Raw genomic sequence first — 230,686 nt, 5'->3', positions numbered from 1 at the left:
ATCAAAATCAAACTCTTGCTGGCCGTATTTGATCTTGACATTAAAACCCCTTTTCATTGAGATGGAATAAAAATCCTTGATTAAACTCCATTCATTAGCAGGTAAATGGTCGACCAGCTCCATGTTAATAACACTGATCAGCGGGTGTTCCGGCTTGGGTAACCCCCTGAACCTGTGAAATTCGGTGATCGTTTTGAAGCGGTGAAATTGCGCGTTTGCCATATTACAATGTAGTCATTTCTATTGAAAAGCCGTCGCAAATTCCTTCGCAAAATCTGCCAGTTTGACCTTGCCCATCACCGCAGGTTTGTTACGGTTGTAATCTTCGGATAGTAGACCGGTGTAAAGGCTAGCATACATTTCGACGAGTCCGGCAGCGATCTTTTTGTTCATTCCAATGGCTTCTAGTTCACCCAATGTTTGTTCGTTAGTGGTCAGTATCCATTTCAAATCGGGTTTCCCCAAAGCAGCTCCGAGGATACTCGCGGTTTCGTTGCCGGTCAGGTCTTCACTGGCTACGTACCGGATTTTCCTACCCGAAAAGGGTGTCAGAATTTCCTCGGCGATCGCAGCAGCAATGTCAAAGGGCGAAACCCAGGGTATCTCACGGTCCGCACCGTAATTTGCAGCAATGACCCCTTCTTTTTTGATCATATCCACGTAACCATATAAGTTGTAAAAGAAGGAAGTTGGCCGCATATGCGTGATCGCAACCGTCGACGGCAGTTCATTCAAAATCCGTTCTACGTTGTGAGCGCCCAAAAGTATCCCGGAACCCTCTTCCAGATGTGCGCCAATGGTACTTAGGTTCACGACGCGATTTACGCCTGCTTTTTCAATGGCCTTAGCATAATTTTGCCCTAATCTTTTGTAGTAAGCCAACAAATCGAGCGTCGGGTCAAAGTAGTTATTTGGCGGTACCATTGTGTATACGGCATCGGCGCCTGTAAAAGTCGCGGTGAGAAAATCAGTGTCTTCCAATGAGCCGATGGCGGCGATAGCGCCCAATGCTTCAATGTCTTTTTGTTTTTCTGAATTGCTGCTGATGACGGTTACGGAATGTCCTTTTCCTACCAATTCTTGTGTTAATGGCTTGCTAATGTGTCCCAGCGAGCCTGTCAATGTGATTTTCATTTGTCTGTCTTTTTTGTTTCTGCAAATTTCATCAGTATCCAAAAAGCAGACGTAGCCAAATCTATGGTTGTTGTAGCCGAATGAAGGGTTGTCTTGATCGCCCCGTCAAAATGTCCGTAATACACCACCTTGTATAAAAATAGGAGAGGTAATTTTATATCGTTCAAAATGAGCAGGAAATTCATAACCAAAATCAGCAAGCAAATGGCATCAACAGATTTTACTACAAGCATTCTTGTAGACCAAACACCGGAGGAAGCGTTCAAGGCGGTTACCAACGTTCGCGGATGGTGGTCGGAAGAAATTGAAGGCAGTACTGAAAATTTGAATGACGAATTCAAATATCACTACGAAGACGTGCATCGCTGCCATATCAAATTGATCGAAGTTGTTCCAAATAGCAAAGTGGTTTGGCTGATTTTGGACAATTACTTTAAGTTTACCCAAGACGAAACTGAGTGGACGGATACAAATGTTATTTTTGATATCACTGAGAAAGACGGGGAAACGGAGGTCAAAATGACGCACGTAGGGCTTGTTCCCGAATATGAATGCTATGATGTCTGCCGCGAAGGGTGGAGCAACTACATTCAAAACAGTTTACGCAGTTTGATCACTACCGGCAAAGGCAAGCCCAATGCGACAGGCAAGCCACAAACTGAAACTGAAAAGAAACTGACATTGGCGACGGATAGTTGAGGAGCCAAAAGACCCTTTTCAGGCTTGCAGAGCGATAATTGCGAAATTTGGACTGATATTTGCATGTAAATGCAGTATCAGTTTAAAATGAATGGAAGCGATCATGTCTGAACAACACCTTACCGGCTTACAAAAACGGGCTTCGAAATACATAGATAAAGCTATTTCCTACCAGGTCAGGCCAGACGAAAAAGTCGAAGGTACTTTCATTGGTTTCGACAAAATAAACATTGATCGTGCCGTTATACAAATGTCCAATGCCGCCGACCGGACCACATTACCTCTGATGACCGTTCTTAATTATTTTGAGGGTGTTGAGGACGAAGAGAGTGAAGATTAGATCATTGTACGATGGTCTTTAAAACAAAGAAATAAGGACTTTAAGACAAAACCGCCCAGCACCGCACCGCCTACTTTTGTTTCATCATTTAGACAAAAAAATCATGGAACAAAAAACAATCTCAGGCAATTACAGTGCGCTGTAAAAACCGATTGGTTCGGGTTTTACAGCCAATTCTACTACCAATGATGTCATCAAAGGAATTGACCTTAGCGGAAAAATGATCATCGTAACCGGCGGATATGCCGGAATCGGGTTAGAAACGGTGAAGACCTTCGTGAATGCAGGAGCCAAAGTGGTGGTACCTGCACGAGACATTGCCAAAGCTGCAAAAAACCTGGAAGGTATTCAAAACGTCACTATCGAAGCAATGGATTTAATGGATCCCGCTTCCATTGATGCATTTGCTGCAAAATTCCTTCTTACCGAAAGTCCGCTGCACATGCTGGTCAACAATGCTGGGATCATGTGGGTGCCATTGCAGCGGGATACTCGCGGTTACGAATCGCAGCTGGCGACCAACCATCTCGGGCATTTTCAACTGACGGCGAGACTTTGGCCGGCATTGAAAAAAGCGGGCAGTGCCAGGGTGATCAGCGTGTCGTCCTATGGCCACCAAATGGCTCCATTTGATTTTGAAGATCCCAACTTCAAACACCGCGATTATGATACGCTGGCAGGGTATGGACAGTCCAAAACGGCTAATAATCTTTTCGCAGTGGAACTCGACCGGCACGGTAAAAAATTTGGTGTTCGTGCCTTTTCCGTCCATCCAGGCTCTGTTAATGGAACTGATCTGGGGCGTGTTGCCCCGATGGACCTTTTTAAGCAAATGGGCACGCACGATGCAGACGGGAATCTGTTTCCCGAGGTAGCCCAAAAATTAAAGACAATTCCTCAGGGTGCTGCCACAACGGTGTGGTGTGCAACAAGCCCTCAGCTTGCTAATACGGGAGGCTTGTATTGTGAGAATACCGAGGTAGCGGAGGTAGATCTCGGGAACATTGCGCATCATTACGACGAACCGCTTACACTACGCGGTGTGCAGCCTTACTCGATTGATACAGAGGACGCAAAGCGACTTTGGACATTGAGTGAAGATTTGACCGGTGTGCAGTTTGGTGTAAATTAGGATTAAAAGTGATCTAAAATCGTGGGATATCAATCGCAGTACATTCATCCGGATTTGAAGCTGTCACGCTTCGAAGATACGTTTTACAAGGCTGACGTGCTTTTTGAGCAGCATTTACTGGTATGGCTGATTTCAGGGGAAACGAAGATCGTGCATGGTGACCAGACCTTTTGGTTTGGTGCCGGGGATATCCTGCTGTTCTCAAGGAACCAACTGGTTACCGTCATTAATTACCCGAAAGACGGCTTGCAGCACCAGTCGGCTGTAATGCATCTCGGCAAGAAGCGGTTGACTGATTTTTATAGTAGAAATAAGGTCGAGGTCAGGCAAGTGCAGCCACCCAGGTTCCGCACATTTGAAAAGCATCCACTTCTGAAAAGCATTCTGCATTCGCTGATTCCCTATTTTGAACTGAAAGAGCCGTTGCCCGAAAGCATTGCCTCGATAAAAATAGAAGAGGCCATTACCATTCTGCGTACGATCGACCCCAATATTGATCATTTGCTCGCGAATTTTGACGAGCCGGGCAAGATCAGTCTTACGGATTTCATGGAACAAAATTATATGTTCAACATGTCGATGGATAAATTCGGCTACATGACGGGCCGCAGTCTGACGACGTTTAAACGTGATTTTAAAAAGACTTTTCAAACCACACCTCAAAAGTGGCTTACAGAAAAGCGACTGGAACTTGCCCACTACCATATCCGGGAAAGGAAGCGAAAACCATCCGATGTATATCTGGAAGTTGGTTTTGAAAACCTGTCCCATTTTGGGTACGCGTTTAAACGCCGGTTTGGTTATGCTCCAACGGAAATAGTTGGGCGTTAGTTTCAAAGCTCGTGCATTCAACTTGCACCAAACTTGATGCAAGTTTGAACTGGCGCGAATTCATTCCAAATGCATTTTTGCTCAAAATTTAACAGCAAAAATGCCATGAAAAGACTCGTTCAAATTCTGTTCATTCTGATCGCCATTCAAAGTTTTGGCCAAAAGAAAAAAGAAGTAGCCGCCACTAAAAAAGTAGATTACTCAGTTTCCATAACACCTGAAAAATGGGAGTTTCAGGAAGGTAAGGTCACATTTGCCGACTACAAGGGAATGAAAGCGATGAAACTTGCTCCTAATTCCGGGCAGGTGGTGCTGAAAGATGTGATCTTCAAAGATGGCACCATTGAGTACGACATTGAACCTGTCGCCCCTGAGTTTGCAGAATCTGTTTATTTTCACAGGAAAGACCTGAAGGAGCAGGAGATTGTGTATTTGCGGTTAGGATCGGTGGGTAACAAACTCGGGAATGGCGGTATCCAGTATACGCCCTATTTTGATGGCGTCAATATGTGGGATATGTACTCGGAATACCAGGCTCCTGCGATGGCTAGGGCGGGCGAATGGAACCACTTTAAGCTCATCGTTTCTGGAAAACGGCTGCAAGTATTTCTGAACAATGCACAGAAACCTGTTCTGGATATTCCTGAATTGGAAGGGTCAATGTCAGAAGGCAGCATTGCTTTTGAAGGATCATCTTACATTGCGAATGTACAAGTAAAGCCCAATCAGGTTGAAAATCTCAGCCCGCTCGCATTGCCGGACCTGACTGATCACGATGGCTACTATCTCAGGAAATGGGCATTAACCGCGCCGCAAAATCTTCCAGACGGAAATGAATTGTCAACCAAAACTATGCCTCAACCTGAGCTGTTTACAGACAGTATTGCAGCCGAACGGCGTGGGCTGGTCAATCTAACACGCAAGTATGGTTTCAGCAAGGACAGGAGGGTTGTTTGGTTAAAAACGAAGATAGTAGCAAAGGAAGCTGTCAAAACCGATTTACAATTGGGTTTCAGCGACGAGGTATGGGTATTTTTGAACAATCAAATGATCCTGGTCGACAAAAATCTGTTTTCACAAAATATGAAAAAGTATCCGGATGGAAGGATTTCGGTACTGAATACAAGCGCACAAATGAATCTGCGAAAAGGGGAAAACGATTTGTTAATAGGCGTGTCCAATGACTTTTACGGCTGGGGAATTATGGCGCGGCTTGAATCCGGGGAAGGTATTGCCGAAACCGACAATATTTCAAGCATCGCCCGGCTTGCAAAAGAGATTTCGACATTGGAATTAGAGCCGTACGCCGGGACATACAGCAGCACCGAAATGACATTCAAACTTACTTTTGCGAAAAAAGGAAAAGTGCTGTCCGCTCAGGTGTCCGGCCAGGAACCAGTGGAAATGCAAACGCTGGGCAACCACAGCTTCGCCTACCGGGCAGGCAATGTGATTTTTGAATTCATTCCTGACAGCAAAAAGGTGATCCTGCGGCAGGGAGGAGATAGTAAGGTTTTTGTAAGGGAATAGTTTGTAGCGCGGGCAAATGTTTACAAAATCTTATGTAAAATCATCTTGATGACCAGTGTTGAATCAGGATGTACGTTTTCCGGGTAATCTTTCCTTTTTACCAAATAGGGTGGGGCGATAATCTTTTTGATTTCGCCCGCCCTCATTCCTACAAGAGCCTCGTCAACGGCCTGAGTGGCTTGATTACCGCCAATTAGCACCTTCACCGGCGAAGTAGAGTTTTCATTTGAATAAAGCACGGTTCCGTTCCGATAGCTGGTAGTCTCGAAAAGCAAAATTTCCTTCCCGGTCTCTGCTTTGGGGCCACTTCCTTTTTTGAGGATCGTATATTGTAGTCCGGAGGGAGTGGTTCTCATTTTGCCTGTCTGACAGCTCACGAGTACATGGCAAATTGATAGGTATGCCAGACATGCTGAAAATCCGAGACTGGGAATAAATCTGTAATGCGAAATGAGATAGCGTAACATGTGAGTCGTTTGCTTTGAAGTTTGACAATGCTTCAAACATAAGAGGCAGATGTTGTTCCGGGTTAGAGCTGTTTGTAAAAGATTGTAAATGGTTTGTAAAATTTTGGTGGACGATGATGTTTTTTGCAGTTCGTTTCAGGATGGCAGCAATTATCCTTAGGTGATTTGTAATTTTCTTGCGGTTCTTTACTCGAAATAGAAGGTCTTATATTTGAAAAATGCAATCATGTCCAAATCAAAAAAACACACTATGGAAATTTCGGTGATAACTCAGCTGAGTAAAACCTTCGAAGAAGCAGCCTACGAACAAGACGGCATCGAATATTGGCTGGCCCGTGAGCTACAAGTTTTGCTAGGTTATAATGAATGGCGGAATTTTACCAATGCAGTTGAAAAAGCGAAGGAAAGTTGCAAAAGTACGTCTGAGAGCGTCTCAGACCATTTTGTTGACGTCAACAAAATGGTCTCGATTGGCTCCGGCGCCGCAAGAGAACAGCACGATATCATGCTGACAAGGTATGCCTGTTACCTTATCGCTCAGAACGGTGATCCAAAGAAAGAGCAAATTGCATTTGCGCAAAGCTACTTCGCGATACAAACGCGTAAACAGGAGTTACTCGAAGAGCGGATACGGCTCATGGAGCGTTTGCAAGCCAGGGAGAAATTGGCAGTCACTGAATCACAATTATCGAAGAACATTTTTGAAAGAGGCGTTGACAGTAAAGGCTTTGCGAATATCAGGAGCAAAGGAGATAGTGCGTTGTTTGGAGGTCACAACACCAGCGAAATGAAACGGAAACTTGGAATCGCTGAAAATCGCCCGCTTGCTGATTTTCTGCCGACTATCACCATTTCGGCGAAACAACTGGCAGCCGAAATCACCAATTTTAATGTCAATAAAAATGATCTTCACGGCGAAACTAAAATCGCTGACGAACACGTGCAGAACAATGGTGACGTAAGAATGCTCCTTGAAAAAAGTGGCATTAAGCCAGAAGATTTGCCCGCTGAAGAAGACATTAAAAAATTGGAACGTCGGGTGAAATCCAGTGACAAGGCTTCTGTAAAAAAGAAACTCGGTGCTGGCGGAAAAATCTAGTAAAAATTCGTAAAACGCCGCTCCAAGCGTCTCAGACCATTTTGTTGACGTCAACAAAATGGTCGTTATGGAGGTAGCAATAAACTTTCAGGAAGCATTATTTCAACGCTTCCTGAAATGTATCGAGCTGGACGCGAATTTTAGTATCCGGTATTTCGACGAGTTCCACCAGAAACGTGAGCTTACCATTGCTACCTTCCGTGGTGACGGTACCATGCAAAGACCCTAACGGACCTTCAAATAACACCTTGCTGACGGTTTTCCCTTCTTTATACGCAACTTTCCAATCGCACTTTGAGGACTCAATGTTACCGACCATCTCCACTGACTTCGCCGGTGTAATGACGATTTTAGATTTGCTGATCTTTATGACCGTCTCTTCATCGACGCTCCGCTGAAAATTGCCAAGACTGTCGAGATACTCGGTTTTTGAGCTTGTCAGCATAAGATCTTTGTCACACTGAGCAAAACTAACTGCGCTGATAATCAGCAAAACTCCAAGTAAAATAAGTTTTTTCATGGTACTCAAACGATTTGGGTTTACAACTTTTAAATATAGTTTTAAAATCCCAGGTTGCGGTAGGTAGGTGCGATAGTTCGAGCATTCAAAATCCATTGCCTCGATCCTCTTCATTTTGGAAATGACAAAAATATCTTTATTTTTGTAACTAAATATTAGTTACAAAACATCTACACACACTTATGAGCCAAATCGAGAAACTGCTAATGCGGTTCCTTAGCAAGCCCAAAGATCTCACATGGAAAGAACTAGTCTCGATACTCGAATTTTTTGGTTACAAAGAGTTGCCTTCCGGTAAAACTGGTGGATCGAGACGAAAGTTTGCAGACTCAGCTAGGCGGATTATCAGCTTGCACAAACCGCATCCAACCCAAATCGTTAAGATGTATGTGATAGAACAAGTTATTGCAAATCTCAAAGAAAATGGAAAAATCAAAAATGATTAACTCGCTGTATTACGACGGATACACTGCAAGCATACATTATAGTCCTGCCGACGAGGTTTTCTTCGGTAAGGTAATCGGTGTCAACGATTTGGTGACTTTTGAGGGAACTTCTGTCGAAGAACTAAAACAGGGAATGAAGGAAGCCGTCGGCGATTATATTGAGACATGTCGGGCATTGGGTAAGTCGCCAGACAAGCTTTATAAAGGCGTTTTCAATGTACGCGTTTCGTCAGATCTTCACAAAAAGATCTCCCTTCTCGCGTCACAGTATGATGTAACGCTCAATGATTTCGTGAAGTCGGTTTTGCAATATGCGTCATCGCATCAGGAATTGGGGGCGGAGGTGTTTGGGGAGAGATAGTGGTGCGATTTTCTATTCTTGGACCGCAAAAGTGGCCGATTGGCTTTCGTTAGCCTTTCGCGCTACTTACCAGGCCTCGGATATTTTTTCAAAGTTTCGGTCATGCGCACTGTTTTTAGCACGAAGCTGCTTTCTTTATAATCAACTGCAAGTGGCTTAGCATCAGTAATTTTTGTCGGCACCTGTTTTACTGGTTTTCCGAAATTGATAGATCAGGTCGTTAGTTTCAGTCAATTGTTTAGCCTCAATGTCTTTATAGAATATTTTTGCCTGCCTCATGGTCGTAAGTTTTGGCTTTCAGCATTCAATTCCCTGCTGTTTACTGGCGCAAGTTCATGTCCGAACATCTTTAATACCTGGTTCACCCTTTCCAGATTCAGATTACCTTTATCCTGCTCGATCTTTCGGACCACCGTAAGTGCAACTCCGGCCCGGGACGCCAGATCTTCCTGGGTCAACTGCGCCTGTTTCCTTTTTTGTTTTACGAATTCCGCGAGCTTTTCCATCTGTTATATGTTTTCGCATATAGTTTTACCAAAATTACTCAATTTATATGCAAATGCATACAATTTATTGATTTTAATAAACAATTGTATGCATTTGCATATAAATTCAATCAATTCCACACTGTCCTGCTAACAAAAAAGCGGCTGACACTTTTGCCAACCGCTTTTTCTCCTGTGTCAAACTTTCATCTTCTCAACCTTCTGAAAGAAGAACACCAGCTCTCTGAAAGTCATAAAAATTTCACTGCCTCGCGGGTTGTAGCCCGCACCTTTTTCAAAAACCGTATAACCCGTATAAATCGACCAAAGGTCGTCGATCCAGTTTTTAGGGTCGGTTTGGCTGAGTAAATCATGAACCAGCTGGCCGTAAATGGCTAGCTGTCGCGAATCCGGAGATTCGCCATCGGTAGGTGTGTACATTTTGTAACAAATTAAAAGGATGGAAAATAGGCCCTGTCTAAGGTGTCCTTGAGCATGTTACGTGCTCCCGGGGGACTTTCGCCGCACCCGCACCATAACAGGGCATTTCGTCTAAAATCATCATAATCGTAACATTTAAAAGGAATGCGAATATTCGGAGGATTTTATTGGAAAGCAAATTTGGATGGGGGGATTTCGGGTAGTGACTACAAACATAAGACAGAAATTTTACCTGATTGGGGTGTATTATTTTGAAATTCGCAAAAAATAGACAAATTTTAGTAAAAAAAGCCACATTCTGTGCAATACTATGATTATCGAATTTAGTTTGGCAAACTTCCGCTCGTTCCACTCCGGACAAACAGTCAGTTTTAGAGCGACTGGACTAACTTCTGAGGCAGATGAAAAAAACATCCTATACGTAGATGAGCGAAATAAGTTCCTCAAAATCGTGGGCGTATACGGCGCAAATGCAAGCGGGAAATCAAACCTGATTAGAGGTTTGAGTTTTATGCAGGAAATGGTCGATTCTTCACTGGAATCAGAAAGTGTGATAGGTTGGGGATTTCGGCCTTATAGGCTAGCGGCAAATTTTGAAAACAATGACGGATACTTTCAAATTGTATTATTATTAGATGGTAAAAAATATCGGTATGGGTTTACAATCAGTGACGACTTACTGATTGAAAGCGAATGGCTCTTTGGTCCAGCCAAGAAGAATGAAACTTATTACTTTAAGAGAAAAGGAAGAAATATCGATATCAACGATGATTTTTTTTCCGAAGGGCAAAATCTTCCAAAAGATAAATTAAGAGATCAAACTCTATTTCTGACTTTCGTAGCATCTTATAATGGTTCAGTTTCGAAGTTGATCAAAGACTTTGTATCCGACAAGATTTCAATTGATAGCTCCCAACCGACATTAAAAAAAATAAACTCCCCTGGCCCGACAACTGAAAGGAATAGGGAACTAACCGATCAACTAGTAAATTCCGGGCAAAAACAGGTTGTGATTAACTGGATGAAACAAGCGGGGCTGTATTTTAGTGATGTTTCCGTAGAAAAAATGCAACTTTCAAAAAACTTTACATTCAACCGGATCAAGTTACAGAAAAATGTCTTCGATGATAAGGGAGATGTTATAGGTTCTGTCGAGATGGATTTAGAATCTGACGAGTCGGAAGGGACCCAAAAGTTTTATTCTTACATCGGAGATCTTTATGAACGATTTCAAAATGGTGGAATTTTTGTTTCTGATGAAATTGATAGCAATTTTCACCCGTCTCTTTTAAGACAAATAATCTGCCTATTTCAAGACCCCTCAATAAACCGGGCTGGTGCTCAATTGTTTTTTACCAGCCATAATACAAGTCTGATGAATCCAAATTACATGCGTCGTGATCAGTTTTATTTCACTGAGAAAAGCATATTTGATGAGACCCGTGTCTATTCTCTTGCCGATTTGAAAGGAATAAGAAATCATGCCGATTTTGCACAACAATATCTGAGTGGATTCTATGGTGCTCTTCCGCAACTTGGAAGCTTCTTATCTAACCAAAAAGCATAACAAGGGGTATGGCAGAAATTGATCCATGGGATATTAGAAAATCGGACGAAAGGGAAGCAGACAAGTTAACAACCTTCATTATTTTTTGCGAGGATAGTGTAAGTGAACCTCTTTATTTCAGATCATTTAGCAATGACCGCGTACAAATTAATGAGATAGCCAACCAACGTAGCAAGAAGTTGAATCTTGAAAGCACCATCGAAAAATGTACAGAAGATGGACTTATGGCATTTGATGGACAACGGCATAAGGTAAACGAGGGAATTGAAGAACGAATCTGGTGCGTTTATGATCGTGATATGGAGAATACTGACTTGGCTCAGATTGAAAAGAAAAATAACATAGGCTTCGACAATGCGATTTCACTTGCGGTTGATGCAGGATTGCAGATTGCTTGGAGTAATGATTGTTTTGAATTATGGATTTTACTACATTTTGAGGACATTGAGCCGGAAAATCCTTTTCATAGAAATGTTATCTACGAGAGACTTACCGAGATTTTCAGAAAGCTTAGAGACAAATCCGATGCTCTCATTCAAATAACCAGCCGACCGATGTTTAGCTATAAGGATAGCTTTAAAAATAGGGAGGATTTTCTCAATCACGTACTGCCGTTGTTAAAACAAAATACGGATATGGCCATTGAGCGAGCAGCAAAGTTAGAAGCAAGCGTCTGCCAAAATAACATTCCGTTTCATGCTCAGAATCCCTGTACAATGATGCATAAGCTTGTCAACTCGATATTCGAATATGGAGGCAGGAGTTGATGTTGTTCATCGTTTCTACATTGCCACGACAGAATTAAACCCGCCTACAGACGGATTGCACCGGCTTTTTCAAACCAAATCCCCATCCCGCACACCCTCAACAGGCCGCGTAAGCTCAAACATTCCAAGCCCCAGCGCTTTCTCAATCCTACCAATCGTTTCAAAAGTAAAATTTTCAGTCCCTTTAACCCATTGATTCACGATTTGAGGACTTAACGCCAATAACTCAGCAAGATCCTTTTGCGTCATTCCTCGTTTCCGCAGGGCACTCAGTATATTGATAGGTGTTACCCTCGATCTTTCCAAATATTCACTCCGGGCTGCCCGCTCTTCCACGCGCTCTGGAAACCTGACGGATGTCGTCGGTACAAGGGTGTTCAACATTTCTAAAACTTCACTTCTATATTTCATTTCGATCTACTAATTGGTGGTGTTCCGGCAAGTTTGACTATTGATTGTCAATCCAATTCTCTAACTGAATTCCCTCCATGTCGGTGAAATCACTGATATTTCGAGTCACCAACACAAAGTCATCGACAATGGCCGTCGCCCCAATCAATAAGTCAAAGTCCATAACAGATCTTCCTCTTCTTCTTAATGTAGCTTTTTGCCGTGCAAACTCGTAAAGTGCACCACCAATTGGGAGTATACGACCTTCAAAAAGGGAATGTAGATTTTTAAAGCGTTCGAAATTTTGCTTACGCCTATCCGGGGCACTGTTTTCAATTCCAAAAATTAACTCGGCAAGTGTTATCTCGGATAGGAAGCAGGACGTTACTCCAACATGGGCGATCCGTTCCTTCACACCGTATTCATTTTTAAGAAGATGTACACAGATGTTGGTATCGAGAAGATACAAACTCATAGTTCTACGTCACGGTGATTATCTATACGCGCATTCCTGATCATGGCGTTTAGCTCATCTCCAGTTTCATTTCCTTCCCAGCTTCCGGCAACACGCTCTAAAAGCCTGAGTGCTTCCTCTTCGCTCAGTTGCTTTCTTGTAGTAAAACTTTTAGGCGGAAGTCCCAAGTTGTGGTGAATGAACTCCTCTAGGCGGGCCGGATGCTCGTCATCTTCCATTTCAATTGTCATCGTCGTATGTGCCATAGTGTTTGCTCTCTTTAAAAATTCAATATTAAATCGAAATACAATTTACTTCAATTCTTTCAATACAACAATCCTAATTACCCAAAGGCACACCTACTTCCCCAACCGCCCCTCAATCAACCCCACAATCTCCTTCCTACCCTTCCCCCTCGCAAAATCCAACGCCGACTTCCCATCATTCGACAACAAACTCAAATCCGCCCCAGCCTCCAACAACAACTTCACAATCTCAACATTATCCTGCCAAATCGCGTCGTGCAATGCCGTATATCCATTATAAGGTCCTTGTTTGTTGATGTCGATGTGGTATTCGATGAGGAGTTTGGCGGCTTCGGTTCGGCCGGCGTAGGCGGCTGCGTGTAATGCGGTGGCTTTCATGCCCGGGTCTACGGCGCGGACGTCGGCACCGGCTTCCAGGAGTGATTTGAGTACTTGGTTGTATCCCTTGTAGGCCGCGATCACCAGCGGGGCGTCCTGGTTTGAGTCCAGCTCGTTCACGTCAGCACCATTTTCGATGAGTTGCTGCACGAGGGAGGCATTGTTTTTATTGATCGCATTCATTAAAGCCGTCATGGGAGAGTTCTTTTGTTTTACTCTCCTAAGGCCTGTTTTACTTTTTTATACTATGATATTCTTCCTCGCCTCCCGGATCAGTAATATTGGTAACTATTCCAGTAATCTGTATACAAACCCGCCCGGAAATACTGCTGAAATTTGTAAACGGAAGAAAATTCCACCGGGTCCAGACTGTTTGATTTTCATAACAATCTCTTTGAATATCGTAAGTTAAACAAAACACCTGCGGCTAACTTTGACTATTAGGTTGAGATAGAAGCATATGCGCGAAATGAGGCATAGTTTTTTATCTGGTCTTCAATCTTAACTACTACTCACCATGGCGAAAATCACATTAAACATCAACAACAAGGATTATCCGCTGGAAGCTGATCCTCAGATGCCTCTCCTGTGGGCGATCCGGGACCTGGCTGGGCTGAAAGGCACCAAGTATGGCTGCGGCGTTGCCCAGTGCGGGGCTTGCGTGGTCCATCTGAATGGGGAAGCCGTGCGCTCCTGTGTTACCAAAGTTAGCCGTGCCGAAGGGAAGCAGGTGGTGACGATTGAAGGACTGTCGGAAACCAATAATCACCCGGTGCAGCAGGCCTGGCAAAAGATCGATGTGCCGCAATGCGGCTACTGCCACTCGGGCCAGATCATGTCCGCCGCAGTTTTGCTCCGCGAAAAACCCGATCCGACCGATCAGGATATCGACGACGCGATGGCTGGTAACATTTGCCGTTGCGGAACGTATCTGCGCATTCGAAAAGCAATCCATCTGGCGGCCGAAATGCAGAAAAAGACCGCTACGCAGGGTTAATTCTGTCCACCTCAATTTCATGTTATGAAGCAAGATCCTAAAAACAGGACAAATACGTTCGTCTCTGTGAAGACAGGCGCCATGAAAACGGCGACCATGCTGTCTATATTAATATTCATCATCGCAGTGGGAGCTTCTGCCTTTCGGAATGACGACCCGCCGGCGAAGACAATCAAAATCAGCGCCATTAACCGCGACAGTGTGGAGTCTGTGAAGGCTTTCGCGACTGTATATAAGGTACTGATGAGCCCGCGTTGCATGAACTGCCACCCGGCAGGTGATGTACCATTGCAGGGCGACGACAGCCATTTGCACACAATGGCACCCAAGCGTGGTACCGACGGCAAAGGCGTTTACGCTATGAAATGTGCCAACTGCCACCAGGAAACCAACACGCCGGGACTACACACGCCTCCGGGCAATCCTGACTGGCATTTGCCGCCTGCGGCTATGAGAATGGTGTTTCAGGGGAAAACGCCGCATGAACTGGCCCGCCAGCTGGTTGACAAAAAACAGAATGGCGACAAAGACATGAAAAAGCTGATCGAGCACGCCGACGACGGGCTGGTGCTCGCGGGCTGGAACCCGGGTGAGGGTAGGGCCCTGCCACCGGTGACGCATGCCGAATTCAAAAAAGCCTGGCTGACCTGGATCAAAAAAGGGGCCTATGCTCCTAAAAAGTAACGCTATTCAATAGAAACCATCATCACCATGGACAACCAGACATTATCCAGAAGGAATTTTATTAAAGCATCCGGTATGACCGGGGCCGTGCTTTCGTTGGGTTTTTACTGGCCAACCAATGCAAAATCCGCGAAGATCATCAAGAGCGCCGAAGCGAATAATTTTGGGGTAGAAATGAATTCGTGGGTACATATTGATACTTCCGGCAAGGTCACCATTTTTGACCACCGCGCAGAAATGGGCCAAGGTTCCTACCAGGCCGTACCTCAGATCGTGGCCGAGGAACTGGAAGTTAATCTGAACGAAATCAATGTAGTTTTTGCTCAGGGCGATAATAAAAAGTATGGTAATCAGATCACGGGAGGAAGTTCGACGGTTCGCGGTTCCTACAAGAATTTGCTAAAACTGAGTGCCACTGCACGCGAAATGCTCATTCAGGCAGCTGCTGCCAAGTGGAATGTTCCTAAAATAGAATGCTATGCTGAGGGCGGACATGTCGTTCACAAGCCTTCCGGCAAGCAAATGCATTACGGAGAATTGGTTGAAACCGCCTCCAAACTGGAAGCGCCGAAGGATGTTGTCCTGAAAAAGCGTTCGGAGTACAAATTGATCGGTAAGCCATTGCTTCGTCTTGACACACCGCTGAAAACCAATGGTACTGCGGTTTTTGGACTGGATAAGGTGATACCGGGAATGCTTTACGCGGCCGTGGAAAGAAACCCGAGGCTGCGGGGCAAAGTGAAAAGTTTTGACGACACAGTTGCTCGAAAAGTGCCCGGCGTTAAGAATGTATTTAAAGTGAAAATGGGCGTTTTTAGCACGTATCGAGAAGGTGTCGCAGTAGTAGCTGACTCTACCTGGGCGGCGATTCAGGGGAAGAAAGCATTGAAAGTGGAATGGGACGATACCGGTTTTGAGCATCTCAATACCGAGGATATTTACAAACGCCAAGCCGAGGCATTGCAAACTCAGGAAGGGTTACCATTCAAAAAGCAGGGTGAACCAAACGAAATTATCGCGAAGGCTGCCAAAAAGATCGATGTTATTTACGAAACACCGTACCAGTACCACGCTTGCATGGAGCCGCTGAACTGCATTGCACATTACCAGGACGACAAACTGGAAATCTGGGGGCCGATCCAGGCACCGGACTGGGTGCAGGATTTTATTAGCAAGGAAATGTCCATTCCGAGAGAAAAGGTGATCGTGAATATGACGTTTCTCGGCGGTGGCTTTGGCCGGAAAGCATTTATGGATTATCCACACGAGGCCGCAGTAATTTCAAAAGAAGTAAAAGCGCCGGTGCAAGTGGTATGGACACGGGAAGATGATGCCACGCAGGGACCTTACCGTCCGGGGATTACGTACCGCTGCGAAGGTGTGATCAGCAATGGTGACATTGATGCATTCAAAGTGAAACTCGCCGGACAAAACAACGACCATTGGCGGGGCGGCAAGAAGGATGTCGCGAATCGAAGCACGTCCGAAGGTTTTCTGAAACCCTATATGGATTCTATCAAAAACCTGGCTATCATGGACGTACCATTCGAGACGCCGATCCCTACCATGTGGTGGCGGTCCGTTTATGCATCGACCAATGGTTTTGCCTACGAAAGTTTTATCGACGAACTGGCGCTGGAAGCTGGAAAAGATCCGCTGGATTTTAGAAGACAATATCTGAAAGACGAGCGTTTGCAGAAGCTGATCGACAAAATGGAGGAAGTATCGGGCTGGAAAAACAGGAAGAAAGGTGAGGGCTACGGTGTGGCCATTACGGAATGTTTCGCGAGCACGGTCGGGCAGGTAGTGAAGGTGTCCAAAGCTGCGAATGGCGGTGTGAAAATTGATCAGGTATGGGCGGTGATGGATTGCGGCTGGTATGTAAATCCCGATACAGTCCGCGCTCAGGTTGAAGGGGCGATCGTGATGGGATTGGGCGCAGCCACCATACACCAGGTCAAATTCAAAGATGGTATGGCCGTCGATAATAATTTCAGTACCTACCAGATGCCTCGCATTACTGACATTCCGCCCATTGAAATACACATTATGGAAAATGACTCGGATGCCGGCGGAGTAGGGGAGCCAGGGTTGCCTGCATTTGCGCCAGCACTGACGAATGCGATTTTTGACCTCACCGGAAAGCGGATCCGCAAGCTGCCGTTTAGTCTGGCGGCTGTTTAGCCGCTGTTTCGAACGTCCGCGTTCGGAACGACTACTCGCAGGCCTCCGGCCGGTCATTACTTGCTTAACCGGTCAGAGGCCTGCGAATAAAGGAGTCCGAGGGCTTACCTTCGAACTAGCTCGTTGAGAGCATATTAATTTCCTTTTCTTTATAGCAAAATTTGCGAGTTGCAGGATAAATAGAAAAGCATTTTAACCCTGCAATTCATTTTCTGAGACAGATGCCGGCAGTTGTTTTTTCAGTTTGTCAAAATACTCTTTGACAAACTCTGCTTTCTCCGTTTTAAGTCTTTGCCCAATTTCCTTCCGAGGACATTGAGCATTGTATTTTGCGCCCCAATCCATTATTTCAATGATAATAGGAAGGAGGTCAATTCCTTTTTCCGTCAGACTATATATAAATTTAGACTTGTTGGTAGGGGAAACCTGCTTTGTCAAAATCTGCTCTGCTTCGAGAACGCTCAGCCTGTTTACAAGAATATTACTCGCAATCTTTTCTTCCGATTGCAGAAATTCACTGTAAGATAATTTGCCCCTGAGCATCACGTCCCTAATGATCAGCAGCGACCATTTATCTCCAAAAACATCCAGCGAACAACTGATGGGACAATCCGACCTTGTCTTTTCCATAAGATTTATTCTAATAAAGTACTTGCATTGTGCAATAGCTTTGTATATTAGTACTTGCAAATTGCAATAACAAATATAAGCATTGTTAACACTAAAAATCAGCACAATGGAAAACGAAACATCAATCAGAAAGCTGCTTGAAACGTACTACTCTGGTTTTGCTCAGAAGCAAGGTTGGGAAGAAACGATTGCCGATGATTTCAGATACACTGGCGGTGATATGACCAAAACGACGCCAATAGTTGGAAAGGCCGCATATGTTGAAGTTATCAAAAGATTTTCCCGCGTGTTTCAGTCTATGCGGGTCCTGAATATGATTGTTGACGGTGATAAAGCCTGCGTCATTGGAAATTACGATTACCTGTTTCCAAATGGAGCTGTTATGAACGGTAATGTGGCGGAAATCTGGACGGCTAAAAATGGCAAACTGGATTCACTCACCATCTATTTTGATACACTCACTTTTGATAAGAATATCCCGAAACCGGTCGCCTAGCAGGCTGGTTTCCAGTTGAATGTAAAAGTTTTACTTGTATAACTTCTGTATTTCTGCTTCTATAATTTTTTTTCAAAAGCGTTGGTCTGGCAGGTCAGCGCTTTTGCGTAGCATTTCAATGCATGGATCGTATCGTTTTGATCGCATCTGCATCATTACCACCAAAATACAGCGCTGCAGCTTGTCCCAGTTTGGTAAAAGGTGAAGGGTTTACGCGAATGAGTTTTTCGTACAAGCTCCCAATCCCGTCCCAATCTCCTCATTGGACGCTAGCAATGCAGCAATGCGTTTTACACGAAATCCGCAAACGTATCTCAGCACAATGATCAGCTGTACTTTCGGCGCAAATGTTGGCTGTTCTTCAACCCAGGCGTTCATTTCACTAATATCCTGGTGTATTTCTTCTTCCGACATTTGCGAAAGCCGGGTAATATCTTCTCGTATCAACCGCAAGAACTTTTTCATAGTAGTATTTTCTCATATAGTACATCACAGGACATTTATCCGGACATCATTTAAAAATAAATATTCTCCTGCTTCATTTTCTTCATTGAAACCAGAGGAAATAAAGCAAAATGCCGCTTCTGGGGACGGAAGCGGCATTTTAATCATAATATCATTCTGCTATTTCAGCTTCGCATTGAAAAAATCAACCGTGCGTTTCCAGGCAAGTTCAGCGGCCGGTTTGTCGTAACGCGGTGTGGTATCATTGTGAAAACCGTGGTTCACTTCGGGATAGGTATATACCGTGTATTCCTTGTTATTTGCCTTCAATGCAGCCTCGTATGCAGGCCAGCCCTCGTTTACGCGCGTGTCCAGTCCGGCGTATTGTATCAGGAGTGGCGCTTTTATTTTAGGAACATCTTCCGCCGCAGGCTGGCCTCCGTAAAACGGTACGGCTGCCGCGAGGTCAGGAATTCGTACTGCCATCATATTCGCGATCCAGCCGCCAAAACAAAAGCCGACGACGCCGATTTTACCATTGCAATCTTTGTGGTTTTTCAAATACTCGAAGCCAGCGATAAAATCTTCCAGCATCTCATTCCTGTCACGTTTGCTCTGCATGGTACGGCCATCGTCGTCATTGCCAGGGTAGCCGCCCAGGGGAGTCAATGCATCCGGGGCTATGGAAATAAAACCGGCCAATGCGGCCCGTCTGGCAACATCCTCAATGTGCGGGTTCAAACCTCTGTTTTCGTGGACGATCACGATCCCGCCCAGCTTTCCTTTTGCATCCGCAGGCTCCGACAATAATGCTTTGATCTTGCCCCCACCTTTTGGAGAATCATAAGTAACGTAATCTGATTTTAGCCGCGGATCATTGGCCTGAACTTGTATTGCGCCATGGTAATCGGGCATCAAAAAGCTCATAAGCGACGCCACCGTAATGCCGCCTACTGCATAGGCAGACAGTTTTTGCATGAAATCGCGCCGTTCAACGCGGTTGTGGGCATAGTCGTCGTAAAGATCAAAAACCTCTTGTTTAATGTCTTCTTTTTTGATTTCGTTCATATGGGTTTGGTTTAGAGACTGCGGGTGGCTTTAACTTTCTTAAAAATAAGTGATAAAATGGTAAGGAACATACTGAGGAGAAAAACGAAGAGAAGCATGACGGTATATTATCTAAATTTGAGATTAGTAATATGGATATTTGATTTATGCTTCCCTATTTTCAGAAAACCACATCAGCCGCGCCACTAGCGGTGTTGCGTTGGATGCTTGGTATCATGCTCTCCGTCAGTCTGCTGCGATTCTGGTACAAAGGATGGATCGATGATCTATACATTAAGCCTAAATATTTTTTCCCTTTTTACGGTTTTGAATGGGTCCGACCGCTGGGCACCTATACATATCTGCTATTTGCAGTTTGCCTTATCGCGGCCATTTTTGTAGCGATCGGGTTGTTTTACCGCGCCTCAATCGTGACGCTTTTTGCAAGCTTTACTTACATTGAGCTGATGGATAAAAGCACTTACCTGAACCATTACTACTTCATTAGTCTGCTCTGCCTGCTTTTCATATTCCTGCCTGCACATGTCTGTTTTTCGGTTGATGCTTATCGTGACAAAAAGCTCCTGGCTGGCTCAGTTCCGCGGTGGTGTGTGGACGCAGTGAAGCTCCTGGTTTTCATCCTGTACTTTTACGCCGGCCTCGCGAAGCTCAATAGTGACTGGCTTTTGCAGGCATTACCATTGAAAATATGGTTGCCCGCGCGGAACGACATGCCGGTCATTGGCCGCCTGTTTAATCAGGAATGGGTGCCTTTTGTTTTCAGCTGGTTTGGATGCGTATATGATCTGTTCATCGTTTTTTTATTATTGAACCGAAAAACGAGGGTGATAGCCTACCTTACCGTCGTCGTATTTCACCTGATGACCGCCCTGCTGTTTCCGATTGGCATGTTTCCCTACATGATGATCGTGACGGCACTCATCTTTTTCTCGCCGGAATTCCACCAGCGGGTCATTCAAAAAATAGGAGTGTCATTGAAAATTCCTTTCGAATCTCTGTTTTCAGCCAAGACATATACCTTCTCTGTGCCCGCACAAAAGTTGCTGATCACAGGCTTTTCAATATTTTTTGTTTTTCAATTGATTTTCCCTTTTCGGTACCTGCTGTATCCAGGAGAGCTTTTTTGGTCGGAGCAGGGGTACCGGTTTTCGTGGCGGGTGATGTTGATGGAAAAGGCAGGTTATGTCCAGTTTGTTGTAAAAGACAGGACTGGAAAGCAGGTGACAGTGAATAATAACGAGTTTCTGACCATACTGCAGGAGAAAATGATGTCTACCCAGCCGGACATGATCTTACAGTATGCCCACATTCTGAGAGATTTTTATGCCAAACACGGCTTTCAGTCGCCGCAGGTGTATGTGGACTCTTACGTGACATTAAACGGAAGATTAGGAAAACCGCTGATCGACCCGGAAACCGATTTGGCCAAGCAAACAGAATCTTTCCGCGACAAAACCTGGATTGTCCCTCTTGCTGGTGAAATTCAGGGGTTTTGAAATCATTCAATTTGGCACAAATACCGCCTGAAAATGTCAGTAATAGCCGCCAGGCATGATCGGGATGTTGCCTATGTTTGTATTGAAATTTTTCGACAAAGATCTCATTGCAAAGACTATGGTAGCCAAGGATTTTAATGATACAATAGATGTCTGGATCGAAGGATTGAACAGATACAGTTTCAATGAGCTGATCGCGAAACCCATTCCCGGTCGCTGGTCGCTCGGTCAGATCTATATGCACGTGATGCAGGAGTCCGGCTTTTTTTTCACACAAATCGTCATTTGTGCCTCAAATGATGAGAATGCTGAGGAGAGAATGAATTCGGATGCCCGGGAAATGTTCCTGAATAACGGTTTTCCCGATCAGGAGATCGAAGGGCCGCCGTCGAATGCGTTGGTAAGGCAGCCGGAAAGTAAGGAGTACCTGGTAAATGCTTTCGCTGAGCTTAGAAACAGGATCGGAGAAATGGCGCAACTGATTTCAATGAGCCAGTTTAATGGCAAGACGAGGCATCCGGGGCTAGGTTTTTTCAGCGCCGACGATTGGTTTCAATTTACTGAAATGCATTGTCGCCATCATTTACGGCAAAAAGCAAGAATTGAAAAAGCACTGGCGGAAGGAAGAAATCATTTACAGGCATAATCCCCTCATTTGGCTCAAATTCTTATTAAAACAATATTACAGTTGCTTGTTTTTAGTCTGTTTGTTCATGTAAGTGCTGCACAAATCCTTCCCGATACGGCGAAGCTGGACCGCAATGAAAAAGCGGCACATTATGCGCAGCTACGAGGGCTGGATCATCTCAAAATAGATTCATCTTACGTGGTAGGGTGGAGCGATGGCGGGATCAACGGGTTGTTACTTGCGATGCGGCACCCAAAAAAGTGAAGAAACTGGCCGTGGAAAACCCTTCGAGCAGGTTTACGATAGTGTTGTTAATCGGGTTGGAAAAGAGAGGCTTTTGACTATTGTCAATTGACCATTGCGATTGCGAAATGAGACCGGCTAACAAAGAAAAAACAATGGTCAATGGTCGGCGGTCAATTGTCAATAAGGCAACTATGCATTGTAGGAAAGTCAGAATAGCAGCACCCAATGCATTTTTCATTTGTTCAAATTTTAAACTCAAAGTTAGGCTGGTACAGGAAGTTTTTAGGAGCCAATCGATGAATTTCGTATAGTCCATTGTATTTTGGTATGATTAATGCCAAATAGATATAGATGAGCACTGAGACCCAAGCAAAAAAAGCAATTCTGTTCGGAGCAAGCGGCTTTGTCGGCTCCTATCTGCTTGAAGGACTGTTGAATGATCCTGATTATAGCCAGGTAACGGTTGTGGTACGAAAGAGTTTGAATGTGACCCATCCCAAACTGAAAACATTGATTGGTGATTATCAATCGCTGCCAAACCTGAAAAATGAAATCATTGCAGATGAGGTGTTTATAGCATTGGGTACTACGAAGAAAAATACGCCGGATGTGCAAAAATATTACCAGGTAGATCACGACTATCCCGTCCTGGCAGCCGCAATCGCGAAGGAAAAAGGTGCGAAATCTGTTTTTGTGGTGTCATCTGTGGGTGCCGATGCAAGTTCGGGTGTTTTTTATATCAGGACCAAAGGAGAGACAGAACGTGATATTATTGCGCTGGAACTGGAACATACGCACATTTTCCGACCATCCATGATCATGGGGAATCGCCAGGAGAGTCGTTCGCTGGAAAAGATTTTCATCGCTATTTTTTCCGTGATCAACCCCATTTTTGTAGGGCCAATGCAAAAATACCGCGGCATTGAAGGCAAAGACATCGCCAAAGCAATGATCGCCGCCGCCAAAAAACCAGCCGACAATGTGAAAATATATGAATGGAAGGAGTTAGTTGCGTTGTTGTAGGAAGTGCGAAGAACATTTCATCCCTAACTCAATTCGCAGCACATCACAAGAAATCGCGTAGCGATGCAACCTTGGCGGCCGCCGCGTGGTAGAAAATACAATTCACAATAACGATCAAATCCCGTCAGGGATGTAACAATGTGCATAATGTTACATCCCTGACGGGATTTGAAAAACGTGACGAATTAACATTGCTACCGCGCGGCGGCCGCCAAGGTTTCATCGCTACGCGATTGGACGTAAAACATTGAAATCGTTACGCACTATACTTCCTGCGATAATCGATCGGCGACAAATCTGTATGCTTTTTGAACACTTTACGAAACGCATCTATATTGTTGTAACCGACGTCGTAAATGATCTCATTGACAGTCTTTCGGCCCGATTCGAGCTGCTTTTTGGTATACTCTACTTTGACCCTCTGAATGTATTCGGCTACGGAATTGCCCGTGCATTTCTTGAACCTCCTTTCAAATGTCCTCCGGCCGACGGCCATTTTTGTACAGATCTCATCAACTGTGAATGTCTCGGTCGGATTATTTTCAATCCATTCCTGCGAGCTTAGTACCTCCTTGTCGCCATGCTTTTTTTGACCCATAAAAATCATAAACGGGTTCTGGCTTTTTCTCTCAATGTCTATTTCAAACATCTTTGACGCCAGTACCGACATTTCGCGGCCCAGATGTTTTTCAATAACATATAAAAGCAAATTCAGATACGAGTACCCACCGCCGCAGGTGTATATCCCGCTTTCATCCGTAATAATGGTATCGTCAATTAAATGCACATCGGGGAACATGACCTGGAAATCATTGCGCGCAGCCCAATGTATCGCGCATTTTTTGTTTTTCAACAGGCCGGTCGATGCCAGGAAGAACGAACCTACGCACAAACTGACGATCTCGGCACCATTGTGATATTGTGAAATGAGCCAGTCCGCATAGCCTTCGTTGGTTTTCAAAGCCTTTGCAAAATCACCGCACAACAGTGGGATCACGATGAGGTCGGTCTTTTTAATGTCGCTGATCGTGTGCTTTACATGGATGCTATAAAGGCCGTGGTCGAGCTGTATATTCTTTTCTAGTCCGACGATCTCTACCGAGTAGAAAGGTGTCCTTCCCTGATATCGCAAAAAATCATTAACGCGGTTAAGTATCTGATAACTACTGTCAATGGACGTTATCGTCGCGTCTTTTAATGCAAGGATCGATATGTGCTTCATGAAACAAATGTATCGTAATGTCGTGTCGCAATCAATACGTAAGAATGTCGGAATTACCGTGTATCGGCCCGCGATTTTAACAATAGTTTTACATCGGAAAAAAACAAAATAAATGAATCATGAAAAATGTAGAGATCATCATGATCCCGGTAAAGGATCAGCAAAAAGCAAAAGAGTTTTACCTGCAGCTCGGGTTTGAACTTATTATTGAAGCGCCGATGGGAAACGGTGAGACCTGGGTTCAGCTGGGTTTGCCGGACGGAGGTACCACCATTTCCCTGGCCAATTTTCAGGGTATTATTTTTGAAACCGACGACATCGAAAAAGAAGCCGGCGAGTTAAAAGCAAAAGGCATTGAAGTCGGCAACATTGACGATACGCCGTGGGGTAAATTCGCCTGGCTGAAAGACCTCGACGGAAACGGGCTGTGTTTGCACCAGAAATAGTACGTTCGTCGGCCTAGTTGTTGCCTTCACCGCCTTTTTTGTCATCGTTGCTGATGCGTTTTTTCTGACGCTGATTGCCGCCGTTCATCTGCCCGAATTCATATTTCAGGTTGATCCGCCATCCTCTGCGATACATGGCAATGTCCTGTGTTTGTACAAAATTAGGGCCGACGAAATCGTTACGCCATTTGATCCTGCGGTTGAAAGGATTGTCGTAGCCGAAACCAATGCTGCCTTTCTTTTTCAGCACTTCCTTTTGTATCACCATATTGTAAAAACCAAAACCGCCGTATTTTCCCTGAAGATTAACCCTCGCCGAGTTGTAGAAACCAAAGAGTTGTCCTTTGAAACCTTTGCCAAAATCAATCGTCGAGTTTAGGTTGACGCGGTACATCCAGTCCTCGTTGCGGGTTTTAAGCTCCGCACTTTCCAGCACATTGTAAAACACATTCAGCGAACCGTTGACCGACCATTGTTTCGTAATTTTCGTGTTAGCGCTCAGGTTGACACCATAGGCAGAATTCTGTGCGACATTCTGGAAAATCTGTTTCAGTACACCGCTGCTGTCTACTGTATTGATACTTTCAATGGCGTTGTTGGTCTGGCGGAGAAAAAACGAAGCATTGAAACTCGTTTGCTTGATCGAAACACTGTAATTAGCTTCTACGGAATGTGTTAGCTCTGGTTTGAGATAAGGATTTCCGCCGTAGAGGTTCTTGGAATCGGCCTGATTGACATACGGGTTGAGGTAAAAAAACTGCGGCCGCTGAATGCGCTGGGAATAGCTGAGCCGTATCTGCTGGTCTTTTTTCAGGCTGCGGGACAAGCTGATACTTGGGATCAGATTTCCATAATTGTTTGAAAACGAAGCGGTACCATTCAGGAAGTTGGCCTGGATGAACGTGTGCTCATACCTGGCGCCCAGGTTGATACCCCAGCGTTTTTTCGGCGTGCGTGTGTACACTACATATGCGGATGTTACCTGCTGCGCGTAGTCAAAAATGTTGGCAAGTTGCGGGAGGTCCTGAAAATCATCTGATCCTTCGACAGCACTGGAAATGCGGTAGTCGCTCAATATTTTCCGGAAAATGGTTTTCGAACCCATTTCGAATGTGCTGATGCTGTCGAGCGGATTGGTGAAATCCAGCTGTATGGTACCTTCTTTGTTGTTGCTGATATTGTAGCTTTTCTCACGGTAGTACACATCATTCCCCCTGTTGAGCAGGTTGGACCAGTAGTCACTATCCTCACCCTCAAATGAATACATCATCAGCAGGGTGAGTTCTTTTTTTGGTTTTTTGAACAAACGGGTATAGTCCAGGTTAACGGTAGCGCCTGCCCAGTCGTACGTCCTGCTCATGTCGCGCTTGAAAAACTGGTTCACAACGCCCCGGCTGCTTTCTTCAAAAAGAATATCGAAACCATTGGTATTGGCACCGTTATAATAATTCAGCCCGGCGCCGATGCGGTTCAGGGAATCCACGTCCCAATCCACATTGACGGTACCGTAAAAGTTCTTGCCGTTGCCCGTGATCCATTGGGTCTGGTTCTGGTCCGAAACTGAGTCCGCATTGGTGAATGAGCGGAGTAGCTGCATGTACCGCTTGTTTTTCCAGTTGCTAAACCCGCCATTAGCCGAAATAGTCAGGTCCTTCATCCGGTGGCTGATGGTCGCGTTGGGCCAGTTGTTCCATTGCCCGAAATTGGGACTGATGGAGCCGCTGGTACCCTGCATCGTATTCTTTTTGGTAATAATATTAATGATACCCGCTGTGCCTTCCGCGTCGTATTTGGCAGACGGTGAGGTGATTACCTCTACTTGTTTGATAATGTCAGCCGGAATCTGTTTCAGTGCGTCGGAAACGCTGCGGGCCACAATGCTCGACGGTTTATTATTGATCAAAACCTTGATATTCGAACTGCCGCGGAGCTGTACATTACCTTCAATATCCACCGCAACTGAGGGGATTTTTTTGAGCACGTCGGTCGCGTCCCCGCCTTTGATACTGATATCCTTTTCAGCATTGTAAACCATCCGGTCGGATTTTTCCTCGAACAATGCTTTCTGCTCGGTTACCGTTACTTCTTTGAGATTCTGAACGGTCGGGGCCAGTTTGATGATACCTACTTCAATGTCTTCGCCAGCGGCCGTTACTTTTTCCAATGTTTTGGAAACATAACCCATTAATGAAGCCTGAATGGCATATTGGCCGGGGTGTACTTTGGTGAAAACAAACCTTCCTTTCGAATCTGAGGTCGCACCCTCGATAATCTTGCCGTCTTTCAGCAGCGCCACGGTAGCAAATTCAACCGGCTTGGTCGCCGTTGAATCCATTAGTAAACCTGAAATTTTGATTTGCTGAGCTATTGATAAACTTATACTTGCTGCGAGAGCGATCAGGGTGAGTAACAATATTTTCATGGGCTGGCTAAATAGGGATGATATCAAACAGGTTTACTGCTCTGAGGTACCAGAGTATCGCAAAGACGATTCAACTGTGAAAACGTTGCACCGGACCAGCCACATTATTTTTGAGAGTATGTAACCATTGTGAGAAATTTTCATCAATTTCAATCCTCAATATGGAACCTGTCATTAAGCAATCGATCCTTACCCGGTACGTCAAGAACATCTGGACGCTGGAAAATCATGACTTTGAAAATGCCGACCATTCATTGAAGTTTTTTGCCGATGGCTGTCCCGGGCTGATGTTTTCGCAGGCCCGGTCAGGCGTTTTTATCGGTGATGTGGAATTGTCGAGCTTTTTTCTGTACGGGCAAACAGTGAAACCGATTGAGATCACGACCAAAGGAAGTTACAAGATCGTGGTGTTCATTTTGCATCCGCATGTGATGAACACTTTGTTCGGGATCAACGCCAACGACCTGACGGATACCTGCATGGATATGAACCAGTTTTCGGCATTTGCGAAAGAAACCGGTAGGCAGTTAATGGCCGCCGGAAGCATGGAGGAGCAGATCAAGATCATGGAAGCGTTTATCGGATCGCTGGCCGTTGCGTCACCTCAGGATCCTTTGATGGAACGCGCTACCCGGTTTATCATGGAATCAAAAGGTGAAAAATCGGTGCGCGAAGTTCAGCACGTTTTTAAGATTTCAGAGCGCACCTTCGAACGGCGGTTTTCGCAGCATGTGGGTATCACTCCCAAGTTATTCTCCAAAATATGCAGATTTGACTCTTCCATTAAGCAGTTGGAAAAGGGTAACTACGAAAAATTGTCCGATATCGCTTACGAAAATGGTTATTCCGATCAGTCCCATTTTGTCAGGACATTCAAGGAATTTACCAACACGACCCCACGTGAGCATCAGTCCAAAAAAATAAAATAGAAATTTTTCGATTGGCGGGTTTGTTCAATTATGCCAGTACCGGCAGCAGTAGTTTTGATTTAAAATAAAATATAAATCAAAACAATTAGCATCATGAAAACGCTGGTATTAGGTGGAAATGGAAAAACAGGAAGAAGGGTTGTTCAACGTCTTACCGATCTTGGACTTCCGGTAAGAATTGGCTCACGATCCAACAAACCTGCTTTCGACTGGGATAATAAGGGAAACTGGAAAGAGGTACTGCATGAAATCAGCCAGGTATACATCACATTTCAGCCCGATCTCTCGATCCCTGGCTCGGTGGAAGCCATTCAGGCATTTGTGAATGCAGCAGCAAAAAGCGGGGTGAAAAAACTGGTACTATTATCCGGCCGGGGCGAACCGGAAGCACAGCTTTGCGAGCAAATCGTGATCGCATCCGGTATGGAGTGGACGGTGGTGAGGGCGAGCTGGTTCAATCAAAATTTTAGCGAAGGTTACTTGTTGGACTCTGTGCAGGCTGGCTACGTAGCGCTTCCGGCCGGCGATATCGGCGAGCCTTTTATCGACACCGACGACATTGCCGATGTGGTAGTGGCAGCACTAACCGATGACATCCACAATGGCAAGATATACGAAGTGACCGGTCCGCGGCTATTGACATTCAAGCAAGCCATTGCGGAAATAGCAGCTGCTTCGGGCAGGGAGATCGTTTTTCAGGAAGTTTCAATAGAGGAATATACTTCAATGCTAACTACCTACGAAATTCCGCAGGATATCATCGACTTTCTGAGCTACCTGTTCACGGAAGTGATGGATGGCCGGAATGAATCTATCAGCCATGGAGTGGAGGAAGCGCTGGGCAGGAAGCCCACAGATTTCAGTGAGTTTGCCCAGCGTGCTGCCGTAGCTGGTATTTGGGAAGCATTGGAGGCGTAGTGTGGGTGGTGGCTTTTGTAACCATGCTGTTTTAAAAGCTTGTCATGCTGACCACAGCGGTGGCCGCTGCGGTCAGCATGACAAGGCATCGTGCACGCCCGGTGCGGTTAGTGTGACAAGGTCGGTTCAGATACATTTTAGGTCACGGTATAACCTTACGTTTTCGCAAATCGTCAAAAATCTGCATAAACATCGCCTCCGTATCGACATACTCGTGGAAGCCGTGCCTTCGGGACTTGGAGCCGTCGGCGAACATATCGTAGTCCCACGAAAAGACAAAATCGCCGAAAGCCCAGGAAGATACCTCGTCGTAAGTATGTCGCAGACCATATTTCGCCATCATGGAATTCCAGAGCGGCGCTTTATCCGCCATCATAACATTGAGCGACATGGGCAGAAGAGGTGCCACTTCGAGCTCGAAGTATCGGGCTATTTTCGGCCACATTTCGCTCCATCTGAACAGGTCTCCATTGTTGATATTGAACGCCTGGTTCGCGGTGTTTTCTCCGGTAGCGGCCCACAATGTGGCGTGAGCGAGTAATCCGGCGTCTGTCATTTCGAGCAACTTGTCGTAGGCGCCGGGCTTGCCCGGGAACCGCAGCGGCAAGCCCAATTCCCGTGAAATAGAGGCGTAAACGGCGATGACAAGTGCCAGGTTCATAGGATTGCCCAGCGCAAAACCACCCACGACGGAAGGTCGGATCGCGGACCAAGTCCATGCCTTCCCCTGCTGCCTTGCTTCCAGAAACTGTTGCTGATCCACATTGAATTCCGGTGGCATATGCCCCGCGTCGGTTTCGCGGGCGGGGGTTTTGAAAGGCCCCAGATGTGCACCGTACACTTTGTATCCTTGCATCAGGCTGATATGCTGCAAGTTGCTGGCTACTGGCTCCACGGCATCGACGACATTAACGAGCATGGCAACATTGGGTGCCACCAGTTCATTCCAGGAAGGCCTTTCCTGGTAGGCAGCATAAAAAATATGGGTTACGCCGGTGAGGGTACCCAGTTTTTGTCGGGTATCATCGGCATTGAGTAAATCTACGGCGATGAACCGGACCTTAACGAAAGACTCGCCGCCGCGTCTGGATAATCCTATAACTTCCCAGTCAGGAAGAGTAGCGAGATATTCCACCAGATTTTTGCCGATTACGCCTTGTGCGCCCACAACCAGGGCTACTTTTTTATCTTCTGAGTTCTCATTCATGACCTCTGTTTGTTTATTTTTTGTTCGAAACAAAGGTACCGGTGCTAGTAAGGGATGTACTTGTATATTTGCATGAATAACTGGTAAAAAGATGACGAAGAAATGGCGGAGTTATGAAAAAATACATTCAAAATGAGTTTCTGAAAGTGTCAAACTTTAAGGCGCGGAAATGGGGGCATCCGGTCCATAATCACAATCACTTTGAAATTATCTTCATTCATAGTGGAAAAGGATCTCATTGTGTATCAGGAATGCAATATCCCTATGATGGTAAAAGCCTGTTCCTGCTCGCGCCCTGCGACTTTCATTACTTTCACATTGAAGAGGAGACTGAATTTACGTTCCTGAAATTTACCAATGTGTATTTAAAAAGTATTGAAAATATACAAGTACAGCAACAATGGAATCAGGAGATAGATGCATTACTTATTCAGGCCGGACACCAGAACGCCCCGTTGCAAGAAAAGGATGGCGAAATCGAGCGACTGGACCGGATAGTACGGCTGGTGGTAGAGGAGTGGGAGCAGACTAAAAGTGAGGCGAATGAGACGATTTACTTTCTAATACAGGCAATGCTTTCGATAGTGAAGCGAAATCAGAGCCATGCTGTAAAACCTACGCACCCGAAGCATTCCCGGAAGATCACGGAAATTGTCAACTACATTCACCAGCATATTTACTCCGTGGAAATGATCATGGCTGACCATCTGGCGGAGGTTTTCGGTTACAGCAAACATTATCTGGGGCTGTTTTTCCGGGAGCAAACCGGTACCACCCTGCGAGATTACATTAATCAGTACAAGCTGCATTTGATCGAGAAGCGGTTGCAATACAGTTCTTTATCGATCAAGGAAATAAGCAATGAATTCGGTTTTACGGATCTCAGTCATTTCAACAAATTCTTCAAAAAGCACCGGAATGTAGCCCCATCCAGGTATATGGACGAGGTTGCTTCCTCTAAAACCCCTTTTCGTCCTGTAATTACCCCATATAAGTAGCGGTTCGTCCCAAAGTTTAAACCGATTGAAGTTTGACTCCTACCTTAGACGTACATAATAGCGCAACATTACATCCCTTTTAAACCCGCATAGTGCAATTTTTAACAATTGCGGAGCAAAATAGCTTGTCTTTCGATACTCAATGATCATTTTAAATATTTCTCAATTGAATGGACAAGAAATTGTTTGACATTCCGGTATTGTTGATCACATTCAACAGGCCCGAAACAACTTGCCTTGTATTTGAACAAATCAGAAAACTAAGGCCTTCACATTTGTATCTTTTCTCAGATGCACCTAGAAAAGATATGCCGGAAGACAATGATCTTGTAGAAGCTTGCCGGTACCTACTTAACGACTCAGAAATAGACTGGGATTGCAAAGTCGAAAGATGGTTTCCCGAAACAAACATGGGCTGCGCACTTGGGATATGCTCGGCTATTACCTGGGCATTTGAAACTTGTTCGCAATTGATCATCGTGGAGGACGACTGTTTGCCCCACCCGGACTTTTTTACTTTTTGCAAATTCATGCTGGACATGTACAGAGGCAATGACCGGATCATGCATATATCGGGAACGCTTATGAACGAAGAAGCAAAAGAGAGCAATTCCGATCACTTTTTCAGTCTGATAGGAAACACCGGTGGATGGGCTACCTGGAAAAGAGCCTGGAACAAATATGATTTCTGGATGGAGCAACTGCCCGAAATGAAAAGCCAGAAGCGGATGCAGAGCTTAATACGAAATGAGAATACGCTGAAATACTGGCTCGATCGCTTCGATGCGGTTTATGCGGAGGAGAAAAAGCAGAACTGGGAGGTGCAATGGCAGTATACGTTGTTCAAAAATTATGCGTTGGCCGTTGTACCCAATACCAATCTGATCAGCAGCATCGATTACATGGCTGGCGCAAGCTTGTAACAATCGGCCCTCATGGTGTTAATCTTCACGGGTCAAATATAATAAATGCAGGCGGTGCAGATTCATGAGGCATTTGGTCAGCAGCTGTACATCGATGGGTTTTGAAATGTAGTCGTTCATACCTGCTGCCAAACAACTCGCCCGGTCCTCGCTTAACGCATTGGCTGTTAATGCGACAATGAATGGCTGGTCGCCATATTTTTGACGAATAATTTGCGTCGCTTCGAGACCGTCCATCCGCGGCATTTGTAAGTCCATCAGGATCACGTCATAATGATTTTTCTGATGCATTTCCAGTACTTCCACACCATTGTTCGCGAGATCAGGATCATAGCCCAGCTTGTTGAGGACCCGGATAATGAACTTTTGGTTGATCAGAATGTCTTCCGCGACTAGTATCCGGAATGGGTATTGACCTGCAAATTCCTCCGGCAAATGCGTCCTCTTTCTTTCTTTGAGGTAAGACTGATCGGTTTCAATCGCCTGAACCACCGCCCTGACCAGGTGGTCTTTTTTGATTGGCTTGGTTAAAACCGCATTGAAGATATGAGGAGACCCGTTCCTCTGTTCGTCTCCAATGTTGCCCAGCAGGATCACCGGAATATCGGGAATAACCTCGCGCGCTTTCGAGGTGATTTCCATACTATCAGCAGATGGAATGTGCAAATCCACTATAATGAGGTCGGTGTTAGGTAGTTCTGATATCGCTTTGATGGCCTCGTCACCGGTATCGACGGTAGTTACATGGATTTTTAATTCGCTCAGCAGCGCTCCGATTAGTTTCTGATTGTTCCTGTTTTCGACGGCGACGAGTACATTCTTGCCTTCAAAATGATCCCGATGGGCTCCTGTCACAGCAGTTGGCCCCTCGCCCTTTTTACATTTTATTTCAAATGTGAAAGTAGTACCCTGTCCCTCGGCACTGTCGACCTCAATGTCCCCGCCCATTAATTTCACCAGCCGCTGGCATATCACAAGGCCCAGCCCCGAGCCTCCGTATTTTCTCGTAATCGACGAATCCAGTTGATTGAAAGCTTTGAAGAGGTTTTCCTGCTGATTCTCAGGTATACCAATGCCTGTGTCGCTGATCGCAAACCGGACCGTGTGTAGTTCGTCATCAGGTTCTCCGACTGTAACATGGACAAATATTTCGCCCTGGGAAGTGAATTTAACTGCATTGCTAACCATATTGATCAAGATCTGGCGTAGCCTCATGCTGTCGGCCCCTACAAACACCGGCACATTATCCTCGATAAAGTAGGTGAGTTCCAGGCCCGATTCCGCGATCTTCGGGCCAAACAATTCGAGCACATCCTCGACGCATTTTCTTAATTCAAAATGATGCTCTTCCAGTACCAGGTTACCCGATTCAATCTTCGAAAAGTCAAGCACGTCATTGATAACAGTCAGCAGCGATTCTCCGCTGTTCAGGATAGCCTCCGTATACTCTGCCTGTTCATTGTTCAGGTTGGTATCCGAAAGCAGGGCCGCCATTCCCAGTACGCCGTTGATCGGTGTCCTGATTTCATGGCTCATTGTGGCCAGAAACGTGCTTTTTGCCAGATTGGCCGCATCGGCCTGCTTTTTTGCCTGTTCCGCCAACAGCCTTGCCTCATGCTCCTGCGCCTTTTGCGACTGCAATGCATTGTTTGCCTGTTCCAGCGAAATAGTCTGGCTAAGCAGCTCTGCATTCAGTTTTTCAAGATTGGCCGACTGCTCCTTGATCTTTTTCGTCCTCCGCCTGACCAGGACTTCCAGTTTTGCTTTTTGTTTGTTAAAATAATTAATACGGTACCGGTAAAAAAAGACGGCAGCACACGCGACCAGGATGAAAAGCAGTAATTTGAACCATAATGTAAGCCAGAAAGGAGCAATAATGTGAATAACCAGCTGCCTATCCTCATCATTCCAAATCCCATCATTATTGGAAGCCTTAACCCTAAAAGTGTAACTTCCCGGATTCAGGTTCGTGTAAGTGGCATGGTGCTGATTGTCCACGTAGTTCCACTCATTGTCAAATCCTTCGAGAATGTACGCGTACTGATTGTTTTCCGGGATCGTGTAATCCAGTGCGGCAAAAAGAATGGTGAAAACCGATTGCGAATAATCGAGGCTTATTTCTTTTGATGTCAAAATGCTCTGGTCAAGCGGCGAGTTTTTCGTCCCGGAAACGACCGGTTTGTTGAAAAGCTCAAAACCGTTCAGTACCACCTCAGGCTTGTTTTTATTGAACGCCAGGTTAAAAGGATCAATAATGTTAATGCCGTTGAGGCCTCCCATGACAATTTCGCCGCTCGCCAGTTTGCTACCCGAGCCCTGGCAAAACTCCATTGTTTTCAGGTTGTTGTTTTTGCCAAAGTTTTTGAAAATCTTTCTGACCGTATCATAGTACGAAATTCCGCGGTTCGTACTGATCCATATCCGCTGGTTGGAATCCGTGTTGAGATAATTTACCGAGTTGTTGATCAATCCATTAAGCTCTGAAAATCCGGTAATGTGCCCCGTCTCCGGTTCGTAGCAATTGAGTCCTCCATTGAATGTGCCGATCCACATTTTGCCTTGCGGGTCCTCCGAAAAACAGCTGATCACATTGCTCGTCAGTTTGCTGTTGCCCGTATTCAACTGCCTGAAAGTACCTGTGCCCGGATTGAAAATGCTGATACCATTGGAGTAGCCACCCGCCCAGATGTTTCCTTTTTTGTCCTCATAAAGGGCCAGAATGGTATTGTCGCAAAGGCTCGTTACGTCGTCCTTTCGATGGGTATAATGCGTAAATGTTTGCGATTTGGGGTCATAAACATTCAGCCCGCCGCCATCTGTCCCTATCCAGATCTTGCCTTGCCGGTCTTCCAGGAGTACATCTATGGCGTTGTTGTTGAGATTTTTAGATCCTTTTTTCTCGACAAAATGTTTGAATATGCCGGTTTTTGGATCAAGCAAATCCAGACCATTGCTATAAGTCCCAACCCAGACGTTCCCGCTTTGCCTGCTGACCAGCACACAGGTTGTAAAGTTGCTGGAAATGCTGAAAGGGTTGCTGCTCTGGTGAGAAAAGGTTTTGAAAGATAGATCCGACCGGTCGAAATATTCCAGTCCGGCGTCGGTTGCCAGGTACAGATTTCTCGATTTGTCTTCCGAAATGCCCCTGATCACGTTTTTGGCAGTGGCACTCCGCGCGTTGGAGGATTTGAATGAGGGAAATGTGGTCAGGTTAGGGTCCCAGCGCAGCACCCCCTGGCTGGTAGTACCAATCCAAAGCACGCCTACTTTGTCTATAAAAAGTGAATACATACCATCATTGGGCATGTAGCCGTCGCCTCCTGTTTGTTCGCTGAGCGGAATTAGTTTTCGCTTTTTGGTATCAAACAACTGCAAGGTAGTGTTCGATCCGATCCACAACCTGTCGCCGGGTGCCTGCACCATGCAATGTACCGGGTTAGTCCCGCCGGCTGAGTTTTTATCAGGATCAATGTCATATTTGACAAATTTGCCCGTGTTTTTATCAAATAGTTTTAGTCCGTTGTCCGTGCCAATCCAAAGATTTTTCCGGACATCTTCGGTGATAGTGTTGATCCACTGGCCAGCGTTTTTGAAGTCACGGTCGGGACGGTCAACGAGCTTTTTCTTGTCTTTTTGCCAAAGACGCAGTCCATTCGCAGTCCCTATCCATACATTTTGTTGGCTATCTTCAAAAATGGTAATGATGTTGTCCGAACCCGGATCACTCTTTTTCGAATGATTGATCCTTTCAAATGTGGACTTTTCCTTGTTCAGCAAGTTCAGCCCATTGGGCGTTCCGACCCATAGATTGGAATGACTGTCCAGTAAAATCGCATTGATCCTATTGCTGCTTACAGAGGATCGATCGGTGGGATTGTGCCGGAAGTTTGTAAACTTGTCGTGTGCGCGGTCGTATTGGCTGAGGCCCCCGGTCCTGGTGCCCACCCACAGGTTACCGGCCTCGTCACCGGCGATTGCGGTAATATGGTTTGCCGGAAGAGAATTAGGGCTTTCCCTTTGTAACTTGTAGATTTCCAGTTGGTAACCATCATATTTATTTAAGCCGTCCTGTGTTCCAAACCAAAGAAATCCATAAATATCCTGATAAATGGCGTTAATTGTATTTTGAGACAAATTATCGGGTGTACTGATTGTAGTAAGGTCCAGCTTTAAATGCTGTGCCCTGACCCATTGACTTTGGAGGTTTATCAGTACAACAATAAGCGCAATTAAATATAGAGGCTGTCGAGCAATGTTCCACATCTGTTCTTTTTAAGAGCTTACGGGTTAGTATTCTAAATTTGAATGATTTCCCGATCATATGCAAGATGTTGTAGAATTCATTTTACATTACAATCGGCTAGTGGTATCAAACTATGGCCTGGCATAATAGTTATGTGGACTAGCGACATTCTAAACATGATAACCCATGCTTACCGATCAAATCATTTCTGCTAAATCCATGCCAACATTACCTCACAAGACTGTTTCATTAACTGTCAATGAAAAGCACTGTACACTCGAAGTATTACCCTGGGTGAGTCTTTTGGACGCATTGAGAGAAGATCTTGACCTGACCGGCACCAAAAAAGGTTGTGATCACGGGCAGTGCGGTGCCTGCACAGTGATCTGCGACGGCAAGCGGATACTCAGCTGCCTGACATTGGCGGTGATGAAAAACGGTTCAGAAATAACAACTATTGAAGGCGTGGCAACCGGCGGCGAGCTGCATCCGTTACAAAAAGCATTTATCGAACACGACGCGTTTCAATGTGGATACTGCACGCCGGGCCAGATTTGCAGCGCGATCGGAATGTTTCAGGAAGGCAAGGCGCTGACGCGGGCAGAAGTGAAGGAGCTCATGAGCGGGAACCTGTGCCGATGCGGGGCGAATACCAACATTATTGACGCCATTATGGAAGTAAAAGCGCAAATGAGCCATGAATAATTTCAGCTACACACAAGCAAAAAACCGCGACGACGCCATCGCACTTTCGGGAATGGGGCCGGGGTCTCAGTTCATCGCAGGCGGCACCAATCTGATCGATCTCATGAAGTACAATATCACCAGGCCCAATGCGCTGGTGGACATTAATGCGATTGAAGACTTTCACGCGATCAGGGAATCGGCAAACGGAGGTTTGAGCCTCGGGGCGCTGGTTACCAATGCCGCTACCGCCTATCATCCGCTGGTAGAGCAGCGGTATCCACTACTTTCACGCGCTATCCTCGCAGGCGCATCGGCGCAGATCAGAAATATGGCGACCAACGGAGGTAATCTGCTGCAACGTACGCGCTGTTATTATTTTTACGATACAAATACCCCCTGTAACAAAAGAGAGCCCGGAAGTGGGTGCCCGGCTATTGAAGGATATAACCGCACAATGGCGATTATGGGTACGAGCGAACATTGCATCGCCGTTTTTCCGTCGGATATGAGTGTGGCACTGGCTGCATTGAACGCCAGCGTGCAGGTGTCAGGCCCGGAAGGCTCGCGGAATATTCCATTCTCAGATTTTCACCGGTTGCCGGGAAATACGCCGCATATTGATAATTGTATGTCCAGAAATGAGCTGATTACCAGCATTGAACTTCCTGCAAATGGTTTTTCAAACCACTATTCCTATCTGAAAATTCGGGACAGAAATTCCTATGCGTTTGCACTGGTCTCCGTTGCCACTGGACTGGAGCTGGAAGAGGGGGTTATAAAAAATGCCCGCATTGCGCTGGGAGGCGTGGCGCATAAGCCGTGGCGCGTGAAGGAAGCAGAGGATTTTCTACAAAACAAGGAACCCGCAGCTGAAAACTTCTGGTATGCGGCGGAAATGATCCTGAAAGGCGCAAAGACTTTTCAGTTCAATGCATTTAAAGTGGAGCTTGCCAAAAGAGCAATCGTTCGCAACTGTATCATGGCCCTGAACCCCGAATGTCAGCTTCCCGGAGCGCAGGCATCGGCTTAAACGTAAATTATTATGGCTCTTTTACCATCAATCGGGCAACCGGTAAGTCGTCTGGAAGGTAATGCAAAAGTGACCGGCGAGGCCAGATACGCGGCGGATTATGATGTTCCGGGTCTGCTGTTTGGTTACGTGGCCAATGCAGCGATTACGAAGGGTAAGATTCTCATTGTCAACTCACAGGCTGTGAAAGCCCTGCCAGGAGTGATTGAAGTATTCACCCACGAAAACCGTCCGTCTCTTGCCTGGTTTGATCTCCAATATGCTGATATGGACGCACCGCCCGGCTCACCTTTTCGTCCTTTGCAAAATGACAGGATCGTGTATAATGGTCAACCCATTGCGTTGGTAGTGGCTGAGACCTTTGAAATGGCGCGGTACGGCGCTTCAATGCTCGAAGTCACGTATTCGACTGAATCATTTACGACTGATCTCAATGCAAATCTTGACAAGGCCCATGTACCGAAGTTGGGATTGGCCGCTGCATTGAAACCCTCCCCGCCCAAGCCGAAAGGCGACTTTGAAAAGGCCTTCAAGGAAGCGCCCGCACAAGCAACAGGAGAATTTTATCACGGTACCGAGCACCATAATCCCATCGAACTGTTTTCCACAACTACCGTTTATGAGGGCGATGGAAAGCTCACAGTTTACGACAAAACGCAGGGTACGATCAACAGCCAGCTTTACATTGGCAATGTGTTCGGGTTACATTATAAGGATGTGCGGGTGATAGCGCCCTACGTCGGCGGTGCTTTTGGTTCCGGATTAAGGCCTCAGTACCAATTGTTTTTGTCAGTGATGGCAGCGCTGGAACTCAAAAGGTCGGTACGTGTGACATTGGATCGCAGCCAGATGTTCACATTCGGACATCGCCCACCCACTATTCAGCAAGCCCGTTTCGCAGCGGACAGCAAAGGTAAACTCGTGGCCATGAAACATTCTGCATGGGCGGAGACCTCGATGTTTGAGGATTATACCGAAGTGGTGGTCAACTGGGCGAATATGCTTTATCCGGCCGCAAATACAAAGATGGAGTACAAGCTCGTAGGGCTGGATGTTTTCAGTCCGCTCGATATGCGGGCACCTGGCGGAAGTACAGGCTTGCATGCCATTGAAAGTACAATGGACGAGCTTTCCTATCAATTAAAAATGGATCCGCTCGAACTGCGGTTGCTCAATTATGCCGAGACCGACGACAGTCTGGGGCGACCATTCAGCAGTAAGGAACTGAGACAATGTTATAAGCAGGGCGCGGAGAAATTTGGCTGGACGAACCGTAGCCCGGAGCCTCGCAGCATGAAGCGAGGTAATAAACTGATCGGGTATGGAATGGCTACCGGGATATGGGAGGCCAACCAGCTGCCAGCGCGGGTGCAGGCTGGCATGGATAAAGACGGAAAATTACTGGTAAGCAGTGCTGTGACGGACATTGGAACTGGTACATTGACTGTGATGACACAAATCGCCGCTGACGAATTCGGCATCCGGGTCGAGGATGTTATTTTTTCATATGGAGACAGTAACGAGCCGTTCGCGCCCGTTCAGGGAGGATCTTTTACCGTTTCGACGGTGGGTTCGGCGATTAAGGCAGCCTGCACGGCCTTGCGGAAAAAGCTTTTCAAAAAAGTAAAAGCAATGGATCCGGCGTTTAAAGGAATCGATTACAAGGATGTGGATTTTAAAGACGGAAGAATTGTGGTGAAGGATAACCCGGCAAAGTTCGTGGATCTGATCGCTATCATTGCCGCAAATAAGGGACAGACTATCCATACCACCAACTTCTCAATTCCCAATGTGTTCAAACTGAAAAAGTATTCCAGGGCTGCCCATAGTGCCGTTTTTGTCGAGGTAGAAGTTGATGAGGACCTTGGTATAATCAATGTGACACGGGCAGTGACCGCCGTTGCTGCCGGCCGGATTATTAACCCGAAAACAGCAAGAAGCCAGATTCTGGGTGGAATGGTGTGGGGTATCAGCAAGACGCTAAGGGAGGAGACGATCAGCGACCACAAGCTTGGAAAGTATATGAACCAAAACCTGGCCGAATATCACATTCCGGTACACGCCGACATTCATGATTTGGAGGTCATTTTCGTGGAGGAGAATGATCAGATCGTGAACGAACTGGGTAGCAAAGGAGTGGGTGAGATCGGGCTGGTTGGTATGCCGCCAGCGATCGCCAATGCCATTTACCACGCTACGGGGAAACGCATAAACCAGCTCCCTATCCGTTTTGATTTGCTTTTGTGAGTTGCGTTGTCACTTTCTCTTTGTCAGCACCAAACATATATCTGAAAGCTGCCATTTTGATTCTCTTTAATCGGTTTTCAGTAGTTAACGTAGTTTGCGGAGTAAACCTGCAAATTCTAGCCTCAGTAGCATTCAAGGCCTATATTGGTTTCCCACGGGAGTATCAGTTGATTTAGTTTAATTGAATTGCTACATTGTCAACATTTCAAACAATATTACAATGAGATAACGGATTAGAAGTTCGTTGTGTCATTGCGTTTGCCAATGTGTGCATAGCTATCGATGAGACCGAAATTCCTGACTATAAGTGATGAAGTTATTGAGAAAATCAAAACGGGGGAATTGCAGCCTGGCGATAAGATACCTTCTGAAAATGAACTGATTAAGAATTATAATGTCAGCAACACAACCGCCCGGAAGAGTCTGCTGGAAATAGAGAACCGTGGCTGGGCGAAAAGGATCAAAGGAAAGGGCACATTCGTGCTTAACCGGACGGTAGGGCATCATTTGATCCGCACACTGGGCTCCATAAATGCTACTCGTCGCGGCTTTCACGAAAGTCTGATCGCGGAAGGTTTTGAGCCGCATAACCTGGTATTGGAAAAAACGATTCTGGACGATGGTATTTCGTCTGAAATTGGCGGTAAGCACTTCATTATGGAGGGGCCCGTGATGAAAATACATCAGCTGCGTTATGCCGACGAAGAGATCATTAAAGACGAGATCAAATATATTTCACTCAAAATGTGCCCGAAAATTAACCGGATGCCGACGGAGATCTCCTATTTCAAAGTATACGAAAACACCTACCACCTGCGGATCGAGGAAGTGAAGCAAACATTAAGCACCGAAATCGTGGAGCCCGACTCAGAAATGAACAATTTCGAGCTGACCAAATCGACACCTATGTTCATTCTCGACAGCGCAGTAATCTGCAAAGACGATAAAGTTGTGGAGATTGAGCGGTCCTACTACCGCGGAGACAAATACAAATTCGCCATTAGTGCGAATCCTGATTATCAAGATTTTCAGTAAGTTAGTGACAGGGCTCGCACTGAAACTTTATCGCATTAGGATGTTAATTATAAACGTAACTTAATATATTTACGTTACTCCAATATGCACAGCTAAAATAGAAAGCATGAGTCAATCAGTCACAAAGTCCAAAGCTCTATCCAAGGCGGAAAGATTGAAATGGGAACCTGTTTCGACGGTTAAGCCGACTGCGGTCACTAGTGATACGCTGGCTGGAAAGAGGCTTTCGGAGGATGATCTTCTTAAAAACGCTAATAATCATACTAAATTCCGGATACCTTGACTTTTGAGTATCCAGGATATAATCTAGATTTTATACAAAGAGATGCTTGCTGAGGTGAAAGCCAGGGCGGGCATCTCTCTTATGTTCAGGTTTACTTATCCAAACTTGCGAGAACTTCAAATGTGATTGTTTGTACCAAAAAATCAGTAAAACCAAGGCCCCAGTGTTCGCACGATCACCATATGCCCGACCTCATTCGGGTGGTTTACGGATGCCATATTTTCCTTCAATTTTCCGTCTTTCGCAATCTGTTTGAACTGTGTATAGGGATCGGCAAAGCCTGTTTTGTATTTGATAGCCAGCTCTTTAATCTGCGCTGCGTAGGGGTCGAGCGGGTTAGATGGATCGGTAATGTCGATCCTTTGGTCGGGCGAGGGCGTGAGTAGGATTACTTTGATGTTTTTGGCTAGTGCGGTTGTGATCATTTTTTCGAGGGCGGCACCGGTTTTTTCTAGTGGTGAAAAACGGTCGTTGAGCGCATAATCGATGAAAAGGACGTCGGGATTATGTACCAGCACCTCTTTTTCGAAACGGGTTTCACCTTTTAGTGAGTTTTCGCCGCCGATCGCGGTCACAATCACGTTAATGACGGCGTATGGATATTTTTCTTTGAGCTGTTTGAGGAAAAGGTTGGGATAGGATTTCAATGTATTTACCTCATGATTATCCCCGTACCCCGCCGGTACGGAATGGCCGTGAAAAACCAGATTGATCGTCCGGTTTTTCGGCCACACCGTATTCAGCTCCTTTTTTAAATTTTCAAGATATTGAGTACTGTCCGCAATTTGCCCGAAAGCAGTGCAAACATGGAACATTAATGCAATGACAAACAGAAAGTGCTTTTTCATAATCGAAGGTTTTACCAGGAAACAACAAGGCTCCCCGTGATCTTTTCTACCACAAAATGTTTACCGAACTTCTGATCGCCTTCTTTAAAAGAGATCTTTCCTTCTTTCCAAGGATAATTTGCATTCAAATAGGCATGAAAATCATTGGTCGTGATGTTATCATCGGCGTAAATGCGAACGGTTGCATTCTTCAATCCGGTGAGCTTGTACCGCTTAGAAATACCCATTTCACCCGAATGCAATTCTTTTAAAGAAACGATACCCTCATTTTGTTCGATGAAAAACCGCGACTCCCGGTTCCAGGAAGTAGGTAATGTGTAAACTGAGTTTCCTTTATCCAGTTTGGTATCAAAACCCAGCAGCAGCGGCGCGCCTTGCGGGAATTTGAAATTGTTGACAATCGTCGTATTAGGATTATAACCCGAAAAAATGAATGCATTATTGCTCCTGGCGATCGTCAGCACCGGGTTTTTTACAGAAGGATCTTCCTTAGTAATGCCCAGATTGATCCCAAATTCCTGCAATGCATACCGCATCAGCAGTGGCCCGGTGAACAATTCAGCGGGATCGTCGGGTGTGAGCAGTTTTCCGCCGGTGAACTTACTCGAATTGGTACCACGGATGTACAGTACTTTTCCACCTTTCCATTCCGGCTTTTCACGTACCCAGGCAGCGTCACGGGTTTGCCCCGCCTGCGTCATCTGGGAAAGTACGCGCGTTGCATTGTCGTTAGCATCCAGCAACTGAGAAGCGATCCCGCCTCCCGAAAACAATGCGCTATGCAGGATCTTGTCAGGGTAGGGCGCGGTCATGGCATCACCTTTGTACACAGATTTGATGGTGAACTCGCCTTCCAGTGGCGTGACATTGGCCAGGTTCAGCAAGGTCAGAAAGTCTTTCCCTGCATGGCCAGCCGGTCCGTAAACGAGCAATTTCCCACCGTTTTGAACAAATGTGATCAATGCTTTTTCGAGCGAGGAACCCGCGTCAGGAACAATGGTTACCAACGCTGATTCACTGAATTTCTGAGGTTCGGTTTTGATCACTTTTTGAAATGAACCCGTTGAAATCACGGTATTTAAAGGAAAGCCATTGTTAATCGCCTGACGAATCAGCCAGTCGCCGTAATAGATTTCCGGCAGCCGGTCCTTGTATTTATAGGCCCATTCATGGTATTCGTCGAATGGATATACCCATACCAGCGGCCCGGGTGCAGTGGGGGAGTCGTAGCGGGCTTTCAAAAGATGGGGCGTGACTTCGTCGGGAACCTGCGTCGGCATATCGCCGAATGAGTTGTCGATACTCAGCAAATTCAAATGCGTCGGCAACTTCGTCTGACCTTTGGCATTAATGCGCGCCACCGAAAGCGGCAGGTAAATGTCGTGCGGCTCGCGTCCGTAGCGGTCCAGCCAGGGACTATTGATCCACCACGGATCGTGGGTGTAATACCTGAAAAGGTAACGCTCGTCGGGCAGCTCGGCCATTCTTGACATGTAACCCACCATTTCCAGTCCGAAGTCACCATCCAATGCCGCCCAGGGAGAATTGGGCGGAGGAAGAATGTTTTTGTCTTTGTAGATTGATTGTAAATCCACCCCATCCCGCGCCAAATCCGTGCCGGTCGAAAGGTTGGTGCCACGCGTTTGTATTTGTATATCGGGACATTCAGCCCTAAAATATTTCCAAAAATCCGAGATCTTAGACTTGGTAGCTGCCAGTTTGGCCTGATCAAATCCTTTTCCGTCAAAAATAGCCCCGGTAGACGACCAGCCTTCCACGCCGAAACCAAAACCATTGCTCATCCACAGGAAATCAAAACCCATATCTTTCAGTAAATGACGGCTTTGTCTTCCCAAAAAAGTACCGAAAGGGGTATTGTCGGGGATACCTTTCGGGAAGCCGGCGTACACCTCGTTGTCGCCTTTCAGTACCGAGTAGCAGCTTACCATTGTATTATGGCCCATTGCGCTGCCGCCGAGGATTTCGGTATGTCGGTTATATTTAAAATCCGATTTGGCAAACTCCGGGCCCGGGTCGAATGTCTCCCCGACGCGGATCGGCTTGCCCGTCACTTTATGCCCTTCTTCTTTCAATGCCTGCACAATGAATTTCAGGTCGCCATAGGTGAATTTGGGCGGGTTTTCGAGATAATAATAAGCACGTTCGTGAATGGACAGCTCTTTGGGGCCGGAGTTTACCTCGTGTTTCGTGTTGGGATTCCCAATGTACTGTGCCCATTCCAGCGGCTGCGACGGGGTGCCTTTGTATTCCAGGATCTCAGAGCCGTCGCCCGTCCAAAGCATTACCGAAACTGTGTCGGCGTGGCGGAGCAATGCATGCCATTGCACAAACATTTCCTTCGCTACGGCCCGGATGTAGGTTTTGTCATTTTTCTTGAAAGGTTTCAGCGAGGTTTCCATCGTAATGTTGTTGAATGGTTTTCCACGCAGAAATGAAACTTCCTGAGCGACGGATTGACCAGAAAAAACAGTCAAAATGAATGTCGCGGACAGCAGGAAGGAGAAGTTGAGAATCTTGAAACGCATATGAACAAAAGATTATCAGTTGCTATTTTACTACTCAATAACCCGGATTCTGGCCTAGATTAGGATTGATATCAATTTCCCTGAGCGGTACCGGCATCAGTACCTCATGCTCAGCCACTGTGAAACTCAGTCCATTATCCTTAAAATATTTGTTCATCACAGTCAGGAACCGACCGGTACGAATAAGGTCAAACCACCGGTGGCCTTCCAGGAAAAACTCAAATTTTCTCTCATTTTCAAGCGCCAGGGTCAAATCCGCCTTTGCTAGCCCTGCCAAAGCAGGAAGCCCGGCCCGGCTCCGCACCATATTAATGTAAGTATGCGCCTCGGTGGTATTGCTGGTTTCATTCAATGCTTCGGCATACATCAGCAACACGTCGGCATAGCGGAGCGATGTGAAATTGATGCCTCCATCACCTACAATCCCGGTCGTGAAATCGACGAATTTTAGTCCAAACAGATCCTTTTCATACTTGCCGCTGATTAATTTCACCGAGTCGCCTATCGAAGCCGCTCTGCGCAAATCGCCCTTTTCGTAAGAATTCGCCATCTGGCGCGTTGGCAATACTCTTCCAGCTCCCTGCATATTGCCTGGAAACATGCCGACGTCAAACCGGGAGGGCATGAAAATCGTTGAAAAGGAGTTGCCTTCACCGACGTTACCTGACAGATATTTTATCTCAAAAATGGATTCGGGCAACTCGTCATTGCCATTGGTAAACAGTTTTTTGTAGTCCGCATTCAATGTATAAGCTTTCAGATCAATGACTTCTTTTAACACTGTTTTGGCAAGATCGAACTGTTTGGTTGTCAGGTAAACTTTACCCAGCAGCGTTTTAGCAGCGCCAACGGAAGCCTGGGATTTACTCAAACCTGTTACTCCATTTAACAACGTCGCTGATTCAGTCAGGTCCTTAATAATCACATTGTACACCTCGCTGACCGGTTTTCTGGTCATATCAAAATTCATAATCTCGTCAGGGCTTCGAAACGAAACGTCCACAATGGGAACATTACCGAACAAGCGGACCAGATAAAAATAGCTGTAAGCTCTCAAAAACAATGCTTCCCCATTGTACTGGTTTTTCTGCGCATCCGTCATCGTCACGGCGTCCAGGCGCGACAGGATATTATTCGATCTTGCAATGGTAGCAAAGCAGGTTCCCCAGATACTATTGAGGAAATCATTGGAAGCGGTGAGGTTCATTTCATCACATTCCGCCTCGGAAGTTGTAGGAGACGTCGATTTAATGTCGGTATTGTCCGTTGTGAGATCTCCGACATTGACTACCGACGTATTGTGGAGCCCCTGCAAACCGGCATAGTTACCTACCAGCGCTGTTTCGAAGTCTTTCGGGCTTTTATAAAACGAATTTTCGTTGATCTGATATTGAGGTTGCAGGTTCAGAAAGTCTGAACAGGAGGCAACGGCAACTCCGATGAGGCTATAAATGATCAATTTTTTCATTGCGGCAGCTATTAAAAAGTGAGTTTGATCCCTAATGTATAAGTGCGTGGAAGCGGATAGTTCAGGTAATCGATGCCCGCATTGACCACATTGTCGCCCGTAATGCTCGATTCAGGGTCGTAACCTGGGTAGTCAGTAAAAGTGAACACGTTTGCAGCATTGGCATACACATTCAAAGCGCTCAATCCCATGCGCTGGGTCAGTTCTTTGGGCAGGTTGTATGACAGTTTGATGTTTTTGATGCGGGTAAAAGAATTGTCAAACAGGTAATGTGACGATGTTCCAAAGCCCAGCGCATGGTTACTCCTGATCGACCGCGGCATGATACCATCGCCTGGATTGGCCTCTGACCGCCATCTTTTATCTGTGAGCGCCAGGTTGTTTTGAACCCCATTACTACCCAAAAGCGATGCACCCGCGTCGAGGTAAGTGTATGCGCCGTGGGAGCCTACCAGGCCAATATTCAGACTCAATCCGCCCAGACTGAAATTGTTGTCCAACCCCCAGGTAAAGTCCGGCCAGGGCGTTCCGACAATTTTCCGGTCACTCTGGTTAATGACGCCGTCCTTATTCACGTCCTCAAATTTGAGGTCACCCGCTTGTGTCTTAGGATGTTGCAGCGCGGCACCGTCGAGTTCTGCGCTGGTCATGAAGACACCGAGTTTGTTGATCAGGTAAAAGCTCGATATCGGCGAACCTACTTCGGTGATCTGATAGGCGGAGTTGGAAATCCGGCCACCTTCGGTCGCCAGCTTCATCACCTTGTTTTCATTATGGCTGAAAGTAACATTGGTGTTCCATTCAAAACCTTTGTGGCGAATGTTGACGGTCTGCAAACCTAGCTCGAAGCCTTTGTTTTCAATATCTCCAATGTTTTGGGTAGAGCTGCTGAATCCAGACGCGGCAGGCAATTGCACTGCCAGCAACAAATCCGTTTTCCGGTCGCGGTAGGCATCGGCAGTCAGTGTGATCCGGTCTTTGAACAGGCTCAGGTCGATACCTATATTGGTTTGCTTCGATTTTTCCCACGTCAGGTTATCATTGGACAATGTACTGGGAACGAGGCCCGGGCTTAATGCTTTGTTTTTCACATACTTGGTGGTCGATAGCAGCCCGATACTGGTGTAATCCCCGATCTGATTATTTCCGGAGATACCATAGCTTGCGCGCAGTTTGAGGTTACTGATCACATTTTGATCCTTCATGAAATTTTCCTCAGAAATATTATATCCTACTGAGAATGACGGAAATGAACCCCAGCGGTTATTAGCCCCAAATCTTGAACTGCCATCGCGGCGAACCGTGGCAGTAAACATGTATTTGCCTGCATAAGAGTAAGTTGCCCGCGCCATCATGGACAAAAGCGACCACTCATTGATGCTTTGCGACCCCGCATTGACGATACCCCCCGTAATAAAAGGCACATACTCCGTCGGGAAATCGGAAGCTCCTACTGAAACCAGGTCCCGGCTGTTTTTCTGAGCGGTGAAACCGATCAAACCATTCACAAAATGCTTATTATTAAACACTTTTACATATGTCAATGTATTTTCATTCAGCCAATTGAGGTTTTCCGCGCGGGAAGTTCCTGCGGATGCCGGGTAGTTCAATGTGCCATAGTTGGGGACCGCAGATGACCGCCACAGCCTGATATTATTGGTACCAAAATTGACCCCGATGGAGCTTTTGAAAGTGAGATCATTATTGATATTCACCTCCACAAAATTGTTGGTAACCAGGTCCATCACTTTCCGGCGATCGCTGGATCCGTCACTTACCGCCAGTACATTAGCCAGGAATCCCAAACCATCATTGACGTCATTTTGGTTAAAATAATAACCACCAGTACTATTATAAACCGGAATCGTCGGCGAGGCGGCCAATGCATTGGCCAAAAGTCCGCCCGCTCCGTAATGCGATTCGGTGTTCACAAAACGGCCAAAACCATAAGATCCGAATGTCGAAGTACCAATTTTAATGCGCTTTGTAACCTGCGCGTCGAGGTTAACCCGCAAATTGAAACGGGTATAATCAGAATTGATGATCACACCTTCTTGGGAAAAATAACCCGCTGATATAAAGTATTTTGCCTTTTCGGTGCCGCCGGTTGACGATACCTGCAGATTCCTGACAGGCGCAGTGCGGAACAGCACATCTTGCCAATCGGTATCAGTAGTAAGTGACTCAGGATTTCTGAAATCCGGCATTACCCTGGTATTGACAGATCTTAATTCATTGGCATCCGTTGCTTTTCCGCCTGCATAAACCCAGGCATTATCCCTTCCATCAACCAGATAATCAGCATATTGCTTGGCGTTCATCATATCCAGCTTATGCGCCACTTCCTGAAATCCATAAGAAGCGTCCACACTGATCTGCGACTTGCCGTAAGCGCCACGTTTGGTGGTGACGATCACGACCCCATTCGCCCCGCGCGAGCCGTAAATGGCAGTAGCAGAGGCATCTTTTAGTATTTCAATGGATTCAATGTCAGACGGATTAATGGAAGCCAGCGGGTTGACGCGGTTACCCGTATTGGCTGCCATTCCGGCCGATGAAAAGTTGTTTCCGCCATAATTACGCATATCCGAACCGCCGCCGCCGGAACCGATCGCAAAGCCGTCGATCACGTACAACGGCTGATTTCCGCCCGTAATGGAGCTCACCCCACGGATGAGAATGTTGACATTACCGCCAGGCGCACCGGTAGTCTGGCTGATTTGCACCCCGGGAACCTTGCCTTGCAGCATCTGATCAAAGCTTCCTGCCGATGGCTGAATGAGTTGCTCACTGGAAATCTTGGCGATAGAACCAGTAAGGTCCTTTTTTCGGGCCGTTCCATATCCCACCACCACCACATCCTGTAACTGCTGCTGGTCGGCTTTCAGCGTTACATCAATCACCGACCGGTTGTCGACCTGGATTTCCTGTGGTACATACCCGATGAAACTCACCACAATGCTCGCGCCCTGGGCTACCGAAATTTTGTAGTTACCATCCACATCGGCGGTGGTACCAGTGTTTGTACCTTTCTCCGCAATGGTGGCACCGATGAGTGGCGTGTTGTCATTTTCGGCTTTAATTTTGCCGCTAACCGTAATTTTCGAGTCCGTTTGGGCATGTAATGTGCCCGTTAAAAAGAGTAAACACAGCAGCGTGCCGGTAACCCACGGCGATAGCTTTGGGAATAAAGATCGTTTCATCGTCTTTTAGTGATTAGGATTGGGCTTGTTTTTGGGTTTGGAACAGTTATTAATCCTGCCTGATGATCACCGATTCCAGGTTGAGGTAATTGGCGATCTTCTGGATAGTATTGGCATGGTGGCCTACACCGAGCGCAAAATGGTGCGTAGGGCCTTCTTTCATCCATCTTTGCAAAAATGTGCGCACGTCAGGTTTGAAAAATCCGCGCGTGTTGGTATTGCCGGTAGGAGGGATCGGCCCCTCGACAGACTGACCTTCGGCGATCACAAATTTGAATTTTCCATCATAAGTAGAGTTGATACTCAGCATCGTAATAGGGCCTTCCTTGATTTTGAACTCCACCCCGGCGCCAAAACCCGGCTTGCCGTGGTACTTCGTAAGGCTTCTCAAAACAGGTCGTCCCTGTGCAATGGCGACATTGTGCGGGCCGTCGTGGCCCACCAGTACAAATCCTTCTTTAAAATCCACCGGGTGGAACTCCGCAAAGCTACCGCCTATGCCTAAACGTTCCATGATCAGCATCGCAAAGCAGGTTTTGAGGTCCGACTCGCCGCACATTGGAAATCCTGCACCGGTCAGCAGTGAATTCCCGACAATGAGGTTGGACATCACCGTGCGCGTTTCGCTATTTTCGGGACCTTCGTAGTAATAAGCCAGGCCGTCCAGTTTCTTTTCTTCAATGAATTTTTCAAGGGCGACGGTTACCCGGGCAGCGATTTCAAGATCCGAATCCCTGAGTTTTTCCGAAATCGGGTCAGAAACAGGATCGGGCGTATCGAAGAAATCGAGGATGCGTTCTTTTACCGGTTCAATTTCCTCCGGGCCCGATCGCTGGTACTGGGTCACGATCTCGTGCGCCTCGCATTGTACAATGTGCGCGCCAAAGTGCGCGGTGAACATTGTCGAGTCGGAATGCATATCCAGCATCGCCTCGATCGGGTGACCAATGTGACCGATCCGGGAAGTTTTCAAATCGTGCAAAACGGCTGCAATGCGGCAGTACTCTTCGATTTCGGCATCGGCCTGCGGATCGTCGTACAATGTTCCGATGATCATATCAGGTACTTTTTTACCCATACGTGCAGCTACGCCCGCAAACTCGGGCAGCGAGCAGATGTCATCATTATACAGCTGCATGTATGTGGAAGCACGCGTGTAATCCATGGCCTGGTCGGGTTGCAGGGCCACGAGCACGATCGGTACGTTGACGCTGCGAATAATGGTACCAAATGTGTTGGAAGTCGCATAGGTAACCATATCGCAGAATATCAGGTCCAGATTGGCCGCATTCAGCTTGGGTACCAGCTGGTAAGCCTTTTCTACATTATCCACCAGTCCAAAGTCGATCACTTCCGCGTGTGATCCGGTTTGTATTTTTTCAATGAAAATGGCCTGCTTTCGTAGCATATCGTCTAGCAGCCCCTCAAACTGGCTCCAATACTTATAATAACCGACTCCAAAAACACCGATCCTGGGACGGGTTGGCTTTCGTATCTGGATGATGGCCTGCTGCGTTACGTGGTTTTCGCTTTGTAATGGATTTCCCATAATTGATTTATATTTTTTCTAATTTTTAAATTCTTAACGCACTAAGTTATTTCAGACAAAATTTTTTAATTCGTGATCACGTCCGAGCTTACCTGCGCAGTTTCAACTTCCTGAAACAGGAACCGGATTTTGGGTATTAACAAAACAAAGGCCGCGAATGCAACCGGGTATAGCAGCCCCGCGGCGATCCACATGGGTCTGTAAGAGTAATCCTGCACGATTTTGCCGATCAATGGGTTGAGTACCAGACTCGAAATCGCCCCGGCGGTACCCGAAAGTCCCACGACCGTGGACGTAGCTTTTGGGCCAAACATATCCGAAATGCAGGTAATGTAATTGGTGATCCAAAAGCCATGCGCAAACATATAAACCGCCATCATCGCTACGGCAACCGCAACTTCGGATGTGTACTCGGTCAATGGAACTGCCAGCGTCAGTGCTGCCGCGAATCCCATGACCGTTTTGCGGGCCTTGTTAATGCTGAAATTACTTTTTACCAGCCTGTCCGACAGAAAACCACCCAGTACATTGGCGACGCCCAGCGCCAGAAACGGTATCCAGAACAACCCACCGATTTGTTCAAAAGGCACACCGCGCACCTGATTCAGGTATTTTGGTATCCAGAACAGCATAAAATACATTACCGGATCAAGCAAAAAGCGCATGAAAATGAATACCCAGGTTTCTTTTAATTTCAATATTGTAGAGAATGGAATGTTACCCGTAGTTTCGGCGACTTCCTGACGGACGGCAATGTTCGAAACTGTTTTTTGCCAGGGAATCATTAGCCAAACTGCTACCCAGACTATACCAACCAGCCCCGGGATCACAAAACCAGCACGCCAGCCGAAATATTCCGAGATCCAGATCGTGAGGGGAGGCGCAATTACCGCCCCGATGGCAGAGCCTCCGATGGCGATTCCGTTGGCCAACGCCCTTTCTTTTTTGTCAAACCAATCATATACCGTCTTGGCGGCTCCGGGAAAACAGGCGCCTTCGCCCATACCCAGAAAGAACCGGAAAGCAATAAGCTGCGATAGGTTGTTCATGACGCCATGCATTGCATTAGCCACCGACCATACGCCCACGGCCACTGCAAGGCCTTTTTTTGCCCCGATCCGGTCGATCAGCCAGCCGCCTGCTGTGAACATGAATGCATAGCTGAGCAAAAAACTGGTGTTGACCCAGCCGTACTCTATATCATTGAAACCAAACTCTTTCTGGATCCTGATGATCGCGATGGAAAGCACCTGCCGATCGAGAAAACTCAATCCCGTGGCAACAAATACCATCATGACTACAAACCAGCGGATAGAGTCTCTTTTCATATATCTTAACGCACTAACTTAATTTCATTCAAAAGTAAAGTCAGAAAATACCAAAAGCAAATTTTTGTAATTAATTATTAAAAAATTAACATATAAGTTCCCCCGCGGACTTAGCCCAAGGGTGAAGCCTTGGGCTTACTCGTCTGCCAGCTCAATCCAGGTGGGGGCGTGGTCGCTGCTTTTCTCCCAGCCGCGCACGTGACGATCGACCCCGGCGGCTAGCAGGCGCTTGTCCAGATGGGGGCTAAGCAGAAAATGATCGATGCGCAGGCCTGCATTCCGTCCGAATGCATTGCGAAAATAGTCCCAGAATGTATAAATGACCTCGTTAGGGTGCAGTTTGCGCAAGGCGTCGGTCCAGCCCTGGTCGACCAGCGTTTTAAAAGCAGCGCGGACTTCGGGGCGGAACAATGCATCGTCTACCCAGCGTTCGGGTTTGTACACGTCGATCTCGGTCGGCATCACATTATAGTCGCCAGCCATCACCACGGGCACGCCAAATTCCATTAACTCGGCGGCATGAATGGTCAGTCTTTCGAACCATTTCATTTTATAGTCCAACTTGGGTCCGGGAGCAGGATTGCCGTTGGGTAGATACAGGCACGCAACCAGTATTCCGTTAACGATCGCTTCGATGTACCGGCTGTGCAAATCCTCTTCATCGCCGGGCAACGCCCGCCGTACTTCCTGCAGCTCTGCATTGCGGGCCAATATTGCTACACCGTTCCAGCTTTTTTGTCCATGCCAAATCGCATTGTAACCTGCATCCAGTATCGCTTGTTCAGGAAATTTCTCCTCCGGGGCTTTTAATTCCTGCAAACAAACTACATCCGGCTGGCTTTCAGCAAGCCAGCGAAGCAGTACCGGCAGACGTCCATTTACTCCATTGACATTATATGTGGCTATTTTCATAAAAAGATCAGTTTTATCATTTGATCTGAATGTATAAAAATCAAGCCCTTAATTTAATCAATGTATCATTCCCTCGCTGGTGTAATCTCTAAATTGGCAAAAGAACCATTCGAAGAGTTACCAGTCCAGAGGGCGATGTTACCCGAGGCCAGGGTGCCTAAACGCTCCACTTCCAGGCACGGGTCGGTCGCATTGTTAACAAAAACCTTCACGGATTTGCCATTGACGATGATTTTCGCGTGAAACCAGTCCTCTGCGTCTGGCACGGGATTCACCCTTTTTTCATACTTGCCCGGCGTATCGGCCCGAAGCTTTTCCCAGGGATAGTCAGGCATCGACACATATTGAACTGCTCTCAGTCTGCGAGCTGTGTCAGGGTTCATAAAGTTGAATGGACGAAAATAAACTACTTCATAATGTTTCGCATCCTGAACATGGAAGGCCACGCCCACAAAACTTTTTTGCAGCACATTCCTTCCTTTCACGTCAAATTCAATAGTACCATTGACAAATGAATGATCTTTTAACGTCACGAGACCATCATTGACGGCTTCATTGACCCGAAGTACTTTCTTGCCGGATTCAGTGATGATTTCAGTTTTTCTGTTGGTTACATTCCAAATGTCGGGCGAATGGAGATCGGGGCGGACAGTTTGGGCAGATGCCTGGCAAGCGAAGAGATAGATCAGAAATAATGTTACCAAGGATTTCATAGGCTAATCGATTTGACATTGAGTTAAAGACTCCTGCAAAATTCGGTTAAATGGTCTATTTTTGATTGTTCAAATTCAAGTCAAATCAGTGCAAATTATTTTCTGTTATCCAAATGGCCAAAAACGGAGAAGAACCTGAAATAAACCGTTGCCTGCTGCTGATCGAGTCGAAACTGGGCTGGGGAAGCAGTGAGGGCTGGGTCCACTATGATTTTGAAAAACTGAGCGACATTGTCAATGACAGTACCGGCGTCCGGCTGAGTACTTCTACATTGAAACGTATTTGGGGAAAACTGAAATACGACCACGCGCCCACGCTTACTACATTAAATACCCTGGCGCAATATGCCGGTTATGCGGATTGGAGGGATTTCAAGCGAAATGAGGCCGTGGTAACAGACATTACCCACACCAAAATTGACGGGGATAGCACTTCGCAAACCATTGAGCCAGTATTGCCCCCAGCGGACCCGCCACGGACTCCTGCCATGCCGGTTAAGCCCAAACATTTCCAATATTATTGGTTTTTGGCGCTGGTACCGCTCTCCCTGCTTGGTTATACATTGATTTCCTCGAAACAAAATTCGCTGGATAGCAGTGCATTTTCATTTCGTACGGATAAAATGGTCGCGGAAGGAGTCCCCAATTCAGTCGTCTTTCATTACGATGCCCGGGCTGCCGTGACCGACTCTGTTTTTATCGTGCAAACCTGGGATATCACCAGAAAGCGGCTGGTACCAAAGGACCGGCATGAACATTCGGCGATCTACTATTACCCTGGTTTTTTCAACACCAAGCTGATTGCCGATAACCAGATCGTTAAGGCACAGGATCTGTGGATTACGTCCAAGGGATGGCTTTGCCTGGCAGAGGATGAGCCGGTACCGCTTTATTTTAAAAATGAGGAATGCCAGAAAGACAGTATGGTGTCAGTAGAAGAGGAGCTTTTGAAAAAATATAACCTGTCACTTCATCCCAAACCACCCAGGATCCGGTTTTTCAATCAGCGCGATATGGGCGATCTGATGAGCGATAATTTCACTTTTGAGACTACTATTAAAAACAATTTTGACCAGGGTACCAACACCTGCCAGCCGGTTCAGGTGCTCATTCAATGTAAAAACGATATCATTATCATCCCACTGGCTGCCAAGCCTTGCATTGGTGATATGTCGCTCGCTTTCTGCGGGGCATATATAAGTAGCAAAGACGCAGATCTGTCGAAATTTGGAGCCAACCTCACTGAATGGACCAAGCTGCGGGTGGAAACCGTGAACAAGCATGCAACATTGTTTGTAAATGGTGTGAAGGCTTATTCGCTTACTTTTCCAAATAAGACTACCGGGATTGTAGGCGTGCAAATGCGGTTTAACGGTACCGGCGCGGTGAAAGACACCTGGTTTGAGAGCAAAGGAAGGGTGATCAGATTATAGTATGACCAAGGTTTTGCAGGGCTTAACAAAATAATAATTTGTTTAATCAGATTAAAAATAGCCCGATCTCCCTTTTAATGGTAATACCTTAAATCTTTAACCTGGAAAAATGGAAAAACCGAATACAAAAAACGAACAATCTGCTTCGACGAGAAGGGATTTTATTAAAGCTTCGACCGTTGCCGCAGCGGGTATCATGATCGTCCCGCGCCACGTGCTGGGCGGGAAAGGTTTTACAGCCCCAAGCGACAAGCTTCTGGTAGCCGGTGTTGGGGTAGGAGGTAAAGGAACTTCCGACCTTGCCAATTTCGCGAAAAGCGGTAAAGCCGACATCGCATACCTCTGCGACGTGGACGACCGCCGCGCTGCTACCAGCGTAACCAATTTCCCAAAGGCCAAATACTACAAGGACTTCCGGGAAATGTTCGATAAGGAATCCAAAAATTTTGATGCGGTTTCGGTATCAACACCCGACCATACCCATGCCGTGGTAGCCATGGCCGCCATGCAGCTGGGCAAGCACGTGTACGTACAAAAACCGATGACGCACGATATTTATGAAGCCCGTAAGCTGACGGAAGCAGCTGCCAAGTACAAAGTCGTGACGCAAATGGGCAACCAGGGTTCGTCAGGCGACGGTGTGCGTACGCTTCACGAATGGTACGACGCTGACATTATTGGCGACGTAAGCGAGGTATTTATCTGGACCAACAGGCCGATCTGGCCGCAAGGTATTCCCTGGCCGACCGACAAGCCTGCCGTTCCGAAAGAACTGGACTGGGACTTGTGGCTGGGAACGGCTCCTAAAAAAGATTATGTTGAAAACCTGATCCCTGGTAGCTGGAGAGGCTGGTGGGACTATGGTACCGGCGCATTGGGCGACCTGGGCTGCCACCTGATGGAGGCTCCGTTCCGCGTGCTTGGACTGAAATATGCGACGGATATGCAAGCCAGCGTAGGCAGCGTGTTCACGGCATTTGGCAAAAGAGGCGTGTTCCCTGACAGCTGCCCGCCGTCAAGCCACGCGACATTGACTTTCCCGAAAACCCCAAAAACCAAAGGCCCGGTGATCATGCACTGGATGGACGGTGGTATCAAGCCGGAACGTCCGGAAGAGCTGGGACCAAATGAATTGTTCGGTGACGGTAACAGTGGTATCTTGTTTGTGGGTTCAAAAGGCAAGATGATGGCCAGCGAATATGCCGCTAATCCCCGCCTGCTGCCACTTTCGAAAATGCAGGAAGTGAAAGTGAAACAAAAATTTGCCCGTGTGCCCGGAAGCGCCGAAGGTCACTATGCACAATGGGTGGAAGGATGTATCGCAGGATACGGCAAAATGGAACTGAGCTCGCCGTTTGAGCTGGCTGGCCCATTGACCGAAGCGATCCTGGGAGCCAACCTGGCGATCCGCGGTGCTGATATGCCGAAAGCAAGAGAAGACGGAAAAGGCTTTACGTATCCTGGAAGCAACATGAAAATGCTTTGGGACGCGCAAAATATGAAGGTTACCAACTTCGACGAAGTAAACCAGTATGTCCGCCGCAACTATCGCGAAGGATGGAGCCTGGGCGTGTAACTTTTGAATTGAAATAAAGAAGAGCCGGAATATTTTACATTCCGGCTCTTTCTGTAATCAGTGGGTTATTTTACAATCAATTGAGATTCGGATCAAAAAGTAGCGGGAAAAATTGTCCGTCCAGTTTCTGGTCTTTGGTAACGACGGGCACGCCAGCAAGCAGTTCCTCGTCCGTTTGCGACGTGGTACCGTCGCTGAACACATTCAGCACAAAAGCCCTTCTGGATCTTTCCGACTTGTTTTCATAAGAGCCGTGTACCATGAGCGGATGATGAAATGTGCCGTAACCTTTCTTCATTTCAATGGGTACCGGTTTAAATTCTGCCCTTTGCTCATCGGTCAGGTAGGCCATGAGACCTTCCATATCGCCAGCCAGCTCCGGCTTGTCCAGCAACCCCCAGCGGTGACTTTTGGGTACATAATAAAGGCATCCATTCTCCACACTCGCATCGTCCAGGCCGGTCCAGCAGGTAAGATGCTGCATGGGGACCGTGCGCGTCCAGTACGAATAATCCTGGTGCCAGGCCACCACGCCGCCGTGATGTGCAGGCTTACAAAATAACTGATCATGCCAGAAACGGACAGCAGTATCACCAAGCAGCTGGCTCGCCGCCATGACAAAAGCGGGGTTCCAGAGTACATCGTGAAAGCCCACCGTAACCCTCCATGCACCCAGTGCGTGCATCAGTACCGAGTTCGGATCGCTGGATTCATTGGAATGAAACTCATAAAATAAATGATGGCCGGGGTGCGCCGGGTTGGTATTAATGGTCAGTTCCAGATTCAGAACATCTACCTGCCAGGGTTCCAATAATTTAATGTTGGACAGGTAACCATTTTCGTGAAAGAAACTGATTTGCTCGTCGGTGAGCCGGTACTGGGCCCATTCATCAGACGAAAGGGGTTGTTTAAAAAGGTCGGATACCAGTTCATGGTATCCGGACAGGTCAGTGGTTTCTAAAATCATGGGTTTAGGAATAGTCGCTATGAATAAGCATAGACAAATATCGGCGAAACAGTTTCTGGTCGCATTGCCGATATTGATCAATTAGTTGCTTATTTTGTAGAGTTATTTTTTTATCAAACTATAATTAATGCATAATAGGCAATGTACAATGCAGTAATTCATGAAAGCACTTTTTGAAAGAACCCAAAGATCACCTGAAAACTCATTCACCGTGTTTCTCCATGAAGTGGACGAATTCGACGCGCCGTGGCATTACCATCCCGAATATGAGCTCACACTGATCCTGAATAGTCAGGGTGTACGTTATGTAGGCAACAGTATGGAGAATTTTGATGCAGGCGACTTGGTGATGGTGGGCCCTAATCTGCCGCATTGCTGGAAAAATACCGGAGAAAACCCTGGAAAAGCGCGTGCTGTGGTAGTGCAATGGTCGGAGGACTTACTGGGGGCTGGCTGGACCGAAAATCCCGAGTTTAAACCCATTCAGCGACTTTTGCAGCTGTCGGGCCAGGGTATACGGTTTAGCCCAGCGGTTTCGGAACGGGTTCAGGACTGGGTACAGAGCTTACCGACATTACCTCCCTTTCCAAGACTGATGCGATTGCTGGAAATACTTGATTTCCTTGCCGGTGCTAGCGATTTAGAGCTTTTATGCGAACAAGGTTTTACCTATCCACTCAATTTTGACGATAATCAAAGGATCAATCTGGTGTATGGCTACATTAGGGAGCACTATCAGGATAAGGTCACCCTGGCGCAGGTCGCGGAACTGGTACATATGAGCGAAGAGGCGTTCTCCCGGTTTTTCAGCAAGATCATGCACAAGCCTTTATTTACTTTTTTAAATGAATACCGGATCACGATGGCCAGCAAAATGCTGATCGAAACCGACATGCAGATTGCCGAGATCGGCTATGCGTGCGGATACGATAGCCTGCCTTTCTTTTACCGGCAGTTCAGGAAATTTGCCCAAATGGCGCCCTTGGGCTACCGCAAGCAGTTTCGGGAAATGACAAAACAGCCTGATCAGACGGAATTCTTTGTTTAACTGTGCACAATGTTACATACCTACGGTATTTGAAACCTCATTCATGCTGCCTTGCTACCATTATTACGTCCCTGACGGGACTTGTCCTTCATATTGAATGGATTCCATTCAATATATTAGTAACATTTATTTTCTTGCCCAACTCATTCCAATAATCTCAACTCCGATATTTCACAACTAACATCCCCTGCATCACCCGCCAATGTGCCGGGAAAGAACATATAAATGGATAGTCTCCGGCCTGGTCAGGTGCTTTGAATTCTAAACGATAACTCTTCCCTGAATTCACAAGCGGCGTGGCTAAAAGTACATCCGTTGAGGCCGGGACGGAGTTTTTTTCAAAATCATCTTTCAAACTGGCCATCGCGTCGGCGGCTTCCTACTCGTCCAGCCAGGCTTTGAAAGCGGGCGCTTTTTCCCTGCTGACCATAATTTCCTGGGCAGTTTCGGGGCGGAGCTCTACTTTGAGTTTGCCATTGAAATAGGTGTAGATCTTCTGAATGGCGGTGATGCGGCCGATGAACTGGCGGTTGAGCCGGAAAAAGCTGAGTGGATCGATCATTGATTCCAACTCTTCAAGATTGTAGTCTACCAGAAACTGCCGACCATCGCTGGCCACCAGGCAAGACATTTCATTGGCCGTATAGAAGTACGCCACCTGTTCCTGATGTATAGGGACAAGCTGCTCGCCGTTTTTGACCAAAAACCTGGTTTTATAAGTCCTGCGGCTCATTTCCAAACTATCGAGCATGGATTCCACTTTTTGGGCATAGGCCTGAGGCGAAAAATCCTGCTTGAAATTCTCATACTTCTTGATCGCCTCTTCCAGTTCGGGTAGCTTAATGGGTTTCAGGAGGTAATCAATGCTTTTTACTTTGAATGCCTTGATCGCGTACTCGTCGTAGGAAGTGGTAAATATGATAGGACTGTGTGCCGGAAAATCTTCAAAAATCTGAAAACTAAGTCCGTCGGAAAGCTGAATGTCGGAAAAAATAATGTCCACCGTCTGCCCGGATTTGAACCAGCGCTTGGCCGATTCGACACTTTCCAGCACACCGGATATCTCTATACGAGAGTCCAGTTTTTTGAGCAATTTTTCGAGCCGCTCGGCTGCGGGATATTCGTCTTCAATGATCAATGCTTTCATATTCATGGCAATGGGCTCCTATGCATGCGCCAGCAGTGGAGCAAGAAAATGATTTTAAACCAACTGGCTGATCAATGGAATTTTGACCGTAAACAACTCGGAGCTTTGAATGATCTCTACCCGTCGCTCGGTGAGGAGGCTGTACCTGTTTATGATATTTTGCAGCCCTACCCGTGTCGATTTTTCAAGTATCGTCTTCTCCTGAATATTATTTTCAACAACAAGATATTGATTTCCTTCCTGCCTGATGCTGATTTTCAATGGATTATCCTTGGAGGCAATGTTATGCTTGATCGCGTTTTCAATGAGCATCTGAATGCTGAGCGGCGTCACATGCTGCCGGTAAGTATCCGGCGAAATGTGCTTTTCCACTAGCAGATTGTCCCTGAACCTGATCTTGTTGAGATAAACGTAGGCATCCAGAAAAGTGATTTCCTCGTCGAGCTGCACCGTATTTTTGCTCCTGCTCACGAGCACATACCGGTATACATCCGAAAGCCTTTCCAGGTATTGCTGCGCATCCACATTGGTATCGTCGATCAGTGCGGCAAGGGTGTTCATGCTATTGAAAAGAAAGTGCGGGTCCAGCTGATTTTTAAGTACAGCGAGCTGGGTTTCAATGCCTTCCCGCATCAGTGACTCGGTTTTCCTTACATTCAGTTTCCAGGCTTCGAAGAAATAAATAGCTTCATAAACCAGGTACACAAGCAGGGTAGGTAGTAAACTGATCCGGAAGCCCAGCAGGATGCCAGTCCGGGCGTTGAATGTCTTGCAAAGGATCTCATCGAGGATAAATGTGGTCGCAAGCGTGTAAGCAAGTGCCAGTACCGCTTCAAAAAGCAGCCTTTTGGTGGTTTGGCTGTAATTCGGGAAAATGCGGCGCATAAGCATGATAATGTACCGGTTGCCTTCCCAAAGCGCCACCGTAATCACGAACGAGATGCCAACAGAAAGCATGTAATTGGCGCTTAGTCGCCGAAAATCATCGAAACTCAGCACCATAGGAATGATCAAAGAAAGCAACGGGATGCCGATCAGACGCATTTTTGCATCATTGAGCTTGTATAGGGATTCACTCATTGTTTTCTCCACGTCGTTTTCTTTGACCTTAAAATTCGCAAATAAATACTAACATTAGACCATTCGGCAAGGCTAAAATGTGAACCTGAACATGGGTACCGGGAAAAATCCCTGCTGATACTCGGTCGCCATGCTGTTGGTACGCGGGTTGTAGGTTTGCTGGAATATGTTTTTGGCAGCGCTCACATTTTGCAGGTCCAGCGACGCTTCAATGGTGCTTTTGCGCAATTCTTTACGATAGGTAAGTCGTACGTCCGTCCTGAAATATGCGTTCTGGCGTTGAGAAAAAGCATTGCGTTCGTCGTACACGGCCCCGCCGCGACGTCGCGATTCTTCCAGGTTCAATGGCGAAATGTATTTCCCACCCACAAAAGTGGTTTTGATACTGGCGCTCACAATATTATTTGCACCAATTTTAATTTCCTTACCTGCCAGAATATTGAGTACATAATGGCTGTTAAATGCTGTGTTTCGCTGAATTCCGTCGCTTCCTTTGTATTTCGAATCAAATAATGAGGTCGTGATCAGGAAATAGTAGCCGCGGTTGAAATACCTTTCCAATGTAAGTTCCACGCCATAATTCCTGCCGGTGCCTTTATTGATAAGGCTGTCCTCGTCCATATTTCCAAAATCACTGCCGGTATTGAGCACTGAAAACGACGAGCTATTGCGTTCGACCGGTACATTGAAAATGGACTGATAGTAAGGTTCCACTTTTAGCAAAAGGTTTTCAGTCAGCCGGTTTTCGTAACTCAGCACAAAATGGTGACTTTTTGTAAAATCCAGCTTTTTGTTGGTATAAATCGGCCCCGCAGGTGTTGGCGTCTGCACATAATAGGCGTAAGTACTCTGCGCCTGGCTATTCAGCCCATATCCTGCGCTCAGCGACTGACCATTCAGGAAAGTGTATTGAAGACCGAACCTTGGCTCCACAGCGACCTGGTTATTCAAACTAAAATGCTGCGCGTGCAAGCCCGTTGTCAGTTGTAAGTTCTTGTTGATCCGGTACTTCCATTGTCCGTAAGCCTGCGTGATGATGTTGCTTTGGTCTTTGACATTCACCCGAACGGTATCAAATTGGCCGGCATTGTAAATATTTCTGTTAAAAAGATCAAAATTGAGCAGGTCCACGGTGACACCACCATATAAGCTGTGCTTTGTATTGATCTTGTGCTTCATATTCAGCACTGCCGAGTATTTGCGGGTTTTAAATCTGGCCTCACCGCTCAGGAAAGCCTCTCTGGTAACAATGCTGATAGAATCGCCGCTGAAAACCTGGCTGGTTGTACTGGCTCCCAAAGTTAGTTTAGCAAATGTTTTAGGTGAGAGTGTATGTTCGTAGCTCACACCGAAGATGTTAGTACCGTATTTTACCCTGGTGTTTGAGTTTTCGGTACCGTATAAATTGGTGTTGGTTGTATCGACTTCGTTGCCTAGAAAGGTCACATCGCTTTGTCCCACAATACCGAAAAGCGTCAGTTTTCCCTTGGTTCCGGTCGGTACTGCTACTTTGAAGTTCAGATCTGAATAGTCAGGAACCGCGCTGCCTGTGCCGAAATTGATACCAAGCGCTTTGAAAAGGCCCAGTGTTGAGTAACGGTAATTGACCAGGTATGAAGCTTTGGAGTTTTTGGAGAATGGCCCTTCTGCCCCGACTTCAAAACCATTGAAACCAACCTGTCCCAAAAACTCATGTTTGGCATTATTACCTTCCCGCAAACGCAGGTCAAATACGGCTGACAATGCATTGCCATACTGAGACGGAAATGCGCTGGTCAGAAAATCTGATTTATCTAATGTGTTGTTATTGAGCATACTGACGGGCCCTCCCGTACTTCCTAGCGACCCGAAATGGTTTGGGTTGGGAATGTTGAGTCCTTCCAACTGCCACAGCATACCGGTAGGGGAGTTGCCGCGCACGACTATATCATTACGTGAATCGTTACCGGAAACCACGCCGGCATAGTTGGCCGCCATACGCGAAGGATCGCCCAGCGCGCCCGCGTAACGTTTGGTATCTTCCACATTGAAAGAGCGGCCGCTCACCAGCGCCAGTTCATTGTTGGTTTTGGTCTTGTCGTTTTTTCTGTCAGATGTGACCACTACCTCGCCCAGTTCTTTGACCATTTCAGTCAATGTCACATTCAGGACGACTTCCTTTCCTGCGGTAACGATAATATTGGAAAGGCGCTGTTCTTCATAACCGACGGAAGTGATTCTGAATGAATGTCTTCCGGTAGTAATGCCCGTTATTTTGAATTCTCCGTTCACGTCTGTGATCGCACCGACGGGGTTTGCGCCTTCCGCCTGAATGAGCATGACCGACGCGCCAATGACGGGTGATTGCGCCACCTCGTCACGGATTACGCCGCGGATCGTTTGAGTTGCCAGCTGGGCCTGCAGCGGACGAAATGCAAAGAGGCCGATTAAGAGTAGCAAGAAATTTTTCATGTCCAATTATTTAATTAATAACCGGACAAATTTGCGAAGGGGTGTTTTTGGAAAAAACGACACCTGGGGTCAAGTGTCGTTTACAGCGGTTAAACCGGAGTATATTGGGGTTCTTTAGTTTCCAGTTTAGTGGCACTCAGGTAACTAGTACCGGAGAATACCTCAGCGAGGTGATCCCGGTAATAGTCCAGGTCGCGGTTGACGTCCGCATTTTTTTCAACGTCGTGAAAATGAAAGCTTTTCAGAGGGTTCATTCCGGTAAATGCATTCATGCGGTGGAAACCGAACATTGGGCCATCGTCTACGCTAGTTTCATTGAAAAATTCTCCCGGTAATGTAAATGCCGTCGCAGGCGCGTTCCAGCTGGTAGTAAGCATGTAGTGTTTGCCGTGCAGCTGTCCACCAGTGCCGTAATTGATGGCGGGGTTGTCGAATTTGCGTCCGTCGCTGTGGTAAATGCCTTTGTTATGACCGGCTGTAAATACGACGTCAATGTATTTTTTGAAATCGTGCGGCAGCTGGAACCACCAAACCGGCGTGTGGTAGATCACCACGTCCGCCCAGTTGTATTTTTCGACTTCTTCGGCAGGGACGTAACCTTTGCTGATATGTGTCGTGCGGACTTCAAAATCTTTATTTCCTTGAAAAAAGGCCTCTGTGGTTGCTGTGACGGAGTTATTATATCTGCCTCCTGAATGTCCGAAGTTTTGGCCGCCGTTAATGATGAATATTTTGGTCATGTCTTTTTGTTTTTCAAATTGCTATGGCACAAAATTACCGGCAGATTAGTTATTATAAAAATAACATAAATCATACATTTGTATCATTATTATAATACTATAAAACAATGGTCAATCTGGAATGGTACCGCACTTTTAAGGCTATATATAAAACCGGGACGCTTACCGGCGCTGCCGAAGCACTTTTTATTTCTCAGCCGGGCGTTAGCCTGCATTTGGGCTCGCTCGAAAGTTATGTGGGTTACAAGCTGTTCGACCGCACAGGCCGTCGCATGATCCCGACCGAGCGGGGCAAGGTCTTGTTTAATTCCATTATCGAACCATTGACCCGGCTGGAAGACACAGAGAAGAACTTTCAGAAAAGCACTGAAAAACATACGCCCACGATCAGCGTAGGAATGTGTTTTGAAACCTTCCAGATCACGCTGGAACAGTACATTTCGACATTACCTTTCAATGTGATCATCCGTTTTGGGGAGTACCGGGAAATGCTCGATCAGCTTGATAAAGGCATTCTGGACCTGATCATCACGCCTCAAAAAGGCACATCACCGAATATTGAGCATGAGGCTTTTTCTTCGGAAACCATTGTAATGGTCTGCGGTAACGAGGTGGACGACACGGCTTTTCACGAATTGCTTAAAAAGAAAGACAAAGATGCGATCCTGGCCTGGCTGAAAGAGCAGAAATGGTATGGAACGACCAGCGACATGGAGCATTTGTTCCGGTTTTGGCAGCTCAATTTCAACAGTAACCCCGACTTCCGGCCTAATTACATTGTTCCAAACATCAATTCCATTGTGCGTTGCCTCACCGGCGGGAATGGCCTGGCGGTGATCCCCGATTTTCTTTGCCGCAAAGAAGTCGAAAACGGGCTGATCAAGGTGTTGTGGGAAGGTTCGCCCAAACTCAAAAACACATTGCACTTCGCCACCCGAAAGCGGACACAATATGGCAGCGAGATCGCGCTGATCAAGAATTTGTTTAGAAAAGTAATGGTGGAAGAATAGTATTAATATTCAAACCAGTTTTTGCCTCAAAGCCTTTGAAACCGCTTCCTGAGAGGAATTGACATGCAACTTTTCGTAGATTTTCCGAATGTGTGAATTGACGGTGTTAATGCTGATGAAACAGGTCTCCGCGATCATTTTGTAACTCTGGCCGTCGACCAGGCATTTCAATATCTCCTTCTCACGTTTGGAAAGGTCATAAAATTCCGGCTCAGGCTGGTTCACAGACTGAAAAAACGACAAAACCTTACGCGCAATGCTGGGGCTCATGGGGGAGCCACCGGTGTAGACTTCCGCAATGGATTCCAGGACCTGATCGGGCGAGGTACCTTTGAGAATGTAGCCCGACGCCCCGGCGCATATGGCCGCGAAAACTTTGTCTTCGTCCTCAAATACAGTTTGCATTAATATTTGAAGGCCCGGAAATTCCTTTTTAATGGTTTTAACCGCTTCGATACCTGATACTTCCGGCATTTTAATGTCCATGATAATCACGTCCGGCTTGGCGCGGGCAACCTTTTGGAGTACGTTGAGGGCATTGGAAAAAACACCGCTCAGCAGGTAATCATCACTGCCATCAAACAGCAGCGAAAGGTTATCGGTAAAGGTTTTATTATCGTCAAAAATGGCTACCCGGATCATGATATTTAAGACTAAAATGTTAGAATTGAACGACTTCGCGTATCAAAGGTCAATAAAGGCGTTCACACAGTCAATAGCGAATTCATGCGATGGGAATGACCATTTTTACCTGCGTTCCATCGCCTGGTTTTGAAACAATTTGCAGGTCACCACCGATCTGCATGGCCCTGTTTTTGAGGTTTCGCAGCCCGTTTCCTTCATTCAAGGAGTCATCGTCAAATCCTTTCCCATTGTCACTGATAAGGATCCATACGTGATTTTTTTCCTTCTGTACGGCCATGGTTACCTGCGTCGCGGCCGAATGTTTGGCGGCATTGACGATACTTTCCTTGAAGATGAGGAACAGGTTTCGCTGTATTTCCAGACCCATTTGCCAGTGTCCGGTGTCTTTGGTTGTGAACTTCAGCTCTATTTTTTTGCTTTGAAGGACTGACTCTGCGAACGATTTGACCTTCTCAAAGAAGTCTTCCGCCTTATCATTCTGAGGGTTAATGACCCACACCACGCCTCGCATCGTCTGCATCATTTCCTTGGATTCGTCCATGATCCGTTCCAGTATCGGGCGGATCTCTTCCGGTTTTTTTTCAAATCGCGACCGCGCCATTTCACCCAAAAAAGTAATGCTGCTCAACGCCGTACCCACATCGTCGTGCAGGTCGGCAGCGATTTCATTCCGGATCTTTTGCAGGCGGATCTGGTTGCGGAGGCGGTACATTCTGATAAAATAAAGAATGATCCCAAGTATCAACAGCGCATAGGCGGCGATCATGGGCACAAACCACGGCCTTTGCCAGAAAGCTTCGTCCAGGTGAAACGGCAGAGAGGCAATGCGTTCGGGATAGTTGAGGTTTTTGACTTGTAATGTATAATCCCCACCGAAAAGATTGATATAATTGACAATGGTATGTTTGCCGTTTTCATGCCAGCGTTTGTCGAAACCATCCAGTCGATATGCATAACGTGCATTCAATGAATCTTTTATATCAATAAATCCGATGATAATGTGCGTCTGGTTGTAGAGAAGTGCAATAGGCTTGCTAATGTTATAGCTGGAATCCTGCTCTTCATTGGTAGCCAGAAAGGAAGTAAACTGAATGTCCTGTGCCTGTACGAGGTTGCACAAAAAGATGCAGGCCACAACCATTGGAGCCAGCCTTTTAAAGACAAATCTGGCACATTTACTTTTCGAATTCTGGCATTTGGTCAAGGCTGGGCAGTTTGGGTTTGACAGACAGAATGATCACGATCAGGCAAATAATCTTGATCAGGTTATAGGCGGGAATGATCTTATCCCACAGCAGGTCCATGAAATTATCTGAAAAATAGGCCGTCAGAAAATTGCTCATGACATCGATAAACAGGTTGACACAAAAATCAATGAGCAGTACCAGCACCAGGAAAAACAGTGGCTCGTTGATGTGAGAGCTGTTTCTGAGGCGGTCGGTAATGTAAATGCCCGATAATGCCATCATGATCACATCGTATGGAATGGTCGATCGCAATTGAAATTCCTGAATACCATACATGATAATATAAAGCCAAACCACGATCCAGATCAGAATGGACAGCCCGGTAATGAGCTTTGGGTTGACGATATGTTTCAGGAGATTTTGAAAGATCATTCCAAATATTACACTACCTAGCAAAGGCATGCAGTAATAAGCCACATTGCGCAATTGCAGCTGAGCGAGGACGGTAACAATAAAAACAGAACAGGCCGAACCAATGATGTACAATCGGAAAGTGGTGTCCAAATGCCGCCACTGCCAGGCACCGGCCAGAATCGGCAGGTACCACAGGTAGGAGCTGATCTGGGCGAGCTGGTCAAAAATATTTTGTATCAGCGCAAGCATGGTTACCTGGGTAGCCTGCGTACACAGGAAGAAGTCATGTTGGGCGTGCTGCCGTCACCCACTGGCGGTGGCTCGGACGGGTTGTCGGGGTCGATGGACACTTGCCTGGTCAGAAACGGCCGACCGGTAGAGAACGGCAAGGTTCCCCAGACGCTTTCGCGCGGATAGTCCTCAATCGTTGCATCCTGGTTTTCGGCCCCGATGGCAATGATATGCATGATTTGAAAGGGTTCATGATTCCGGCTGGCCGATCCGTAACCCAGGAAAAACTTGATTCCTATCCCATTTCCCTCTTCATTCCAAAGCTGGTCAATCAGCGCGTTTTTACCCAAAAAATAACCAGTGACCGAGGTTTGCAAACTGATAGCCCTGAGCCCCCGGCTAGTAGCGGCAGACCTGGATACGCCGGCACCGACAGCTGCGAACACATGGGGCGGGAGGATAATACTAAACTCGGGCGTCACCTGCCGGAACCTTGCTTCGAAATTTTTGCGGAGCTCCTGATAGTAGCTGTCATTTACGTCCATGACGTATGCCTGCGTCTTATCGCCTCTATTAAAGGAAACCGAGGCGAAATCGACCAGTTCGAAAGTCTTGGTAGCACGCTTGAACACGGGCATGGTTTGAGACACCTCATTATATTGTTCAAATATCTCTGGTTTATTGGTTAATGATGCCCTGCGCATCAGCAGCAGCATTTTATTGTTTTCATCGAGGCCGAAATAGACATTCAGCCCGTCGAATTGAAAGTCGGTAGTGAAATCTTTGCCAGGATTGGGGCCATTGCGGTTTTCGGTCAGCAGCTCTTCCAATGTGGTTTTGTCAAGAAAGAAAGAGGCTTGTGAAACATCAATGTTCTTGCTGGTTCGTAATCCCTCAAATCCGGTAATGAGATCGAGAGCTTCCTGTTTGGAAAGCGGGTCAAAAGCATGGTGGGCAGGTGTGATCAGATTAGATACCCTAACAAGACCTCTTGAAGACATAGTGCTGAACGGTTTAGGTTAAACATCTTATTATCTTTTAAAATAATATAGAAATTATCGCATTGTCAATGCGTTGATTTCGGGATATTTACGGGTAAAAATACGTGTAAGCTTATAACTCGTTTGATTAACGCCCTACTTATGCAGCTTAACGTAAGCCGAAGGCGTCATTCCTTCCGATTTTTTGAAAACCTGGTTAAATGTTGCCTTGGAGTTGAAGCCGCATTCCAGCGCAATGCCGAGAATGGATAAATGGCTGTTGGCAGGGTTGACAGCTTGTTTTTTAAACTCATTTAGGCGGTACTGGTTGATCAGCTCGAAGAAATTGCTGCCTAATTCTGCATTGATCGCCTGAGAAAGCTGATGCTTCGGGACGTCCATCATGTCGCTGAGTTCCGCGATGGTGAGGCCGGGATTGAGGTAGGGTTTTTCGCCCGCCATGAGATCCCGCAATTGGGCGGCGATCATTGTACTGCCTTCGCTGTTCAGCCCACTTTTTGAATATTTAGCGGCGGTTGGCTCCTGCAATGGTTCAGGTTTTTGGATCAAATCATTCTGGAATGGAGCAAAGGCCACTTTCTCCTGCAAAAGCTTATAGGCGATCCAGTAAACCATCACCACTACGAGTACGAAATGTGAAGGGTAAATGCCTGAAAAGAGGGGTAACTGATATTTTTTGGCATAAAAAGTGAAAAGCGCAAGAACCAGGAGCCCCAATAGCAGCCACAAAAATTCCTGCAACCAGCGGATATTGACCCGCGCATCATCCGAAAAATACTGGGAGCGTTCTCCGAGATTTCGATAGAAAAACCACAATGCCGCTGACGTAAAACCGATGTGAAGGTAATTGGTCACATGGTTCATCCAGCCAAAATCCGCCTGTACCACGGCCACAGGGTCGGACAAGTAGGCTACTTTCGCGGCGGTTCCCGACCCAAAATAAGGCGCTAGCAAGAGCAGATAAATCAGAAATGGAATGGCGTAGAGCAAATGGATGCGCCGGAAAGTAAAATTAATTTCGACGATACTTTGGGTTAGCAGCAATATCAGCGGTCCGTACAGTACAGGTAAAAGCCACGATAGCCGGCTGAAATGAGGGTATGCGACAAACAGATTTTTGACGTCCAGGCAGATCAGGAAAAGGTGAAAAACGACCAGCAGGATGAAGAATGACAGAATCCGGTTAGGAATCCTGTTAGATCCTTTGTTGTAGAGGAGGAAGATTAGAAAGCTCCCCTGTATGATGCCGGAAAGTAAAAGTGCAAAAATCAAAGTGAATGTGAAACCTCAAAAATAGCCAAATTATTTGGTCTGAACTTGTCGGCAAAGACGTTCGCGATGATTTTTCGGGGAAACATTGCGGAAAATTTTAAAAAATGAAATCGTCAATCTACACCACCATTATTGCGCTGTTCTTGTTTTTCTTCCATGGCCATGCACAGCCTGCCTACGAAAAACGCTATCCGTCCGATCTGCTGATCAAGGATCTTGCCTTTATTAAAACATCTGTCGAAGGACTTCATCCCGGGTACAACCGGTTTGGGAAAAAGGGTGAGTTTGATGCGGCTTGTGATTCTGTTCGCACTATTTTACAAAAGGATGATTCGCTGTCATTGAAAGCATTTTTCAGACTTGTTAATCCGATGCTAGTGAAAATACGCTGCGGGCACACGAAGTTTTTTGCACCCATGAAAGGCTTCCCTTTTTACTTCTATACCGATCATCTGCTCCCTGTCATTGTACGGTTTGACGATGGTGGTCGCTTACTGGTAATCAAATCAATAAATGAACGTTTCCGCGGCAAATTTCTGGAAAAGATCAATGGAAAGCCGGTCACAGAAATAGTGACGGAATTGAGAAAGCAAATGTTCACTGACGGCTTCGTGAGATCATCGGCGGACGCGCAGATCGAGCAGTATTTCAGCGCCTGGTACGCCGACTTTGTTCAGGAAGCTGAGAAATTTCAACTAACCTTCAAAGATGAATCAGGGCAGGAGACATTGTCGGAAGCGGACGGAATTTCTACTGAAACTTGGCAGGAATTGAACAAAAATACGAGTTCACTGATCTCACGGAATCGGCTGGAAATGAAAAACGATTCAGTTGCATTATTGCGGATACCTGGTTTTTATTCCAATAATGGCAATAAACATTTTATTAGTTTTCTGGATTCGAGTTTTACGGAGATTCGGAAAAAGAATATTCAGCACCTGATCGTCGATGTGAGGGATAACGAAGGCGGAAATGATGTCCTTGGAAAAGAGCTGTTTGCCCGCATGGCATTGAAAGATTTCAATTATTATGACCGGATCGAAGTGAAGGCAAAGACCAAAAAACAAGTGCCAAATCATGAGGCGGCTTACTTTCCGAAATTCATTGGTCTGGCCAGGTTCTTCATTCATAAGGATGCACAGGGAAGGCTTTTGTTCAAAAAACATAAAAATCTGGGCGCACACCACCCACGGAAAGATGCCTACCGGGGTAAAGTCTGGTTTCTGACCAATGGTTTGAGCTACTCGGTAACCTCGGAATTTCTGGCCGTGGCCAGGAGTGAAAACCGTGGCATTTTTGTGGGTGCAGAGTCCGGCGGAACTTATGAAGGAGACAATAGCGGCACGTTTGTAATTTTCAAACTACCTGCGACTTCCCTGGATCTGGGCGTTCCAGTAGGAGGATACTATATGGCTGTCAAACCTGGTCAGGAGCCTGGCAGGGGTATTATCCCGGACATCAAAGTTTTACCAACTCGCCAGGACCTGCTGGAAAACCGCGATCCGGCTATCCCATTAGTTATGGGGAAAATAGCGGGGGCCACTTACTCGATTTCACAGTAGATTTGATTAGTTCGTAAATGCAAATTCTATGCCTGAAGCATTGCGTTCATCAAAGATAATCGTACTTTGAATTCTCAATCAAACATATACTACTATGGGTAAATTTGCAGTGTCCACGAGGGCGAACGGTGAATACCAATTCAACCTGAAAGCTGATAATGGACAGACTATTTTGGCAAGCGAAGGATATTCCACCAAAGCCAGCTGTGAGAACGGAATTGAATCCGTCAGGAAAAACGCCCCGGATGATGGTCGCTACGAGCGGTTGACTTCTAAAAATGGTAAATACTACTTCTCCCTCAAAGCAGGGAATGGCCAGGTGATCGGAAGCAGCGAAATGTATGAAAGCACTGCTGGCCGGGACAATGGCATCGAATCGGTGAAGAAAAATGCCCCGGATGCCAAAATCGACGACCAAACGGCATAAATTTTAAAAAGAGGATGGTCAGGCGATCATCCTCTTTTTTCTCCTCTATCATTAATGTAGTTAGTCCAACTTTTTATAAACTCCCCGATCCATGGTGATGTTCAGCCTCATAAACATCTCTGCCATGTTAAAACCTTGCTTTTTATACTCAGCCTGCACGATTTCTTTTGCATTTTTAATAGCCTCTTCACTTTCCCAGACGGCAATGGTAATGTAAACCAGGTTCCCTTGTTGGTCAGCTCTTTCGTAGGCTGTATCTTCAATAAAACCCGGCAGTGTTTTGATCAGGTTTCTGTTAATCTTCACACGTTCGAGAAACTCCTGCTTCCCGTTTTGCGGCACATTGAATTTATCGATAAACTGAACGTTATGCGCGCTGTTAACTTTCATGATGTTGAATGTTTGTTTATGCAAACTTCTCAACAACCGAAACCAAAGTCTTGTAAAAAATCATTGATTACCACTGAACCGGAGATTTCAGAAATTCGGAAGGTGTTTGTCCGGTAAATAATTTGAAGTCTTTATTGAAATGAGGCTGGTCGAAATAACCTGCCTGAAATGCGGTATCTGCCAGGGTTTGTTTTGTAAGTCCACCGTTTACAATGGATTGCATTCTGACGATATAGGAAAATTGTTTGGGAGAAACGCCCGCTATGCGCCTGAAACGTTTTTCAAAAGCATCCTGACTGATAAAAAGCGCGTCCGCTAACTCTTTGATCCTGACAACCCCATTGGCAATGCGAATGCGATCCACAGCAGCGAGTATCAATGCGTCGGGCTTGGAATACGCGATTTTTGATTGTAGAAAGTGCTCGACCAATTGCATTCTCTGAGCATGATCATTTGCTTCCGCCAGCTGTTCTTCAAGTTCGGAAATGTTTCGGAAACCGGTAAAATGATCAAGCGAAACGCTGATCCCGTGCAACTCGTGGAGCGGTTCCCTGAAAAATGCGGCCGCACCGGTTTCCTTAAATATAACCAGAACATTAGCCGCGTTTTTAGAATAACTGATCAGTTGCCCGGACTTTCTCAAACCTGACAAAACTGAAACAGGGAGTTGATTTTGTGCATTATCATTCAAATAACTTACATTACCCCTGAACCGAAAAGCCATCACCAGCGAGGTTTCCGGCAACACCCTGTTCACCAATTCTTCGCCGGATTCAATGATCAGGTACTTTTTGATGAACGGGGCCAGCGCCAGTGATGGCTTAAAGGTCTGAATATTCATTTTAGGAATGGAATGCGATGGGTAGTCTGCTGCGACTTGATGGTAACATTCATTTTCCCAAATTTGTTACTGGTCTATCCTTCCTTTTTCATCGTCGGAGGCATTGTTATTATGTCTGCGTTTTCTGGCAAATGTGTCTTTACCAAAGCGGTAGGAGAGTGACAGCCCTACCCGTTGCGTATCGGATTCACTGGTTTGAAAGTATTCCGATTGTCTCAAACTCAGCGATCTGTTGTGGTAAATCCAGGTGTGAAAAATGTCCTCGGCACTCAGACTGATGTTACCTTTACCTTTCCATATTTTTTTCTGAATCGCCGCATTGACGCGGTACATACCCGATGTTACTGTTTGCCCGTTCAGGTCGCGGCTCGCGTAGTAGCCTCCCAGCTCGGCGGTCCAGCCATTTTTCATGGTAAAATAATTGTTCAATTCCAATCGGGCAACGTTGGTTTCAAAGCTCAGCTGCTCGGTATAAACCGGTCCCTGGATCTTCATTCTGGAAAGTCTCAGAGTTGTGTTGGTATACCACCATTTGGTCGGAGAAACAGATACGGTCGTGTTCAGCAGCACCATATAGCCATTGGCGATGTTCTCGGGGCGGGTTGTGAAAATTTCGCCAACGGCCTGGGTAGTCTGAAAAATCACGTCCGTAAACTTGTTGTAGCTCAGGCCCATGTTCAGGAATTGTTTGTGCTGGTATTTCAGTTCGATCCGGTTTTGATACTGCGGCGTCACCATCGGGTTGCCGGAACCATAGGAGTATTGATCTTTGAAAACCACAAATGGGTTGAGCAGCTGGTAATTAGGCCGGTTTATTCTTCTTACCGCCATCAGTACCAATGTGTTGTTGCCTTTTTTGTCCAATTTATAGCTCAAAAAAGCACTTGGAAACAGACCGGTGTAACTTTTGAAAAACCGCATTCCCGGTACCGAATCGTTTCCGATCTGATTGCCGCGTGCTTCGGTATTTTCAACTCTCATACCCAGCTGCACCCCGAATCGGCTCCATGATTTTTGCCCGTTGATGTAAGCTGCATTAATGTTTTCATGGTATTTGAAATGATTGGACCGGCGGTTGTCAATGGTTTGAATGCCTTCGTTTACATTGAAATGATCAAATACAATGTCGTTATCCACAATGCTCGATTTGAAGCCAGCCTCCATTTTTGCTTTGTTTTTGAGCGGATGCGTGTAGTCAGCTTTGGCAGTGTAAATGTTGATCAATGAAGGAATGTAGTATAAAAATTCTTCTCGGCCGGTAACTGCTCCTTTCGGATCGAATGTTGAATTTCGGATCGTTTGGTTGCCTTGTGAATCGTAGCGAAGATAATTGGCATCCACGGCCAGTTCACGGCCGGTAGTGTTGAACTTGTGCAGCATGTTCAGGTTAAAACCCTTGTTATCTCTCCGGTCCTGTGCCCTGTTGCTACCGCTGCCGAGTGCGTCGGACTGATGCGTGGCGTTGAAGTTAGTACTCTCATAATCAAGTGTTCCCTTTCTTTTTCCACCATTCAAATTGATGATCAAACCATAGGTTGTTTTTGGCGTTGCCGCAAAGTCCATTCCGAAATTGGCATTAAAACCATTGTTTTGGGACGTCTGATTATTGACAAGATCGACAAACGAAGAGGGCTTGGAATCAATGGTGTAAAACCGTCTGTCGTAGGCATCCAGGCTATAATTTTTCTCGTGGTTATATCCCAGATTGGCAAAAAGGTTTACTTTTTTACGGTTGTAATTAAGGTTAACGGCATCATTGTTCCGGGCATATTTGCCCATGCTCGCACCAAAGGAAACACTGCCGGTCAATCCGCCTGCACGACTTTTTTTCAAACGAATGTCAATAATCGCATTGCCTGCTGCGTCGTACCGGGCCGGCGGGTTGTCGATCAGTTCAATTTTATCGAGTACGCCGCCGGGTAGGGATTTCAGGTAAGCAGCCAGGTCCTGACCGGACATATAGGTACTTCTGCCGTCGATCAGCACCATCACGCCGCCTTTGCCGTTCAGGCTGATATCGCCATTGGTACTCACCGTTACACCCGGAGTTTTGCCCAATATTTCCAATGTATTGCTCGTGGCGCTGCTGATCATAGATTCCACATTGACAACCGTTCTGTCTATTTCCTGCACAATCAGCGGCTTTTTTGCTTTAATAGTGACCTCGTTCAGTTCAATGTCCTTGGCGGGAAGCAGGATTACGGGCGGCATCGTAATGGAAGGATGCGCTTCGTCTAAGGTAACAGACACACTGACAAACGGCTTCTGTCCCATAGCGGTGATACTGATCATATAAGTTGCCGGACTTACGTTTTTGAACCGGAATTTGCCGTCGATATCGGTGATCTCTCCCTGCACCATAGACGAGTCCGCGGCTTTCAGTAGTTTGACGGTGGCTCCCGGGATGACTTCATTGCGGGTGTCTCTCACAGCACCTGAGATCGTATTCTCGTCGGTTTGGGCGGATGCGGCAAGTATGGTAACCAGTAAAAAAATGGCAGTAAGTAACGTTTTCATGGCTATTTTATTTGCGTTGTTAATAGGATAGGTCAAATATTGACTACGCAGATCGCGACATGAAATAAATGTGTTGTAACTTCCCAAATCACTGACAGAACGGGTTTTTGGGCTGACAAAAATTTTGATACTTGCTTATCAGCTTTCCGTCAGTAAATACCGGCTGTCTGACCGGGAAAGTTGATGTGTGAACGTCGTGAAATGAATATTTGCGATTATAATGCAGATACAAAAGGAATAATGATGACCTCAATAAAGAATTTTTCCAAAAATGAGCAGATTTCGTTCGGGGTATATTTCCTTCTGACTGCCCTCACTGCGGCGCCGGTGTGGCTGGCGATACAGGCTTACCTGGAAGCATTGCATACCCATTTGGATGAGGCGGCTGCCACCGCCGCTACATTCGTTTTTTTTGCAGGCGTTTTTTTGGGCAGGTACTTTGGTTTGCTCTGGACTGCCAATAATAAAGCGGTTACCAATAAGCTGCTGGTCACGTTGGCGGTGATCATGGGTTTGAACTTTGCCTGGCTTTTCATTCATGGGGATTATCCGATGGAAAACAACCGAGCATTGGGTTTGCTGTTGTACTGGCTGCCGTTTTTATTGTTTAGCGTGTCACTCGGCATGCTTATCAAGCTGGCGCGGGGCGTCACGCAGAATCAGCTGCGCGAGGCACGGACATTGGCGGCGCACAGCGAAAGCGAGCTGCATCTTTTGCAGTCACAGCTAAGCCCTCATTTTTTGTTCAATACATTGAATAATATGTACGGGCTCTCTATCACGCAGCATGAAAAAGTGCCGGCATTGTTACTGAAACTTTCTGAACTACTACGGTATTCGGTGTATGATGCCAATGAAATTTTTGTGCCTTTGAAGGACGAACTGACTTACATTCGCAACTACATTGATTTTGAGCAGCTGAGGTTGGGAGAGCGGCTGGTACTGACGACGGATTTGGAAGAAATACTGGATTCTTCGGCCAAAATCGCTCCTATGCTCCTGATCGTGTTTATCGAAAATGCTTTCAAGCATTCCAAAAACACGGCAGAGCATCATATTTTCATTACTATTGCCATGAAAACCTGGGCGAACTACATTCTGTTTACAGTCAAAAATTCGCACAACAGAATTGTCGCCGAGGAGAAGATTACGGACAAACATAGCGGGTTTGGGCTCGCTAATGTGAGGAAAAGGCTTTCATTGCTGTACGTTGGTGAGCACGAACTTGAAATTGAGGATGGAGAGACAGAATATACGGTAAACCTGAGACTGAAAATTAAGTAACATGCAGATATTCAATTGCCTGATTGTTGACGATGAACCCATTGCGCGGGATATTATCATGAATTATTGCGGGCATTTACCGTACCTGAATGTGGTCGCTTCCTGTGGTATGGCGCTGGAAGCCAAGACAGTCATGCAGCAGCAGAAGGTTGACATACTGTTTCTGGATATTAACATGCCGGTAATGGATGGCATTTCGTTCTTGAAAACACTGAAAAACCCGCCGCAAATCATTTTCACAACCGCGTACAAGGAATACGCGCTGGATGCTTTCGACCTCTCGGCCTGTGATTACCTGCTGAAACCGTTTTCAATGGAGCGGTTTATGGTAGCCGTTGATAAGGCCATTGAAAAACTGAATCCTACTCCGGTTATTTTTCAAGAAAATACAGATCCGAAAACCGAAGATTTTATATTTATCAAAACAGACGGAAAAATCTACAAAATCCGCCACGACGACCTTCTGTATGCAGAAGCAAACGGTAACTATACCAAGATCAAAACGGTACAGAACACGCTGCTTCCTGCCATGACATTCTCCAATTTTGAAGAGCTGGTCCCGAAGTCAATGTTCCTTCGTGTCCACCGCTCTTTTATTATCAATAAATCAAAAATCGATCATATTGAGGGAAACAGGGTGTTCATTAACGACACTGAAATTCCGATTGGGAGTAATTATAAGGAGCTGTTCATGAAGCAGCTGGGTTTATCTTGACTTTGTCTTCTTTCCTTTTGATTATTAATGTTCATTGGTTGCACGCAAAAATGAACCGAATGAACATTGTCCATTCTTCTTCTACAAAGTACCGACCTTATCCCGCTTAGATTGCTGCGAAGAATCTCAATTCGAAATAGTTCGGCTGAGAATCAATTATTCCACCTTCTAAACAAGTGGATTGAATGAATTCCAAATTAAGAGTTAAGGCTTCTGTTCAAGAATATTCCGAAGGATTTGACCTGGACGAGCAATCGGGGGACGACGCCTTTGTAGACCTCCATCCGTTCGGCCAGATTGACCGGAATGTTGTTCAATGTGGCGCTGGCCATTACTTTCATAGGTACGCCGTCGATGAAAAATTTAATCGCTTTTCCCGCCAGACCATTGATCGAAAGGTTGAAATCCGAGCCCATTCCGCCTTCCTCACGGACTTTCACGCCGACAGTCCGGTTGAGTTTCTGGTTCAGATCGGGGTGAGTCCCGGCTTTCACGGATAAAACCTGCGAAATGTCCTTGTGTCCGACAGCTGATATTCGTAATGTGTAATCAATGGTTTGACATTTGAGATTGAGAAAAAACCATCGTTGTTGGCAAAGGTCGCTGGATAAATAAAATGGGTATTTTTTGACCGTTCGTTGTGAATCTCTGAGTGAGGCGGCGGGATTTAATATATTTGAACTTTTCACACACACTTGTTTATGCAGGAATATACCATTGGCAGGTTTATCGATCCTTTCACGGATTTTGGGTTTAAGAGGTTATTCGGTTCAGAGCCGCATAAAGAGTTATTGATTGATTTTCTCAATCAGCTTTTTCTAGGGGAAAGGCATATCGTCGACCTGGTTTATAGTAAAAATGAACATGTTGGTCAACTTCTCGAAGATAGAAGGGCCATATTTGATCTGTTCTGCACAGGGCTCGACGGCGAGCAATTCATTATTGAAGTACAGCGACTGAGGCAGCAATATTTTAAAGACAGATGTGTGTATTATACATCGTCGTTGATAAGGGAGCAGACTCCGGCGGGAGTACATCGTTGGGACTACCGATTGAAACCGGTTTATTTGATCGGTTTAATGGATTTCACATTCGAAGATTCCCTGCCGGATCAATATTTACACAAAATACAACTGACAAGATTGGGCACCGGCGAAGTATTTTATGACAAGCTGGGATACACCTTTATTGAGATGCCCAAGTTTAGCAAAACTGAGTCAGAGCTCGTTACGGAACTGGACAATTGGTTCTTTTTGTTAAAAAACCTGAGCAAATTGGATAAAATTCCTGTATTTTTGAGAAAGCCTGTTTTTAGTAAATTGTTTAATATCGCAGAAGTTTGTAAGCTAAACAAAGCAGAAAAAATGGCATACGACGCAAGTTTGAAATATAAATGGGATTGGGCTAACTCGTTGGATTATATCCAGAAAGAGGGTTTTGAGAAAGGCGTGCAGGAGGGAATGGAAAAGGGAATCGAGCAAGGAATCGCTGAGGGTAAATTGGAAGAAAAAATGACAGTTGCCCGCAGTATGAAAAAGAAAGGGCTGAGTAATTCCCTGATTGCAGAACTTCTGGAACTTTCTGTAGACGAAGTTGAAAGACTAGAAGCCTAACTTAGCGCAGTCGATCAATTCGCAGGATGTAGTCGACGTTTCCAGTGAATTGCAGCCATTTTTCTAGTTTGTCATCTTTATTATTGTAAACCCATACAAAGTTTCCTGCCCGATCGGAGCTGGTTGTAATATAACGAGGCCCTTTTCGTGGATTACACATTTCCTTGCCGGGCCTTTCTCCAGAGGCAAATCCAGCTTCGTAGTGGATTTTGTTTTCCGGTCGATTACGAAAAAGTTAAAATGGGCGACTTTATGGTAATCACCGTTGATAATGATTAACTCGTTTTCAGTATCACTTGAGCGCCTGCCTCTGCGGCTTTGGAAATACCTGGTGCGTTACTGCCCAGTTTTGCCATAATGCAGACAGTTGCTTTACCTTCTCCGGATGTTTGGCAGCAAGGTCGTTTGTCTCAGTCCGGTCGACGGCAAGGTCGTACAGGTGCCATGTGGAATCCGCAGCGGGCGAAACGAGTTTCCAGTTGCCACTTCTTGCATACCTGGCACCAAAATGTTCATTGAACAATTCTTTGTGACCACCGCCTTTTTTGCCATTAAATGAAGGGACCAGGCTTGTTCCCATTGTTGGCGTGATCTGTTTTCCTTGGAAAGTAGACGGATAAGCAGCACCGCCGATTTCACAAAAAGTACGCATGAGATCCATTACGTGTCCTGGCTGGTCGCTGTAACTGCCTTTTTCTGCAGTAATGCCTTTGGGCCAGAAAGCAATCAGCGGGGAATTAATGCCGCCTTCAAACGATTCCGCTTTCCAGTAACGGAATGGCGTGTTGGCCACACCCGCCCAGCGCTGGCCAATGGACGCATAAGATGTCTGTGGACCCGGCATAACCTGTTTTTGTATTGCGTAAACGATCTTCCTGCCATCCCGTGTTTCGTTTGGACGATCAAAACCGGGACCGTAATTCGCACAATTTTCTGGACTTGCGCCATTGTCTGTCAGGAAAAGAATGAGTGTGTTGTCCAGCTCACCGGTTTGTTTCAATGTGTTGATCACGCGTCCGATACCCTGGTCCATGTTGTCGATCATGGCTGCATGTACAGCCATCGCCGCAGCGTCCCATTCTTTGGTCGGATTGTCTTCCCATTTGATAGCGCCCTTTGCATTATCCGACAATTTAGTCTTCGCCGGATCGATCAGTCCAAGCTGTACCATTTTTTTGTAGCGTGCTTGCCGGATCACATCCCAGCCAACTTTGTAGGTGTCCTTGTATTTCTCAATATCTTTTGGTTTGGCCATCAGCGGCCAGTGTGGGGCATTTTGAGCAACATAAATGAAGAACGGCTTGTTCGACTTTGAAAATTCTTTGATGTATGAAACCGTCGTGTCATTGATCGCGTCGGAATGGTAGTAGTCAGCTGGTACCGTTTTCACTGGCTCTGTTCCGTTGACCAAACTGAATGGATCAAAAAAGTCTACAACACCCCATATCGTTCCGAAAAACTTATCAAACCCCCGGCTGGTGGGATACTGGTTTATTGGCGAAAATGGTCCAAAATCCTTATGATGGTTGAGCCAGGCCAGTTGTTCCTGTGGGTCTTTCTGGGTAAATGTATTCGATACGTGCCATTTGCCGGTCATGGCCGTTTGGTAACCTGCTGTTTTCAAAACCTCTGCCAATGTCACCGTATTTTCAGTCAAATGTCCCTGGTAACCCGGTTGGTTTTCTGCCTCGGTCATTTTTCCAATGCCTGCTTGCTGGTTGTACAGGCCAGTCAGCAAAGATGCGCGGGTAGGGCAGCACCGTGATGTATTGTAAAACTGCCTGTACCGAAGGCCATTTTGAGCCAGATAATCAATATTCGGCGTTTTGATCTCGCCACCATAGCAACCCAGGTCAGAGTAGCCCATGTCGTCGGCCAGGATCACGATGATATTGGGGCGTTTGGGTTCAGCGCGATTTTCTCTTTGAATATCACGGCTCTTCCAGGCCAACAGACCGGAAACAGTTATCGATGCAATCAGCAGGCAAGAAAAAAGTTTAGTTCTGTGCATAAACGAATTTTGATGATAGTATCCCCGCAATATTAACTCACAATGCATTATACCGGAATATGAAACACCTATTATTTATAATTGGAACTGATCGTCAGTAACGTGTCTCCCAATTTTCCTTTTTCGGGTAACCCCATTAAAAACTTCCTTACGGCGATCAATTCAACATCTCAGAACTCGGCGGTACGTTTCCAGGGCATTTCAGTGCTGTCAAGCTGATGGCCTTCCCGTGTAATATTGCTCGCTCCGGCAGGTAGCAGACCAGTGAGACGGTTGAATGGGCATTTCGCTGACTATCAATTAGATTGACGTCGAGTCCTTCTTTTTGTATTATCCTCTTAAACTCCTCTTTATGAAATTCTTGAATTACCAGAACTTCGTGTTTGAATATGAACCGTTTCCGTTGGGTGTTGCGGGTCAGTTTATTGAAGAAGCGCATTATAAAAGAATGGTTGACAGTTTTCCGTCCGTTGAAGTTTTTGGTAATTTCTTTGACTCAATGTCGAACAAAAGGGCGCTTTCTGAGTTGTACAACCAGGGAGCTTATCACGAGTTCGTCAGGCAGACACCCGTTTACCTGGAATTTTATCATTATATCAAAAGCCCGGAGTTTATTCATGACGTGCTCAACTGCTTCGAGCAGAACTACATTCAGCTGCGGCTTTCCGGTGCCAATATTTTGTCCTCACCTTCACCTCTCAATAGTAGCTTACTCGACTGGCTGGAAAAGAAGCGGAATCTGCTGATGAGAAGGAAGGGATTACGGGCACGTTTTGAATTTTCCGCATTACCTTCCGATGGCGGAAATGTACGCCCGCATACGGATGCGCCTCAAAAAGTGATCACGCTGGTGATATCGATTTTGAGAGAAGGAGAGTGGGACCCGGCGTGGAAGGGAGGTACCGACATATTAAAACCGAAAGACATTCGGAAGAACTACAATTTCTACAATAATTACTTTGATTTTGAAGAATGTGATCTGATCAAAACAGTCGAATACGTTCCCAATCAATGCATTCTATTTCTGAAAACCTTCAACTCGCTCCATTCCGTACCGCCGTTGCAAAACATCGGAGGACATGCATTTCGCAGAACGCTGACGATCAATATTGACCAGGTCTGAAAGGAGAATGTGGGTCGGTTACAATTTCAGGAACGGTGCAGACCAGACTTCTTCCGGGCCACGCTCTACTTTCATGATGTATTTACCTTTGATTAAATGGTGAATGTCGATGGACATTACACTTGCGGGGAAATATGTTTTTTGTAACATTTCCCTACCATTAAAGTCGTAAATGACAATATGTAGCGACGTAGCGCCCTCTTTAATTGCCAGATTGAGCGTACCACCTGTTGGATTGGGATACAATGAAAACCTCTGAGCAGCAGCCTGTTTAACGTAAATAATAGATGAATAACTAGTCGTACCATCATAGTCAACCTGTTTGAGACGATAATAAGTGTGTGGATAGGGGGAAGGGTCGGTCATGCTATATGTTTTTCTGACATTGTGGTTACCCGCTCCACTGACCCGGCCGAGCGTTGCAAAATTGATCCCGTTCGATGAACGTTCCACTTCAAAGTAATCATTATTGGTTTCCTCCGAAGTTGCCCAGCTTAACTCATTCTGCTGGCCGACAGCTTTTCCCGTAAAATAGATCAGCGTCACAGGGAATGGATACGCCGCATCGGGTTGCAGCAGACCTTGAGAAAGCTGTATTTCAGAAGATCCAATGGTTGTCACTGCTATCTCCCCGACACTCCAGTCCAGGTATAGCGTACCGACATTAGCCTTGCCACCGGTTGTATTAATTGTTTGTGGGCCAATGCTTTGTGCATGTATAGTGGCGCTCACCAGCAAAAAAGGTAAGACGAGGAGAAGTTTTTTCATTTTGTAGAATGTTAAGATTTGAACCTCCTAGAAAACCAATGCGCTGCTGTAACTCCATTCTGCATTGATCCAGTTGGAGCTGGTCGTAATGCCTGCCATTCCAAAACGATAAGTGCCGGCGGGAAGGTTTTTAAATACACCATTTACAGAGAAAGTGATTCTCGTATTGGCGGGGACCTGCAGTCCGTACATCCCCAGATTCAGTTTTTGGATAGGACTTCCAGGAGCTACATTCTGATAAGCTGGATAAATTCCGAGTTCGTTGGCCGCGAAGTATCCGCCCATTGCCCTGCTGGAAACCAAAAAGACCGTCTGTCCTTCCTGAATAGTGATTTCCAATGGTGCACTAATAAAGTCGGATATGCTGGACGGGTAAGCCGCAGTTCCGGCATTGGTGTAGCTTTGAATAATTCCAGGGCTACCAGGCATTCCTTGCGGACCAGTTCCTCCCAATAAAATCCAGTCTGGCGCAGCTGGCGTACCTTTATTGTAATAAAAACCCTCAGGAGCCTCTGTCTGGTACACAAGCAGACCCGTTGCAGGCTGAGAAAGAGAAGTTCTTTGTCCTGCCGACATTCTCGGAAGCAGCAATCCTTTCGAATCACTTTTAAGGTCCAGGATCGCACTTGGATCGGGTACATTTGTGCCGATGCCTACATTACCAGCGTTTTTATTGCTGATGTTGGAACCGTTGGCCTGCCATTGATTGTCGGCACTGCTGAGTGCAAATGGTACGCTCAGCAACTGGCTGAAACCCATATCGGTAAATGAGCTGCCACCATTCGGGTCGATTTCAACTTTCAAAAATTTATCGCCGCTGTTCCATGAGGTAGAAGCCACTGAACCCGATACGTCGGAAGCGCCGTCTCCACCGATGGCTACACTAAAAAGTCCTAGTGAATTGGTTGTGACACTTCTGGTTTCTGTGTATTGTACAGGTCCATCGGGAGCGTCCTGACGAATGCTTAGCCGTAGTTTAATGTCCCTGTTGACCAATGGTGTACCGGAAGCATCCCTTGCTGCGGCCTGGTAATTGATTTTATTGGGAGCCTGCGCCATTACCGTAAACTTCGACAGGAAAGCGACGAGGTAAGTGAGTAGAAACAAATATTTCATAGCGAATACGTGTTGTAAATGATGCATCAAATCTAATCCGGTGCTTGCCGCCGTTTTCAGACCATTGAGTATTGTGCATATTTTTTGCGTGGATGACATTAAATTGTCCGCCGTGATTTCTTTGTGTAAAAGGCTAAATATCAATTACTATGTCAGCAAACAAACCCCAAACGATCGACGAATACATCGCAGGTTTTCCGAAAGAAACCCAGCCAGTACTGGAAGAGATCAGAAAAACCATTCAGAAAGCGGCGCCGGAGGCGGAGGAAATCATTTCTTATGATATGCCCACATTCACGCTGGGCGGCTCCTACCTGATTTACTTCGCGGGATGGAAAAAGCACGTTGCATTATATCCGGTTTCGGGGGCGCTGCTGGAAGAGCTGGGAGAAGAACTTTCAAAATACAAGGGTACCAAAGGATCCGTACATTTTCCGCTCGACAAACCCATGCCGCTGGACCTGATCACCAGAATTGTCAAAATCAGAATGCGGGACGAACCGGTGCGCTCACAGAGCAAGTAAACTAAACCTTAGTTAACTCTACTGTACTGTATTTGTAATTTTACCAATATGATTCTGCATTTATAGTAGGACTGGTGGAAGCCCGGACTTTTATGGGAAATTATCGCTGAAATTAACCACCCATGCCATGTATCAAATACGCTTCTTAATACTGCATTTTGTCATTCTTTCGATAGCTGCAACTTCCGGTATGGCGCAATCAAAAACCGCGTCGGCCAAAGACACCGCCAAATACGATCGTGATTATGCATTGGAAGCGACAATGCTTGGGTTTTTTGGAAAAGACGGCGCACGAAATCCTACTTTAAAGGCCAACCAAGGCGATAGAGTACGTATCACCATCACCAATGGTGAACTCATGACCCACGACATCGCCCTTGAAAAGCTGGGTATTAAAAGCAAAGTGATCCTCGAAAAGGGTTCAAGCACCAGTCTAATTTTCAAGGCGCGGCAGACTGATACTTATTTTTGTTCTGTTCCCGGGCACCGCGCGGCGGGTATGGTGGGAACATTTGAAGTCGTGGAGGGCGTCATTTCTGATGCTACTGTTGCGGGGCAGCTGCCCATGAAAGATGGTCAGCCATTGAACCTGAATTTTGAAACCGGAACATTAAAAGACTGGACTGCGACCGGTGACGCTTTTGCTAACCCGCTTTTCAATTCAGATCCCTCCCCGGTGCATGAAAAAGAGATGAATATTGGTTTTGAAGGTAAATATTTCCTCAGCAGCGGCGGTACTACCAATTATAAACTCACGGGAACGCTTACTTCCGCACCATTTAAAGTGACCCAGCCATTTGCTGCTTTCCGGGTTTCGGGAGGTGCATTACAGGACACCCGCGTGGAGCTGGTACTGGCGGGGACCGGCAATGTGATTTACCACATTACCGGGCAGGGCCGGGCTACATTGCAGCCTGCGGTGGTTGATTTACAGGCTTATCTGAACAAAGACATTTTCATCCGCATCATCGACAATGAGACCGGGATTTCACAGATTCCTTACATTGCCAACGACAAATGGGCGCATATTAATTTTGACGAATTCCTGTTCTACCCGAGCAGGCCAGACTTTTCTAATGAGCTGAAACAGAAGGATATCATCATACTTCCACCACTTGATCCGGTATTGAATGCGGGACTCTCAGGCGAAAAAGCGGCCAAAGCGATGACTCCTCCCAAGGGGTTCAAAGTAACATTGGCTGCCTCCGAACCGGACGTGGTGAGGCCCATCAGTTTTACCATTGATTCAAAAGGAAGGCTTTGGGTGGTAGAAGGACATACTTACCCGGTTCGCGCCCCGGAAGGACAGGGCAGGGACAGGATATTGATCCTGGAAGATACTGACGGTGACGGTACCCTGGACAAAAAGAAGGTTTTCGCTGAAAACCTCAACCTGATCAGCGGCATTGAAGTAGGAATGGGTGGCGTGTGGCTTGGTTCGGCTCCTTACTTATTGTTTATTCCAATTGATGCCAAGAATGATAAACCTGCCGGACCTGTGCAGACTTTACTGGACGGCTGGGGACTGGAAGATACCCATGAAGTACTCAATAACCTGAGATGGGGCCCCGACGGCTGGCTTTACGGAACCCACGGTGTGTTTACACATTCCAATGTCGGTAAGCCCGGCGCACCGGATTCGGAACGTACCAAACTCAATGCAGGTGTATGGCGGCTACATCCGGTAACCCATAAATTTGAGCTTTTTGCGGAAGGTTCCAGCAATCCATGGGGGATTGATTTCAATGACTACGGTCACCCGTTCATCACGGTTTGTGTGATCCCGCACATGTACCACATTATCCAGGGGGCGCGGTACCAGCGTCAGGCGGGTAAGCATTTCAACCCTTATACTTATGATGATATCAAAACGATAGGAGACCACGTACACTGGGTAGGCGAGCGGGGGCCGCACGCCGGCAATTTCCGTTCCGCTTCTGCGGGTGGCGGCCATGCGCATGCAGGGGCGATGATTTACCTCGGCGGAGATAGTTGGCCGAAGGAATACAGGAATGAAATTTTCATGAACAATATCAACGGTGCGCGGCTCAATATCGATCATTTTGAAAGAAATGGCTCGGGATATGTAGCCTCTCACAAGCCTGATTTTATGGCGATGAATGATTCCTGGTCGCAGTGGCTGAACTTTAAATATGACCCGAGCGGATCTGTGTGGGCGATTGACTGGTATGATAAAAACCAATGTCACAGCCCGAACCCCGATGTTCATGACAAAACAATGGGTCGGATTTTCAAGATCAGCCATGAAAATGATAAATGGGTACAGGCGGATTTGTCCAAAGCTTCGGATATGGAATTGGTAAATTACCAGTTGCACCGCAATGAATGGTACGTGCGCCAGGCCAGGACGATTTTGCAGGAAAGAGGCCCCAACAAAAAGGTACACAAAGCATTAAAGGAAATCCTGGCGAAAAACCCTGATGAAACAAGAAAGCTGCGTGCATTATGGACATTGCATGTAACAAAGGGTTTGACGGAAAAAGAACTCACCGACCTGCTGGCCAGCGACGGAGAATACGTGAGAAGCTGGGCGATCCAACTTTTGACCGAGGGAAAAACAGTTTCACCCGAAACCCTGAAACGCTTTGTGGAACTGGCAAAAACCGATAATTCTTCGCTAGTAAGGCTGTACCTCACTTCGGGAATGCTACGACTTGATCCGAGTCAGCGCTGGGACGTGCTGGATGCTTTGGTTCAGAAAGTGGAAGACAAAGATGATCATAACCTGCCGTTGATGGTATGGTATGCTGCTGAGCCACTGGCTGCCATTGACATGAAACGTGCGCTGCAAATGGCCGAGAAATCCAAGCTACCTAAAATATTGCCTTATACCATTCAACGTGTAGAAGCGATTGGCACAGAAGAATCAAAAAAGGTGCTGAAAGACATCAATGAAAAACTAGGGAAGATCGATTCGCACGAACACCATTAACCATTAGCCCCGGACTTAAGTCCGGGGCTAATGGTTAATGCATTGGGCGTGTGATGGCATGAGCGACCCTGCTATCCTGCTATGGTTCGGATTTACGCCAGGTAAAGAACCGTATTTTAGGGAATATTCAATCGATATCGATTTGGGTGCCGGGCTGAATATTGTGGTAAAGGATCTGAATGGTGACAAAAAGCCCGATATTGTCGTGGCTAACAAGAACGGCGTGTTGTTGGTAGAAAATGCAATGGAAAAATAACTTTCAGACATTATAATTGAAAACGATTTATTTTCAGACCTCCCCGAATTATGCACAGAGAAAAAGTTAATGTTTTCGAGCAACTGGCGACGAAAATCACCAGCTGGACTGGTAGTTCTATGGCCTTTGGTACCGCTTTTGGCATCATTTTCGTATGGGGAATCACCGGCCCGATCTTCCAGTATTCGGATACCTGGCAGCTGGTGATCAATACCGGAACGACCATTATCACATTCCTGATGGTGTTTTTGATCCAGAAATCCCAAAATAAAGATTCAAAAGCCATCCAGATCAAGCTCAATGAGCTCATCGCCGCCAGCAGGCATGCCAGCAATCGTATAGTTGACATTGAAGACCTGAGTGAGTCGGAACTGGATGTATTGAAGAAATTTTACCAGAAACTGTCCGAGATGGCGCAGGATGACGGTGACATTCATAAATCACACTCCATTGACGCCGCTCAAAACCTGCATAAACGTAAAAGCATTTCGAATGCCAGTAAAGACAGGGACATTAATGATTTGGAATAGCACATTAGTCCTACTCTTTTTTCTTATCCCTTTTGTCTTTTTTATCATCCTTGGAAAAGATCTTTTGCAGGAAAGGTTTCTTCTCCTCTTTTTCTGCTTTCACCGATCCAATGCTGATTTCATTGTCAATGGAGGGCTGAATAGCTTGAACGAATGCATTTTGAAGGATGTTGGTGATGGCCAGCCATATATTGGTTCTGGGATTGTCGAGGTTTCCCTTGAACGGAATCTTTGAGGCAACCTGATCTTTTCGCTGGTTTTCGAAAATCTCGCCAACGCTGCCTGCGACCGCTTCCCACATTTTTCTGAACACATTATCCTTTCTGTCTTCTTTGCCGAGAATGTCGAGATCCTGAACCAGCGGCTTTACATAACCTGCAAATGCATTGTCTTTGGCTGCCACTTCGGTGTACAACCCGAAATGACCTTTGTTGACGTCAACTTTGGCATATGCCTGAAAAAAGTCATTCAATTTTACCAGGTTCGTGTTTTTCAGCTCGGCACTCATATCGAAAGTCGGCGCGTCGGCAAGCGGATTTAGCTTTGCGTCCACCCGCAGCTGGCCCTCATACACGTGTGCGGTCGCATTGACGGTCGCTGGAAGTACGGAAGATGAGTCGTAACTATTCCGTAGGTTTTGGGCCAGCACATGCAAATCTGTCATTTCAATGTCAACTTTGGGGACGGAACTGAAATCTTTGTATTGTACCATCCCATTTCGGAGTTCACAGCGGTTAATGTTCAGTGGCATAAACTTGTCCAGCACTTTCCTGAAATCGGCCGAGTCTTTCACGATCTCCTTCGGCTCCACTTTGTCTTTGGTAAAAACGAGATAGGGCCGCTCGAAAACCAGTTCACCTACGATTGACCCTTTTAACAAAGCCTTCCATTCTACGGATAGATCAATGACTGACGAGGCGAACAAAGGTGTTTGCTTACCTGTGATGGTATCTGCTTTGTTGAGGTAAATGCTGTCAATTTTATATGCACCTCGTAAAATCGCCAGATCTATATCCTCAATGTGACCATAGTACCCGTTCATGTTCGCCAGGCTTTTGTTGGCATAATGAAGGACGAGGTAAGGCAGGATCAGCCGGATGATCACAATCAGGGCCACCAGTGCAATCAGGAATGTGGCAATCCTTCGTTTTTTTGATCTGCGACGCGGGTTGTTCATGGTTGATTTTTAAGAGAAAAGGCTTTAAAAATCATACCAGGGTATAACTTTCAAATTGTTTGAAAAAAAAGTGTAAACTTTTGTCCAATTCCTGATCCGCTGTTCGTCATTCACTTTTAACCATCAAACTTTTATAGAAATGAAAGATTTCTTGTTGATTTTCAGAAGTAGCGCTACCGGCCCAAGCACGGCCTCACCAGAAGAAATGCAAGCCTCTATGCAGCGATGGATGGACTGGATCGGAGGCATCGCAGCTCAAAATAAGCTGATCGACCGCGGCAACCGTCTCAATGCGGGCGGAAAAGTGGTAGGAGCTGGCCAGGTTATAACTGACGGGCCTTATATGGAACTTAAAGAGGCTGTCGGCGGCTACACGCTGATCCGTGCGGAATCACTGGAGGAAGCTGCGGAAATGTCGAAAGGCTGCCCGATTTTACTGGTTGGTGGTAATGTCGAAGTGCGGGAGATCGGTACGATGTAAGCAATGCTGTCAAAACTTTTCCAAAAGCCTTTGTATTTTGCAAAGGCTTTTTTTATCCATGGAACAAACTGAACTACTACCGCATCTTTTCAGGACTGAATACAGAAAAATAACCGCTGTACTCAGCAAACTTTTTGGTCTGGAACACATTGAAATAGCACAGGACATTGCCAGCGATACTTTTTTGCTTGCATCGGAGAGCTGGGGGCACAAAGGCCTCCCCGAAAATCCGGTAGCGTGGCTTTACACCGTGGCCAAAAATAAAGCGAAAGACTACCTGCGCCGCGATAAGTTGTTTAATCAAAAGATCATTAATCAGATCGAAAACCTGCATCCTGATGGTGAGGAGATTAACATTGATTTGTCGGAACAAAACATTGTCGATAGTCAGTTGCAAATGATGTTTGCGGTATGCCATCCTTCAATTCCGGCCGAGGCGCAGATCGGGTTGTCGCTCCATATTCTTTGCGGTTTTGGTATAGGCGAAATCGCCACGGCATTTTTGACGAACAAAGAGACGATTAACAAAAGACTTTTCAGGGCGAAAGAGAAAATGAGGCAGAATGATGTCAAAATTGAATTTCCGGGAGAGTCTGAGGTAGATAAGCGGCTGGAAACTGTGCTGACTACATTATATCTGCTTTATAATGAAGGTTATTACGCAGCGAGCCGCGATGTTACGTTGCGTAAAGATGTCTGTCTGGAAGCCATGCGGCTTACTTATTTGCTTCTTGAAAACAAAAAGACAAACCAGCCAGCCGTGAATGCGCTGCTGTCTTTAATGTGTTTTCAATCGTCGCGATTCGAGGCCAGGACGGATGCTGACGGAGAAACGGTGCTGTACCAGGATCAGAATGAAGCCTTATGGGACGAGGAACTGATCAAAACGGGCGAGTACTTTCTCAACCAGGCTTCGGTAGGCAGCAAACTTTCCAAATACCACCTGGAAGCCGGTATTGCATATTGGCATACCATTAAAACGGATACTCCTGAAAAGTGGCAGCACATTCTGCAATTTTACAACGAACTGCTGCTCATCGAGTATTCACCTATTGCTGCGCTGAACCGGACTTATGCGCTTTCAAAGGCCAGAGGCAAGCAGATCGCGATCACGGAGGCAGAGAAGCTTGATCTTTCCGACAACCATCTTTACCATTCGCTGCTCGGAGAATTGTACACCGACGTGGATAATATCAAAGCGGAATCTCATTTTCGTACGTCATTATCTCTCGCAAAGTCCAGGGCTGATCAGCAGATCATTTCTAAAAAAATCGCGAGACTAGCCGTGGTGTAAGCTGGCACGCAGCACTTTCAAGCCAGATACGCCCTGTAAATCTTCCACTTCCAGTTTTTCGACCATGTTACCCAACAGTCCTCGTTTCTGAAGGGTTTGAATGTAACCCAGATATTCGTCTTCAATGGCTGAACTGGAATACACGATGGCGACTTTGCCAGGCTGCGTAATGCGTTCGTCAGTACCGCGCACGAAAGCCTTGTCGATTCGTTTCTTAACAATTTCATACCGTGCATTATAGCTCCCGTGGACATCGAAACGCTTTTCGTCCAGGCGGAAATGAATGTCGATCGTGGCATGATATACGAGGATCAAAGTAGTGACTTCGAGCGGGTAGGGAAGTGTCATTTTCAACTTCTGGTGTGCAATTTCCATCTCGCATAAGGTCGCAAGCTGCCATAACCTCAGTTCGGAAAGATGGGTTAGACTGAAAGTTTTTCCGGGAGAAATGGACGGTCCAATGTACAGATTATGCTCAATACCGTCGGTTTTAAACCTTTCGTAGTAATGCGGAAAATTGGTCTGCGCCTGTTCCTGTCTGTGATCGATGATCCGCGCCATTTTATCATTAATCACCGAAATGGTGGTTTCGTACCTCCTTCGCGAAGCATGAAAATCGCCGGTTTCCTTGCTGGTCTCTTTCAAATACAAGTCAATGTAGGCGGCGCATTCCGGATCTTTTACTTCATTGAAACGCAAATGAATGCTGTTTTCGACGTAGCTGTTAATGTATTGCTCCGTACTGGCCTTCAAGGAAATGGCAAGGTCCGTCAGGTAGCTGCTCAGTTTGCGTCTTTCAGTCTGGAACATCCCGGTGTGTCGCGTTCTTTCTTCGATTGTTTCCAGAAGGGACAATAGTGCCGTAATCTGTTTGGTCAGGTCACTTTGGACGCTTGCATTCCGGGCTTCCGACGAGCCTTTAATGTCGATCTGGCCGTACAAGGGATGTACTTCCGGAAATATGACTTCCCTCAACTCGTAAGCTTCCCCAAGCTGCCGGTAATGTATCAGTTTTTGAGCCTCCGCATTAAATTTCCAGTAAACGCTGCTGTGGATCGATGTGAATTTTTCCTGAATGACGGCCTGTACCTGGTTTTCCAATTCCGCTGCCAGTCTTTCAATCGTATCGGTAAGGAATGGCATTACGACGGCTAACTTATTGGCATTGATGCTGTTCAGTTCTTTCGGCCTGACTGATACTACTTCCAGTATGCCGTATAAATAGTTGTTTTTGACAATTGGAGCAAGGATAAAACTGTGTATTCCCTGCGATAAAAACTTAGCTGCCAGCGGGCTTTCGGAATTTTTGGCATAAAATTCCGTAGTGTCCGAGATGCTGAAATAGACCTTTTTTACAATTAAATTTTCATATGATTGCTCGCATAGTATCTGCCTCACATCCACTTTGACTGTGTCGTGCAGCATGAAGCTGGGCAGTTGCTGTCCGAATGTATCAGGGCTGAACTTTCCCTCTTCCTGGTTAAAGACGGTAAAGCCGATCGCAAGATCAGGGATCTGGTAAATGGATTGAAAAACGGAATAAATGCTTTCTCTGAAATCCACGGTATTGATGCCCAGCAGCTTTTCTTTGAGTAGTGAAACTGCGCTTTCTACCGTGGCATCGTACAATGACATAATTGCAAATCCTCTCACGATCCAGCTTCCGGGCGGAAATTTTGCCTTCCACAAAGCAAGGTCTTCATAGTTATTTCTGAGTAGCTCAATGTCTTCACTGGTCAGCTCCACGGATTTTTCAGTAGGGACGATGTCAACAAAATCTCCGTTGTAGAGGATCCGGTAATGTTTAACAACTCCGTTTGCGGTTGGAATGTCGTAGAAAAGCGGTGTGCTAAAATCCAGGGGCACATGATAATATCGCATCAGGACCAGGCAGCAGGTGCTGACGTAAAACTGATGGTCGCCAAAGTCCCTGATATTAATGTCAAAATCAATTCCCGCTGCGTTGAGTATGTTTTTAAAACGCTCGGTGTGATTAAATATGAGCCCCGAATAGGGCAAACTAATGGCTTTGATCTCGTTCAAAGTAAGTGCTTTCGGGAAAAAATCAGCGAACAACCGGTGGATTAAATCCAGGTTATCAGTGACCTGGCGGGGATCGGTAATGCCGTGTTTGAGCTGCGGGATTTTTGCTGTTTCGAGCAACAAAGCCTTCTCATATTCCGCAAGAGGATTGTCGGGATCCATAGCAGATCTTTCCAGATTTTCGATCACCCGACCAAAGCAAAGCTGAACCTGTAGAGGCGAATCTGAAAAGTTAAGAAAATCCATGATGGCGATTTTAAATCCCTGCAAAGATCACAAAAGGTGTCATTATAATGGCTTTTGGGGAGGAAAAATAATTGTGGGAGGTATGTATGGGAGTCTGCCGGTTCCTTGCTCATTTGCCTTTTCTTCTTAATTTCGGCTTCATGAATAAAGTATACACACTAACATCAGCTTTAACTTGCAATTCCTCCGGTCAGAAATACGATGCGATCGCGGCTCGTGCAACTGAGAAAGAACTAAAACAATCTGCAGACCTGTTTGATTTTGACTTTCTCGGCCTTTGTAAAGATTACATAGTTTACAAATTGTTCATCGATTATAAACCTGACGTCATTCAGGGCTTGGTGGGATTTCGTCCGACACCAGGAATTTTGGAATGCGCTAATATGGAGACAAGCCATTTTAACAAACGCGGCAAACCATTGTACAATGGAGCGGGAAAGGCGCTCGTCGCTTTATGCTGTAAGATATCACTCGATCATAGCATGGATGGATACATTTATTTTGATGCGAAAAATAAGCTCATTCCTTACTACGAACGAATGGGAGCCAAGTCAATGTTTGGAATAAGGATGGCAATCGAATCTGCTAGTGCCGAGAAATTAGTTGAATGCTACTTTAAAAATGCTTAATTTTAGTATATGGACACATTAATCAAAAAGACAAACGCGGACAACAATCATGACTTGGAAGACGAGTCTTATGATGGGCCAATGATGGTTTGGACTGGTGTACGTTCTGCCGAGGATGTTAAATTAATGAGTGACTGGGCTTCCAAGAGGAAGAAGGAACTCTCTAAAAAGGAAAGTCCTTCCAATAATAGCTAGAAGAAGCCTGTTCGGTTTTTCTTTTTTATTAAAACCTCACTTCATACCTCACAGCAATCGCCCGCCCCGGCAAATTATATCCTCTTTTTTCGTAATAATTTTCATCGGTCACATTGTTTATTTTCAGCGAAATCGAATGCTGATTACTTATTTTGAATGCCGCAGTTAAGTCAAATACCATATAGTTGGGGTATTCAATTTCAGGGTTGATAGGGTCGGTATAATCAATGTCGGTGCGGTTGCCGACGGTCCGGCCGGATAGTCGTACGCGCAGCCACTTTACATTGTCGTACTCAATGCCGTAGTTAAGGGTATTCCGTGCCACGTTTTGGATCCGGCGGGTCGTTTCCGATGCATCAGTCCCCACAATCACCTCCTTCGCTTTGAGTAAGGAAGTGCCATTCCAGAAGAATTTCAATGAATAACTACCATCACTAGCAGCTCCGAAATCGTAAGCTAATGCGGTTTCAATGCCGGAAATGTTCGCCTCGGCGGCATTGACAAACGTCGCGCGGGACACGATCACATCTTTATTAGGCAGAGGTTCATTAACTGTTCTGATAATCTTTGCGATGCGGTTGTGGACCTGTGTTGAGAAGTAGGTAACCCCCGCGGAAAAACCGGTTTTAGGGTTGTTAAATTCCAATCCCAAGTCCCAGCTCAGGCTGCTTTCGTTCTTCAAATCAGGATTGCCAGCCGTGACTGCAATACGTCCCTTGGCGTCGCGGATTTCGTTGTAACCCGCCACGCTATACGCATCAGTGGTCACAAATGCCCTGCCCACAGTCGCTTTCATCCGTAGGAAAGTTGTCAACGCATAGGTTATACCCAAACTAGGACTGGTAAATGGATTAGTCTTTTTCCCCGCTTTGTAAGTAGGTAGCAAAGCTGTTTCGCGCACATCAAAAGTAACGTTATCAAGCCGTACACCTGGCTGAACCGTTAGTTTTCCGAAATTCAGCAAAGCCTGGCCGTAGAAAGCAGAAGAAATAATCGCGTACTTGGGTTGGGTAGGCGCTCGCTCGGTGGTGTCGTTGGTCCATCGCCTGCTCATGGTGCTGGCATTGAGATAATCATAACCCAAGATCAACGAGTGCGCACCGATTTTCCAGACATCTTTTAACTGCACGCCGCTCCATGTATTGTGCCCACGCGCGGAGCGAAATGGTACAACCGGTTTTCCAGAGACATTGAGCGTATAATTAGCCGTATTTTCTTCCGAGGCAAAAACCTTGAAAGTCGGAGTATGATTGCCGATTTCGCCACTGAGAGAAACTTCCAGAGCAGCGCGGTCAATGTCTTTTTTACTGGCCTCGGTACTACCCGAAGCTATTTCACCAGGTGATTCAACATCTTTGGCCTGAAATTTCTCACCACGAATGTCCATACGCCAATGTTCGCTGAACCGATACCCAAGCCGTAAAGCACCGGAGTAATAATGAAGCTGAGTAAATGGTCTTTTCACGCCGTCATCAACGGTTTCGTCTACTTTTTCAATCGGTTGCGCGGTATAGTTCTTTTGGGCCGTGGTCGATCCGGTCAGGTCCCGCAGCCAGTTGTCTTTCCCGATCTTATAATCTTTTGACCTGTCAAAATAAGCAAATGAAAGGTCGTAGTCGAGGCGCTTGGTGAGGTTACCACCTGTATTCAGTCCGGCTTGCAATGTTTGAAAGCTGCCATATTCCAAAAAACCATTTCCCCGCGTATCACCTTTTGACTTTCTCGTGATGACATTGATCACGCCGCCCATCGCCTGCGATCCGTAGAGGGAAGAAGCCGGGCCCTTCAAAACTTCAATGCGTTCAACACCATTCAGATTGATCTGCGACAAATTCGTAGCACCGGCAGGACGGCCATCAACAAGCAGTAACGTTCTTTGATTAAGCCCCGAAAATTGTGGACGGAATCCCCTGATGCCGATTCCGGAAGACAGGTTAGGATACTGGATCACATCCACAGCCGCCAGTTTTCGTACAATATCCGTAAGGTCAGCAGCAGGTGTCATCTGAATATCCTCTCTGGTGATCAAGTCGAGCTTTTGAGCGATCGTTGCCTTCCTGGTTTCCGTACGTGCCGCCGTAATGACTACGGGGTCCAACACATTGCCGGTTGTGGTATCCGTCGTGATTTGTTGTGAATGAGCAATGAATGTTGCTGATGAGAATGCGAAAAGTAGAATGACATTGCGGCTTGAAAGCCAGCGAAAACGTGTTTTGGTAACGTAATGGAGCATTTGTAAGTCCTCGTAAATTTTAAAATAAACTTACGGGAGAATGCAGGGGAAGGCAATGACCACGATGCAGCCTGCCAGATTCCTCTTGCCTTTCTTCCCGAAAGCAAAACCGGAGATTTTCAACTGGCAGGTCTTCTGACTTGTTCAATTTTGGCGCCTTCCCGGGTTAAATCCCAGTGACATGGATGCCAAAACTTTTAAAATGAACTTACAGCAGCGGGTACTGTCCCGGATTCTCACCGGATTCCCTTTTAATCGCCCCAAATGGAGCAAACCAACGAAAGCGCAAAGCTAGTTTATTTTGTGAGAGAGGGAAAGCAAATTCTTTTGGTGAACAAAAATCAGGACTCCATTAGTGGATAATTTATCAGTATTTTTGAGTCAAATGTCAACATCTTCATTATCCATCGAAATTGCCAATACGATCGCGAAAGGACTATCTGTTTTCGGAAATGTCAATGCACTTAATCGCTGGCTGCAAAAGGGAAACAAGGCACTTAATAATCAAAAACCATTTGATCTGATGAATACGCCAACCGAACTTAAACTGATCAATCAGATCCTCGGGCGAATTGAAGAAGGGGTTTATTCTTAACTTGTGGCAAGAGCAGGTTTCTCACGGTGATGGACTAATCGTTCACGTCGATGATCCGAAACTACCTCCTGATCTGTTCGTATTGACCATTGAAATATTGACGTACGGGCTGTATAAGTTCTCTGAGGGTACTCCTAAGGAATTAAATTGGAGAGAGAGGAGTTCGAGAAGGTAATGCTTGCCTATCTACAGGTGAAGTTTAATTAATCATTAGATAGGCAGGGTTCAACATTTTAGCCCTACACCGTTCAAATATAATTTAAATTTTCTTAGTGCTTCTTGGCAAATTATATAGTCTGCTTTTTTTAAAGCTTGAAATGTATCAAAATCTGTAATACCCTCATATCTAGCAGTTTGGGAGGTTCTGTATAGGAGATGATATAACTCCCAGGCTCCCTTAGATAGCCTTAATACATTATCTCGATTCGGATTTGCATTCTTATTTATATCGAAATGGGTTTCTCCAATATCTCTACTAAGTTGTGATGATCTAGCTTTTAGAAGGTGTAATGCCACATAAAAAAGTACCGTTACCTTCCAATCAAAAAATTGTTCAGAAAATTCTTTCTCAATATTAGCACAAAAATTCTCATTGTGTGTGGCCTGCTCTAAATGTTCCGTCATTCTTTATCGCTTAGATCTAATTTTTCTTTATAGGAAATACGATCCGCTAATTGATCGGGAACAAATTGGAAATGAACCGGAAACTTTAAAGTAGGCTCTATCTGATCGTAAATTTCATAGAAATTTAGGATCGCAATTCTAGATTCGAGAGAGTCTTCGTTTAGAATAATTGAATAGTTAAGATCTTCTCGTTGAGTTTTGTCCAGATAAGCAGAGCTTATCAGCTCGCGATTACTCCTCAAGAAATGCTTGACAAACACATTTAGTAAATCCTTAAGTTGAGAGTCTAGATTATTGGACATCTTAACTAAGCCACCAAACGGATCATCCAGTCTTTGTTCGATGTACTTAACCAAGTCGGTTTTTTCGCCGATTTTGTGAAGCTCGTAGCTTCTATCAGCCTCATCCTTCATCTCTTCAAGTTGAGTTTGAAGGAGATATAAAATAGATGTTAATTTTTTGTCAGTTGTTTCTGCTTTTGATGCAGGTATGGGTTCGTTTTTCATATTTCAGACGCGGTAGTAAGTTGGGGATATTATGGAGAGGGTAATGGGAATACGTCTGGTATTAACTGATGTTATTTTTAAGACAAATCCAAGTTTAAGTGATAAAATATTTTATTTTTAAACAATTTATACCTGTAAAACTAACGCTATCGCAAAGATAAATTTGTAGGATGATTGAAGTTTATTTTTCATTTCCCTGAGAAAATGACCCAACGCGTTTTTTCAAAACCACAGGAGACCGAATTTTCAGACAACCCGCCCACATTGGAATCAAGGCAAGAAGTGCTGTCATGCCTCAGGAATATAATTTCATTCTAAATCCGTTGTTTCCCAGATACTACGATCTGGTTCAGGTAACCAACCTCGAAGATTATAAAAGAGATCAAAGGTTATAGTTTGAAATATCTTTTACCTTTACAGCCAAACAAGTTCTTTACAATATTTTTCCAACAGGAAAAGGATTTGCATTCAATGCATTAGAGGGGAATCGTGTGAGAATCACGAGCTGTCGCGCAACTGTAAGTAACACCGCAAGGAAGTTACAAGTCAGAAGACCTGCCTTTTCCATGTTGACAACGCTTTCGCGATTTGAAGCTTAGTCTGGTTTGGATATTTTTCAGAAATACCTCGTTTCTGATTTCAGAATGACCATTTCGTTCTAAAAATCCTTTCTTTTCTCCCCTCATTTCCACTGACGTTACCAAAGTACTGAAAGAACTTTAAATCGGTTTAAAGATTTAAAGAATGTCCGAACATCCGTCCAGTTTCCTGATTTCCGCACCTTCCAGTAATTCCGGGAAGACAAGTATTATGCTAGGATTGCTTCGCGCTTTGAAAGAGCGGGGACTGCGGGTGCAGCCGTTCAAATGTGGGCCGGATTACATTGATACCATCCATCATACCACTGCCGCCGGAAAGCAAAGTGTCAATCTGGATACTTTTATGGCTTCCAGCGAACACGTGAAGAACGTTTACTGGCACTATTCTGGCAAAGTAGATGTATCGGTGGCCGAAGGGGTAATGGGTCTGTTCGATGGCGCGGATAGAATGGTGGGAAGCAGCGCGGAGATTGCGACACTGCTCGACATTCCGGTGATCCTCGTCATTAATGCCCGGTCGATGGCCTATTCAGCTGCTCCGCTGATCTATGGCTTTAAAAATTTTAATAAGAATGTAAGGGTCGTCGGGGTCATTTTCAATTTTGTCAACACCGTTTCTCATTACCGGTTTTTACAAGATGCCTGCGAAGATGCCGGTGTGGAGGCCTTGGGATATTTACCTGAGAATAGAAACCTGAGCATTCCTTCGCGACATTTGGGACTACATATTTCGGCCGAAACCGATTATGAAGCCATCATTCAAAAGCTGGCAGAACAAATACCGCTGACCGTAAACCTCGACAGGCTGCTTGAAATCACTAGTCTTCCTATTGTTCAAACAGAAAATAAAAAAGAGGCCATAGCTGCACAAACCAGCGCGAAACTTAGGATTACCATTGCGCGTGACGAAGCGTTTTCATTTACCTATCATCAAAATATCGAAGTACTATCTCATTTTGGTGAAATAACCTGGTTCAGTCCAATGCGTGATAGTCATTTGCCTGAAACAGACCTGCTTTACCTGCCCGGCGGCTACCCTGAACTGTTTGCTCAGACATTGGCAGACAATGAAAGCATGCGCGAAAGCATTCATCAATATTGTCAAAAGGGCGGACTTACTTACGCCGAATGCGGGGGGCTAATGTACCTGGGCAAAACCCTTGTGACCAACAAAGGTGAAAGTTTCCCGATGACGGGCGTGCTGAACTGCAACACTTCGATGGAAAGTGCAAAAATGATACTGGGATACAGGATCATGCATTGGAATGGGCAAGATATTCGCGGCCATGAGTTTCATTATTCCAAAATATCGGACGAAAAATTGCAAACCGAGCCAGCTACGCTTACCAATGCAAAAGGAATAGCGGTAGACACGAAGCTATACCGCTCCAAAAATACATTCGCATCCTATACACATTTATACTGGGGTGACAAGCCCGAATTTATTGAACAATTGATCAAAACAGCCATTAATGCTGAAAGCCAATCACCATCTGGCGACAGCCGACAGCCGAAAGCCGAAGTATGAAAAGACAGCGCGTTACCCGTTCAGATGGCAAGGCGATTAACCTCGTGCAGCGCCGGGGACATTTATCGTATTGCTACAATGCCTGCTGCTGCGGACGGGTCGACAGAGGTTACGCGCCTGTTCCGGTAGAACTTTACAAAAGCGAATGGTTGCGACGAAAGCTGCGCAATGTCGTTCATATGACGAAAGGAGGCTGCCTGGGCCCCTGCACGCTGGCCAACGTGGTGACATTGCTGTTCGATGGGCATTCGATATGGTTTCACTCCATCAATAACGACTGGCAAATCGTCGCGATTTTCGACTACATTGATAGTATGGTCAAGGCGGATCGCTACCTGGTGCCGCCGTCGGATCTGGCCGAATATGTGTTTCATTTCTATACCTGGAAAGGCTCCGAAACAGCTACCATTGGCGGGCAAACTGCATTGCCATCGGAAGGGATCGTGTTTTTGACGCATGCGGACACAGACTTGCTCACGCTGAACCGGACTATGCAGCTCTTGCCCGATGATTTTTCCAAAACGTTGGGTATTAGTTTGCTGGCCATTAAAAGTGAAGAGCAAATGGAGCAATTGCTTCAAAGGGAACTGGCCGAGGCAAAGATCATCATTGTCCGCATTCACGGACGGCTTAGTAGTATTCCCGGTTTTAGAGAACTAGTCAATCTTGCTCAAAAAAGGCAGCAGCATTTGATAGTCGTCAGCGGAACAGGCGAGCTAAACCCGGAATTTGCGGCAGTTTCCACTGTTTCTCCGGCCATTTTGCAAGAAACACTGGCCTACTTACAGGCAGGAGGCTACCATAACTTTTTATCACTGTTATATTTTTTATCAGATCATTTACTACTGACCGGTTTTGGAGCGGAATCGCCTCTTAACTTGCCAGAACACGGTATTTATCATCCCGATTTGCCTGAAAATGCAGACATGTCGGATTGGTTGAAATACTATGATAAGGGCCTTCCAACCGTTGCGATCACCTTTTACCGGGCTCATTGGATCAGCGGGAACATTAGCTTTGTGGATGCGATGATCAGGTCGCTCGAAGAACGTGGTGTGAATGTACTACCCGTTTTTACATCATCATTGAAAACAGCAAATCCTGAAACCGGGATACCATTTGCGTTTGAATTTTTCGAAGTGCCCGGCAGATTCCGCATTGATGTTCTGATCAATACCATTTCATTTGCGATCACCGATATTCAGCCCGCTGGTACCGTTAGCAAACCAGCAGAGGCATTAATAGGCCTGAATGTTCCGATTTTGCAGGCCATAACCAGCGGAATGAGCCGTGGGCCCTGGGAGTCGTCGGCACGTGGGCTGAATCCGCTGGATACCGCGATGAATGTTGCCATTCCTGAGTTTGACGGCCGCATTATCACCGTTCCGGTCTCATTTAAAGAAAAGGGAAAGGACACAAAAGGTTATGAGCCGCTGGACGACAGGATCGAACGGGTAACCGGGCTGGCCGTACGTTTTGCAAGACTCAGACATTTAAAAAACAATCAGAAAAGGGTAGCATTCATTTTTACCAATTCCAATACCAAAGCATCCCAGGTCGGAAATGCAGTCGGGCTGGATGCTCCGGCTTCGCTCATGAACATCCTGCACGCTATGCAGGCCGAGGGTTACCGGATCAATAACCTTCCTGCTACGGGAACGGAGCTGATTCATACGCTGATAGATCGCTGTTCCTACGACGAAAATTATCTCACGCCGGATCAGCTTGCCCAAGCCGTCGGTCAGGTTTCCGCGGATCAATATGCGGGCTGGTTTCAGGAGCTGCCACTTGCATTGCAGCAAAAAATGACAAAACAATGGGGGCCACCGCCGGGAGAAACCTATGTACATGAAAATCACATCGCACTCGCAGGACTGGATCTGGGCAATGCGTTTGTAGCATTGCAGCCGCCACGAGGCTATGGAATGGATGCCGACGTCATTTATCACCAGCCCGATTTGCCGCCCACGCATCATTACCATGCATTGTACCGCTGGCTCAGGGACAGCTGGCGTGCGGACGCTATTGTGCATGTGGGCAAGCACGGAACATTGGAATGGCTTCCGGGAAAAGGGATTGGTTTGTCGGAAAATTGCTTTCCTGATGCTTTTCTGGGCGATTTGCCATTGTTTTATCCATTTATTATCAATGACCCGGGCGAAGGGTCTCAGGCGAAACGACGGGCACACGCGGTGATTATTGATCATTTGACACCGCCTATGACTTCCGCTGACAGCTACGGCGAACTCGCTCAGCTCACGCAGCTCGTCGATGAATACTATCAGGTAGAAAGCCTCGATCCGGCCAAATTACCATTGTTGCAAAAACAGATCTGGGATTTGATCAAGCAAACTAACCTCGATACTGACCTCGTTGCTATGCTCAGCCGCGACCACGGCGACCACAAACATGATTGGGACGATGACATGACGCCCGAAGGCGTTCCCGTCAGTCTCACTGAGATGGATGGAAAGGACATTGCGCATTTGATAGAGGATATAGATGGTTATTTATGCGAACTAGGCGCGGCGCAGATTCGTAATGGGTTGCATACATTAGGTGAAATGCCTCAGGACAATGCGCTGGTAGATATGCTACAATCGCTCACCAGACTGCCTAATGCTAATGTTCCCGGGTTGCAAGGAGAGCTCGCATCACTTTTTCAATTTGAAATAAATACGCTGCTTGATCATAAAGGTGAAAAACTGGAAAGAGTATCCGACCATTTTCAGGCATTAGCCGACAGGCGGGTGGTTACCGCGGCGGATGCCCTGGAAGTGCTGGGCGAACTGGGGAATCACCTTTTCAGAATGCTCGCGTATCATCGATTTGATCTAAAAAAGCTGGATCAGGTCCTTTATGAGACGCTGGACATGGTTCCTACAAGTCCTGAACTGGCTGGTATTCGCAGTATCATGGAGTTTGTGTGCCTGGAATTGCTTCCTAATCTTGCCAAAACCGATGAAGAAATAACGAACCTCCTGCACGGGCTGTCGGGTGGGTATGTACCTGCGGGGCCGAGCGGGGCGCCTACACGGGGGATGGCGCATATCCTGCCTACGGGAAGGAATTTCTATGCGGTAGATCCGCGTGTATTGCCGTCGCGGGCGGCTTGGGAGGTGGGGCAGCAACTGGCGAAAGAGGTGCTCGACCGGCATTGGAAAGAAACAGGACGTTACCCCGAAAGTGTTGGGATCAGCATCTGGGGCACGAGTGCTATGCGTACACATGGCGATGATGTAGCTGAGGTACTTGCGTTGCTCGGCGTGCGGCCCGTGTGGCAGGCTGAAAGCCGACGAATTACAGGCGTGGAAGTCATTTCGCTGGAAGAATTGGGGCGACCGAGAATTGATGTGACGACCCGTATTAGCGGTTTTTTCAGGGATGCTTTCCCGCATTTGATTGATCTGATGGACGATGCGGTGCAAATGGTGATTGCGCTGAACGAAGACTTAGAGCGGAATTTCATCAGGAAACATTATTTAAAAGAGCTGACGGAACTTCAAAAAGATAACAGTTTGTCCGTCGAAGAAGCTGAGGAGCGTGCGGCTTACCGGATTTTCGGGGCGATGCCGGGGAGTTACGGGGCGGGTATTTTGCCATTGATCAACGAGAAAAACTGGCATACGGATGCGGATTTTGCGCAGGCTTATGTGAACTGGGGCGGCTATGCCTATACGCGGAATGTGCAGGGAACTGATGCCCGGGAAGACTTCAAAGAGCGGCTTTCTCGCGTTGAAGTCGCACTGCATAATCAGGACAATCGGGAGCATGATATCTTCGACAGTGATGATTACCTGCAATTCCACGGCGGAATGATCGCCACGATCCGCAACCTCACGAGCCGCCAGCCCAAGCATTATTTCGGCGATTCACATGATACTTCGCGACCGGTTGTGCGGGATTTGAAAGAGGAAACATTGCGCGTTTTCCGATCCCGGGTCGTGAATCCCAAATGGATCCAGAGCATTAAAAAGCACGGCTATAAAGGTGGACTCGAACTGACTGCGACCGTGGATTATCTCTTCGGCTACGACGCTACCGCCAATGTGGTGGACGATTGGATGTATGAAAAAGTAGCTGAAACCTATGCGCTGGACAAGGCAATGCAGCAGTTTTTCGAGGAAAGTAACCCGTGGGCATTGCAGGCCATTGCGGAAAGATTGTTGGAAGCAGTACAAAGGGAATTGTGGAAAAATCCTTCCGAAAAAGCATTGCAGGAATTGAAAGCACTGTACCTGAAAGGTGAGGAGCTGCTGGAATCCCGGGCTGATTAGACAGGTTGATTTTAATGAATTGAAATAAAAAGATATATGAATTTGTACCCGTTTTCCGCCATTGTCGGACAGGCGAAACTGAAAAAGGCGCTGCTATTATGTGCCATCAATCCTGCTATCGGGGGCGTGTTGATAAAAGGTGAAAAAGGGACGGCCAAAACGACGGCGGTACGGGGTCTTGCGTCCATTATGCCCCTGACGGCTCAGGAAGGAGGTTTTGGAACGGAAAATATGACCGTACCCTTTGTGGATCTGCCATTGGGTGCTTCGGAAGACCGTATTTTGGGTAGCCTTGACCTCCAAGCCATCGTTTCCGAAAAGAAGAAGAAATTCCTACCCGGATTGCTCGCCAGCGCGCACCAGGGCATACTTTATATCGACGAAGTGAATTTGCTGGCCGACCATTTGGTAGACATTTTATTGGATGTAGCGGCTTCCGGCATCAATACCGTTCAGCGGGAAGGGATCTCGGAAAGTCATGCTGCGCGGTTCATGTTAATTGGCACAATGAACCCCGAGGAGGGTAACCTGCGTCCGCAGTTTTTGGATCGTTTTGGGTTAATGGTCGAGGTGGAGGGGCATATGGATGTGGTTGACCGTGTGGAAGTTGTACGCAGGAGGATCGCATTTGAGGGCGATCCGGAACAGTTTGTATCTCAATGGCGAATGGCGCAGCTGGCATTGCAATCGCGCATATTGAAAGCGCAGCAGCTACTACCGGCTGTGAAAATGCCGGAGGGGCTGCTTACATTGATCAGTCAGTTGTGTATTGAGCGTTCGGTGAGCAGCTTACGGGCTGATATTGTGCTGTTTAAGACGGCAACCGCATTGGCGGCCTGGGCGGGCAGACTGAATGTCACGCCCGAAGATATCCGCGAAGCCGCTGAGCTGGTACTCAACCACCGGAAGGGCAAAAAGCAACCTCAATCCAACCCCAATAATCAGGGAAATCAGCCGAAAAACGAATCGGAACAAAATCAGGGCTCAGCTGGAAATAATGATTCTGGCGAATGTGGGGAGGGGAATTGCTCGGATACACCCGAAGAAAAAGTTTTTGGAAACGGTCAGGAAAAGGAAGTGCCGAAGCTAAAAAGCGAGCAGCCTATCACTGTTCCTGAACTTATTAATGGACGTAGTCAAAAGGCAGTACAGACGACCAGAGGTTTTCAAGTACGGGCTGAAAAGACGCATGTTGGTAATGATTTGGCTGTGAGCGAAACGATTTTGAATGCGATCATGCGCGACCCGGACCATTTAATAATCCGGACTGATGATTTGCATCAAAAAGTAAAAAACGGTAAAGCAGGCCATTTGATACTGTTTGTGGTGGATGCCTCGGGGTCGATGGCAGCTGGAAAACGGATGGAGGCCGTGAAGGGAAGTGTGCTGGGCTTGTTGAAAGACGCTTACCAAAAGAGAGATATGGTCGGGTTAATTGCCTTTCGCGGCGTGGAGGCCACTATTTTGCTTGAACCCACCAATAGCATTGAAGACGCTGAGCATGCAATGGGTAGCCTCCCAACCGGAGGCCGTACGCCATTGCCACACGCGTTGCTGCTTGCCACGGAAGTCCTGAAATCGTATGAAAAGACAAAAGATTTGCAGCCATTATTGGTAGTACTGAGCGATGGGAAAGCCAATGTACCGCTGCCAGGAGGCGGTGATCCGTGGCGGCAAGTGTTGCAAGTGGCATTACAAATGGCAGAAAAATCAGTTCGCGCTTTGGTCATTGATACTGAAATTGGTTACCTCAGATTTGGAAAAGCACAAGAGCTTGCCGCTGCGCTCGGGGCTGAATGTTTGACCCTGGACGAGCTTTCTCCGGAAAATCTGACCCATTTGATCACAGCGCGAATAATATGATGAGTAGTAAGAAATTAAAACCCATCATGTTTGTCGGGACTGGTTCTGACGTGGGTAAAAGCGTTATCACAGCCGGATTTTGCAGGATATTCAAACAAGATGGTTACGAACCTGCACCATTCAAGGCGCAAAATATGTCGCTGAACAGCTATGTGACAGCGGAAGGACTGGAAATAGGTCGTGCACAGGCTGTACAGGCCGAAGCTGCACAAATTCCCTGTTTGTCGGATATGAACCCGGTGCTTTTAAAGCCTACCAGCGATCAATCGTCACAGGTGGTTTTGAATGGTAAACCCATTGGAAATCAGTCAGCTTATTCGTATTTCATGGCGAACGACAGGCAGGAGTTATTTACTGCCGTGAAGCAGTCATTTGACCGTCTTGCCACGCAGTATAATCCTATCGTCATGGAAGGTGCCGGTAGTATTTCGGAGCTGAATCTCAAACACCGGGACATTACCAATCTGCGGATGGCTGCGCATGCCGGAGCTGCTACCTACCTGATCGCTGACATTGACAAAGGCGGCGTGTTTGGTAGTGTGTACGGAACCATTGCATTGCTCACGCCGGAAGAAAAGGCTTGCATCAAAGGCATTATCATCAACAAATTCAGAGGTGACGGACGGTTGTTTGAAGAAGGAAAAAGAATGCTGGAAGAACTGACTGGCCTGCCTGTGGCGGGTATCCTGCCTTATTTTAGGGATATCCACATTGAACAGGAAGATTCCGTTTCGCTGGAATCCAAGTACCGTTCGGCAGTCGAGGGAAAGGTGAATGTGGCCGTGATTTTGTTGAACCGCCTGTCTAATTTCACCGATTTCGACCGGCTGGAAAATGATCCGCGGGTCAATTTATTTTATACCAATGATCCGGCTGAGATCTCCAAAGCAACGATTGTGATCATTCCGGGGAGTAAGAATACCATTGCTGATATGCTTGCATTGAAAAATAATGGTGTTGCCAAGGCGATTACGGAAGTGTACAAGGCGGGGAAAACGGTCATCGGCATTTGCGGCGGCTATCAGATGATGGGCGAAATGATTGAAGATCCGCTGCATGTGGAAGGAGAGATCGAGCAGATTCCGGGCCTTGGAATTTTGCCAGTTACTACCATTTTGCAGGGTGAGAAAACCACCTTGCAACGTCAGTTTACCTTTCGCGAAAGTCCTGACAGCTGCACTGGTTACGAGATACATATGGGTGAAACCTATTTTACAAAGGAGCAGTCGCCGGTTGCTACTTTGAGTGACGGCCGAAAGGATGGCTATTATAAAAGCAACAAAGTGTGGGGTAGCTATCTGCATGGTATCCTCGACAATGACATGGTGATTGAAGATCTGCTTGCACCTTATGCGGCCGGGATTTCTGCGAAACCATTTGATTTTCAAAGTTTCAAAGAACAGCAATACGACCGGCTGGCGGATCTGATCCGGGCGAACGTAGATATGGAATTGATTTACAAAAGTTTACAATACTAGGAAGGAATGTTGCACGGGCACGGAGATGATGGATATAAGTACGGGAGGGAAATCCTGGCCGATTTCAGTACCAATGTCTGGCACGGGAGAGAGCCGGCGGGGATGAAGCAATATGTTTTTGAAAGATGGAATCACGTCAATCGGTATCCTGAGGTTGTCTCTGAAAGCTTGCGGGAGCGGGTTGCTGCGCATCATAATTGCACTGTTAATGAGGTGATTGTATGCAATGGAGCAGCGGAAAGCATTTACCTGATCGCGCAACTTTTCACTGGTAAAAAGTCAACCATTGTTATCCCTGCATTTTCGGAGTACGAAGATTCTTGCCTCATTTTTGATCATGAAGTTTCGTTTTTGAGCTGGAAAGCTGCATTGGAACTGCCGTTTTTGAAGAGCGATCTGCTTTTTATCTGCAATCCGAATAATCCAACCGGGCATGTTTTCCCAGACCTCGAATACTGGCTGAAACTGAACCCACATTGCACGTTTGTAATCGATGAAGCATTTATCGATTTCACTCTGGATTTGAAATCCATTGTCCCGCTCGTAAAACGTTACCCGAACCTGATCGTGATGCGCTCGCTGACGAAAACGTATGCGATTCCGGGCCTGCGACTGGGTTATATGCTCGCACATGAAGAGATCGTAAACCGGATCATGGCCATTAAACCTCCCTGGACTGTGAATGCGATGGCGGCTGCGGCTGGGGAATTCATTTTTGCAAATTGGTCTGACATTCAGTTGCCTATTGAGAAAATCTTAGAGGACAAAGCCAGGTTTGTTTTAGAATTAAAGCAAAACGACGCCATTCAAATTGAAGACAGCAGTACTCATTTTTTTATTGGAAAAACAATGGTCAAAAGTGCCCGGGAGCTCAAAGAGTTTTTGCTGAACAATCACGGTCTGCTGATACGCGACGCGGCCAATTTCAGGAGTTTGACGAGACAGCATTTTCGCATTGTCACATTGAGTTTTCAGTATAATCAATTATTGATCAAAGCATTGGAGGAATGGAAAGCACTTTACTATTGATTTCGCCGCTCCTCACCGGTTACCTGCTGGACCTCTGGCTGGGCGACCCGGACAACTGGCCGCATCCGGTACGTGTTTTCGGTAATTTAATCGCTGCCGGAGAGCGGTTTTTGAATAAAGGGGGCTTCCGGTTTGTCAAAGGAATGTTGCTTTCTGTCTCATTAGTGGTTTTGGTGTTTCTTTTTTTTACAATGTTAAATAATGTGCTCAGGCCTTATCCAGGGCTGTTCTGGTTGGTCAATAGTGTTTTTGTGTACTTCGGTTTGGCCAATAAGAACCTCATTGTAGAGGGGCAGCAGGTGTTTTCGGCTTTGCGGAACAGCCTGGAAGCGGGGCGTCGCCAGCTTGCCCGGATTGTGGGCAGGGATACGTCGAAACTGAACGAAAATCAGGTTCGCATCGCTGTTTTTGAAACCATGTCGGAGAACCTGAGCGATGGTGTGGTCGCGCCTTTGTTTTACTATGCGATCGCCGGAGTACCGGGTATGATGACTTATAAAATGATCAATACGATGGATTCGATGCTGGGGTATCGCAATGATCGCTACGAATGGTTTGGCAAATTTTCCGCCCGGCTCGACGATGTCGCAAACTTCATTCCCGCCCGTTTTACCGCGATTTTAATGGTACTGCTCACCGGCAGCAGCAGAGGCTGGAAAGCCATCCTGAAATATGGCAACAAACATAAAAGCCCCAACGCAGGCTACCCGGAGGCAGCGCTGGCTGGCATCCTCGACTGCCGATTTGGCGGACCTAATGTGTACCACGGAAAAGTAGTTCAAAAACCTTATATCGGGGAAACGGGGCGGACCATTCAAAACGAAGAAATCAGGCGAGTGAGTAGCATTAACCATAAAGTTTGCCTGGCCACGCTTTTGATCCTCATAGTGGGCCTCCTCGCATCTTGCAGCACGTCATCCGCTATCTATGAAAAAGGTGACGCGGCTTCGGTTACGACGGATCTTTTTCCTGAAAAAGTTAAAATCAATCATGCCAATGGCTTTTCCATTGCCTATCATGGGAATTACAAAACTGTCAAAATCGTAAGCCCGTTTGAAAAAACCATGGATACGGCCACATTCGTGCTGGTACAGCGTGGTACGCCCCGGCCTCGTGGATTTTCAGACAGCCAGATCATTGAAATCCCTGTCCAGAGCCTGGTGGTAATGTCGTCGCTGCACATTGGTCTCGTCGGATTTCTGGAAGCGGAGGAGGTGTTGACAGGTATAGGAAACCTTAAATATGTGTCTTCGGCGAAGGTACTGGGAAGAATCGGCGCGGGTAAAATTGTGGAAGTAGGTAAGGATCAGGGGCTAAACGACGAATTGTTGATTAGCATGCACCCTGACCTCATCATGGCTACTGGCAGCCCCGTATCGCGAATGGCGCGCTACCAGTCTATGAACCAGGCGGGGATACCGGTGATGGTGAATTCGGAATGGGTGGAAACCACGCCGCTGGGTCGTGCCGAATGGGTGAAGCTGCTCGCGGCGCTTTTGAACAAGGAAGCATTGGTGAATCAGAAGTTTGCGAATGTTGAAAAGGAATATAAACGACTTACCATTCTTGCCAAAAAAGCGAAAAATAAGCCGAGCCTCATTACCGGTATGAATTCCAAAGATGCCTGGTTTGTACCAAATGGGAATAGTTATGCCAACCGGTTTTTTCAGGATGCGGGGGCGAGTTATCATTGGGCTGGTACCAAAGCGACGGGCAGTTTGCCGCTGAGTTTTGAAACCGTGTACCCAGTAGCGTTACAGGCAGATTATTGGCTGAATGTGAGCATTGGAAATTTGAAATCCAGGGAAGATATTCTGGCAAAAGATGTTCGCTACGCTGATTTTAAGGCATTTAAAACCAACAAAGTGTACGGCTATCACAACCGTACGAATGCACAGGGAGCCAATGATTATTGGGAGTCGGGGGCTGTGAACCCGCATCTGGTACTGGCCGATCTGGTGAAAATATTGCACCCGGAGTTGCTGCCGGAGCATCAATTGATATACTACAAACCAATTAACTGAATGAAGATTTACACCAAAAAAGGGGATAAAGGAACGACCGGATTGTTCGGTGGCAGCCGCGTGAGCAAGGATGACGTGCGGATCGAATGCATTGGCACACTCGATGAGGCCAATTCGACCATTGGCGTATTACGGGTAAAACTGGGCAGTGATCATTCCTGGCAGCCGAATTTGCATAAAATCCAGAAAGACCTGATGGATATGATGTCACACCTGGCGAGACCGTCGGATGCAAAAAAGGAAAACAAAAACCCCATGCCGGTAGACGGAGCGGAGTTCTGCGAACAATGGATTGATGAGCTTGAAGGTGCCATGACCTCGCCTTCGGATTACTTTTTGTTGCCTGGTGGGAACGAGGTATCGGCATTATGTCACGTTGCACGCACCCAAATGCGGCGGGGCGAGCGGAGGCTGGTTTCATTGATTAAAACAGACGAGGTACACGAGGCTATACCTGCCTATATCAACCGGTTATCGGATCTGTTCTTCACACTGGCCCGTGCCGAAATGGACAAGGCCGGGGTAGCGGAGGAAAAGTGGCAATTGTTTCTGTATAAACGCTTTAAACTGCTGAGTAAATGATTATCTACATTTCAGGCGGGGTAAGAAGCGGAAAAAGCAGGTACGCAATGAAGTTAGCTTTGGAAAAAAGCAGCGATCCCGTGTATGTAGCTACGGCGAAAATTTGGGATGAGGATTTTGGTAAAAGGGTGGCGAGGCACCAGCAAGAGCGCGGGCCGGAATGGTCGTTATTTGAAAGCGAGCAGGCGTTGCATTTGCTTCCATTGGCAGGCCGCACCGCTGTGATCGATTGTGTAACCCTTTGGCTTACCAACCTGTTTATGACGCACGATCAGGACATTGACCGGTCGTTGGCTGTGTTTAAAACCGAAATAGACGCCATAGCCAAGTTGCAGGGCACATTCATTATCATTTCCAATGAACTCGGCATGGGAATTCACCCGGAGACAGAAGTAGGAAGGAAATTCACCGATTTACAGGGCTGGGCCAATCAATATGTAGCCAATGTGGCCGAAGAAGCCATTTTTATGGTTTCGGGCTTACCATTAATTCTAAAAAAATAATTAGCCATGAAAACAGATACATTAATAGGGCAGGAGATCTCGGAAAAAATAAACAACAAAACCAAGCCGCTGGGCGCTTTGGGGATGTTGGAAAAACTGGCTTTTCAAATTGCTTCGGTTCAAAATACATTGTTCCCGAAGCTGGTTAGTCCGCACATCATTGTCTTTGCAGGAAGTCACGGTATCGCTGCGAAAGGCGTGAGCGCTTATCCTTCTGAGGTGACGCCGCAAATGGTGCTGAATTTTATGAACGGAGGCGCGGCGATCAATGTATTTACACGGCAGCACGATATTCAGCTGTTGCTGGTGGATGCTGGTGTTGATTATGATTTTGAAAAGAGTGAAAAACTGATTGACGCGAAGATCAATCATGGTACCAGCAATTTTCTGGAACAACCCGCCATGACTTCGGAGGAATGCAGCCAATGTTTTGAACGGGGGGCTGAGTTAGTTCGGCAGGTCAAAGCGACCGGTTGCAATGTGATTGGTTTTGGGGAAATGGGGATTGGTAATACTTCCTCTGCGGCATTGATCATGAGTAAGTTGCTTGCCTTACCCATTGAAGATTGCGTGGGCAGAGGTACCGGGCTGGATGATCAGCAGCTTTTGCAAAAGATTGCAATATTGAGCGAAGCATTAAAAATACATCAAAATGTGAGCAGCGATCCGGTGACTGTGATGCAGACTTTTGGCGGGTTTGAGATCGCGATGATGTGTGGTGCGATGATGGAGGCGGCGAGGCAGAACATGCTTATTTTGGTAGATGGTTTTATCGCCTCAGCGAGCTACCTGTGTGCATTTCAAATGTTTCCATCTATAAAAAGCAATGCTATATTCTGCCACCAGTCCGACGAAAAGGGGCATAGGCTTCTGTTGAATGCGTTGGAAGTTGAACCGGTTTTGAAACTGGATTTGCGGCTTGGCGAGGGAACGGGCTGCGCGCTGGCTTACCCGATACTGACGAGCGCGGTGGCTTTTTTCAATGAAATGGCTAGCTTTGAAAGCGCAGGGGTCAGCAATAAATCATCATGAAACGGCAGATAACGCTTTTTTTTACCGCATTACAATTTTACACCAGAATTCCTGTCCCGAAATGGGTAGGTTACCAGCCTGAGAACCTGAGTGCCGCGACGGCGTATTTGCCTTTCATTGGCTGGATCGTGGGCCAGATTTCCGGGGTTGCCTGGCTGGGTGGATTGTATTTTACAGACGTTACCGTGGGCTTATTATTTTCAATGACAGCTTCGATACTGGCAACCGGCGCATTTCACGAAGATGGCTTTGCAGATGTCTGTGACGGTTTCGGGGGAGGCTGGACGAAGGAAAAGATCCTTGAAATTATGAAGGACAGCCGTCTCGGGACCTACGGAGCGACCGGCTTGGTACTGATGCTCGCATTCAAATTTTCATTGTTGCAGATCCTGGCGGCAGGTGATCAGGCTGCGTTGGTGCTGCTACTGGTCGCCGGGCACTCGATTAGTCGCCTAATGCCTGCATTTGTTATATTTTTTCAAGATTATGCGCGAGACACCGGCGATAGTAAGGCCAAACCGGTGGCTGAAAAACCCGGCTGGCTCACATTAACGGCAGCCTGCGTTTTTGGCATTATTCCACTGGTACTGCTGGCGTTTTCCAAACAGGAGCCACTGGTTTTACTGTCATTGGTCTTTCTGGGCATCATTACATTTTTTCTGGGCCGTTATTTCAAAAAATGGATCGGAGGTTATACCGGCGACTGCCTCGGTACCGTGCAGCAGGTCTGTGAAACCGGGTTTTACCTTTTTATAGTAGCCTTGTGGAAGTATATCTGATCCGCCACACGACACCCGTTTTGGAACCCGGCCTCATTTACGGTCGTAAAGAGCTGCTTTTACACGACACTTTTCCCGACGAACTGGCAACGGTTCTTCAACAACTTCCTGAACATTTCGATGCAGTTTATTCCAGTCCCGCATTCCGTTGTGTGGAGCTGGCAAAGGAGATCAGTCCTGATTTTAAGATGGACGTTCGCTTGCAGGAACTGGATTTTGGAGAATGGGAGGGTAAAACCTGGGATACCGTCGATCAGGTCGCCTTGCAATGCTGGATGGACGATTATGTGAACGTATGCGTGCCTGGCGGGGAGAGTATGATGCAAATGCACGAACGGATCACGGAGTTCTGGGATGAACTGTCGCGTGAAACATATACACGCATTGCCATCGTCACACATGCAGGAGTAATGCGTTTGCTACTCGCTAGTGTGCGGAGCATCGCATTAACCAACATTTTTGACATTAAAATCAATTACGGCGAAGTGATCATTGTCAACCATTTACTTCCTGACCCACGTTTTGTAAATTGAATCTTCGGAGTTTAAATTCAGAAACAATGGAAAATGACTATCTGCAAAGCGTTCGGAAACAGTTTGAGTACTATAAAATGCTGGGCGACAAAACCATTGCCCAGGTAACTGACGAGCAGCTTTTTTGGAAATACAATGAGGAAAGCAACAGCATAGCGACCATTGTGAAGCATTTATGGGGCAATATGCTGTCACGCTGGACGGATTTCCTGACTACCGACGGAGAAAAGGAATGGCGTGACCGGGAAGGAGAATTTGACAACGATATCAGCGGCCGGGCAGAGTTGCTTGCCAAGTGGAATGAAGGCTGGAACTGCCTCTTTTCAGCGCTCGGCACTATAAACGAAAGCAATTTTAATCAGCTGGTCTACATCAGAAATCAGGGGCATACGATCACTGAGGCGATTAATCGCCAGCTGGCGCATTATCCTTATCACATTGGTCAAATCGTTTTTATTGGTAAAATGGTCCTGAATGAGCAATGGAATTCTCTATCAATTCCCCGCGGTGACTCCGGGAAATACAATGCCGAAAAATTCGCGAAACCTAAGACCAGGACGCATTTTACAGATGAATATATAAGCGACAACGAACGGAAAGAGTGACTGTTTCTTCTCTCCGTGTCGTAATCGCCCCCTGATATTGCCGGATTCACACAGCGTTTATCCTTTTTGTACAGGCTAGTTTTGTAATGTCAAGTTAATCAACCAAAACACTTATAAACCTATACAATCATGGAAGCTACATTCGTAAATCAAACAACAGTTAAAAGCCAAGGTAACAAAGGCGTACTGATCGGCAGAATCATCAGCGCATTGTGCATTCTGTTCCTGCTCGTCGACGCCATTATGAAAGTTCTCAAAGATTCAATTTCGGTTGAAGGCTCTGCGAAACTAGGCTGGCCTGTGGATCAGGTACAGAGCATTGGTATTGCGCTACTCATCTCGACGATCCTCTACATCATTCCACGTACAGCGATTTTAGGAGCCATTCTGCTAACAGGTTATCTCGGCGGCGCCATCGCCATTATGGTTCGAGCAGGTGAGCCCCTGTACTTCGCATCAATATTTGGCGTGCTGGTATGGGCGGGCTTGTACCTGCGCGATGAAAAGTTGCGGAAGCTGATTCCTTTTTCAAACAATACCACCCATTGACGGATCAGTCTTAGTTACTGCTATGGTTTCAACGTGGCCTGCGAAGAACGCTTCGCAGGCCACGTTGTTTTTAGCTTACGGTCGTTTTGTTTAAGACCCATCCTCGCGACACTGGTGGAAAACATCGCCTTCCGGAACATTCATTGCCCTTTCCGTACCATTGTCATTGTACTGAATAGCAGTAAGTTCATGGATTTGATCATTTTTATATGATTATATTTGGAAAGCACTTTTATACGGAAATTTATGGCCGCCATCGAAGTTATATCTGAAAAACCTTCTAATCCTACCGCCGCTGAATTTGCAGAGCGAATGGAAAGTTACCGGTCGCCCGCCGAGGCGATGAAGCTGATGCGTTATTTTAAAACCGGGGTGGGGGAGTATGGAGAAGGCGACATTTTCATGGGCGTGCGTATGGGGCAGATTTTTGAGCTCGCCAAAGCGTACATCAACATGCCTTTGGAAGAAATAGAAAAACTGCTGGAAAGCCCGATCCACGAAATCCGCACGGGTGCGCTGAGTATCATTGACAAGCAGGCACGGAGTAAAAAGACCTCAATGAGCCAGCGGAAGGCACTTTATGATTTTTATTTGAGAAGAACCGACCGGATCAACAACTGGGACCTGGTGGATATTTGCGCGCCGCACGTGGTGGGAGGCTACCTGTACCGGTCCGGAGAGCCGAGGGATGTACTATTCAAGCTTGCGGCTTCGGACAATATCTGGGAGCGGCGAACTGCCATTGTTGCTACCGGTTATTTTATCCGGCAGGGCGACATTGCGGATACTTTTAAAATTGCAGAACTACTGCTGAATGATAGGCACGACCTCATTCACAAGGCCACCGGATGGATGTTGCGCAGCGCGGGACAAATTCACCGCCCGCAACTGCTCAACTTCCTCGATCAATATGCTGCCACTATGCCCCGAACGCTTTTACGCTACTCCCTGGAACATTTCGACAAACCTTTGCGCAGCCATTATATGGCGTTGAAGCACGCAGGCTAGTATTTTGTTATTACTTCGCTGGTGTAATGATGATGTTGCGGTATTCCACCGGACCGTGGTCTCCCTGAATGTACAGCGGGCCTGGTTCGCCTTCATTGCTATCCAGCGCACCACCGGTAATGCCCGGGATCTCCTGGTTACTGATCACGGTTGTGCCATTTGCAACCACTGTTATCATTCTGCCTATCAGTGTAATGTCGTAGGAATTCCATTCACCGGCGTCTTTTGCAACCATTTCGCTGGGCGTAATAAATCCGTAAACAGCGCCACTCTGATCCAATGCAGGTTCCATTCCTTTGCTATCCGTCACCTGTACTTCATAGCGTCCGCGCAGGTACACACCGCTGTTGCTTCCTTTGGGAATGCGGAACTCGATATGCAGTTTGAAATCATTGAATTTCTCGTCGGTAATCAGGTTAGCGCCTGATTTTGGGCTGCGCAGAATACCATTTTCAGCGATCCACTGGTTGGTACTTCCCACAGCATGCCAGCCTTTGATTTGGTTTCCGCCGGTTAATGCAACCGGTTTTCCCCACGCAGGTTGTTTGGTTTTGCGCAATGCGGGGGCACGAACGCCTGTCCAGCTGTAAGTTTTGCCTTCGGGAGTTGTCAATGATCCGGCAATTTTTTCATCGGTGAGGGTACCTTCTACGCTCAGGTTTTTGTCTCCTCTTTCCCATTGCGGCGGTATTTCGAAGCTCAGTTTGCCATCTTTGAAATGTACTTCCGAAATAGGACGTGCGCTGCCCGAAAAGCCTGTAAACTGGCCCACCAATGTGTGGTTGCCCGAATGTCTTACTTCCAGCCAGGAAGGGGAAGGTTTTCCGGCTACATCAACGGTGATATCCCAACGGCCTTCGAGCGTGGACGCCAGGGGTTTTGATGGATCGGCATCGGTTGTAAAAGCGGCTGTCGCCAATGTCAGCGCGGATAATAAGAGTTTCCGGGAAGCCCGGCGCAGGTTGGTCTGGAATATTGTGTTCATAAATTTTTAGGTATTAAGAAGGCGTCAATTTATGTATAAAATTTAATATTCAGCGAATAACTGGTGCTTCGCCCACCGCCGGCGGACAGCAGAACGCCTGATTCGAGGAGGCTTTGTAAATCGCGCGTTGCGGTTGCCTTGGAGGTTTTTGCAATGGAGATGTATTTTTTGGCGGTCATGCCACCTTCAAATCCCCCGGGCCCTTCGTTAAGCATTCTTTTTACCGCTTTTAACTGACGCTCATTGAGTTTGTCTTTGAAGAGGTCGAAGAACTGGGTCTTGTGCAATGTGAAATTCAGTAATTCCTTTGCTTCAATTTGCGCGTCCAATATGACCTGAACAAAATAGCTGACCCAGCCGGTAATGTCATTGCTCCGCTGGGCAGCTTCCAGAGATTGGTAGTAGTTTTTGCGGTTGGCCTCAATTTTCCTTGAAAGGCTCAGCATCACCGGGCGGCTTAGGGTTTGAGAGAGCGCTTTTTCGGCAATTGCACGTCCTATGCGCCCGTTGCCATCTTCGAATGGGTGAATGGATTCGAAATATAAATGGGCGATTGCAGACCGTACAGGTGCTTTTTTGATCTCCTGCTTTCCGCCGGGTGCGGTATCATTGAACCATTGAATAAATCGGCCCATTTCATGTTGTACGATTGAGGATGGTGGCGCTTCAAAATGAATTTTTTCGTTTCCTACCGACCCGGACACGACCTGCATAGGAGCGGTATCCTTGCGCCACGCTCCCGTATTGATGGTGCGACTATCTTTCAGGAGCATTTGGTGCCATTCAAATAGCTTTTTTTCTGTGAGCGGTTCTGTGAATGAGTTCCGTACGTCGACCATCAATTCGGCGACGCCTTGTGCTTTTTTGTCTTTTACAGGTTGTGCTTTTTGATTTATTCCCAGATTGTTACGTATCGAAGAGGCTACGTCTTGGCGACTTAGATATTCGCCTTCTATTTCCGATGTTTTAATGGCTTCCGCAACCATGATATCGATCAGCGTTTCCACTTTTACAGCGTCGGGGGCGGCTTTCAGCAGGCCGCTTACATTGCCTGTTTCCTCGGCAAATGCAAGTAACTGATCGATGGAATCAGTGAGGTCATATTTGAAATCAGGCCAGTCGGGTAGTTGCCAATTGTATTGCATGAGCCGATTAAATTTACTATTCGGCTCAAATATAGTAAAATTATGAGCCGAATAGGTTAATTATTCGGCTCTTTGAATTATGTGGTGACATGCGATGGGGACATTCCATATTGTTTTTTGAATGCAAAAGAAAAGTGTGAAAGGTCTTCGAAACCTACGTCGAGGTATACGTCGGAGGCGGCTTTTCTTTTTTCCTTGATCAGGTAATGTGCTTCTTTCAGCCTTCTTTGCAGTAACCAGCGGCTCGGTGTGTTCAGGAATATTTTTTCAAAATCCCGCTTGAATGTGGACAGGCTGCGGCCAGTGAGATAGGCGAAACGTGGGAGATCGACATTGAAATGGAAGTTCTTGTTCATGAATGCTTCCAGGTCAATTTTGCCAGGATCGGAAAAATCAAACAGGATGTCTTTCAGTTCCGGTTTTTCCTGCAAAAGAAGCAAAATCGCTTCCTTCCGCTTCACTGCCAGCAGGTCTTTGGAAGTTTGCTGCTGAAAAATAGCCTCGTAAGCTCGCAGCGATTCCATATATTTGGCCAGTACTGAGCCCGTTTTTAAAGAAATGAACACCACTGGGGGCATGTGTTTTTCGGATTGATACCCAAATTCAATGCTGAAATTTCGCAGCATTTCCTGGTCGAAATAAATCGATACAGACCTGAATTCCATGTTTTCGGCAGGGTACTTGGTGTATTTGTTCAGGTTATTCCTGCGGCAAAAATAGATTTCCCCCGGACCAAATGTCTGTGTACGAACGCCGTCGTTAAGTTCCAGCGACCCGGAAACCACATAGCCGATCACATGTTCAGGGACAAACTGCTCGCCCACACGGCTTCTTGAAAAATAACAGGAATATTGAATAGGTAACTTCTGTTCTTCCGCCGTCATAAAATACAGGTTTTGGAAGGTAAAAATAGTGAAAAGCCGCTGTCGTTACCGGGCTTTTCACTTTGGAATGTTAAGAATCAGATCAGGACCGTTTTCGGTTCCAGGTAGGCTTCCAGGCCATACACGCCGAATTCCCTTCCCACGCCCGACTGTTTAAATCCACCAAAAGGTGCCAGCGGATCATGGAAAAGGCCATTGATCAGTACCCGGCCAGCGGAAATCTGCGCTGCAACTCTTTGCGCACGTTCGGTATCGGATGAGCTGACATACGCTTGCAGACCATAATCGGTATCATTCGCAATCTCGATTGCTTCCTCCTCGGTTTTGTAAGTCAGTATAGAAAGTACCGGGCCGAATATTTCCTCGCGGGCAATACGCATCTGATTATTGACGCCCGTAAAAACGGTCGGTTTGACAAAATTTCCGGCTTCCAGGCCTTCTGGCTGGCCTTCGCCGCCGATCAGCAACTGCGCGCCTTCTTCTTGTCCCAGTTTAATGTATTGCTGTACCCGGTCATATTGTTTTTTGCTCACGAGCGGACCAACGGTCGTATCCTCCTGCTGCGGATTTCCGACTTTTACTTTTTCAACCACCGCTTTCACCATTGCATTGACTTCTTCCAGACGGTTTTCGGGCACGAGCAAACGGGTACCAGCCACGCAAGCCTGCCCGCTGTTCATATACGCAGCCATGACGGCCAGCGGAATGGCTTTTTCAAAATCGGCGTCGTCCAGCAGAATATTGGGAGACTTGCCACCTAGTTCCAGCGTAACACGTTTCATAGTGTCCACAGCGCTGCGGGCGATGGCTTTGCCTACCAGCGTGGAACCTGTGAATGACACTTTCGCGATGTCGCGGTGACGGGTGATTTCGGCTCCTACCACATCGCCCCGGCCGTTGACCACATTAAAAACCCCTGCTGGCAACCCCGCTTCATGAAGACATTCAACCAAGACCTGTGTCTGCATCGCGCTCATTTCGCTTGGCTTGATCACTGCGGTGCAGCCTGCGGCGATGGCGGTGGCTAATTTGCTGCAAACGAAACTATTACTGGAATTCCATGGGGTGATAATACCGGCCACGCCCAATGGTTCCAGCCTGACCCGGGAATTGCCCACCGTTTTTTCGAAGTCAAAATTTTGGAGCGTTTCAATAGTTTGAGTGAAAGAATTGATGGCATTACTGACGCTCATTTTTGAAAATTGCAGCGTACCGCCGTACTCTTCCACCATTATGGCTACTAATTCACTTTCTCGCTTCGAAACGGCTTCGTGAAGGCGTTGAAGATAGGTAATGCGTTCGGCCTTGGTGGTTTTGGAAAATTGTTTGAATGCTGCTTTGGCACTGGCGATCGCCAGTCGGGTATCTTCCTCGTCGCCGAGTGTTACCTGGCTGATCAGTTGGTTTGTGGAAGGATTGATGAGGTGAAAAAGCTCGGTGCCGTGGGGAGTAACAAACGCACCGTTCACATAAATTTTATCAATGGTTTTCATCTTAAATACTGGTTTTGTTTTTTTGAATGTTTTGTAAGACAAAGGTCGCCAGTATTCAGGTGGGTAGATTTGTTGAAAAGTTCAAGTTCACTTTGTTAAAAAGTTCATGAACTTTCTGTCAATTCAGGTATTGCTTTTTAAACTGAACAGGGCTTACGCCGGTTTCTTTTTTAAACAACCGTGAGAAATAGGGGAGGTTTTCAAAACCCAATGTATATGCAATTTCTGCCACATTAATATCCGCGCCTTTCAACAGATTTTTGGCTTCCGAGATCAGGAAGTAATGGATGAGTTCAATGGCTGTTTTACCGGTTTCCTGTTTTAAAAGATCACTGAGGTAACGTGAAGAGGTATTCAGCTGATCGGCCATAAATTTCACGGTTGGCAAGCCTTGTTTGGTCATCAGCCCGCTTTGGAAATATTCGGACAATGAATGATTAAACCTGGATACTACCTTGCCGGAGATCTCTGCACGATTGATAAACTGTCGTTTGTAAAACCGTTGTGAATATTTGAGTATCGAATCAATGTGCGCCAGAATGATTTCCCGGCTGTATTCGTCCTGATTGTTGTTGTATTCTGTTTCAATTTTGCCGTAAAGGTCCCACAGGATCTGTTCTTCTTTGGGCGACAAATGCAGCGCCTCGTTCGTTTCGTAATCGAAATAATTATAATTCTGGATTTCGGAATGCAATGGATGACCATTCAGGTAATCTTCGTGAATGTAGATCGCGAAACCGTCTTCTTCCAGTTCAAGATCACGCATTTCAATGGCTTGCCGCGGTTTTGTAAAGTACATGGAACCACTGTCGGCATCATACCGCGTCCTGCCATATACAATCACGCCCGATTTCATTTTCTTTAATGCGATCATATAAAAATCAGTCGTAAACTCTCTGTTGCCAAAAGAGCAGGTCTGATTACAGCGGAGCAGGCTCAGCATTGGATTTTCCGGCACAGGAAAACCATTATACCGGTGCATATCGCTTAAATTTTTGAAATGGTGCATGATTGGTGGATTAAACTTTTACAATGTCAGCCTTAGGCTGACATTGTAATGAACAGCTTATGAAAGCATTAAATTCCGTGTGCTTGCGCTGAAACTTCGCTCCATTCTTCCCAGGTTGCCAAACGGTCCGAGTATACCTGTTTTACCCATGGGAAGGCGACTTTTCCAAGGAAGAGGCGTAGCGGAGGATTGGTAGCGTCTATCAGTTTGAGAATTGCGTCAGTGGTTGCTTCGGGGTCACCAAAGCTTTCGGGGGTTGCGCCGGCCTGGAAATTGGCTTTTACCTGGTCGTAAGCTTCTATCGGCTGAGAATGGGTTGCAGATGCGCCACCCCAGTCGGTCGAAAATCCGTTTGGCTCTACCAGGGTTACATTCAATCCAAAGTCTTTTACCTCGCTGGCCAAGCTTTCGCTCAGGCCTTCTACTGCCCATTTGGAGGCATTGTAAAGTCCTAGTACAGGTAATGTGGCCACGCCTAATACACTGGATACCTGAATGATATGTCCATGTTTTTGGGCCCGCATGATCGGTAGCGCAGCTTGCGTTACCCATAACAAGCCGAACACATTAGCCTCGATCTGATCACGTGCTTCCTGTTCGGTAGCTTCTTCGATGGCACCGAAAAGCCCATATCCTGCATTATTGATCACGACGTCGATTTGTCCGAAGTAGTCTTTGGCTTGTTGAATGGCTGCGAAGCTCGCGGCCCTGTCGGTAACATCCAGTTTGATAGGCAGGAGGGCATCGCCGTACTGCTGTTTCAGGTCATTCAATGTTTCCAGATTCCTTGCGGTGGCTGCTACTTTGTCACCTCTTTTAAGAAAAGCTTCTGCCCAGATTTTCCCAAATCCCCGGGAAGCTCCTGTAATAAATATGGTCTTTGTCATTACTGTTTTTGTTAAAAATTGATAATGCAAAGCTATATCCACGCCGCTCCGTGGGTGTTATACAAAAGTCTGAAAAGGTGATACATTTTAACCTCCGGTGAACAAGCCCGGCCGAAAATCCCTGGTTTCATACGATGAATAAGTGATGCGACGGAGAGTTGTCATTTTTGCTTCAAAATCCCGACATTCGTCTGGCTGCAAATGCTATACACCACATTCATCCTACGATACCTATATGAGACCACGTTTACTCCTCTTATTTATTTTCACCTGCATATATAATGATGTGTGGGCGCAGCAGGAAGCGTCGCAGCAGTCGCTGAACCATTATGTAGAGTTTCTGAGCAAGTCGGCTGATGAAGTGACGGACCGGTTCAAAATGCTGCGGGATTATCAGGAAGATGCGAACCGGTACCGCAAAAAACCGGACTTGTCGCTCAGGTTACCATCTTCCGGCCCTTTGGAAGAGTTTTATTATAACAAAGCATTGGAGGCGAAAGCGGTAACAACCGGCGAAAGGCAACAGCTCAATGCCGCTGCCAAGTCAGTTTGGGATGTGCTGAACAAACTGGATGAGACAGGTAAAGCACTGGAAACCCACGTCCGGTTGAATGCATACAAAGACGATAATTTGAAAAAATCTGATGCGCTCGTGTCGCAAATGCAATCGCTTTTTGGAAAATTCAGTAAGGATAAAGCTGCTTGTTACCAGCAAATTCAATCTATTTATCATCGCTACCAGCCCTATTCAGCCGCAGACCCGTACCTCGCCACCGAGAGGGAAATGGAAGAAGTGTTGCGGAGTCAGCAGCAATTGCTGGATTCGTTACCTTTTTATCTCAATGAAGAAAGCCGATTTGAATGGCCGGTCGCGAAGGTGCAGCAAAGTATGCTGCGTGATGAAAAAGTGCTGGCTGATTTCGGAAAGTTACAGTCCAAACTGGCATACCCAGCTTCTGATATGGTCGGTTCGTTCAAATCGGCTTTGTCTGAGATGCAGAGCATTAAAAGTCATGCAATCGACGATCATAATTTTGCGGCAAAACAGTCGGCACGGCATGGCAATGAGGTTTATATATCATTAATGAACCGGTACAACCAGGATTTGCTGGTTAACCACAAAGCCTTTATCAATTATAGCAATTCCGCCAGGAGAATGCTTGACTATCCTGCATTCAGCCCGATATTCGCCCCGGAACCAAGCTCGGCAGCTTCACAAAAGATCACCAAAACTCCTCCTTTTCAGGATAAGCCGCTCGCAACATTCAATGTAAAAAAGGCATCGTCCCCACCTTCCGCGGCCACGGTGCGGGTACTGAACGACTACGTCGAATACATCAATGAATCACTCCGGCAAATGCATTTGATGCAGGTACTGATCCGTAATTACCAGTCTTCTGCCGAGTACTATCGTGATCCGGCCCGTGCCCAGAAACGGGCAAACCTCACTTATGCCTATGACGATTTCAAAGTCCCGGTTGCAGTATATCAGCTTTTGTTAAGCGCCAGCACATCAGTTCCGCAGCCTTACCGGGCTGGTATCAATACCCAGGCGGAAGTGCTGCTGAATGTATTGAAGGAAATGGACGGATTGAGCGCCGAATTGGTTGCCTACACTACAGAAAAACAATATGTACAGGACCAGCTTAGCCGCTCGGATGCCATTCTGGACCGGTATGCCATTCTATTTGATGTTTTTGACCAAAAGAAAGAACAGCTTTATAAGGATGTGCGACGCATTCATGAGAGCTACCCGAATGCAAATGCGGCAAGTTCCTGGTACGTTGCAGGGGAAGCACTGCTTAAAACAATGGATAATGGCAGAGAAGGATTCTTTGGAGTCAAGGACTTTTTGAAAAGCGAAAAATCGCAATTACCGGAAACAGACGAGCTTGAAAAGGACGCGAAGCAGCTCATTGCAGATGAGTACCAAAACATGAAAGGGCTGAAACGGTACGGACGTAGTAACGGTCTTTGTCCTTATTCGCCTTACGAAGATCTGGCTGCGAATTCGCTGCGGTTTGCGGAAACGGTGCCGAAAGTAAAAATGCCCTCAGCAGGTACGACGCGGCACCCTTTTGAGTCATTTTATTATTTCTACAACAATGAGCTGGTGTATCAGTACAACAAATTTATCGAGCTCGCCAACGCCGGATTGCTCAAAATGATTAACCAGCCTGACATTTTTACATTTCGCAGACTGACCCCGCAAAAGCCTGACAATAATCCGCCGAAGAAAATAGAAGTTCCCCTGGAAAAGCCAGCTGCTATCTCCGAACGGACAAGTTCGGAGCCGGTTAAGCAGGAAGTTCCCGTCAGCCGGGCTGAGAAACCAGTTGTGAATGAGGCAGCTCCTGTTACAGTTATTGAAAAAGATACGGTTTACGTCGAGCGCGTACGTGTGGACACAGTGTATGTGGATCGCGCGGTTTCGCAGGAACATGTAACGCGCTCGCTGGAAGGTTTTGCTCCTAATAATATGGTACTGTTGCTGGACGTATCATCGTCGATGAATTCGCCGTTCAAAATGCCGCTGTTGAAACGATCGATCAAGTCGCTGCTGACATTGCTTCGGGCGGAGGATCAGATATCCATAGTTTTATATTCCGGTAAAGCGCGAGTGGTGCTGAAACCAACTTCCGGCTCAAAAGCCGCAGAGATCGCGCGACAGATTGATTTACTGCAATCGGATGGTGATACTGACGGTAATGAGGGGATCCGGCTTGCTTATAAAGTCGCGAACAAGGAATACATTAGGGGCGGGAATAATCGCATTGTACTTGCCACAGACGGCGAGTTTCCGGTAAGCGATGAAGTAATGCAAATGATCGGCGAGAATGCGCGTCAGGACGTGTACCTCACAATATTTACATTCGGACGAAACGCTCAGACGGGTCAACGCCTGAAAAAACTCAGTCAGCTCGGCCAGGGTACCTATGCCCACGTCACGGCCGAAAGCGCTGATTTACAGCTAATACTTGAAGCCCAGGCAAAAAAGCAGGTAGCCAAATAGTAATCTATTGATAGCAGCGATTTTTCTTCGAAACAAAAACCCACCAGCTAATCTGTCTGGCGGGTTTTTGTCAGTAATCCCTATTAATGCGCCTTCGGAAAGTTGATCATCCAGCCGACGCCATATTTGTCTTTGAAACTGCCAAAATAGTCGCCCCAGAACATATCGTCCAGCGCCATTTCGATTTCTCCTCCGGCCGATAATCCATTGAACAAGCGGTCAGCTTCTTCGCGGCTATCGGTGAACACTGAAACATATGCATTGTTCCCAACATTCAGCACGTGCCCCATAGATGGTACCGTGTCGGATGCCATCAGAACGTCACCCGCACTACCGATTGGCAGGGCGATATGCATCAACCGGTTTTTCTCGTTTTCGGGAAGTTGCTCAGCGCCAGGCATGTCCGACATTTTGTTCACGGACATAAATTCGCCGCCGAAAACAGATTTATAAAAATTGAAAGCCTCTTCCGTATTTCCGTCGAAATTGAGGTAAGTATTCAGCTTTGGCATGTTGAAAAGTGTTTAAGGTTTGATAATGTTGTTACTATCGATTTGATGTTTCAAAATTATCAGGTTTCTTCAACACAAATACTCCTTAAAAGAGACATTCGGAGGGGGTGATCGGGACAGAAATGAGCTACCTCGCAAGTACCTTATGAGCCCTGGCTGTGCCCCCTTGATTATCTACTTTGAAAGACTTGGTAATGATCACGTTGTCATAAGTTCTTGGAACAAAGCCATACAAACAGCCAGTTAACCGGTTATGTAACCTTTGTTAATCTGAAAAGTAGTTTCGTATCTGCCTTTGTTTTAAATCATTAAAGAAAACACGAACGCAGACTAACCACTTCTCCAACATGCTAAAGTCCGTGCTATCCCGCGATTTTTATTCATTTGCGACGCTTTTCACTGCATTACTTATTGTCTCAGGCATTTTTCAGGGTATAATCGTTTTGGGTCTCGGGTCCAGAACATTAACGGTAGGGGCATTTTATCCCTGGCTGCTGGTTTACGCCTTTATTTTTGTCGTAGCGTCATTTGCCTCACTTCAGTATTTCTGGTACAAGTCGTACAAGGCAGCATTTGTGTTCGGGCTAATCAGTGCTGTTGTGAATTTGTGGCAGTATATTTTGATCTATAATATATTGTTGTTCAGAAGTTTGCAGCAAATTTATATCGGTAGTTGTGTGGTGCTGCTTAGCGTCGGGATCCTGTCTGGACTAAGTCTGATATTTTCCAATGCAAACGAAAAGCCTTTACTGAAATGGGCGGGAGTGGTGTCTGTAATTCTCGGGCCTGTGCTGCTTGTGACCATGCTATGGAGCGTCAATACGTTGGACGTTCCTTTTAGAACACTACTGGAAAAAATCCACCGCGGAGTTTCAATATTAGGTGTACTGGCTCCTATCCTGTTTTTATTGAATCTGCGAAGTGAATCAAAACTGCTGACGGATACCGGAGAAAAAACACCACCGATTGTCTGGCGGGAGCTCGCCAAGGTGCTGGCAATATTGGGAATGCTCTTTTTTGGAACAATGTTCGCAGGCGAAAGTGTCCGGTCCGGATCTCACAGGGCATACGTCCCGACACCGTTCGAAAAGAAACAGGCAGAGGCATTTGGTGCGAGAAACTATGTGAACGGTAACGGCGATACGCTGAGGTACCGGCTGATCACACCGATTGACTACGATTCTACAAAGCAGTATCCTTTGGTCGTGTGCCTGCATCACGGAGGCGCGCACGGGACTGATAATGTAAGGCAGCTGACCGCTGATCCCGCGCCGTTTTTGTCCAATGATACGAACCGGGAAAAATACCCTGCATTCATTTTCATGCCGCAATGTCCCGAAGGTTACGGTTTTGGCGGCATTGATGGTTATCCTACTATCGATACGCTCGTTTTTAATGCGATAAAATCCATTGAAAAACAGTATCTTATTGACGCGAAAAGACGCTACGTAATCGGGATTTCCGGAGGCGGTTACGGTTCCTGGCATTTTATCAGTACGCACCCCGAAATGTTTGCAGCGGCCATACCCATTTGCGGGGGAGGTCACGCCAGGTACGGAAAAGCGCTGGTGAATATGCCGATATGGGCATTTCATGGTGCCCGCGACCGCCTCGCTCCTGTGAGCGGTACGCGCGAGATCATCCACGCGATCGAAAAAGCTGGCGGTAAGCCCAAATATTCCGAATTTGCATACGCCGGTCATGATATCTGGAATGATGTGCGTGATGCACCGGGGTTACTGGACTGGCTATTCGCCCAGAAGCGGAAATGATTTAAATATACAGGTTAGAAATATTCAAATTCATCAATCAAGACATGAAACATTTTTCGATCCTCATTGCCTTGCTGTTCTCGCTGACTGCTTTCGGGCAAAATGTAAATTCAGACAAACCAGGTAAAGACCCTCAGACCATTCTCTGGAAAATCACGGGTAAAGGCATTAAAAAGCCTTCCTATCTGCTGGGAACCATGCATTTGATGGAGTTAGACTGGCTGCTTTCTTTCCCGGAGATCAAGGCGGTGGTGGATAGTACCGAATACATTCTTACGGAAGCATTCAGCACGGAAGTAGAGCCATTTTCTGTCAACAAGCGGCCGGGTACCTTGACCGCATTATCGGTACTGACGCCGAAGGAATATCAGACATTGGATTCTTTTTTTGTGGCGCGGGTGGGAGAAGGGGTAAGGGCCAATCCGGATGCTGAGGAAATGAGTGTGATGGAAATGGAATCGGCAATTCTGCAAACATTGGTACTCGACAGGCCGGGAGGGAATGGAGTCACAAGATATATGGATCTCGACCTCTTTAAACTTTATAAAGCCCGCGGCAAAGGAGGCGACCATCTTGACAAACTGAAAAACTACGATTTCGATTCAACGCGGGTAGCCGATGCCCGTTCCGTTATGACCCAGGCGATGAGGCGTATAGCAGGCAGCGACAAAGCCGAATGGAATATTTACTCGGATCAGGATAGGGTGGAGGAGATTATGAGGAGGTACAGGAAAATGAATATGCCTTACCATTTCGACAAAATCAGTTCAAACGACTTCAAACGGGCAGCAACGGAATACGGCGGTCTGCCAATGGCGGAGAGAAACCGTAACTGGTTGCCCAAGATTGAAAAGAATATCACCCAAAGACCCTGCCTGATAGCAGTAGGCTTCGGACATTTAATGTATCAGATAGGCCTTGTTGTTTTGTTACGCGATCTGGGCTATAGGCTGGAACCTGTGTCGATTGCAAGGTGATTTCGTAGAAAATTATTATTTTCACATGACTTAACCCTCATGATATGACTTACAAAGCCTCCTGGGACAACGCTACTAAAATCATCACCGGCGCGATTACGGTATTGTTTCTGGCAATCATCCTTGGCTCATTCATTGATGGTGGTAGTAGTGGACCCGGGCCTTACTTTATGGCGGTCATGATCGTCGCAATCTATGCGGTTTGCTATGTATTTCGGCCAGTTCATTATATTTTAACAAAAGATAAGCTGATCATCCACAGGCCATTGAACAATGTTTCACTGGGTCGTAATAAGATTGCAAGCGTGGAATTACTGGATGATGAAATGTTGAAGTGGACTTTCCGGACTTTCGGGGTAGGAGGGCTGTTCGGCTACTTCGGGAAGTTTGCCAATTCCAAACTCGGGAGTATGACCTGGTATGCGACACGCAGGAAAAAGACGGTTTTGATCAAAACCATCGATGGCAAAAATATTATTGTGACGCCCGATGAAACCGAGGATTTTGTGAACCAATTTGTGGTTCGGCATAGCATGCATCCATAAAAGCAGATCATTTGATATATTTGTCTTTTAAGTTGTTACAATGATATGGGAGAAGGCCAGACAGTTCATCTTGCTGATGATGACGAAGACGACAGAATGCTTATGCGGGACGCTTTGGAAGAGGCGAATCCTAATGTGACCATTATTGAAGCACAAGATGGAAAAGAACTGGTCGAGAATGTAAAAAGCGCTGATGACCTGTCAGAAACCGTTGTGTTAGTGGATATGAATATGCCCAAAATGAACGGGATAGAGGCCATTAAGGAAATCAGGTCAGAACCCGAACTCTCCGATGTGCCCGCCGTAATGCTATCGACCTCCGACAATCCCGAGCTCAAAAAGAAAGCCCTCGCTGCGGGAGCCAATGATTTTTTTGTAAAACCCAACAACTTCAAAGCACTTCTGGACATTGCCAGACGGATTATCGCCAGGTTTTTAGGTTAAAAATATTGATCTAAGTCTGGCCGTAATTGATAAAATCAGAGCCTTTCCAAAGGTTCATTTGGATAAGTCAGTTCTTAATTTTTACTTTGTATTTCAAAGTACTTTTATTTTGACTAAAACTTCAAATGCGGCTAGAAAATCAATTTGTTTTAAGGCGTAACAAAAGTTATCTCCTCCTCGCGTTGCTGCTTTTTGTCACCGAGGTTTTGATCGCATTGTTTGTGCGTGATGCCTTCATTCGTCCCTGGGGAGGGGATTTTCTGGTTGTCATCCTACTTTATTGTTTGCTGAAAGGTATTACTAATACGTCCGTGCTGATGGCAGCGGGAGCTGTTCTGCTTTTTTCTTATTTGGTAGAAACCTTGCAGTTTTTTCAAATTGTTAAAATTTTAGGACTGGAAACCAATGTGGTAGCTAATGTGGTGTTGGGTACCAGTTTTTCCTGGTCGGATATGGTGGCTTATACTTTGGGTATTGTATTTGTTTTGATAATCGAAAAAATGGCTTTACGCTTTCAGAAAATATGAATTGGTTTGTAAAAGAGGGTTCAATAGTGCGGGAGATCTGGGGAAAGGCGGATACGATCCTCTTTATTTTTGCAGGCGCTTCTGCGGAATTCGCATTGAATAAATCAGTGGACTGGCTTTACTTTACGGGCAAATTGCCTGCTGATCCGCTTGGAAGGCTGTTTTCAACAGTAGCATATGCCAGGCAAATTGTGTTTTCTGAGTACGACGCGGCAATGAAAGCCATTGATCAGATCACCGCCATTCATAAGGAAGTAGAAAACAAGCGCGGTGCGCGAATTCCCGATTGGGCATACCGTGACGTGTTATTCATGCTCGTCGACTACTCCATTCGCTCATTTGAATTATTGGAAAGGAAAATGACAGACGATGAAAAAGCGGAAGCGTTCGATGTCTTTTGTAAGGTTGGTGCAAGAATGCAGATACCCGGTTTGCCTGTCGATTATCCCAGCTGGAAGAAAATGAGAGAAGAGCATTTGCTCGAAAATCTCGAAAAAAGTAACTTCTCCATTGATCTGTACAAACAATACCGAAAGCATCTGGGCTGGGGTAGGTACATGCTGCTCAGCCAGGTACAGGCGCGAATCGCCCCTGACCGCGTCAATGAGCAGCTCGCGCTTGGCCACGGCTCAGTCCTGACTGTGATCCTGCCAACCTATAAATTGTTGCGGGTTTTCGGGATACATCATTTGATGCGGAACCTGATCCTGCCGGAAAAGCATAAGGCCCAGGTGATCAGCCTGGATTCGAAATAGATCGGTACCAGTCATTATTGTCCAGACAGATTTTTGGAGAAAAACGGCAGCATCTTTTGCTCAATTCGCTCACCAATTTTGTTCAGGTGATCACCCTGATATTCCTCATAAGAATGCTCGATTTTATAGTTATCCAATATCTGATGCAGTATTTTAATGTTCGAGGCAATGGGCTGATCACGGTCTCCGGCGTCGAAAGCGATTCCTTTGAGTTGTTTCAGATTTGAAATGTATTGATCTATCGTCGCCAATCCGGAATTAGCAGCCCATTTTGTTTCGGTCATTTTTTGGTACTCGCCATTCTCGACAATCTGGTCGGTGTAAAATGGTGGTTTCGTTGGGTTTGGGGACCAGGCCGCTGCCGATGCAAGCGCCGCTTTTGTGCCAAAATCTGCCTTATTGAAATCAGCAGGATCTTTTATCGCCTCTATTTTTGCAAGTGATTCGGGCGAACGGCTACCACCGGGTACCATACAGCACGGACTCAGCAGATAAAGACTTGAAAAGACTTTCGGGTACCGCTCCCCAATGCGCATTGTTCCATAACCACCCATAGAATGCCCCGCAAGGCCGCGGCTGGCAGCTTTTGCAATGGTACGATAATGCTGATCGATATAGCTGACCAGTTCGTTGGCGACATATTCTTCCCAGTTGCCGACGGTGATCGAGTTAGAATAGAAACTTCCTCCGCTGCGCGTATACGCATTGGGCGTCACGATGATCATTTCCTGAGCCTGTCCTCCGGCAAAAACCTTGTCGACGATGACTGGCAGGTTGATCCAATGCTTCACAAGCCCATACCATTGTGCATCATTATCGGTGAAGCCATGTAGCAGGTATACGACGGGATAGCGGCGTTTTGAATCCTTTTTATAGCTTGGTGGCAGATAAATCGATACCTCCGGGTCGGCAGAATTGCCTTCCAGATTACCTTCCAATCCTTTTCCGTGCACCTTAATGCGTTCTACGGAGCCTTGGAGGGCGGTTTGAGCGGAAACAAGTCTGGGAATATGAATGGCAACAAGGAACGCAGTGAGTAGTATCAGTTTTTTCATTGTCGGTTAGGCTTTGCTTCACGGCAAGTTATTAAATAAGTTGGCGCGAAGATGTGCCCCGCGCCATTTATTCCAATGCCAACCAGTAATGTATTTTAGTAGTTGAATCTTTGCCCGGCTGGTAAAGCCGAGACGTGTCCCATTTTGCCTTGTCGGAAATCCCGGTATAGGCCCCTGATTTCTTCCTGGTCATCGGCGATAAATGGCCCGTAGGAAACAATAGGGTCGTTTTGAGGCTGTCCGGCATAAAGAATAACCCTGCCACCATTCTCACCGGCAGTCAGTATCAGTTCAGTTTGTGCGTCACCGTCCGGCTGGTCCAGCCATCCCACTTGGTTTTCTTGTAAACGCTGACCGTCATCACCAACCTGAACGTTACCTTCGATCACATACAAAAATGCATTGTACGAATTACTGAGCTCGTGTGCCATGCTTACGCCAGGTTGCAGCTGAATATCCGCAACAATGAGCGGTACATAATTTTGAACCGGCGAGGTAAGCCCGGCAAATGAGCCGCTATACAACCTGATTTTTGTGCCATTTTCAGACAAATGGGGCGCATTTGCAAACGAAATATCCTGCACGCGGGGAGTCGTCCAGCGGTCCGCCTTGGGAAGGCTCAGCCACATTTGCAGCAACCGCATTTTAGATTTGCGATCAATGGATTCCGTATGTACAATGCCGCTTCCGGCGGTCATCATCTGAAAATCACCCTCCTTCATCCAATGTCCAATGTCGCCGATCTCGCCTTCCAACAGTAATGAAACCGTTTCAAATCCAGCGTGTGGATGTGGACCGCCGACCGGTTCATCATTCTTTTTATCGAGTACATCATCCATCAGTAAAATGAATGGATCGCTGCTTGTAAATTCATTTTGTATCACCGCACGGGCCATATGGTCGGGGCCGAGAAATCCCTGATGAGCCTGCGGAGCGTGAACGGTAACTATTTTTCGGGCAATAACTTGGTTTTCCATGATTCAGAATATTTGCTAATTAAAACGAGACGCCCGTTTGCTTTTAACGAAGGCCTCAGTGATAGAACAAATTAATTTGACATACTATCCAATGGCTGCACTATACATTTTGTTAGTTACTTGATGACATGCAAGAGCATTCGGATTTTGTGAAAATAAGGAAAATGACCGTAGCTGATCTGCCATTTTGCAGGCATTTGGTCAATCAGGCAGGGTGGAACCAGTCTGATGCAGATTGGCTTCGCACCATGGAATTAGAACCAGAAGGCTGTCTTATAGCAGAAAAAGAAGGAATTTCCGTCGCTACCACCACGACCTGCTGCTTCGGTACATGTGCCTGGATAGCCATGGTGCTGGTCGACACCGCATTCAGGAACCAGGGGATAGCCAAGCAAATGCTGCTGCACGCCATTCGATATCTGGAAAACAAAGGCATGACCACCATTCGACTGGACGCGACGGCATTGGGAGAGGGTTTGTACCGCAAATTGGGGTTTGAAGGAGAATATGAAGTAACACGGTTCATGCGTGAGCCCTTACCCGGACACCCTGCGCCTGTACGCGCCGAACAAATTGTCGTTGAGGAAGTAATGCGAGACATTATCACGCTCGATATGTTAGCCACTGGTGCTGACAGAACTATGCTGCTCCGTAGTCTCATGGGGCAGAGGGTACCATTTTGTTATACCCAGGACGACGATCACCAGCCTGTGAGTTACGCGTGTACCCGGGCAGGAATTTCCGCGGTTCAGATCGGCCCGGCCGTTGCGGTCACTTTGGACGCAGGCCGGCAGGTACTAGACGAAATTATAGGGCAGCTGCGAGGTGAAACGGTTTTTATAGATATTCCCACACAGAACAGTTCGGCGGTTCAATGGGCCGAGGTAAATGGGTTTGCCATGCAACGCACGTTTTTGAGAATGTATCGCGGCAAGCGCATTCAGGATTTTCCGCAATTTATATGGGCGAGTTCGGGACCTGAGAAAGGATAAATGAATAGATACCACGGTTACAATATCTTTCGCATCCCAAATACAGGCTTCCCTATCTAGAAATGACTGATAATCAAGCAACACGAGATTAATTCAAGGGTTCGCAAATCATTCAGATTTAACGACTTTTTCGTCGGATCTTTTTACTTTCTTTTGATGTGGTGATCAACGAAATACCGCCTGCATGATAGGTGCCAACTGGTAGGGAATTGATGAAAGAGTCGAAGGACGTGTAAAGTGGCAACGATACTTTCAGTTCCCTTACAAGATCGTCAATCGCGGCTGCCTCCTTTAATTCGTTTCGGGAACCCCAAGGTTCTCCATATGATTTAAAAGAATAAACCGATGGTGTTGCGTATTCGATCACGTAGCTAATTCCGTCAGAGAACATAGGCCAACGTTCTATTTGTTCCTGGCTCGGTACAGTATCGATCGAAAGCTTCTTGAAAGTCTCATAAATCTGCCTGGCGGCAGTTTTGTTGATGGCTGTTTTGTTGAACAGTAATTTGCTTTGCTTTTCTTTTTCCTGCTGACAGGAATCAGGTACATACTTTTTGGTGAAATTGTAAAGGGTGCCAGAAAAGGTCTTGAAATCTGCCGTACGAATTTCAACCGCCTGAATCTCTGTTGAAAAACGAAGTACCATGGTGTCTTTGGAGTAAATCAGGTTTGACATACCCATTTCCGCGAACTTTTGATTTTGGTACTTGTACCAAAACGTAGTGTCTCCATTGCTATTCAATGGAATAGAAATGCTTTTTCCCTGCCCGGCACAGAAATGGCCGAAGAGGGAAAATAGGGCGATGGTTAGTAGCTGTTTTATCAAAGCCGAAATTGTTTGACGATTAAATGAGGTACTGAGACCATCAAGAAGCCGCCAGTAGATTACGGTAATCGTACTTCTGATAATCTTTTGCCTTAGCCTTCTCTTTATTAATTTCAATCAGTTCATTTTTAACTTCCACCCTGAACCAGTATTCAGGATCAACATGCGAGAATGAGCTGAGTTTGAGAACAAGATCGGCATTCAATTTTCTTTCTCCAACCAGATATTTATGAAGGTTGCTGTCCTTCATTTCAAACAATTCGGCCAGTTTTTTTTGTGTGACATTCAATGTATGAAGGTACATTTTTACAAAATCCATTAATCGCAGCATATTGGTTGGATTTTCACTTTCAATGTAATCCTGCATTCGATACTGGATCGCCAGCAACTCATTCCTCAGCCTTCTTTCTTCTGATTGCTTGGCCGATTCCGAAAGAATAAACTCTTTCAGACCAGCCTTTTTTTGCTCATTCCAGATATCCTCTACCAGAATTTCGTCGCTCTCTTTTTTCATTGTTCCAAGAATTTAAAAATCAGTTTTTCGCCTGCTTCCGGTGATATTACCATCGTTGTCCCGCTCCATTTCAATGCTCCGTATTTTTGGCAGTAAACAGTCATCAGCTTTACCTCGTCTTCCTCGCGTTCTTCTAAAACATCAAATGCCAGCCAGCCCTTGAAATGATCTTTTCCATGAATAAAACTCAGCCTGCTGGCAAAAGCAATCAGGCATCCTGCCACACGATCAAAACGACGATTTTCTCCCTTGTTGTGCGGAGCAATTTCAATGTACGCCATATAAGGTTCCATTTCGTCCTTCAATCTAAAAATCAAGCATCCCTCAATGGCATAAGGTGTTTCCTCTGTAACCAGCACATATGTTTGAAATGCGGCGTTCCTTGCATGTTTCTCAAAGTTAAACCGCCACCCACCAAAAGTGGGAAGCGCCAAGCCCGCCGATTTAATAATTTTTGCGTCAATACTTTTAGAATCACTAAACTGGGTTATCCTGATATCCATCCAATCACCATTAACGAAGATACGAAAAATTATACATATTGTATAATCAAAAAGACATTTCCATCAATCTTTTCCTTACGCTGAATCCTCTTATTGAATGAAAGGAAGATATTAGTTTTCAATCGGTTGAGTATGATTTCTTGAAAGTGGAAATACCACAAAATATCCCCCTCCTCAATTTGCATTTCTCAATCCATCTCCCGAATAACGCATTCCTTATTAAATGCGATGAACAATGAACAAACTAGAAAGAGCTGCCCTGTTATGGTGCGGGTGCGTTGAAAATCCCCCGGATGCCGGCATTGCAGTGTGTCGGGTACCGAAAAGTGGATTGCTGATCTTTGGGCTATGTACACCGTGTATATGATGATCGCTCAAAAAGAAATGGGATATAATTCTAAAATCAGCGACACTTTTTTGCCAGCTCGGCCAATGTCAGGTTAGGGTTTTTGAAAAGCTCTTGCTGCATCATGACCTGATGGAGTTTTGCAAGTGTAAGAGCATCATTAGCTCCTGGTTGTTTAACAGGATTTTTAATGGGTTTAATGCTCAATGGGCTGTCTGCCTTTCCTTTGAATAAATAAATATACAAATACCGACTTGCCGATCCGAATGCTTAAAGCAAGCAGCAAACATCCCAGAACGAAGCTGGACAAATTTCGTTTTCGGTAAAAAAACACGAAACAGAGCCCCATAATGAGGCCATTAAAAGCTCCCAGTGCCCCGAAGAAAAACAGGATATACTTACCTTCGATCACGAAACAAAAATATGAACTTTTGTATACCGATTGAAGAAATAAAATACATCCGTTTTTAGGAATGCGACCTAGCTGTGTTTGAGTTTCAGGGATTCAATTTCATTTTTTGCGAAAATCACATAATTTTAATTCAAATACATCAATAATAATGAACGACTACTTCGATAGGCTTTTTCGTTTTAATAGCTGGGCTAACGCTGCCCTCGGCAATTTTCTAATTGATAATAATATAGAGGATTACGATTGCATTAGGCTAATGAGCCACTTGCAACTGGCGCAGTCAAACTGGTACAAGCGCATTGTGGGTCAGCAGGAGGACGAGCCTGTCTGGCAGGTCCTGGAACTGCGTCCGCTGACCGTCGAACTGGATAATAATGGGGAGCTTTGGCTGAAATACGTCCAAACCCTGGACCCGGACGAGTTCAACAATTGGGTTGCATATAACAATCTGGCCGGTCAGCCTCAGGAAAACACGACCCAGGATTTGCTGGCACACGTAGTCAACCATGCCACTTATCATCGCGGGCAGGTCGCCAGACGTATCAGAGAACTGGGGTTCACCCCTCCGACAACGGATTATGTGCTATTCGCGCGAAATTTTCCTGCAAAGCGGGCGATTTGAGTGGTTTTTAGTCGTTCAAGCTTTTCAGCCAGGTCGGCGTATCTACGGCCATTAAACTTTCGTCAGCGTGATGTTGTCCGATAATTACGTCATGCATTTCAGACCAGTCCGTTCCCATTGCATCAACTCTTCTTTTGAGTTCTGCCAGATTAATATCCCTGCAATAAATAGTAGTACCCGGCTGTTGCTTCCACGATTGGGCAATCGTACCGATGTCGAATGGGTCGTAGCCCAGTTCGTCTACCAGCCCGAAAACAACATCCTTCGCCTTGGGGTCGTCGCCCGAAACAGCCAATGCAATGCGATTTTTATCATCCTTTGCCCGGCCGGGATCATTGAGGCTTGTAGCGAAAATCGAATTGAATACTTTGACAATCGCAACGCCCAATTGCTCCTGAACCCATAAGCTATCTATACCACTTTCTTCAATTCCGGCAATGGTCCCGTCGCGGAGAAGCGGGTAATAATTACAGGTGTCAATGACCACCACGCCTTTGGGAAGATCAGCAAACAGTTTTTTGGAAAGATCCGGTATGTTTTTCGACGGGATTGAAACAATGATTACCTGTTTATTCTTGACGGCATCCTCAACAGTAGTGGCCTCTGCGCCGGTTTCCTTAGCCAGCTGTTTTAAAGAAGCAGGTCCCCGTGAATTTGCAATGGAAACCCTGTGTCCCAGCTTTACAAATTTGGAGGCCAGGCAACTTCCTACCGCGCCTGACCCAATAATTCCTATATCCATAACTGATTTAGATCTAATGAAAACCGATGGGTCTGATATTATGAAAGGAGCAGGCGCTACTTAATAAAAGAATTGCTCGGACACAATCTGGCCGTCTTTCACTTCATATAGCATGATTTGGCTGATCTGTATCCTCCCCAAACCCTGCACGGTAAGGTCTTTCTCTCTTCCGACAGCGAAGTGATTACCACTCACAAGAGGCTCTGAGGTATACAGCCGGTGCGCGGCTTCGATCCGTTTTACAAAGTCCTCGCCTTTTTTGCGTACAGCGGCTTTGCCTTCCGCATAACCGAAATAGGGCGAATTGGGTGGGTCTAAACTCTTTACATGATCTGCAAAAAACTCATCCTGAATTTCAAACCATTTTTCTTGCTGAGCAAGCTCGTTAAATCGTGCCGCCACTTCGTGAGTGGTCATCGCTACTTTGTCAGTTGTCATAAAACTTGATTTTGATAAGTTGATAATAGCCTCAATGGGTAACTTTGAAGTTACGCAAATGTATAGGTAACTTTTGAGTTACGCAAATTTTTTATGAAATTTTAAGGAAGGCAAGGGAAACTGGCGCTCGCATTGCATTGAACTTAATGAATTGTTAACTTAATAATTGATTTTTGCCAGTTGAGAAGACCTAGATTTGACATGTTGTTAATTTTGCCTGATTACACCCATGAAAATACGCTACGGTTTTTTTCTTTCTCTTTTCATCGCATCCGCCTATGGACAGGGCAGTGACTCGCTGCGTACCGAATTATTAAGTCAGGTTAACATTACTGCGGGCCGTACCAATGAAAAATCATTTCAAACCGCGGGTTCGATATCCGTTATTTCTTCCAAAGCTTTTCAAACATATCAGCCACGAACAACGCCGGAAGCCCTGATGGGAACGACCGGTGTTTTTGTTCAAAAGACCACCCACGGCGCAGGGTCGCCTTTTTTGCGTGGCCTGACTGGAAACCAGACACTCATCCTGATTGACGGTATTCGGCTGAACAACAGTACATTCCGCTATGGTCCGAACCAATATCTAAACACGATTGACCCATTCACCATTGATAAAATTGAAGTCCTGCGCGGTGGTGGCTCCGTTGCTTACGGCTCTGATGCATTGGGTGGTACCCTTCAATTGTTGACAGCTAGTCCTTCATTTTCGGAAAAACTGGCTGTACACGGTAAAGCGGTGGCACGGTATGCGACCGGCAATATGGAAAAAACACTGCGGGCGGGAGTGGAGCTCACGGGTTCCCGTGCCGCGTTCTCGGGTGGTGTTAGCATCCGTAATTTCGGGGACCTGATAGGTGGGGATACCACCGGTAAGCAATCTCCAAGTGGCTACAAAGATCGGGCTTTCGATGCCAAATTGCTTCTGGGGCTCAGTGATTCGTGGACGCTCACAGTTGCGCACCAATCGGTTTCTCAAAAACACGTGCCGCTTTATTACCGATACAAACTCGAAAACTTTGCATTGAATGAGTTCAATCCTCAAAAGCGTTCTTTGAGTTATTTCAAATTGAAAGGGACCACATCCAGCAAATGGGCTTCCGAAATATCGCTGACCGGCTCCTGGCAAGCCACCAATGAAGGCAGGCTTAGCCGTAAAAATGGCAGTAGCAGCCTTCGTACAGAGACGGATAAAGTACAGACATCCGGCCTGATTTTTAATGTACTATCTAACATTACTTCATTCTGGAACGCTAGTTCTGGAATTGAAATATATAATGATCTTGTAAAGAGTAAAAAGGTTGATCAGGTTACCGATGGTACTCCCGTTACAAGTCGCGGGCTCTATCCCGATGATAGCAAATACCTTAATTACGCGGTTTATTCGCTTCACCAGTTAAAGCTCGACTCCTGGCAGTTTTCGTTCGGTGGCCGGTTTAATGGTTTTCGAATAAAGGTTGCGGACGAAGTGCTGGGTAAAGTGTCTGTGAAGCCGCAGGCACTCGTTGGAAACGCATCTATCTCTTACTTGCTTCATGAAAATTCAAATTTTTATACATCTTTCCATTCAGGTTTCAGGGCACCGAATATTGATGATATGGGAACGCTCGGGATTGTTGATTTTCGCTATGAGTTGCCTGCCTACGATCTCAAACCTGAAACTTCGTATAACTTTGAAGCAGGTTACAAATACCATTCCGGCGGGTTAGCGGTGAGTGTGGCATTGTTCCAAAACAACCTGCGCAACTTGATCACACGCGTGAAGGTAGCGGGACAAAAAATTGATGGAATAGATGTGTACAGGAAAGAAAATGTAGAGCGCGCCTATATTCGTGGCGGTGAGCTTGAAGCCGAATATGTGTTCAGCAATAGTTGGAAAGTGTACGGGGCAGGAGCTTATAATTTTGGTAAAAATGTGACAAAAAATGAACCGGTACGACGCATTCCGCCATTGAATGGCCGGTTTGGATTGGAATACCGGAGGAATGGATGGTACGCCCGTCCCGAGGGCTGGTTTGCAGATAAGCAAACACGACTGGCGGCAGGAGATGCGGGCGATAACCGCATTCCGAAAGGGGGAACTCCCGGCTGGGTAGTATTGAATCTGATGACGGGTTACGATGCCAAACATTTTGCACTGAATGCTGTCGTACAAAATATCACGAACAAGGATTATCGCACGCACGGTTCGGGGATCAATGGCGTGGGCCGCAGCCTTTGGCTTACATGGACAGGCAAGTTTTAACAAGCACTAAAACCCAAAACTATTATGAAAAAATACCTACTCTTAACTGCTCTGTCTTTTGCAAGTGCCTTTTGCGTTACGGCCCAGAAATGGGTTGCCAATGCTCCGTCGGGGAAAGAATATTTACGGAAAAATGAAAATAACAGAACGATCATTCCAAATGGCCGATATGTTACGCCGATCGGCAAGCAGCTCATGGTTGCGCCGCATCCGTACGGCCTCGCATTGAGCGCAGATGGAAGTGTTGCGGTGACCGCTAATTCTGGGATTAACCCGTTTTCAATCAGTGTATTAAAAAATATTCTGAGTGAAAATCCGGCGGTCAGACAAATTCCGGACGGGCCAAAAACAGATAAAGGAATTCTGGAAGCGTGCTTTATGGGCCTCGCGATCACACCGGACAACAAAACGGTGTACGTCGCCGGTGGCCAGACGAACAAGATTTTCCTTTTTGATCTCGAAACAGGGAAAAACAAACTGACAATCAACTGCCAGGCGACTGAGAATGGCAACAAATACAGTCACGGCTACATTGGAGATATGGTACTGACCAAGGACGGATCGACGCTCTACGCCGTGGACCAGATCGGGTTCAGGATGATGGTGATTGATACCAAAACCAATAAGATCGTCAGCAACATTCCCACCGGTCGCTATCCATTTGGGATTTGCCTTTCACCGGACGAAAAACGCATTTATGTAGCCAATGTGGGTGTTTTTGAATACAAACCATTTACAGATCTGGACAAGGATAATCTGAAGGAAACTGCGCACGAATGGCCGTCGACCAAGTATGGCTCGAAAGAAATGAAGGAAGGTATTCCCGAAAAAGGGGTTCCTGCATTAGGCGATCCGAATGCGCTGGAAGCATTTTCAGTGTGGAGCTATGATCTGACCGGTACGAAACCAGCTGTAAAAGCCAAAATAAAAACAGGGATTCTGGTTGGTCAAATGGTAGAAGATTTTCCGGCTGTTGGCGGGAGTAGCCCTAATTCACTGGCCGCTACGGACCAGTTTGTTTTTGTCAGCAACGGGAATAATGATTGCGTTTCGGTGATTGACATTGCAAAAGATACCGTCGTCAACACCTTGCATCTCAATCCTGAGCCACGGCTAGGCTCACTTCGCGGGCTCATTCCTTTCGGTGTGACGGTTTCGCCTGACCAGAAAAGGCTGTTTGTTGCCGAGGCAGGGATAAATGCAGTCGCGGTTGTGGACATCCCGGCTATGAAAGTGATCGGGCACATTCCGACGGGCTGGTTTCCAAGTAAATTGAAAGTAAGCCCGGATGGCAAAAAACTAATTGTAACGAATGCGAAAGGACTGGGTAGCGGCCCCAACGGCGGTAAAGACTACAAACTGGGGAGTGAAGGAAGTTACATTGGAAGCCTCATGAAAGGTACAGTTTCGGTTATCGACATTCCAATGGATAGCGAGCTGCCTGCATTGACAAAAAAGGTACTAGACAACAATTATGTATTTACCCAGGTTTCAGCGAATTCCGAAAACCCGGTTCCGGTTTACCCCGGTGCATCCGAGTCTCCTATCAAGCATATTGTTTTTATTTCAAAGGAAAACAGAACGTATGACGAGGTTTTTGGTCAGCTTACTAGTGGAAACGGGGATTCAACCATTGCCCGATTTGGGCTAAAAAGGAATTTTGAAAACAGAAAGAAAACGGCGGCGCTAAAAGGTGTTGACGTCATGCCCAATCACATTGCCTTGGCCAAACAGTTCGCTATTTCGGATAACTACTATTGCGATTCAGATGTTTCCGCCGACGGGCATCGCTGGCTGGTGAATACTTACCCGAATGAGTGGGTTGAAACAGGTACTGCCGCTGCGTATGGTGGCGGCCGTAACATGCTGGATACTTCGTCGGCTCCCGGCAATTTGTCGTTTTACGGCTCGGCCGGCAGCATTTACCCGGAAGACTATAACGAAGCAGGCTCACTTTGGGACCATTTGCAGCGTAATAAAAAGGATTTTTTCAACTTCGGTTTCGGGCTTGAAATGGCTGCTAATTATTCGGACAGTACCATGAAGCACATTGGCGAGTTATATATGGTCAACTACCCCGTGCCCGCGCCGATTCTTGACAAATCATCGAAGATATTTCCCAGCTATAACATGGCAATCCCTGATCAGTTTCGGGCGGATGTTTTTATGAAGGAATTCAATGAGAAATGGGCAGGTGACGGTAAAACGCTTCCGTCTATGTTAACATTAATGCTGCCTAATGACCATGGAACAAAAGAGCGGCCCGATGCAGGGTTTCCGTTTGGAGAAAGCTACATGGCCGATAATGATCTGGCAGTTGGCCGTACGATTGAGTTTTTGTCACACACACCATACTGGAAAAACATGCTGATCGTGATCACCGAGGACGACCCGCAGGGTGGCGTTGACCACATAGATGCGCACAGGAGCATTCTGATGACCATTTCTCCCTACATTAAAAGGAATTACGTTGGAAATCAGCACTATAGTTTTGGCAGTATTTTCAAAACTTTCTGGCATATTCTAGGCATTCCTTACCTGAACCAGTACGATGCTACGGCTTCGGATATGAATGACTTATTTACCGACAAGCCAGATTTTACCCCTTATAATGCAGTAGCAATCGACCCTCGTTTGTTTGATCCGCAAAAAGCCCTCGATCCGTTTGACGAGAAATTTGATTGGAAGGCATTTTCTGAATCGGAGGAAATGGACCGGACCGAAACCATGCAGAAACGAAGGGCAGAGGATGATGACGACTTGCGGAAAAAGTCAAACGTGAAAAAACCTGTCGGTAAAAAACCTGTGAAAAAGCGGCCCTGAACTTAGCGGGCACAGCTGATCAGACTTTTGCTGTGCCCGTCATGTCCAGCATCCAATTGTGCAAATCGGTGTTTTTGACAAATGGTTTGAGGTGTTCGCTTCCGGGGCCAAACATGGCCAGCTCCACATAGTCGGCCGAATGGTCCATTCCTGCCCAGCCAATGCCAGTATAGCGAGTTTGTATAGAAGCCAGTTCCCGGAACAGCGGCTTATTGGTAATGTAAAGACCATGCTCATTTTTTGACCCAAACAAGGCCAGGAGCCTTTCGGCTTCGGCGGTTTTGATCGCGTAGCCTTGCGCGAACTCGATCCGCTCAATGAGCTGCGACGGTGAAGGTATTTCTTTCAAATCGCCCAGGATCCAGTTGTTGGTATGCTTAAACTTTTGCAGCAAATCGAATTGTTTATCGCCCCCAAACAGTCCGGGATTGGCATTACCATGATCAGTGGTAATGATGACAAGTGTTTCTTTGTCTTTCGCAGCAAAATCCAGGGCAACTTTGATGGCTTCATCGAATGCGATCTGATCATATAAAAGTCCGCCGGCATCATTGGAATGGGCAGCCCAGTCCACCTTTCCGCCTTCGATCTGAATAGCAAATCCTTTTTTGTTTTTAGATACGAGTTCAAGCGTTTTACTTGTCATTTCTGCCAGTGAAGGCACGGCTTTTTGTAGCTCACTATTTTCGAATGTATCCAATGAATATGGGAGTGCGCCTTCGCAGAATATGCCCAGAATAGGCTTACTTACATCTGATAATGCGATCATTGCATTGCGATCGCGGGCCACATTGTATCCCGCTTTTTCGTATGCGCCGAAAAGATCGGTTTTGTCTTTCCGCTTTTCAGTCAGGAAGAACTCCGCGCCACCACCCATCATGACATCAAATTTCAGGTCCAGGTATTGAGCAGCTATTTCGGACTCGTCGCCCCTGGATTTATTGTTAATGCAAAATCCGGCCGGAGTGGCATGGGTAATGGTAACCGAGGTCACGCAGCCCACAGATTTACCAGCCTCTTTAAATTTCTGTAAAATAGGTTTATTGAAACTTCCGTCGGCATTGACATTCAAATTGCCGTTCGGGACTTTTTTGCCACCTCCCCAGGCGGAGCTTCCCGCTGCTGAATCTGTGACCAGGGCATTCGATGAAGAAGTTTCCATAAACGCCCGATGACCAGTTTGCTCGGTGTATAACTTCATCCAGCTGCTCTCGCGCCCGTGTTTACGTTTCAAAAGGAGGTCGGCCATGTTCAGGGTTCCGGTACTCATCCCGTCACTGACCATAAATATGATGTTTTTCGCTCCTTGCTTTACTTTGGATAAGGTATTGTGGCCATTTTGTTTTCCAAACAATGACAATGGGCCGATGGCGAGGCCGGCGGCGCTATTTGTAAAAAAGTCCCTTCTTTTCATCTGACAGATCGATCTCTAAATTGAATACTTTTCGGTTTTGACAAAACTACTCCCCGGTATTTTATCGGAATGTTAAGTTGTGAGCTGTTGCGTGAAGGAAGTATTAAAATGGGCGATAAAATGACCAGGTAAGGTCTGCGCTCCTGTTTTTCTGTGAAAATTTACCGTTAACTCAACCTGTACACCTTTTGCTTACCGGATTTATTTCGGTCCTTACCTTTTGTATACCAGGCAAATATTTGCTGACGGACAGCAAGCTATTACGTTTGCATTGTCTTCGGGACGAACCAGGAGAACTAAAAATATTAGCCATGAAAACGAATCTATTTTTTATCGCACAGTACCAAAAAGTCTCTAAAATTGCATTTGCCTTCCTTACGGTTTCAGTATTATTAACATTGTCACCAAATGCAAGTGTATTTGGAGCAGCCTCTTCGGAGACGAAAGGAGAGAACACACCTAAGAGTAATGTATCGGAGCAAATCCGCCGGTACATTCAAGCGGAAAACCTGGAAATTGCTAACCTGAAAAAAGGGATTGTGGTTATCAGTTTTTCGGTCAATGAAAACAATCAGATAAGTGAGGTTATTTCTCACAGCCAAATTCCTTTGCTTGATCGTTATTTAAAGGAAAGCCTGGAAGGTAAAATCGTTCAAATTGGAAAAGGTAATCTGTCCGGCCGTAGCCAACAATTTGTAAAAATCAGATTTTCCATGGATTGAGCGATTTTTCACAAACAAAATAAAGCCCTGCAAATCATAGACTTGCAGGGCTTTATTTTGTTTAAAATAGGCTAATAGATTCTCTCGATGAGTAAAGTCAATTTGATAATTCTTTTCTTAATTCTTTCAAAACGTTTCGAACCTGCTTTTCGGACAAGCCGCTGTATTGTATTTGCATTGCCCTGGATTTATCAGGATCCATTCTTTTGAGTGTCCAGTACTTGGGGTGGGTGAGGCCGATAGGTGAAAAGGTTGCTCATTGAGGTTAACAATAAAATAATACCTCATCAAAGAAACCAGGGACTAACCAAGCCGGTATCTTAGCGACGTAAAGCTTTTGCTTGAAGATCGGCAACAAAAAAGAACCCATCATCAAGTTGGGTTCTTTTTAAGTTATTCAGGATTGCAGTAGCTTAAATTTCTACCAAAGAGGTTGTTTCAACTTAACAAAGTAGATCGTGTTCCGATCCACAGCACCGGTTGAAGGAAGGATTTTAGACATATATGTACCTACCCCTACTACTCCGAAATCATCATCATTGGCGATAGCAATCGTGGTCGAATTGATGATGGCAATCCCTTCTGCTTTGTCGTGTGGATACAAAGATGGTATATCCGTCATCAGGTCAGCGACCAGCGTTTTGGTAACAGGAGTAATTCCATTTGCTGATAGTGTTGAAGCATCTTTCAACTGCTCTACGGTCAATCCACCAAAAAGCTTTCCATTTTCAGTGTTGGCCGGATCGCTGATATCAGTCGCGGCTGACAAGTCTATTTTGTACACTTTTTTGATCACCGTGGATTTATTGGCATTGGTAGCATACTCCCCGTCACGTTCGAGTACCAGGAAAGTGGTGTTGCTAATGGCAGCGATTTCACTGTTTGCCTGTAAGTTGGCTTTGTCGATCAGGTACACATACTGTTTGCTTTCGCCAGTTGCTATGTCGTAAGCTAGTATACGCGTTACCAATGAGCCGGTTATCGCGGGCGAGGATGGATTGTAAAGGGGGAATTGCATAATCCCAACCAATGTTTTCCCGTCTGGCGTGATCGTAAGACCCTCCATACCACGATTTGGTCTTCTTTTGGCGAAAACCAGAGGTATTTTCCGTCCGCCTTTACCATTTCCGAATGGGTTGATCCTTTCAATGGTTTTTCCCGTCGCGTCAAAATGGACCAAATGCGGACCATACTCATCACTCACCCAGAAAGTACCATCAGCTGCCATGGCCAGTCCTTCCGAATCTATCCCGTCCACGCTGTTTGGCAATGTATTACCCATCACATCCAGTGCCGTTTCGCCGCTAGATCCGAAGCCAGCAGGGTTTGGAAGTCCGGTAAGGTTGTTTCCGTTTTCATTTTTTAGCAAGATGGTTTTCTCCAAGACCAATTGATCGCCAATCAGTCTGAATTTGCCGATCTGAGGAACAAAGCCAGGTGACGCGAATACTTTGGAGTTTGCAACACTACCATCAATGTTAGGGCCTCTGTCCGTGAGCAAATAAAATGCAGCGTGATCATTGGGATCCTGGACGATTGACGATCCAAAGCCGCCATTGTAGACCTTCACGCCATTTACCTCCGTGAGCAGCGAAGGGTTGGACGCCTCTGCTTTTTCGGGATAAGTTTCTGCCGGAAGATCGTGGTCTGTACAACTACCCAAGATCAATGCCGAAGCGATAATGCTAAGGGAAGAATGTAAAAGGATTTTCATTGTTTGACAAGATTTAGTTTTGGTAAAACTACGTGGAGTGATTTTACCAAAACGTTAAGTTGCCTTGTCAAAGATCAAGAGAATGTTAAGTCTTAGCCAGCGCCAGCATTCCCTCACTTCCCCTCAGTTACCTGCCGGATTACACGGAGCCAGTTTAAGCCGAGGATTTTTTTGATCCGGTGATCGCTATAACCCAGCTTTTGCATGGCCATGGTGATCTGCGGAAAATCACTAATGTCTTTAATTTCCCGAGGCAGTTCAGGTCCACCGTCTAAATCAGAACCCAATGCGATATGGTCCTCACCGACTAACTTTACACCATAATCGATCACCTTCGCCAGCTGATCCACATGCATCCAATACTCGTCAGGAATGGTCCCTTTGAACGTAAAGGGAAGCTCACGGGCGAATTCCTTATCTACGTCTTCAATGGTTTGCGTGGTATTCTGGGAGGTAAGAATCCTTGGTGTTTTTGGCTGAGGATTGGGCTGTACCCTGGTTGGATTGTTCGCTTTCTGCCACGCCCAGTATTTGGGGTTGTTGAAAAGGCTTCCGAAATGTACGCCGATCACACCTCCCTTTGAAGCTATCGCTTTGGCAGCTTCGTCGGTAATACAGCGAGGATGATCCACAATCTTGTGAAAGCCGCCATGACTATATATCACCGGATGACGGCTGGCAGCTACCGATTGAATAATGGCGTCATTAGATGCGTGGGCCACATTGATGACCATACCGAGATCGTTCATCTCCTTGATCACCGCTTTTCCATGATCATTAATGCCGCCCCAGGTGTACACGTCGTTGCAGGCGTCAATAAACGCATTTGTGGTACTGTGAGCGGTGAGTTGCATGGAGCGCAGGCCAAGTCTGTACAATGCACGTAGCAGGTCCAGGTCGCCATATAAATCATAACCGCCTTCCAGATCAAGGAAAGCAGCCATTTTGCCTTTTTTATTAATACGTTCAATGTCAGCAGCCGTAAGCGCCAGCTCGATCATTGACTCGTTTTTCTTAATTTGGTCGAGCGCAAGGTTTACCACACGGAAAGTATTTTTGATCTCGAACCTGCCCGGATAATAATTTTCAGGCGTATAAACCGAAAAGAACATCGCGTCGAGTCCACCTTCCTTAGCCCTGGGGAGATCGACGGTTCCATCTGTATAACGCTGGCCGATATCTGTTTTCATTATCAGCTCGCGGCTCATGACATGCGTATGCCCGTCCATTACAAATGCGTCGCGATGCAGGTCAGGCACTGGTTTTCTGCCAGGATTCAACGAAAGGCCTTTTCCAGCAATAGGAGCAGATGAAAGTGATTTTTTGGAAAGAATATTGCCGGCGACCGGCAAAAGTGTCAGGCTCTTAATAACGTCTCGGCGTTTCATTATGCACTATTTATCGTCGTAGTGACCTTTTGAGGAAATAATGTCTACTGTAATGGTATGATCATTCACCGAATATAGAAGTCTGTGTTTGTCGGTTATCTTTCTTGCATATAATCCTGCGAGATTATGCTTTTTAAGCTGCGGTTTTCCTCGCCCTGTTTTAGGATGTTCTGCAAGCTCTTCGATTAATAACCTTGCTTTCTTATACGCTTGTGGTTCAGACCTTTTAAGAAACTGTAAATCTTCTTTTGCTTTATCTGAAAAAATGAGGGTATATATCACAGGTTGTCAAAAAATGCATCAAGTTCCTCTTTATTCTTGATGACGGTAGACTTCCCCTCCCTGATCTCCTGTTGCGCATCTTTTATGCGCTGGATCATCTCCGGAGTAAAGTATAGATCGTCTTCAGAAACAGGAGTAAGTACATATGTTTGCTTACGTCCTCTTCTGATTACGACTTTTTCCCCTCGATCAGCCATTTCAAAGAAGTCCTTTTGCCTCTCCCTGAATTGCCGGCTTGTTGTTTCTACGATTGCCATTGTGTACTTTTTTTGGTACACAAATATAAACTTATTTGTGGTATAACCGAATCAACATCTCGTTAGGATCTTATTCATTAAAACCCCGAATGTATGGCACGTTCGGCGGTCGCTCCCCTTTATTGAATTGCTCCTCTCGCGTTGAGCGGTAGGTCATGTTCATGAACGGCGTTTCAATACGGCGTCCGATAGGAGAATAGACCCCGTTTTGCCAGTTGGATTCCATATTGAATGCCGTAATGCCGGTCGACAAAAGTAGCCGCTCTGCATTGAATGGCTCCTTTTTGGTGACCATCGTCTCGACGATCCAATGCGGCTGGGAGTTGGAGGCGTGGTATTGGGAAAACGGCCCAGGCCAGTCGAGCATTGAAATGATCGTAGCCTCTTTTCGTCCTTCGATCTCGGTGGCGTAGGTCCAGCCGACGTCCCTGGCGTTGTATATGGCTGCTTTGGTACCGTCGTTGTACTCGACGATACAGACGTTGGGCCTTTCGATCTCCTGAAAATGTCCGGGTTTTAGGTTGAAATTCGCACGAACGGATTCCAGGAGCTTTGCTGCCCAGGGCGTCTTTTCGGTCCATTTCCACGTTTCAGGTCCGCGAATGCATTGTACCGATTTTACGCCGGTCTCGCCACCTTTCCGCCGTTCTACAAACGCCTGTAACACATCAACGCAATGAAAGAGTGCGCCCTCATCCGGGGCGCCGCCCAACATGACAGATGCTTTGATGGGTGTATCGATATCAATTTCAACCTCGGGCCTGCGGTAGTGAACCGGTATGGAAGAACCGCCGGTCAAAGGAAAATTTAGTTCACGGGACTTGTCAAACATCCATTTGGCTTCGTCCCAGCTGTACGAAAGGTGTTTGTCATTAAAAACCGGTACTGAGCGCTTGCTTTGCTCAAAAACCCTGATCACTTTTTCGTACATCCACCAGCGTGGCAACATCCATTGTCCTTTGAGATTGGTAGGGTAGTCGCCGTGCTCGCCGACAATCACCACGCCATCCACGTCCAGTTCCTTTCCCCCAAGCGTAACGGCTTCACCGGCCGTCTTGAAAATCGGAATATTTTTCGCTTTGCATATTTTCTGACCCAGTAAGCTTGTTTCAAACTGGTGGATATAAACAGATACCACGTCGACTCGCGAAGGTGTATGAGCGCCTTGCCACCAATATCCGTCCAATAACTTGGTTAGGATCCAGTCCGCGTGTGATCTGGTTGCCCCCCAGTATGTGATCAGGCAAGCGATACGGGGCCGTTTTTGCAGTGTTTGCCCGTTAGCCGAAACGCCGGTAAAAGCTGCTAATCCGGCCATACCGGTTATGCCGAGCATTTCACGGCGGGTGAGGAGAGGGGTTTGAGTGAATGCCGACAAATCTGCGGCCTTGGCTGCAATTCCGGCTTGTTTTTTTGCCATTTATATTTAAAGTTGCCGTGAATAGGAATTATCTTGACGAATCAAAAACTGTGACGTATACCTAAAGGAGGCAAACTTCATGTATTACTGATAGATAAATGCAGACATCTGCTATGATGGCAGTTAATTGGTAAATAGTTATATTTCAAAATAAATAAAATGCAATTGCAATGAGAAAGGTGGTTTTATTCGCGCACATGTCCCTCGATGGTTTTGCAGGAGACATCAATGGCGGTCTCAATTTTCTGACGTATGATCAGGAATTGCAACAATACGCCGACGAGGTGGTCAAAACCGTGGGCGCTCCTTTATATGGCAGGACCACTTATCATTTGATGGAAGGTTACTGGCCAACCGTATTGAACCAGCCTGCTGCCGACACACATTCGCTGGCACATGCGCAATGGGTGCAAGATATTCCCAAAGTAGTATTCTCGACGACACTGGACACCGCAGACTGGAATAACACGACGCTGATCAAGGACAATGTGGTCGAGGCAGTAACCAAGCTCAAAGAAGAGCCCGGCAAAGACCTTGTTATATTCGGCAGCCCGGGCCTCGCCAAAAGCTTTATGAAACTGGGGCTGATAGACGAGTGTAAGTTAACCCTTCATCCCGTGATAATGGGAAATGGTATTAGTCTGTTTGACAGCAACATCACAAAGAGTTCTCTGAAATTACTGGACACAAAAACACTCAAATCGGGCGTAGTTACCTTGCATTACGCGGTGAACAAGTAGAAAGGTCGTGACCTGCAATATCGAGATGAAAAAGCCCATTCCATACGACTTTCTGCTGGACTACCTTCCTCGTACCGTGGTCATCAAACCAGCCATTGGTATGTTTTACATCTATTTCGAAGGTAAGATCGTCTTGATATTCAGGCGTGTCAATAAAAATCCTCAGCACAATGGTTTATGGATAGCTACACGGCGGGAGGATCATGCCAGCCTCAGAGCTGACATACCTGCCATTACTGAATTTGTTTTTGATGAAGGTGAAACCTTTGATTCGGCATGGCTACAGCTCCGTGAGGGGCATGATGATTTCGAACAAGCCGCAATCCAGATCTGCGAACTTATTTCACACAGGGACAAAAGGATAGGGAAAGCTACGCCGAAAGCGGCGTTGATTACGTCTTTGAAATCAGGCTGATGATCAGGTGGAGAAGATGTGAGCTACCCTCTTGCACATATTTTGAACACACTTATTTGATAGGATTAGTAAAGTACATTCAGAATGTCGTCGAGCTGCATAATGCTGGCCAACTTCAGATCGCCCTGAGAGCTCAGCAGGAATGCAAGCTTAGAGTAAATCGTACAGAAAAAAATTAAAATAAGCTGAGAGGAAAGTCGACAAAATTGCCGGACGGAAAGCCTGCCCGGCATTTCACTACAACAGACCTAATGTGGTGCTTATATGCCTGTCTACCATATTGATAATGGTAAAAAATGATTATCCGGTTAAGCCAGAATGACCCGAATTGCCAAATAATTGGCCCGATACACAATGAATCTCCTTTGAGAGTATTGCAATTTTGTATTGTCAATATCGACGGTAAAATTGAACAAATACTAAATGCAACGTAAAGCAAAAGCGCATTGGGCGGGAAACATAAAAGAAGGAAAGGGAGACCTCAGCACCCAAAGTGGGGTTTTAAACAAAACAAATTATAGTTTTAGAACGCGATTTGTAGGAGACGAAAGTGGAACTAATCCGGAAGAGCTGCTGGCAGCAGCACATGCCGGGTGTTTTACAATGGCGGTTAGCTATGCCTTGACGGAAAAGGGCGTCACACCGATTGAGCTGGATACTGAAGCAACTGTAACGATGGACAGCACGGGCATTAGCGGGATACATCTGTTAATCACGGGAAATATACCCGGATCTAACGCCGAGGCATTTGAGGCAATTACGAAAGAAGCTGAAAAGAGCTGTCTAATTTCGAAAGTATTGAATATACCAGTTTCATCACAAGCACTACTTGTGTCATAAAATTCAGAAGGCGGATCTGGGCTTTTCAGATAATGCTGACAATGTCTTGTTTAATGTTGAAATTGATTTTATGTTGAACAAGCTTTGTCGGTTTCGTTACGTTCAATGCTGACCCGATGATTACTGAATACAGAAAATTTGATTTGTTTGGCGAGACATTTATTCAAAAGATGAGCATAAAGGCACCTTTTGAATTCGCTTTTCCTGTCGCGGAGCAGGCGTGTTTTTTATATATGTTGAAAGGGGAAGCAGAATATCATTCAGCAGTTGATCATTTGAATATTCCTGCCCAGCAATCCCTGCTGTTGAACTGCCTGTATTCAGGCAAACAGGTAAGAGGTGCAAAATCTGGCGGCGACGACGAAATCGTGATTATTACCTTTCATAGGAATACACTGAAAAGAGTTTATAATAAGGAACTCCCATTAATCTTTAAAAAGAATAGTCAAACAACTAATCAGTCCAGAGGAATCATCAATAATGACTTTTTGATTCAAAAGTATATTGAAGGGTTACTGTTCTATTTTGAAAATCCATTACTGGTCAGTGACGAAATTTTGATTTTAAAACTGAAAGAAATAGTTCTCTTACTTTCGCAGACACAACAGGCAGAGGTTATTCAAACCATTCTATCTCAACTGTTCTCACCGGCGACCTTTACCTTCAGGCAGATTATAGAGGCCAACCTATTTTTACCGGTCAGCGTAGAAGATCTGGCACAGAAGAACAATTTAAGCGCCTCTTCATTTAAAAGGGAGTTTAAAAAGCTATATAACGATTCTCCTGCCAGTTATATCAAATCTAAACGCCTGGAAAGGGCAGCGCAGCTGCTATCCGTTTCCGATGATCGCATAACTGACATCGCTTTCGATTGCGGGTTCAACGACCTTGCCAACTTCACCAAGAGCTTTCACGATAGCTACGGCGTATCACCGTCGAACTATCGTTTGAAACAAAAGGAAAGCTGATAGTAAACCACTTTCGAATTTCTTCGTCTCAAAAGAACATATATTGGCGTTGACCTAAATTGCCAAATCATTGAACCAACCTGCAAAGATATCTTGCTGCTTGCTACGCAACTTTGCATTATTAATCAAACAAATAAACTATGAGGTTGTCGTATTTAGGTATTTTTCATACCGTTATTGGTGTTGTTGCTATTATTGCAGCATTTGTATCATTAATTAAGAACGCTAAAATTGATTTAGGAAAATTAGCCGGGAAAATTTATTTCTACTGCACCTTGGTTGCCTCGCTCACTGCTTTGGGACTATCGAGTATCAAAGGTGTCAATCCTGGCCACATTCTCGCGTTGTTCATTGTAGTTTTGATATCAGCGGCTTACTTTCTTTATTGGAAAAAACCAGGAAATAACCGGCCGCGTTTTGTCGAAAACTTTTTTCTTTCGTTCAGTTTCTTCCTGTCTCTGATTCCAACTGTAAACGAGACATTTACACGTGTTCCGGTAGGGCATCCTTTGGCAAATGGACCAAAAGATCCATTGATTGCCAAGACGCTTCTTTTACTCCTCCTTCTGTTTGTTGTAGGGTCCATTTTGCAATTCAGAAAGCAAAGGAAAATAAATAGGTCTCCGGACTTTTCATGAATTAGCTAGCCATACAAAATGAAAGTTTAACTGAAAAGTTGATCAAATAGCATATCAGGTCGAGAAATGCTGTCAACCCATTTATTTTTCCATGATAAACTGATATAGATACGGTGCTTTATGGGCGCCGCCTCTATACTGTTTTTCAAGTCTTTCCAAAATATCAAGACTAAGCATCTTACGCTGAAAACCCGACCGGCGCAGCTGCTGTCCAAGAATTGTCTCATATAATTTTTGAAGTTCTCCCATCGTGAAAGCTTTTGGTAACAATGGGGCCGCCCAGCTATCGTAGCCGCCTAGCTTCCTGTCAAGATCCGCCCTTAACGTCTCCAATGCCTTCTGAACAATTGTTTGATGATCCAGCATAAGCTCTGGTAGATTTTCCAGCGTATACCAGATACAATTATCCGAAAGTGGATCCGGCGTCGGGGCGGCCTTCCCAAAATCAATCAGTGCATAGTAGCCCACAGATACAAAACGGCGCAGCAGCCAATGATCGTCGGTAGGGTTCAATCCTTTGGCCTGCATGATGGTGCGTAGCGGCGCCTGATCATAGCGGGCCAAATCGCCAAATGTGTAAAATTGGTCGAGGTAGATATCCGAAAGTCCTGTACGCTCACTGAGCACGCGCCGGGCCGCATCATTTAAATTTTCATTCTCTCTCACAAAACCGCCGGGTAAGGCAAACAGGCTGGTATTGCGGTATTCGAGCAGAAGGATTTTTAGCTGGTACTGATCAAAACCAAAAATCACAAAGTCCATGGCAAGTCCGGGCAGGTAGCCAGTTCCTTCTGGATTTTGCACTAAGGGAGCTACTTTTTCACTCATTATATTAAAATTTAATGCCCAAGTTAGAAAAAAGAAAGATTGTCAAAATAATTTTTTATTATTGTCCCACAATGAGACAATATAGAATTTATCCATCAGATTGTCTTTCCTGCTATTATGTACTTATATATTAATTGAAAATGAAAACAATCTTTATTACCATGCTGCTGGCGCTGCAGATGATGTATGTTGCTACGGCGCAGTCTGAAAAAGCAAATTTGGCTCCCCAGGCAAAAACCGCGAACGGAATTGTCGAAGGTGTTGTCGAAACGTCAGGGGTCAGGACTTATAAGGGAATTCCCTTTGCCGCTCCTCCGGTTGGCGCGTTTCGATGGCGCGAGCCACAACCGGTCAAAAGCTGGAATGGTGTTCGGAAAGCCGATAAGTTTGGGCCTCGCGCGATGCAAAATCCTGTTTTTGGGGACATGGGTTTTCGTTCCGACGGCATGAGTGAAGATTGTCTGTACCTGAATGTGTGGACGCCCGCAAAGTCCGCCAGCGAGAAACTCCCGGTACTTGTCTATTTTTATGGAGGGGGTTTTGTGGCCGGAGACGGTTCTGAGGGACGCTATGATGGCGAAAGTATGGCTACAAAAGGTATCGTGAGCCTGACGGTGAACTATCGTCTTGGCGTGTTCGGTTTTTATGCCTCAGAGGACCTTACGAAAGAATCTCCGCACCACGCTTCGGGTAACTATGGATATCTGGATCAGGCGGCGGCACTTGCCTGGGTAAAGCAAAATATTGCAGCCTTCGGAGGTGATCCTGAGAGGGTTACCATTGCAGGAGAGTCCGCAGGATCGCTCTCAGTGAGTGCATTGATGGCTTCGCCGCTTTCGAAGGATTTGTTCTCTGCTGCTATTGGTGAAAGCGGGTCCGTTTTGGGCACACTTCCTCCTGTCCCCCTGGCGCAAGCTGAGCAGGCCGGTGCCAAATTCAATGAGCAGGTAGGCAAAAAAACATTGGCGGAAATGCGTGCGCTATCTGCTGAGGAGTTACTAAAAGCGACGGCTAGCGCCGGTGTTTCCAGGTTTCTTTCGGCGATTGATGGCTATTTCTTTCCTGAGGCGCCTTTGAAAATATTCAAGGCAGGGAAGCAATCACAGGTACCGTTGTTGGCTGGATGGAATTCTGAGGAAATGAATTACCGGATGATTTTGGGCAAGGAAACGCCGACGCTTGATAATTATACAAAGGCAGTTCAGAAGCTGTACGGAGCAGAGGCGGATAAAGTACTAAAAGAATATTCAGCTGCCTCTGATGCAGAGGTTGAGCAAGTCGCAACTGACCTGGCGGGCGACCGCTTCATTGGTTTCGGCACTTGGAAATGGATTGACATTCAAAGTAAAACCGGTGGTGGAAAGCCCGTTTGCCGCTACTTGTACGGTCGTCCACGCCCCGCAATGAATGCTGAAATGGGAAATGTGTCTGCGAACCTTGCCGGTGGGGTTTCCAAAACTACAGAGCCTGTTGCGAAAGCCCCATTGCCCAAAGGAGCAGTGCATTCGGCTGAAATTGAGTACGCGATGGGTAACCTCTCGCTGAATAAAGTGTATGCCTGGACACCTGAAGACTATAAAGTGTCAGCGACAATGCAGGCGTATTTTGCCAATTTTGTGAAAACAGCAAACCCTAATGGCAAAGGTTTACCCGAATGGCTACCTGTGAAAGGCGACGGTGATGCGAACTACATGTACCTGGATGTTAATAGCCACCTCGAGACTGAAAAGCACAAAGGGCGATACGTTCTGATGGATGCTATGGCTACGAAGGATTGATAAAAATCCGCAAAAAATGGCTCTTCGACGTGGTCGGAGGGCCATTTTTTATTTTAAAGGTTTCTCAGCATCCTCGTAGCTGATAGTTCACCCAATGCTCACCTTAATATTGCGAATATTTGCAAGGTTTGGTAAGATTTGAAAAACAAAAAAGCCTGTAAATGTTTGATTTACAGGCTTTTGATGCTTTTTGTTATTGTTACTCGCAGAGAGGATGAGATTCGAACTCACGATACAGTTACCCATATACTACCTTTCCAGGGTAGCCCCTTCAACCACTCGGGCACCTCTCTATTTTGTGGTTATGGGGTGCAAAGATAGTTTTTTTAACCTTAAATACAAATCAAATTGAAGTAGTAGGCCGAAAATTTGATCGTCAAATGCATTTATACACTCATTTCCCCGCGAATTGGGCGTGCAAGCATTTCAATGCATTTTTGAGGATCGCTCTCTTTGCCAAATATGTACATCATTTTGGTAATCGCTGCTTCGGCCGTAATGTCTGAGCCACTAACCACACCCACTTGTTTCAGGAACTTGCTGGTCTGGTACTGGCCTTGCGACACGCGCCCTCCGTCGCATTGGGAGACATTGTAAATGATAATATCCTTTTCAATGGCGCTGCTGATGGCGTTCAGGAACCATGTTTCGGTGGTAGCATTGCCTGCGCCATAAGTTTCGAGTACCACACCCTTTAAGCCACTAATATTAAGGATCGACTCCACTACCTGCTGACTGATGCCCGGGAACATTTTGATAAAGGCCACCTGATTGTCAAAAGCCTTATGAACTTTCAAATTTTGAGCCTCCTGAAATGGCTTAATGTATGGCAGATTATACTCGATTCTTACGCCGGCGGTTGCAAGCGGCGGGTAGTTTTCTGAATGGAATGCATTGAAATCGGAACTCTCTTTCTTTTTCGAGCGGTTGCCGCGTAACAGAAAGGAATTGAAATAAATACAGACCTCGGTAATGATCGGATGACCCGCCTCATTTTTCGCTGCTGCAAGTTCGAGCGCGGTAATTACATTCTCACGCGCATCCGAACGCGCCACGCCTATTGGTAGCTGCGCGCCCGTGAGAATTACTGGCTTATTGAGGTTTTCCAGTAAATAACTCAGTGCGGATGCCGTATAGGCCATTGTATCGGTGCCGTGCAGAATCACGAAACTGTCGTATTGATCATAATGTGTCTCAATGATACCTGCCAGTTCGAGCCAGATTTCCGGGTTCATATTGGAAGAATCGATTGGCTCGGACAGCGAAAGAAATGTAATGTCGAAGTCAAGCCGGCCTATTTCCGGCACTTTTTCGATGATCTGCTGAAAATCGAAAGGTACCAGCTGATTTCCTTTTCTTTCATATACCATTCCCAATGTGCCTCCGGTGTAAATAACCAGCACGGAACCGGTGGTAGGCTCTGGCGAAATCGGGTTAATATGAATCTTATTATAGGTCATATCAATGAAATATTAAGCATGTTTTTGGCATTTTGGCTCGTGGCGGCGATTACTTCGGCTTTGGTTAAATGCAGCAGATCGGCCACACGCTGCGCAACGATATCAATGTAAGCGACTTCGTTTCTTTTGCCGCGGTAGGGGACGGGAGCCAGGTATGGCGCGTCGGTTTCCAGTACAATGTCTTCAATGTCAATGTAAGGAATGACTTTGTCCAGACCTCCGTTTTTGAATGTGGCCACGCCGCCGATGCCCAGTTTGAAGCCCAGTTCAATCGCCTTTTGCGCTTCTTCTAATGTCCCTGTAAAGCAATGAAAAATACCTTTCAGAGCCGGATCTGCAAATTCTTCGATTAATTTTACCGTCTCCCAAAAAGCGCTCCTGCTGTGAATGTCGATCCACAGACCGTGTTTTCTGGCTAGTTTACATTGATATAAAAATGCCTTTTCCTGTTGCTCCCGAAAAGTTACGTCCCAGAAAAGGTCCATCCCGATCTCTCCGACTGCGATAAATTTGTACTTGTCCAGCCACTCTTCCACGATCATTAACTCCTTCTCAAAATCTGCCTTGACATAAGTTGGATGAAGTCCGATCATCGGTAGGCATTTACCAGGATATTCCGCTGCCAGCGCCATCATACCTTCAATGGTGGTGTGATCACAGTTTGGCATCCATATTTGCTCTATTCCGGCCTCCCAGGCACGGTCGAGCATTTGGGTACGGTCGTCCGCGTAGTCGTCGCTATATATATGTGCGTGAGTTTCAATCATTGTTTTAATATTTTCTCCCTTTCCATTCCATTTGTCCTGGCAGAATGTAGTTGATCAGCATGATACCTCCCATGCCGGTCACATAAAACCAGAACAATATCGCGGCTTTCCAGAGGTCTTTTTGTTTTAAAATAGTAATTGCAATCAATGCGGTAACTGTTGTCAGCGCGTAATGTAAACCAATCATCAGAAGCGAAATGGCCGGGTACCAGTATGCTAGTATCAACAAGAAGGGTACTAGCTGTGAAGAAATGATGAGGCTCCATTTGGTAACCCAAAAAGACTGCATAACTCCTTGCATCCACCTTTTTCGCTGTTTTAATAACTCCGCAAATGTGTTGACAGGTTCCGAAATGTTCAATATTTGCGGATTATAGGCTTGCGCGAAGCGGTACCCTTTCCGCACGATGGACATGAACAAGGTGTAGTCTTCCACGATTGAAAAGCCAATTTTTTCGTAGCCGCCAATAGCAAAATATGCTTCCCGGGTCACGGCCATGTTATTCCCCATGCCGGTAATCGGCACTTGAAAGAATGATGCTAGCCGGGTCACACTCAATGCATAAAGCCACTCCATAGATAGAAAATCAGCAAGTAAGTGGCTCTTTTTCATTCTGGTAAGCCCCACGACTACGCCTGTATTTTGGCCAAAATGTAACAACATATGGGTCAGCCAGGTGGTGGGAACTGCTATATCGGCGTCAACAAAAAAAAAGTATTTGCCGGTCGCATGATGTGCCAGCTGTGCGAGCACATTGGCTTTTCCTTTTAATCCGGCAAGTTGTTCTGTGATTTTGACGTACTTAAACTGTTGTTTTCGCTGAATATAATCTAATATAATGTCCGCTGTATGATCGTCGGAGTCGTCGTCGCCGATTATAATTTCAATGCTTTCTTTGGGGAAATTCAATGCATCCAATGACCTGAGGCACCTTTCAATATTATGTTCTTCGTTGCGTGCGGCAAGAAGAATGCTGATTTGAATGATGTTGTCTTTTTCCGGCATTGAATTAGTAAATGATTATTGCATGGACAGCGATTCGAACCGGTAGCCTTGTCCAGCGAAATGTTCGAGAAATCGGGGAAGCGCAAACAGCATATTTTTAGAAGCCTTGATACTGTCGTGAAACAACACGATCGAACCCGGGCGCGCATGATGAATGGATTTTTTCAGACAAACCTCGCGTGTCAGATTTTGAGAAAAATCGCCGCTCAGTACGTCCCACATAATGATCTTCCTTTCTCGCAGTACCACTTTCGACTGGCTTTTTTTGATCCGCCCGTATGGTGGCCGGAATAAAACAGTGTCAAGATTCAGCTGCTCGTCGCATTTCGCAATGTTACCAAAGTAGACGTCATCCTCAGTTTTCCATCCATTCATGTGGTTAAATGTGTGATTACCAACAGAATGGCCATTGTCCAATAGCTTCTGGAAAATATCGGGATGTTTGCGGACATTGTCACCAATACAAAAAAAGGTAGCTTTTGCATTGAACTGGCCCAGCGTATCCAGTACCGATTCGGTTATATCAGGAATAGGGCCATCGTCAAATGTCAGGAAAATTGTTTTTTCCTTAGTAGTCACGTGCCAGGTAAAACCTGGGAAAAATGCTTTGAGCCAAAACGGAGAATGATGTAAAAACATTAACTGAGAGTCTGGTGATGACCATAAACTTTGCCAAATATAAAGGGATATAAAATAAGAAGCTGCCCATTGAGAGCAGCTTTCTTATCAATAACAATATATAGAGGCTGGCTTAGAACCTGACGTATATTTTATGCATGCGCAAATGCCGGGTTAAACATCGAAACAGCCTTTGCTTCCAGGAATGAGCGGCCCATCAGGAACTCGTCCACCGAGCGTGCGGCTTCGCGTCCTTCACTGATCGCCCAAACAACCAGAGATTGTCCGCGACGGCAGTCACCGGCGGCAAATATTTTCTCATTGCTGGTAGACTGGTAACCATTGGTTTTAATGTTACCACGCTCGTCAAATTCCAGTTCAAGGTCATTTAACAATCCTTCCTGTTGCGGGTGAAGGAAACCTGCTGCCAGAAAAGCCAGTTGGCAAGGAATGTTTCTCTCGCTGCCTTCTACCTCTTTCATCTGCATGCGGCCCGTTTCAGGGTCTTTCTGCCAGTCCAGATCTACTATTTTCAGTTCTTTCAAATGACCATTCTCGTCGCCTACAAACTCCTTGGTATTGATAGACCAATGTCTGTCACAGCCCTCTTCGTGAGAAGTAGAGGTACGAAGCATCATCGGCCAGTTTGGCCATGGGGTGCTGCTGTCGCGGTCTTTTGGAGGAATTGGCATCAGCTCTATCTGCGTGACAGATGCTGCACCGTGACGTCCTGATGTTCCAACGCAGTCAGAACCGGTATCACCACCACCAATCACTACTACGTGTTTGTCTTTGGCAATGATCTGGCCGTTCACGTAAGGAGCTCCGCGATGGTCAAACTCAGGATTGATTCCGGCTACACGCTTATTTTGCTGGCTCAGGAACTCCATAGCGAAGTGAACACCTTTCAAATGACGCCCCTGGATTTTTACATCTCTCGGAACGGTCGATCCCATGGTCAGAACCACAGCGTCAAACTCATTCAAAAGTTCGTCGGCCTTGATATCCACACCTACATTCACGTTGGTACGGAATTCAATTCCTTCTTCCTGCATGACTGCCAATCTGCGGTCAATAACGCCTTTTTCCAATTTGAAATCAGGAATTCCGTAGCGAACCAAACCACCTATTTTGTCAGCTCTTTCTAGCAAAACAACAGTATGTCCAGCCTGATTCAGCTGATTAGAAGCTGCCAGTCCTGCTGGTCCTGAACCTACCACGGCTACTTTTTTGCCTGTGCGGGTTTTTGGAATTTTGGCCTTAACAAGATTCAGTTCAAAAGCCTTTTCAATGATCGCTTTTTCAATGTATTCAATGGCAACGGCCGGCTTGTTGATCCCCAGCACGCATGAAGCCTCGCAGGGAGCAGGGCAGATACGGCCGGTGAACTCAGGGAAATTGTTGGTTGAGGACAAAATCTCGTAAGCCAATGCCCAGTTTTCATCATATACTGCGTCGTTAAACTCAGGTATAATGTTTCCCAGCGGGCAACCATTGTGGCAAAAAGGAATTCCGCAGTCCATGCATCGGGCTGCCTGCTGTTTGGAATTAGAGTCGGTCGGTGCGGTTTCAATTTCACGGTAGTCATGAAGACGTTCATCAACACTTCTTTTCTTTGGCAACTCCCTTTCAAACTCTAAAAATCCGGTTGGTTTTCCCATTCTGTATTTCTTATTTAATCGTTATTCAATTTTTAAAAAATCCGTTTTGAATGCGTGAAACTATTATTGATGAACTACGTCAACAACAATGTCTTTGTAAACCACATTCTTATCCGCAATCTGCTGCGCAAGCGTAATACCGCGACCGTCCAATGCTTTTTTGAAATCGGCAGGTAACACTTTTACAAATTGCTTCACGGATTCTTCCCAGTTCTGGATCAACTGGAAGGCAATGTTACTGGTTGTATATTGGAAGTGTTTGTCCAGATATTCACGCAGAATGCCTTGATCTTCCTCATTTAACGGTTCAAGAGAAACCATTTCCATGTTCACTTTTTCAGCGAAATTGCCAGCTTTGTCCAGCACGTAAGCAACTCCACCCGACATACCGGCTGCAAAGTTACGGCCAGTCTCTCCGAGGATTACGGCAAGGCCACCGGTCATGTATTCCAATCCATGGTCACCCACACCTTCTACTACTACTTTCGCACCTGAGTTACGCACGCAGAAACGTTCGCCCGCAGTTCCGCGGATGTACGCGTCGCCGGAAGTGGCACCGTAGAAAGCAACGTTACCGATGATAATGTTCTCCTCTGGCTTAAATTTCGAATCTCTGTCAGGATAAACGATCAGTTCAGCACCGCAAAGCCCTTTTCCGAAATAATCATTGGCATCTCCTTCCAGTTCAAGCCGAACACCTGTGGTATTGAATGCACCAAAGCTCTGACCGGCAGTACCGCGGAATTTGAAATGGATATTACCTTTTGGAAGGCCAACACCACCATATTTTTTAGAAATTTCGTTGGAAAGCATCGTTCCTACCGACCGGTTAAGGTTGTTGAGCGGGAACTCGGCGTAAATTTCTTCCTGGTTGTCCAATGACGCTTTCGCAGCCTTGATCAGTTCGAGGTCAATGATGGCATCGATACCATGATCCTGCTCTTCCTGCTTGAATTGAGCAACCGAAAGATCGCTTTCCTTATAGAGGATCGCGTCGAAGTTCAGATTTTTATATTTCCAATGCTTGATATCATTGCGAAGTTCAAGGTACTGAGCTTGTCCTACCATTTCATTCACGGTACGGAAACCAAGCTGGGCCATAATCTCACGCAGCTCTTCCGCCATGAATGTGAACATGTTAACCACGTGTTCAGGCTTACCGGAGAACAGTGCACGCAACTCCTTGCGCTGTGTCGCCACACCCACCGGGCAGGTATTAAGGTGACATTTACGCATCATGATACAGCCTGCTGCAACCAATGCGGCAGTAGCAACTCCCCATTCTTCTGCACCCAGCATTGCTGCAATAGCAAGGTCGCGACCTGTACGCAGCTGACCGTCAGCCTGTACCGTCACACGTCCGCGCAATTTGTTACGAACCAATGTCTGGTGCGTTTCGGCCAGTCCGAGTTCCCATGGCAAGCCGGCGTGGCGAATGGAGCTCAATGGTGATGCACCGGTACCTCCGTCGTAGCCAGATATTAATATGTGGTCGGCGTGGGCTTTGGCAACACCCGAAGCAACCGTTCCAACACCTGCTTCCGAAACCAGTTTCACACTGATACGGGCCTGGCGGTTGGCATTTTTAAGGTCAAATATTAATTGTGCCAAATCCTCGATAGAATAAATATCGTGGTGGGGCGGGGGAGAGATCAACCCTACACCCGGCGTTGAGTGACGCGTACGTCCGATCCAGTCGTCGACTTTGAAGCCTGGGAGCTGTCCGCCTTCACCTGGTTTAGCACCTTGTGCTGTTTTGATCTGCAATTCACCTGCATTGCTCAAATAATGGCTGGTCACCCCGAAACGTCCGGAAGCAACCTGCTTGATCTGCGAGTTCATGCTGTCGCCATTAGGCAAACGGTTGTAACGCAGCTCGTCTTCTCCACCTTCACCGGAATTGGATTTTCCGCCGATGCGGTTCATAGCAATCGCCAGGGTAGTATGTGCTTCCCACGAGATCGAACCGAATGACATAGCACCGGTAGCGAAGCGTTTGAATATGTTTTCAACAGGTTCTACTTCTTCAATTGGAATAGGCGTACCTTTTTTGAAGCGTAGTAAACCGCGCAATGTCAGCGCTTTGTGGCTTTGATCGTCGATCAGTTTCGAGAATTTCTTGAACTGTTCGTAGCTGTTGTTACGTGTCGACTGTTGCAGCAAGTGTACTGACGCCGGGTTGAAAATGTGTGCTTCCCCGCGTTGCTTCCATTGGTATACGCCCCCAACTTCCAGCCTTGGCTTTTGGTCAACAGTGTCATGGTAAGCGATCTGATGGCGCACCAGAATCTCTCTTGCAATTTCAGAAATGCCCATTCCGCTGATACGGGAAATGGTTCCCGTGAAATATTTGTCAACTACATCTTTATTCAGACCAACACATTCAAAAATCTGTGCTCCCTGGTACGACTGCAAGGTAGAGATCCCCATTTTCGAGAAAATCTTCAATAACTCCTTGTTAACAGCCTTAATGTAATTGTAATGCAGTTTTTCATCTGTAAACTCACCTTCGATCATGCCCTTATGGTTCATGTTTGAAAGTGTTTCAAATGCCATGTACGGGCAAATCCCCGCAGCTCCGTATCCGATCAATGTAGCTACGTGATGCGTTTCCCAAACATCACCTGCTTCCACCAATAACCCTACTTTTCCTCTCAATCCTTCACGGATCAGGTGGTGGTGAATGGTTGCTGTTGCGAGCAGTGAAGGAATCGGCGCGTGGTCGGAGTCAATGGCGCGGTCGGACAGGATCAATATTTCAAATCCGTCATCAATAGCGTCCGTCGCATAGCGGCAGATACGCTCCAATGCTCTTTCCAACGCTTTTCCGCCTTCTTCAGCACGGAAATAGGTATTAATGGTTTTGGCCTGGAAACCATCTTTATCCACAAAACGCAGCTTGTCAAATTCCTGAACTGAAAGCAGAGGATGTGGCAATGCGATCTGGCGGCAATGTTTGGGTGATTCGGTCAGAATGTTTTCGGTACCACCTACAAATGAGATCAATGACATGATCGCACGCTCACGGATCGAGTCGATCGGCGGGTTGGTAACCTGGGCGAAAAGCTGTTTGAAATAAGTAGACAAATGTTGGCTCTGCTCCGACAAAACGGCCAGAGGAACATCAGTACCCATAGAACCAATGGCTTCTGCACCAGTTTGTCCCATCGGTGCCAGGATCATTCTCAAATCCTCCGAAGTATATCCAAATGCAACCTGACGTTTCAGCAACGCATTTTCGTCATAAGCACGGTAAGTACGGATCGGGTGATCAAGCTGATCAACGTGCAGCTTGTTTTCATCCAACCATTGTTGGTACGGCTGACCTGAACAAACTGCTGCCTTCACTTCTTCATCGGGAATGATGCGGCCTTGTTCCATATCCACTACGAACATGCGTCCTGGTTGCAGGCGGCCTTTGGTAACCACTCTTGACTGATCTACATCGAGTACACCTGCTTCGGAAGCCATAATAATGGTATCGTCATCCAAAACCCAGTACCGGGAAGGACGCAAACCGTTACGGTCAAGCGTAGCGCCTACCATTTTACCATCGGTAAATGAAATAGAGGCCGGGCCATCCCAAGGCTCCATAATCGCAGCGTGGTACTCGTAGAAAGCCTTACGTTCCGCATCCATTTGCTCATTGCCATCCCATGCTTCCGGGATTAGCATCATCATTACGTGAGGAAGTGAGCGTCCGGAAAGGTGCAGCAATTCGATCGCATTGTCCAGGTTGGCAGAGTCAGACTGGTTTCTGTCGCAGATCGGAAGGATCATATCCATTTCTTCTTTTGTGAAGAATTTGGAATAAAACGACTTTTCTCCGGCACGGATCCAGTTAACATTACCTTTTACCGTGTTGATCTCACCATTGTGGGCGATGTAACGGAAAGGTTGGGCCAGCTCCCATGAAGGGAATGTATTGGTTGAAAAGCGTGAATGAACTACCGCCAGGGCAGATACTACCGACTCATTTTCAAGATCGGGGAAATAATATTTAAGCTGAGCAGTAGTAAGCTGCCCTTTATAGGAAATGGTTCGGCAGGAAAGCGATGAATAATAAAAGCTTTTCGCGCCACCTTTTACAGTGTCTTTAATCAATCTGGCAGAAACCTGGCGCAAAATGTACAGCTTCCTTTCAAATGCAATGTCTTCGGTGATATCGTCCGGACGCTTAATGAAAACCTGCTCCACGTGTGGCTCCACAGACAGAGATCCTTCGCCCAGCGTATTGTTCAGCGTAGGTACTTTTCTGTAACCGAGTAAGTGCAGGCCAAGTCTTTTGATCTTGCGGTTCAGGATATCACGGCATTCTTCCCGCATGGTTTCGTCACCGGGAAAAAAGATCATTCCAACTCCGTATTCACCCGCCGGAGGCAGCTGAAAGTTGATCTTAGAGCATTCTTCTACAAAAAACTCATGAGGAATCTGAATTAGAATACCAGCACCGTCACCGGTGTTAGGGTCAAAACCGGTAGCACCCCTGTGTTCCATGCGTTCTAACATGTGGATGGCGTCCGCCACTATTTGGTGTGACTTGCGGCCTTTGATGTTAGCCCGGAAACCTATTCCACATGCATCATGCTCAAATTCCGGACGGTACAGTCCCTGATTTTCTACCATTGGTTCAGACATTTGCGACATTATCGAGATTGTAGAGTAATTAACAAATTCGTAATTAGAATTTATTTAAATAAGCGGTTTAAAAAAAATGCTAAACCGTCATTGTAGTATGAATAGGGTAAAGCCTCGCAAGATAATCATAAAAAATATTTGGCTTAATATGAGAATGGCAAAATTTTCTATCACCCACCTGTTTTTGGTTGTTTAGTTACAATTATTATATAAATATTGATAATAGTGTAAAGACTGATGGCTTTGTTTACAAAAATCGCAACATGAAAACCACTTATACACGCCTTCAAAGAATACAAAACGCTTCTGACTAAAGTAATAAAAATAGCTGAAAGGACTGCAAAAAAAACGTCCCGCTTCTCAGGGCAGGACGTTTTAATATCGTAAAAGTGTAGGTCAGAAGCAGTGATTATGGTTCTTTGGACTCGCTCACGCCTTCGTAATCCTCGTCATCGTAATCGTCGTCCCCAGCCCCAAACTCATTTTCCAGATTGTTCATAAAAACGGCGTCGATCGCCTCTTCTTTGGTCGGCAGTACATTCAGGTCCGGGATTTTCAGCCCTTCCAGATAATCGATGAAATCGTCGTCTTTTGTTACAATTACCAGTAATCCCAGATCATTGGCACATAGCCAATTGACCTTCTTCAAAACCGTTATTCCCGCTGCGTCCACGGATTTAACCGTCTGCATATTAATGATAAGACTGTGATAGTCTTCTCTGAAAAGTGATTTGGCAGTTTCTTCAAATGAAGCCGGAATATCGTCTGCAAATGCGGTTTCTTCTAATTCAATGTAAACGTATTGCTCCTTTTTTTCCAGTTTATAGTTCATTGCGATTTTTGTTTTGTCAAAACAATAGTTTTAATAAATTATGAACAGATCAATTGGGTTATAATGCCCTTGAAATGGCCGCTTCAATCCTTTTCAGCGGGTTATCCAGGTTATTTTTTTGAAATTTATTCCCTGTAACTTTTTCAAATAACTCAATATATCTGTCTGAGATCAACTGTACGCGTTCGTCGGTCATTTCAGGCACTGATTGGCCATCTTTTCCCTGGAAGCCATTCTGGATCAGCCATTCCCGTACAAATTCCTTGCTCAGCTGTTTCTGTGGCAGGTTAGCGTTTTGGTTCTCCGCATACACATCCTGATAAAAATATCTGGAAGAGTCTGGCGTATGGATTTCGTCAATCAGATAAATAATTCCATCCAGCTGCCCGAATTCGTATTTCGTGTCTACCAGGATTAATCCCTGGTCTGCAGCCATTTCCGTGCCACGGGCAAACAGTGCCAGTGTATATCTTTCCAGATGCTCGTATTCATCCTCACTTACCAGTCCCTGCGCAAGGATTTCCTCACGGCTGATGTCCTCATCATGACCTTCGTGCGCTTTCGTTGTAGGAGTGATGATAGGGGTAGGCAGCTTGCCATTTTCTTTCAGCCCATCGGGCAGTGACACGCCGCAAACGGACCTTTTTCCAAGTGAATATTCCCGCCACGCATGCCCTGCAAGGTATCCGCGTACGACCATTTCGACCGGGTAAGCCTGACATTTGATACCGATGCTCACATTAGGGTCAGGTACTTCCTGCAACCAGTTTGGAACAATATCGGAAGTAGCATTCAAAAAATGTGCTGCTATCTGGTTCAGTACCTGTCCTTTATATGGAATGGCTCTTGGCAGGATGACATCAAATGCCGAGATGCGGTCTGTGGCCACCATGACCAGTCGTTTTTCAAAAGAGTAAACGTCCCGGACTTTGCCTTTGTAAAATCCTGTCTGGCCAGGAAATTGAAAATTGGTTTCTGGTATGCTATTCATTGGTTTTTAGGTAAAATTACCATTCTATTTCGCCCTGTTGTGCCGGTTTTTTGTTAAACTGTTTCCTTCGGAGCTGGTAAATATATTGGGATTCGTTTGATTTCATGGCATCCAATATGGCCCTGGCCTGATCTTCCGACATATTCATTGCTTTCAGGCTTTTCAGGAGTTCTTCTTTCTGGATATCTTCTGCCACTTCCCGAGTCTCCGGCTTTTGCTCAGGCGGAGGCGGTTGATTGTTGCCCGAAGTGGCCTGTTGTTTAGCCTTTTGTTTTTCTGCATTGGTCTCCGGAGAAAACTCGACGCCTGAAAATGCCTTTTTCAAAACAATGTAATTCATTCTTGCCTGATTATTGCCTGGTTCCAGTCTGAGTGAGGTTTTCAGGCTTGCCAGCGCACTGGCAGTATCCTTTTGGAGGACTCGTATTAATGCGATCTGGCCGTTTGCGATGGACGCGATTGTGTTGTTATCTATCTGATCTAATAACTGATAATGCTTTAACGCTTTCTCGTAATCGCCTTTCAGGTAAAAAGAATGGGCGAGATTAAGCCTGGCCGCAGGATCCGAAAATATGGAGCCATAGGTGATCTGCTGGTACAAATCGGCCGACCTCGCATATTGTTTGAGATTATAAGCACGTTCAGCTTCCAGCTTGCGTTCATTGGCCTTAGTAATCGAGTCGAATGTCCGGTTATCCCAAAGCCAAAGCAGGACGTAAAGAATAAGTGCGGTCATATCGGTTCACGTTGGAAGCGCAAAAATAAGAATTGATCCTTATAACCGGAACGTTCCTATTGTAATTAAAACATCAAGGAGAATTAAAATGAGGGCAGCACCAAGAAAGTAGTAGTATTTGTTGCTGACTACCGTGATCGTCCGGGAATCCACCAGCGTTCCTTCCGCAATGTTCACGTCGTTGATCAGTTTTGGAATATCGTTTTTGGTATTATTTAACTCATAGTATGTCCCTCTGGCCGCGCTGGCCATGTTCCGCAGAAAAGTTTCGTCCATTTTGCTGATCACCAGCTTATCATTTTTATCCATTAACGGCTTTCCGTTCTGCTGAATGCTGATACCAATTTTCGAGCCCACAGCCACTGCATAAACACCTATTCCGAAGCGGCGCAGGTTATTGTATAGCGCACTGCTGCACGCTGAACTTGTTTCTCCATCCGTAAAAAACACCATCATTTTGGAACGACCCGTAGGATCTGCAACATTCATCAGCTTGTTATAGGCCAGTTCCGCGGCTGAGCAAATGTTGGTGCCGCTGGTCGGCAGCAGATCCGTTTGCAGTGACTGAATGAAGAGTTCAAGCGCCGTCCCGTCGTAAGTAAGCGGAACATGGATATATGCATCATTGGAAAAAATAATAATTCCAATGCGGTTCGCCCTTTCGTTCTGGACAAATCGGTTCAGTTCAAATTTTACTTTTTCCAACCTCGTCGGGGTCACATCGGCAGCGTCCATGGACTTGGAAAGGTCGACGATCAGAAAAATATCTTTGCCTTTGGCCTGAATCTCCCTGTCAGCTTCCCCGAACGACGGGCCGAGCAGACTAATGATCAGCAAAGAGAAAGTAATGCTTCTTAAAAAGAGTTTAATGATGAGTGTCCGGGCAGTGGTTTGTAATTGTCTGGCAACGCGAACTGTTCGGATTATGTAGGCAATGTAGGCAAGAATGAAAAAAAATATAAAAAAATATTCAGTGGTATCAAAGGGGTAATTCCAGTTCATAATGAACGCTTTGGGTAATTTAAACTTTTTCAAAAATAGCTATTTGTAGCTTCTGATAAAGTTTTTTTACTGAAATGTTTGTTTTTCTGAACGGCAACCCTCTATATTTGCAACCCAGAACGGAAAGAAGGAGGGATGGGTGAGTGGCTGAAACCAGTAGTTTGCTAAACTGCCGTACTCGCAAGGGTACCGCGGGTTCGAATCCCGCTTCCTCTACGGCTTTTCTGAAACTTGGAAAAATGGCTCTATAACCGACGAAATCGGGAGCTGATAATACCTCGGGGAGTGGCGCAGCCCGGTAGCGCATCTGGTTTGGGACCAGAGGGTCGCAGGTTCGAATCCTGTCTCCCCGACGAGAGTAATAAGGAATGATAGGTAGCGCATCTGGTTTGGGACGAGAGTGTCGCGGACGGTCGCCCGCTGGCGTTGGAATCCTGTCTCCCGACGAGAAAAAAAGGCAGTAAGCCGTATGCAGATACTGCTCACTGCCTTTTTCATTTTGGTCCGGTAGCTCAGCTGGATAGAGCAGCTGCCTTCTAAGCAGCAGGTCATGTGTTCGAATCACATCCGGATCACGTTAGGCACTCAGCATTTTTGCTGGGTGCTTTTTTATGTAGGAATCTCACTGGTCCGGTAGCTCAATTTTTTGTGGATCAGTCCCAAAAGGGATCAAAAGTCTTTCCAATTACTGATTGACATCCGAAATCGTGTTCCCATACACTATTGCACCGGATTCAAGTACTGCAAATGCCCGATAGAAGCTAACAGGTATCTCGGGATTAGGGACCTGCTTGCTGTTCAGGCCCGCACTGGCAGGATTGTCAAAAAGAATTTTCGTAACGCCGGAATCACCGTACAACGGGTCTATAACGGGAAGTGGCAGATTTAAGGGTTGCATAAGAATCCCGTACTCCTTTATCGGAACCCCGTCGGAATTAGTTAGTTCCAGTTTGAATATGATGGTCCTTGGAGAACTTATCGACTGAAATTCAATTGTTTTCAAAGTAGGCGGTTGAGGAGCGATCTCGTGATCCTGACATGACACAGCGGCAAGAAAAATACTGGACAGAAGCACAAAAAAGGTAAATGTAACATGTTTCATTGTCGGGAATGTTTATAAATGGATAGAGATAGCAAAGCCACATGTTTAATGCGAAGCGTAATGAACCTTCCCGACCAGGTGTATAATATATGGCAATGATTTGCACAATGCCTTTGCAGGTCTACACCGGGTAAATTTCAAATTCCGGTCAGCAATTCACCGGAACCGGCGACGTCGAGCAGATCAATTCAATGAGGGACTGTCTGCAAACAAATATAAATATGATTATTGTAAATAACTGATTGTCTGTTGAATATATATGGAATTTTTGAGAGTCTCCTTGACAAGTTTATGACCTGATCCATATTTGACGACTCCTATGCACTCAGTATTTTGCTGGGTGCTTTTTTTATACTTCAAGGGCATCCAATGAATCAGGGTAGAAGGCCGGATATTTAGTCTCATCCATAATTAGCGACGCGCTTCCGTAATGCGAAATTACCAGGGCAAATCTGGACGGATACTGGTTTTGTAGATTAATTGTTATGTTTGTTGTGAATAAAATTACATTCTAGACTTGTGAATGATATGTCCCTAGCACAACTCACCGATTCTGAACTGCTTGATCTTATGAAGTCAGGGATGGAGAGTGGGTTTACAGCGATATACAACCGTTACTGGAAAACATTACTGGTCATAGCTACGAACAAAACGGGCGATCTGGATGAAGCGGAGGAAATTGTACAGGACATATTTGTTTCGCTCTGGAACCGAAAGCTTGAACTCGAATTAACTTCTTCTCTCAAAAATTACCTGGCTGTTTCTGTTAAATACCGGGTGATCAAATCCCTGGCCAAACGGAACCTGAAAAACAGGTTCGCCGACGACCGCCTGCATCAATACAATCTGATCGACGATTCAACCCAGCAATGGCTGGAATTCGAAGAGTTGCAACAAAGGCTCAGCGACCTGGTGGCTGAGTTGCCCGAAAAATGCAGGTTGGTTTACCAATTGAGCCGAGACGCGGGATATTCGCAGAAGCAGATTGCCGAAGAACTGGGCATTTCTGAAAAAACGGTGGAAGCCCACATGGGCAAGGCACTCAAAACCCTTCGGATAGGTCTGAACCAATTTCTTTTCTCCTTCCTTTTATAGCGCATTCGCTATTGAGTTAAATTTTTTAAAAAAATAATACATTTTTTTTGTCGCGGACTAAGGGACAGGCCTGTTAAAAGGAACTTATAGAAAAAGCCTTTGAACCAATGTCTTTAAAACCACCCGACGCACGATATCTTCACCTGGCCGGAAAATGGCTGTCCGGTACGATCACACCCGACGAACGACAGGAATTTGCCGACTGGTACAATCGGGACCAGAACGACGACGTACATATTCCCGAATCGCTCGCGGTAAGCGAAGCAGCGCATCGTGACCGTCTGCTGGCAAATATCCGCGAGAAAATTGACCGTTCCGAATACCGGAAAAGATTCTGGCTGTTCAGGCCATCCATTGCCGCCGCGCTTGTTCTTCTCTTCCTGGGGGCAGGTGCCTACTTTATGACTACCAACAAAAAGCAGGTACAGGAACCTCCCGTTGCTGCCATTACCCGCGACGTGGCACCCGGAGGTGACAAAGCAACGCTTACTTTGGGCGACGGTTCAGTGCTGAAACTTGACGAACTCGCAGACGGTGCCCTTAAACAAGAACATCATTTTAACATTCGGAAAAAAGACGGCGAGCTGATCTACGAGGTGAAGCAACCCATCGCAACCGATAAACTTACCTACCACACCATTTCAACCCCGAGAGGAGGGCAGTTCAGGGTAGTACTGCCTGATGGAAGTAAGGTATGGCTCAATGCGTCATCATCGCTGAGGTATTCTACTGCTTTCGATGGAAAGGAAAGGCTCGTCAGTCTTTCGGGAGAAGGTTATTTTGAGGTGGCCAAAGTCAAGGCAAATGGCAGGTCGGTACCTTTCCGCATCAATGTCAACGACCGGGAAACGGTGGAAGTATTGGGGACTCATTTTAATATTATGGCCTATCACGAGGAGCAGGTTATCAAGACTACCTTGCTGGAAGGGAGTGTTCGGGTGACCAAAGCCGGGACGAAAAACAGTAGTTTACTAAAACCGGGGCAGCAATGCGTGTACGATCGTGATAAGGGTTTTCTGGTTCGGGACAATATCGATGCGGCCGAGTCTATCTCCTGGAAAAACGGCATTATTTCCTTCGAGGACGCTGACATTGAAACCATTATGCGGCAGATAGGACGGTGGTATGATGTGCGGGTGGAGTATCAGGGCGAAATCCCGCGTCGCTTGTTTACCGGTGGTATCTCCCGGAAATCAAACTTATCGGGCGTATTGAAAGTGCTGGAAATCAACAATATCCATTTTGAAATTAAAAACAAAGTCATTCTGGTAACTCCCTGAACAAAAAAACCGGAAGTGTTACCAGCACTTCCGGTGGCGCCATCCCTGAAGATGGCAGTTCAGGATCAAATGCGGTGCCGCCGAGACGGCAAAAAAATCTTTCCACAGATTGTTTTTTCATTTAACCCAAACGAAGTAAAGGTATGAATTTTTGTACTTACGGCACTTTTGTTGCCCAAAAAACAGGCCGGCTTTCCGGAAATGGTTCCGCGAAATACCCGACGCTGATCTGGCTGGACCCGATCATTAAAAAACGAATCGTTATGCGGATCAAAATTACAGCCTTCCTGATCGCTTGCGCATGCATACATGTATTCGCAGAGGGAAATGCGCAGACCATCACTTTATCGAAGAAAAACATATCGCTGCAAAAGGTTTTTAAAGAAATTAAAAACCAGACAGGATACATTTTCTGGTATGAGAACCAGATTCTGGATGCATCCAAAAAGGTTAGTATTTCGGTCCGGAATGCGCCGGTTACTCAAACACTGGACCTACTGCTGCGCAATGAATCCCTGCAATATTCGATCATCGATAAAATGGTTGTGATCAGGAAAAAAGACTTGCAACATCCTCAACAGGGTATGATACCGCTGCTTCGGAAAGATCAGTCTGCGGAGTTCCGGAACAGTATGGCCGGCAAATCCAGCGCAGCAGGACAGGTATCCAAAATTGTCGATTACCGCCTGCCCGACATTCGTATACAAGGCCGGGTTACCGACGAGCGGGGCGACGGATTACCTGGTGTAAGTGTTTTGTTAAAGGACAGTCAGCGTGGCACAACGACGGACGAGAGCGGGAATTTCCACCTGGATGTGCCTGATAGCAAAGCTGTGCTCGTTTTCTCCTTTGTGGGTTATCTTTCTCAGGAGATTCAAATAGGAAACAGGTCGAAACTGGATGTGACATTGAAAGTAGATACCAAAGCGCTCGAAGAGGTTGTAGTGGTAGGCTATGGTACACAAAGAAAGTCTGATATCACGGGTGCAATCGCGTCTGTCAATGAACAATCGCTTCGTGATGTGCCGGTAACCAACTTGTCGGAAGCATTGCAGGGAAGGGCTGCCGGGATCGACATTCAAAAAAACGGAGGCAATAGCAAGCCCGGCTCGCCGCCGGTGATCAGGATCAGGGGTAACCGTTCGCTGGGTGCGGGTAATGACCCGCTGTTCGTAGTCGACGGCCTTCCATTCAATGGCAGTATCAACGATTTGAACCCGGATGACGTGGTATCAGTAGAAATATTAAAGGATGCTTCCTCGACAGCAATCTACGGCTCTCGCGGAGCCAATGGGGTTATACTTGTGACTACCAAGAGAGGGAAGGAAGGTGCATTGCAGGTTTCGTATAGCGGTTATGTGGGTGTTACCAAAAACCTGGGCAAGTTCCATATTATGAACGGTCCGCAGTTTCGCGATCTAAAGAAATGGTCAAGAATAAACGGTACTGCACCTGGGACTTATTCGGGGCTTGATGATCCAAAGTTCATGACCGATGGCACTTTCGATCCGCAGGAGGTGGAATCCATTAATATGAACCGCAGCACTGATTGGCAGGACCTTATTTACAAAACCGGTATTATGACCAACCACCAGGTGAGTGTATCAGGTGGAACGGGGAAAACTCAATACGCATTTTCAGGTGGTTATTTTAAAGAAACCGGCATTTATCCTGGTCAGGGTTTCGACCGTTTTGCTGCTAAATTGAGCGTCGATCAGCAGCTTGCAAAATTTATGAAGGTAGGCCTTAGTTCAATCAACACTTTTACCCGGATCGAAGGCGAAAATGCAAATCCGATGGGCCAGGTACTGCGGGCAAGCCCATTAACGACCCCGTACGATGCCAATGGGAACCTGTGGGGTTTCGTACGCGGCAGTGCTAACCAGGTCTGGAACCCGCTCGCCAATTTCATCGACGGGGCCGTGGTTGAAAACAGGCGCCGACTGGGGACTTTCACAACGCTTTACGCTGATATAACGCTCGCAAAAGGGTTGAGATACCGCTTCAATGCAGGGGCTGAGGTACGCACGGATGTGTACGGGAATTTTTACGGAAGCGCAACCTCCAACAACCTCGGAGGCTTGTCTACCTCCCGCAACAGCACAGGTTTCCGTACGGATTATACCATTGAAAATATGATCATTTACGACAAGACAGTCGCCGGTCGTCATAAATTCAATTTTACTGGATTGTATAGTTTGCAGGAGTCGCAAAACCAGACCAATGAGTTCAATAACAATACGATCCTGGCCGATGTCCTGGAAAATACCAATCCCCAGCTGGGAGCAAACCTGGCGGGAACTGGTAATTATGAGAAATGGGCGATCATTTCTTACATGGGCCGCTTGAACTATGGATTCAATGATAAGTACCTCGTGACGCTGACCATGCGTTCGGACGGTTCCTCCCGGCTTGCGCCCGGTAACAAGTTTCACGTATTTCCATCGGCGGCGGTGGCCTGGAACCTGAGCGAGGAGCCATTCATGAAAACAATGGCTGACATTACAACCCTCAAACTGCGGGCGAGCTACGGTACCGTCGGTAACCAGGGGATCAGTCCTTATTCAACATTGGGAAAGCTGACGCCACTGGTTTATAACTACGGTTCGACGAATGTGACCGGGGCATATCCGACCAACACACCCAACCCGTCGCTTGAATGGGAGTATACCAGCTCATTTAATGTAGGGGTTGATTTTGGATTGCGTGGTAACCGGATCAGCGGTTCGGTTGAATACTATCAGCAGAAAACCAATAACCTGCTATTGCCGCAGAACTTGCCGCCAACATCGGGTATACCCAACTCCATTCTTACCAACGTGGGCAAAACGGAAAACCAGGGTCTGGAAATTCAGTTGAGCCTGGTCAATATACCTGGTAATGGACGGGACAAATTTAGTTGGACTACGGATCTCAACTTTTTCCTGAACCGTGGAAAAATCGTGCAATTGGCCAATAAAGTAACGCGTGACATTACCAACAACTGGTTTGTCGGCGAGCCTGTGGGGACCATTTTTGACTATAAAAAAACCGGGATCTGGCAGAATACTGCTGCGGACACTGCAGCGGCCAAAAAATTGGGCTTGTCGGTCACCGGGACCGGCTCGGTGATTGGTACGATCAAGGTTGACAATACCAATGGCGACGAGGTGATCAATGCCAATGATCGGGTGATCGTAGGCTCCCAGCAGGCCAAATGGCAGGGCGGGTTTACCAACCGGGTTGCTTTCAAAGGATTCGATTTTACGGTGGTAGGTTTTGCAAGGGTAGGAGGGCTGCTGATCAGCCGGATGCACAACAGTGGCTTTGCCAATACTTTTCAGGGTAACTATAACAACCTGGTGGTTGATTACTGGACACCAACCAACGGCCAGAACTATTATCCGAAACCGAACTCGGCGGCTACCAATACACCATTCAATTCCACGATGGGGTATTTCAATGCAAGTTTCCTGAAAATCAGGAGCCTTAGCCTGGGCTATAATTTACCTCAGGGGCTGTTGAAGCGCATCCATTGTAAATCGGTACGGCTCTATGCAACCGCAAATGACGCCTTTATCCTTTTTTCGCCCTATCGCAACAAATACAACGGAATCGACCCAGAGGGTGGCTCGATCAATGTAGATACGCCCGCGACATATTCCATGCTACTTGGTATTAATGTATCCTTTTGAAATACAATATTTTATAAATATTAAGAATACGATCGATGAAAAAAATATTATTCATAGCAATGGTTAGTGCGCTCGCATTTGGCCTGTTACCTTCCTGCGAAGACAGGCTCACAGAAGAACCGAAATCCATTCTGACACCGGCCTTTTTTAGTACAGCACAAGGATTCAAGTCAGGATTGGATGCCGCGTATGCAGGAACCCGTATGTTCTGGGGAAATCAGGATCTGTTTACAATTACAGTGATAGGTACCGACGAGTTTTTTACCGGTCAGGACGGGAACAACAACATTAATAAATACAACAGTAATTATTTGCCCAACAATGGCCAGGTAACCAACACCTGGACTAACTGTTACACTTTCATCAACACCTGCAATGGGCTGGTGGACAATGCTGCGGTGATAACGGGGATCGACGAAACAGAAAAGAAAAAGATGGTAGCCGAAGCAAAATTTTTGCGGGCTAACTACTACTTCATTCTCGTCCAGTTCTGGGGAGATGTGACGCTCAATAAGAATTTTCAGGCATTACCCACTACCTCAGCTACGCGCTCACCAATGTCGGAGATTTATGATTTTATCATTGCCGATCTGGAAGAAGCCGTCGCAACGCTCCCGGCCAGCCCGTTAGTGGGCGGGGTGTTGCCTGGTAAAGCCACCGCCGCAGCTGCGAAGCACCTTCTGGCAAAAGTTTACCTTACACGTGCAGGATCTAAGGCCGCCCAAGCAGATGACTATAAAAATGCGCATACCATTGCCACCGACCTCATCACCAACAGCGCCTCGCTGGGCCTGGGCTTGTTGGCGGATTTCGGTCAGGTGCATGCAGAGGGTAATGAAGGTAGTAAGGAGGTATTATGGACCGTTCAACACACGTCCAATCTGGCTTATAATGGGCCTAATAACAGTGGTGGAGCGGATAATGTGCTGAACCATATGTGGGTCCCACAATATGAGAACCAGCCAGGCATGAAACGTGACGTAAAATACGGAAGGCCGTACATACGCTGCGTACCCACACGCTGGCTGACAGATACTGCCTTTGCGGACCGGACCAATGATACCCGTTATGGTAAAACGTTTCAAACCGTCTGGTACTCCAACAATGCAGCATCTATCCCACGCTGGCCGGCAACGCTTCCGCCGGGGGCCCCTGCCAATGCACAGCCGGGCGGGTTGAAATTCAGCGTCGGTGATACGGCGATCTATATGCCGGGCAAGGACCGCCCCAACGCGACTGTTGCGGCAGCTCCTTACCTGCTCATTCCTCCCAGAAATTATAGTATCAGGTTGTCACCAGCAATGTTCAAATACTTCGATACCAGGCGTGCGGATTTGAATTACCCGTCGATCAGACCTGTGATCGTGTACCGGCTGGCTGAAACCTATCTGATCGCGGCAGAAGCATTGCTTATGGACGGTCAGGCAGCTGCGGCCGTACCCTACCTTGATGCAGTCCGCCAGCGGGCCGCATACCCGAGCGGCAATGCAGAAGCGATGAAAGTTAAAACGTCCGATGTTACGCTCGATTTTATCCTGGATGAGCGCGCCCGTGAGTTATGCGGAGAAAATATGCGCTGGTGGGACCTTGTGCGTACCGGAAAACTGGTAGAGCGGGTAAAAAAGCATAACCTCGAAAGCGCCCCTAACATTCAGTCTCCCAAACATCTCCTGCGCCCGATCCCACAAAACCAGATCGACGCGGTGGTGACCGGTGAACCTTACAAGCAAAATACTGGATGGTGAGATTGCTGAAAATTCTGTTCATTATTTTGGTACAAGTAGTGGCTTTGGGGCAAGACTTACCCGAAGCCACTACTGGTAAATGCTGGTCGGTACAGAGATTTTTACCGTCCACCCCGAAATGTTGAACAAATGACGCGCCACTGATGTGCCAGTATTCCGACTGTCCGATGTACTTTTAATGAAAGCCGAAGCTATTTAGCTGCCGGCAGTTCTCTATTTTTCTCTATGAAAACAATTGTAAGTTTAGTCTTAGCCCTTGCGCTGCCGTTTTTGAAGTCGGAAGACCCCGATAACCTGCCGATCAACAAAATTCAGGTGATTGGTTCGCACAATAGCTACAAAGAAGCGATCGATCCCGCATTGTTTAACGTGTTTCAAAAAAAGGACTCGGTTGCGTCCAGTAAGATCGATTACGAGCATATCGCCATCATTGATCAGCTGAATATGGGCCTCCGCAATCTGGAAATCGATATTTATCCCGATGAGAAAGGCGGAAGATATGCGCATCCAAAAGGACTTGATCTGGCGCCAGGCCAAAAAGTATACGACCCCGAAGGCAAAATGAAACAGCCGGGTTTTAAAATCCTGCACGTGCCCGACCTGGATTTTCGCAGCCATTATTTAACATTGAATGAATGTCTGGAAGATCTGAGAAAATGGTCGGAAGCACATCCGGACCATACCCCGGTTTTTATCACGTTGGAAGCCAAAGGCAATGTTTCCAAGAGCGGGGAAGCGGCTTCAAGCGAGAGTTTTACCGAAAAACATTTTGATGAACTTGATAAAGTACTGACCGAAAAGCTGGGTAAAAACCATATCATCATGCCTGATAATGTGAGGGGCAAATATGAAACATTGGAAAGCGCGGTACTGGCTAACAACTGGCCGCTATTGAAAAATGCAAAAGGTAAATTCCTCTTTTTATTGGATGATAAGGCTGCAAAAAGAGATATGTACGTGGCAGGACATCCGTCACTGAAAGGTCGCGCGATGTTTGTCTGCGCTGATCCCGGAACACCGGAGGCTGCGATGACAATCCGGAACAATCCAAAAGACACTGAGATCAAAGACCTTGTCAAAAAAGGCTACATCATCCGCACCCGCGCCGACTCGGACACCCGCGAGGCCCGGATCAATGATACAAGCAGTTTTGAGGCTGCCTGCAACTCGGGAGCGCAGATCATCACTACGGACTACTACCTCAAAAGCACCCACTTTAAATCCGACTATTCGGTGAGTTTTGACGGGAAAAAGTATTTCAGGGTAAATCCATTGTTTATGGCTGCAGCACCGGGTAAATAGCAATTTTATCTTCTCGGGGCATTGATTTTTATAAGGGGAAAGGGCGCTGTCGCCTGATCCCCTTTTTTTGTCGCTTTTGGCATAATCTTCTGCCTGGGGCCGTGTTTAATTTTGCAATGCGAACTTCAAAACGTGTCGCTTTTGAAACACCTTAAAATATTTAGTCATGCAGTATCGGGTCCTCGTCGGGTTCATTTGTATTCTTTCCGCAATATTGTCCATTGCCTGCCTTGGGGTAGGCGTTATCTCCGTTGATTACGACTTTGAAGCGTTTTCAAACCCGCAGCTGGTTCTTTACCATGCGACGCATTACAGGGCAGCTTACTGGTTTAACATATTGGATATGTTTGGCTACTACCTGCTTGTTTTGCCCTTGATCATGTATTGTCATCAGCAGTACAAATTTCGCTCACCCTGGTTAGGGACATTTACCGTTTGCGGCATTGCTTATATTGTTGTTGGGGCAATAGGCGCGGCCGCCCTTGCGGTAGCATGGGAATCGCTGCTGCAATTGCACCTGACGGCTGAGGGGACTGCAAAAGAGACCATTGAAATCGTTTTTGTCACTATTACAACTATTGTGACCAAAGGATTTTGGAATATATTGGAAACGCTGTTTGCAACCGTGTGGTTTGCGGGGGCAGGCCGGTTTTTGTATAATGAAAACAAATTTCTAGGAGCGCTTGGTGTGATTACCGGAGCAGGTACGCTGCTTGACGGTGCAGGTAACATTGCCGGGTTGAATGGCCTGGCAGAAATCGGTCTTAACATTTATCTTTTGTTTTCCATTGCATTTATTTTCGTGGCAGGTGTCGTATTCATAACGAGGCGTTGAGGGTTTGCTTTCCCGAAATTTGTAAATTGCCGGGAAAGAGAATCACAATACGAGGGAATTATGCAATACTGGGTTATCATGCCAGTCATGAGAAATCTCATACTGCTTGGGTCGAAAAATGATGCCGAGGTTGCCGCCATTTGCAAAGCGGGCAACATTGAACCGTGCGATCTGGATAATCACGAGATGAAGGTTTCCCTTGAAGCGAATATTGCCATCATGGAAGCCTTGCTGCACATTACCGGCGATAGAAATATGGGGCTGCACCTGGGCGAAAAAGCAACGCCTCCCATTATTGGCCAGGCCGGACATTTGCAGTATAGTGATAGCGATGTATTGTCCGCATTTAAAAAGACCATTCATTTCACCAGGACATTTACCGCACTCTATGATTTTATATTTGAGGAAAAGGGAAGTGAAATCAGGCTCTATTTTGAACCCATTCAATTGTGGAACGACATATCGCCTGAGACAGCCAGGCATGGTGTGGACATTACTTTTGCCGCTACGGTCAATTTTATCAAAGTCCTTTCGGGTAGGGTGGTGCATCCGTTGACGGTTTCTTACAGATATCCGGCCGTATCCGATCATTCCGAACATGAACGGATTTTTAAATGTAAACCTGTTTTCAACCGGTCGGGTAACTGTATTGTGTTTGATAAATCGAGCTTGCAAGTGCCGGTCCTGGGGTGCAATCCGCAACTCAATGCGGCTGTTGAAACGATGCTGCGCGAAAAAATTCAGCGTTCGCAGGAGGGGGAGCGTTTTAGTGCAAAAGTGAAACAGGTTATGCTAAGTAATGACCTATCTGATTTCCCACAGCTGGAAAACATTGCGATCGCTTTGAATATTACCACCCGTACCTTGCAGCGGAAATTACAAAAAGAGAATACTTCGTTCCGGGAACTGAGCGATGCCGTGAAATATGAGCAGGCTTCCACTTTGCTACGCCACGGCGAATTCACCGTCTCAGAAATTTCTTACAGACTTGGTTATACGGACCCTGCAACTTTTGGAAAGGCATTCAAACAATGGAGCGGCGTGTCCCCATTGAATTTCCGGAAAACTAGCGAATAAGGGATTGTTATAATCTGCACCGCCTTTCCAATCCATTTACTCGGGGCATCTCATTCATTCTCGCAAAATTTTTCACCAAAAAATTGCGCAAGTGAATACTTGCATTTAAATTTGCAAGCACTTACTTGCGCAATATGAAAACGAGACGTGACGTATATCAGGCAATAGCCGACCCGACCCGCAGGGCGATCATTAATATGATTGCTTCGCAGCCCCATAATGTAAATGCCATCGCCGAAAAGTTTGATGTTACCCGGCAGGCCATATCGCTTCACGTCAAGATCCTGACGGATTGCGGGCTTGTGAAAGTGAGGCAGCGTGGCAGGGACCGGGTATGCGAGGCGCAGCTTGACCAGCTTAGCGAAGTTTCGGCCTGGGTGGATCAGTACCGGCAACATTGGGAAAGTAAGTTGGACTCTTTGGAAACATATTTAGAAAAACTTAAAAAAGAAAAGTATGGAAAATGACAAAACCAGCAGAGAGGGCCGCGAGCTCAATATTTCAAGGACACTGAATGCGCCCATCGAACTCGTTTGGGAAGCCTGGACAAATCCTGAACACATTGCTAAGTGGTGGGGGCCGGATGGATTTACAAATACCATTACTACGATGGATATGGTGCCCGGCGGCGAATGGAACCTGGTCATGCATGGGCCAGACGGGACCGACTATAAGAACAAAAGTATATTCAAGGAAATAATCCCGTTCAAAAAGATTGTGTATGAACATAATACCAGTCCAAAATTCCTGACGACGATAGAGTTTGAAGCACAAGGGGAGAAGACGTTCATCAACTGGAACATGCTGTTTGAATCGAAAGAACAGTTTATCCAGGTGGTAAAAACCTTCAAGGCCGACGAAGGATTGAAACAAAATATCGCGAAGCTGGATGTGTACCTGGAAGGAATGAAAACGCATTAACGACGATCATGAACCTGACCAAACAGTTATGCGCATCACTCCTATTATGTGCCCTGATGACGCCAATTTCACTAACCGCACAGAAAATTAATACCATGGGAAAATCAAAAACAACGGGTTATGCTCCGGTCAACGGGCTGAATATGTATTACGAAATCCACGGCGACGGCACCATACCACTGGTACTGATACACGGCGGGGGCTCAACGATTGAAACATCATTTGGGAATATACTGCCCCTGTTTTCGGCTCATTATAAGGTAATTGCCATGGAATTGCAGGCTCACGGCCGGACCAATGACAGAAACGGGCCCGAGTCATTTGAGCAGGACGCAGACGACGTGACGGCTTTGCTTCAATATCTTAAAATTGACAAAGCGAATATTCTGGGTTTCAGCAATGGCGGAACTACTACGATGCAAATGGCAATCAGGCACCCGGAAGTTGTCAGCAAAATCATTGTGATAGCGGGCGCATATCAACGCGAAGGTTTCATGCAGGGATTTTTTGAAGGTATGCAGCATGTCACGCTGGACAATATGCCAGAATTTTTGAAAGTAGCTTACACGAAAGTTGCCCCTGACAAAAGTCAGCTCGTGGTGATGTTCAATAAAGACAAGCAACGTATGATCGATTTCAAGGATATTCCCGATGAAGCCGTAAAAGGCATCAAAGCACCCGCGTTGTTTATCGTTGCGGACAAAGACGTTATCACAATCGAGCACACGGTAAAAATGTCCCGGATCGTGCCAGGCGCGCAGCTGGTGATATTGCCCGGCACGCACGGAACGTATATAGGTGAGGTCGGTTCCGTTGGGGCCGATAGCAAATTGCCGGAAGCCACTGCGCTCCTGGTCAGGGAGTTCCTCGGAAAATGAGAAGTAATAGATTGTTTGTAGTTACAACCGGTTGATATTTAATTATATACATTTTTTAATTGATAATTTCATTATTTTTAGGGATCGCAAAGCCACTTCCTTAGTTTTGGACTTTGCCGTAAACCCTATTTGATATTAGTGTATGATGACCATACTCTACGTTGATCATGAAATTAACAATCTGAATTCATTTAAAGCTACTTTCCGACGAGACGCGACAGTGTTCGTGGCAAGCTCAACCAGGGAAGGGTTGGAGATACTTCAGGAGCATAAAATAGACGTCATATTCGCAGATCACCAGATGCCCGAAATGACGGGCCTGGAATTTCTGAAACTTGCTTCCAAGCAGTTTCCGGCCAGTATCAGGATTATATTAACTGGCAATGCCTACACAGACGAGTTCAAAATAGCTGCCGGAAAAGGGTACTTTCACAGCTATGTCAACAAGCCTTGGGACGAGCAGCAGCTGAGGCGATTAATGACAACCCATTTATTTTAACTTTTTCAAGAAAAAAATGAATGCGCTGGATCTCCGGATAGGAGATTCCCATCGCATTTTTTCGTGCGGGGTAAAAAAATTGCCACACGAATATTTGTTGAAAATATATTGATTACATTGTGATATCGAATCGTAGAGAATTCCTTCATCTGCTGCCTTACGGCTAAACCTTAACCAATGAAAAGAAGAGATTTTATGCAAATGTCCGGTATGGGAATAGGCGCTTTAATGCTGCCTTCCGTACCAGTCATTGGAAGCCCTGTTGCCGCCGAACACCTGCTCGAACCCTGGATCGATGCCGCGGCTAAAAAGAAACTGTCCGAAGTCGCGCTCAATGCGGCCCGGAGCAAAGGCGCTACCTATACGGATGTACGTATCGGGCGCTACCTTCAGCAATATCTGTTCACCAGAGAAAAGCAGGTGCAGAACATTGTCAATGCTGAGTCATACGGCATCGGGATCAGGGTGATAGCCAATGGTACCTGGGGCTTTTCAGCCACCAGCGATGTAACGCCGGAAGGTATCGCCAAATGTGCGGCCACTGCTGTCGAAATAGCAAAGGCAAATTCCAAATTTCAGAAGGAACCAGTTGTGCTCGCTGAACAAAAAGGGGTAGGAGAGAAATCCTGGAAAACGCCTCTGAAAAAAAATGCATTTGAAATACCTGTCATAGAGAAGATTGATCTGCTGATGAATGTGAATGGAGCTGCGATGCAAAACGGCGCCAGCTTTGTCACGTCGAACCTGTTTTTTGTCAATGAACAGAAATATTTCGCTTCGTCCGACGGGTCATTCATCGATCAGGACATTCACCGGGTATGGCCTACTTTTACAGTAACGGTCACCGATAAAGCAGCAGGTAAGTTCAAAACCCGGGACGCGATCAGCTCGCCGATGGGAATGGGTTACGAATACCTCGACGGACTGGCTTCTGAAAAAATCGCCGGGCCGAATGGCCTGGTAGGGTACCGCAATTCTTACGATATGGTCGAGGACGCGATTACCGCCGCGAAACAGGCCAAGGAAAAAATGACCGCGAAGTCGGTACTGGCAGGAAAGTATGACCTGGTACTGGACCCGAACCATTTGGGCCTTACCATCCACGAATCGGTAGGTCACCCGACTGAGCTTGACCGCGTGCTGGGTTACGAAGCCAACTACGCCGGTACCAGCTTTGCTACTTTGGACAAATGGGAATCCAAAAGCTTCGCATATGGTAGCAAGCTAGTCAACATTGTCGCTGACAAAACACAGCCGAACACGCTCGGTGCCGTTGGTTACGACGACGAAGGTGTGCCTTGCAAGGAATGGGACATTATTAAGGATGGTATTTTGGTCAATTACCAGGCGATCCGCGATCAGGCGAAAATTATCGGTGAGAAAGAATCGCATGGCTGCTGCTATGCCGACAACTGGAATTCAGTACAATTCCAGCGGATGCCGAACATTTCTTTGAAACCGGGTACTGAAAAACGCAGCGTAATCGATATGATCAAAGGTGTTGACAAAGGCATATACATTATAGGTAGAGGTTCCTATTCCATTGACCAGCAGCGTTATAACTTCCAGTTTGGCGGGCAGGTATTTTACGAGATCAAAAACGGGGAAATAGTCGGTATGCTCGACGACGTGGCTTACCAATCTAATACCCAGGAGTTCTGGAATTCTTGTTCACAGCTATGCGACAAGGATGACTACCGCACATTCGGTTCGTTTTTTGACGGCAAAGGGCAGCCAGCCCAGGTTAGCGCGGTATCGCACGGCAGTGCTACCAGCCGTTTCGACGGTGTGAATGTGATCAATACGGGGAGGAAGATTTAAGAATGAATTGGTACGAATAGTCATTTGTAGTCATTGATCGTCACTTTTGGTCATTACTTTAAGGAAACAACAAATGACTACAAATGACCACCTCTGACCACTCATGACAAAGAATGACCCTTCATGACAATAAATGACCACTCATGACAACCCCTGACCATAGACTATACCCAACAACACTTGACTATACCAAACCATGGCAATACTATCCAAAGAAGAAGCAAAGAAAATCATAGATAAAGTACTGGCATTTTCGAAAGCCGATGAAATCAGCGTCGGACTTGACGGTAACCGGACTGGCAACATTCGGTATGCCCGAAATTCGGTGTCTACCAGTGGCGAAACCAATGACCTGGCGCTGTCGGTAACCTCGGTATTCGGCAAGAAATCAGGTACTTCCACCATTAATGAATTTGATGATGCTTCACTGGAAAAGACGGTGAGAAGAGCAGAGGAAATCGCGAAACTGGCGCCCGACAATCCGGAATATGTTCCGATGCTCGGCGCTCAAAAGTATGCGGAAACCAATTCCTTTGCAGCAAGTACCGCAGCCATTAATCCTGAATACAGGGCCAAAGCGGCCTTTGACAGCATTGATCCCTGCGTGCAGAAAAATCTGACAGCAGCCGGTTATATGGAGGATACCGCAGGTTTTTCGGCGATGGGAAACAACAAAGGCTTGTTTGGATACAACAAGGCAACATCCATCGATTTTTCAATCACCGTTCGTACGGCAGACGGCAAAGGTTCAGGCTATGCGAAGCGGGATTATAATGATGCATCGAAACTGAGCACAAGGTCAGCGACGGAGATTGCCATGCAAAAGGCGCTGGCGTCGGCGAGCGCAAAGGCATTGGAACCCGGAAAATACACCGTCATACTGGAACCTACCGCCGGTATTGATTTACTCCAAAACATGATGCGAAGTATGGATGCACGGAATGCGGACGAAGGGAGAAGTTTTTTGGGCAAAAAAGGAGGCGGTACCAGGCTGGGGGAAAAGCTGTTTGATGAACGCGTCAACATTTATTCGGATCCTTCTAACATAGAAATCCCAGGCTCTCCTTTCGCAGGTGATGGCAGGGTACAGGAAAAGGTGGTTTGGGTAGAGAATGGTGTAGTGAAAAACATGTCCTACTCACGTTTCTGGGCAGAAAAGCAAGGAGTGAAAGCCATTCCGGCGCCGTCAGGATTTATTTTTCAAGGAGGAAATGAATCGCTTGCGGATCTGATCAAAGGGACGGAAAAGGGAATTCTGGTGACGAGGCTTTGGTATATCCGTGCCGTGGATCCGCAGACGCTACTTTACACCGGGCTCACCAGGGATGGTACTTTTTACATTGAAAACGGGCAGATCAAATATCCGGTAAAAAATTTCCGCTTTAACGAGAGTCCGGTCATCATGCTCAACAACCTGGAAGCGATCGGTAAACCGGTTCGCGCCAATGGTAGCCTGGTTCCGCCATTGAAGATCAGGGACTTCACATTCACCAGCTTGTCTGACGCAGTGTAGCTGACGCAGTGTAGCTGCCGCAGTGGAACTGCCGCTGCTCCACTGCGGCAATGTAACCAAAGTGACGCTAACCATTCAAACCAATATCCGGCCTTATGTAAAAAGTGAATTGATTCTGAAAGGTGTTTTACTTACCTTATGAATTGCGCTTTTGCAGCATTCCAATCCAATTTCATCACTATTAGCAAACAACTATACCTTGAAAAGAAGAGACTTTATTCAAATGGCTGGCCTTGGAACGGGAGCGTTCATGTTACCTGGCTTTGCAATGGGCAGGACTGTTTCTCCCGAAGCATTTCTGAATCCCGGAGACGATGTTGCTGTTAAAAAGCGACTGGCAGACGCTGCGTTGAACGCCGCCAAATCCAAAGGCGCTTCCTATGCGGATGTACGTATCGGACGGTACCTCAACCAGTTCGTGATCACACGCGAAGACAAGGTTCAGAATATCGTCAATACCGAGTCCTATGGGGTTGGGGTACGGGTGATTGCCAATGGTTGCTGGGGTTTTGCTGCGGTAGTGGACGCTAAGAATGAAGCCCAAATGGCGAAAGCTGCGGAAGATGCCGTCGCCATTGCGAAGGCTAACTCCAAATTGATGAAGGAACCTGTGCAGCTGGCTGCTCAGAAAGGTTTTGGAGAGGTAAGCTGGAAAGCGCCGATCAAGAAAAACGCATTTGAAGTGCCCATTAAGGAAAAGGTTGATCTGCTGCTTTCTGTAAATGATGCGGCGATGAAGAATGGCGCTAACTATGTCAATTCCATTCTTTTCCTCGTGAATGAGCAAAAGTATTTTGCCTCCACCGACGGATCTTACATTGATCAGGATGTGCACAGGATCTGGCCGATTTTCAATGTAACATGCATTGATCCAAAAACAGGAAAATTTGAAACAAGAAATGCATTGAGCGCGCCAATGGGCATGGGCTACGACTATCTTCAGGCCAACCCTGCTGATAAAATCACCGGTGTCACAACGCGCTATAATAAAGGGTATGACATGCTGGAAGATGCGACTGCGGCTGCCAAGCAAGCCAAGGAAAAATTGACAGCCAAATCAGTCGAGGCTGGTAAGTATGACCTCATTCTTGACCCGTCACACCTTTGGTTAACGATCCACGAATCGGTCGGTCACCCGCTGGAACTGGACCGGGTACTGGGTTATGAGGCCAACTTTGCCGGTACATCATTCGCCACTTTGGACAAATGGAAATCCAAAAACTTCCAGTATGGCAGCAAACAAGTGAACCTGATCGCCGACAAATTGCAGGTAGGTTCGCTGGGCGCAGTGGGCTGGGATGATGAAGGCGTCAACACCAAGAAATGGGACCTGGTGAAAGATGGCATACTGACAAATTATCAGGCGATCCGCGATCAGGCACATATCATTGGCGAAAAAGAATCGCATGGCTGCTGCTATGCGGATAGTTGGAGTTCGGTTCAGTTTCAGCGTATGCCGAATGTTTCCCTGGCAGCAGGCAAAACGCCACTATCGGTAGACGATATGATCAAGGATGTCAAAAAAGGGATTTACATCATCGGCGACGGCTCGTTCTCGATCGATCAGCAGCGTTATAATTTCCAGTTTGGCGGGCAGTTATTCTATGAAATTAAAGACGGGAAAATTGTCGGTATGCTCAAAGATGTGGCTTATCAGTCTAATACACAGGAGTTCTGGAATTCCTGCGCACAGGTTTGCGACGACCGCGACTACCGTTTGGGAGGCTCATTCTTTGATGGGAAAGGCCAGCCTTCGCAGTCCAGCGCCGTATCTCACGGAAGCTCGACTACCCGTTTCAATGGAGTAAATGTGATCAATACCGCCAGAAAAATATAACCTAATCAGCTATGTCAATCATATTATCTGAATCAGAGGCAAAAGCATTGTGTCAAAAAGTGCTGAGTTATTCCAAAGCGGATGAATGCGAAATTAACATTCTGGGCGAGGAAAGGGGCAACCTGCGATATGCGCGCAATGAGGTGTCTACCAGCGGTTCTTTGATCAATCAGAATTTGCAGGTACAATCATCTTTTGGTAAAAGAGTCGGTATCGCCACGATAGACGAATTTAGTGATGAATCATTTGAAAAAGTGGTGCGGAGATCGGAGGAACTTGCCCGGCTTGCTCCCGAAAACCCTGAATTTGTAAGTGTGCTTGAACCGCAAACTTACGTCAAGTCAAGCGGGTTTTTCGAATCAACCGCGGGGATTAATCCTGATAAAAGAGCAGACGCAGTAGCCAAAAGCCTCGAACTTTCACGTGCTCAAAATCTGACGGCGGCTGGCTTTCTGGATAATCAAAAAGGCTACTCGGCCATGATGAATTCCAAGGGATTGTTTGCCTACTATCCGAGTACCAGTGTCAATTTTTCACTCACCGTCCGTACGCCTGACGGAAAAGGTTCGGGCTATATTGCGAAAGGGTATAGTGATGTAAATAAGCTGGATACAGCGGCTGCAACCAGGATTGCCATTCAAAAATCGCTGGGTTCTGTGGAAGCAAAAGCATTGGAACCAGGCAAGTATACCGTCATTTTGGAACCGACGGCGGCTGCGGTTTTACTTGAAAATATATTCTTCAATTTTGATGCAAGAAGCGCCGATGAAGGACGCTCGTTTTTGAGCAAACCGGATGGAAAAAGCAAAATAGGCGAGAAAATTGTGGACGAACGCGTCAACATTTACTCTGATCCCACCAACCCCGATCTACCTGCTTCACCATGGGCAGGCGACGGCCAGGCGATCGACAAAATCAACTGGATTGAAAAAGGAGTGGTCAAAAATCTCATTTATTCCAGGTTTTGGGCTCAGAAAAACAATGTGAAACCTGTTCCGACCCCAACGAATGTGATCATGGAAGGGGGCACGGCGACGATGGAAGAACTGATCAAGTCAACCAAGCAAGGTATCCTGGTCACGAAACTGTGGTACATCCGGGAGGTGGATCCGCAGACATTGTTACTGACAGGCCTCACACGGGATGGTACTTTTTATATCGAGAATGGTGTGATCAAGCATCCGATCAAGAATTTCCGTTTCAACGAAAGTCCGGTCATCATGCTGAATAACCTCGAAACGCTTGGGAAATCCGAGCGCGTAGTGAGTACCGAATCAAACCAAAACTACCTGATACCGCCCATGAAGATCAGAGAGTTTACTTTTTCATCACTTTCCGACGCTGTTTAGTATTGAAGCCATTTTTTTTCACAAGAATTCAATACACGTCGGGAAACTGGGATACCGACCAGCGAATGCCTTCCAATCTGTTGCATTCGCTGGTTGAGTATACCACTATACCTGTCGACGAAAAGGAAAAAATAGTCCAGCTAAGCAGTAATGAGATTTTCAAAAGCCCATTCTGTTATTTGAGCGGGCACAAACTGGTGGAATTCTCGTCTCAGGAGCGTGACCATTTCAAAAGGTATGTTCAGAACGGCGGCTTTGTGTTCGTGGACGATTGTAACCATGATATCGACGGACTCTTTGCCAAATCTTTTGAACAGGAAATGGAGCGTACATTCGGGCCCAAAGCATTGCAAAAGATTCCCAATAACCACGCAATTTATCACAGCTTCTTCAAATTTGAGGAAGGCCCGCCGACCACCACATTCGAGCTGAATGGCTGGGGGGATGATCTCGTGCACGATTATCTAAAAGCGATCACGATTAACGGAAGGATCGGTGTGCTATACAGCAACAAGGATTATGGTTGCGAATGGGACTACGATTTCCGTAACAAGCGTTTTCTGGCCGTGGATAATACGAGGTTTGGGGTGAATATTGTGGTGTATGCGTTGACGGCGTAGGGGTGCCGGTCAGGTATTGTCATTTTTAGTCAGACGTTGTCATAAATAGTCATTTATTGTTAAAATGTCGACTTGAACATTTTGTCGCCCTGAGCGGAGTCGAAGGGCATTACTAGCGTCAGTAATATCCTTCGACTTCGCTCAAGATGACAAAGAAGTTCAGAAGACAAAAATTATTCGAATTTGGACATTTCACTCGAACACTATAAATCGCTTGTCGCCAAGCTGCCGCTTCTGAAAAAGGAGATAGCCAAGGTCATTGTCGGGCAGCAGGAGGCTATTGACGAAATACTGATTTCCTTGCTCGCATCGGGACATTGTTTGCTGGAAGGAGTACCCGGACTGGCCAAGACATTGATGGTGAAAACCATGTCAGAAGCTTTGCAAATGAGTTTCAAACGCATTCAGTTTACCCCCGACCTCATGCCTGGCGATATCATTGGAACAGAAATCCTGGAAGAAGATCACGAGACGGGCAAGAAGTTTTTCAAATTCAATCAGGGGCCGGTGTTTGCGAACATTGTGCTGGCCGACGAAATTAACAGGACACCTCCCAAGACCCAGGCAGCGTTACTGGAAGCCATGCAGGAAAAAAGTGTGACTTATGGCGGTACTAACTACGTTTTGCCAAATCCATTTCTAATCATTGCTACCCAGAATCCGATCGAGCAGGCAGGTACGTATCCCTTGCCGGAAGCTCAGCTGGACCGTTTTCTGCTGTATATCAAACTGAATTATCCCAATGAACAGGAGGAACTGGACGTGCTGAAGGGTACGACGGGATCGTTTCGTGCACAGATAGATAGGGTTTTATCGGATGAAGAAATTATCGACCTGCAAAAACTGACCAGGCAGGTACATATCAGTGAGGAGCTGATTAAATGGATCAATAAATTGGTAAGAAGTACCAGGCCAGAAGGTAGTCCGTCGGATTTTGTAAAGGAATGGTGTGACTGGGGTGCAGGCCCGCGCGCGGGGCAGGCGCTGGTACTTTGTGCCAAGGCCCGGGCAGTGTTGAACGAGCGGTTTGCGGTAATCCCGGAAGACATCCTGACGCTTGCATACCCGGTATTGAGGCACCGCATTGCCATGAATTTCCGCGCCGAGGCTGAAAATATCAGTACGGATCAGGTGATATCGGAATTGTTGGCGGTAATGAAACCGTGAATTTTGAACGTGGGAGCCTATGTTACATTTGTACACAGTTACATGCCTGACGGCATTTTTATTACGACACAATTTTAACGTACTACCGATATTACATGCCTAACGGCATTTGCTTGAACCTAAGCCAAATCGCGTAGCGATGCAACCTTGGCCGCCGCCGCGCGGTAGGAAAATATGGTTGTCGCATCCAATTTTAAATGCCTTTAGGCATGAAACATATGAACCATGAAAACAACCGGATTACTGGCATCCAACCTGATTAAGCTAAAAAACCTGCAACTGACGGGCAAACTCGTCAGTGAGGAATTGATGCTGGGTATTCATGCCAGTAAACGCTCGGGTATCGGTGTGGAATTTGAGCAATATCGTCATTACGAACCGGGAGATGACCCCAAAAGAATAGATTGGAAACTTTTTGCGCGGACTGATAAGCACCTCATTCGCGAGTCTTCCACGGAAAGCGACAGGCAAATCCGTTTCATGCTGGATCTGTCCGGTTCCATGAATTACGAGGAGAATGGAGTGAGCAGGTTGCAGTATGCGCAAATTTTACTGGCGTCGCTGGCCTACTTGTGCTACATTCAGAATGACCAAATGAGCCTGTATGCATTGAAAAATGGCTCTATTGAAACTATTGCGGCAACAGGCACTGCTTCTTCCGGCAGGCAAGCGTTTCAAAAGATACTGGTAGGGCTGGAAAAAACGGTGGCAGGCGGCGAATGGAGTGCTGGCGAAACGATGAAATTTCCCGAGTTACAGTCCAGAAAAAAGGAGCAGCTCATTTTTGTCAGCGACTTTTTGCAGGTTCAGGAGGAATGGCTCAATTTGGTGAAATCGCTTGCTAATCCGCATCGGGAGATCGTTATTTTTCAAATTTTGGGCGATCAGGAAGTTAATTTCAATCTGGATGGTTTTTATCGTTTTAAAGATCTGGAAACCGGCGCTGAAATAGAGCTGGATGCTGCGTCGGTACGGGAACAATTCAGGGAATCGGCGGATCAATACCTGCTGAAATTGAAAGAAGAACTGCAAATTCCTCATGTACACCTGATACGGGCGCAACTGAGCGACCCTGTCGGGATGGTTTTGAAAACATTTTTAACCAAAAGAAAAGGATAGTGGAATTGCTGCAGCCATACATGCTTTGGGGAATACTGGCGGTAATATTACCCGTTATCATTCATTTTTGGTACCAGAAAAAAGGCAAAACTATCGCCTGGGCGGCTTCACGGTGGTTAACTGAAAAAACGACATTACAGCACCGTGGTGTAAGATTGGATGAGATTCCACTTTTGCTGATCAGGTGTTTGCTGATCACTTTACTCTCGCTGATACTGAGCAGGCCAGTTTGGAACTGGCTGGCGGGTATGAATGCGCAAACGACGGTACATCTGGTAGAACCCAATCGTGCCGTGACCGAGAATTTTAGATTTGAAATTGAAACTGCAAAGAAAAAAGGTGAAAGTATTTACTGGATAGGGCCTGAAAAACAGGAACTGACTGATGTTGCCAATGTGCCCCAGAATCCAGAAAGCGTATTGTTTTTACAAAAAACGATCAATCAGATTGCTGGCACTAAGACAAATTTCAATCTATACATCACGGACAGCCCGGAATGGGCGGCTTTGCCTGAAACATACATACCTGGGACATTCAAGTTGTTTTCAGTAACCGATTCAGCGAGTAGCGAAGCCATTCCATACCTCGAATTGGACGGTGGAAAAAAATTATTCATTGATCCGAAAAGTGGCCGGTTGGTAGTGGCTGAGGCAGCAGATAAGTCTATTCATTTAGCCCGTAAACCAGTTCATGCCGGAATAATAGATGTTCTGATTGATTACAAAAACACTGCCGAGCGACAAACTGTTGAAGCCGGGTTACTGGCCTTAACCGAAGTTTACGAAATTCCATTTGTCATTGATAAACAGTCAATTAAAGGAAAGCGATATCAATGGATTCTGACGGATCGCGCGGTCGAAAAGCCGCTGCCTCAAACGTTGTACATCACTTCCGGAAATGTAAAAAGGCCTGAAATGCCGGGTAATGTGATCCAGGTTCAGGATTCGCTGCGACTTTCTTCATCGGGTTTGGTGGAGAGTGGAGAGTTGCCGGAATGGCTGGGTAGTGCATTGGTTTCATGGTTTCAATTAAAACAAAAGAATGCGCCATTGAGCCGGAAACAGCTGAATGCATTGTTTGTAAAAGCCAAACCCGATCGCATTCCCGTCGCTGAAAAAGGAAAGCAATGGTTGTTGGTACTATTTATATCGACATTGTTGACAGAGCGCTGGATGGCGCTGAGAAAAAACGTAAGTCGTAATTATGCATGAGCTGAAAAAACTGATCGGTAACGTTACTACGCAGCTTTACGGTAGTGCGGCGATCCGCTGTCTGATGCTGGCGGTCTCGGCGTTTTTGCTGCTCTCGGTTTTTGCAGCGCATCAATATTTGCTGCCATTGGCCGGGGCTTTGGCCGGGCTGGGAGTTGGAATGTGGCTTACAGGGTTTTTTCAAAACAAAAAGCCGGAAGCGATTTCATTAATTCATGAGTATGTCGGCGAAACGGAATATAGTCTGCACATTCTTGAAAAGGACCAGCTGAACATTGCCGAGCAATTGCAGCTGGAAAGGATTTTGGGCAAATCGGTGCGTTTTCCTTATTCGAAATTATATACGGGAATGCGGTGGTACGTGGTTCTGGTTACTCTTTCAGCTGCCTTTTATTACGTTTATCCCAAAATTCAAAAGGACTCTGGCAATACATTCCGGAAATCATTATCAGCTCAGAAAATCGTAAAGAGCAACCCGCTTGTCGCGCCGTCGTTTCAGTCCTCGAACGTCACTATCTCCCCGCCTGCTTACACCAAACTTCCATCGAGAAAGGAGAATGATCTGAATATCAGTGCGATAGTGGGTTCGTCGCTTCATTGGAATGTGGTGCTCAGCCATGACAGCAATGTATCGGTAAGGCTGGCCAACAACCGTGGCGAGGAGGTTTTGTTTAAAAAGCAGAATGGCTCTTTTCATTATCAGGATAGGCTCGCAGGTTCAGGGTTGTATACGATCAAGGCTTTTTGGAAGGATTCACTGATTTACCAATCCGACTTTTACAGGCTGGAAGCGTTACCTGACCTCGCGCCTAAAATTGAGCCCGCGTCGAAAGAATTGTATCAATATCATTTTTTTAAAGACAATAAAACCATTCAGGTTTCAGCCAAAATTTCAGATGATTTCCAGGTAAAGCAGGCGTTTATCGTAGCAACGCTGGCGCGGGGATCGGGTGAAAATGTGAAATTTCGCGAGGTGAAATTTCCGCTGTCACCAACTGATTTTAAGCAGGCGAACCTGAAAAAAATGATCAACCTTACCGAGCTGAATTTCGCACCGGGGGATGAACTGTACTACTATTGGGCGGCTATTGATAACCGGCAGCCCGAAGGTAATTTCAGTAAATCGGACACGTATTTCATTGTATATAAGGATACTGCGCAGATTGAAGAAGCTGAACTGGCTACGATGGCTGTCAATATTATGCCCGAATATTTCCGCAGTCAGCGGCAGATCATTATCGATACCGAAAAGCTGATTGCCAAGCGGAAAAAGTTGCCAACCAAGGAATTTGCCTCCATTTCCAATGAGATCGGTTTCGACCAGAAAGTGCTCCGGTTGCGTTACGGGCAATATTTGGGAGAAGAATTTGAGACGAGCATCGGAGGTGGCGGGCTACCGGCGGAAGCGGATCACGCACCTTCGGGTGCGGGCGTCGTGGATGCATTCACACACAAGTCGGACGGCGAGGGAGAGGCGGCGGAGCGGCGCGCAACCGAGCCGGCACATGCGGAAGGGCACGACCACGCACATGAGAAGGAAGAAAGTGGCTCCAAAGACCCGCTGGAGGCATTAATGGAGCAGTATACCCATTCGCACGATGATGCAGAAACCAATACATTTTATGAACAGTCGACGCGGAGCTTGCTCAAAATGGCTTTGGAACAAATGTGGCAGTCGGAGCTTCATTTGCGAATGTACGAGCCCGAAAAAGCACTTCCATTTGAAAATAAAGCACTGGAATACCTCAAATCAGCGCAGCATAAAGCCAGGACTTTTGTGAAGAAAAGTGGTTATGATCCACCGCCGATCAAAGAGAAGGAAAAGCGGTTGACCGGAGAATTGAAGGATGTATCGAGTGATTTTAATTCAAAAATAGCATTTGACCAAAAGCGTACGGAGCAGCTGGCCGCGGAATTACTGGGCTTTCTGGACCACATTCAGCCGGATAAAAATCAATGGGCAAAGTTGCGGATGCTGGGTTCGGAGCTGTCAGACAGGCTGATCAATAGCGGCCCGCTGAATGGTGGCTTGCAAAATTGGCCCGTGATTGCCTCTCTTCAAAAGCTGGTGAATGGAAAAACGCTGACATCGGCGGAGAAATTGAAACTGAAAAATGAACTGTACCAACGCGCAGCACCTGCATTGCGGACGCGGGCAGGTTACGCGGGCAATAAAAAACTGGAAGATGCCTTCCGAAAAAAATTACGATGAACCGGCTGACTAGCATATGATCCAATTTGATTTTGACTGGTCAGAACCATTGAACCAGGTGATACTTGTGCTGCTTGTGATGCTTTTAGCGTTGCAGATATGGCTGGTAATCCGGGCTGGGAGGGCTGATGCGAATGTTTCCCCGGCCAGGTTTCGGGTTCGATTAGCATTGAATGTACTGCTCTGGGCGAGTATCCTGGCTTTTATTCTGCAACCTTTTATGCTCAAAAGCCCTTTTTCGGCCGTCGGTATCGTGTCGGGGGACGAGGTACCTGCTGCATTTACGCGGAAAGTCGCTGATAGTGTTGGAAAAGCTGAGTTGGTGAAAGTGGAAGAGTTGAAAGAGAGCAGTTTTGATACCTTGTTAATGTTGGGTCAGGACTTCAAATCGAGCGATTTTGAGTCGATTACGCGTAATGCTCATTCGGCCGTTTTCAAATGGATACCTTATTTTCAAACCAATCAAATTCAAAGTTTAAACTGGAAAGGCATTGTCCGCAAAGGAGAAATGCAGGTGGTACAGGGAAGCATTGAATCGTCGGAAAAGCAACTTTTGAAGGTACGTTTTGGCGAGCAACCGCTGGATAGTGTGCAGCTGGCGAAAGGTTTTAATGAATTCAAACTCACCTTTCCAGCATTTGGGGAAGGGGGTACTGCTACCGAACTGGTTTTGGGCAGTAGTACTATTGATACCATAAAGTTTTTTGCCCGACCGTCGGAAAATCTAACTGTCCGTTTCATTCTCGAAAACCCTGATTTTGAAAGCCGCAACCTGGCTACCTGGCTGGGGAAGAATGGTCATGCGGTGATTTATGATGCTGTTTTGTCCAAAAACATGAGCAGCAATTTGAATATTAACAAAGCTGAAACGCCGGATATTATCATTACTGATGCAACCAATGTAGGCAAAAGCATTGTGAAAAAGGCAGTGTCGGACGGCAAGAGCTTGTTATTGATGAACCTGACAGAACCGGCTTCGGAAATCAATCGCATTAATGTGGCGCTGGGAACGAGGTTTCAGGTTAAAAAAACCTCGAATGAAGCGTCAGTTTCGCTTGGTAATCAGCTGAGTGCATTGCCTTTTGCATTTACACCGAATCATTACAGTCTGCCAATTCCGAAAATACCGGCTGCGGTCGAAAGAACTACCGGGAAAGTGGGCGTAAGCTTGCTGAATGAGACATTTCCATTGCAATTGGCTGGCGATAGTGCACATTACCAGCAGATCTGGAACACGATTTTGGCATATATCAGGCCTGCGGAAAAGGATCGCGTCGATATTGAGGCGCCAATTCTTTTCAGGATACCAAATACATTGAAAATGAATGGTTTGCCTGATAATCCGACATTTGTAAGAATAGGGAATGACACTACTTTCCTTAATTATTCTGCATTGAACGACAGATCTGCGATGGCACATTTTGCGCCGCGAGAGTCAGGTTGGATCGCTTTACCCGACTATCGCGCCATTGAAGTCAATGTAGACAAAACGTCGGCATTATTGCAAACCGCAGCCGTGCGCCATTTTATTCAATCAAATGAGCGGTACCATTCAGAACTCGCTGAAACTTCCGTACAAAATTCTCACTCAACGAACGGTTTGAGCAAAAAGCTATCTGACTGGTTTTGGTTCGGACTGATATTGGTCTGTTTTGCAGCGGTTTGGATTGAGGGAAAACTCATTTAAATCAGTAATTAATCCGCCTTCAAGGATCTCGTCGGGTTCATTAATGCTGCTTTAACGGACTGATAACCAATGGTTATTAAGGTGATGAACACTATCAACAGGCCGGTTGCGATAAATACTCCTGTACCGATTGAAATGTGATATGCGAAGTTTTGCAGCCAGCTGTCCATGAGCCACCAGGCCAGCGGGAAAGCGATCACAACGGCTACCAATATCAATATCAGAAAGTCTTTCGTCAGCATGGCGACTACATTACCGACCGTAGCGCCGAGTACTTTTCGTACGCCTATTTCCTTTTTTCGACGTTCGGCTGTGAATGCTGCCAGTCCGAAAAGTCCGAGGCAGGATATGATAATGGCCAGGCCTGCAAAATACCGCGCAAGTTCTGAGACCACCGTTTCGGAGGCGTATTGGACCTGATAATCGTGATCAAGGAACTGGTAGTCAAATGAGTAGCCTGGGTTAAAGGATTTGTAAAAACTGCTCATTCTAGCAATGGTTTCTTTCTCCTTTCCAGCCGCGATTTTAGTCATGATGAGCATGGTTTCGGAGGGGGAATAGCAGAGGATAAACGGACGGATTTCTTCGTGCAATGAGTTGAAATGGAAGTTTTTACTCACCCCGACAATGTGCCTGGTGTTGCTGCCGATCGTGATGGTTTTGCCAATAGGATCTTGAAGTTCCATGGCTTTGACAGCAGCCTCATTGAGGATAATATTGGCGGTGTCGGAGCCGTAACTTCGTGAAAAGCTACGTCCGGCCGCTATTTTGATCCCAATGGTTTCGATGAGATCGTAATTCACCGGCATGCGGTAAAAGCGAATCCTGTCGTCGGTATTTTTTCCATCCCAACGTACACCGGTACCTGGCAAAGAGGCCGGAAGGATAATTTTTTGCTGGATACTGGAAGCATTCACGACTCCTGGCACGGATTTCAGCCGGGCAAGGAAGGATTCAGGTTGCTCGGCTACACGTCCCTGCATTTCAAAATAGAGCATATTGTCCTTGTCGTAACCCAGATTTTTATGCTGAACATAATTGATCTGCCGGTAAACGACCACTACCGACACAATGAACACGACGGACACCGTGAACTGGAAAACAACCAGCCCTTTTCTCACCCACAATTCGCCAAACGAAGTAACCAGGGCACCTTTCAATGTAGTTGCGGGGCTGAACCTGGACAGGTGCAATGCGGGATAGCTGCCCGCTAGTAACCCAGTGATGATGGAAATTGCCAGTATGATCAGAACGATTTTCGGCTCAAAATGCAATGTCAAGTGCTTGCCGGTTATGACATTAAACTGGGGCAAAAGCAGTGCCACTACCAGAATAGCAATGAACAATGCTATGAAACTCATCAGCAGCGATTCACCCAGGTACTGAAACACCAATGTAGACCTCGCCGCCCCAAGTGCTTTTTTGACACCCACTTCTTTGACCCTGACCGAAGCTTTGGCCGTCGATAGGTTCATGAAGTTAATGCAGGCAATGACCAGAATGAAGACGGCAATCAATGCAAATAGACCTACATAGGTAATCTTACCGCCGGCTTGTACGCCGTTTTCAAATTTGCCGTGCAGGTAGGCGTCGGAATATTTATGCAGGAACAATCTGGATGTTGAATCTTTGAAACTCGTTTTGGCCAGATCTGCCATTTTCTGGTCGAAAAGTTCCGGGTCGACGCCTTCTTTCAATACGATGAAACTGTTGAATGGGCCGCTGCTGGTTTTGGGCATACTACCTGGTGGCATGATCTGGTTCCAGGCATCCATTGACAAAAGAAAATCATATTGCTGGGAAGAATTGACCGGAAAATCCTTGAAGACGGCTGTAATCAGGCACTTTCCTGAGAAAGACAGCCATTTCCATTCAACGATTTTTCCTGCCGCCTGGTCTGCGGAATGGAAGAGTTGTACAGCTAGTTTTTCAGAGATAGCAATGGAGTTCTTATTGACCAGCGCTTGATTTTTGTTCCCTTGCACCAAGGGAAAAGAAAATACATTGAAATAATCCTGACCGACAAAGTTTCCCCCGGCACTCACCGTGTTGTTTCCGACCGAAAGGCTGAATTTCTGAAACCAGGTTGACGGTGTGGTGGTAACGGCCATTTCAACTTCCGGCATTTCCTGTACGAGGGTTTCACCCATTCGGTCGCCGGTACCATTGGAAGTTGCAATCCCACTGCTGCTCTTTTCGTGGATCATGACTTCGTAAAGCCGGTTGTCCTTTGCGTGAAATTTATCAAAACCCAATTCGTCGGTAACCCACAAACAGATGAGCAATGTGCAGACCAAGCCCGTGGAAAGCCCTATGAGATTGAGCATGGTGAATTGCCGGTCTTTCAGCAAATGACGCCAGGCTGCTTTGAAATAATTACGGAGCATATCAAAACTCAGCATATTGACGGAGCGGGTTTCGTTGGATTTTTCTTTGAAAAAATACGGATTTAAATGCCTGACAGCGGCAAATGCATATTCCCGACGCGCTTTGGCAAGGTTACCCTGTTTCACATTTTTTACAAAAACTTCATACAGGTTCCCCTGAATATCTTCCAGAAAACGGTCATCGACCCATTTTTCGAGGAGATAGTCAGCCCAGCGCGGAGGTTTCGGTGTCACACTCATTCAGATCTCAGGCTTTTGATCGGGTTCATCATAGCGGCTTTGATCGCCTGGAAACTGACGGTCGCCAATGTGATCAGCATTGTTCCCAGGCCGGTAAGGGCGAATATCCACCAAGAAATATCGGTCCGGTACTCATATTTTTGCAGCCAGCCGTCCAGAAAATAGTAGGAGCAAGGTGCAGCAATGAGAAATGCGAGGCAAACGAGCAGCACAAAATCCTTCGATAACATGCTCCAAACATTCAATATGGTTGCACCAAGCACTTTTCTAACACCTATTTCCTTGGTACGCTGCTCGGCAATGAATGATGCTACGCCGAAAAGTCCCAAACAGCTGATCAACACCGCCAATACAGAGAAAAATGTAGTCAGCTTGCCGATGCGCACCTCGTCAAAAAACTTCCTGGCATATACCTGATCTACAAATTCATATTCAAATGGGGATCCGGGATCGTATTTTCCGAAAACCTTCTTGATCTTTTCCAGCGAACTGGCGGTACTGATGGCCGGATTGATCCTGATGTTGACTACGCCGCCTCCATCCGCGGCCAGGCAAAAGAACAGGGGGCTGACAGGGGCGTAGGGCGACTGTACAACCAGGTCTTTGATGACGCCGATGATCTTGTAAGGTTTTTTGAACCAGGTCAAAGGCGCGTCTACCGGATTTTGCAGCCCCATGAATTTTACAGCTGTTTCATTGACCACCAATGCTACCGAATCGGTGGCGAACTCCCGTGAAAAATCACGGCCCTGTAAAAACTGCCAGCCAATCGTTTTACCATAATCGTGTGATACTTCATCAAAATTAAAATCCACTGACTGTGTTGGGTCTTTGCCTTGCCATTCAAAACCGCTCGTCGAGGACCAGGATTCGGTCGCAGGGCTATTGGATTCGGCTATTTCTGATATGGCGCCGGAGGTTTTAAGCTCCTCGCGTACCGCGTCGAAATGTTTATGAATGTCGGGTGTTGAGCGGTAAAGTGTCAGTAGTCCGTCGCGACTGTAACCTACCGGACGGTTTTTTGCGAATTGGATTTGTTTGAAGACAACCACGGTACCGATGATCAGAGTAATGGAAACCGTGAACTGTACTACTACCAGTACTTTACGGGGAATGGCAGCAAAACGGCCCGCGCGGAATGTGCCTTTCAAAACCTTAACCGGCTGAAAAGCTGACAGGTACAAGGCGGGATAGCTGCCTGCAACGATAGCCGTAATCACACTGAAACCGATACTTGACAGCCAGAATACCGGACTGGTCCAGAGCATGGTGATCTTTTTATCGGCCACTTCATTGAAAAACGGCAAAATAAGCTGCACCAGCAAAATTGAAAGTACAAAAGCAAAAGCAACAACCAGGAACGATTCGCTGAAAAACTGGGTGATCAGCTGGGCACGTACGGAGCCTACTGCTTTACGAATGCCTACTTCCTTCGCTCGTTTTTCAGAGCGGGCAGTACTCAGGTTCATGAAATTAATACAGGCCAGAAGCAACACAAACGCTCCGATCGTGCCGAAAAGCCAAACAAATTCAATGCGTCCACCTATTCTTACCCCGCCCTTGAATTCCGAGTAGAGATGCCAGTCGCTCATCGCATTCAGAAAGACCTCGGGCTTGTATTTGAGTTGCTCTTTATTAATGGTTTTAACTTTGATGTCTTTGATTTTCGCTGAGGCTTTATCGACATCGGCGTGCTTATTCAATTGAACATAGGTCAGGTAGGCATTGGGCCGCCACGGGTCCTCCATCGTTTTTAGCCAGGGATTAGCAACGATCATGAGTTGCCACGGCAGCATAAACCCCATGTCCCGGAATGATGAATTGAACGGAAGATCTTCATACACGCCGGTAACCTTTACAGAAAGGCTATTGTCGATCTTCATCGTCTTTTCGAGCGGATCGGCATCGCCGAAATACGCTTTTGCCACCGACTCGGAAAGCATAATGGAATAGGGGTCTTTCAGGCCTGAACGAGTGCCGCTCAGCATTTTGAGGCTCAGCATTTCAGTTGCCTCCGGTTCTATAAATGTCCCTTTTTTGGAAAGTTTCTTGTCCCCGACGGTCACGATATGCGGGTTAGTCCAGGAGGACATGACCACGTACTTAAAGTCAGCGCCATAATTACGCCGTAGCTCAGGACCCAGCGGAAATGGGACCGAGTTCTGGGTTCCGATCTGTCCATTGAAAGTCTGGTGCTGCATGATCTGCGCAATGCGGCCATAATTCTGAAAATTGCGGTCAAACGAAAGTTCATCGTAGATCCATAATCCGATCAGCATGGCCACGGCCATTCCCATGGCGAGTCCGGTGATGTTAATGAAGCTGTAAGCCTTGTTTTTGGCCAGCGTCCGGAGCGAGATTTTGAAGTAGTTCTTGATCATTTCAGGGCTAAATAAGTAGGTAGGGGAATATTGTGCGGGCTTTCTTTTGATGAAATAAGGCCTGATATATTTGACGGCGGCGAACAGGTACAGCCATTTTGCTTTTTGATGTCCGGATTTTTTTGCCAAGATCAGGAAAACTTCATGCAGGTCGCCGATGACATCTTCCAGGAAATGCGGCGCGATAACGACACCGAGCAGGTAATCGATCCACTTAGGCGGGCTGGGATTTTTTTTCGGCTCTTCCATGGCTATGAGAAGCTAAGTTTGGGTTGCATCTTTTCAGCAGGAATATTTTGCCAAAGTTGCTGGCGCAATTGCTGAATTTCCTGTAAACCCCGGTTGCCATAGCTGGTAATGGTAAAATACCGCTTTCTGCGACCGCCTCTTTCGGCCGTAGCGCCACCCATTTCCGATGTCAGAAATCCTTTTTCTTCGAGCCTGTATAAGGTAGCGTGTACCGCGCTGAGGGAAATGGTACGACCTGTATATTGCTGGATGCTTTCCCAAATGGTCACACCGTATGCCTGCTCGGTACAGGCAGCTACTACAAGCAGGACTATTTCTTCAAATTCTCCCAGAAAAGTTCTTTTCATAAACCAATGGACTGATTAGTTATAATAATGCAAAACAAATCCCTTGCCAATTTTGAAAACCTCGCTGATTTGATGAAAAAGGCGTTTTTGCATTTGCCGAATGTCCGTTTGCGAACATTTGTTGTTCGGCGCTGGACAGGAATAAAAAAAATTGCTTCACCTTGTAACGTTTTCCCGGCTCAGTCGTCTTTGTCATTGAAATGGATTTACAAGCCTTTAACCAACGCATACTCCCTGTACAGGGCCGCCTTTTCAGGCTTGCTCAAATGTTTCTCCGCAATCGCGAGGAAGCGGAGGATGCTATTCAGGATGTGTTCCTGAGGTTGTGGGTCAACAGGCAGCAGCTTGAAACGTATCAGAGCATTGAAGCGCTTGCGGTTCAAATGACTAAAAATGTATGTCTGGACAGGTTGAAGTCGCATCACAAAACGAAAACCAGCGGAGATACCGATATGCTCACCGTGCAATCCTCTGATGTTTCGCCCTACCGGCAGGTAGAAAACACAGACAGCGCCGGCCTGATCCACAAGCTGATCGGCGAACTGCCCGAGCAACAAAAGCTGGTACTGCACCTGAGAGACGTGGAGGAGTATTCATTGGAAGAAATTGAACAGGTCACCGGGCTGAGCAATGCCAACATTCGTGTGATCCTTTCGAGGGCGAGGCAGAAACTCCGGGACAATTACCTTAAAGCAAACGACTATGAATCAGGATATTGAAAAACTACTTGAAAAATATTACGAAGGCGAAACCTCGCTGGAAGAAGAACGCGAGCTGAAAGAATTTTTTCAGGGAAACCAGGTACCGGCTCATTTGCAGAGCCATGCCGCGCAGTTCAATTATTTTAAGGAAGCCAGGAACGAGCATCCTTCGCTTACATTCAGTAGTGAGCTGGCTGCTAGGCTTGATCCGCCAAAGCAGGGGCCGGTGCGCAGGTTTACGAGCTGGTTCATTGGAATAGCGGCCGGATTGACGCTTCTGATCGTCGGATTTACCGGTGGCTGGATGTTCCAGGCAAGATCAGGGCAGCAGTCGGCGAGCATATTCGCCAAGTCGGAAGATGTGGCGGCGGCCAACCAGATGAAAAAAGTACTGGCATTTGAGCAAACCGGCATAACGTCGGCCAGTGAACGCATTCAGGCTGTTAATCAGAGTTTTGAAATGTCGGATGTAGATAATGACATTACCCAGCTACTGATCAATACCCTCAATTTTGACCCGAATATCAATGTGAGGCTGGCTGCATGCCAGGCACTGGTGCATTTCGAGGAGCAGCCGGAGGTGAGCGAGGCGCTGATCCGTTCCCTGGCCATTCAGACGGATCCGAATGTGCAGATATCGCTGATCGAATCGTTGGTGGCCATTAAGGAAAAACGTGCGGTGAACCAGTTTCAGCAGCTGGCCCGCAACAGTGAGGTGATGGACGTAGTGAGGTTGAAAGCAGAGGAGGCGGTATACCGGCTTGAAGGACCGAAAGCTTCACCTAAACCATTGACATTGTAATACCTGACCCTTCGGATTTATCATTTACCAATAATTTTTTAATCAAAACCATGAAAAAAGTGCTTTTAGTAAGTATGGGACTACTTTGCTGCCTGACAAGTGTACAGGCGCAAACCCCGGAATTCAAAACCAAACTGGCCAATTCGAAAGATCGGAAACTAACCATTGAAATGGCGGATAGCGATATCAAAATTGAAGGGTACAATGGCGACGAGGTCGTGATCCAGGCCTCGTCAGGGTATGAGGCGCCGCCTGAGCGTGCGAAGGGTTTGAAGCCGCTTTACTATACCGCGGTGGACAATTCGGGAATAGGACTATCGGTCACTCCGGATGCCAATGGCCTGAAAATCGAGAAAGCTACCCGCAAGTCTATCAAATATACGATGCGTATACCGCGCCAGGTTTCTGTTTTATATCAGCAAACCAACTGGCAGGGAGGAGCGGGAATAAGCGTCAATAATGTGGATGGGGACTTGGAAATTCGTACCAATAATGCCAATATTAATCTCAACAACGTGACTGGCCCGGTGGTAGCGAACAGTACGAGCGGGGACGTGAAGGCAGCTTTTTCCAATGTAAACCAGGGCAAGCCCACTGCGATTTCGAGCATTAGTGGGGTGATTGATGTGTCGTTGCCTGCGACGGTGAAGTCTAACCTGAAATTACGCTCGATCAATGGTGAAATGTACACGGATTTTGACCTGGGGCTTAAAAATTCAAAGGACGGAATGTCGAAAGTGGGAGGTGGCAGCAACATTGAAGGTACTACCAATGGAGGTGGGGTTGAAATCCAGCTCAATACCATAAGCAGTGACATTTATATCCGTAAGCAAAAGTAATAGTTCACTCAAATAGCAATCTAAACCATGAAAAATATACTATTCCTGTTCGCCCTTGCCTTGATAAGCGGTCCGCTTTTCGCCCAGAAGATCATTGAAAACAGTCTGCCATACTCGGCCGGCAAGACCGTGAACCTGAATTTGAAATTTGCGGACAGCATCAGGGTTAGGTATTGGGATAAAGCAGAAGTGTCTGTACGTATTGCGGTTACGATCAACAAGGGAAAGTTGAATGATGGCCTGCTGGTTACCAAAAGTACAACGGCGGATGAGGTGACCCTGAAAACAGATTATGATCAGGAGTTGCTGAAACAAGGGAAAGGAGAGGATTGCCCAGGCAGTAAAAAAAGTACGTGGAACAGCAGCAACGGCAACGAGCGCTACTATGTATGCAGTGAAATCACTTACCAGGTGTACCTGCCACGCCAGGCAAAGCTGAAACTGGAGACGATTAACGGCAACATTGATATTGAAGGTGCTACTGCGACGGTTCTAGCCAAAACGATCAGCGGATATGTGGATATGAGCTGGCCAAAGGCGACAGGCGCTAATGTCGCGATGAAAACCATTACCGGCGAAGTGTATTCAGACCTGAACATTGATTTCAAAAATAAGAAGCAAAAAGACCCCATTGTCGGCTATTTGCTGGAAGGGACGTTCAATGGCGGCGGGCCGGAAGTGAGGCTTGAATCGATCAGCAACAATGTGTATTTCCGGAAACGGGATTGAAATACAAATACATTAAAACCGGCGAAGATCCCTGGAATGAGTGTCCGGTGATGACATACTGAACGTCCCAACTCTGGGGAGGTATTTTTGTCTCCTCGTTTTTATCCAAATTGCATATATCCGGCAAAAGACCGCCTGTCCCCTGAACCGGACGGGCGGTCTTGCTTTTAGGGGAATAGGTCGGTTCATAGAAGGTTATTTTCCTAAAATGAAAAAAGTACAAAACAAACTCTTACAACGAGCGGGTAAAATCCATAAAATGTTAGCTCTTAATTTGATAACACTTTGTCTTCTTGGCCGGTAGCTCGTATTGGATAGCCGGGTGTAGTAAAAGGTTTAAATGTGTTGTGGCGGCTTTTCAAGAGCGTAAATGCCGCCCCAAGGAGCCTGGGATACACCCTGGAAATCGCTCGTCTCACCCCAAAAATAATAATGTTTTAAAATGAATAAATTATAATTGCAGTGAGCTAAGGCAATATTTGTCTTGGTGGTTTTAAATCAGTCTTAGTTTTGTTTAATAAACAATTCCCTCATGAAAACGCAAAGTAAGTATTTGGATGAAATTAACCGGCTGCTCGCAGACTATCTTCTTGAAATTGAGAAGTCAGATCTGAAGCCGCTTTCGGCCCAGGTTTACCAGGTTCAATCTAAGAATTTTGTTAGATGGATCAATGGCGAGTTTACGCCTGGCGAAGTCAAAAAAGCGAAAAGACTGAATCAGGAAAAACCTGAAAAAGGCAGTTAACGATTTTCCGGTTATTATCTTACTCTCGTTCCTCTTTTACCCTCCATCATCAACATCCTGGTCTCCGTCCGGGTCTCCTTCCGGTTTCACATTACACGCACGGGCGGCAACAGCTTTGTTTGTCAAAAACCTTGGGTAAGGCAGTAGCAGTTAAATGGTTTCTGCTTTAACAAACAAAACACCTTCACGGTATTACCGGAAGGTGTCAAATATACTCAACGTTTATAACGTATTTCATTACGTTCAATTCCAGAAGTTACTTTCACTCTGACCCTCGATTCATCCTATATTTTGAAAGTATTTACAAATTTACGATCCAAAGTGGTTTAAAGATGTAGATACCCATGAATGGCTGTGTAGCAATTTCTCTACATTCGGTATTGAGTATTTTAGGTAGTTTTGAGTTTTCCATTGGTTACAACTCACACATAGAACCGGACAACTGCTTCGTATATATATAACGGTATATCGAACTTGTCAGTAAAGCCAAACGCATGAATCTATCGTTTTTGGAATGGCCTGTTCGCAAACAACTGGCGCTGGAAACCGACATCCTGAACCGTGCGCGTATTAAGGTATTGTCTTACTCACTGCATTTGCGGCTTCTGACAACCGGAATGCTGCTGGCATATTACATGTCGCAAAACTACCGGGAACAGACTATCCGGATCGCCATTTTGATGGGTGTCGCCCTGGTGTTTTATATAGCTCTGGCGATGGGTTGTGAATGGCGCAAGTCGGTGCATGCAGGGATCACGATTTTCCTGTTGATCATCGTGAGCAATCTCTTTTTGTATGAAAATGGGTTTCATCTGGTGACATTGCAGTATGTCGCAATTATCAGTATTTATGCCTTTTATGGTCTGGGCAATCGCTGGGGGATCATTTACTCGCTGGCCAGTGTGATCCCTTTCCTGTTTTATATTTTGTTCAAAAACGATCTTGGGACGGACATTCCCTGGGGGCCGGAAGGAACAGGCAAGGTCACTATCACGATCCTGCTTTTTCATAATTTCTTTTTTCTGGTTCTGATCAATTACTACTTTTTCACCTCTTTTTACGAGACCATCGACGCGCTGGACTCCCGTACGACTGAACTGACGGCCAGTCTGGACTCTGTGGGTGATTCGCAAAAGAAGCTGGAAGCAGAGTTTGTCCATCAAAAACACCTGATCGCGAGTATTTCGCATGATATCAAAAGTCCGCTCCGGTTTTTGATGACCACCACCGGACGTCTGGCCCGAAGCCATCCGGAACTTCCGACGGTGAGGGCTATCAGCCAGTCGAGCTACCGGTTGTATCATTTCATGAAAAACCTGCTGGAATATACAGAGTTCCGTTACAAGAACGCGGCAGTCAATTTCAGTTATCTGGACGTGAATGAACTGGTGGATCAGAAGTTCGAGATTTTTGCAAGCGAGGCGGAGAGCAACTCCAATACCTTCGTCAACGGTATTACACCAGGGGTTATCCTAAAAAGCAATCTTCAACTGGTGGGTATCATTCTTCACAACCTGATCGACAATGCAAACAAGGTGACCAACGATGGTACTATCGAGGTGACTTACAAGGATTTCAGGGACTCGCTGCACGTGCTAGTGAACGATACCGGACCTGGAATGGACATCAGGATCATGAACTGGATCAATAGCGACCACAAGCTGCCCGGGCCGGAGCACAATGCCCAGAGTTTCGGTATGGGGTTACTCATTGTGAAGGAAATCACCAACCTGATCAACGCAAAGCTGTTTGTGGAAGTATATGGAGAGACCGGCACGTCCATTCATATTATTTTTCCCAAAAAATAGGTTGTAGCTAATTTTCTACGTGTATTTTCATATTTATATAACTACTTTTAAAAGGAATTGAGGTAACGTGCATTCGAATGAAAACAATTTTATTGGTAGAAGATCACTCCATCGTGCGGATGGGGGTGAAGTTATTGATCGAGGATTTTCTCCCGTCGGTGAATATTGTAGAGGCCGGCACTTTTAATGAAACGTTAAGGCAACTCCAGACAAGATACTTTGATCTGGTGTTACTGGATATCCGCATACCTGGCGGGGAAGCTTTTCAAATGATTACCAGGATCAGAGAGATTCAGCCGAAAGTGAAGATACTCATCTTTTCATCCCAGGACGAGGAGCTCTATGCGATCCACTATGTCAGGACCGGGGCAAATGGTTTTTTACCCAAAGATTCGACAAATGAGGAGGTGGAGAAGGCCATCACTTCGGTATTGAATGGTGGTACTTACATCAGTAGCATTATCCAGGATCAGCTGGTAAACAATACTTTATTGGAACGGGAAAGCAAGGAAAGTCCGCTGGAAATACTCTCAAACCGTGAGCTTGAAATCATGGATTTGTTATTGACCGGTAAATGGACGAAAGACATCGCAACCGATCTTAACATTAAGGAAAGCACGGTTAGTACCTACAAAGCACGGATCTTCGAGAAACTGGAAGTTACCAATATACTGGAATTGTTCAAAAAAGTGGAGATATACAAAAGGCGGCAGACCGGCTTAAATTAGCGGGTCAAATTGTCGAATATTCGCGACGCAGTGTCATTGAATTCATATAAAAAAATCTGGGTTATGCCATATAAATAATGGCACTCATTACTTATATTTACTGAAACGATCAGTTGGCCCTGCCAGCGAGAGTGAACCCCCCAATCAATAATTCCCACGGTGATGGAAAGGACATTAAGTTACAACACACATAACGCTATACCTTTTATAGGTACGATTTTGCTTACAATTTCAGTCGGTGCTGCCATTTGGTACACGATTTTCTATGGGCTTTACCAAATACTGCATTAAATAATTGCAGCACCGCATTGCCCTTGTCATTCTGCTTTCAGTGATTTCACAGGATTCGCTAATGCTGCGCGGATACTTTGAAAGCTGACCGTGAACAGCGCGATCGAAATGGCGATGAAGCCCGCTATGGCGAAAATCCCCCAGGACAGATTGATGTGATAGGCAAAGTCTTTGAGCCACTCGTCCATGAGATACCAGGCGACAGGAGTAGCCAGCACGATGGAAATCAATATCAGCTTCAAAAAGTCCTTTGAAAGCAATGCTACCACGCCCGCAACATTGGCGCCAAGTACTTTGCGTATACCGATTTCTTTGGTGCGCTGTTCGGCGGTAAATGCTGCGAGGCCCAGTAACCCCAGGCACGAGATCACCACAGCGAGTATACCGAAGTATTTGATCAACGTATTGACGATCATTTCAGAACGGTACATGCGTTCATAGTCTTCGTCGAGGAAATGGTAGTTAAATGGGTAATTGGGATTGAATGCGCGGGCTATTTCTTCTACATGTGCAATGGCCTCCGTAGTTTTGCCGGGTACCGACCGCACCATCAGGTATTCGGTGTTCAACCCCTTGTAATTCACCAGAATAAGCGGCTTGATCTCCGAGTGGAATGAATTGAGGTGAAAGTCCTTCATGAGGCCGACGATAGTGCCTTTGCCCATCCAGAAGCTCACCTGTTTACCTACGGGATCTTTCATTTTCATCATTCTGGCAGCAGCTTCATTAATGATATAATTGGCAGTATCCGCCGCGAAATCTTTTGAGAAATCCCGGCCGTCGACCATTTGAATGTGCATGGTGTTTGCAAAATCATAACCGACGTAAGCTGCACTGACCGAGTTGTCCAGGTTTTTGTCCCGTCCGGTCCAGTCCAGGTCACCGGAAACACCCATAATATTGGTAGGAATGGCCCCGGTAGTGGTGGCAGCCTCAACAGCCGGAGAATTCATGATCTCCTGCCGGAAAGCTTCCAGCTTATTGTTCAGGTCTCCCTCCAAAGGAATGTACAAGACGTTTTCCTTATCCAGTCCCAGCTTTTTAGTTTGAATATAATCCATTTGCCGACCGATCACGAGTATGCCGACGATCAGAAAAACAGAAAGGCTGAATTGGAACACGACCAATCCTTTGCGTAGAAAAACGCCTTTGTTGGAAAATGTAATTCGGCCTTTTAAGATTCTGATCGGCTGCAGTGCGGACAAATACAATGCAGGGTAGCTGCCCGCGATGATACCCGTAACCAATGTCAAACCAATGATTGAAGCCCATAATGCTGGGTCAAGGGTATTGAAAGTGATCTGTTTTTGAACCACTTCATTGAAAACCGGAAGGAAGCTGATCACGAATAACAATGCCAGACCGGCAGCTAATGCACTCACGATCAGTGATTCGCCCAAGAATTGAATGACGAGATATCTCTTTTCAGCCCCCACAACCTTTCTGACACCGACCTCTTTGGCTCTCTTCACTGAACGGGCCGTGGCAAGGTTCATAAAGTTGACGCAGGCGATCAGCAGGATAAATATGGCTACAATGGAGAAAATACGTACATACTCGATGCGCCCACCAGCCTGTTTCAGCCCATCATATTCTGAATAGAGGTACACGTCCTTCATGCTTTGTAGAAGCGGAAAGCTTAACAGCTGAGGCGGCGCAACCTTTTTGATGACCTTTCTCATAACACTTTCGGCATGGGCCGGATTGGCGCCAGGGGTGAGCATGGCGTAGGTTTTGAAAGAGGAATTGCCCCACCATTTCATCCAATCCTGCTCCTGCGCTTTGAAATTCACGATCCAGTCAAACCGAACGGACGAATTATGAGGGATATTTTCAAAAACAGCGCTCACGATCATGTCCTTTGCATTGTCGAGGCGCAGGGTTTTACCTACGACATTCACATTCCCAAAATACTTTTCAGCCAGCTTTCGCGAGATCGCAATGGATGTGGGCTGCTCAATGGCTTTTGCTGGGTCACCTTGCAGGAAAGGCGATTGAAAAACTTTGAAAAATTGGGCGGTAGCATATATTCCGTCCTCTTTGGTCGCTTTTTCCCCGACACGGATCAGCTGCTCGCGGTTCCAGGTGATTTTGGTAATGGCCTTAATTTCAGGGACATCCTTTTCCAATGCCTCTACCCACGGACCAGGAGTGGCTTCCCCGGCTCCGGTCTGGCCCCTAAAATCAAAACCGGAACGGACGAAATAGATGTTTTCCAGGCCGGGATAAAAACGGTTGAAAGACACCTCGTCCTTTACCCAAAGCCATATCAGCAGGCTGCACGACATGCCGAGCGCAAGGCCGAAAATATTGATAAAAGAAAACAGCTTGTTTTTAAACAGGCTTCTGACGGCAATCTTAAAGTAGTTTTTAAGCATAACCTATGTGATTGGGCTTGGGAAGAGACGATACGACTATGATGATTTTACTAAAAATTGCGTTCCATTGAAAATATTGATTTACAAATGCCTTTAAATCAGTATATAATAAATTTTTCGCCTGATTACATTGTCCACTTTTGAACAATGTCCGAACATCAGCGGACGATAGGGTTTGTTAAAGAAAGTTAAACCAGGCATTGCGACAAGCTTGGTTAACTTTTTTTAAGATTCTGGCTTTCAATGCTTCCCGGTGAATGAGATAGTTTTGGCCATTGGTTTACAGCATGACCTAAAACCTGATTAATCATGACACTTTTCAAAAAATGGAACAGCATTACAGCATGGAGCGTATTTGCATTCGCGTTCGCTACCTACCTTATCACGATGGAGCGGACTGCCAGCTTCTGGGACTGCGGCGAATTCATTGCTGCAGCATTTAAATTACAAGTTCCGCACCCGCCGGGCGCACCTTTTTTTCTGCTGGTAGGAAGGCTTTTCTCCCTGCTCGCCTTCGGTGACCTCACACAGGTAGCTTACTGGGTCAATATGGTGTCGGTACTGAGCAGTGCTTTTACGATATTTTTTCTGTTTAAAACCATTACGCTTCTAACTGTCAGGTTATTAGGGAAAAAGGAACCGGAGCTTACCGTACAAGATATTTTCCTGACAATGAGTGCCGCTACCATCGGGTCGCTGGCTTATGCCTGGTCCGATTCGTTCTGGTTTTCGGCAGTGGAAGCCGAAGTGTATGGTATGTCGTCATTCTTTACCGCCATTGTAATTTGGGCGGTATTCAAGTGGGAAAGCATGGAAGATCCCGCTACGGAAAATAGGTGGCTCATCCTGACGGCCTATCTGGTAGGGATCTCCATCGGGGTCCATTTACTCAACCTCGTTACGATCCCCGCATTGGCCCTTGTTTATTATTTCAAAAAATTCCCCAAACCGACAGTCTTTGGCGGTATCGTGTCCTTTTTATGCGGGCTGATGATCCTCGGTATTATCAATGCAGGTATCATTCCCGGCCTGCCCGAGCTATCCGCCAAATTTGAAATATTCTTCGTCAATTCATTGGGACTGCCTTATAACTCCGGCATCATTTTCTTCATCGTTCTCTTCCTCGGTAGCCTTATCTGGGGTATACGCTATTCGCACCGCATGGGCAAGGTGCTGCTGAATACGGGCCTGTTATGCTTTGCGTTTATACTTACAGGTTATGCATCCTATATCATGGTTTTGGTACGATCGGAGTACAATCCGCCAATCAATGAAAACAACCCCAGCGACGTGTTGCGTTTTGTCTATTATCTCAAAAGGGAGCAGTATGAGAGCAGGCCTCTGCTGTACGGGCCTTCGTACACCTCACGACCGGTAAGCCAGAAGCGGGGCGCCCCGGTGTACACAAAAAAGGACGGAAAATATGTCATTACCGACTACAAACCCATTTACGAATACGAACCCGGCGCCAATATGCTCCTGCCACGCATGTATAGTGCCCAGCCCGGGCATCCGGGATTGTATCAGCAAATGACGGGACTCGCCGAAGGCCAGCAACCCACTATGCGTCATAACCTGAGCTATATGTTTTCGCACCAGCTTGGGCATATGTACTGGCGTTATTTTCTGTGGAATTTTGCGGGTCGCGAAAGTGATAAGGAAGGGGCGGGGACGCTGCTGCCATGGCAAACCGCCCATTCGTTTCCTTCATCCATTGCGGGAAACAGGGGGCATAACAACTTTTTTATGCTCCCGTTTCTGCTGGGTGTCGCCGGTATTGTCTGGCTATACCGGCGGAGCCGCCGCGACTTGCTGGTGTTGGGGTTGTTATTTGCTTTAACCGGCGTGGCACTGGTGGTTTATCTCAATTCCCCGCCTTCCGAACCTCGTGAGAGAGATTACATTTACGTTGGCTCATTTTACATTTTCTGCATCTGGATCGGCTTTGGCGTACTTGCCATAGCCCGGACGTTACAAAAATGGGTTCATAACAACACCGTGCGGACGAGCCTGGCGACGGCCATGAGCCTGGCCGTTCCGGTAGTGATGCTGACGAAAGGTTGGGACAATCACGACCGGAGCAACCGGTATCATTCTGTTGATTTTGCGCGTAACCTGCTGAATTCCTGTGCGCCTAATGCCATTCTGTTTACAGGCGGGGACAATGACACATTTCCATTGTGGTATGTTCAGGAAGTAGAAGGTTTCAGGAAGGATGTGCGGGTGTGCGTGCAGACATTCTTGGGTGCGGACTGGTACATTCAGCAATTGAAACGAAAGATCAATACCTCCGAAGCCCTTCCGCTATCGCTTGATTCCAATGCTTACGCCAGCGGAAAAAATGATTACGTGCCTTTTTATGAAATTCCAGCGGTTAAAAACGGTATCAATCTCAAAGAATATCTCGAACTGATCAAACAAGATAACAAGGCCATTCAAGTCCCACTCACCAGCGGCGATATGACTTCTATACTGCCGTCGTCTACACTTTTTCTGCCCATTGACACTCAGGAGATTAAAAAAATGAATATTGTCAAAAGTGACTTGTTACCATTCCTGAGCGATTCTATGAGCTGGAATATCGGCCAGAAGGACTTGTTTAAAAGCGACCTGGTGATGCTGGACATTATTGCGAGCAACAATTGGAAGAGGCCAGTGTATTTCTCGTCCACCATGGGATCGACGCATAACCTGGGCTTGCAGGAATATATGCAGCTGGAAGGATACACATTCCGCCTGCTTCCGGTGCGGGTAAAAGGCGCGACCGATGGCTATGTAAATTCGGACCTGATGTACAACAACATGATGAACAAGACTTTCTGGCGTGAAATGAATAACCCGAAAACTTACTATGACGATACCTATCTGGGCTCGCCAGTGGCATCGGGACGCATTGCATTCCTCAGGCTGGCCGGCCAGCTAATTGCCGAAAACCGCCTCGATGACGCCAGAAAAGTAGTAGACAAAGCAATGACCGTGATGCCCGACGATACCATTCCTTACGATCAGTTCTCAGCCGGTTTCGTAGGCATGTTGTTCGATGTAGGAGAGGACAAAAAAGCATTGGATTCGGCCCGTACCATGGCCATCCGATCCGATGAAAACCTTACCTGGGCAAAGGATCATGGCGGTCAGCGGAGCAGAGATGTGAATGTAGATCTGTACATATTGCAGACCATTGTTCAGGAATGCAAACGTGCGGGAAAAGAGGCGGAGACACAGAAGTACGACGCCATGTTCAGGAAGCATTTGATGGCGTTTAATATGTATAGTCGGGAGGAGTAGGGTTTTTAACTATTGCCAAGCCGCTTGTTGGCAGAACTAGTTTCAGATACGTAAGTAAATGAAGTCCTTCTTTTTGTCGTCCATAAAAAGAGTCATTCTTAGAACAAGCTTGTCTTTGGTAAGTTTAATAATTATAAACGGTAAAAACATTCTATCCTCCTTGCGATCTAACCACAGAAGCAGCCCATTATTGTCCCGCTGTTCCCAGGTACCATTATACTCATTACCGCTATGCCAACCAGATATTGTCGAATTCGCTGTTGAAGAATTTCCTTCAATATGAAATGTCGAATCTGCGTTAATTTGGAGGTCGTTCCATTGAGGTTGTTTACTTGTTAGGTCTTGATCCTTGATGTTTGGATTAACACGCCGCCAATTTCCAATTAAGGATTCTTGACCGTATGTCAGAGTGAAAAGACATGTAAACAATATTGAAAATATAAACTTTAAAAGCATACTAAGCAGTTTTCAGGTCAATGTCATTTTCTTACATCATTATACGCAGAAAGAAGGGCTTCCAATACAAATTCTTTTGGCACTTTATTCAGGTCAAATGTTGTAGCACCTTTTTCACCCCATTTGTTTGGAATCGGATAAATGTTCTCGGGGTCCATTTCACAGAATATGGCTTGCTCGTTGGGCGTTAAGAAGATATTGGCCGTGTTATTTTTGGCTAAATAAGTAGCGAACATTCTTTTGCCGATCACATTAAAGCCAATTCTTTCGAAATGTGGTTTTTGTGCTGTCCCCGCAAAAGAAAGGGCCAATTCCGTAAATTTCTCACCTGTAATCATTTGTTTGTCTAGGCGTTTTGATAACTTTTCAATCGGCACCAAATTGCGCAATCCGCTCATTACAAATCCGTTCTGTCAGGTCTTTTAGCAGTTTTACACGTTCGGATAAATATTCTAATTCGGCTTTTTCGATTTTGTAGTTCATATTATATCTCGAATCGATGTATGCCTTTTGCAAGAGTTCAAACAGTCGCTTTTCTTCCGGTGTATTTTTCGGAAAAACCGTTCCAAAAGCGGAATGAAGTTTTTCAACCTGATTCCCTAATTTCTCTATGTCGTGAATTTTGGGTTTATAGTCGGTGAAAACGAGGAGAATGGCGGCATAATATCTTTCTGTTGCTTGATGAAGCAGGAAAGCTGCTTTTTTAAAATGGCTTTTTGCCAAATCTGCGTCTATATCCAGGAACTCATTCGCAGAACTAAACCAAGGCTCAAACTGATCTTTTGCTTTTTTCTGTCTTTCCTCGGGATTCATATCTTTGGGCTCGGATAATTTAAATTTTCCCGAATCAAAAAGCATAATACCTTCTCTTAAAATATCGACAAAAAAATATTCGTTCCGTTCGATCTTATCATTTACAAACCCAATACTATGTTGAATGATGGTGGTTCTGGTGTTTTCTTCATTACCGTTTAATTTCTTGCTCAGGTCCCACCACTTTTCGCCGTCCTTTGCCGATTTCCTGTCTTTGGTGATGACGAGAATATCATAGTCGCTTACATATTCAGTGTTCTCCTGAAAATCTTCCACCCAATCACCACGCGCGTGGCTGCCAAAAAGGATGACCATTTCGGCGGGGACTTTTTCGATAATGATCTTGGTGAGTGTTTGTAGTTCTTCCTGCTTGTCGTCGGGGAGGTGGGAGAGGGTGGTTTTCATTTGTGTGTGGGTTTTAGTGTGGTGGGTTATTTATTTTTGGTTTTGGGAGATTTGTGCATTTAAGAGGCAAGGAAGTATGATTGTTTCTCCGAACTAGGCCATAAATCGTTTCTTGTTGGTTCGGAGTGTGTAATTCTCAAAATGGCCGCTGACGGTTCGAGGGTTTGCGATGGCGGGATTTTTGAAATGTTAATGCTCAAAACAAAACAGTCTTCGGAGCACGAAATCACGCTTGTTGCCAAACCGCTGTTATGAGCCATTTTTCTTCGTCCGAATGATGTCATACAATAAGTTTAGTTCATTGATGTCCGTGTCCGCCAAGTATTTATTTTCAATTATTAGTTGTTCAATGGTAGCTGCGAAAGTTTGTTTTACCGTTTCAGTGTCAAGCCAAATCAATAAGATATCCGCTAATTCTTTGCCGCCAAATGCACTGGAAAGTTTTGGATGGTTGTATTGATCGAATCCGTGAAAGTTTAAGTCACGAAAATGCAAAGTACTTTCTTTTGTATTTTCGTTTTCCCATATTGTCAGCAAGTCGCCAATATTAAAACCAGCTTTCCAAAGCATTATCAAAATAGTATCTATTCGGTCGTTAAAACAGGGTAGCGGATAAATGGAAAGACAATGTTTGAAATACTCTACCGAAAATTGATTTAGTAATTCTAACTCGTCTTTTGTCCACTCAATCTTATCAAACGGTGTAAGTCTTGAAAATGATAACTCTGTTGAGTGTGTTGGGAATTCAAATTGTCCTAACAGGTCAAAATACCTTGGAAGGAAATGCTTAACTTCCTCAATCCTTGTCTTTTCAGGTTTAGCACCGTCATTGTATTCAGCCAAGAGATTTTTTGGGATTTGTCTAACTGGTAAGCTAGCTAATTTGAATTCTTTTTCAGGTGTCATGCAACAGTCAGTGCAAATGTCCAACGGTCTTGTCGGCATGTACTTTGCAAAAAGTTCATATGATTTATCAATAATTTCTGTCAGCATTGTGTTGTATTAAGATGGCTTACTCCGTTAAAGCATTCACGTTTTGGTGGCAATAGAATTTCGTGAGTCGAATACAGAACAAAAGTCGAATAGTGTTGCAAAAGTTGATCCTATTTTCGTCAGCTACGTAATGCCAGTATGATGTGGCTTGCTGTACTTTTCTACGCTTTCCGTCGCCGCCACGCTAGTACTTTTACGCCGTCTGAATAATGCATTAAGCTTGGTTGTTTGTCAGACAAATTTATGTTGCCAATTTTGTAACTCAATTTTAGTTGTTTTATGGCAACAGCTTTAATTTTCCATTCTTTATGGTGAATGTCATAACAATAAAATTCGTTTTCTTGATTAAGGAATAAACAATACCGTTCAGTTAGCCATTTATCCAACTCGGTTTTGTATTTCAGTTCTTGTTTAATTTCAAATTCTGTGTCAAGATGAAAGCCCTTTTTAGAATTTGTTGATGTGTATTTTTTGTCTGTCCGTTTGATATTTGATTTCTCGTAGGGAAGTCCTGATAAAAATTTTGCTATAAAAGTTGAAAGTAATTTTTCAGCTTCAATGTTCAAAAAATAAACACCCTTTTTGTTGTCGTTGTTAATGTACGTTCGCAAATTTATTTCCTCAAAGTCTGAAAGGAAAGAAATTGAAGGTAAGTATTTTGGTCTAATTTTTTGCATTGTAAAAGCAACCAACGAAACATAGCACTTGCCGTCAAAAGTGTCAATATTAAATTTTTCAGGAACGCATTTCTGTAAAATTTCAAATGGGATTGTCCAGTGAAGAAACAAAGCATTATTCCATTCCTGATAATATTTCCATTGTCCAACTGGAAGTTTGAAAGGCCTGTGAGCAATGTTTGCAAGTATATCTTCAATATCTGTCATTCAGGGTCGGTTGGTATAGCAGGCAACTTGTTAATTGACGCACCTTTCGTGGATTAGCACAATTCTAGCTAATTGGCCCCAATATTCCAAGGTTTGGTTCTGTGTTACATTCAAGCTGCTGTAAATCACGATAATGTAATTTTCGTTTTGTCTTTCTATTTCGTCGTCCTAGCCCCAATTTTCACACCAAGCTTTTCAAATTCCACATCATTCGGCTCCCATAGTTCAATTTTATTGCCTTCTATATCCATGATATGAATGAACTTTCCATACTCAGCCGTTTCAACTTTGTCCACGATTGTTACACTGTCTTTTCTAAGCTGATCAATAAGTGATTCCAGATTTTCAACCCTATAATTGATCATAAAGTCTTTCGTTGAGGGCTCAAAGTATTTCGTTTTTTCATTGAACGGGCTCCATTGGGTAAAGCCTTTTTTTGTTGTATCGGCACCTTGTCTCCATTCAAAAACCGCCCCATATGCGTTAGTATTTAAGCCAAGATGGGTTTTATACCATTCTCTGACTTTTTTGGGGTCCTTGCATTTGAAAAAGATACCGCCAATGCCTGTTACCTTTTTCAATGGTTGTTCGCCATAAGAATCTGACATCAGAGATCTGGATGCGAACCCGAGTGCGAATGTGGCGATAAGGGTGAGGGTGATCAATATTCTCTTTTTCATTTGCCGATTTTTTAGGTTTATTGATTGCCAACGAATACCCTCGCCGACAACTCTCAAATATGCGAAAGTTCTATCGTACTTCTCGCTGCATTGTCGTGCTTTTTACACAGTTGACCGCCGACCATAGTCAATCCCCCAAACCGCAACTCAATGGCATTGGTTTTTTATGCTCTGCTGAAAACAAACGGCACTAACTTATGATGGAGGAGCTTTGGTACAAGAATACGGTCATTTATAGTCTTGACCTGGAAACGTTTATGGATGGTAACAATGATGGAACGGGCGATTTTGAAGGACTTTGTAACCGGCTGGATTATTTACATGCATTAGGCCTGGACACCATTTGGCTGGCTCCTTTCCAACCCACACCCAATCGCGACAACGGGTATGATATCAGTGATTTTTATGGTGTCGACCCACGTCATGGTTCGAGTGGTGATTTTGTAGATTTTATCCATAAAGCCAGAAAACTAGGGATCAAGGTCATCATTGATCTTGTCGTCAACCATACTTCGGACGAGCATCGCTGGTTTAAAGAGGCAAGATCTTCCAAAGACAATCACAAGCGCAACTGGTATGTGTGGTCGGATAAAAGACCTTCGGACTGGAATCAGGGAATGGTTTTTCCCGGCGTTCAAAAGGCTACATGGACGCTCGACAAGAAAACCAAAAGCTACTACTTTCACCGGTTTTACGAATTTCAGCCCGACCTCAATACCGATAATCCTGAGGTAAGGGAAGAAATAAACCGCATTATGGGCTACTGGCTGGAACTGGGTATTGCCGGATTTCGGGTAGACGCCGTGCCGTTTATCCTCGAATCCCCTGCAATGGGCAAAAAACCATTACCGCTTCATTTTGATTATCTCAAAGAAATGAGGCGTTTTTTGCAATGGCGAAGAGGAGATGCGGTGCTTTTGGGGGAGGCCAATGTGCTGCCTGCCGAAAGTAAGAAGTACTTTGGGAGCGAGGGCGATGGGATTCATATGATGTTCAATTTTTATGTGAACCAGTACACGTTTTACGCACTCGCCACCGCCGACACAAAGCCGCTGATCAAGGCATTGAAAGCTACCAAGGATATTGCCCCAGGCAGTCAATGGGCTTTTTTTCTACGTAATCATGATGAGCTGGATCTCGGCAGATTAACCGAGGAAGAGCGGCAAAAGGTTTTTGAAAGATTTGGTCCGGACAAAAACATGCAACTTTACAACCGCGGGATCCGGCGGCGGCTGTCGCCAATGCTGGGCAACAGGCAGCAAACTGAGCTGGCATACAGCCTCATGTTTTCGTTTCCTGGTACACCCGTTATTCGTTATGGCGACGAGATCGGAATGGGCGATAACCTGGCACTAGTCGAAAGGGAGGCGGTGCGGACGCCAATGCAATGGTCGGGCGAGAAAAACGGGGGATTTTCAAGAGGAAACAACCTCATTAACCCGGTGGTTGAAGATGGATACTATGCCTACGAGCATGTGAATGTGGATCGCCAGCGACGCGACCAGACATCGCTCCTGAACTGGATGACGGCACTCATCCGTATCCGCAAAGAATGTCCCGAAATTGGTTGCGGGGCTTGGGAAATAATTGATACAGGATTGGATCAAATACTGGGCATGCGGTATACCTGGAAAGCCAGGTCGTTGCTGATCTGGCATAATTTCGGAGAAAAATCAACAGAACTTGTCGTTCCCGAAAAGCAGGCAGGTACACGCCGCCTTATTGACCTGATGAATAATATCGAAAGCGTGTTGGATGAAAAGGGGAGGCATACCATCACTTTGGAAGCATACGGCTACCGCTGGTTCAGGGCTGAGGCGGAATAGCTGTGATATCTGATTTTTGTTGAAAGAAATATTTCTTGAAAAATTTTGTGACCTGTGCTGATCGGTTCCGTCTAATAATAAAATGAATGATAACTAACAGCATTATGTCGCAGAATAAGAGCAATAGCATGCTGACCGGGCAATCAGCGGATGGCGCCAGGAAATAAGATTTTCTCAGCGGAGGGAGATTTTGTATTTTTAAAAATGATCACAAAAACAATACTCTCCCTCATTTGCGGCCTGGTGCTTTGCATTGCGACCATCGGGCAGCCCCTTCCTAAACACGATCTTCACAACACCAGGCTTGCTGCCACGTGGGACGAAGGTATTCCGCTCGGTAATGCTACGGTAGGCGCACTGGTCTGGCAGCGGGGTGAAAGGCTCCGTTTTTCGCTGGATAGGGCAGATATCTGGGATATGCGGCCGATGGCAGGTTTGCATCGCCAAGAGTTTAGCTACCAATGGGTTCAGGAACAGGTTGCAAAGAAAGATTATGCGCCGGTCCAGCAGTATTTTGATGCACCTTATGATAAAGAACCCGCGCCTTCGAAGATCCCCGCGGCAGCTCTGGAATTTGACATTAAAAATGCCTCTCCCGTGAAATCGGTCAATCTTTCATTGGCCAAAGCTGTGTGCGAGGTGGAATGGGAGGATGGCATGAAACTCAAAACATTTGTCCATGCTACGGAACCCGTCGGTTGGTTCCGCTTTGAAAATATAAGATCGGCGATCCTGCCCGAGCTGCTCGCACCGGCATACCAGGGCAAAATTGCGGAAGGCGGGCCGGTCAATTCGCTGGTAGGCGACGATTTGGCCAGACTTGGGTATAAGCAAGGCGTGGTAAACCGGGAAAAAAACCGGATCGTTTATCAGCAGGAAGGATGGGGCGGGTTTCGGTATGAAGTTACTGTTGATTGGAATGCAACAAAATCAGGGGTTTTGGAAGGTGTGTGGAGCGTTTCTTCACAGTATCCCGACAAACCGGTCATGTTGGCGTCTACCGCATTGGTCAAGGCGGCTTTGCAGCGCGGCAATGCACCGGACTATGCGTCACATGTGGCATGGTGGACCAAATTCTGGGGGCAATCGTCGCTTCGTGTCCCTGACCCTGTCCTCGAAAAGCAATGGTTTTTGGAACAGTACAAATTTGGCTCCGCTGCCCGGCGTGGTGCGCCACCTATCTCGTTGCAAGCTGTGTGGACGGCAGATAATGGCCGAATTCCGCCGTGGAAAGGAGATTATCACCACGATTTGAACACGCAGCTCAGCTACTGGCCAAGTTATAGTGGAAATCACCTGGAAGAAGGCCTTGGGTATTTTGATCATCTGGACGCCAACCTGGCAAACTATAAGCGCTATACCAAAACTTACTTCGGGACGGATGGTCTGGCAGTCCCCGGCGTGACCACGCTGGATGGTACCGAAATGGGCGGCTGGATCCAGTATTCATTGTCGCCGACGGTATCCTCCTGGCTTGCACAACATTATTATCTGCAGTGGCGGTATAGTATGGACCGCGATTTCCTCAAAAACCGGGCGTATCCCTGGTTTCATGGGGTATGCTTGTTTTTGGAAAAAATTACCGTTAAAGATGAAAATGGGTACCGGAAATTACCGATCAGTTCCAGCCCCGAGATCAATGACAATAAGCTGACTGCCTGGTTCCCTGAAAACACCAACTATGATCTGTCACTGATGAAATTTGCTTTTACTGCAGGTGCGGAGATTGCCCTGGAAATGGGTTTGACCAGTGAAGCAGAACATTGGAATGATGTACTATCTCAATTTGGAGCATACGCGATCACTGAAAACAGTGAACTGATGTTTGCGCCTTCATTGGCCTATAACGAATCCCACAGGCATTTTTCCCACATGATGGCGATCCATCCCTTGGGCCTGATCCGGTGGGAGGATGGCGAAAAGTCGCAAAGGATTATTAAAAACTCGATTAACCTACTCGAAAAAATCGGCCCCGACTGGTGGTGCGGATACTCGTACTCTTGGCTGGCCAATATGAAAGCTCGGGCAAAAGATGGTACCGGCGCGGCGCATAATCTTTCTGTTTTTGCCAAAGCATTTTGCTTACCGAACAGTTTTCACGTCAATGGCGACCAGACGAAAGCCGGGCTGTCGAAGTTTACATACAGGCCTTTTACGCTGGAAGGTAATTTTGCGTTTGCCGCTGGTTTGCAGGAAATGCTTTTGCAGAGTTATGCAGGATTTATTGAAGTTTTTCCCGCGGTACCGGAGGATTGGAAGGACGTTTCCTTTGAAAAACTGAGAACAGAAGGAGCTTTTTTAGTGACTGCAAAGAAAGCAGGCGGCCGGATTGAAGAGGTGAAAATTGTTTCTGAGAAAGGAGGAGTAACGCGGTTGAAACAACCTTTCGAAAAATGGAAAATAGTGTCCGTTTCGGGGGTAACCGTAGATGCTTCCGATGAAGGCTGGCTGGAACTCAAATGTAAACCAAACGGAAAAATCGTTTTTCAGGCCGAAGAATAATTGGTGATTAAACTGTTGCGGATTGTTTTGTATATTTCATATAGAGTTAATAATCAATTTGTTAATTGGCGAAAAGTTCAAAGTTTGCTTTTGGACAGGAACAATTTGAGATTTTTTTGTACTAAACAATAAAGTTGAAAAAGATCGCTAGCCGTCACAGGAAACGTTGATGGTGAAATGTTATCTTGCATTATAAGAAATTTCTCAGCGATAGCTAAATCATTTACACATGCTTACATTATGTCTTAACTGCTTGCGCAATTTTGCGTATCTGATCATTTGTTTCCTTCTCATTGGAAATGAGCTGCTGTTGGCTCAAAACACACTGGAGTTTGTCCAGGATGGTGTCAATAACAGCTATCTCCCGCCGGTACCAAAAGGTCCCACATCCATTCCCCAGACGCTCACATTTTATCACAATAAAAACGGAAGCGCCGACGATGGGATTTATTTTCAGAAACCGCAGGCACCACTATCTGTTACGTTCAGCTTTGATGATCAGCCATACATTACAGTGCCCCAGCATGTTACGGGAATGACGTTTGGTGCGGCTTCGGGTGCAGCTTCCACTCAGGTGAGGTCGCTACCGGTTGTGAACAGCAACTATTATTTCACAGATACGACAAGGAGCGTTTTCACTGCCCATCCGAATGGCCCGATAGGCAAAGGAGTAAATTTGTATATGAATCCCGGCCTGCAGGTGTTTTTGTCTGCCAAACCGCTTCTTCTTACCAATGCGTCCAAATCGGACACAAGCCGGTATTACTATGGCAAGCTTCGACTGCAGTTCAGCAGGCCGGTCGACAATCCTGTGATTTCTTTGGTAGGGTTGGGGGCGACGACCAATTTTGCTAGCCAGCATCTCGGGTTTGCTACCGAGCTTGAACTGCAAACACCATCACTGGCGCTGACCAAATTATCGGGCAATGCCGACCTGGTGCTGGATAATTCGAAAACGAAAATATTGCATGCTAAAACTACCATTTCGGGAAACTGCGACAATGGAGCGGCCTGCGGTAGTATTTTGGTCAAAGGTTCAAAAATCAGCACGCTGGTTTTTGGAGTATACCTGCGTGCTGATGGAGGTCCCGGAATATGGGGTACCGAAAAAGTGACCAATTCAGGTGATATGTGGCATATTACGCTATCGCTCTCCGATCAATAAGTGATCAAATGACTCCCTGCCGGATTTTGGCGCGATGCATTTCTCCCCATTCTACCAGCGACTGCACCACCGTGTCCAGGGTCTGGCTATACTCTGTAAGCTCGTATTCGATCACAACAGGTACATCGGTGTATACCTTTCGTTCGACGAACCCATTCATTTCCAGTTCTTTCAGCTCATTGGAGAGCACCCGGGCAGAGATACCCGTGATTTCACGCTGTAATTCATTGAACCTTTTGTTTCCATCCGAAAGCGCAACAATGATCCTGAGCCTCCATTTGCCGCCAATGACGTAGAGGGCGTCCCCGACTGCGGCTAATTTACTGTTACACACCTCATGAGAGGGTGTGTCTAACAAATCGTTTCTGTTTCGCATCATGATTAACTAACTAAAAGGTTATTACTAACCTTTTGTTTACTACTATAATTTAGTAAGTGAATGTAGCTAGTTTTGTCTAAAACAAAAAATATTATGAAAGCGAAAAAGATCATTACGATAGCTATTACGGTCATTGCCTCGTTGATGGTAGTGCTGAGCGGTATTATGAAGCTGACTGCCAGTGAAGAAATGGTCAGTACACTTCAGAAAGTGGGCGTGGGGGATTACATTACTGCGCTTGGTGTAATGGAAATCGGTTTTACAGCACTTTTCATTTATCCCAAAACTATGAAAATCGGTTTCATTTTGCTTACCTGTTACTTTGCCGGTGCCATCGCCACAGAGCTTTCCCACGGTAAACCATTCAATGCTGTCCTGCCGATCGCGCTAATCTGGATCGCCGCCTTTCTCCGCGATCCCTCGATTTTTTTGCCAACATCGGAAAAGCAAATTCCAGCCTGAGATTTTTTCTCTGGCTGGAATGGCCATTGACATAAATTTGGACCTAATGGCAGCAACTGCCACTATCTGACTTGAAGTCTTCGTATTTGTCGTGATAGCGCATCCAGCCCATTGTGGAGTCTTCGTTTCTGCCTTTTGGCATAAAATCCAGGAAGTTATGCGCACCGATCAGGATGTCGGTGCCTCGTGAATAGCTGGAATAAGTGTGGTATATGTTGCCCGCCGCATCTTTATAAAACACGCTGGCACCTGGCGATTCTGTCCCGGAATCGTGTTTTGCAAACTCGTAATTGTAATAAACTTCATTGTTTTCAATCTGACTTTCGGTGAAGGACACGTGATAGTCATAGTTGAAATCACTGCCGAAAGACGACACCCATTTGAACTTCCATTCCATGCGGTCCTTGAAAGCCAGTAACTTGGAAAGCGGGGCGCGGGATACCGCTACGACGGAAACATCGTGATGGGCAAGGTGCAGATTGGCTCCGTCAATGTGATCGACAAGAAAAGAACAGCCCGGACAGCCCTCTTCCCATTCCGGGGCGAACATGAAATGATAAATGAAAAGCTGGCTCTTGCCATTAAAAAGGTCTGATAACCAGATCTTTCCTTCCGTGCTGTCAAATATATAGGACTTATTGACCTTCACCCAAGGCAGCTGACGCCGCTGGCGGGAGAGTTCGTCACTAAGTCGCGTTAATTCCTTCTCTTTTTTTAGCAGTTCTTTACGGGCGGTAATCCATTCCTCCTGCGTCACAATCCTATGTCCTGAAACGCTTTCATCCACAGTATCAGGTAATACGTCATTCTGCTTTTCCATGATCACAAAGTTTTGTTTTTACAAATCTTGCTCAAAATTACGGCAAATGAGTGGTGTGAAAATGCCTTATTAAGGGGGTATATGAGACAGATTTTTCAAGCCCAATACCCGCCGCCACTTTTTCCCTTATATAACCGCGAGTTTCGTTGTTGGTACGATTCTTTTTGGCTTCTTCTTAATAAAGTTATAGTAGTTAGAGATTAATCACTAAATATATTATCATGAAAGCGTTAAAAGTAAATATCATCACATTAGCAATGTTTAGCTCAACGTTAGCATTTGCTC

Annotated in this window: 203 protein-coding genes, 4 tRNA genes, 1 pseudogene and 2 riboswitches (1 of these 210 cut by a window edge); of the genes and pseudogenes, 115 read left to right on the top strand and 93 right to left on the bottom strand. The window is 46.2% G+C overall.

Annotated features, from left to right (window positions below):
• Positions 1-222, bottom strand: partial view of a helix-turn-helix domain-containing protein gene (locus tag ON006_RS15595; protein WP_244822997.1) — the 5' portion only. 696 nt of this gene lie to the left of the window's left edge; the window shows 222 of its 918 coding nt (coding positions 1-222); its start codon is at positions 220-222; its stop codon lies off the left edge, out of view.
• A gap of 18 nt (positions 223-240) precedes the next feature.
• On the bottom strand, positions 241-1,134 hold the full coding sequence (locus ON006_RS15590) for an NmrA family NAD(P)-binding protein (protein ID WP_244822999.1): 894 nt from the start codon (positions 1,132-1,134) through the stop codon (positions 241-243).
• 204 nt (positions 1,135-1,338) lie between these two features.
• Here ON006_RS15590 and ON006_RS15585 point away from each other — a divergent pair, with 204 nt between their 5' ends.
• From ON006_RS15585 to ON006_RS15565, 5 genes are all read left to right on the top strand, one after another.
• On the top strand, positions 1,339-1,833 hold the full coding sequence (locus tag ON006_RS15585; RefSeq protein WP_244823000.1) for an SRPBCC family protein: 495 nt from the start codon (positions 1,339-1,341) through the stop codon (positions 1,831-1,833).
• Between the two features lie 103 nt (positions 1,834-1,936).
• The gene (locus ON006_RS15580) at positions 1,937-2,173 is read left to right on the top strand and encodes a hypothetical protein (RefSeq protein WP_267609996.1); all 237 of its coding nucleotides are present in this window, start codon (positions 1,937-1,939) and stop codon (positions 2,171-2,173) included.
• A gap of 220 nt (positions 2,174-2,393) precedes the next feature.
• The gene (locus tag ON006_RS15575) at positions 2,394-3,305 is read left to right on the top strand and encodes an SDR family NAD(P)-dependent oxidoreductase (protein WP_244823003.1); all 912 of its coding nucleotides are present in this window, start codon (positions 2,394-2,396) and stop codon (positions 3,303-3,305) included.
• A 21-nt stretch (positions 3,306-3,326) separates the two neighbouring features.
• Positions 3,327-4,136: a helix-turn-helix domain-containing protein gene (locus ON006_RS15570; RefSeq protein WP_244823004.1), complete on the top strand. Its 810-nt coding sequence runs from the start codon at positions 3,327-3,329 to the stop codon at positions 4,134-4,136.
• Positions 4,137-4,241: 105 nt separating this feature from the next.
• Positions 4,242-5,666 (top strand): LamG domain-containing protein, encoded by a 1,425-nt coding sequence (locus ON006_RS15565; RefSeq protein WP_244823005.1) that lies wholly within the window; start codon positions 4,242-4,244, stop codon positions 5,664-5,666.
• Between the two features lie 20 nt (positions 5,667-5,686).
• Here the strand turns inward: ON006_RS15565 and ON006_RS15560 are convergent, their stop codons facing one another.
• Positions 5,687-6,022 (bottom strand): FKBP-type peptidyl-prolyl cis-trans isomerase, encoded by a 336-nt coding sequence (locus ON006_RS15560; protein WP_244823006.1) that lies wholly within the window; start codon positions 6,020-6,022, stop codon positions 5,687-5,689.
• Between the two features lie 361 nt (positions 6,023-6,383).
• On the opposite strand from ON006_RS15560, the gene dinD reads away from it, so the two are divergent.
• Positions 6,384-7,232, top strand: a complete 849-nt coding sequence (gene dinD / locus ON006_RS15555) for a DNA damage-inducible protein D (protein ID WP_244823007.1) — start codon at positions 6,384-6,386, stop codon at positions 7,230-7,232.
• Positions 7,233-7,329: 97 nt separating this feature from the next.
• On the opposite strand, the gene ON006_RS15550 is transcribed toward dinD, so the two are convergent.
• Entirely contained in the window at positions 7,330-7,752 is a 423-nt protein-coding gene (locus ON006_RS15550) for a hypothetical protein (protein WP_244823008.1), read from the bottom strand.
• A 182-nt stretch (positions 7,753-7,934) separates the two neighbouring features.
• On the opposite strand from ON006_RS15550, the gene ON006_RS15545 reads away from it, so the two are divergent.
• Complete coding sequence (locus tag ON006_RS15545; protein ID WP_244823009.1) at positions 7,935-8,198, top strand: type II toxin-antitoxin system HicA family toxin; 264 nt, start codon at positions 7,935-7,937, stop codon at positions 8,196-8,198.
• On the top strand, positions 8,176-8,559 hold the full coding sequence (locus ON006_RS15540) for a type II toxin-antitoxin system HicB family antitoxin (RefSeq protein WP_244823010.1): 384 nt from the start codon (positions 8,176-8,178) through the stop codon (positions 8,557-8,559). Before ON006_RS15545 ends, ON006_RS15540 begins: the two co-directional genes overlap by 23 nt.
• A 275-nt stretch (positions 8,560-8,834) precedes the next feature.
• Here ON006_RS15540 and ON006_RS15535 read toward each other — a convergent pair whose 3' ends face one another.
• Positions 8,835-9,065, bottom strand: a complete 231-nt coding sequence (locus ON006_RS15535) for a helix-turn-helix domain-containing protein (RefSeq protein ID WP_244823011.1) — start codon at positions 9,063-9,065, stop codon at positions 8,835-8,837.
• A gap of 177 nt (positions 9,066-9,242) precedes the next feature.
• Positions 9,243-9,485 carry a hypothetical protein gene (locus ON006_RS15530; RefSeq protein WP_244823012.1) on the bottom strand — a complete coding sequence of 81 codons (243 nt, stop codon included), beginning with the start codon at positions 9,483-9,485 and terminating at the stop codon, positions 9,243-9,245.
• 310 nt (positions 9,486-9,795) lie between these two features.
• On the opposite strand from ON006_RS15530, the gene ON006_RS15525 reads away from it, so the two are divergent.
• Together ON006_RS15525 and ON006_RS15520 are read left to right on the top strand one after the other, a co-directional pair.
• Positions 9,796-11,052 carry an AAA family ATPase gene (locus ON006_RS15525; RefSeq protein WP_244823013.1) on the top strand — a complete coding sequence of 419 codons (1,257 nt, stop codon included), beginning with the start codon at positions 9,796-9,798 and terminating at the stop codon, positions 11,050-11,052.
• An 8-nt stretch (positions 11,053-11,060) separates the two neighbouring features.
• Entirely contained in the window at positions 11,061-11,819 is a 759-nt protein-coding gene (locus ON006_RS15520; protein ID WP_244823014.1) for an RloB family protein, read from the top strand.
• Between the two features lie 69 nt (positions 11,820-11,888).
• On the opposite strand, the gene ON006_RS15515 is transcribed toward ON006_RS15520, so the two are convergent.
• The 4 genes from ON006_RS15515 to ON006_RS15500 all read right to left on the bottom strand — a co-directional run bounded on the left by ON006_RS15515 (position 11,889) and on the right by ON006_RS15500 (position 13,502).
• On the bottom strand, positions 11,889-12,230 hold the full coding sequence (locus ON006_RS15515; protein ID WP_244823015.1) for a helix-turn-helix transcriptional regulator: 342 nt from the start codon (positions 12,228-12,230) through the stop codon (positions 11,889-11,891).
• Positions 12,231-12,267: 37 nt separating this feature from the next.
• Positions 12,268-12,684: a PIN domain-containing protein gene (locus ON006_RS15510; RefSeq protein WP_244823016.1), complete on the bottom strand. Its 417-nt coding sequence runs from the start codon at positions 12,682-12,684 to the stop codon at positions 12,268-12,270.
• Complete coding sequence (locus ON006_RS15505) at positions 12,681-12,929, bottom strand: hypothetical protein (protein WP_244823017.1); 249 nt, start codon at positions 12,927-12,929, stop codon at positions 12,681-12,683. The genes ON006_RS15510 and ON006_RS15505 overlap by 4 nt, the downstream gene beginning before the upstream one ends.
• Before the next feature lie 93 nt (positions 12,930-13,022).
• Positions 13,023-13,502 carry an ankyrin repeat domain-containing protein gene (locus ON006_RS15500; RefSeq protein ID WP_244823018.1) on the bottom strand — a complete coding sequence of 160 codons (480 nt, stop codon included), beginning with the start codon at positions 13,500-13,502 and terminating at the stop codon, positions 13,023-13,025.
• Positions 13,503-13,824: 322 nt separating this feature from the next.
• On the opposite strand from ON006_RS15500, the gene ON006_RS15495 reads away from it, so the two are divergent.
• From ON006_RS15495 to ON006_RS15485, 3 genes are read left to right on the top strand one after another with little or no spacing between them, the layout of a single operon-like run.
• On the top strand, positions 13,825-14,304 hold the full coding sequence (locus tag ON006_RS15495; protein ID WP_255772981.1) for a (2Fe-2S)-binding protein: 480 nt from the start codon (positions 13,825-13,827) through the stop codon (positions 14,302-14,304).
• A gap of 24 nt (positions 14,305-14,328) precedes the next feature.
• Positions 14,329-14,988, top strand: a complete 660-nt coding sequence (locus ON006_RS15490) for a hypothetical protein (RefSeq protein WP_244823019.1) — start codon at positions 14,329-14,331, stop codon at positions 14,986-14,988.
• Between the two features lie 27 nt (positions 14,989-15,015).
• Positions 15,016-17,172: a molybdopterin cofactor-binding domain-containing protein gene (locus ON006_RS15485; RefSeq protein ID WP_244823020.1), complete on the top strand. Its 2,157-nt coding sequence runs from the start codon at positions 15,016-15,018 to the stop codon at positions 17,170-17,172.
• A gap of 192 nt (positions 17,173-17,364) precedes the next feature.
• Here ON006_RS15485 and ON006_RS15480 read toward each other — a convergent pair whose 3' ends face one another.
• Positions 17,365-17,802: a winged helix-turn-helix transcriptional regulator gene (locus ON006_RS15480; protein ID WP_244823021.1), complete on the bottom strand. Its 438-nt coding sequence runs from the start codon at positions 17,800-17,802 to the stop codon at positions 17,365-17,367.
• A 106-nt stretch (positions 17,803-17,908) separates the two neighbouring features.
• Here ON006_RS15480 and ON006_RS15475 point away from each other — a divergent pair, with 106 nt between their 5' ends.
• The gene (locus tag ON006_RS15475) at positions 17,909-18,298 is read left to right on the top strand and encodes a nuclear transport factor 2 family protein (protein ID WP_244823022.1); all 390 of its coding nucleotides are present in this window, start codon (positions 17,909-17,911) and stop codon (positions 18,296-18,298) included.
• 210 nt (positions 18,299-18,508) lie between these two features.
• On the opposite strand, the gene ON006_RS15470 is transcribed toward ON006_RS15475, so the two are convergent.
• Both ON006_RS15470 and ON006_RS15465 read right to left on the bottom strand, forming a co-directional pair.
• The gene (locus tag ON006_RS15470) at positions 18,509-18,763 is read right to left on the bottom strand and encodes a hypothetical protein (RefSeq protein ID WP_244823023.1); all 255 of its coding nucleotides are present in this window, start codon (positions 18,761-18,763) and stop codon (positions 18,509-18,511) included.
• Between the two features lie 159 nt (positions 18,764-18,922).
• Complete coding sequence (locus ON006_RS15465) at positions 18,923-19,810, bottom strand: dienelactone hydrolase family protein (protein WP_244823024.1); 888 nt, start codon at positions 19,808-19,810, stop codon at positions 18,923-18,925.
• A gap of 146 nt (positions 19,811-19,956) precedes the next feature.
• Here ON006_RS15465 and ON006_RS15460 point away from each other — a divergent pair, with 146 nt between their 5' ends.
• From ON006_RS15460 to ON006_RS15445, 4 genes are all read left to right on the top strand, one after another.
• A complete protein-coding gene (locus tag ON006_RS15460; RefSeq protein WP_244823025.1) occupies positions 19,957-21,306 on the top strand; it encodes an HTTM domain-containing protein in 1,350 nt (449 codons plus the stop codon).
• 73 nt (positions 21,307-21,379) lie between these two features.
• Complete coding sequence (locus ON006_RS15455; protein ID WP_267609995.1) at positions 21,380-21,952, top strand: DinB family protein; 573 nt, start codon at positions 21,380-21,382, stop codon at positions 21,950-21,952.
• A gap of 42 nt (positions 21,953-21,994) precedes the next feature.
• Positions 21,995-22,198: an alpha/beta fold hydrolase gene (locus ON006_RS15450; protein ID WP_244823027.1), complete on the top strand. Its 204-nt coding sequence runs from the start codon at positions 21,995-21,997 to the stop codon at positions 22,196-22,198.
• 333 nt (positions 22,199-22,531) lie between these two features.
• Positions 22,532-23,203 (top strand): NAD(P)H-binding protein, encoded by a 672-nt coding sequence (locus tag ON006_RS15445; protein WP_244823028.1) that lies wholly within the window; start codon positions 22,532-22,534, stop codon positions 23,201-23,203.
• A 256-nt stretch (positions 23,204-23,459) separates the two neighbouring features.
• On the opposite strand, the gene ON006_RS15440 is transcribed toward ON006_RS15445, so the two are convergent.
• Positions 23,460-24,425, bottom strand: a complete 966-nt coding sequence (locus ON006_RS15440) for a GlxA family transcriptional regulator (RefSeq protein ID WP_244823029.1) — start codon at positions 24,423-24,425, stop codon at positions 23,460-23,462.
• A 119-nt stretch (positions 24,426-24,544) separates the two neighbouring features.
• On the opposite strand from ON006_RS15440, the gene ON006_RS15435 reads away from it, so the two are divergent.
• Positions 24,545-24,871 carry a VOC family protein gene (locus ON006_RS15435; protein WP_244823030.1) on the top strand — a complete coding sequence of 109 codons (327 nt, stop codon included), beginning with the start codon at positions 24,545-24,547 and terminating at the stop codon, positions 24,869-24,871.
• Between the two features lie 13 nt (positions 24,872-24,884).
• On the opposite strand, the gene ON006_RS15430 is transcribed toward ON006_RS15435, so the two are convergent.
• Positions 24,885-27,293 (bottom strand): TonB-dependent receptor, encoded by a 2,409-nt coding sequence (locus ON006_RS15430; RefSeq protein WP_255772982.1) that lies wholly within the window; start codon positions 27,291-27,293, stop codon positions 24,885-24,887.
• Positions 27,294-27,454: 161 nt separating this feature from the next.
• On the opposite strand from ON006_RS15430, the gene ON006_RS15425 reads away from it, so the two are divergent.
• Both ON006_RS15425 and ON006_RS15420 read left to right on the top strand, forming a co-directional pair.
• Entirely contained in the window at positions 27,455-28,222 is a 768-nt protein-coding gene (locus ON006_RS15425; RefSeq protein ID WP_244823032.1) for a helix-turn-helix domain-containing protein, read from the top strand.
• Positions 28,223-28,315: 93 nt separating this feature from the next.
• Positions 28,316-29,140 carry an NAD(P)H-binding protein gene (locus ON006_RS15420; RefSeq protein WP_244823033.1) on the top strand — a complete coding sequence of 275 codons (825 nt, stop codon included), beginning with the start codon at positions 28,316-28,318 and terminating at the stop codon, positions 29,138-29,140.
• A gap of 142 nt (positions 29,141-29,282) precedes the next feature.
• On the opposite strand, the gene ON006_RS15415 is transcribed toward ON006_RS15420, so the two are convergent.
• Positions 29,283-30,347 (bottom strand): SDR family oxidoreductase, encoded by a 1,065-nt coding sequence (locus ON006_RS15415; RefSeq protein WP_244823034.1) that lies wholly within the window; start codon positions 30,345-30,347, stop codon positions 29,283-29,285.
• Positions 30,348-30,460: 113 nt separating this feature from the next.
• On the opposite strand from ON006_RS15415, the gene ON006_RS15410 reads away from it, so the two are divergent.
• Positions 30,461-31,345 (top strand): AraC family transcriptional regulator, encoded by an 885-nt coding sequence (locus ON006_RS15410; protein ID WP_244823035.1) that lies wholly within the window; start codon positions 30,461-30,463, stop codon positions 31,343-31,345.
• A gap of 170 nt (positions 31,346-31,515) precedes the next feature.
• On the top strand, positions 31,516-32,268 hold the full coding sequence (locus ON006_RS15405; RefSeq protein WP_244823036.1) for a hypothetical protein: 753 nt from the start codon (positions 31,516-31,518) through the stop codon (positions 32,266-32,268).
• 18 nt (positions 32,269-32,286) lie between these two features.
• On the opposite strand, the gene ON006_RS15400 is transcribed toward ON006_RS15405, so the two are convergent.
• Positions 32,287-36,531, bottom strand: a complete 4,245-nt coding sequence (locus tag ON006_RS15400) for a hybrid sensor histidine kinase/response regulator (protein WP_244823037.1) — start codon at positions 36,529-36,531, stop codon at positions 32,287-32,289.
• Positions 36,532-36,697: 166 nt separating this feature from the next.
• On the opposite strand from ON006_RS15400, the gene ON006_RS15395 reads away from it, so the two are divergent.
• From ON006_RS15395 to ON006_RS15380, 4 genes are all read left to right on the top strand, one after another.
• Positions 36,698-37,216: a (2Fe-2S)-binding protein gene (locus ON006_RS15395; protein WP_244823038.1), complete on the top strand. Its 519-nt coding sequence runs from the start codon at positions 36,698-36,700 to the stop codon at positions 37,214-37,216.
• On the top strand, positions 37,209-38,228 hold the full coding sequence (locus ON006_RS15390; protein ID WP_244823039.1) for an FAD binding domain-containing protein: 1,020 nt from the start codon (positions 37,209-37,211) through the stop codon (positions 38,226-38,228). Before ON006_RS15395 ends, ON006_RS15390 begins: the two co-directional genes overlap by 8 nt.
• A 12-nt stretch (positions 38,229-38,240) precedes the next feature.
• Positions 38,241-40,475: a xanthine dehydrogenase family protein molybdopterin-binding subunit gene (locus ON006_RS15385; RefSeq protein WP_244823040.1), complete on the top strand. Its 2,235-nt coding sequence runs from the start codon at positions 38,241-38,243 to the stop codon at positions 40,473-40,475.
• Between the two features lie 282 nt (positions 40,476-40,757).
• Complete coding sequence (locus ON006_RS15380; protein WP_244823041.1) at positions 40,758-41,510, top strand: GntR family transcriptional regulator; 753 nt, start codon at positions 40,758-40,760, stop codon at positions 41,508-41,510.
• A 426-nt stretch (positions 41,511-41,936) separates the two neighbouring features.
• Here ON006_RS15380 and ON006_RS15375 read toward each other — a convergent pair whose 3' ends face one another.
• The 8 genes from ON006_RS15375 to ON006_RS15340 form a co-directional block, all read right to left on the bottom strand.
• Positions 41,937-42,641 (bottom strand): SGNH/GDSL hydrolase family protein, encoded by a 705-nt coding sequence (locus ON006_RS15375; RefSeq protein WP_244823043.1) that lies wholly within the window; start codon positions 42,639-42,641, stop codon positions 41,937-41,939.
• A gap of 11 nt (positions 42,642-42,652) precedes the next feature.
• The gene (locus tag ON006_RS15370) at positions 42,653-45,187 is read right to left on the bottom strand and encodes a hypothetical protein (RefSeq protein ID WP_244823044.1); all 2,535 of its coding nucleotides are present in this window, start codon (positions 45,185-45,187) and stop codon (positions 42,653-42,655) included.
• A gap of 34 nt (positions 45,188-45,221) precedes the next feature.
• Positions 45,222-46,655: a RagB/SusD family nutrient uptake outer membrane protein gene (locus ON006_RS15365; protein WP_244823045.1), complete on the bottom strand. Its 1,434-nt coding sequence runs from the start codon at positions 46,653-46,655 to the stop codon at positions 45,222-45,224.
• Between the two features lie 11 nt (positions 46,656-46,666).
• The gene (locus tag ON006_RS15360; RefSeq protein ID WP_244823046.1) at positions 46,667-49,858 is read right to left on the bottom strand and encodes a SusC/RagA family TonB-linked outer membrane protein; all 3,192 of its coding nucleotides are present in this window, start codon (positions 49,856-49,858) and stop codon (positions 46,667-46,669) included.
• A gap of 49 nt (positions 49,859-49,907) precedes the next feature.
• Entirely contained in the window at positions 49,908-51,407 is a 1,500-nt protein-coding gene (locus ON006_RS15355; RefSeq protein ID WP_244823047.1) for an L-fucose/L-arabinose isomerase family protein, read from the bottom strand.
• Positions 51,408-51,472: 65 nt separating this feature from the next.
• Positions 51,473-52,735, bottom strand: coding sequence for an MFS transporter (locus ON006_RS15350; protein ID WP_244823048.1), 1,263 nt, complete (start codon positions 52,733-52,735; stop codon positions 51,473-51,475).
• Positions 52,736-52,870: 135 nt separating this feature from the next.
• Positions 52,871-53,647: an exodeoxyribonuclease III gene (gene xth, locus ON006_RS15345; RefSeq protein ID WP_244823049.1), complete on the bottom strand. Its 777-nt coding sequence runs from the start codon at positions 53,645-53,647 to the stop codon at positions 52,871-52,873.
• Between the two features lie 65 nt (positions 53,648-53,712).
• On the bottom strand, positions 53,713-54,360 hold the full coding sequence (locus ON006_RS15340; RefSeq protein WP_244823050.1) for a 3-keto-alpha-glucoside-1,2-lyase-like domain-containing protein: 648 nt from the start codon (positions 54,358-54,360) through the stop codon (positions 53,713-53,715).
• 113 nt (positions 54,361-54,473) lie between these two features.
• Between ON006_RS15340 and ON006_RS15335 the strand changes: the two genes are divergently transcribed.
• Together ON006_RS15335 and ON006_RS15330 are read left to right on the top strand one after the other, a co-directional pair.
• Entirely contained in the window at positions 54,474-55,793 is a 1,320-nt protein-coding gene (locus ON006_RS15335; RefSeq protein WP_244823051.1) for a hypothetical protein, read from the top strand.
• A gap of 109 nt (positions 55,794-55,902) precedes the next feature.
• Complete coding sequence (locus tag ON006_RS15330) at positions 55,903-57,369, top strand: Gfo/Idh/MocA family protein (protein WP_244823052.1); 1,467 nt, start codon at positions 55,903-55,905, stop codon at positions 57,367-57,369.
• 76 nt (positions 57,370-57,445) lie between these two features.
• On the opposite strand, the gene ON006_RS15325 is transcribed toward ON006_RS15330, so the two are convergent.
• Positions 57,446-58,336: a phytanoyl-CoA dioxygenase family protein gene (locus tag ON006_RS15325; RefSeq protein ID WP_244823053.1), complete on the bottom strand. Its 891-nt coding sequence runs from the start codon at positions 58,334-58,336 to the stop codon at positions 57,446-57,448.
• A 160-nt stretch (positions 58,337-58,496) separates the two neighbouring features.
• Here ON006_RS15325 and ON006_RS15320 point away from each other — a divergent pair, with 160 nt between their 5' ends.
• Positions 58,497-59,384, top strand: a complete 888-nt coding sequence (locus tag ON006_RS15320) for an AraC family transcriptional regulator (protein WP_244823054.1) — start codon at positions 58,497-58,499, stop codon at positions 59,382-59,384.
• Between the two features lie 157 nt (positions 59,385-59,541).
• On the opposite strand, the gene ON006_RS15315 is transcribed toward ON006_RS15320, so the two are convergent.
• The 5 genes from ON006_RS15315 to ON006_RS15295 all read right to left on the bottom strand — a co-directional run bounded on the left by ON006_RS15315 (position 59,542) and on the right by ON006_RS15295 (position 64,802).
• Positions 59,542-59,748, bottom strand: coding sequence for a plastocyanin/azurin family copper-binding protein (locus ON006_RS15315; protein ID WP_244823055.1), 207 nt, complete (start codon positions 59,746-59,748; stop codon positions 59,542-59,544).
• Positions 59,749-59,763: 15 nt separating this feature from the next.
• Entirely contained in the window at positions 59,764-60,531 is a 768-nt protein-coding gene (locus ON006_RS15310; protein WP_244823056.1) for a LytR/AlgR family response regulator transcription factor, read from the bottom strand.
• A gap of 54 nt (positions 60,532-60,585) precedes the next feature.
• A complete protein-coding gene (locus ON006_RS15305; RefSeq protein ID WP_244823057.1) occupies positions 60,586-61,611 on the bottom strand; it encodes a sensor histidine kinase in 1,026 nt (341 codons plus the stop codon).
• A gap of 72 nt (positions 61,612-61,683) precedes the next feature.
• A complete protein-coding gene (locus ON006_RS15300) occupies positions 61,684-64,062 on the bottom strand; it encodes a TonB-dependent receptor (RefSeq protein ID WP_244823058.1) in 2,379 nt (792 codons plus the stop codon).
• Between the two features lie 89 nt (positions 64,063-64,151).
• Complete coding sequence (locus ON006_RS15295) at positions 64,152-64,802, bottom strand: NAD(P)H-dependent oxidoreductase (RefSeq protein WP_244823059.1); 651 nt, start codon at positions 64,800-64,802, stop codon at positions 64,152-64,154.
• A 107-nt stretch (positions 64,803-64,909) separates the two neighbouring features.
• Here ON006_RS15295 and ON006_RS15290 point away from each other — a divergent pair, with 107 nt between their 5' ends.
• Positions 64,910-65,812 carry a LysR family transcriptional regulator gene (locus tag ON006_RS15290; protein WP_244823060.1) on the top strand — a complete coding sequence of 301 codons (903 nt, stop codon included), beginning with the start codon at positions 64,910-64,912 and terminating at the stop codon, positions 65,810-65,812.
• Positions 65,813-65,821: 9 nt separating this feature from the next.
• On the opposite strand, the gene ON006_RS15285 is transcribed toward ON006_RS15290, so the two are convergent.
• The 5 genes from ON006_RS15285 to ON006_RS15265 all read right to left on the bottom strand — a co-directional run bounded on the left by ON006_RS15285 (position 65,822) and on the right by ON006_RS15265 (position 70,562).
• On the bottom strand, positions 65,822-66,454 hold the full coding sequence (locus ON006_RS15285) for a response regulator transcription factor (RefSeq protein ID WP_244823061.1): 633 nt from the start codon (positions 66,452-66,454) through the stop codon (positions 65,822-65,824).
• Positions 66,455-66,536: 82 nt separating this feature from the next.
• Positions 66,537-67,598: an ATP-binding protein gene (locus ON006_RS15280; RefSeq protein ID WP_244823062.1), complete on the bottom strand. Its 1,062-nt coding sequence runs from the start codon at positions 67,596-67,598 to the stop codon at positions 66,537-66,539.
• A gap of 34 nt (positions 67,599-67,632) precedes the next feature.
• A complete protein-coding gene (locus ON006_RS15275; RefSeq protein ID WP_244823063.1) occupies positions 67,633-68,307 on the bottom strand; it encodes a hypothetical protein in 675 nt (224 codons plus the stop codon).
• Between the two features lie 2 nt (positions 68,308-68,309).
• Entirely contained in the window at positions 68,310-69,290 is a 981-nt protein-coding gene (locus ON006_RS15270; RefSeq protein WP_244823064.1) for a hypothetical protein, read from the bottom strand.
• A gap of 135 nt (positions 69,291-69,425) precedes the next feature.
• Positions 69,426-70,562: a helix-turn-helix domain-containing protein gene (locus ON006_RS15265; protein ID WP_244823065.1), complete on the bottom strand. Its 1,137-nt coding sequence runs from the start codon at positions 70,560-70,562 to the stop codon at positions 69,426-69,428.
• A 104-nt stretch (positions 70,563-70,666) separates the two neighbouring features.
• Here ON006_RS15265 and ON006_RS15260 point away from each other — a divergent pair, with 104 nt between their 5' ends.
• Positions 70,667-72,124 carry a S41 family peptidase gene (locus tag ON006_RS15260; RefSeq protein ID WP_244823066.1) on the top strand — a complete coding sequence of 486 codons (1,458 nt, stop codon included), beginning with the start codon at positions 70,667-70,669 and terminating at the stop codon, positions 72,122-72,124.
• Positions 72,125-72,218: 94 nt separating this feature from the next.
• Complete coding sequence (locus ON006_RS15255) at positions 72,219-72,551, top strand: YegP family protein (RefSeq protein ID WP_244823067.1); 333 nt, start codon at positions 72,219-72,221, stop codon at positions 72,549-72,551.
• 60 nt (positions 72,552-72,611) lie between these two features.
• Here the strand turns inward: ON006_RS15255 and ON006_RS15250 are convergent, their stop codons facing one another.
• The 3 genes from ON006_RS15250 to ON006_RS15240 all read right to left on the bottom strand — a co-directional run bounded on the left by ON006_RS15250 (position 72,612) and on the right by ON006_RS15240 (position 76,299).
• The gene (locus ON006_RS15250; protein WP_244823068.1) at positions 72,612-72,941 is read right to left on the bottom strand and encodes an antibiotic biosynthesis monooxygenase family protein; all 330 of its coding nucleotides are present in this window, start codon (positions 72,939-72,941) and stop codon (positions 72,612-72,614) included.
• A 67-nt stretch (positions 72,942-73,008) separates the two neighbouring features.
• Positions 73,009-73,782: a helix-turn-helix transcriptional regulator gene (locus ON006_RS15245; RefSeq protein WP_244823069.1), complete on the bottom strand. Its 774-nt coding sequence runs from the start codon at positions 73,780-73,782 to the stop codon at positions 73,009-73,011.
• Between the two features lie 66 nt (positions 73,783-73,848).
• Positions 73,849-76,299 (bottom strand): outer membrane beta-barrel protein, encoded by a 2,451-nt coding sequence (locus tag ON006_RS15240; RefSeq protein ID WP_244823070.1) that lies wholly within the window; start codon positions 76,297-76,299, stop codon positions 73,849-73,851.
• 240 nt (positions 76,300-76,539) lie between these two features.
• Here ON006_RS15240 and ON006_RS15235 point away from each other — a divergent pair, with 240 nt between their 5' ends.
• Positions 76,540-77,583 carry a sensor histidine kinase gene (locus ON006_RS15235; protein WP_244823071.1) on the top strand — a complete coding sequence of 348 codons (1,044 nt, stop codon included), beginning with the start codon at positions 76,540-76,542 and terminating at the stop codon, positions 77,581-77,583.
• Position 77,584: 1 nt separating this feature from the next.
• Complete coding sequence (locus ON006_RS15230) at positions 77,585-78,298, top strand: LytR/AlgR family response regulator transcription factor (protein WP_244823072.1); 714 nt, start codon at positions 77,585-77,587, stop codon at positions 78,296-78,298.
• A gap of 197 nt (positions 78,299-78,495) precedes the next feature.
• On the opposite strand, the gene ON006_RS32160 is transcribed toward ON006_RS15230, so the two are convergent.
• Positions 78,496-78,987 (bottom strand): TonB-dependent receptor, encoded by a 492-nt coding sequence (locus ON006_RS32160; protein WP_310590209.1) that lies wholly within the window; start codon positions 78,985-78,987, stop codon positions 78,496-78,498.
• A gap of 12 nt (positions 78,988-78,999) precedes the next feature.
• Here ON006_RS32160 and ON006_RS15220 point away from each other — a divergent pair, with 12 nt between their 5' ends.
• A complete protein-coding gene (locus tag ON006_RS15220; protein ID WP_244823073.1) occupies positions 79,000-79,911 on the top strand; it encodes an Rpn family recombination-promoting nuclease/putative transposase in 912 nt (303 codons plus the stop codon).
• A gap of 292 nt (positions 79,912-80,203) precedes the next feature.
• Here the strand turns inward: ON006_RS15220 and ON006_RS15215 are convergent, their stop codons facing one another.
• A complete protein-coding gene (locus ON006_RS15215; protein ID WP_244823074.1) occupies positions 80,204-81,922 on the bottom strand; it encodes an arylsulfatase in 1,719 nt (572 codons plus the stop codon).
• Between the two features lie 352 nt (positions 81,923-82,274).
• Between ON006_RS15215 and ON006_RS15210 the strand changes: the two genes are divergently transcribed.
• On the top strand, positions 82,275-83,045 hold the full coding sequence (locus ON006_RS15210) for a hypothetical protein (RefSeq protein WP_244823075.1): 771 nt from the start codon (positions 82,275-82,277) through the stop codon (positions 83,043-83,045).
• Positions 83,046-83,063: 18 nt separating this feature from the next.
• Here ON006_RS15210 and ON006_RS15205 read toward each other — a convergent pair whose 3' ends face one another.
• Both ON006_RS15205 and ON006_RS15200 read right to left on the bottom strand, forming a co-directional pair.
• Complete coding sequence (locus tag ON006_RS15205; RefSeq protein WP_244823076.1) at positions 83,064-83,813, bottom strand: T9SS type A sorting domain-containing protein; 750 nt, start codon at positions 83,811-83,813, stop codon at positions 83,064-83,066.
• Positions 83,814-83,840: 27 nt separating this feature from the next.
• Positions 83,841-84,929, bottom strand: a complete 1,089-nt coding sequence (locus ON006_RS15200; RefSeq protein ID WP_244823077.1) for a phage tail-like protein — start codon at positions 84,927-84,929, stop codon at positions 83,841-83,843.
• A 149-nt stretch (positions 84,930-85,078) separates the two neighbouring features.
• Between ON006_RS15200 and ON006_RS15195 the strand changes: the two genes are divergently transcribed.
• From ON006_RS15195 to ON006_RS15180, 4 genes are all read left to right on the top strand, one after another.
• Complete coding sequence (locus tag ON006_RS15195; protein WP_244823078.1) at positions 85,079-85,453, top strand: iron chaperone; 375 nt, start codon at positions 85,079-85,081, stop codon at positions 85,451-85,453.
• 127 nt (positions 85,454-85,580) lie between these two features.
• Positions 85,581-88,406, top strand: coding sequence for a PVC-type heme-binding CxxCH protein (locus ON006_RS15190; RefSeq protein WP_244823079.1), 2,826 nt, complete (start codon positions 85,581-85,583; stop codon positions 88,404-88,406).
• A 58-nt stretch (positions 88,407-88,464) separates the two neighbouring features.
• A complete protein-coding gene (locus tag ON006_RS15185) occupies positions 88,465-88,662 on the top strand; it encodes a hypothetical protein (protein ID WP_310590210.1) in 198 nt (65 codons plus the stop codon).
• A gap of 50 nt (positions 88,663-88,712) precedes the next feature.
• Positions 88,713-89,192, top strand: coding sequence for a low affinity iron permease family protein (locus ON006_RS15180; protein ID WP_244823080.1), 480 nt, complete (start codon positions 88,713-88,715; stop codon positions 89,190-89,192).
• A 10-nt stretch (positions 89,193-89,202) separates the two neighbouring features.
• Here ON006_RS15180 and ON006_RS15175 read toward each other — a convergent pair whose 3' ends face one another.
• Positions 89,203-90,369 carry a DUF748 domain-containing protein gene (locus tag ON006_RS15175; protein WP_244823081.1) on the bottom strand — a complete coding sequence of 389 codons (1,167 nt, stop codon included), beginning with the start codon at positions 90,367-90,369 and terminating at the stop codon, positions 89,203-89,205.
• Positions 90,370-90,508: 139 nt separating this feature from the next.
• On the opposite strand from ON006_RS15175, the gene ON006_RS15170 reads away from it, so the two are divergent.
• Positions 90,509-90,850 (top strand): YciI family protein, encoded by a 342-nt coding sequence (locus ON006_RS15170; RefSeq protein WP_244823082.1) that lies wholly within the window; start codon positions 90,509-90,511, stop codon positions 90,848-90,850.
• Positions 90,851-90,908: 58 nt separating this feature from the next.
• Complete coding sequence (locus ON006_RS15165; protein WP_244823083.1) at positions 90,909-92,144, top strand: RNA polymerase sigma factor; 1,236 nt, start codon at positions 90,909-90,911, stop codon at positions 92,142-92,144.
• Here the strand turns inward: ON006_RS15165 and ON006_RS15160 are convergent.
• Positions 92,130-94,433 carry a hypothetical protein gene (locus tag ON006_RS15160; protein ID WP_244823084.1) on the bottom strand — a complete coding sequence of 768 codons (2,304 nt, stop codon included), beginning with the start codon at positions 94,431-94,433 and terminating at the stop codon, positions 92,130-92,132. The genes ON006_RS15165 and ON006_RS15160 overlap by 15 nt on opposite strands.
• Positions 94,434-94,573: 140 nt before the next feature.
• Between ON006_RS15160 and ON006_RS15155 the strand changes: the two genes are divergently transcribed.
• Positions 94,574-95,062, top strand: a complete 489-nt coding sequence (locus ON006_RS15155; protein WP_244823085.1) for a hypothetical protein — start codon at positions 94,574-94,576, stop codon at positions 95,060-95,062.
• A 9-nt stretch (positions 95,063-95,071) separates the two neighbouring features.
• Positions 95,072-95,257 carry a hypothetical protein gene (locus ON006_RS15150; RefSeq protein ID WP_244823086.1) on the top strand — a complete coding sequence of 62 codons (186 nt, stop codon included), beginning with the start codon at positions 95,072-95,074 and terminating at the stop codon, positions 95,255-95,257.
• Positions 95,258-95,285: 28 nt separating this feature from the next.
• On the opposite strand, the gene ON006_RS15145 is transcribed toward ON006_RS15150, so the two are convergent.
• A complete protein-coding gene (locus ON006_RS15145) occupies positions 95,286-97,490 on the bottom strand; it encodes a TonB-dependent receptor plug domain-containing protein (RefSeq protein WP_244823087.1) in 2,205 nt (734 codons plus the stop codon).
• A 108-nt stretch (positions 97,491-97,598) separates the two neighbouring features.
• A riboswitch (cobalamin riboswitch) is annotated at positions 97,599-97,784 on the bottom strand.
• A gap of 91 nt (positions 97,785-97,875) precedes the next feature.
• Here ON006_RS15145 and ON006_RS15140 point away from each other — a divergent pair.
• Positions 97,876-98,085 (top strand): MbcA/ParS/Xre antitoxin family protein, encoded by a 210-nt coding sequence (locus ON006_RS15140; RefSeq protein ID WP_244823088.1) that lies wholly within the window; start codon positions 97,876-97,878, stop codon positions 98,083-98,085.
• Positions 98,086-98,310: 225 nt separating this feature from the next.
• On the opposite strand, the gene ON006_RS15135 is transcribed toward ON006_RS15140, so the two are convergent.
• Entirely contained in the window at positions 98,311-98,709 is a 399-nt protein-coding gene (locus ON006_RS15135) for a hypothetical protein (protein WP_244823089.1), read from the bottom strand.
• Positions 98,706-99,215 carry a hypothetical protein gene (locus tag ON006_RS15130; protein WP_244823090.1) on the bottom strand — a complete coding sequence of 170 codons (510 nt, stop codon included), beginning with the start codon at positions 99,213-99,215 and terminating at the stop codon, positions 98,706-98,708. The genes ON006_RS15135 and ON006_RS15130 overlap by 4 nt, the downstream gene beginning before the upstream one ends.
• Before the next feature lie 441 nt (positions 99,216-99,656).
• A riboswitch (cobalamin riboswitch) is annotated at positions 99,657-99,792 on the top strand.
• Between the two features lie 167 nt (positions 99,793-99,959).
• Here ON006_RS15130 and ON006_RS15125 point away from each other — a divergent pair.
• From ON006_RS15125 to ON006_RS15060, 14 genes are all read left to right on the top strand, one after another.
• A complete protein-coding gene (locus tag ON006_RS15125) occupies positions 99,960-101,342 on the top strand; it encodes a cobyrinic acid a,c-diamide synthase CobB (protein WP_244823091.1) in 1,383 nt (460 codons plus the stop codon).
• Positions 101,339-105,619, top strand: a complete 4,281-nt coding sequence (cobN, locus tag ON006_RS15120) for a cobaltochelatase subunit CobN (protein ID WP_244823092.1) — start codon at positions 101,339-101,341, stop codon at positions 105,617-105,619. Before ON006_RS15125 ends, cobN begins: the two co-directional genes overlap by 4 nt.
• 36 nt (positions 105,620-105,655) lie before the next feature.
• Entirely contained in the window at positions 105,656-107,482 is a 1,827-nt protein-coding gene (locus ON006_RS15115) for a magnesium chelatase subunit D family protein (protein ID WP_244823093.1), read from the top strand.
• Positions 107,479-108,960, top strand: a complete 1,482-nt coding sequence (locus ON006_RS15110; RefSeq protein ID WP_244823094.1) for a cobyric acid synthase — start codon at positions 107,479-107,481, stop codon at positions 108,958-108,960. Before ON006_RS15115 ends, ON006_RS15110 begins: the two co-directional genes overlap by 4 nt.
• A 6-nt stretch (positions 108,961-108,966) precedes the next feature.
• Complete coding sequence (locus ON006_RS15105; protein WP_244823095.1) at positions 108,967-109,989, top strand: pyridoxal phosphate-dependent aminotransferase; 1,023 nt, start codon at positions 108,967-108,969, stop codon at positions 109,987-109,989.
• Positions 109,968-112,013: an adenosylcobinamide-phosphate synthase CbiB gene (cbiB, locus tag ON006_RS15100; RefSeq protein WP_244823096.1), complete on the top strand. Its 2,046-nt coding sequence runs from the start codon at positions 109,968-109,970 to the stop codon at positions 112,011-112,013. Before ON006_RS15105 ends, cbiB begins: the two co-directional genes overlap by 22 nt.
• Positions 112,014-112,595 (top strand): cob(I)yrinic acid a,c-diamide adenosyltransferase, encoded by a 582-nt coding sequence (locus ON006_RS15095; RefSeq protein ID WP_244823097.1) that lies wholly within the window; start codon positions 112,014-112,016, stop codon positions 112,593-112,595.
• Positions 112,592-113,098 carry a bifunctional adenosylcobinamide kinase/adenosylcobinamide-phosphate guanylyltransferase gene (locus ON006_RS15090; protein WP_244823098.1) on the top strand — a complete coding sequence of 169 codons (507 nt, stop codon included), beginning with the start codon at positions 112,592-112,594 and terminating at the stop codon, positions 113,096-113,098. Before ON006_RS15095 ends, ON006_RS15090 begins: the two co-directional genes overlap by 4 nt.
• 6 nt (positions 113,099-113,104) lie before the next feature.
• A complete protein-coding gene (cobT, locus tag ON006_RS15085) occupies positions 113,105-114,130 on the top strand; it encodes a nicotinate-nucleotide--dimethylbenzimidazole phosphoribosyltransferase (RefSeq protein ID WP_244823099.1) in 1,026 nt (341 codons plus the stop codon).
• On the top strand, positions 114,127-114,909 hold the full coding sequence (locus ON006_RS15080; protein ID WP_244823100.1) for an adenosylcobinamide-GDP ribazoletransferase: 783 nt from the start codon (positions 114,127-114,129) through the stop codon (positions 114,907-114,909). The genes cobT and ON006_RS15080 overlap by 4 nt, the downstream gene beginning before the upstream one ends.
• A complete protein-coding gene (locus ON006_RS15075) occupies positions 114,894-115,442 on the top strand; it encodes a histidine phosphatase family protein (protein WP_244823101.1) in 549 nt (182 codons plus the stop codon). Before ON006_RS15080 ends, ON006_RS15075 begins: the two co-directional genes overlap by 16 nt.
• 26 nt (positions 115,443-115,468) lie before the next feature.
• Complete coding sequence (locus ON006_RS15070) at positions 115,469-116,047, top strand: DUF1572 domain-containing protein (RefSeq protein ID WP_244823102.1); 579 nt, start codon at positions 115,469-115,471, stop codon at positions 116,045-116,047.
• 129 nt (positions 116,048-116,176) lie between these two features.
• The gene (locus ON006_RS15065) at positions 116,177-116,596 is read left to right on the top strand and encodes a DoxX family protein (protein WP_244823103.1); all 420 of its coding nucleotides are present in this window, start codon (positions 116,177-116,179) and stop codon (positions 116,594-116,596) included.
• Between the two features lie 246 nt (positions 116,597-116,842).
• Positions 116,843-117,604 carry a DNA alkylation repair protein gene (locus ON006_RS15060; protein WP_244823104.1) on the top strand — a complete coding sequence of 254 codons (762 nt, stop codon included), beginning with the start codon at positions 116,843-116,845 and terminating at the stop codon, positions 117,602-117,604.
• Between the two features lie 10 nt (positions 117,605-117,614).
• Here the strand turns inward: ON006_RS15060 and ON006_RS15055 are convergent, their stop codons facing one another.
• The 6 genes from ON006_RS15055 to ON006_RS15030 all read right to left on the bottom strand — a co-directional run bounded on the left by ON006_RS15055 (position 117,615) and on the right by ON006_RS15030 (position 124,007).
• A complete protein-coding gene (locus ON006_RS15055) occupies positions 117,615-118,589 on the bottom strand; it encodes a 3-keto-disaccharide hydrolase (RefSeq protein ID WP_244823105.1) in 975 nt (324 codons plus the stop codon).
• Between the two features lie 29 nt (positions 118,590-118,618).
• Positions 118,619-119,734, bottom strand: a complete 1,116-nt coding sequence (locus ON006_RS15050) for a Fic family protein (RefSeq protein ID WP_244823106.1) — start codon at positions 119,732-119,734, stop codon at positions 118,619-118,621.
• Positions 119,735-119,811: 77 nt separating this feature from the next.
• Positions 119,812-120,618 carry an AraC family transcriptional regulator gene (locus tag ON006_RS15045; protein ID WP_244823107.1) on the bottom strand — a complete coding sequence of 269 codons (807 nt, stop codon included), beginning with the start codon at positions 120,616-120,618 and terminating at the stop codon, positions 119,812-119,814.
• A gap of 77 nt (positions 120,619-120,695) precedes the next feature.
• Positions 120,696-122,111 (bottom strand): aldehyde dehydrogenase family protein, encoded by a 1,416-nt coding sequence (locus ON006_RS15040; protein WP_244823108.1) that lies wholly within the window; start codon positions 122,109-122,111, stop codon positions 120,696-120,698.
• 118 nt (positions 122,112-122,229) lie between these two features.
• Positions 122,230-123,120 (bottom strand): helix-turn-helix domain-containing protein, encoded by an 891-nt coding sequence (locus tag ON006_RS15035; protein WP_244823109.1) that lies wholly within the window; start codon positions 123,118-123,120, stop codon positions 122,230-122,232.
• Positions 123,121-123,188: 68 nt separating this feature from the next.
• The gene (locus tag ON006_RS15030) at positions 123,189-124,007 is read right to left on the bottom strand and encodes an SDR family oxidoreductase (RefSeq protein ID WP_244823110.1); all 819 of its coding nucleotides are present in this window, start codon (positions 124,005-124,007) and stop codon (positions 123,189-123,191) included.
• 235 nt (positions 124,008-124,242) lie between these two features.
• Between ON006_RS15030 and ON006_RS15025 the strand changes: the two genes are divergently transcribed.
• Positions 124,243-127,020 carry a vWA domain-containing protein gene (locus ON006_RS15025; protein ID WP_244823111.1) on the top strand — a complete coding sequence of 926 codons (2,778 nt, stop codon included), beginning with the start codon at positions 124,243-124,245 and terminating at the stop codon, positions 127,018-127,020.
• 83 nt (positions 127,021-127,103) lie between these two features.
• Here the strand turns inward: ON006_RS15025 and ON006_RS15020 are convergent, their stop codons facing one another.
• The gene (locus tag ON006_RS15020) at positions 127,104-127,532 is read right to left on the bottom strand and encodes a VOC family protein (RefSeq protein ID WP_244823112.1); all 429 of its coding nucleotides are present in this window, start codon (positions 127,530-127,532) and stop codon (positions 127,104-127,106) included.
• Between the two features lie 347 nt (positions 127,533-127,879).
• Here ON006_RS15020 and ON006_RS15015 point away from each other — a divergent pair, with 347 nt between their 5' ends.
• From ON006_RS15015 to ON006_RS14990, 6 genes are all read left to right on the top strand, one after another.
• The gene (locus tag ON006_RS15015; protein ID WP_244823113.1) at positions 127,880-129,304 is read left to right on the top strand and encodes a carboxylesterase family protein; all 1,425 of its coding nucleotides are present in this window, start codon (positions 127,880-127,882) and stop codon (positions 129,302-129,304) included.
• A 44-nt stretch (positions 129,305-129,348) separates the two neighbouring features.
• On the top strand, positions 129,349-130,281 hold the full coding sequence (locus tag ON006_RS15010; protein WP_244823114.1) for a TraB/GumN family protein: 933 nt from the start codon (positions 129,349-129,351) through the stop codon (positions 130,279-130,281).
• Positions 130,282-130,325: 44 nt separating this feature from the next.
• Positions 130,326-130,826 carry a PH domain-containing protein gene (locus ON006_RS15005; protein WP_244823115.1) on the top strand — a complete coding sequence of 167 codons (501 nt, stop codon included), beginning with the start codon at positions 130,326-130,328 and terminating at the stop codon, positions 130,824-130,826.
• Positions 130,827-130,871: 45 nt separating this feature from the next.
• Complete coding sequence (locus ON006_RS15000; RefSeq protein WP_244823116.1) at positions 130,872-131,270, top strand: response regulator; 399 nt, start codon at positions 130,872-130,874, stop codon at positions 131,268-131,270.
• Between the two features lie 125 nt (positions 131,271-131,395).
• On the top strand, positions 131,396-131,797 hold the full coding sequence (locus ON006_RS14995; protein WP_244823117.1) for a ribosomal maturation YjgA family protein: 402 nt from the start codon (positions 131,396-131,398) through the stop codon (positions 131,795-131,797).
• Entirely contained in the window at positions 131,794-132,552 is a 759-nt protein-coding gene (locus ON006_RS14990; RefSeq protein WP_244823118.1) for an oxygenase MpaB family protein, read from the top strand. The genes ON006_RS14995 and ON006_RS14990 overlap by 4 nt, the downstream gene beginning before the upstream one ends.
• A gap of 14 nt (positions 132,553-132,566) precedes the next feature.
• Here the strand turns inward: ON006_RS14990 and ON006_RS14985 are convergent, their stop codons facing one another.
• Together ON006_RS14985 and ON006_RS14980 are read right to left on the bottom strand one after the other, a co-directional pair.
• Positions 132,567-133,607 carry an alpha/beta hydrolase gene (locus ON006_RS14985; RefSeq protein ID WP_244823119.1) on the bottom strand — a complete coding sequence of 347 codons (1,041 nt, stop codon included), beginning with the start codon at positions 133,605-133,607 and terminating at the stop codon, positions 132,567-132,569.
• 95 nt (positions 133,608-133,702) lie between these two features.
• Positions 133,703-134,584, bottom strand: a complete 882-nt coding sequence (locus tag ON006_RS14980; protein ID WP_244823120.1) for a pirin family protein — start codon at positions 134,582-134,584, stop codon at positions 133,703-133,705.
• A 128-nt stretch (positions 134,585-134,712) separates the two neighbouring features.
• On the opposite strand from ON006_RS14980, the gene ON006_RS14975 reads away from it, so the two are divergent.
• Entirely contained in the window at positions 134,713-135,576 is an 864-nt protein-coding gene (locus ON006_RS14975) for a GNAT family N-acetyltransferase (RefSeq protein WP_244823121.1), read from the top strand.
• Positions 135,577-135,694: 118 nt separating this feature from the next.
• Here the strand turns inward: ON006_RS14975 and ON006_RS14970 are convergent, their stop codons facing one another.
• The 4 genes from ON006_RS14970 to ON006_RS14955 all read right to left on the bottom strand — a co-directional run bounded on the left by ON006_RS14970 (position 135,695) and on the right by ON006_RS14955 (position 138,011).
• The gene (locus ON006_RS14970; RefSeq protein ID WP_244823122.1) at positions 135,695-136,402 is read right to left on the bottom strand and encodes a hypothetical protein; all 708 of its coding nucleotides are present in this window, start codon (positions 136,400-136,402) and stop codon (positions 135,695-135,697) included.
• Positions 136,403-136,442: 40 nt separating this feature from the next.
• On the bottom strand, positions 136,443-136,916 hold the full coding sequence (locus tag ON006_RS14965) for a helix-turn-helix domain-containing protein (RefSeq protein ID WP_244823123.1): 474 nt from the start codon (positions 136,914-136,916) through the stop codon (positions 136,443-136,445).
• Positions 136,913-137,419: a hypothetical protein gene (locus ON006_RS14960; protein ID WP_244823124.1), complete on the bottom strand. Its 507-nt coding sequence runs from the start codon at positions 137,417-137,419 to the stop codon at positions 136,913-136,915. The genes ON006_RS14965 and ON006_RS14960 overlap by 4 nt, the downstream gene beginning before the upstream one ends.
• 403 nt (positions 137,420-137,822) lie before the next feature.
• Entirely contained in the window at positions 137,823-138,011 is a 189-nt protein-coding gene (locus tag ON006_RS14955; protein ID WP_267609994.1) for a hypothetical protein, read from the bottom strand.
• 314 nt (positions 138,012-138,325) lie between these two features.
• Between ON006_RS14955 and ON006_RS14950 the strand changes: the two genes are divergently transcribed.
• Complete coding sequence (locus ON006_RS14950; RefSeq protein ID WP_244823125.1) at positions 138,326-138,799, top strand: DinB family protein; 474 nt, start codon at positions 138,326-138,328, stop codon at positions 138,797-138,799.
• A gap of 7 nt (positions 138,800-138,806) precedes the next feature.
• Here the strand turns inward: ON006_RS14950 and ON006_RS14945 are convergent, their stop codons facing one another.
• Positions 138,807-139,541, bottom strand: a complete 735-nt coding sequence (locus tag ON006_RS14945; protein WP_244823126.1) for an NADPH-dependent F420 reductase — start codon at positions 139,539-139,541, stop codon at positions 138,807-138,809.
• Between the two features lie 60 nt (positions 139,542-139,601).
• Entirely contained in the window at positions 139,602-139,979 is a 378-nt protein-coding gene (locus ON006_RS14940; RefSeq protein WP_244823127.1) for a SnoaL-like domain-containing protein, read from the bottom strand.
• A 229-nt stretch (positions 139,980-140,208) separates the two neighbouring features.
• Between ON006_RS14940 and ON006_RS14935 the strand changes: the two genes are divergently transcribed.
• Together ON006_RS14935 and ON006_RS14930 are read left to right on the top strand one after the other, a co-directional pair.
• Entirely contained in the window at positions 140,209-142,224 is a 2,016-nt protein-coding gene (locus tag ON006_RS14935; protein ID WP_244823128.1) for a TonB-dependent receptor plug domain-containing protein, read from the top strand.
• A gap of 24 nt (positions 142,225-142,248) precedes the next feature.
• A complete protein-coding gene (locus ON006_RS14930) occupies positions 142,249-145,047 on the top strand; it encodes a hypothetical protein (RefSeq protein WP_244823129.1) in 2,799 nt (932 codons plus the stop codon).
• A 19-nt stretch (positions 145,048-145,066) separates the two neighbouring features.
• On the opposite strand, the gene ON006_RS14925 is transcribed toward ON006_RS14930, so the two are convergent.
• The gene (locus ON006_RS14925) at positions 145,067-146,461 is read right to left on the bottom strand and encodes an alkaline phosphatase (protein ID WP_244823130.1); all 1,395 of its coding nucleotides are present in this window, start codon (positions 146,459-146,461) and stop codon (positions 145,067-145,069) included.
• Positions 146,462-146,772: 311 nt separating this feature from the next.
• Here ON006_RS14925 and ON006_RS14920 point away from each other — a divergent pair, with 311 nt between their 5' ends.
• A complete protein-coding gene (locus tag ON006_RS14920; protein WP_244823131.1) occupies positions 146,773-147,183 on the top strand; it encodes a hypothetical protein in 411 nt (136 codons plus the stop codon).
• A 421-nt stretch (positions 147,184-147,604) separates the two neighbouring features.
• On the opposite strand, the gene ON006_RS14915 is transcribed toward ON006_RS14920, so the two are convergent.
• The 5 genes from ON006_RS14915 to ON006_RS14895 form a co-directional block, all read right to left on the bottom strand.
• On the bottom strand, positions 147,605-148,897 hold the full coding sequence (locus tag ON006_RS14915; RefSeq protein WP_244823132.1) for an esterase-like activity of phytase family protein: 1,293 nt from the start codon (positions 148,895-148,897) through the stop codon (positions 147,605-147,607).
• Between the two features lie 113 nt (positions 148,898-149,010).
• Positions 149,011-150,285 (bottom strand): dipeptidase, encoded by a 1,275-nt coding sequence (locus tag ON006_RS14910; protein WP_244823133.1) that lies wholly within the window; start codon positions 150,283-150,285, stop codon positions 149,011-149,013.
• A 6-nt stretch (positions 150,286-150,291) separates the two neighbouring features.
• The gene (locus ON006_RS14905) at positions 150,292-150,567 is read right to left on the bottom strand and encodes a Txe/YoeB family addiction module toxin (protein WP_244823134.1); all 276 of its coding nucleotides are present in this window, start codon (positions 150,565-150,567) and stop codon (positions 150,292-150,294) included.
• On the bottom strand, positions 150,564-150,824 hold the full coding sequence (locus tag ON006_RS14900) for a hypothetical protein (protein WP_244823135.1): 261 nt from the start codon (positions 150,822-150,824) through the stop codon (positions 150,564-150,566). The genes ON006_RS14905 and ON006_RS14900 overlap by 4 nt, the downstream gene beginning before the upstream one ends.
• A 70-nt stretch (positions 150,825-150,894) precedes the next feature.
• On the bottom strand, positions 150,895-152,244 hold the full coding sequence (locus ON006_RS14895; protein ID WP_244823136.1) for a hypothetical protein: 1,350 nt from the start codon (positions 152,242-152,244) through the stop codon (positions 150,895-150,897).
• Between the two features lie 170 nt (positions 152,245-152,414).
• Here ON006_RS14895 and ON006_RS14890 point away from each other — a divergent pair, with 170 nt between their 5' ends.
• From ON006_RS14890 to ON006_RS14870, 5 genes are all read left to right on the top strand, one after another.
• Positions 152,415-152,984 (top strand): dihydrofolate reductase family protein, encoded by a 570-nt coding sequence (locus ON006_RS14890; RefSeq protein WP_244823137.1) that lies wholly within the window; start codon positions 152,415-152,417, stop codon positions 152,982-152,984.
• A gap of 25 nt (positions 152,985-153,009) precedes the next feature.
• Positions 153,010-153,399 (top strand): hypothetical protein, encoded by a 390-nt coding sequence (locus ON006_RS14885; protein WP_244823138.1) that lies wholly within the window; start codon positions 153,010-153,012, stop codon positions 153,397-153,399.
• A 423-nt stretch (positions 153,400-153,822) separates the two neighbouring features.
• Positions 153,823-154,239, top strand: coding sequence for an OsmC family peroxiredoxin (locus tag ON006_RS14880; protein ID WP_244823139.1), 417 nt, complete (start codon positions 153,823-153,825; stop codon positions 154,237-154,239).
• Between the two features lie 116 nt (positions 154,240-154,355).
• Positions 154,356-155,207: a helix-turn-helix domain-containing protein gene (locus ON006_RS14875; protein ID WP_267609993.1), complete on the top strand. Its 852-nt coding sequence runs from the start codon at positions 154,356-154,358 to the stop codon at positions 155,205-155,207.
• A gap of 140 nt (positions 155,208-155,347) precedes the next feature.
• Positions 155,348-155,845: a hypothetical protein gene (locus ON006_RS14870; RefSeq protein ID WP_244823141.1), complete on the top strand. Its 498-nt coding sequence runs from the start codon at positions 155,348-155,350 to the stop codon at positions 155,843-155,845.
• Positions 155,846-155,926: 81 nt separating this feature from the next.
• On the opposite strand, the gene ON006_RS14865 is transcribed toward ON006_RS14870, so the two are convergent.
• Positions 155,927-156,673 (bottom strand): NUDIX hydrolase, encoded by a 747-nt coding sequence (locus ON006_RS14865; RefSeq protein ID WP_244823142.1) that lies wholly within the window; start codon positions 156,671-156,673, stop codon positions 155,927-155,929.
• A 140-nt stretch (positions 156,674-156,813) separates the two neighbouring features.
• Between ON006_RS14865 and ON006_RS14860 the strand changes: the two genes are divergently transcribed.
• On the top strand, positions 156,814-158,451 hold the full coding sequence (locus ON006_RS14860) for a carboxylesterase/lipase family protein (protein WP_244823143.1): 1,638 nt from the start codon (positions 156,814-156,816) through the stop codon (positions 158,449-158,451).
• Positions 158,452-158,657: 206 nt separating this feature from the next.
• Here the strand turns inward: ON006_RS14860 and ON006_RS14855 are convergent.
• The 11 genes from ON006_RS14855 to ON006_RS14805 form a co-directional block, all read right to left on the bottom strand.
• Positions 158,658-158,744 (bottom strand) — tRNA-Ser (locus ON006_RS14855).
• Positions 158,745-158,837: 93 nt separating this feature from the next.
• Complete coding sequence (locus ON006_RS14850) at positions 158,838-159,911, bottom strand: asparaginase (RefSeq protein WP_244823144.1); 1,074 nt, start codon at positions 159,909-159,911, stop codon at positions 158,838-158,840.
• Positions 159,908-160,678: a TatD family hydrolase gene (locus ON006_RS14845; protein ID WP_244823145.1), complete on the bottom strand. Its 771-nt coding sequence runs from the start codon at positions 160,676-160,678 to the stop codon at positions 159,908-159,910. Before ON006_RS14845 ends, ON006_RS14850 begins: the two co-directional genes overlap by 4 nt.
• A gap of 4 nt (positions 160,679-160,682) precedes the next feature.
• Positions 160,683-161,684: a glycosyltransferase gene (locus tag ON006_RS14840; protein WP_244823146.1), complete on the bottom strand. Its 1,002-nt coding sequence runs from the start codon at positions 161,682-161,684 to the stop codon at positions 160,683-160,685.
• 15 nt (positions 161,685-161,699) lie between these two features.
• Positions 161,700-162,323 (bottom strand): polysaccharide deacetylase family protein, encoded by a 624-nt coding sequence (locus ON006_RS14835; protein WP_244823147.1) that lies wholly within the window; start codon positions 162,321-162,323, stop codon positions 161,700-161,702.
• A 131-nt stretch (positions 162,324-162,454) separates the two neighbouring features.
• Positions 162,455-163,963 (bottom strand): glutamate synthase subunit beta, encoded by a 1,509-nt coding sequence (locus ON006_RS14830; RefSeq protein WP_244823148.1) that lies wholly within the window; start codon positions 163,961-163,963, stop codon positions 162,455-162,457.
• A gap of 63 nt (positions 163,964-164,026) precedes the next feature.
• A complete protein-coding gene (gltB, locus tag ON006_RS14825) occupies positions 164,027-168,610 on the bottom strand; it encodes a glutamate synthase large subunit (RefSeq protein WP_244823149.1) in 4,584 nt (1,527 codons plus the stop codon).
• Between the two features lie 400 nt (positions 168,611-169,010).
• Positions 169,011-169,433: an STAS domain-containing protein gene (locus tag ON006_RS14820; protein WP_244823150.1), complete on the bottom strand. Its 423-nt coding sequence runs from the start codon at positions 169,431-169,433 to the stop codon at positions 169,011-169,013.
• Between the two features lie 58 nt (positions 169,434-169,491).
• Positions 169,492-170,424 carry a phosphoribosylaminoimidazolesuccinocarboxamide synthase gene (locus ON006_RS14815; protein WP_244823151.1) on the bottom strand — a complete coding sequence of 311 codons (933 nt, stop codon included), beginning with the start codon at positions 170,422-170,424 and terminating at the stop codon, positions 169,492-169,494.
• A gap of 16 nt (positions 170,425-170,440) precedes the next feature.
• Positions 170,441-171,160, bottom strand: coding sequence for a hypothetical protein (locus ON006_RS14810; protein WP_244823152.1), 720 nt, complete (start codon positions 171,158-171,160; stop codon positions 170,441-170,443).
• Between the two features lie 39 nt (positions 171,161-171,199).
• On the bottom strand, positions 171,200-172,162 hold the full coding sequence (locus ON006_RS14805) for a vWA domain-containing protein (protein ID WP_244823153.1): 963 nt from the start codon (positions 172,160-172,162) through the stop codon (positions 171,200-171,202).
• 129 nt (positions 172,163-172,291) lie between these two features.
• On the opposite strand from ON006_RS14805, the gene ON006_RS14800 reads away from it, so the two are divergent.
• The 3 genes from ON006_RS14800 to ON006_RS14790 all read left to right on the top strand — a co-directional run bounded on the left by ON006_RS14800 (position 172,292) and on the right by ON006_RS14790 (position 172,737).
• Positions 172,292-172,378 (top strand) — tRNA-Ser (locus ON006_RS14800).
• A gap of 63 nt (positions 172,379-172,441) precedes the next feature.
• Positions 172,442-172,515: transfer RNA gene (locus ON006_RS14795), tRNA-Pro, on the top strand.
• Between the two features lie 148 nt (positions 172,516-172,663).
• Positions 172,664-172,737 (top strand) — tRNA-Arg (locus ON006_RS14790).
• A 110-nt stretch (positions 172,738-172,847) separates the two neighbouring features.
• Here the strand turns inward: ON006_RS14790 and ON006_RS14785 are convergent.
• Positions 172,848-173,264: a hypothetical protein gene (locus tag ON006_RS14785; RefSeq protein ID WP_244823154.1), complete on the bottom strand. Its 417-nt coding sequence runs from the start codon at positions 173,262-173,264 to the stop codon at positions 172,848-172,850.
• Positions 173,265-173,792: 528 nt separating this feature from the next.
• Here ON006_RS14785 and ON006_RS14780 point away from each other — a divergent pair.
• The 22 genes and pseudogenes from ON006_RS14780 to ON006_RS14680 all read left to right on the top strand — a co-directional run bounded on the left by ON006_RS14780 (position 173,793) and on the right by ON006_RS14680 (position 201,106).
• A complete protein-coding gene (locus ON006_RS14780) occupies positions 173,793-174,359 on the top strand; it encodes an RNA polymerase sigma-70 factor (RefSeq protein ID WP_244823155.1) in 567 nt (188 codons plus the stop codon).
• A gap of 107 nt (positions 174,360-174,466) precedes the next feature.
• Positions 174,467-175,639, top strand: coding sequence for a FecR family protein (locus tag ON006_RS14775; RefSeq protein WP_244823156.1), 1,173 nt, complete (start codon positions 174,467-174,469; stop codon positions 175,637-175,639).
• 143 nt (positions 175,640-175,782) lie between these two features.
• Positions 175,783-179,313: a TonB-dependent receptor gene (locus ON006_RS14770; protein ID WP_244823157.1), complete on the top strand. Its 3,531-nt coding sequence runs from the start codon at positions 175,783-175,785 to the stop codon at positions 179,311-179,313.
• Positions 179,314-179,348: 35 nt separating this feature from the next.
• Complete coding sequence (locus ON006_RS14765) at positions 179,349-181,058, top strand: RagB/SusD family nutrient uptake outer membrane protein (protein WP_244823158.1); 1,710 nt, start codon at positions 179,349-179,351, stop codon at positions 181,056-181,058.
• A gap of 139 nt (positions 181,059-181,197) precedes the next feature.
• Positions 181,198-181,257 (top strand): annotated as a pseudogene (locus tag ON006_RS32345) (hypothetical protein); the annotation flags it as partial.
• 26 nt (positions 181,258-181,283) lie between these two features.
• Positions 181,284-182,360, top strand: coding sequence for a phosphatidylinositol-specific phospholipase C1-like protein (locus tag ON006_RS14760; protein ID WP_244823159.1), 1,077 nt, complete (start codon positions 181,284-181,286; stop codon positions 182,358-182,360).
• A gap of 166 nt (positions 182,361-182,526) precedes the next feature.
• On the top strand, positions 182,527-183,195 hold the full coding sequence (locus ON006_RS14755; RefSeq protein WP_244823160.1) for a hypothetical protein: 669 nt from the start codon (positions 182,527-182,529) through the stop codon (positions 183,193-183,195).
• A gap of 87 nt (positions 183,196-183,282) precedes the next feature.
• A complete protein-coding gene (locus ON006_RS14750; protein ID WP_244823161.1) occupies positions 183,283-184,272 on the top strand; it encodes an AraC family transcriptional regulator in 990 nt (329 codons plus the stop codon).
• 134 nt (positions 184,273-184,406) lie between these two features.
• Positions 184,407-184,739, top strand: coding sequence for an ArsR/SmtB family transcription factor (locus ON006_RS14745; protein WP_244823162.1), 333 nt, complete (start codon positions 184,407-184,409; stop codon positions 184,737-184,739).
• A complete protein-coding gene (locus ON006_RS14740; RefSeq protein WP_244823163.1) occupies positions 184,729-185,193 on the top strand; it encodes an SRPBCC family protein in 465 nt (154 codons plus the stop codon). Before ON006_RS14745 ends, ON006_RS14740 begins: the two co-directional genes overlap by 11 nt.
• A 95-nt stretch (positions 185,194-185,288) precedes the next feature.
• Positions 185,289-186,071: an alpha/beta fold hydrolase gene (locus ON006_RS14735; protein ID WP_244823164.1), complete on the top strand. Its 783-nt coding sequence runs from the start codon at positions 185,289-185,291 to the stop codon at positions 186,069-186,071.
• Positions 186,072-186,213: 142 nt separating this feature from the next.
• Positions 186,214-186,570 (top strand): response regulator, encoded by a 357-nt coding sequence (locus ON006_RS14730; RefSeq protein WP_244823165.1) that lies wholly within the window; start codon positions 186,214-186,216, stop codon positions 186,568-186,570.
• A gap of 177 nt (positions 186,571-186,747) precedes the next feature.
• Positions 186,748-188,391 carry a TldD/PmbA family protein gene (locus ON006_RS14725; RefSeq protein ID WP_244823166.1) on the top strand — a complete coding sequence of 548 codons (1,644 nt, stop codon included), beginning with the start codon at positions 186,748-186,750 and terminating at the stop codon, positions 188,389-188,391.
• A 196-nt stretch (positions 188,392-188,587) separates the two neighbouring features.
• Positions 188,588-189,904 (top strand): TldD/PmbA family protein, encoded by a 1,317-nt coding sequence (locus ON006_RS14720; protein WP_244823167.1) that lies wholly within the window; start codon positions 188,588-188,590, stop codon positions 189,902-189,904.
• 199 nt (positions 189,905-190,103) lie between these two features.
• Entirely contained in the window at positions 190,104-191,741 is a 1,638-nt protein-coding gene (locus ON006_RS14715; RefSeq protein ID WP_244823168.1) for a TldD/PmbA family protein, read from the top strand.
• An 11-nt stretch (positions 191,742-191,752) separates the two neighbouring features.
• A complete protein-coding gene (locus tag ON006_RS14710; RefSeq protein ID WP_244823169.1) occupies positions 191,753-193,090 on the top strand; it encodes a TldD/PmbA family protein in 1,338 nt (445 codons plus the stop codon).
• A 2-nt stretch (positions 193,091-193,092) separates the two neighbouring features.
• Positions 193,093-193,710 (top strand): DUF4159 domain-containing protein, encoded by a 618-nt coding sequence (locus ON006_RS14705; protein ID WP_244823170.1) that lies wholly within the window; start codon positions 193,093-193,095, stop codon positions 193,708-193,710.
• Positions 193,711-193,899: 189 nt separating this feature from the next.
• The gene (locus ON006_RS14700; RefSeq protein ID WP_244823208.1) at positions 193,900-194,877 is read left to right on the top strand and encodes an AAA family ATPase; all 978 of its coding nucleotides are present in this window, start codon (positions 193,900-193,902) and stop codon (positions 194,875-194,877) included.
• Positions 194,878-195,102: 225 nt separating this feature from the next.
• On the top strand, positions 195,103-195,996 hold the full coding sequence (locus tag ON006_RS14695) for a DUF58 domain-containing protein (protein WP_244823171.1): 894 nt from the start codon (positions 195,103-195,105) through the stop codon (positions 195,994-195,996).
• Positions 195,996-197,207: a BatA domain-containing protein gene (locus ON006_RS14690; protein WP_244823172.1), complete on the top strand. Its 1,212-nt coding sequence runs from the start codon at positions 195,996-195,998 to the stop codon at positions 197,205-197,207. Before ON006_RS14695 ends, ON006_RS14690 begins: the two co-directional genes overlap by 1 nt.
• Complete coding sequence (locus tag ON006_RS14685; RefSeq protein WP_244823173.1) at positions 197,200-199,419, top strand: hypothetical protein; 2,220 nt, start codon at positions 197,200-197,202, stop codon at positions 199,417-199,419. Before ON006_RS14690 ends, ON006_RS14685 begins: the two co-directional genes overlap by 8 nt.
• A gap of 16 nt (positions 199,420-199,435) precedes the next feature.
• The gene (locus ON006_RS14680; RefSeq protein WP_244823174.1) at positions 199,436-201,106 is read left to right on the top strand and encodes a hypothetical protein; all 1,671 of its coding nucleotides are present in this window, start codon (positions 199,436-199,438) and stop codon (positions 201,104-201,106) included.
• Between the two features lie 8 nt (positions 201,107-201,114).
• Here the strand turns inward: ON006_RS14680 and ON006_RS14675 are convergent, their stop codons facing one another.
• From ON006_RS14675 to ON006_RS14665, 3 genes are read right to left on the bottom strand one after another with little or no spacing between them, the layout of a single operon-like run.
• Complete coding sequence (locus ON006_RS14675) at positions 201,115-203,733, bottom strand: FtsX-like permease family protein (protein ID WP_244823175.1); 2,619 nt, start codon at positions 203,731-203,733, stop codon at positions 201,115-201,117.
• The gene (locus tag ON006_RS14670) at positions 203,730-206,363 is read right to left on the bottom strand and encodes an ABC transporter permease (protein ID WP_244823176.1); all 2,634 of its coding nucleotides are present in this window, start codon (positions 206,361-206,363) and stop codon (positions 203,730-203,732) included. Before ON006_RS14670 ends, ON006_RS14675 begins: the two co-directional genes overlap by 4 nt.
• A 2-nt stretch (positions 206,364-206,365) precedes the next feature.
• A complete protein-coding gene (locus ON006_RS14665) occupies positions 206,366-206,710 on the bottom strand; it encodes a PadR family transcriptional regulator (RefSeq protein ID WP_244823177.1) in 345 nt (114 codons plus the stop codon).
• Positions 206,711-206,910: 200 nt separating this feature from the next.
• On the opposite strand from ON006_RS14665, the gene ON006_RS14660 reads away from it, so the two are divergent.
• The 7 genes from ON006_RS14660 to ON006_RS14630 all read left to right on the top strand — a co-directional run bounded on the left by ON006_RS14660 (position 206,911) and on the right by ON006_RS14630 (position 213,062).
• A complete protein-coding gene (locus ON006_RS14660; RefSeq protein ID WP_244823178.1) occupies positions 206,911-207,429 on the top strand; it encodes a GFO_1088 family ECF-type sigma factor in 519 nt (172 codons plus the stop codon).
• The gene (locus ON006_RS14655; protein WP_244823179.1) at positions 207,413-208,213 is read left to right on the top strand and encodes a HEAT repeat domain-containing protein; all 801 of its coding nucleotides are present in this window, start codon (positions 207,413-207,415) and stop codon (positions 208,211-208,213) included. Before ON006_RS14660 ends, ON006_RS14655 begins: the two co-directional genes overlap by 17 nt.
• 50 nt (positions 208,214-208,263) lie before the next feature.
• On the top strand, positions 208,264-209,052 hold the full coding sequence (locus ON006_RS14650) for a DUF4097 family beta strand repeat-containing protein (RefSeq protein ID WP_244823180.1): 789 nt from the start codon (positions 208,264-208,266) through the stop codon (positions 209,050-209,052).
• Positions 209,053-209,079: 27 nt separating this feature from the next.
• Positions 209,080-209,781, top strand: coding sequence for a DUF4097 family beta strand repeat-containing protein (locus ON006_RS14645; RefSeq protein WP_244823181.1), 702 nt, complete (start codon positions 209,080-209,082; stop codon positions 209,779-209,781).
• A 532-nt stretch (positions 209,782-210,313) separates the two neighbouring features.
• Positions 210,314-210,526 (top strand): hypothetical protein, encoded by a 213-nt coding sequence (locus ON006_RS14640; RefSeq protein WP_244823182.1) that lies wholly within the window; start codon positions 210,314-210,316, stop codon positions 210,524-210,526.
• Between the two features lie 494 nt (positions 210,527-211,020).
• Entirely contained in the window at positions 211,021-212,334 is a 1,314-nt protein-coding gene (locus ON006_RS14635; protein WP_244823183.1) for a sensor histidine kinase, read from the top strand.
• 77 nt (positions 212,335-212,411) lie between these two features.
• Positions 212,412-213,062, top strand: coding sequence for a response regulator transcription factor (locus ON006_RS14630; protein ID WP_244823184.1), 651 nt, complete (start codon positions 212,412-212,414; stop codon positions 213,060-213,062).
• Positions 213,063-213,379: 317 nt separating this feature from the next.
• On the opposite strand, the gene ON006_RS14625 is transcribed toward ON006_RS14630, so the two are convergent.
• Positions 213,380-215,731, bottom strand: coding sequence for an ABC transporter permease (locus ON006_RS14625; RefSeq protein WP_244823185.1), 2,352 nt, complete (start codon positions 215,729-215,731; stop codon positions 213,380-213,382).
• Positions 215,732-216,040: 309 nt separating this feature from the next.
• On the opposite strand from ON006_RS14625, the gene ON006_RS14620 reads away from it, so the two are divergent.
• A complete protein-coding gene (locus ON006_RS14620; RefSeq protein ID WP_244823186.1) occupies positions 216,041-219,016 on the top strand; it encodes a glycosyltransferase family 117 protein in 2,976 nt (991 codons plus the stop codon).
• 479 nt (positions 219,017-219,495) lie between these two features.
• Here ON006_RS14620 and ON006_RS14615 read toward each other — a convergent pair whose 3' ends face one another.
• The 5 genes from ON006_RS14615 to ON006_RS14595 all read right to left on the bottom strand — a co-directional run bounded on the left by ON006_RS14615 (position 219,496) and on the right by ON006_RS14595 (position 223,247).
• Positions 219,496-219,810: an MmcQ/YjbR family DNA-binding protein gene (locus ON006_RS14615; RefSeq protein ID WP_244823187.1), complete on the bottom strand. Its 315-nt coding sequence runs from the start codon at positions 219,808-219,810 to the stop codon at positions 219,496-219,498.
• Between the two features lie 28 nt (positions 219,811-219,838).
• Positions 219,839-220,690 (bottom strand): HEPN domain-containing protein, encoded by an 852-nt coding sequence (locus ON006_RS14610; RefSeq protein WP_244823188.1) that lies wholly within the window; start codon positions 220,688-220,690, stop codon positions 219,839-219,841.
• A gap of 249 nt (positions 220,691-220,939) precedes the next feature.
• A complete protein-coding gene (locus tag ON006_RS14605) occupies positions 220,940-221,683 on the bottom strand; it encodes a hypothetical protein (RefSeq protein ID WP_244823189.1) in 744 nt (247 codons plus the stop codon).
• A 161-nt stretch (positions 221,684-221,844) separates the two neighbouring features.
• The gene (locus tag ON006_RS14600) at positions 221,845-222,567 is read right to left on the bottom strand and encodes a YqjF family protein (RefSeq protein WP_244823190.1); all 723 of its coding nucleotides are present in this window, start codon (positions 222,565-222,567) and stop codon (positions 221,845-221,847) included.
• A 155-nt stretch (positions 222,568-222,722) separates the two neighbouring features.
• Entirely contained in the window at positions 222,723-223,247 is a 525-nt protein-coding gene (locus tag ON006_RS14595; RefSeq protein ID WP_310590211.1) for a VOC family protein, read from the bottom strand.
• Positions 223,248-223,444: 197 nt separating this feature from the next.
• Here ON006_RS14595 and ON006_RS14590 point away from each other — a divergent pair, with 197 nt between their 5' ends.
• The 3 genes from ON006_RS14590 (at position 223,445) to ON006_RS14580 (ending at position 228,740) form a co-directional block, all read left to right on the top strand.
• Positions 223,445-225,073 (top strand): alpha-amylase family protein, encoded by a 1,629-nt coding sequence (locus tag ON006_RS14590; RefSeq protein ID WP_244823191.1) that lies wholly within the window; start codon positions 223,445-223,447, stop codon positions 225,071-225,073.
• Between the two features lie 204 nt (positions 225,074-225,277).
• Entirely contained in the window at positions 225,278-227,575 is a 2,298-nt protein-coding gene (locus ON006_RS14585; protein WP_244823192.1) for a glycosyl hydrolase family 95 catalytic domain-containing protein, read from the top strand.
• A 229-nt stretch (positions 227,576-227,804) separates the two neighbouring features.
• Entirely contained in the window at positions 227,805-228,740 is a 936-nt protein-coding gene (locus tag ON006_RS14580) for a hypothetical protein (protein ID WP_244823193.1), read from the top strand.
• Positions 228,741-228,744: 4 nt separating this feature from the next.
• On the opposite strand, the gene ON006_RS14575 is transcribed toward ON006_RS14580, so the two are convergent.
• Complete coding sequence (locus ON006_RS14575; protein WP_244823194.1) at positions 228,745-229,119, bottom strand: winged helix-turn-helix transcriptional regulator; 375 nt, start codon at positions 229,117-229,119, stop codon at positions 228,745-228,747.
• Positions 229,120-229,212: 93 nt separating this feature from the next.
• Here ON006_RS14575 and ON006_RS14570 point away from each other — a divergent pair, with 93 nt between their 5' ends.
• On the top strand, positions 229,213-229,581 hold the full coding sequence (locus tag ON006_RS14570; protein ID WP_244823195.1) for a DoxX family protein: 369 nt from the start codon (positions 229,213-229,215) through the stop codon (positions 229,579-229,581).
• A gap of 43 nt (positions 229,582-229,624) precedes the next feature.
• On the opposite strand, the gene ON006_RS14565 is transcribed toward ON006_RS14570, so the two are convergent.
• Positions 229,625-230,401: a DUF899 domain-containing protein gene (locus ON006_RS14565; protein WP_244823196.1), complete on the bottom strand. Its 777-nt coding sequence runs from the start codon at positions 230,399-230,401 to the stop codon at positions 229,625-229,627.
• Between the last annotated feature and the right edge of the window lie 285 nt (positions 230,402-230,686).

This window comes from Dyadobacter pollutisoli, assembly GCF_026625565.1.
Lineage (GTDB): Bacteria > Bacteroidota > Bacteroidia > Cytophagales > Spirosomataceae > Dyadobacter > Dyadobacter pollutisoli.
The sequence above is the reverse complement of the archived record's forward strand: the minus strand, read 5'-3'. Positions and strand labels throughout refer to the sequence as shown.

Coding starts and splice junctions, on each gene's coding strand:
- ON006_RS15350 (WP_244823048.1), bottom strand. CDS start 52,735: ATGAAAAGAGACTCTATCCGCTGGTTTGTAGTCATGATGGTATTTGTT.
- ON006_RS14660 (WP_244823178.1), top strand. CDS start 206,911: ATGGATTTACAAGCCTTTAACCAACGCATACTCCCTGTACAGGGCCGC.
- ON006_RS14980 (WP_244823120.1), bottom strand. CDS start 134,584: ATGGAAAACCAAGTTATTGCCCGAAAAATAGTTACCGTTCACGCTCCG.
- ON006_RS15240 (WP_244823070.1), bottom strand. CDS start 76,299: ATGAAAACGTTACTTACTGCCATTTTTTTACTGGTTACCATACTTGCC.
- ON006_RS14645 (WP_244823181.1), top strand. CDS start 209,080: ATGAAAAATATACTATTCCTGTTCGCCCTTGCCTTGATAAGCGGTCCG.
- ON006_RS15295 (WP_244823059.1), bottom strand. CDS start 64,802: ATGACCAAAATATTCATCATTAACGGCGGCCAAAACTTCGGACATTCA.
- ON006_RS14985 (WP_244823119.1), bottom strand. CDS start 133,607: ATGAAAAAACTGATACTACTCACTGCGTTCCTTGTTGCCATTCATATT.
- cbiB (WP_244823096.1), top strand. CDS start 109,968: ATGGAAAGCACTTTACTATTGATTTCGCCGCTCCTCACCGGTTACCTG.
- cobT (WP_244823099.1), top strand. CDS start 113,105: ATGAAAACAGATACATTAATAGGGCAGGAGATCTCGGAAAAAATAAAC.
- ON006_RS15510 (WP_244823016.1), bottom strand. CDS start 12,684: ATGAGTTTGTATCTTCTCGATACCAACATCTGTGTACATCTTCTTAAA.
- ON006_RS14685 (WP_244823173.1), top strand. CDS start 197,200: ATGCATGAGCTGAAAAAACTGATCGGTAACGTTACTACGCAGCTTTAC.
- ON006_RS15105 (WP_244823095.1), top strand. CDS start 108,967: ATGTTGCACGGGCACGGAGATGATGGATATAAGTACGGGAGGGAAATC.
- ON006_RS14640 (WP_244823182.1), top strand. CDS start 210,314: ATGAAAACGCAAAGTAAGTATTTGGATGAAATTAACCGGCTGCTCGCA.
- ON006_RS15290 (WP_244823060.1), top strand. CDS start 64,910: ATGGTCAATCTGGAATGGTACCGCACTTTTAAGGCTATATATAAAACC.
- ON006_RS14805 (WP_244823153.1), bottom strand. CDS start 172,162: ATGAACTGGAATTACCCCTTTGATACCACTGAATATTTTTTTATATTT.
- ON006_RS15045 (WP_244823107.1), bottom strand. CDS start 120,618: ATGACGGCGGAAGAACAGAAGTTACCTATTCAATATTCCTGTTATTTT.
- ON006_RS15405 (WP_244823036.1), top strand. CDS start 31,516: ATGGACAAGAAATTGTTTGACATTCCGGTATTGTTGATCACATTCAAC.
- ON006_RS15385 (WP_244823040.1), top strand. CDS start 38,241: ATGGCTCTTTTACCATCAATCGGGCAACCGGTAAGTCGTCTGGAAGGT.
- ON006_RS15275 (WP_244823063.1), bottom strand. CDS start 68,307: ATGCTTGCGCTGATACAAAATATTTTTGACCAGCTCGCCCAGATCAGC.
- ON006_RS14960 (WP_244823124.1), bottom strand. CDS start 137,419: ATGGATATCAGGATAACCCAGTTTAGTGATTCTAAAAGTATTGACGCA.
- ON006_RS14605 (WP_244823189.1), bottom strand. CDS start 221,683: ATGCTGACAGAAATTATTGATAAATCATATGAACTTTTTGCAAAGTAC.
- ON006_RS15160 (WP_244823084.1), bottom strand. CDS start 94,433: ATGGATTTTCTTAACTTTTCAGATTCGCCTCTACAGGTTCAGCTTTGC.
- ON006_RS15285 (WP_244823061.1), bottom strand. CDS start 66,454: ATGATCCGGGTAGCCATTTTTGACGATAATAAAACCTTTACCGATAAC.
- ON006_RS15340 (WP_244823050.1), bottom strand. CDS start 54,360: ATGAAATCCTTGGTAACATTATTTCTGATCTATCTCTTCGCTTGCCAG.
- ON006_RS15280 (WP_244823062.1), bottom strand. CDS start 67,598: ATGGTTGTGGCCTGCATCTTTTTGTGCAACCTCGTACAGGCACAGGAC.
- ON006_RS15400 (WP_244823037.1), bottom strand. CDS start 36,531: ATGTGGAACATTGCTCGACAGCCTCTATATTTAATTGCGCTTATTGTT.
- ON006_RS14880 (WP_244823139.1), top strand. CDS start 153,823: ATGCAACGTAAAGCAAAAGCGCATTGGGCGGGAAACATAAAAGAAGGA.
- ON006_RS14935 (WP_244823128.1), top strand. CDS start 140,209: ATGAAAATACGCTACGGTTTTTTTCTTTCTCTTTTCATCGCATCCGCC.
- ON006_RS14760 (WP_244823159.1), top strand. CDS start 181,284: ATGAAAACAATTGTAAGTTTAGTCTTAGCCCTTGCGCTGCCGTTTTTG.
- ON006_RS15175 (WP_244823081.1), bottom strand. CDS start 90,369: ATGAACAACCCGCGTCGCAGATCAAAAAAACGAAGGATTGCCACATTC.
- ON006_RS15215 (WP_244823074.1), bottom strand. CDS start 81,922: ATGCACAGAACTAAACTTTTTTCTTGCCTGCTGATTGCATCGATAACT.
- ON006_RS15580 (WP_267609996.1), top strand. CDS start 1,937: ATGTCTGAACAACACCTTACCGGCTTACAAAAACGGGCTTCGAAATAC.
- ON006_RS14725 (WP_244823166.1), top strand. CDS start 186,748: ATGAAAAGAAGAGATTTTATGCAAATGTCCGGTATGGGAATAGGCGCT.
- ON006_RS14580 (WP_244823193.1), top strand. CDS start 227,805: ATGCTTACATTATGTCTTAACTGCTTGCGCAATTTTGCGTATCTGATC.
- ON006_RS14815 (WP_244823151.1), bottom strand. CDS start 170,424: ATGAATAGCATACCAGAAACCAATTTTCAATTTCCTGGCCAGACAGGA.
- ON006_RS14665 (WP_244823177.1), bottom strand. CDS start 206,710: ATGAAAAGAACTTTTCTGGGAGAATTTGAAGAAATAGTCCTGCTTGTA.
- ON006_RS15455 (WP_267609995.1), top strand. CDS start 21,380: ATGTTTGTATTGAAATTTTTCGACAAAGATCTCATTGCAAAGACTATG.
- ON006_RS15065 (WP_244823103.1), top strand. CDS start 116,177: ATGGAAGCTACATTCGTAAATCAAACAACAGTTAAAAGCCAAGGTAAC.
- ON006_RS14770 (WP_244823157.1), top strand. CDS start 175,783: ATGAATTTTTGTACTTACGGCACTTTTGTTGCCCAAAAAACAGGCCGG.
- ON006_RS14635 (WP_244823183.1), top strand. CDS start 211,021: ATGAATCTATCGTTTTTGGAATGGCCTGTTCGCAAACAACTGGCGCTG.
- ON006_RS15525 (WP_244823013.1), top strand. CDS start 9,796: ATGATTATCGAATTTAGTTTGGCAAACTTCCGCTCGTTCCACTCCGGA.
- ON006_RS15060 (WP_244823104.1), top strand. CDS start 116,843: ATGGCCGCCATCGAAGTTATATCTGAAAAACCTTCTAATCCTACCGCC.
- ON006_RS15425 (WP_244823032.1), top strand. CDS start 27,455: ATGGAACCTGTCATTAAGCAATCGATCCTTACCCGGTACGTCAAGAAC.
- ON006_RS14925 (WP_244823130.1), bottom strand. CDS start 146,461: ATGAAAAGAAGGGACTTTTTTACAAATAGCGCCGCCGGCCTCGCCATC.
- ON006_RS14625 (WP_244823185.1), bottom strand. CDS start 215,731: ATGCTTAAAAACTACTTTAAGATTGCCGTCAGAAGCCTGTTTAAAAAC.
- ON006_RS15130 (WP_244823090.1), bottom strand. CDS start 99,215: ATGAAAAACGAACCCATACCTGCATCAAAAGCAGAAACAACTGACAAA.
- ON006_RS15270 (WP_244823064.1), bottom strand. CDS start 69,290: ATGTCTTCAAGAGGTCTTGTTAGGGTATCTAATCTGATCACACCTGCC.
- ON006_RS14890 (WP_244823137.1), top strand. CDS start 152,415: ATGAGAAAGGTGGTTTTATTCGCGCACATGTCCCTCGATGGTTTTGCA.
- ON006_RS15375 (WP_244823043.1), bottom strand. CDS start 42,641: ATGAAAAAGCACTTTCTGTTTGTCATTGCATTAATGTTCCATGTTTGC.
- ON006_RS15230 (WP_244823072.1), top strand. CDS start 77,585: ATGCAGATATTCAATTGCCTGATTGTTGACGATGAACCCATTGCGCGG.
- xth (WP_244823049.1), bottom strand. CDS start 53,647: ATGAAAATAGCCACATATAATGTCAATGGAGTAAATGGACGTCTGCCG.
- ON006_RS15495 (WP_255772981.1), top strand. CDS start 13,825: ATGGCGAAAATCACATTAAACATCAACAACAAGGATTATCCGCTGGAA.
- ON006_RS14865 (WP_244823142.1), bottom strand. CDS start 156,673: ATGAGTGAAAAAGTAGCTCCCTTAGTGCAAAATCCAGAAGGAACTGGC.
- ON006_RS15490 (WP_244823019.1), top strand. CDS start 14,329: ATGAAGCAAGATCCTAAAAACAGGACAAATACGTTCGTCTCTGTGAAG.
- dinD (WP_244823007.1), top strand. CDS start 6,384: ATGGAAATTTCGGTGATAACTCAGCTGAGTAAAACCTTCGAAGAAGCA.
- ON006_RS14670 (WP_244823176.1), bottom strand. CDS start 206,363: ATGGAAGAGCCGAAAAAAAATCCCAGCCCGCCTAAGTGGATCGATTAC.
- ON006_RS15165 (WP_244823083.1), top strand. CDS start 90,909: ATGGAACAAACTGAACTACTACCGCATCTTTTCAGGACTGAATACAGA.
- ON006_RS14775 (WP_244823156.1), top strand. CDS start 174,467: ATGTCTTTAAAACCACCCGACGCACGATATCTTCACCTGGCCGGAAAA.
- ON006_RS15135 (WP_244823089.1), bottom strand. CDS start 98,709: ATGACGGAACATTTAGAGCAGGCCACACACAATGAGAATTTTTGTGCT.
- ON006_RS15140 (WP_244823088.1), top strand. CDS start 97,876: ATGTCAACATCTTCATTATCCATCGAAATTGCCAATACGATCGCGAAA.
- ON006_RS15475 (WP_244823022.1), top strand. CDS start 17,909: ATGGAAAACGAAACATCAATCAGAAAGCTGCTTGAAACGTACTACTCT.
- ON006_RS15415 (WP_244823034.1), bottom strand. CDS start 30,347: ATGAATGAGAACTCAGAAGATAAAAAAGTAGCCCTGGTTGTGGGCGCA.
- ON006_RS14630 (WP_244823184.1), top strand. CDS start 212,412: ATGAAAACAATTTTATTGGTAGAAGATCACTCCATCGTGCGGATGGGG.
- ON006_RS15560 (WP_244823006.1), bottom strand. CDS start 6,022: ATGAGAACCACTCCCTCCGGACTACAATATACGATCCTCAAAAAAGGA.
- ON006_RS15170 (WP_244823082.1), top strand. CDS start 90,509: ATGAAAGATTTCTTGTTGATTTTCAGAAGTAGCGCTACCGGCCCAAGC.
- ON006_RS14845 (WP_244823145.1), bottom strand. CDS start 160,678: ATGATTGAAACTCACGCACATATATATAGCGACGACTACGCGGACGAC.
- ON006_RS15300 (WP_244823058.1), bottom strand. CDS start 64,062: ATGAAAAATTTCTTGCTACTCTTAATCGGCCTCTTTGCATTTCGTCCG.
- ON006_RS15050 (WP_244823106.1), bottom strand. CDS start 119,734: ATGCAATACAATTGGCAACTACCCGACTGGCCTGATTTCAAATATGAC.
- ON006_RS15235 (WP_244823071.1), top strand. CDS start 76,540: ATGATGACCTCAATAAAGAATTTTTCCAAAAATGAGCAGATTTCGTTC.
- ON006_RS14650 (WP_244823180.1), top strand. CDS start 208,264: ATGAAAAAAGTGCTTTTAGTAAGTATGGGACTACTTTGCTGCCTGACA.
- ON006_RS15080 (WP_244823100.1), top strand. CDS start 114,127: ATGAAACGGCAGATAACGCTTTTTTTTACCGCATTACAATTTTACACC.
- ON006_RS14740 (WP_244823163.1), top strand. CDS start 184,729: ATGGAAAATGACAAAACCAGCAGAGAGGGCCGCGAGCTCAATATTTCA.
- ON006_RS14915 (WP_244823132.1), bottom strand. CDS start 148,897: ATGAAAATCCTTTTACATTCTTCCCTTAGCATTATCGCTTCGGCATTG.
- ON006_RS15190 (WP_244823079.1), top strand. CDS start 85,581: ATGTATCAAATACGCTTCTTAATACTGCATTTTGTCATTCTTTCGATA.
- ON006_RS15150 (WP_244823086.1), top strand. CDS start 95,072: ATGGACACATTAATCAAAAAGACAAACGCGGACAACAATCATGACTTG.
- ON006_RS15420 (WP_244823033.1), top strand. CDS start 28,316: ATGAAAACGCTGGTATTAGGTGGAAATGGAAAAACAGGAAGAAGGGTT.
- ON006_RS14870 (WP_244823141.1), top strand. CDS start 155,348: ATGAGGTTGTCGTATTTAGGTATTTTTCATACCGTTATTGGTGTTGTT.
- ON006_RS15115 (WP_244823093.1), top strand. CDS start 105,656: ATGAATTTGTACCCGTTTTCCGCCATTGTCGGACAGGCGAAACTGAAA.
- ON006_RS14895 (WP_244823136.1), bottom strand. CDS start 152,244: ATGGCAAAAAAACAAGCCGGAATTGCAGCCAAGGCCGCAGATTTGTCG.
- ON006_RS14575 (WP_244823194.1), bottom strand. CDS start 229,119: ATGATGCGAAACAGAAACGATTTGTTAGACACACCCTCTCATGAGGTG.
- ON006_RS14820 (WP_244823150.1), bottom strand. CDS start 169,433: ATGAACTATAAACTGGAAAAAAAGGAGCAATACGTTTACATTGAATTA.
- ON006_RS14710 (WP_244823169.1), top strand. CDS start 191,753: ATGTCAATCATATTATCTGAATCAGAGGCAAAAGCATTGTGTCAAAAA.
- ON006_RS14735 (WP_244823164.1), top strand. CDS start 185,289: ATGGGAAAATCAAAAACAACGGGTTATGCTCCGGTCAACGGGCTGAAT.
- ON006_RS15325 (WP_244823053.1), bottom strand. CDS start 58,336: ATGATTTTAGAAACCACTGACCTGTCCGGATACCATGAACTGGTATCC.
- ON006_RS14765 (WP_244823158.1), top strand. CDS start 179,349: ATGAAAAAAATATTATTCATAGCAATGGTTAGTGCGCTCGCATTTGGC.
- gltB (WP_244823149.1), bottom strand. CDS start 168,610: ATGTCGCAAATGTCTGAACCAATGGTAGAAAATCAGGGACTGTACCGT.
- ON006_RS14990 (WP_244823118.1), top strand. CDS start 131,794: ATGAATTGGTTTGTAAAAGAGGGTTCAATAGTGCGGGAGATCTGGGGA.
- ON006_RS15025 (WP_244823111.1), top strand. CDS start 124,243: ATGAGACCACGTTTACTCCTCTTATTTATTTTCACCTGCATATATAAT.
- ON006_RS14910 (WP_244823133.1), bottom strand. CDS start 150,285: ATGAAACGCCGAGACGTTATTAAGAGCCTGACACTTTTGCCGGTCGCC.
- ON006_RS15200 (WP_244823077.1), bottom strand. CDS start 84,929: ATGAAATATTTGTTTCTACTCACTTACCTCGTCGCTTTCCTGTCGAAG.
- ON006_RS15500 (WP_244823018.1), bottom strand. CDS start 13,502: ATGACGGCTTTAATGAATGCGATCAATAAAAACAATGCCTCCCTCGTG.
- ON006_RS15035 (WP_244823109.1), bottom strand. CDS start 123,120: ATGCACCATTTCAAAAATTTAAGCGATATGCACCGGTATAATGGTTTT.
- ON006_RS15535 (WP_244823011.1), bottom strand. CDS start 9,065: ATGGAAAAGCTCGCGGAATTCGTAAAACAAAAAAGGAAACAGGCGCAG.
- ON006_RS15460 (WP_244823025.1), top strand. CDS start 19,957: ATGCTTCCCTATTTTCAGAAAACCACATCAGCCGCGCCACTAGCGGTG.
- ON006_RS15355 (WP_244823047.1), bottom strand. CDS start 51,407: ATGGGAAATCCATTACAAAGCGAAAACCACGTAACGCAGCAGGCCATC.
- ON006_RS15485 (WP_244823020.1), top strand. CDS start 15,016: ATGGACAACCAGACATTATCCAGAAGGAATTTTATTAAAGCATCCGGT.
- ON006_RS15305 (WP_244823057.1), bottom strand. CDS start 61,611: ATGAGTGAATCCCTATACAAGCTCAATGATGCAAAAATGCGTCTGATC.
- ON006_RS15370 (WP_244823044.1), bottom strand. CDS start 45,187: ATGCGTTTCAAGATTCTCAACTTCTCCTTCCTGCTGTCCGCGACATTC.
- ON006_RS15540 (WP_244823010.1), top strand. CDS start 8,176: ATGGAAAAATCAAAAATGATTAACTCGCTGTATTACGACGGATACACT.
- ON006_RS15440 (WP_244823029.1), bottom strand. CDS start 24,425: ATGAAGCACATATCGATCCTTGCATTAAAAGACGCGACGATAACGTCC.
- ON006_RS15180 (WP_244823080.1), top strand. CDS start 88,713: ATGCACAGAGAAAAAGTTAATGTTTTCGAGCAACTGGCGACGAAAATC.
- ON006_RS15410 (WP_244823035.1), top strand. CDS start 30,461: ATGAAAAAATACATTCAAAATGAGTTTCTGAAAGTGTCAAACTTTAAG.
- ON006_RS15185 (WP_310590210.1), top strand. CDS start 88,465: ATGAGCGACCCTGCTATCCTGCTATGGTTCGGATTTACGCCAGGTAAA.
- ON006_RS14965 (WP_244823123.1), bottom strand. CDS start 136,916: ATGAAAAAAGAGAGCGACGAAATTCTGGTAGAGGATATCTGGAATGAG.
- cobN (WP_244823092.1), top strand. CDS start 101,339: ATGAAAAGACAGCGCGTTACCCGTTCAGATGGCAAGGCGATTAACCTC.
- ON006_RS15090 (WP_244823098.1), top strand. CDS start 112,592: ATGATTATCTACATTTCAGGCGGGGTAAGAAGCGGAAAAAGCAGGTAC.
- ON006_RS14840 (WP_244823146.1), bottom strand. CDS start 161,684: ATGCCGGAAAAAGACAACATCATTCAAATCAGCATTCTTCTTGCCGCA.
- ON006_RS15000 (WP_244823116.1), top strand. CDS start 130,872: ATGGGAGAAGGCCAGACAGTTCATCTTGCTGATGATGACGAAGACGAC.
- ON006_RS15220 (WP_244823073.1), top strand. CDS start 79,000: ATGCAGGAATATACCATTGGCAGGTTTATCGATCCTTTCACGGATTTT.
- ON006_RS15015 (WP_244823113.1), top strand. CDS start 127,880: ATGCTAAAGTCCGTGCTATCCCGCGATTTTTATTCATTTGCGACGCTT.
- ON006_RS14655 (WP_244823179.1), top strand. CDS start 207,413: ATGAATCAGGATATTGAAAAACTACTTGAAAAATATTACGAAGGCGAA.
- ON006_RS15380 (WP_244823041.1), top strand. CDS start 40,758: ATGAGACCGAAATTCCTGACTATAAGTGATGAAGTTATTGAGAAAATC.
- ON006_RS15430 (WP_255772982.1), bottom strand. CDS start 27,293: ATGAAAATATTGTTACTCACCCTGATCGCTCTCGCAGCAAGTATAAGT.
- ON006_RS14995 (WP_244823117.1), top strand. CDS start 131,396: ATGCGGCTAGAAAATCAATTTGTTTTAAGGCGTAACAAAAGTTATCTC.
- ON006_RS15005 (WP_244823115.1), top strand. CDS start 130,326: ATGACTTACAAAGCCTCCTGGGACAACGCTACTAAAATCATCACCGGC.
- ON006_RS14850 (WP_244823144.1), bottom strand. CDS start 159,911: ATGACCTATAATAAGATTCATATTAACCCGATTTCGCCAGAGCCTACC.
- ON006_RS14585 (WP_244823192.1), top strand. CDS start 225,278: ATGATCACAAAAACAATACTCTCCCTCATTTGCGGCCTGGTGCTTTGC.
- ON006_RS15030 (WP_244823110.1), bottom strand. CDS start 124,007: ATGACAAAGACCATATTTATTACAGGAGCTTCCCGGGGATTTGGGAAA.
- ON006_RS15195 (WP_244823078.1), top strand. CDS start 85,079: ATGTCAGCAAACAAACCCCAAACGATCGACGAATACATCGCAGGTTTT.
- ON006_RS15470 (WP_244823023.1), bottom strand. CDS start 18,763: ATGAAAAAGTTCTTGCGGTTGATACGAGAAGATATTACCCGGCTTTCG.
- ON006_RS14600 (WP_244823190.1), bottom strand. CDS start 222,567: ATGACAGATATTGAAGATATACTTGCAAACATTGCTCACAGGCCTTTC.
- ON006_RS15040 (WP_244823108.1), bottom strand. CDS start 122,111: ATGAAAACCATTGATAAAATTTATGTGAACGGTGCGTTTGTTACTCCC.
- ON006_RS15095 (WP_244823097.1), top strand. CDS start 112,014: ATGAAGATTTACACCAAAAAAGGGGATAAAGGAACGACCGGATTGTTC.
- ON006_RS14900 (WP_244823135.1), bottom strand. CDS start 150,824: ATGGCAATCGTAGAAACAACAAGCCGGCAATTCAGGGAGAGGCAAAAG.
- ON006_RS15250 (WP_244823068.1), bottom strand. CDS start 72,941: ATGAAAGTTAACAGCGCGCATAACGTTCAGTTTATCGATAAATTCAAT.
- ON006_RS15515 (WP_244823015.1), bottom strand. CDS start 12,230: ATGAAATATAGAAGTGAAGTTTTAGAAATGTTGAACACCCTTGTACCG.
- ON006_RS14780 (WP_244823155.1), top strand. CDS start 173,793: ATGTCCCTAGCACAACTCACCGATTCTGAACTGCTTGATCTTATGAAG.
- ON006_RS14675 (WP_244823175.1), bottom strand. CDS start 203,733: ATGAGTGTGACACCGAAACCTCCGCGCTGGGCTGACTATCTCCTCGAA.
- ON006_RS15335 (WP_244823051.1), top strand. CDS start 54,474: ATGGCCAAAAACGGAGAAGAACCTGAAATAAACCGTTGCCTGCTGCTG.
- ON006_RS15255 (WP_244823067.1), top strand. CDS start 72,219: ATGGGTAAATTTGCAGTGTCCACGAGGGCGAACGGTGAATACCAATTC.
- ON006_RS15125 (WP_244823091.1), top strand. CDS start 99,960: ATGTCCGAACATCCGTCCAGTTTCCTGATTTCCGCACCTTCCAGTAAT.
- ON006_RS15320 (WP_244823054.1), top strand. CDS start 58,497: ATGAAAGCACTTTTTGAAAGAACCCAAAGATCACCTGAAAACTCATTC.
- ON006_RS15530 (WP_244823012.1), bottom strand. CDS start 9,485: ATGTACACACCTACCGATGGCGAATCTCCGGATTCGCGACAGCTAGCC.
- ON006_RS15480 (WP_244823021.1), bottom strand. CDS start 17,802: ATGGAAAAGACAAGGTCGGATTGTCCCATCAGTTGTTCGCTGGATGTT.
- ON006_RS14695 (WP_244823171.1), top strand. CDS start 195,103: ATGAAAACAACCGGATTACTGGCATCCAACCTGATTAAGCTAAAAAAC.
- ON006_RS15390 (WP_244823039.1), top strand. CDS start 37,209: ATGAATAATTTCAGCTACACACAAGCAAAAAACCGCGACGACGCCATC.
- ON006_RS15465 (WP_244823024.1), bottom strand. CDS start 19,810: ATGAACGAAATCAAAAAAGAAGACATTAAACAAGAGGTTTTTGATCTT.
- ON006_RS15145 (WP_244823087.1), bottom strand. CDS start 97,490: ATGCTCCATTACGTTACCAAAACACGTTTTCGCTGGCTTTCAAGCCGC.
- ON006_RS14730 (WP_244823165.1), top strand. CDS start 186,214: ATGATGACCATACTCTACGTTGATCATGAAATTAACAATCTGAATTCA.
- ON006_RS15445 (WP_244823028.1), top strand. CDS start 22,532: ATGAGCACTGAGACCCAAGCAAAAAAAGCAATTCTGTTCGGAGCAAGC.
- ON006_RS14720 (WP_244823167.1), top strand. CDS start 188,588: ATGGCAATACTATCCAAAGAAGAAGCAAAGAAAATCATAGATAAAGTA.
- ON006_RS14860 (WP_244823143.1), top strand. CDS start 156,814: ATGAAAACAATCTTTATTACCATGCTGCTGGCGCTGCAGATGATGTAT.
- ON006_RS14920 (WP_244823131.1), top strand. CDS start 146,773: ATGAAAACGAATCTATTTTTTATCGCACAGTACCAAAAAGTCTCTAAA.
- ON006_RS14945 (WP_244823126.1), bottom strand. CDS start 139,541: ATGGATATAGGAATTATTGGGTCAGGCGCGGTAGGAAGTTGCCTGGCC.
- ON006_RS15315 (WP_244823055.1), bottom strand. CDS start 59,748: ATGGCCAGTTTGAAAGATGATTTTGAAAAAAACTCCGTCCCGGCCTCA.
- ON006_RS15020 (WP_244823112.1), bottom strand. CDS start 127,532: ATGCCAAAGCTGAATACTTACCTCAATTTCGACGGAAATACGGAAGAG.
- ON006_RS15590 (WP_244822999.1), bottom strand. CDS start 1,134: ATGAAAATCACATTGACAGGCTCGCTGGGACACATTAGCAAGCCATTA.
- ON006_RS15070 (WP_244823102.1), top strand. CDS start 115,469: ATGGAAAATGACTATCTGCAAAGCGTTCGGAAACAGTTTGAGTACTAT.
- ON006_RS14885 (WP_244823138.1), top strand. CDS start 153,010: ATGAAAAAGCCCATTCCATACGACTTTCTGCTGGACTACCTTCCTCGT.
- ON006_RS15155 (WP_244823085.1), top strand. CDS start 94,574: ATGAATAAAGTATACACACTAACATCAGCTTTAACTTGCAATTCCTCC.
- ON006_RS15245 (WP_244823069.1), bottom strand. CDS start 73,782: ATGAATATTCAGACCTTTAAGCCATCACTGGCGCTGGCCCCGTTCATC.
- ON006_RS14745 (WP_244823162.1), top strand. CDS start 184,407: ATGAAAACGAGACGTGACGTATATCAGGCAATAGCCGACCCGACCCGC.
- ON006_RS15330 (WP_244823052.1), top strand. CDS start 55,903: ATGGAAAAACCGAATACAAAAAACGAACAATCTGCTTCGACGAGAAGG.
- ON006_RS15585 (WP_244823000.1), top strand. CDS start 1,339: ATGGCATCAACAGATTTTACTACAAGCATTCTTGTAGACCAAACACCG.
- ON006_RS15210 (WP_244823075.1), top strand. CDS start 82,275: ATGAAATTCTTGAATTACCAGAACTTCGTGTTTGAATATGAACCGTTT.
- ON006_RS14755 (WP_244823160.1), top strand. CDS start 182,527: ATGCAGTATCGGGTCCTCGTCGGGTTCATTTGTATTCTTTCCGCAATA.
- ON006_RS15360 (WP_244823046.1), bottom strand. CDS start 49,858: ATGAAACGATCTTTATTCCCAAAGCTATCGCCGTGGGTTACCGGCACG.
- ON006_RS15260 (WP_244823066.1), top strand. CDS start 70,667: ATGAAATCGTCAATCTACACCACCATTATTGCGCTGTTCTTGTTTTTC.
- ON006_RS14950 (WP_244823125.1), top strand. CDS start 138,326: ATGAACGACTACTTCGATAGGCTTTTTCGTTTTAATAGCTGGGCTAAC.
- ON006_RS15010 (WP_244823114.1), top strand. CDS start 129,349: ATGAAACATTTTTCGATCCTCATTGCCTTGCTGTTCTCGCTGACTGCT.
- ON006_RS15550 (WP_244823008.1), bottom strand. CDS start 7,752: ATGAAAAAACTTATTTTACTTGGAGTTTTGCTGATTATCAGCGCAGTT.
- ON006_RS15545 (WP_244823009.1), top strand. CDS start 7,935: ATGAGCCAAATCGAGAAACTGCTAATGCGGTTCCTTAGCAAGCCCAAA.
- ON006_RS14830 (WP_244823148.1), bottom strand. CDS start 163,963: ATGGGAAAACCAACCGGATTTTTAGAGTTTGAAAGGGAGTTGCCAAAG.
- ON006_RS14570 (WP_244823195.1), top strand. CDS start 229,213: ATGAAAGCGAAAAAGATCATTACGATAGCTATTACGGTCATTGCCTCG.
- ON006_RS14750 (WP_244823161.1), top strand. CDS start 183,283: ATGAGAAATCTCATACTGCTTGGGTCGAAAAATGATGCCGAGGTTGCC.
- ON006_RS15055 (WP_244823105.1), bottom strand. CDS start 118,589: ATGAACACAATATTCCAGACCAACCTGCGCCGGGCTTCCCGGAAACTC.
- ON006_RS14930 (WP_244823129.1), top strand. CDS start 142,249: ATGAAAAAATACCTACTCTTAACTGCTCTGTCTTTTGCAAGTGCCTTT.
- ON006_RS14975 (WP_244823121.1), top strand. CDS start 134,713: ATGCAAGAGCATTCGGATTTTGTGAAAATAAGGAAAATGACCGTAGCT.
- ON006_RS15310 (WP_244823056.1), bottom strand. CDS start 60,531: ATGAAAGCATTGATCATTGAAGACGAATATCCCGCAGCCGAGCGGCTC.
- ON006_RS15575 (WP_244823003.1), top strand. CDS start 2,394: ATGATCATCGTAACCGGCGGATATGCCGGAATCGGGTTAGAAACGGTG.
- ON006_RS14810 (WP_244823152.1), bottom strand. CDS start 171,160: ATGACCGCACTTATTCTTTACGTCCTGCTTTGGCTTTGGGATAACCGG.
- ON006_RS15395 (WP_244823038.1), top strand. CDS start 36,698: ATGCTTACCGATCAAATCATTTCTGCTAAATCCATGCCAACATTACCT.
- ON006_RS14875 (WP_267609993.1), top strand. CDS start 154,356: ATGATTACTGAATACAGAAAATTTGATTTGTTTGGCGAGACATTTATT.
- ON006_RS14620 (WP_244823186.1), top strand. CDS start 216,041: ATGACACTTTTCAAAAAATGGAACAGCATTACAGCATGGAGCGTATTT.
- ON006_RS15505 (WP_244823017.1), bottom strand. CDS start 12,929: ATGGCACATACGACGATGACAATTGAAATGGAAGATGACGAGCATCCG.
- ON006_RS15110 (WP_244823094.1), top strand. CDS start 107,479: ATGATGAGTAGTAAGAAATTAAAACCCATCATGTTTGTCGGGACTGGT.
- ON006_RS15520 (WP_244823014.1), top strand. CDS start 11,061: ATGGCAGAAATTGATCCATGGGATATTAGAAAATCGGACGAAAGGGAA.
- ON006_RS14940 (WP_244823127.1), bottom strand. CDS start 139,979: ATGACAACTGACAAAGTAGCGATGACCACTCACGAAGTGGCGGCACGA.
- ON006_RS14595 (WP_310590211.1), bottom strand. CDS start 223,247: ATGAAAAAGAGAATATTGATCACCCTCACCCTTATCGCCACATTCGCA.
- ON006_RS14565 (WP_244823196.1), bottom strand. CDS start 230,401: ATGGAAAAGCAGAATGACGTATTACCTGATACTGTGGATGAAAGCGTT.
- ON006_RS15365 (WP_244823045.1), bottom strand. CDS start 46,655: ATGAAAAAATTGATCATTTATAGCCTCATCGGAGTTGCCGTTGCCTCC.
- ON006_RS15205 (WP_244823076.1), bottom strand. CDS start 83,813: ATGAAAAAACTTCTCCTCGTCTTACCTTTTTTGCTGGTGAGCGCCACT.
- ON006_RS14590 (WP_244823191.1), top strand. CDS start 223,445: ATGATGGAGGAGCTTTGGTACAAGAATACGGTCATTTATAGTCTTGAC.
- ON006_RS14610 (WP_244823188.1), bottom strand. CDS start 220,690: ATGAAAACCACCCTCTCCCACCTCCCCGACGACAAGCAGGAAGAACTA.
- ON006_RS14785 (WP_244823154.1), bottom strand. CDS start 173,264: ATGAAACATGTTACATTTACCTTTTTTGTGCTTCTGTCCAGTATTTTT.
- ON006_RS15435 (WP_244823030.1), top strand. CDS start 24,545: ATGAAAAATGTAGAGATCATCATGATCCCGGTAAAGGATCAGCAAAAA.
- ON006_RS14615 (WP_244823187.1), bottom strand. CDS start 219,810: ATGATTACAGGTGAGAAATTTACGGAATTGGCCCTTTCTTTTGCGGGG.
- ON006_RS14680 (WP_244823174.1), top strand. CDS start 199,436: ATGATCCAATTTGATTTTGACTGGTCAGAACCATTGAACCAGGTGATA.
- ON006_RS15565 (WP_244823005.1), top strand. CDS start 4,242: ATGAAAAGACTCGTTCAAATTCTGTTCATTCTGATCGCCATTCAAAGT.
- ON006_RS14835 (WP_244823147.1), bottom strand. CDS start 162,323: ATGTTTTTACATCATTCTCCGTTTTGGCTCAAAGCATTTTTCCCAGGT.